The sequence below is a fragment of the Arthrobacter sp. FW306-06-A genome (genome assembly GCF_021870055.1).
Lineage (GTDB): Bacteria > Actinomycetota > Actinomycetes > Actinomycetales > Micrococcaceae > Arthrobacter.
In genome coordinates this window covers 226,378-451,206 of sequence record NZ_CP084552.1, presented here as the reverse complement: position 1 = coordinate 451,206, position 224,829 = coordinate 226,378, and the positions used below count along the sequence as shown (strand labels likewise).

Here is a 224,829-nt window from a genome sequence, read left to right as displayed (position 1 = left end):
CAGCACCAGGTTCCCGGCCGTATCGTCCGCCATCAGGCCGCCAACCACGGATGCACCGGCAATCACCAGCACCCCGGCCAGGGTCACCACCGAACTGTGGCCCAGGCTGAACGCGAAGCCCACGCTCACCGGATGCTGCCGCTGTGCCACGAACTTCCGGGTGGAGTTGTCGATGGCGGCAAGGTGGTCCCAGTCGTAGCTGTGCTTTACGCCGGCCAGGTAGGCGGTGAGGACAAGTCCCCAGGAGAGCGCCCCGCCGCCCCCGGTCCGGGTTCCGGCAAGCAAAAGGACGACGGCGGCAGCGTGCAGCGCGGCCACGGCACCAAAGGTGAAGAGCGCCCGGGTCCGTAGCGGCAGCGAGTCCCGGTCCCGGTAGACAGCAGCGATGCCGGCCATCAATGCTTCCTCAGGTCCAGGGGCCCCTGGCCGAACCAGCGTTCCCGGAGGAGGTTGGCGCAGGCGCCGAGCAGCCGGTTGAGTTCTTCGGTGCTGTTCGACAGGCTGCGCAGCACCAGCCCGGTAGTTCCGCCGATGGTGCGGGTCAGCGAGAGGCCGGTCCGGGCGTCGAACGGCTGCGTCAACTGGTGCAGTTCGTCGGCGAGCGCCTGGTCCACCCGTGGATCCACCACCACCAGCGAGCCCAGGTGGCTGAAGCCCTCCATAAATCCCAGCCCGGCGACATCGCCCAGCGGCGGCCGGATCAGCAGGTTGTCCAGCGCCAGCAATTCGGTACCGGTCCCAGTTTCGACCCGGATCTCATTCCGCAGCCGGACTTCCTCGTACCGGAAGACGGCACCGTCCGGCGACCAGCCCGGAGTCACCACCTCGGCCACGACAAGGCACGACGACGGCCGGAGGGTCACGGAGGTCCGTTGCCGGTAGCTGGCCTCCCGGTACGCGATGAGCTGGTCCGGCATCAGCTCCAGCCGCGCCCCCTCCCCCAGCCGGACAGCCATCCTCTGCTCGGCAAAAGACCCGGGAGTCCGATAAACCTTGGTAGCGGACTGGGTAGTCAACAACAACGAAGCAGAGTCCCCCACCTCCACATCAAGAAGAAAGAGATCCGCCCCAAGATAAGCCCCGCCAGGATTCACGACGACATAACAAACCTGCCCCGAGTCATCGAGATAATGCGGCCGGAGCACCCTCAAGGCCCCCCGATGGTACTGATGCGTTGCGACGGAGCGCTGCCCACGCAAGGCGACCCGAAGCTCAAGCTCGCCCATAGGTGACGTAGGCACTGAGGCGGCGAGGCCGGATTTTGGGGCCGCGGCGTGGTGGGCACCGCGAAGCGGGCACGGCCCAAAATCCGGCGAAGCCGCCGGAGCCAACCCGGCGCCCGGTGAGGCGAGCGCTGAACCCAAGTCCGCCGTCGTGCTCATGCCAAATCAAGCATCAGGACGTCGTGCCGGATCCAGTCGATGACCTTATCGAGCCCTTCGTCGGTTTTCAGGTTCGTGAAGCAGAACGGTTTGTTGCCGCGGAACTCTTTGGAATCGCGCTCCATGACGGCGAGGTCGGCCCCGACATGGGGTGCGAGGTCGGTTTTGTTGATGATGAAGAGGTCGGACTTGATCATGCCCTGGCCGGCTTTGCGGGGGATTTTTTCGCCCTGGGCCACGTCGATGATGTAGATGGAGAAGTCGACGAGTTCGGGGCTAAAGGTGGCGGAGAGGTTATCGCCGCCGGATTCAACGAAGATGACCTGGAGGTCCGGGTGCCGGGCCTTGAGTTCCTCGATGGCGGCCGTGTTCATGGAGGTGTCTTCGCGGATGGCGGTGTGGGGGCAACCGCCGGTTTCGACGCCGATGATCCGGTCCAGGGGGAGGATGCCGTTGGCGGCGAGGATTTTGGCGTCTTCGATGGTGTAGATGTCGTTGGTGATGGCGGCCATGGAGATGCCGCCGCTCATGTGCCGGGTAAGCCGTTCCACGAGCTGGGTCTTGCCGGCGCCGACGGGTCCGCCGATGCCGATTTTGATGGGTTCAGTCATGGTGTTCCTCCTACTTTGAGCCAGTCAGCTCATGAACATCCGGGCACGCTGGCGTTCGTGCCGCATTTGTGAGATTTCCAGTCCGGGGCTGACGGCCCCAAAGTCGTCCGGCGTGAGGCGGGCGATCACTTCGATGGCGGCAGCGACGTCGTCGTGCGCTTTCCGCAGGACCCGCTGCCCGGCGTTCTGGCCCAGGGGGATAGCACGGACTGCGTTCTGCGTCAGGGACGTGACGGTGGCGAAGAGGTAGGCGGCCAGCGCTTCCTCGAGCGGCACGCCCAGGGAGCGGACGACGACGGCGAACGCCAGCGGCTGGTGCCCCGCGGCCCGCCCAGTGGCCACCAGGTCCCGGTACAGTCCCAGCGCAGGTGAGGGAAATACCTCCCCGCCAATCTCGAGCAGCCGGGACCCCATCTTGAGGGAAGCCTCCCGAACCTGCCGAGGCAACAGGCAAGCAGAAAGAAGAGAATCCAGCTCCCCAAGTTCAGCCCCGTCATAAAACAGCCGAACAGCAAGCCCATCCGAATACGTCAGTTGCTGGCCGACGAAGGCATCGAGCCAGAGCCCGAAGGACCCCTCATCAAAAACGAGCTCCCGATCGATGTACGTCTCAAACCCAAAGGAGTGAGCAAAAGCCCCGGTAGGCAAGGCGGAATCAACCAGTTGCTGGAGGGCAAGCTGATACCCGCTCACGAAAGGCGCACCCAAGCCGAGGCAAGCAAGCGACGCCCGGGGATGGGGGCCGCGGCGTGGCGGGCACCGCGAAGCGGGCACGGCCCCCATCCCGGGGCGGCGCACCCACCCAAGGAATTGTTTGAAGCGCCTAGCGCTGAAGAGTTAGTGCGAGTGCTCAGCATGGCGGAAAGGTACAGGGAGGACGCGTTCCTGTCGGCTGTAGGGCACACCGGCGTGGATGAGGTAGTCCTCGACGGTGTGGTCGTAAGCGCACACCATGACTTCGGCCCCATACTCACTCTCCGCATCGAAGAACTGCGCCTGGAGGTGACGGTTGCCGAGGGAGTGTGCGGTGACGCCCATTTCGGTGATGGTGCGGGGCGCGATGACCAGGACGTCGGTGGGCAGGACGGACACCACGATCATGTTGGTTTCTTCGACGTGGAGGATGTCGCCGTCGCGGAGGTCGCCGGCGCCGGAGGGGAGGCGGATGCCGATTTCCTTGCCGTGGTCCGTGGTGGCGCGCTGTATGCGTTTGACCAGCTGGGCGCTGGGCAGGATGACCTTCTCGCGGTGCAGCCCGGCATAGGCGGCGAGGTCGGTTTCGGGCAAGTCATGGAGGTTGCCGAGGACTCGTTCGATGATCATGTGGTTTCTTTCAGGGATGTGGAGTTCGCGTGACTAGAAGAGGAAGTACCGCTGCGCCATGGGGAGCACGTCGGACGGCTCGCAGGTGACGTCCTCGCCGTCGACGGTCACTTGGTAGGTTTCCGGGTCCACCTGGATGTCCGGGGTGGCGTCGTTGTACTTGAGGTCGGCCTTGGTGAGGTTCCGGATGCCGGACACGGGCCGGATGACCTTTTGGAGCCCCAGATCTTCCGGGACACCGGCGTCGATCGCGGCCTTGGACAGGAACGTGATGGAGGACTGCTGGACGGCCTTGCCGAAGGTGGCGAACATGGGCCGCATGGACCGCGGCTGCGGCGTGGGGATGGAGCCGTTGGAGTCCCCCATCAGCGCGTAAGCGATCTGGCCGCCCTTGAGCACCACTTCCGGCTTGACGCCGAAGAATGCCGGGTCCCAGAGCACCAGGTCGGCGAACTTGCCCACTTCAACGGACCCGACGAAGCCAGCGATGCCCTGGGCGATAGCGGGGTTGATGGTGTATTTGGCCACGTAGCGCTTGAGCCGGAAGTTGTCGCTGTCCGCACTCCCGTGCGTCCCGCCGTCGCCATCCTCCAGCACGCCCCGTTGCTTCTTCATCTTGTCTGCCACCTGCCAGGTGCGGGTGATGACTTCACCCACCCGGCCCATGGCCTGTGAGTCGGAGGAGGTGATGGAAAAGATGCCCAGGTCCTGCAGGACGTCCTCGGCGGCGATGGTTTCGGCGCGGATGCGGGAATCGGCGAAGGCCACGTCCTCGGGGATGTCCGGGTTGAGGTGGTGGCACACCATCAGCATGTCCAGGTGCTCTTCGATGGTGTTGCGCGTGTACGGCAGGGTGGGGTTGGTGGAGGCTGGCAGGACGTTGGGCATGCCCGCGATCTTGATGATGTCCGGGGCGTGCCCGCCGCCGGCACCTTCGGTATGGAAGGTGTGGATGACGCGGCCGTCGATGGCGCGGATGGTGTCCTCCACGAAGCCGCACTCGTTGAGGGTATCGGTGTGGATGGCCACCTGGACGTCGTACTCGTCAGCCACCTTCAGCGAGGTGTCGATCGATGAGGTGGTGGCGCCCCAGTCCTCGTGGACTTTCAGCCCGATGGCGCCGGCGCGGATCTGCTCGGCCAGGGGTTCGACGGCGGATGCGTGGCCTTTGCCGAACAGGCCGATGTTCATGGGGAACGCCTCGGCGGCCTGCAGCATCCGCTGGATGTGCCACTTGCCCGGCGTCACCGTGGTGGCCTTGGTGCCTTCGGCAGGGCCGGTGCCGCCACCGATCATGGTGGTCACGCCGCTGGCCAGGGCCGTGGGGATCTGGTCCGGGGAGATGAAGTGGATATGGGTGTCGATGCCGCCGGCGGTGAGGATTTTCCGTTCCCCGGCGATGATTTCGGTGCTGGCGCCGATGACGATGTCCACGCCGTCGGTGATCTGCGGGTTTCCGGCCTTGCCGATCCTGAAGACGTGGCCGTCCTTCAGTGCCACATCAGCCTTGTAAATGCCCGTGTAGTCCAGGACGACCGCGTTGGTAATCACGGTGTCCGGAACGTCCTCATCCCGGGTCGCCTGGCCGTTCTGGCCCATGCCGTCGCGGATCACCTTGCCGCCGCCGAACACCACTTCCTCGCCGTAGACGGTGAGGTCCTTCTCGATCTCGAGGAACAGCTCGGTGTCGGCCAGGCGGATTTTGTCCCCGGTGGTCGGTCCGTACAGGTCGGCGTACTGCCGGCGCGGAATCTCAAAGCTCACTTGCTGTCCCCTTCCGCGACCGGACCACCCTGGCGGATACCGCCGTCGAGCTTTCCGTTGACCGCGTTGCTGAGCCCGTAGACCTCGCGGCGGCCGGCCAGTTCGATGAGCCGGACCGTGCGTGAGTCTCCCGGCTCGAACCGGGCAGCCGTCCCCGCCGGGATGTCCAGGCGCCGGCCGTAGGCTGCCTCCCGGTCAAAGGCCAGGGCCGCATTGGCCTCGGCAAAATGGAAGTGGGAACCCACCTGCACGGGCCGGTCGCCGGTGTTGGTCACGGCAACCTCGATGGCCTCCCTGCCCGCATTCGCGGTCACGGGCTCTCGCCTGAGGACGTACTCGCCTGGAATCATTGCCGCACTCCTTACCGGATGGGGTTGTGGACGGTGACCAGTTTGGTGCCGTCGGGGAAGGTGGCCTCGATCTGGACGTCGTGGATCATCTCCGGCACGCCCTCCATCACGTCTTCGCGGCTGAGCAGCGTGGTGCCGTAGCTCATCAGGTCGGCAACGCTGCGGCCGTCGCGGGCGCCCTCAATCAGTTCGTAGCTGATGATGGCCACTGCTTCGGGGTAGTTGAGCCGGAGGCCGCGGGACTGCCTCCGGCGGGCGAGGTCGGCGGCCACCACGATCAGGAGCTTTTCCTGCTCACGCGGCATCAGATGCATGGGGTTCCCTTCGACGGCCTGGGGCGTGCTGCCAGCGTAAGCCCGGCAGGTTTCCACCAGGTTTCGGGAGTATCAGTACAGGCTGTTCGCCTGCCTACTTCGTTTCGCTGAGCCGGGCGAGGATCTCATCACTGGACTGGATGGGCTGGCGGTACGTGGCGGAAAGGATGCGGAGCATGTCGGCAGCGTCCTGGTCAGCCTCCGAGGCCATGGCATCCCTGGCGTAGGTAACCCGGATGTTGTGCGCGAAGGCGTCCGCGGCGGTCTGGGCGATGCAGTTGTGCGTGGAGACACCGGCGAGCACCACTTCCCCGGCGCCCCAGTTCCGCAACCGCGCCAGCAGGTTGGTGCCGATGAACGCACTGTCCCTCGTCTTGTTCAGCTGGGGCAGGTCCTCCTTGATGAGGCCCGGCACCGACTGGGCCTGCTCGCTGCCGCGGAAGATAAACCCCTGGTCGTCGTCAAGCATGCTGAGGGTCCACGTGGACTTGTCCCGCTCGTGTTCGGTGCCCACAAGGAGCGCGCCATGTCCGGCCGCTTTGAACCCTTCCAGCAGCCGGTTGCATTCACTCACCACCCGCTCCTGCTGGGCTGCCAGTTCGGGTGTTTCGAAGAATGCGTTCTGCATGTCGATGACCAGGAGGGCAATCATGTGGGCACCTTTCCTCGTTGAGCCGGTTTTCCGGAAAGATACCCGTGCGCGGGGCACGTGAAACCCCCTTCTTTGAGGCGGCATGTGCCGTGCGGTTCAGTTAGGGAGCGGACTCCCGGACCTTCAGCTCGAACCCGGCCTCCACATGCACACCCTGTTCCGACGTCTCGCGGCCGGCGATCCGGTCCAGCAGCAGGTCGATGGAACGCTCGGCGATCTCGTCCATGCCCGGCGAGACGGTGGTCAGGGACGGGGACGCGAACCGGGCCTCGTCGATGTCGTCAAAGCCGGCCACCGCCACGTCCTGCGGCACCTTGACGCCGCGGATCAGCAGTTCGTGCATGGCACCGAGTGCCAGTACGTCATTCAGTCCAAAGACGGCGTCGAACTCCACACCGGACTCCAGGAGCCCGGCAACGGCGGCGGCACCGGTATCACGGCGCCACTCGGCGGGGGCGATCAGCGCGGCGTCGAACGGAACTCCCGCCTCCTCCAGCGCCTTCCGGTAGCCGTTCAGGCGCAGGCCCGAGGTCCCGGCAGACTCCCCGGTGTTGGCGCCGACCACGGCAATACGACGGCGGCCGCCACCCAGCAGGTGCCTGGTCAGCGCAGCCGCGGCTTCCTCGTTCTTCATGGTGACCAGGTCGAAGCGCGGGTCCATGATGTGCTCGCCGAGCATCACCAGCGGCTTCTTGCCTGCACGCTCGGCAATGGCATCTGCGTCCACCACCAGGGGCGTGAACAACAGCCCATCGGTGAGCTGGCGGAAGGTCCCCTGCAGGGCGCCCAGCTCAACCGACGGCTCGGCGTCGGACTGCTCCACCATCACCCGGTAGCCGTGGCGGGACGCGGCCTTCATCAGCTTGGACGCCAGCTCGGCGTAGTAGGGCGCGGAGAGGTCGGACAGGACCAGGCCCAGCATGGAGGTCTTGCCGGACCGGAGGCTGCGGGCGGTGAGGTTCGCCTCGTAGCCCAGTTCCGCGATGGCATCCTGCACGCGCTGCTTGGTGGCAGGCCGGATGAATTCGTAGTCGTTCAGGACGTTGGAAACGGTCTTGAGGGAAACACCTGCGGCCCTCGCAACGTCGTTCATGGTGACAGCCATTAACGCTCTTTTCCTGCCTTCGCCGCGGCCTTGGCCGCCTGCTTGCTGGCGCGGACCTTGGCCAGGGACTCCGGGTCCACAATGTCCGCTACGGAGAGGTAGGAGCCTTCCTCGCCGTAGTGGCCCGCTGCTTCCCGCCACCCCGGCGCCTCAAGGCCGCGTTGCTTGCCAAGCAGGGCCAAAAAGATCCTGGCCTTCTGCTCCCCGAAACCGGGCAGGGCCTTGAGCCGGCGCAGCACCTCGGCGCCGTCCGGCGATCCCTTGGTCCAGATGGCTGCGGCGTCGCCGTCCCACTCGCTCTGGACTGCCTCGGCGAGCGCCTGCACCCGCGCGGCCATGGAGCCGGGAAAGCGATGGACGGCGGGGCGCTCCTTGAACATCTCCACGAACGCAGCCGGATCATGTGCGGCAATGGCCCCGGGCTCCAGCGACCCGATGCGGGTCCGGATTTTCTCCGGCCCCGCGAAGGCGGATTCCATGGTGACCTGCTGGTCCAGCAACATGCCGGTCAGCAGGGCGAAGGCGTCCTCACTCAACAACTTGTCCGCGGCGGGATCCCCCGTGATGTGCAGTTCCATGCCGTCCATCCTCCCACCTGCGGCCCGCCGTCGTCATAAGGACGCCCCCGCCTTCCCAGCCGCCGTGTCAGGCGCCGACAGCCAACCGGATCATGGACCAGGACACGGCCGGAAGCTCGGCGGTGAGGCGGCCGCCGTCGACCTTTACTGTTCCGTTTTCGGAGGGCAGGACGGACGTGGAATCGTCGGCACTGGCCTGCCAGTAGGGATCCTTGTTGGCGTAGGTCACCGCCTCAACCACGCGGACGTTGCCCAGCGCGGCCACGGCAGCATCCAGGGTAAGCGCGGAGTCTGCCGAGCGGTTCACAGCGAACACCACCGCTTCGCCCTTGTCCGCGTCATACGTGGCGACGGCGGACAGCGCGGCGAAGTCTGCCGTCTTGCCGGCGCTGACAAGCGGGGATTCGACGGCGAGCTGCAGCACCGTGCCGGACGCGTGCCGGGAGGTCAGCGCGAATGGGTGGAAGGTGGTCTGCTTCCAGGACCGCCCACCGGGCTCGGTCATGATGGGCGCGATGACGTTCACCAGCTGCGCCAGGCTGGCCGAGTGGACGCGGTCCGTGTTCCGGAGCAGCGTGACCAGCAGGTCCCCCACCACCACGGCGTCGGCCACCGTGTAGGTATCCTCCAGCAGCACGGGTGCCACCGGCCAGTCCTTGCCGGTGGGCACCTTGGATTCGTCCCGGCTCATGTGCCAGACATTCCACTCATCGAAGGAGATGTTCACCTGCTTGGTGGACTTCTTCACCGACTTCACGTGGTCGATGTGGCTCACGAGGTCCCGGATGAAGGCTTCCATCTTGTGCCCGGCAGCGAGGTGTTCCTGCAGGTCGCCGAAGTCCTCGAAGTACTGGTGCGCGGAGATCAGGTCCACCAGTTCATAGGTTTCGGACAGCACTACCCGCTCCCACTCACCGAACGTGGGCATGGTGGGCCCGGAGCTGCCACACGCAACCAGCTCCAGGTCCGGCTCCACCATGCGCATTGCCCGGGCGGTGTCCGCGGCGAGCCGGCCGTACTCCAGCGCGTTCTTGTGGCCGATTTGCCACGGGCCGTCCATTTCGTTGCCCAGGCACCACATCTTGATGCCGTAGCCGTCCGCCGCCCCGTTGGCGCGCCGCCGCTCCGAAAGGGCGGTGCCGCCGTCGATGTTGGTGTATTCCAGCAGGTCCAGCGCCTCCTGGATACCACGGGTTCCCAGGTTGACGGCCATCATCGGTTCCACTCCGGCCTTAGCGGACCACTTGGCAAACTCGTCCACACCCACGGTGTTGGGGTCGGTGGAGTGCCAGGCCAGATCCAACCGCACAGGGCGCTGGTCCACCGGACCCACGCCGTCCTCCCAGCGGTAGCCGGAGACAAAGTTGCCGCCCGGATAGCGGACGGTGGACACCCCCAACTCGCGGGTCAGCGCCAGGACGTCCTTGCGGAAGCCGTCCTCGTCGGCGTCCGGGTGGTCCGGCTCGAAGATTCCGGTGTACACGCACCGGCCAAGGTGCTCAACGAAGGCCCCGAAAGTACGACGGCGGACGGGCCCCACAACGAACGAGGGGTCAAGGGTGATTTTTGCTGCAGCAGGTTCTGGCTGGGTCACGAAGGTATCCTCGGTTTAGATATGTACAACGTTATAGAAATATTGTTGGGGGTGCCGCTCCGCCCGTCAAGGGGTGTACCAAACCCAATCCCGCAGGGCATTTCTGCGGTGCGGCAGGAGCGGAAGGCAGGGTAGCCTGCGGCAAGACCCCGAACCCGGCCCCGAACCCCGGGCTCCCAAGTACCACCTAACCGAAAAGACAGGTACCAGCTACGCATTCACGGGGGGCCGGAGGGCAATTAGGTTTCTTTACCAGAGACAAGACCCGTTCTGGTTCTCGGTACTTGGCTCACTAGGGGGTGTGAGACTGCCAATGCACGCACGACATGTAGGCCCAGGCTTCCCGGTCCACAGGACCCGGGTAATAGGCGGGGCCGGCGACGAGGAGTCCTTCGAGACCAAGGACTCTCCCCCAGCCGTCGCCGGCCCTTTCGCCCCTTCGGACCTCCAAAGGGGCCGGACACCGCTGTTGAAGGCCAGCCATGACCAGGTCGCGGCCACTAACCCGGGCCTCCTGCTGGACCTGGTCAACGGCGCACAGACCCTGTCCGATTCCCTGGATCTGCTGGTGGCAGCGTCCGCAGGGCACGTGGCCAGGACCACCAACCTGGACGTCGGCTGCGGACTGGTGCTGCGCCAGCCCAAGCGCAGCCCGGCCATCACCGGCACCTCGGGGGAAGTGGTCCGCCTGCTGGACTGGGAACGCGAGATGGCCGAGGGGCCGGTGACCGATGTAATGTCCGGCGGCCACCCGGTAGCGGTACTCCAAAGGAACGGCGACTTCCGGTGGAAGCAATATTCCACCCAGCTGCAGTCTGCCGGTTTCGGAAGCGCCCTTGCAGTGCGGCTGCGCCTTGACGCGGACGTTCCGGCTGACGACGGGATCCCCGGCAATACTGAGCTCGGTGAGTCCAGCGCCGCGCTCGCCTTCTTCGCTCAGGACGCAAAGGCCTTCCCGCTCCAGGCCATCGCGGAAGCACGCACCTTCGCCGCCCTGGCGACCAAAAGCCTGCAGATGGCCATTAACCTGCACGCCGCCCGTTCGCTGGCCACCGATCTCCGGTCAGCCCTGGACAGCCGCACCTCCATCAATGTGGCCTGCGGAGTGATCATGGCCCAGAACAGGTGCTCCTACCAGGAGGCGTTTTCCATTCTGGCCAAGGCATCCAGCCACCGGAACATCAAGGTGCGCAAGGTGGCCGAGGACATCCTTGAACGCTTGCCGGAAGGCACGCCGCACTCCCACTTCGGCCGCTAGCCACGCCCGCTGGCCACTCCTGCTGGCCACTCCTGCCTGCCTCTTCGGTTCACTCCCACCGGGATGGGTAGGAAACAATGAGGACCCGGGCGGCGAAAGGGCAGACCGATGGAAAGCATTCAGGCAGCCGTCCCGCGTACCCGCGGGAGCGCCCTGACTTGGCTGGCAGGACCGCTGGCCACCGTACTGGGACTGGCAGCTCATGTCGCGGGAGGAGGCTCGTCACCCGCCGTGGGCATCGTGGTGGCACTGGCAGCGCTGCTGGGCCTGGGCACCGTGCTCCTTGAACGGCTGGCGCCCCCGCAGCTTCCGGGCTGGGCTGTCCTGGCGGCATCCGCCGTCGCCCAGCAACTGCTGCACCTTGCCTTGGCAGCCTTCTCAACGGCCACCGCCGTCCCATTGCCGGGCCATGACCATGGCGCCGGCAGCACCGCGGACGTGCCGTCGTCGTTGGCGGTTGCTCCGGCCGCGCACTCACTCCACCTGATGCTGTACCTGCACGCGGGCGCTGCGCTGGCAGCCGCTGCCGTTGTTGTCCAGTGGGGCAGGATCTCCGCATGGGCCCGGGCGCGCATCAGGACGTAAGGGTGCCCCTGGCGATGCTCACGGTGGAGTGTGCGGGGTTGCCGTCCATGGGCTCGTCGGACACATCGACCACCGGGTATTGGGACAAGTCCAGGCCGGAGGGCACCTGGAACGTTCCCGACGTGGAGTTCATGACGCCAAGGCTGACCAGCTTGGAAAGGTCCGGGGCGATCAGCCACACCTCCTGGTAGCCCTTGGCTTCATCCTTGTTAAGGCTGATCTCGAGGCTGCGTGAACCATCGGCAGCTGCCACCACCTTGGCTGATCCGGCGGCGGAGTGCTGTGCCAACGGGGTCAGCTGGGCCTCGGCCAGCTCCCGGGGCTGCGCCGGCCGGTTAAGGGCCCAGACTGCGCCGGCAACCACCAGGACGGCAGCGGCCGCTGTCGCCAGCCACGCACCGGGTCGCTGCCACCAGGCGGCCTTCGCCCGGTCACGTTTTGTCCGGGCACCTTCCGTGCGGGCGGGCATGGGAACAACGTTCGACGGCGGCGCGGTCCCGGGTGCCGGCGTGGCGGCGGGCGGTGCCCCGCCTTCCTTTTGGGCTTCCGCAGCCAGCGGGTCCTCCCGGACGGACTCCCCCAGGCCAAGTTCCCGGTGGATTCCTGCCCAGACCTGGGGGCCGGGGACGGACAGGCGGCTGGTGTCCGGCGTCGTCTTCACCGCCTCCACCGTGCGGCGCAGGGCAGCGTAGTCGGCCGCGCATTGTGGGCAGGCCCGGAGGTGCTCGCGGCCTGCCGGGTCCTCCCAGTCGTCATACAGCGCCAGGAGGCTCAACTGTTCCGGATCAAGATGCGGCATGGTCTACCTCCAATCTGCTTCTGAGGTGCGTGAGGCTGCGGCGGATATGGCTCTTGACGGTACCAAGGGGCAGGTCCAGTTTCCGCGAAATCTGTTCGTGCGTCAGATCCTCGTAGAAGGCAAGCTTCATGATGGAACCCTGGGGCTCGCCGAGCCTCTCCAGTTCGCCGTCCAGGAGCAGCCGGTCCGCCAGGGTTTCCGCGGCCTCGGTTCCCGCCCCAGGGTCCGCAGCCAGTCCGGCCCCGGCAGCGGCGTGGGCCTTGCGTACTTCGCGGGCCGATGACTGCTGGGCATCTGCGATGGCGTTGCGCGTAATCCCCACGATCCACGCCGGGAGCCGGGCGACCTGCGGGTTGAAGGTGCTCCGCGAGCGCCACACCCGGATGAAGACTTCCTGGGTCACGTCGTCCGCCGCCGCCCGGTCCACCAGGGACCGGAGAGCCAGCGTATGCACCAGGGGCGCGAACTCGCGGTAGGCCGCCGCCAGCGCATGCTCATCGCCGGACAGGAAGGATGCGGTCAGTCCGTCGTCCCACCCGGGGGAGGCGCGGCCGGGGAGCGTCACAGGCGGCTCCCTCCCGGCTTCGGCGACGAGATACATGGCGGGCCACCGCTTATCCAGGAACTGTTTCATCCGGGGACTGCGGTAACAATGACATTGTCGCTGTAGTCCATCCGCGCGTCCAGCCATTTACCGCCGCAGGTGACCAGCTTGAGTTCATGCGGGCCGGAGCGGCGGAACAGGGAGGCGCCGTCGAACTTGTCCTTCGCCATCAGCTCCACGCCCACTACGCGGTACGTGACCGCCGGGGCGCCCTCCCGCCCCACGCTGATAACGGTTCCCGCCGCGAGCGACTTCAGCGCGGAAAACGGCGCCCGGTCCGACTTCGTGTCAATATGTCCGGCGATGACGGTCGCGCCTTCGGCGGCCCCGGGGGCGGGGCCGAACTTGTACCAGGCGGCACGGTCGAACACGTCTGGAATCTCCATCGCTCCCCCGGCTGACACGCCCCCGGGCACCACCGGCATGTCGATGGCCGTGCCGGCGACGGTGAGCGAGGTGGGTGGAGGCGCGGCAGCAGCGGCCGGTGGAGTGGCCGGCCGGACCGGAATGGCCTTTTCCAGCGCTGCGGCAGGGCCGGAAGGTGCCGCTTCAACGGCAGCCGGGGGCGGCAGCGGGGTGTTGGGCGCGGCCGGCGCACCGGTGACCGCCGCAACAGCCGGCGGTTGCCCGGAAGTGGCGGGATCACCGAAGGCGCACCCGGAAAGAACCAGCGCAGCAGCCACCAGCGCCGCTGCGCCGGCACCAAAGGGATGTCGATGGCGGTAGCCGCCTGCCGTCGTCGTACCTGCCTTCATGCCTGCCGCCTCCCTGGAACACCGTGCGTCGAACAATTGGAAGACCCGGCAGGGGCCCGTCCGCGGGTGCGCGGCCGGGCCCCTGCCTTCTACCGTCCTGCCAGAGGAGCGTCAGAGCTCCGCGCGCCGGGCGCGGACCGCCCGGCTTACGCCCACCGCCCCGGCCAGCAGGGCCAGGGCTGCCAGGCCGAATCCGGCAGTGGCAACCGTGGAGCCCGCACCGGCAGAATCAGCGGCACTATTGAGGGCGCCCGGCACCGAACCCGGAGCAGAGTGCAGGCCCTCGATGGTCTGCACGGCGAGCTTCAGGTTCTGGTCCGCCAGGCTGCCCCAGGCGTAAACGATGGTGTGCGTCCCTTCGGCCACCGCCACGTCCGCAGGGCCGATCACCGGGGTGGTAGTGCCGGCAGCGGCGACTGCGGCCGGGACGGTGCCGGGATCGAGGGTCAGGGTTTGCTCGTTCGGGTTGGCCAGGTTGGTGACGACGGCGGTACCGCCCGCCAGGACATCGACGGCGGGTGCAGCGGCGGCGTGCCGGACGGTCAGTTTGCCCTTGCCGGCCGGGATTTGGGAGACATCGTTGGTGAACAGGCTGGCGGTGGGCTTGCCGTCCGCGCCCAGGTGGGCCGCGGCGGTGTAGTTTCCGTTTGCGGCCAGGTTGACGCTGACCGGGCCAATGGCGGGCGCGGAGGCGTCGGTGGCGTCGGCGGCCGTGATGGCGATCTGGTAGGAACCCGCCGGAAGCGCCAGTGGCCCGGCAAGGGTTCCCGGGGCGAAATCATCAAGCGTGCGCTCGCCGTTGACCCAGACGTCCACGGTCAGTCCGGGGACGCCGTGCAGGACGGAAAGCTGGGCGTCCCCCTCTGCTGCGTTCGCGGGACCGGCCAGAGCGATTGCGGCTGCAATGGCTGCCGCACCGGCACCTGCGGTGAAGATTGTGTTGCGCATGTCCATCTCCTTGAACGGCCCGGCTGCCGGGCGTTTTTTGCTGACACCCCTACTACCGGCGCAGGGCCGGATTTGGATGCACATTCATGGAGATTTTTTTGGGCGGAGCTCCTAGGCGGAGGCCGGAGCGGCGGTGCTGGCGCGCAGGACCAGTTCTGGCGGCACCACGGTGGAGCTTACCGGGGCGCCGGACTCGATTTCCTGAAGCATGATGTCCATGCAGCGGCGGCCCAGCTCCTCGAAGTCCTGGCGGACGGTGGTCAGCGGGGGCGTGAAGTACCCCGCCTCCGGCTGGTCGTCGAAACCCACCACGGAGACGTCGTCGGGTACTTTGACCCCCGCCTCGGTGAAGGCGCGCAGCAGGCCCAGGGCCATCTGGTCGTTCCCCACGAAGATGGCCGTCGCAGTGCGTGCGGAAGCCAACCCGCGGCCGATCGCATAGCCGCTGCCGGCGCTCCAGTCGCCTTCCACAAGCAGGGAATCGTCCAGCCCTGCCTCCCGAAGGGCGGCGCGCCAGCCCTCCGCACGCTCGGCACCGTCGGTCCAGTCCGGCGGGCCCGCGATGTGCCCGATCTGCCGGTGGCCTTCCTTGATGAGATGTTCGACGGCGAGCCGGGCGCCCGCGCGCTGGTCCACCATGGCGCCGCTCACCAAAGCACTGCCTGCCGAGCCCACGGCCACCACGGGCACGGGGAGGTTCATCTGTTCCAGTACGGCCAGGGTTTCCGAATGCGGCACCAGCACGGCGATTCCGTCCACGGCCTGGTCCATGAAGTGGCCAACAGCGTCGGAGATGGCGTCCCTACTGACTTCCCGCAGGGCGGCGATGCTGACAAAGTAGCCGGCATTGCGGGCGGCATTTTCGACGCCCACCAACGTGTTGGCCGGGCCATATTGGGAGAGCTCGCTGGCCAGCACTCCAATGGTCTGCGATCGCCGCGTGACCAGGCTCCGGGCAGCGGTGTTGCGCCGGTACCCCAGTTCCGCAATGGCCGCTTCCACCTTTTCCCGGGTCGCCTTGCTGACGTTGGGGTGGTTGTTCACCACGCGGGAGACGGTCTGGTGGGAGACCCCGGCGATCTTGGCCACATCTTCCAGGCGCGGCATCCGGCCCTTGCTGGTTTTTGCCATGTGCCTATTGTGCCTGTTGCGGCCGCTGCGGCTCCGTGTCTCGCGGGTGCAAATCGTGTCCAGCGCAGATTGTGGATGGGTGCTTGCGCTGCCCCTGCCCGATGGGAAGGATGGGGGTCATCCGCGTCTGCAAAGAAGGAGCCGGCCCAATGACCAAGTACCTGATCTCGTTTCCCAGTGGCGTCATGGACATTCCCGACGGCGGCCTGCAGCAGGTTGCCGACGCGGCCCATGCGGTGGTCCGGGAGGCAAAGGACGCGGGTGTCTGGGTGTTCGGCGGCGGCATCGACGAGAGCGTCCCGCCGGTCATGGTGGACGGCGGCGGAACCGTCACGGAGGGCACCTACCCCCAGACGGCGCGGATCGAGGGCGGCTACACGGTGCTGGAACTGCCCAGCTACGACGCTGCGCTGCACTGGGCCGCGAAGATCGCCGCCGCCTGCCGCTGCGCCCAGGAAGTGCGGGCGTTCCAGTACGATCCAGCCAGCTGAACGCTGAACCCGGCCGCCTGGACCTGGACTAACGGTGGAACTGCAGTATCCGTTCACCGGCTCCTGGCGGGTGCAGAACTCCCCCGCGGACCGGGTTCCCAGCCACGGGACGCCGTTGTTGGGCACCAGCTACGCCATCGACTTCACGCCGGTGGACGCGAACGGGCGGTCCGCGCGGTTCACCCTGGCGTCGTTGTTCCGGCCCGAGCCGCCGGAACACTTCGTGGGGTTTGGCAGGACTGTCACGGCGCCGGTGTCCGGCATGGTGCGCGCCGCGCACGACGGAGAGGCTGACCACGCCGCTTTCCGCGGGTTTCCGTCAATCGGCTATGCCGCAACCCAGGCAGGGCGGGTCCGGGAAGGATGGCTGGGCCTGGCCGGCAACCACGTGATTGTCGAAAGCGCGGGCTTGTTCGTCGCTCTGTGCCACCTCAGGCAAGGAAGCGGCAGGGTCCGGCCTGGGCAACGGGTTGAGTGCGGCGAAGTGGTGGGAGCGTGCGGCAACTCCGGGAACAGCACGGAACCGCACCTGCACGTGCAGGCCATGGACTCCCCGAACCCCCAACAGGCTTCGGCGGTTCCCGTCACCTTCCCCGGCGGACTGCCGCGGAACGGGACGGTGTTGTCACTGTGAACGCCGCCAGTGGAAAGGCTGTCCGCTTGACTCTGCGTGCCTGAAACAGGAGGGGGCCGCCTGAAACAGAAAGGCCCCCACGTCCTTGACTCGATCCGTGAGGGGCTTCCCTTTAGCTGCTCCGCACATTGGGGGGACGTGCGTTCTTGCTTCCCTAAAAGTAGTAGGGCACATGCTGCTTTTCCAGTCGACACTCCGGCTGGGTGGATCGCCCCACAGGCGCAGCTTGCGTTGGTTGGCTCTTAAAACACCTGCAGGCCAGAACCAACATGGCTCTGACCTGCGTAAACGGTGGGCCCTGTGGGGCTCGAACCCACGACCCACGGATTAAAAGTCCGATGCTCTACCAACTGAGCTAAAGGCCCCTGCCGGCCGGTCAACACGTTGTGTCCGCCCGTCCGGCCCAATCCATTTCTGGACGTTAATACTCTAACCCATGGTTCCCGCGTCTTTCGCACCCGGTCCGGGAGCCGCCGTCGTGCGCCCAAACCAACTGGTGAAGGCCCTTTTCCGCCGGAGCGGGACGAATGCAAACATGCTCGATTTCCGCTGCGGCACAGGAGTAGCGTGGGGGCATGAGCGAGCAAGCAGGAAACAGTCCGTACGGCGGCAGCAACCGGCACCACAAGCCCAAGCCTTTCGCGCCGATGGATTTCGAACCGTTCGCCGGCGGGGCTGATCCCGCCCGGGTGTCCGAGGCCGCCCACCTCGCCGCCCAGGCCCTGGTCCGCCACGGCCGCGACAGCGACGACCCCCAGATCACCGAACGCCTGGTAAAGCTCGCGGACGAGCAGGGCCTGGAGGCCATTGCCGAGATGTGGGCCGAAAGCCCCGCCCGCTCCCTTCCCGGCGCGCTCTGGCGCCTCTACGCCCTCCGCGCCGCCACCGTCCGGGACCCCGAGCGCATCTCCGTCTACTTCCGCGCCGGAAGGGACACCGCCCAGGTTTCCAATGTGGTGGCCGGCGCCGCGGAGCCGCCCGGTGCCGATGAAATGCGCAGCATGGCGGACGCCATCCTCTCCGGCGCCTTCGACGGCGATTTCGACGTCGCGCTGGAACGTTCCGCCGCGTTTTGCCGCGTGGTGGCGCTCGGGCAGGCCACCCTCGCCGACGGCGCCGAGCACGCCAACGAGGCACATGCCAGCAAGCTGACGCGGAACTCGCACCAGTTGGTGAAGACCGCCGAGGACCTGGAACACGCCGCCAACGCGTGGCGCCTGGGCGAGTTGGACTGAGTTCCCTTTTCCTCCGGCGGCCCGCATTTCAGGGACGAAGCGGGCGCCCGCTGTCAAGATTGACTTGGGACGGGTGAAGTAGAAGACTGAAACCGGTGCCGAGCCGCGAAACCCCCGGGCTTCAACAATTAGCCGCCTAGAGCGGCCTACCGCCGAGAGGCGTATCCGGTTCGGCACCATTTTTCTGCCCTCATCCAGGTGGCCAATTCAGAGGCTGCTGTTACGGGCCGGTAGAGTAGGCGACAGTTGCCCGCCGGCGTCAAGTCACACCGCAGCAACCCCGCCTTGATAAGTCCCCGGAGACCGGTAAATACGTGAAGCTGCGCCTTTTTCCCCAGGAGCCCGCAGGGCTGAAGCTGCTCTCGCAGATGGCACAACAGATCGTGCTGGCCAGTGCCACCCTGGCCGAGATCCTTGGCGTACCCGCGGATGAGCACGGCAAGCTCGTGGAGGATATGCACAACATCGAGGCCAAGTCCGCCGAACTGCACTTCGCCCTTTTGACCCACATGCGCAGCAGCTTCGTGAACCCCCTCCCCCGCGAAGACATGTACGCGTTGTCCCGGTACCTCAACGAGGCCATGGAGAAGATGGATGCCGCCGCGGAGTTGGTGGCCCTGTACAAGCTGGACCGCCTGCCCAAGCGCGCCGCCGACCAGTTGGAGATCATCAGCCGGCAGGCCGAGCTGACCGTTGACGCGATGCGCAGGCTCAATGACCTCGATGACCTCGAGGACTACTGGATCGAAATCCTGCGCCTCGCCAAACGAGCCGAGCGCACCCACCGTGTCTGGGTGGCGGACATGATTGCGGACATGAAGTGGGCCCAGTACTCCCGCAACCGGGACATCGCCAACCAGCTGGTGGAGGTCACCAAGGACATGCGGCGGGTGGCCACCCAGGTAGGCAGCATCATCGTCAAGGAATCCTGAGGTGGCGGCAGCCATCTTCGGCGCGGTGGTCCTGCTGGCCGCGGCATTCGCCTTCCTGAACGGCTTCCGCGACGCGTCCACCTCCGTTGCCCTGGCGGTGCGGAACCGTGCCCTTACCCCAAGCGTCGGCGTGCTCCTTGCCGCGTTCTTCAACTTTGTGGGCGCCCTCCTGAGCGCCCTGCTCGCCGTCGCCGCCAGCCAGACCTGGATCAACCTTCCCAGCGGCGCTGATGGCCTCACCATCCTGGTGGCCGGGCTGGCCAGTGCCTGTGCCTGGGGGCTGCTGATGTGGTGGCGCGGCATTCCGGCCTCCTCCACCCATGCGCTGGTGGGCGGGCTTGCCGGCGCTGGCCTGGCCAGTCTCGCGATCGGGGGCCCGGGAGTTGAGGGGGTGGACCAGTCACTGTTGTTCCAGGTGGTCCTGCCGCTGGTGCTGTCACCGCTGGTGGCCTACAGCGGCTCCTTCCTCCTGGTGTACCCGGCCACGTGGGTGGCCCGATACACGCAGCCCAACGTGGTGAACCAGCGCTTCCGCCGGGGCCAGGCAGTTGCCGCCGGCGCGGTCGCGTTTGGCCACGGCCTGCAGGACGGGCAGCGCGTCAGCGCCGTGCTGCTGCTGGCCCTCCTGGCGGCAGGCTATTCCGACGGCGGGATCCCCACCTGGGTGGCCGCGCTCTCCGCCGTCATGATGACGGCGGGGACACTTTTTGGCGGCTGGCGGATCTCGCAAACCATCGGCTACAAGATCACCAGGATCGATCCCCTCCGCGGCTCGGTGGCGCAGACCTTCAGCGCACTGATGCTCTTTGTGGGCGCCATCGGGCTGCACTGGCCGCTGTCCACCACCCATACCGTCACCGCCGGGGCCTTGGGCGCCGGGGAAAACCAGCACTTTTCGGTGACCAACCGGAAGCTGGTCATCCGGATCCTGTGGCTCTGGGCCCTTACTCCCCTGGCCACCTGCGCCCTGGCTTTCGTGCTGGCCCTGGCGCTCTCCCCCATCCCCGGATAGACAGGGTTACCCGCGGGTGCAGATCCCCTGTACAGGGAATCCGCCGTGACGTACATTCGAAAGTGCGCCCCCGGTCAATGTTGCCGGGGACCGGCGTCCGCGCCGTGTGCAGGGCTGCGGATGAGCGCCGCTGCAGCAACACGGCGGCTTGGATGCACCACGCGGAAATGAGCACGCGTCATGTCTTTCCCGTATTCCCGGCGCCCCCTGCCACAGCCCCGGCAGCCCCAGTGCGAGGCCTGTGGAACTGAGCACCAGCTGACCATCCACGCCATCACGGCCATCGGAGCCGCGGGCGGAGACCTGGTGACAGTCTCCTACACCTGCAACGACTGCAACCTGTTCCAGGAGCACACCGCCTACGCCACCGACGTCGCGGCAGCGCTCAACCAGGTCCGGTGGATGGCGAAGGTGGTCATCTTCGGGGACGACTACATCCACTGCGGTTTTCCCATGGAGGAAGCCGAGTTCGAGGTTGAGCGGCTCTGCTACCGCAGCAGCAGGACCGGCCGCAGCCTCAACGCCGTGTCCCTGCCCACCCGCGTGCTGCGCTGCCAGTGCGGATTCCAGCTGGAAGTCCCGGAGTAGTCCCGGCGCCTTACTACAGCTGGATGCCCGCGGCACCACCTGGCGCGGACTGAAGGACGGCGGCCAGCTCCTCCGCCGTCAGGTTCGCGGCTGAACAGAGCTCATCCTGCGTGATTCCGGCAGTAGAGGCTGCGCGGACTGCCTGCCGCAGGGACTCCTGGGCGTTGTCCAGTTCCCACTGCATGCTTTCAACGAGCGAACTGGTGCGCCAGACCACGGACAGGACGTCCTCCTCCTCGGCAGCCACCGCAAGGTGGGGTTCGAGTTCCGGTGCCAAGGGTCCGGCCGCGAGGGGCCCGGCCAAACCGGCGGCGGCGGCAAAACCCTCCGCCGGCAGGACAGGGTCGGGCAGCACGATTTCAGGCAACACGGGATCCGGGAGGACCGCACTCTGCACTGCTGCACCTGCGCCTACTGCGGGTACGGAAACCGTAAGCTGGGGGCCCAGAGGGCTGCTGGCCGTCTGCGTCATGGCAAAACTCCTTAAGCTGGCTTACTACTAGTTCCGTAAGTATCTAGATGAGCGTACTAAACGAACTCCCAGAGCGCCAACGGGAGCGGGCTTATCCAAAGCGGCCGGAAACGTAGTCCTCGGTGGCCTTCTGGACAGGGTTGCTGAAGATGGTGTGGGTGTCGCCGTACTCAATCAGCTTGCCCGGCTTACCGGTGCCCGCGATGTTGAAGAAAGCGGTCCGGTCCGAGACACGTGCAGCCTGCTGCATGTTGTGAGTCACGATCACCACGGTGTACTGGTCCTTGAGCTCATTGATGAGGTCCTCGATGGCCAGGGTGGAGATGGGGTCCAAGGCGGAGCAGGGCTCATCCATGAGGATCACCTGCGGCTCCACGGCGATGGCGCGGGCAATGCAGAGGCGCTGCTGCTGCCCGCCGGAGAGACCGGAGCCGGGCTTCTCCAGCCGGTCCTTGACCTCGTTCCACAGGTTGGCGCCCTTGAGCGAGCGCTCCACCAGGACGTCGGCTTCACCCTTGGAGATCTTCTTGTTGTTCAGCTTGACGCCGGCCAGCACGTTGTCCCTGATGGACATGGTGGGGAACGGGTTGGGGCGCTGGAAGACCATGCCGATCTGCGACCGCACGGTCACGGGGTCCACGCCAGGGCCGTACAGGTTGTCGCCGTCCAGCAGGACCTCGCCCTCGACGCGGGCGCCGGGGATGACTTCGTGCATGCGGTTCAGGGTGCGGAGGAAGGTGGACTTTCCGCAGCCGGAGGGGCCGATGAACGCGGTGACGGACTTGGCCTCGATGTTGATGCTGACGTCCTCCACGGCGAGGAAATCGCCGTAGTACACGTTCAGGTCCTTGACGTCGATGCGCTTAGACATGGTGTTCCTTCACTTACTGGGTATGGGTTGAAGTCTAGGTTCCGCGGGTGGGCGGAAAGCAGGCGGTCTGGTTACCGGCCCGTTTTGGGGGCGAAGATCCTGGCGATCAGGCGTGCCACGAGGTTCAGGACCATCACCAGGATGATCAGCACCAGCGCCGCACCCCATGCCCGCTGCGAGGACGGGTCCGGGTTGGAGGGCGAGGTGGGGTTGAGGATCTGGGTGTAGATGAAGGTGGGCAGCGAGGCCATCCAGCCGCCGAACACATTCGAGTTGATGCTGGTGGCGAAGCCGGCGGTGACCAGGATGGGCGCCGTCTCGCCGATGACCCGGGCGATGGCCAGGGTGACGCCGGACGCGATGCCGGAGATCGCCGTCGGGATAACCACCTTGAGGATGGTCCGCCACTTGCGCACACCCAGGGCGTACGCGGCCTCACGGAGTTCGTTGGGGACGATCTTGAGCATTTCCTCGCTGGAGCGGACCACCACGGGGATCATCAGCACGGAAAGCGCGACGGCGGCCACCGCACCGGTCTTGGTGCCGGGGCCCACCACCACGAAGAAGAATGCGGCGGCGAACAGGCCGGCCACGATCGAGGGAATGCCGGTCATGACATCCACGAAAAACGTGATGGCCCTCGCCAGGCGGCCGTCCTGGCCGTACTCCACCAGGTAGATGGCGGTAAGCAGCCCCACGGGGACGGAGATCACGGTGGCCAGCAGGGTGATCTGCACGGTGCCCAGGAGCGCGTGGTAGATGCCGCCCATTACCGGGGCGCCGCTCTCCACGGACTTGTTATCGAAGGCGCCCGTGACGCCGTTCATGGAGGTAGTGAGGAATCCGGGGTCGAGGAGTCCGGGGATGCCGTTGACCAGCACGGTCCAGATGACCGAAACCAGCGGCAGCAGCGCCACCAGGAACGAGCCCACCACAAGGCAGGTGGCCAGCTTGTCCTTTGCCTTGCGGGAGCCTTCCACGGCCGCACTCCAGGAGACCAGGCCCACAGCGAACAGGACCGCGGAGACCACTCCCCAGCCAAACGGGTTGAAGCCGATCAGGGCCATGATGGCAGCGCCGACAACCAGGGCCGCACCCAGCACGGCGTAGGGTGCGTACTTGGGCAGCTGGCCCTTGGTCAGTGCCGACCGCTTGCTGCGGACGGGGGTAAGCGTGGAGGTCATTTAGTTGGCTCCCGAAAATTCTTTGTGCCGGGTGATGACCCAGCGCGCGATCATGTTCACGGCCAGGGTGATGATGAACAGCACCAGGCCGGCGGCGATCAGGGTGCTGACTTTGATGCCGCTGGCTTCGGGGAAGTTCAGGGCGATCTCGGCAGCGATGGTCTGGTTTCCGGACTGGATCAGGCTGGCCGTCAGGGCGCCGGAAGAGAGCACCAGTGCTACGGCCATGGTCTCGCCCAGTGCGCGGCCCAGGCCCAGCATGACGGCGCTGATGATGCCCGGACGGGCGAAGGGCAGCACGGCCATCTTGATCATTTCCCAGCGGGTGGCGCCGAGCGCCAGCGCGGCTTCTTCGTGCAGCTTGGGGGTCTGCAGGAAGATTTCGCGCGACAATGAGGTGATGATCGGCAGGACCATGACGGCCAGGACAATGCCGGCCGTGAGGATGGTCTTGCCGGTGGTGGAGGCCGGACCCTCGAAGATGGGCAGCCAGCCCATGTTCGCTGCGAGCCAGCCATAGGCAGGCGAAATCTCCTTGGCCAGGAAGGCCGCACCCCAGGCGCCGTAGACCACGGAAGGGATGGCGGCCAGCAGGTCCACCACATAGCCGAGCCCGAAGGCCAGGCGACGGGGTGCGAAGTGGGAGATGAACAGTGCCACGCCAATGGCGATGGGGGTGGCGATCACCAGCGCGATGACCGCGGCGATGAGCGTGCCGATCACGATCGGCCAGATGTAGGCGAAGAAGCCCTGGCCGCCCTGAATTTTGTCGGCGGGAGCGGTCAGCGCGGGAATTGCCTGGACTACCAGGAAGAGCGCGACGCCGAAGAGGACGGCGAGGATCAGGCAGCCGGCTGCCAGCGCGGCGCCGGAAAAGACTTTGTCCCCGGCGCGCCCGGCGCCCTGGGTACTGGTCAGGGAGGTGGCGGTCATTCGACGGCCCTTCGATTCGTTGCTGGATTGAGGAGGCGGGGTGCAAAGCCAAGTTCCCCGCACTGCCTTCCGGCAGGCGGGGAACCCGGTTTTGCAGCGTTGGCTAGGACTTGACCTTGATCGAGTCGACGGCCTTGGCAGCCTTTGCGGCGAGGTCCGAGGACAGCGGGGCGGACTTGGCCGACTCGGCTGCGGCCTTCTGGCCCTCTGCGGAAACTACGTAGTGCTCGAAGGCCTTGACCAGGTCAACGGTCTCCTGCTTGTCGTAGGTGGTGCACAGGACGTGGAAGGACACCAGGACGATCGGGTAGGCGCCGGCGATGGTGGTCTTGCGGTCCAGCTTGATGGAGAGGTCGTTGGCGGCGCGGCCTTCAACCGGCTTGCCTGCGTCCACGGCCTTCGCAGCGGCGTCAGCCGAGATCTTGGTGAAGGAATCGCCCACCTTGATCTGGGCCACGCCGAGCTTGCCGCTCACTGCGGAGTCGTCAGCGTAAGTCACGGCGCCGGGGGTGTCCGTGACGGTCTTGACCACGCCGGAAGTGCCCTTGGCATTTTCACCCTGAAGGCTGGCGGGCCAGACACCGGCGGCCTTGTCGGTCCAGACCTCGGGTGCCGCTGCGGCCAGGTAGTCGGTGAAGTTCTGGGTGGTGCCGGAGTCGTCGGAACGGTTCACCGGGGTGACCTTCAGGTCGGGCAGGGAGACGCCGGCGTTCAGGGCGGCGATGGCGGGATCGTTCCACTTGGCGATCTGGCCGCGGAAGATCTTGGCCACGGTGGTGGCGTCCAGCTTCAGGTCGGTGACGCCGGGAACGTTGAAGGCCACGGCGATCGGGGAGATGTAGACCGGGACGTTGATGGCGCCCTCGGGGCCGCAGACGGACTTGGAGGAGGCGTATTCGTCATCCTTCAGGTAGGCGTCAGAGCCGGCGAACTGGGCTGAGCCGTCCAGGATGGCCTTGCGGCCCGCGCCGGAGCCGTCCGGGGAGTACTGCACGCTGGCGCCGGAGTTGGCGGAAGCGAAGTTGGTCTTCCAGGCGTCCATGGCAGCGCCCTGGGCGGAGGAACCAATGCCGGTCAGGGTGCCGGTGACCTTGGTGCCGCCGGCGGACTGGCTGCCGGCAGGAGCGGTGCCAGTGGCGTTGTCTGAACCGCAGGCGCTGAGCGCGAGTGCGCCGGCTGCGATAACAGCGATAGCCGCGTGGCGGCCGAAGCGGAGTGCCTTCACTAGATGTACCCCTTCCAGGGTTATTCAGGTGCGGGACAGGGACGGAGAACCCTGCTGCGCGATGCGTACGTTGTGTACCTTCAAGAAAGTTATGGGCCGCAGGTAACGGGATGGGCTGTCCAAAGTGAACGGAGGATTAACGACGGCGGGATATTGGCTGACAAATGCCGGGTCACCATTGCGCGGATCACAGGTGGGGCCGTAGTGGCGGCACGAAGTGCAGCACCGGACAGCAAATAGACTGAACGGCATGGCTCCAGCAGCAGGACTTTCAGCAGGCAAACGGTTCCTGCACGGCCGCATCCGCACCGGGTTGATCCGAAGCCGGAATTCGCTGGTTCCGGCAATCCAGATGACCGTCTGCGCCGTGGCGGCCTATGCCTTCGCGGAGTACGTCCTGGGGCACAGCGGCCCGCTGTTCGCAGCCACGTCGTCCCTCATCGCCCTTGGCTTCTCGCGTGAGCCACGGCTGCGGCGGGTCGTGGAGGTGGGCCTGGGCTGCACCATCGGGATTGCCGTGGGTGACCTGCTCCTGCACTGGCTGGGCAGCGGAATCTGGCAGGCCGCCGTCGTCCTTCTCTTCTCAATCCTCCTGGCCCGCTTCCTGGACAGCGGAACCATCTTCACCACCCAACTGGGGCTGCAGTCGCTGCTGGTGGTGCTGCTTCCGGCGCCGGCGGGCGGGCCGTTCACGCGCAGCATCGACGCCGTGGTGGGAGGCCTTTGCGCACTGCTGGTGACCATCCTCATGCCCAAGGATCCGCGCCGGGAGCCGCGCCGCGATGTCCAGAAGCTGCTGCATGAGCTTGCCGAGGTGCTGCGCGAATGCGCCGACGCCCTGGTGAACAGCGATTCCACCCAGGCCTGGCACGCGCTGATCCGCGGCAGGAACTGCCAGCCGCTGGTCGACGCCATGCGGCAGTCACTCCGTGCCTCCGGTGAGGTTGCCACCCTGGCGCCTGCCTACCGCCGGCACCGGGATGAGCTGGACCGGCTCAAGCAGTCGCTGGACTTTATCGACCTGGCGCTGCGCAACAGCCGCGTTTTCGCCAGGCGGCTCACCAGCGCCATCAACCATGCCGCACTCTCTGATGAGGCGACGGACAGCATCGCCGAAGTGCTGCAGGAGACCGCTGCCGCGATTGACGAGCTTTCGCTGGGCCTTGCGGAATCGCACGACGGCGTCCGGCGCGCCCACCTGCGCACAGCGCGGCGGGACCTGAGCGAGATTGCCCTGCGCCTGCATCCCAAGCTGCTGGAGGTGCAGCGGCTCGAGGGCGAGACGGTGGTCATGTTGTTCCGGCCGCTGATGGTGGACCTGCTGGAGGCCACCGGGATGGACGCCGACGAGGCCAGGGACGTGTTGCCCGCACTGTAGTGTCGGTGCCCGCCGCTAGGGTTGAACGCATGGCAACGAAGACTTCCCGGGCGTCAAAAGCGCCTGCATACAAATGCGCCGAATGCGGCTGGACCACGGCCAAGTGGGTGGGCCGCTGCGGTGAGTGCCAGGCCTGGGGCACCGTTGAGGAAACAGGCACTGCGGTGGCGCGGACCACGGCGGCCACAACAGTTGTGGAACCGGCCCGGAAAATCGCGGACGTGGATGCCACCACGGCTGCCTTCCTGCCCACCGGTGTGGACGAACTGGACCGGGTGCTGGGCGGCGGCCTGGTTCCGGGCGCCGTCATCCTGCTGGCCGGTGAGCCCGGCGTGGGTAAGTCAACGCTGCTGCTGGATGTTGCGGCCAAATTCGCACGGACCGCCCAGGACGTCCTATATGTCACCGGCGAAGAGTCGGCGGCACAGGTGAAGCTGCGCGCGGAGCGGATCGACGCCGTGGCCGAATCCCTGTACCTGTCTGCGGAGACCGACCTTGGCCAGGCGCTGGGGCAGGTGGAGAAGATCGAGCCGCGGCTTCTGATTGTGGATTCGGTGCAGACGCTCAGCAGCGCGGACGTGGATGGCAGCGCCGGTGGCGTGTCCCAGGTGCGGGAGGTGGCGGCTTCCATCATCGCGGCCGCGAAACGGCGCAACATGACCACTTTACTGGTGGGGCACGTGACCAAGGACGGTTCCATCGCGGGGCCGCGGTTGCTGGAACACCTGGTGGACGTGGTCTGCCAGTTCGAGGGCGAGCGGCATTCACGGCTGCGGCTGCTCCGGGCGGTTAAGAACCGGTACGGGCCCACCGACGATGTTGGCTGCTTCGACCTGAACGAGAACGGAATTGAGGGCCTGGCCGATCCCAGCGGACTGTTCGTCAGCCGCACCAAGGACCCGGTGTCAGGTACCTGCATCACTGTCACCATGGAGGGGCGGCGCCCCCTGCTGGCGGAGGTGCAGTCGCTGCTGGCCGAGAGCCCCAACTCGCAGCCCCGGCGCGCCACCAGCGGCCTGGACAGTTCCCGGGTGTCCATGCTCCTGGCCGTCCTGCAGCAGCGGGCAGGAACCCTGCTGCACAAGGACGATTCCTACGTAGCCACCGTTGGCGGGGTGAAGCTCAGCGAGCCCGCCACTGACCTTGCAGTTGCCCTTGCGGTGGCGTCTGCCAAAGCCCGCAAACCCCTGCCCATCCGGCTGATCGCCTTTGGCGAAGTGGGACTGGCCGGCGAGGTCCGGCCGGTACCGGGCATCAACCAGCGCATCCAGGAGGCACACCGGCTGGGATTCACCCACGCTGTGGTTCCGGCCAGCCACACCGGGCCGGGCCCGGTGCCGCCGGGGTTCTCCGTGCGTGAAGTGGAACACCTGACGGAGGCACTCAGCCTTTTGATTGGTTAGCAGTCCCGGTTGAATATGCAGCCGCCGGCGTCCGCCCTGACCGGTGGCGATCCATCGCCGGATTCAGTGGGCGGTACGGTGGATGGGAGCCTTCTCGCAGACGGAGGCTTTTATTTCTGTGCTGGGGGAAGCTTGGTAACCAAGGAATGGCAGGGCACTGCCGAAGGGGCTGCCCACGCGGGCAGGGCACCGGTGCAGCCGGTTGTGTCGGACCGTCTTGACGGACTGTTCGGAGGGCTGAGCGCGCGGAAGCGCGTGATTGCCAGCCAACTGCCGGTCAGCATGACCATTTTGCTTGTGGTGCTCGCCGCCGCAATTTTCAGCCCGGAAACGTTGGTCAACAACTTGTTCCTGGCGGCGCTGCTGTTCCACGTGGCAATCGCCGTTGCGTGCATTGCCACCCCGTGGGGGCGTCTTCCAATGGGGGCCTTCGCGGTGATCCCGCTCCTGGACTGTGTCGCCATCGGTTTCACCCGGGAGGCTGGCGGCCCGGCCTTCAGCGTCCTGAGCATGATGCTTGTGTTCCCTGTCATTTGGCTCTCGGCGCAGGTGCGGCCGTACATGCCGGTACTCGCCATCTCGGGGACCATCCTCGGTGTAGTGGTTCCCGCCGCCTTGCATGGGTCGCCGCCCGCAGGGGGGTCCATGATCCGCACCCTGATACTCCCGTTGGTCATGTCCGTCATTGCGGTTACGGCGCACGTAGTGGCAACCACCATCCGCCGCCAGCGCATGACTTTAGTCCAAAACGAGCACGAAATGGCACGGACCCTCGACGAGAGCGTCCGCCGGCAAAGCCTCCTCGACGCCGTACTTAAGGCCGTTGGGGTGGGTGTTTGGGTGGTGGATGCCAAGGGAAACACCGTCCTGGCCAACAGGGCCATGCGGTCGGACCCCGTCCTGGCAGACGTCATTGGGTCCACGGGTGGAAGCGGCGCTGCCGGCGGGCCGGGGCTGCTGATGTCCGCCGATCGCTCCACCCCTGTCATGCTCCACCAGCTTCCCGCAGCCCGCGCCGCCGCAGGGGAAGCGTTCACTGACGAGTTGTACTGGGCCGGTCCTGCCGACCGCCAGCGCGCCTACTCCGTAAGCTCGCAGTCTTTCCCTCCGTCCGGCGGGCAGGAGGGCGGTGCCGTCATCACTTTCGTGGACGTGACCAGCCTGATTAACGCGCTCGCGGCGAAAGACAACTTTGTTGCCACCGTCTCGCACGAACTCCGGACCCCGCTCACCTCAATCCTCGGCTACCTGGAACTGGTCCTGGACGAACCCGGGCACGAGGAGATCCAGGAAGAGCTCCTCGTGGTCCGCCGCAATGCAGAGCACCTGCTGAACCTGGTCAACGACCTGATCGCCGTGGCGTCCGAGCGGGTTGACCTGTCCTTGGAGGAGACGGACCTGGCCCCGCTGCTCGCCGTCGAGGTCGACGCTGCCTTGCCCAAGGCGGCCAGCAGCGGGCTGCAGCTGGCGCTCGATGCCGAGCAGCCGCTGCCCGGCAGGATGGACCCGAAGCGGATCAGCCAGGTGATCCAGAACCTGCTCTCGAACGCCATCAAATACTCCCCGGACGGCAGCTCGATCACTGTCACAGGCCGCCGGAGCGGCGCAGACCTGGTCTGCACCGTTTCGGACACCGGCTTGGGGATGACTGGGGAGGAGCAGGAACAGGCGTTCACCAAGTTCTTCCGTTCGGCGCGCTCACGCGAAACAGCCATACCCGGCGCAGGCCTGGGACTGTCAGTCAGCAAGACGATTATCGAGGGCCATGGAGGATCAATCAGCCTGGACAGCGAGCCAGGCGTGGGCACCACCGTAACCTTCGTCCTGCCGGCATCGTGAGCGGTTCCGGCTTGATCTTGGGTGCGGCGCAGTTGTTTAGGGGCAGGCGTCAGGAACCCTGGGCCAGCCAGCGGGAGACATCGCTGCGCAGCACCAGCAGCGGGCCCCCGGTGGCGCTTACGTTGCCGTTCGCCACGTAGTACCCGCGGCCCGAGCCGGCTCCCCCGGCTGCCCGGTCCAGGGCGTCCACTAAGTGCCGCGGCAGGTGCCCCTGCGGGCCAAGGCTGCGCAGCTCATCCACTTCTTCCGGCGCCAGCCGGCCCAAAACTTCAGCTATGTTGGCCATCAGCGGTCCCTTCGAGGAGTGCCTGAAGGAATAACCTAGAGCAGCGCCGTGAACTGCACGTTAACGGTTGACGGCAATTTTGCACTTCGCTTGGGAAGTGCCCTGTTGGAGGATCGATGCCCATTCGAAGCGCAGGCATACTGTTGTACCGGCAGGACCTGCCCATACCCGCCGGCGCCGGCACCTCCGGCGGCCACCATGGGCTGCAGGTCTGGATCGCCCACATGGGCGGCCCCTTCTGGGCGCGCAAGGACGCGCACGCCTGGTCCATTCCCAAGGGCGAGTACGTTGACGGTGAGGACCCACTCGCTGCCGCCCTGCGCGAGTTCGCCGAGGAGATGGGCACTGAGGCTCCTGGAGTTGAGTACAGGCTGCTTGGCGAATTCCGGCAATCCTCCGGAAAGCTCATCACTGTCTACACCGGGGAGGCGGCTTTCGATCCGGAGGCCATCAACAGCAACACGTTTCCGCTCGAGTGGCCCAAGGGCTCCGGCAGGATCCAGCACTACCCCGAAATCGACGACGCGCGCTGGTTCCCGGAGGAGGAGGCACGGCTCAAGCTTGTAAAGGGTCAGCTGCCAATCCTTGATGCCTTGGTGAAAGTCACCGCCGTGACGTGACGCAGCCGCCCGTCCGCCGAACGACAGCTCTCCCCGCTCCGGGACCGCCGTGACGTGACGCAGCCGCCCGAACGCCGTCAGCTCTCCCCGCTCCAGGACCGCCGGAACGGTGCCGTTAATTTCCGGTCACCACCAAAGCCACACTGTGGCCGCCGAAACCGAAGGCGTTCACCAGCCCTGCCCGGCGATGGCCCGGCGGAAGCTGGTGGGCGCTTTCGGTGATGACGTGAAGGTCCACTTCCGGGTCCAGCGTCCCGACATTCAGGGTCCCCGGCAACTGGCCGGTGCGCAGGGCCTCAAGGACTACGACGGCTGCCAACGCACCGGCCCCGCCCAGCAGGTGGCCGGTATGCCCCTTGGTGGAAGTGACGGGGACGCCAGGGCCGAAGACTGCGTTGATCGCCTGGCCTTCCAGCCGGTCACCCACAGGGGTGGACGTGGCGTGGGCGTGTACGAATCCAATGTCCGCCGGCTGCAGGCCAGCTGAGTCCAGCGCCTTTTGCATGACCCGGCGCTGCATTGCGGGATCCGCCGCCACGATGTCGTTTGCGTCGGAGGTTACCGCTCCGCCGGCTACGGTACCGAGCACGGCCGCGCCCCGCGCATGGGCATGCTCTTCACTTTCCAGCAACACCACCGCGGCACCTTCCGCCAGCACAAAGCCGTCCCGGCCAGCGTCGAACGGACGGGACGCGCGCTGCGGATCGTCCGCGCGCGTGGACAGTGCGCGGATCTGGGCAAAGCCACTGATCACCAGGTCATTGACCGAGGCGTCAACGCCACCGGCAATTACGACGTCGGCAGCACCTGAGCGGATCAGCTCCGCTGCCTGGACAATCGCCTCAGCTCCCGAGGCACAGGCGCTGACAGGAGTCCGGGCGCCACCGCGGGCACCGAGATCAATGGACACCCAGGCCGCGGGGCCATTGGCCATGAGCCGCGTGAGGGTGTGCGGCGAGACTTTGCGCGGGCCGGACGCCGCCAGCACCCGGTCCTGCTCGATGGTGGAACCCAGCCCACCGTAGGCGGAACCGATCACCACAGCGAACCGCTCCGGGTCCACCTCGGGGGCACCCGCCTGCACCCATGCCTCGCGGGCCGCGATCAGGGCAAGCTGGCCGCAGCGGTCCATCCGCTTCATTTCGCGGGTGCTGAGGTGCTCCGAAAGATCCGCCGTGACCTGCCCGGCGATCTTGACCGGCAGCTGCTCAGCCCAGCCCTGCGAGAGTGCCGCTATTCCGGACCGCCCATCGAGCAGGGCCTCCCAGGTTTCCTTGACGGTGGAGCCGAGCGGGTTGATGGTTCCGGCCCCGGTCACCACGGCCCGCGGCTGTGCCGGGCCTGCCGGCAGGTTGACCACCTTACTTCGCCGGGTTGTGCGTGCCGATGGGCACGAGGGTGAGGTCCGGGTGGTTCTTCTCAATGCGCCGCAGCGCCCAGACGTCATTGAACAAGGCGAGGTATTCGCCGTCGGACCGCAAGAGCACCTCCGCGCCCGGTACGTTGGCCAGCGCAGGCATGGCATCCGCCGTCGTAATTCTTGCCAGGGAGTACGGCAGGCGCTCCAGGCGCATGGGGGCGCTGAAGTCGTGTGCCATGCGGTCCTCCACCACTTCGAACTGCATCGGTCCGACGGCGGCAAGCACCGGTGCCTGGTCGCCGCGGAGGTCGGAGCGGAGCAGCTGGATGACGCCCTCGTGCTCCAGCTGCTCGATGCCGCGGCGGAACTGCTTGAACTTGCTGGGGTCCTTGGAGCGGGCCACCTGGAAGTGTTCCGGGGCGAACAGCGGGATGGCCGGGTACTCCACCGCTTCGTCAAGGAACAGGCTGTCACCGACGCGCAGCGAGGACGCGTTGACCAGGCCCACCACATCCCCTGGGTACGCCTCGTCGATGACTTCGCGTTCGCGGCCGAACACCTGCTGCGCGTACTTGGTGGCGAAGGACTTGCCCGTGCGGGTCTGGGTTACCACCATGCCGCGCTCGAAGATGCCCGAGCAGACGCGGATAAAGGCCACGTGGTCGCGGTGTGCCTTGTTCATGCCGGCCTGGACCTTGAACACGAAGCCGGAGAACGGGGATTCCACCGGGCGGGGGTTGCCGTCCACGTCCGGACGCGGCGACGCGGGCGGCGCGAAGTCCACCAGTGCGTCCAGCAATTCCTTGACGCCGAAGTTCAGTGCGGCGGAGCTGAAGAGGATGGGGGTCGCCTTGCCGGCGTGGAAAGCCTCGACGTCGAATTCGAGGTTGGACTCGATCACCAGTCCCGCCTCGTCAACGGCGTCGGACCAGTTACTGCCCTGGTCTTCCGCAGCTTCCTCAGGGCTGAAGTAGTCGGTGATGGCGATCTGGGCGCCTGCGTTGTTGCGCTGGAAACGGGCGAAGCGGTCGTTGCGCAGGTCCCAGACGCCGCGGAAGTCACCGGAGATGCCCACGGCCCAGGTCAGCGGCATGGGCTGCAGGCCGGTGCGTTCGGTGATCTCGTCCATCAGGGCAAGCGCGTCCAGGCCCGGGCGGTCCCATTTGTTGATGACGGTGATGATGGGCAGGTTGCGCTGCTTGCAGACCTCGAACAGTTTCATGGTCTGGGTTTCCAGGCCCTTGGCGGCGTCCACCAGCATCACGGCGCAGTCGACCGCGGCCAGCACGCGGTAGGTGTCCTCGGAGAAGTCGGCGTGGCCGGGGGTGTCCAGGAGGTTGATCACGGTGTCGCGGTAGGAGAACTGCAGGGCGGCGGAGCTGATGGAGATGCCGCGGTCCTTTTCCATCTGCATCCAGTCGGAGACGGTTTCCCTGCGGTTGGCCTTGCCACTGGAGGCGCCGGCAGTACCGATCACTTTGGCGTGCAGGGCCAGCGCCTCGGTGAGGGTGGACTTGCCGGCGTCAGGGTGGGAAATGACGGCAAAGGTCCTGCGGCGGCCCGCCTCCTTGTGAATCTCGGAGATCCGGGCGGGGGTCAGGACATCTTGGGACACGGTGCTACTTTCGCTGCGGTTGTGGCTGCCCAGGGCCTGTCGGGGCTACTGCTGTGCGACTCAAGGGCGGGGAATGTCATTGGCAAACGGCCAAAGTATAAGTTTATCGCAGGGCTGCAACTGGCACCGGCGGCGCTTAACGCAGGCGAAACCAGACGTTCAAAGCAGCGAAATGCCGGGACGTTAGCTTGGGCGCATGATGCATGGCGCCACTTTCACCGGCAACCTTTTCTTCGACCCGCTGGCCACGAACCTTGCCAACAATTGTGGTCCTGCCGCGACGCAGGATCCCGACCCGGGCATTCCCTCCGGCTCATCGCGGAAGCGGGGAGTCCAGACGGCGGAGGAACACAAGGCGCTGCGGGCTGCGTCCCTTTCGAGGGTCAGCAGGGACCTGGAGCGGATGCTCAGGGACCTGAAGCGCTGAGTCTGCACCGGAACGCACGCGCTGAGCGGGCGGCGGCAGCCGTAACGGCATGATGGGTTCATGCGCAGCATCGAGTTGGTCTTTGACGGCTCCACCGAGTCCCTGATCAGGGCCGACTGGGCCCGGCTGCAGGCTGCGGACCTTCCCAGCCTTGCAGCGCACACCTCCCCCAGCAACAGCCCCCACATCACGCTTGCCGCCGGGGCGGACCTGCAGGCCGGCCAGGAAAGTCCGCACCAACAAGGCCTGTGGCAGGCGTTGCCCATGGACATCACGTTCTCCGGCGCCATTGTTTTTCCCGCAGGCGCGGGCAAGTATGTCCTGGCCAGGGCGGTCCTGCTGACCGCTCCCCTGCTTGACCTGCACAGGCGACTCCACCAGGACCTGTCCGGCGCGCTGTCACTGACGCTGCCGGGGGCGTGGACGCCGCACGTCACCATCTCCCGCCGCATTCCCGGGCACCAACTCGGAGCGGCCATGGACCTGCTGGACCTGCGCCTTGAAGGCCAGTGCACGGGGGCCCGCATTTGGGACAGCGACAGCAGAACCGTCACGCCCCTCATCGAATGCCCTTAGGGCGCCTGAGTCCAGCACTAAAACGCGAGGGCTCTGGTGCTGAAAATGCTGCCCTGATCCTTGCGAAGTCCTTGGCTATTCCTGCGCCGTTTTCACGTCGCCGGTGTCGTCGATTCCCATAGGCTGGTTGGACATAGACGAACACGACGCTCCGCAGAGATTGCGGTTCTCCCTCTGAAGGTCTCCACTAATGCCCTCCACCGCCAGCACGGCGGCCGCTGCCATGTTCGACGGCCCTAGCTCATCCGCCAACCGCCAAGCCGAAACCGATGGAAGGCGGCTCCATTCCTTGACGGGCCTGAGGTTCGTCGCAGCAGTGGCCGTGGCGCTAATGCACGGACTCGCCCTCTACAACCTGCCCATTGTCGACCTCGGTTTTGTCGGCGTAAGCTTCTTTTTTGTCCTCTCCGGCTTCGTACTGACCTGGGCTGGCGCCGCGGAAAAAGGCACTGGTGTCTTCCTGCGGAACCGTATCGCTAAATTGTTTCCACTAAGCGCAGCTACGTTGGCCATCGCAGCATTAGTACCCGTGGCCCAAAATTCGAGCGCGGTTTCCTTCCTGCAAAGCCTGACCTTGACTCAAGCCTGGTGGCCCTGGTCTGCTTCTTCCTTCAACCCTGTCGCTTGGTCGCTGTCGGCAGAAGCTTTCTTCTATCTCCTGCTGCCCCCGCTTGTCTCGGTAATGCGCCGTTTCAGCACAAAGGAACTTGTCGGTACGGTTATATTCCTCGGAGTCCTGCAACCTGTACTGGGCGTCGCCTGCCAATTAACTTTGGGAGCGCAGGTCAGCCATTTCATCACCTACAACTTGCCGCTGTACCGGCTACCCGAGTTCGTCATCGGCGTCGCCCTGGCGCTTCTACTGAAGGCTAGTTATGTACCGCCCCACAGTACACAGTTGTCGGCAGCCGCTTTCACCACCGCTGGCGCCACGCTTACGTTCTTGGTGGACCTTTTGCATTCCATTCCCTGGTGGATCAGCCAGACGCTCATGCTGCCCGCGATCATCACCCTCATTTGGACGGCTGCCCGCCGCGAGCTCGCAGGCAACAGTGACTTTCTCAGCAACCCCGTCCTAGTAAGGCTCGGAGAACTGTCATTCGCTTTCTACATGGTCCACTATCTTGTGCTGGGTACGTTCGGCCTACTTGTCGGCCGGTGGGCCCAGGGGCTTCCCTGGTGGCTCGTGCCGCCTGCCCTGCTCTGCGCGGCAGCCGTAGCTTGGGTCGCAAACAGGTTTATCGAGAAACCCTGCGAACGGGCGGTACGGGACATATTCCGGTCTCGAGCGGGACAGCAGCACGGGTCACCAAAAAATGCCCTGCCCGCACCCGCCATCGAGCACGCTTTTCCGGCACTTTCGGAAACTCCCTAATGGGGCACTTTGGGGCTTGCCCGTGCGGAACTTGGGTTTCTTACCCCTATCATTGAGCTTGCGGGAATTACAGCACTTTTTGATCCTGCCGGCGAACTGCAGATGCCGGCATTCCTGCGGGCGGCGGTCCGCACCTTTGAAGGGAAATACCTATGGCGCGGAGCCCCGAAGAATCGCTGAGGGCCACTCTGGGCAGGGTTGCACCCGGAACTCCCCTTCGCGACGGCCTGGAACGGATCCTCCGCGGACGCACCGGCGCCCTGATCGTCCTGGGATCTGACCGCACCATTGACTCCATCTGCTCCGGCGGGTTCGATATCGGCATCGAGTTCTCGCCCACCCGTCTGCGGGAACTGGCCAAAATGGACGGCGCCATCATCTGCGACAAGGACGCGGGCAACATCCTCCGCGCGGCGGTCCAGCTGGTCCCGGACTCCAGCATCGAGACCCAGGAGTCCGGTACCCGCCACCGCACCGCAGAACGGGTGGCCAAGCAGACGGGCGTTCCGGTCATCTCCGTCAGCCAGTCAATGCAAATCATCGCCCTCTACGTCAATGGACTGCGGCACGTCCTGGAGGGCTCGGAAAACGTCCTGGCCCGCGCCAACCAGGCCCTTGCCACCCTGGAGCGCTACCGCGCCCGCCTTGACCAGGTCACCAGTTCGCTCTCAGCCTTGGAAATCGAGGCCATGGTGACGGTGCGCGACGTGGCCGTCACCCTCCAGCGGCAGGAAATGGTCCGCCGCATTTCCGAGGAAATCTCGCAGTATGTCCTGGAACTGGGCGAGGACGGCCGCCTCCTCTCCCTCCAGCTCGATGAACTCACCGTGGGACGCGGTCCGGGCAGCGACGTGATCATCCGCGACTACGCCAGCCCCCATGCCTCCGCCGAAGACATCGAAAAAGCCGTCAATGAACTGGTCAACCTGGGCCCCACCGAACTGATCGACCTGGGCAAAATCTCGGCGATCGTCGGGTTCGCTGGCGGCGAGGCGAACCTGGATGCAGTGGTCCAGCCCCGCGGCTACCGGCTGCTGTCCGGCCTCAAGGCAGTCCCCAAGGCCGTTGCAGACCGCCTGGTGGACCACTTCGGGGGCCTGCAGTTCCTGATGGCGGCCACCATCGACGACCTCATGACGGTTGACGGCATCGGCGACCAGCGCGCCCGGACCGTACGCGAGGGCCTGAGCCGCATGGCAGAAGCCAGCCTCCTGGACCGCTTCCTCTAAGCCCCGGCCCAAAAGCATCATCCATTGCTGCCCACCTGTCGTTTTGAGCCCTGAAAACGACAGTTACCCAGCAATCGACGGGGATTGAGGAGCTCAGTTCAGCTGGAAGACGGCCTTCGGGCTGGCCCGTGAGCCCAGCTTCGCCGTGAAGATGTAGTACGCCCCGCCACCGCCGGGAGCAGCGGCCACCGCTTTGCAGCCCTCGGCGCTGCGGTTCCGGCTCCAGGGGAAGTTAGCGGTTTCGCTGGCACCGGGTGCAATGACCTTCACCAGGTCCTCGCTGGACGCCTGGCAGTCCTTGGAGGAAAAGATCCGGTCCGAGCCGCTGGTCACCAGGAATTCCATCTGCGACGTTCCGATGTTGACCTCACAGGGCACTTTGCCGCCGTTGGTCACCTTCAGGGTGAGCATCGGGTTTTCGCCGGGGCCGTAGGCGGGCTTGTCCGTGGAGGCAGTGACCGTGACCAGGTTCTGGTTGCAGGTGGCGGTTGCGGAAACAGTGGGCGACGGCGTGGCCGGAGCAGTTGCCGAGGCGGAAGCAGAGGGCGTGGCTGAGTCAGCCGGGTTCGCCGAAGCAGGGTCGGTGGAAGAAGGCTGGGTGGAAGAGGCCTGCCGGGAACCGCCTTTGAAGGCACCCGCCAAGGCGAACCCACTGACCACCAGTGCGATCACCAGCAGCAGGGCACCGCCAGCAAACAGCCGACGGCGGCGGTAGACAGCGGCGCTCGGTTTCCGGACGCTGCTGGAACCCGACGTGCCGCGTGCTGATGAATTGCCTTGCCTGCCCATCCTCCTAGGCTAGGGAAAGCCTCCGGATCTGCACCGCCACCACGCCGCCGCGGGCCCATTGCTCTGGTCACACCGTGTTTTCTACACTCCGCAACCCATCTACTACAGTGTTGGCATCGACACTCAAACCTCCCCCAAGACGGATGCCCCGGTCGCCTCCGCGGATCTGGAGCTGCTCCACCGGCGGGTCAACGACTGGTTCGCCGGCATTGCCCGCGACCTGCCGTGGCGTAAGCCTGAGTGCTCCCCCTGGGGAGTGCTGGTCAGCGAAATCATGCTGCAACAGACCCCCGTGGTCCGGGTGCTGCCCGTCTGGCACGAGTGGCTCAAACGCTGGCCCACTCCCGCCGGCCTGGCAGGCGAACCGGCAGGCGAAGCCGTCCGTTCGTGGGGCCGGCTGGGTTACCCGCGGAGGGCCCTGAGGCTGCACGCCGCGGCCACCGCAATCGTGCAGGAGCACGGCGGCAAGGTCCCGGACACTTACGCGGAGCTGCTGGCCCTTCCCGGCGTGGGCAGCTACACCGCCGCAGCAGTGGCAGCATTTGCGTATGGCCGGCGCGAAACGGTGGTGGACACCAACATCCGCAGGGTGCATGCCCGGCTCATCTCCGGCACCGCGCTACCCGCCCCCGCCCTGACGGCGGGGGAGATGCGCCTTGCGGCGGCCCTGCTGCCGGAGGACGACGACACGTCCGTGCGCTGGAACGCCGCGGTCATGGAACTGGGTGCCCTGGTGTGCACGGCCCGCGCGCCCAAGTGCATCGACTGTCCAGTGAGGGACTCCTGTGCCTGGCTCGCCGCCGGTGAGCCCCCGCCGTCGTACGTTCCCAAGGGCCAGTCATGGCACGGCACCGATCGCCAGGTCCGCGGCGCCGTGCTGGCCGTGCTCCGGCTGGCGGATGCACCCGTGCCGCCGGACATGTTCCACCGCGAACCGGCCGATCTTGGCTACGCGCCGGAGGGGATCAGCGTGCCCCTGGCCGCGCTGCACCGGCTCAACTCCGCCCCCGAGCAACTGGACCGGGCGCTGGCAGGGCTGCTGGCGGACGGGCTGGCGGAGATGCACGACGGCGGCCTCCGGCTACCAGCCTGAGGCACCGGCGGCGCGGGCCGGGATGGCATACTTCTTGGTGACCGGAACCGGGGGAACCATGAAAACCATCCTGTACATCGTGTGGGCCCTGTTTGTTGCTGCCGCCATATTTTCACTGGTCTACGCGGCGCGCAGGACCAAGCGCCAGCAGCAACAGATGGCGGCGTGGCCCAGGGCGCAGGCAACCGTCACCGGCAGCGCCACCGGATGGACCAGCGGCGCGGGCGGCTCAAGCCGGAACCTGCGCTACTACCCCACCTACCAGTTCACGGGTCCGCAGGGCACCCTCTTCATGGGCAAGTCGGAGATCTCGGCGGTGGAGCAGCCGGCGCCGGGCTCGCTGATCGAGGTTGCCTACAACCCCGCCAACCCCAATGAGTCGCTCCAGGTTTCCTCGGAACCGCGCACCGTGATGGGCTGCCTGATTGCGTTCTTCGCGGTCTTTGCCGTGGTTTCGTTCTGGTTTATCGGCGTCTTTCCGCTGGGTTAGCGGACCCTGGCCGGGCCCGAAAGGGGCCGGCTAGAACAGCGCGGGCTGGCTGAATGTATCGCCCTCGGCATCGCCGGCTTCCGCGCCGCCGCCAGCGGGTTCTGCCGTCCAGTTGAAGCCGAGCTCGGCGAGCAGTTCCTCCATGGAGATTTGGCCGTCCAGCACTTCGATTTCCTGGGAGTTGTCTGTAAGCGGCCGTTCCATGCCACCGAGCTTATTCGCAGGAACGGGCGGGGTGGTCAGGGCTCGCCGAAACCAGCCTCCACCAGGCCGCCCACATACTCCACGGCCTGTTCCGCATCAGGTCCCCACGCTTCAACGTGCAGCACGCTGCCTTTGCCGGCGCCGAGGGTCATCAGCCCGGTCATGGACGCGCCGTCCACGCCGTTGATGGTGACTTCGGCGTCCAGGGAGGCCAGGCCCCCGGCCACTTTCGCGGCAGGCCGCGCATGCATGCCTGCCTGGTTGACCAATTCGAAGTCGCCGGTGCTGTCAGGCGCGGCGCTGGTGACAGGCTCCAGCTCCTCCGGCGCGGAAGCCTGCTCCGCCTGATGCGTCCCGCCCCCTGCAGCTTCTGCCGCGTTCCGCACGGCCTGCACATCGGCTCCGCCCTGTGCCGCGACGGCTGCGGCCACCAGGCCTTCGACCAACGGTGCATCGGCGAGCAGGACGCCGGCTGGGTTTTCCAGGAACTCGAGGGCAGATTCCGCGGTCATCACTGCTGATCCCAGGTCCGTGATGACTACTGTGCCGTTCGCCGCAACGCCATCCCCGTCGGCTTGTCCGCCTGCCTGGCCGCCATCCTGCCCGCCCGCCTGTTCCAGGGCGGCGAGGACCTTCTCCAGGCTGGTGCCGATCCTGCCGTCGTCGGTGCCGCCGGCGGGCAGGATGATCACGTCCGGTGCCATTTGGGCGGCAAGCTCCACTGCGCCGTCGGCAATTTTTTCGCTATGGGACACCACAACGATGTTGACGGTCACGCAGCCGCCCCAACGGCGGCGCGGAGGATCAGCGCGCTGGATACGGCGCCGGGGTCCCGGTGGCCGGCGCTGCGTTCGCCGAGGTAGCTGGCCCGGCCTTTCCTTGCGACCATCGGATCCGTTGCCACCGCCCCTGCTTCGGCAGCCTCGGCCGCCGCCACCAGGACGCCCAGGACATCGGCGCTTCCGCCGTCCGCTGCTGCGCGGGCAGCGTCGACAGCCGGCGTCCAGGCATCCACCATGGTCTTGTCCCCTGACTCGGCCTTCCCGCGCGCCACAATCCCGTCCCGCGCAGCCGCCAGGGCCCCGGCCAGGGCGGCTGCATCAACTTCAGCGGAATCGCCGAGTGCGGTGGCGGCGCGAAGGAAGGCAGTGCCGTAGAGCGGCCCTGCTGCGCCGCCCACCTTGGACATAAGCGTCATGGCGGTCATCTTCAGCGCCGCGCCAGGCGTCTCCGGTGTTGATTCGCCGAGCTTGGCCAGGACGGCCTGGAAGCCGCGGTCCATGTTCTCGCCGTGGTCCGAGTCTCCAATGGCCCGGTCCAGTTCGATGAGTTCAACGCGGTGCTCTGCCATGGCCTGCGCGCACAGGGTCAGCCACTTCACGGCCCAGTTGACGTCCAGGACCACGGTCACACGCCCCAGCGCAGGGCGGGGGTGTGCACGGGTGCGTCCCAGAGTTCCGTCATCTCGTCATCGAGCCGGAGGACCGAAATGGAGCAGCCCTGCATTTCGAGGGCCGTAATGTAGTTGCCCACCAGCGAGCGTTCCACCGTGGCGCCGGCATCTCCGAGTACCTGCACTGCCCGCCGATACACGATGTACAGCTCGCTCAGTGGCGTGCCGCCCATGCCATTTACGAAAAGCAGCACCTTGTCCCCGGAGGTGATCTTCAGGTCGGCCAGGACGGGTTCCAGCAGGCGGTTAGTGATGTTGTCCGCGGTCTCCATGGGAATCCGGTGCCTGCCCGGCTCGCCGTGGATGCCGATGCCGATCTCGATCTCATCCTCGGCAAGGTCAAAGCTGGGTGTGCCGGCGTGCGGAACCGTGCAGGCGGACAGTGCCACCCCCATGGTCCTGACGTTGGCGTTGACCCGCTCGCCGATGGCGGCGACGGCGTCGAGGTCGTCACCGCGTTCGGCAGCTGCGCCCGCAATCTTCTCCACCAGCACGGTGCCGCCCACACCGCGGCGGCCTGCGGTGTACAGCGAATCCTCCACCGCCACGTCGTCATTGACCAGTACGGTGCGGACACTGACGCCTTCGGCCTCAGCCAGTTCGGCCGCCGTCTCGAAGTTCAGGACGTCGCCGGTGTAATTCTTGACGATATGCACGACGCCGGAACCGGAATTCACAGCGAGGGTGGCGGGAAGGATCTGGTCCGGCGTAGGCGAGGTGAACACCGCCCCCGGCACTGCGGCGTCGAGCATTCCCTGCCCAACGTAACCGGCGTGCAGCGGCTCGTGCCCGCTGCCGCCGCCGGAAACCAGCCCCACCTTGCCGGCTACAGGCGCGTCCTTGCGCGTGATGTAGATGGGGTCTTCGCTGACCGTGACCAGTCCGGCGTGTGCCAGGCCAAAGCCCTGGACAGCTTCCTGGACAACGGATTTTGGATCGTTGATGAGTTTCTTCATGGCGTTGCTCCTGGCTGTGCTCCTGAAGGATGTGTGTCTGACCCTACTACCGGGATCGCGACTGGCGGTAGGCTCCTCCACCCCACTTTTCCGCACTTATCCCACAGGTTTGCGACCCGGACGCAGCAAAGGGACAGCCCCCAATGACTGTCCCTTTCCTGAGGCCCCCCCACATATCGGCCTCCAGTAGTTTATCCATCAATTCGAGTAAAACCAAGAGGGGTTTTCTGAATGCCGTCTGCGGACGCCTTTAGAGGGTGCGGATCATCCGGGTGTTGCCAAGGGTGTTGGGCTTGACGCGTGCCAGGTCCAGGAACTCCGCCACGCCCTCGTCATGGGAGCGCAGCAGCTCCGAATAGACTTCCGGATCCACCGCCGACTGGTCCGCCATGACTTCGAATCCGTGACGCTTGAAGAACTCCACCTCGAAGGTGAGGCAGAAGACGCGGGATACCCCCAGGGCCCGGGCTTCTTGCAGCAGGCTCTCCACCAGGACATGCCCCACCCCTCTGCCGCGCCACTCCCCCGACGCTGCAAGGGTGCGGATTTCGGCCAGGTCCTCCCACATGACATGCAGGGCGCCGCAGCCGATCATTTCGCCGTCGCTGGACTCGGCGATGCGGAACTCCTGGAGGCTCTCGTAATAGGCCACCGTCTCCTTCGCCATCAGGATGCGCTCCTCGGCCAGGGGTGCCACCAACCTCTTGATGGCGGGGACGTCGCTGGTGCGTGCTGGGCGGATGTGGAAGGAGTCGGTCACACAGCCATCCTACGAGGCGAAGGGCTCTCGGCTGGTTGCGGACGGGGCGGGGCGTTCCGGCGCCGGCAAATGCCTCGGCCGACGGCGCAAAGCCGACCAACCTAGAGCCCCAGCTCGGCCGGCAGCTCGAGGTCCTGGCCCAGGACGTTCTTTGCCAGGAACCACTCCACCACCTGGTACCAGACCTTGGCGTGTTGCGGCTGGAGGACCCAGTGGTTCTCGTCCGGGAAGTAGAGGAACCGGTGCGGAGTCTGTCCGTCCTGGTCCGCCGCCAGCTGGGACTTGGACAGCAGTTCATACCAGAGCCGCAGGCCTTCGCCGATGGGCACCCGGTAGTCCTTGTCACCGTGGATCACCAGCATGGGGGTGCTGATGTTCTCGGCATGGAGGTGCGGCGAGTTCTCCAGCGCCATTTCCTCGGTCATTTCCTTCAGCCAATACTGAGAGGCGTCGGTGGTGGGCCCGAACTGGTCCAGGGCCCAGAGGCTCGCATGGGTGACGACCGCCTTGAACCGGTCTGTGTTGCCCGCCACCCAGTTGGCCATGTAGCCGCCGAAGGAGCCACCCATCGCCGCGGTCCGGGCCTCGTCGATGTCGGGCCGCCGTACGGCGGCATCGGTCACTGCCATGAGGTCTGTGAAGGGCGCCTTCCCCCATGATCCCCAGCCGCGCTGGATGTACGACTGCCCGTAGCCGGTGGACAGCGCCGGATCCGGCAGCAGCACCGCGTACCCCTTCGCCGTCAGGAGCCACGGGTTCCAGCGCCAAGTCCACGCGTTCCACGATCCCAGCGGGCCGCCGTGGATCCACAGGAGCAGCGGTGCCGGTTGGTCCGCGGAAGCACCCTCCGGGAGGGCCAGGTAGGCGGGCACGCGCGAGCCGTCCGCGGCGGTTGCGGCGATGCGCTCCAGCCGGCCAAGGTAGGACGGCCGCTCGGCAGGGGCAGGGAGGCGGGTGGTTTCCCCAGTGGCCAGGTCGATCCGTACGGCCTCAGCCGGGAACTCGTACGAGCTGCGCAGGGCATAGGCGCTGCGCCCCTCCGGCGAAATTACGACGTCGGAGTAGGCTGCAGCGTCCTGCGTCACCCGGGTGACGCCCACCTCAGCGGCAGCCGACGGAACGCTGACGCGGAAAACCGGCGACGCGCCGTCGTCGTCCGCTGTAACCAGGAGGCCGGAACCGTCCGGAAGCCACGCCGCAGGCTTGGGCCAGCGGTCCCAATCGTGGGCCAGTGGCTGCAGTCCGCCGCCCTCCTCCGGCGCCTGGCCGGAGACGTCGAGCAGGTACATCTTGATTTCGGGGGCCCGGTGAGGGGTGGAATCACTCTCGCTGACCACCACGAGCGTGCGGCCATCGGGGCTGACGGGTCCCGGGAAGTAGCTCATGCCTTCCTGGTCCAGCAGCACTTTGAGGCTGCCGGACGCCACATCGACAGCCACCAGAATGGACCGGCTATCCGCCTTCGCAAGAGGCTTGGTGTAGCCGCTGTAGATGGTCTTCCCATCGGGGCTGACCACGGTCTCCGCCTCCCTGAGCCGCGGGCCGGCGTCGGGCGTCAGGTTGCGCAGGACCAAGGGAGCGGTGGCATCAACCGTTGTGGGCGTGCCGGCTCCTTCTTTTTCCCCCGCTTCCACAGCGAAGATCCGCGGCTGACCGGGCCCCAGGTCCGCGTCCCAGTACCGGACCGGATACTCGCTGTGCAGGATGGCAGAGACCTTCTTGTCCTTGCGGGACTTGCGCCGTTCAGCGTCGTCCTCCTCGTCAGCGGAACCTGCCAGGACCTCGGCCGTCACGAACGCCGCATCGGCGCCCCTGGCCGTGATTACCCTGCTGACGCCGCCCGGCCGGCTGAGGACCACCCTTGCTTCGCCGCCGTCGGCCGGGAGCAGCCACAGCGCGCTCACCGGATCTTCGTCGGGGCTGTCCGGATCGGGACGGGCGGACGTGAAGTAGACGTCCCCATTGGCTGCGAACGCGGCACCGGCCTCGCCCTTGGCGCTGCGGGTGATGCGCCGGGCGTGCTTCTGCCCGGCCGGGTCCAGCTCCCACAGTGCGGTGGCGAATTCGGTGCCTTTACCGTTCAAGGTGCTCACAGTGGTGACCAGCCGCGTGCCGTCCGGGCTCAGTGCCAGGCCGCTTACCCGGGGGATGGACAGGTAATGGTCGAGGTCATGGAAAGGGGTCAGCGGTTGCTCGTCCGGGATCGCCGGATTCTGATTAGCCATGAACCCGATTCAACACGTTTTGTGTCCGCCATCACAAACCCCCCGAAGCCGACACGCTGATGGGTTGGGTCCGGCGTGCTTGGGGCGCGCCGCCACCGGCGCCATTTGCCGCTTGCTGCTCGTTCCTCGCTTTGACGCAAGCTACACAAATGACCCCGGCACCTGCGCTTCGCCTAAAGCCCACCAATGCACGAGGTGGCGGACGGCAGGGATTTATGTAGGCGCCGTCAAAGCGAGGAACGAGCAGGCGCCGGTAAATCTCTGCCGTCCGCCACCGTACTGAACCACTGACGGGGTGGAAAGGGCAAAGCAAAAGCCCCGCCGCTCCTTTTGTGGAGTGGCGGGGCTTTGGCTGTGGAGCTTAGACGCTGGGTGCGATCTCCGGGATGCGCGGCTTGGCGTTGCCGGCGAAGGTGAACTTCGCGTCGTCGCCTTCGCCTTCGACATCCACCACGACGATGTCGCCGGTGTGGATCTCGCCGAAGAGGATCTTCTCGGAGAGCTGGTCCTCGATCTCGCGCTGGATGGTGCGGCGCAGCGGCCGGGCACCCATGGCGGGATCGTAGCCCCGGGTCGCGAGGAGCACCTTGGCGGCCTTGGTGAGCTCGATGCCCATGTCCTTGTCCTTGAGGCGCTTCTCCAGGCGGGTCACGAACAGGTCCACGATCTCGATGATCTCGTCCTGGGTGAGCTGCGGGAACACCACGACGTCGTCAACACGGTTCAGGAACTCGGGGCGGAAGTGCTGCTTGAGTTCCTCCGTGACGCGGGCACGCATGCGGTTGTAGCCGGTCTGCGTGTCGGTGCCGGACTGGAAGCCGGTGGCAACGCTCTTGGAGATGTCCCGGGTACCCAGGTTGGTGGTCATGATGATCACGGTGTTCTTGAAGTCCACCACGCGGCCCTGGGAGTCGGTCAGGCGGCCGTCTTCCAGGATCTGCAGCAGCGAGTTGAAGAGATCAGCGTGGGCCTTCTCAACTTCGTCGAACAGCACCACGGAGAACGGACGGCGGCGGACCTTCTCGGTCAGCTGGCCACCCTCTTCGTAGCCCACGTAGCCCGGAGGGGCACCGAAGAGCCGCGAAACGGTGTGCTTCTCGGAGTACTCGGACATGTCCAAGGTGATGAGGGCGTCCTCTTCACCGAAGAGGAACTCCGCAAGTGCCTTGGCGAGCTCAGTCTTGCCGACGCCGGTGGGGCCGGCGAAGATGAACGAGCCACCGGGGCGCTTGGGGTCCTTGAGCCCTGCACGGGTGCGGCGGATGGCCTGGGACAGTGCCTTGATGGCCTCGTCCTGGCCGACAACCCGCTTGTGCAGTTCGTCTTCCATCTTGAGCAGGCGCGAGGATTCTTCCTCGGTCAGCTTGAAGACGGGGATGCCGGTGGAGTTGGCCAGCACCTCGGCGATGAGATCCTCATCCACCTCGGAGATGTCGTCCATGCCGCCGGACTTCCAGTTGCGCTCCTTCTCCGCCCGCTCGGAGATCATCTTCTGCTCCTTGTCGCGGAGCGAAGCTGCACCTTCGAAGTCTTGGGCGTCGATGGCGGATTCCTTCTCCATCTTCAGCTTGGCGATGCGCTCGTCCATGGCCTTGAGCTCCGGCGGAGCGGTCATGCGGCGGATGCGCAGCCGGGCACCGGCTTCGTCGATCAGGTCGATCGCCTTGTCCGGGAGGAAGCGGTCCGAGATGTAGCGCTCGGCGAGGCTTGCAGCGGAGGCCAGGGCACCGTCGGTGATGGTGACGCGGTGGTGCGCCTCATACCGGTCGCGCAGGCCCTTGAGGATCTCGATGGCGTGCGCCACGGAGGGTTCCTTGACCTGGATCGGCTGGAAGCGGCGCTCCAGGGCGGCATCCTTCTCGATGTGCTTGCGGTACTCGTCCAGGGTGGTGGCACCGATAGTCTGCAGCTCGCCGCGGGCCAGCATGGGCTTCAGGATCGAGGCTGCGTCGATGGCACCTTCGGCGGCACCGGCACCCACCAGGGTGTGGATCTCGTCGATGAACAGGATGATGTCGCCACGGGTGCGGATCTCCTTGAGGACCTTCTTAAGGCGCTCTTCGAAGTCACCGCGGTAGCGGGAACCTGCCACAAGGGAACCGAGGTCCAGGGTGTACAGCTGCTTGTCGCGGATGGTCTCCGGGACGTCGCCGCGCACAATGGCCTGGGCAAGGCCTTCGACGACGGCGGTCTTGCCGACGCCGGGCTCGCCGATGAGGACAGGGTTGTTCTTGGTGCGGCGGGAAAGGACCTGCATGACGCGTTCCATTTCCTGCTCGCGGCCGATGACCGGGTCCAGCTTGTTCTCGCGCGCAGCCTGGGTCAGGTTGCGGCCGAACTGGTCCAGGACCACGGAACCGGCAGGGGCGCCTTCGGGCTGTCCGCCGCCGACGCCTGCGCCGGTGGTTTCCTTGCCCTGGTAACCGGAGAGGAGCTGGATGACCTGCTGGCGGACCCGGTTCAGGTCGGCGCCAAGCTTGACCAGGACCTGGGCGGCAACGCCTTCACCCTCCCGGATCAGGCCGAGCAGGATGTGCTCGGTGCCGATGTAGTTGTGGCCCAGCTGCAGGGCTTCGCGCAGCGAGAGCTCCAGCACCTTCTTGGCACGCGGGGTGAAGGGGATGTGGCCGGAGGGAGCCTGCTGGCCCTGCCCGATGATCTCCTGCACCTGCTCGCGAACGCCGTCGAGCGAAATGCTCAAGGACTCAAGAGCTTTGGCGGCAACACCCTCACCCTCATGGATCAGACCCAAGAGGATGTGTTCGGTACCGATGTAATTGTGGTTCAGCATGCGTGCCTCTTCTTGGGCAAGCACAACTACGCGACGGGCACGGTCCGTAAATCGCTCAAACATTTCGCCACACTCCTAGCTACGACGTACTTTGATGCTACGTGGCCCGCCCGGCGATGTGGAGCGTGTTCGCCACAGGGGAAACCGCAGTGTTTACGGAATATCCGCCACGTCCTCCGGCGCGGACTTCCTGCCTTGGTCTCCGGGCAATGGGAAAGACCGCCAAAATGCCCTTGTCCGTGGCCCTGCGGTGGCCCATCCTTGGCCTTACTGGCGGGCAGGGAGCGGCATCCGTAGGAACGTGCCAGCCGGGAAAATGGCGGGAGGCGGGGAATATGTCGAAGGTGGACCTGGAACGCGTGAAGCGGCCGGCCCGTGTTGCGCTTATTGCCGGAGCAGTGTGGCTGGTGGGCATCAGCCCGGTGCCGGGGGTATACCTCGAGCCTGACGCCGCCCAACGGCTCGACATGCTCCGAAAGGGGCGGCGGTGGTGGGTGGCGGGACAACACGTCGCTGCGGCAGGAACCGCCGCCATGCCCGCGGCGTTCGCCCGACTGGCCCTTGCCCTCCCGGAGGGGCGGAGCCGGTCACTCGCCGGCACGGCCGCCGTCGCGCTTGCTGCAGGCGCCCCGTTGTTCGTGTCCGAACTCGCGATGCGCGCAACGGACCTGGAGCGTTTCGCGGCCCGCCGCTTCCCGGCTTGGCCATTCCTTACCTACGCATGGCTGCACGTGCTCGCGCTTGGATCCCTGTCCGGAGCCCTGGCGGGCCTGCACCGGGAGAAAGAAGCGGCAGCCCTGGCCCTGGCCGCCGTCGGTTGCGGAGCAGCGCTGGCGAAAACCGGCGATATTCCGCCCTTCGTGTTCTACCTTGCCGAACAGTTCGCTGCCGGCAGCCTCTTGCGGAGGTAATCGCACGGCCCTCAAACTGCTGCAGCCCTGCAGGGATAATTGCTCCTCCGCCGCGGAATTCGTGGTGCACCAAAAAGCCCTGCCGCCCAATATGGGAAGCAGGGCTCTTTAGTCGAGCTATCGCCGTCCTACGAATTTGCCTTTTGGTAGGCTTCCTGGATTTCGGCCTGAATTCGGCCGCGGCTGTTAACCGTGTAGCCGTTTTCCCGTGCCCATTGGCGGATTTGTGCTGAATCGTGGCTGCGGCCCGCGGTGGACGCCTTGGGGGCCCGCTGACTGCGGCCTCCGGACGCCTTGCGCGCAGCGTTGATGAACCTCTCCAATGAAGACCGAAGCTCAGCGGCATTGGCTGCCGACAGGTCAATCTCGTAGCTGACCCCGTCGAGGCCAAACTTAACATTCTCGTCTGCGGATCCCCCATCCAGATCATCAACAAGGATGATGTTTACTTTCTGTGCCATTAAGGTCTTCCTCTTGCTGGAAAGTCGGTTTTCAGAAAAGCAGGATGTTTCCCAAAAAAAGTATGACTCTTATCTTGGCAACGCGTCAAAGCGCCTAATGGTTCCTTGGGGATAAAGCCTGGGAATAGGGGGCTTTTACCTATTTGGCTTCGGGGCCCTGCTGCTCGGAGGGTGCCGGAAGGGAATCGGCTTCGGCCTGGGCGCGGGCTTCCGCCTGCCGCTCGGCCTTGTCAGCGTTAAAGATTGCCTTCATGGCGAACCAGAACAGCAGGCCCACCACCAGGGAGGGAAGAAGTACTGCTACGTATTCCATGGTCAGTGCCCTTCGGGCTTGAGCAGGGGGAACAGGATGGTTTCGCGGATACCGGCCCCGGTGAAGAGCATCACCAGCCGGTCGATGCCCAAGCCGATACCGCCCATGGGGGGAGCACCGTATTCGAGGGCGCGCAGGAAGTCTTCGTCAAGCTGCATGGCTTCGACGTCGCCGGCGGCCGCGTGCATGGACTGCTCGGTGAGCCGCTCGCGCTGGATGACGGGGTCGATCAGCTCGGAGAAGGCGGTGCCGCGCTCCATGCCGCCGATGATCAGGTCCCAGGCCTCGATCAGCCGGCCGTCCTCGCGGTGCGGGCGGGCCAGCGGCTGGGCGGAGGGCGGGTAGTCGTAGACGAAGGTGGGGTTCAGCAAGGTGGGCTCCACGATTTCACCGAAGAGTTCCACCACCAGCTTCTCGGCGTCCCACTTGGGGTCCACCTTGACCTCGTGCTTGGCTGCAAGCTCCCGAAGCACATCAACCGGGGTGTCCGGGGTGATTTCCTGCCCAACGGCGTCGGAAAGTCCGGGGTAGACAGGCAGCCAGGCCCAGTCGCCGTCGAGGTTGATCTCCCCCGCCTCGGTCTGCAGGACGCGGCCGGCACCCACGGCGTCGGCGGCGTCGAGGATGATCTCCTTGATCCGCTGCGCCATGACGAACTGGTCCGCCCAGGCCTCGTAGCACTCGAGGGTGGTGAACTCGGGGCTGTGGGTGGAGTCAACGCCCTCGTTGCGGAATACGCGGCCCATGTCATAGACGCGGTCGATGCCGCCCACCACTGCACGCTTGAGGTACAGCTCGGTGGCGATGCGGAGGGTCATCTTCTGGTCGAAGGCGTTCATGTGGGTCTCGAACGGCCGCGCCAGTGCCCCGCCATGGACCAGCTGCAGGATGGGCGTTTCCACCTCCACGTAGCGGTGGCGGAACAGCGTTTCGCGGATGGAGCGCGTAATGGCGGCACGCGTGTAGACCATTTCACGGGCCTCGTCGCGGACCATCAGGTCGACGTAGCGCTGGCGGACGCGGGTTTCCTCGTTGAGTTCCGCGTGGAGCACGGGCAGGGGGCGCAGGGCTTTGGAGGCCATTGACCAGGACTCCGCCATGATGGACAGTTCGCCGCGGCGGGAGGAGATGACCTCACCCTTAATGAACACGTGGTCGCCGAGGTCAACCAGGGCCTTCCAGTCGGCGAGCGCTTCCTCGCCGATGTTGGCCAGGCTCAGCATCGCCTGCAGGCGGGTTCCCTTGCCGTCGGTGCCGCCTTCCTGCAAGGTGGCAAAGCAGAGCTTGCCGGTGTTGCGGACGAAGACTACGCGGCCCGTGACGCCCACGATGTCACCGGTCGTGTCGTCCGCCTCGAGGTGGGCGTACTTTTCCCGGATCTCGGCAAGCGAGTGCGTGCGTTCCACTCCCACGGGGTACGCCTCCGTGCCGCGCTCAAGAAGTTTGGCGCGCTTTTCCATGCGGATCCGCATCTGCTCGCTGGCATCGACGGGCTCTGGGGCATTCTTGGGCGCGGGGGTGTTTTGGGAAGTCACAATTATCAAGTTTACCGGGCATTGGCCACCCCGGTTCCCAGCTGCCGCGCAGGCTTGCTGCCTAGGATGGGCTGGTGAAAGAACGGGTCCTTCCAACGCACGACGGCGGCAAGCTGGCTTTGTACAGCTACGGCGCCGAGGACGCGCCGGGCGAAAAGCGTGTGCTGCTGATTGGCGGCGCATTCCTCACGGCCCTGATCTACCGCCCATTCTCGATTGCGCTGGCGAAGGGCCTGGGCGACGGCTGGGCGGTTGACGTCTATGACCGCCGCGGCCGGGGCAACTCGTCCGAACAGCCGCCTGGCTACAGCATGGCCACCGAGATCGAGGATGTCCGGACCGTCCTCGCCGCCACCGGCGCACGGAACGTCCTGGGCCATAGCCTGGGCGGATCGGTGGCGCTGAACGCGGTCCAGGAGTTCACGGGCACCCCGTTGGTCCCGGACAAGCTGGCCGTGTACGACGCTGCCGTGAACATTGACGGCAGCATCGACACCCGCTGGCTGGACGGGTTCGAGGACGCCGTCAACAATGGCAGGGTGGGACTCGCCCTGGCCCACATGAAGAAGGCCACCAGCCCGGGCTCAGCGATGGCCAGGATCCCGGAGCCGGTCCTGGCCGGCCTGATGGCGGTCCTGTCCCGGACCAAGGTGAACACAATCTTCCGCCAGGTGATGCCCAGCGGCGTGGGTGAGCTGCGCGCGGCCTACGACGAGAAGGATCACGCCCGGGACTTCAGCGTGCTGCCGCCGGGCACCCACTTCATAGCCGGCGGGAAGAGTCCCAGTTATTACAGGGAGACTGCCGAACGGCTCCACGCGGCCGTACCGGGCAGCACCTACCAGCTCTCCCCCAAGTGCTTCCACGGGTCTGTCCCTGCAGCGGTCAAGGAACTGGTGGAGGCCATCGCAGCGTATTTCAAGGACGAACGTCCGGACGGGGAGGCCCGCCCGGACGATGATTCCCGCCCGGACCAGGCCGGCGTTATCCCCGTTCCCCGCGGCTGAACCCCGCAAGGGCAGCTTCCCCCAGGTTCCGCCACACCGTACGCGGCTTCGGTTCCACGCTCCGGTCCGCCAACCAATCGCCCCAGGCAGTGATGTCCTCCCCGCCCGCAGCGGCGACGGCATCACAGGCGAACCCGACGGCGGCGGACCCATCCGACAGCTGCACGGACCCCAGCAGCATCGGCTCGGGAAGGCCCGCCAGGAACGTCCCCAAAGCTGCCGGGGACACCAGCCACCGCTCCCCCACCAACTCGGCGCCGTCGTCGGACCGGTAGACGCCGGGTTTGGCCGGCACGGTGTCCAGCGCCACCATCCGGTAGCGCGCCGCCGTCCGGACCGGGCCGTCCCAGAACGCCCCGAGCTCCTCCAGTTGCGGCGCGAGTGGCTGGCCCTTGCGGTGGGCCCCCACCACAACCAGCGGCACGGCCTGGGCACCTGCGGCCAACGGCCAGGGAGCGGACGACGACGGCCTGCCGCCTTCCGGGCCGGCCCCGCCTACGGCGCCGGGAACCGTAGCTCCGGGGGCAGCTGCTCCCTCAGCAAAGAGCGCAGGCGGCGCGGGAGTGGTTTCGATCCGGCGCGCGATGTCGGCAGCCACGGCGTCATCGAAAGTGCGGCCCACTACCGTGAGTCCAAACTGGGCGCCGTCCACCTCCCCGGCGGGAACGGCCACTGCGCACATATCGAACAGGTTGCAGAAATTGGTGTAGGTGCCCATCAACGAGTTCACGCCCACGGGGTCGGCAGCTACTTCTGCCAGCGTGGGATGGAACGGCGCGGTGGGAACCAGCAACGCGTCGAAGCCTTCCAGCCGGGCCATGGCCCTGGCCTTGAGTTCCTCCAGCCGCCCGGTATCAGCGACGTACCGGTGGGCAGGCACTTCGCCGGCCGCGCGGACGATGCCCCGAACTGTCGGATCGATTCCCACTTGGCCGTCCGTGCCGCCGTCGTGGTTCTCCAGGAAGCTGCCCACCGCGGCGTACCGTTCGGCCACCAGACCACCGTCGTACAGCAGCCGGGCAGCCTGGAGAAAGTCGTCGAATTCAACCGGTTCGGCGGCCACCCCAGAGGACCGCAGCCGGTCAACCTGCCGGTCAAACTCCGCGGCCCATTCCGGCGGCAGCGCAGGCAGCGCCGCGGGGTATGCAACCCGCGGCCGGGACGGCGCGGCGAGCCGGATGTCCGCCGGCCAGGCCCGTGAATTGCCGGCCATGATGCCCATGGCCAGTTCGGCGGTGGACAGGTGCCGGGCAAAGATGGTGACGGCGTCCCAGGACCGGCAGGCCGGCACCACCCCGGCTGTGGAGACCACGTTGAGGGTGGCCTTGATCCCGACAATGCCCTGCAGCCCGGCCGGGACGCGGCCCGATCCCGCCGTGTCCGTGCCGATCGCGATGTCCGCCAGCCCCAGCGCCACCGCAACAGCGGAGCCCGAGCTGGAGCCGCCGGAAATGTAGCCGGGGCGGCGGGAATCCCGGACCGCACCGTAGGGACTCCGCGTGCCCACCAGCCCGGTGGCGAACTGGTCCAGGTTGGTGGCACCCAGGACCAGGGCACCGGCTGCGCGGAGCCGGGCCACGGCTTCGGCGTCCTTCTCCGGCGTGTAGGCGAAGCCCGGGCAGGCGGCCGTGGTGGGGATGCCTGCCACGTCAACGTTGTTCTTGACGGCGAGCAGGAGTCCAGCCAGGGGGAGGTCCGCGCCGCTGGCTACAGCCGCATCGATTCCGGCTGCTTCGGCCAGGAGGTTCTCGGCGGCGCGCAGCGTGATCCAGATTTCTGGCCGGTCCACCGTTTCAATCGCCGCGAGTGCTGCCTTGACGCGGCGGGTGGCGCTGCCGGTGGTTGTGGTGCTCATACTGCCGCCTCCTCCAGGTCCTGTGCCCCGAGGTCCAGGACTTCATCAACGGGTTCCAGGTCGCTGCCGCCCAGGACCACCACCGCCTCGCCGGACACCACCTGAGATCCGGCGGCCGGCAGGACACGAAGCACGATTCCGTCAGAGGGTGCCTCCAGGACGGTTTCCATCTTCATGGCCTCCAGCGACACCAGCGGCTGGCCCTTGACCACGCGGTCGCCTTCCGCCACGTCCACCTTCCAGACGCTGGCGGCAAAGGGGGCGGAGACGAGTGCGCCGCCCTCGGGCACCTCCACGTCGTCGGCCACAGGGGAAACGACGGCGGCGAGCGCCTCCGCCCGGTCGAACTCGCCGGCGTCGGCCCAGGCCTGCCGTTCCACTGCGAAAGCGGCGCCCTGCTTTTCCCGGAACGCGTCGATGGACGCACGGTTTTCGGACAGGAATGCCTCGTGGTCGGCGAGGGAGAAGGTGCCGTCCTCGATCTCCACGCCACGGCCGCGCCCGGCGGCCATGTCGGCCCTTAGGTCCAGCAGTTCCTCCGGGCTGACGGGGTACCAGGAGATCCGGTCGAAGAAGCGCAGCAGCCAGGGCGATCCCGGCTCGAACGGGGCCGAGTCCGCGTAGCGGGACCAGACCTGCGTGGTACGGCCCACGAACTGGTAGCCGCCGGGGCCTTCCATGCCGTAGATGCACATGTAGGCTCCGCCGATTCCCACGGCGTTTTCCGGCGTCCAGGTGCGGGCCGGGTTGTATTTGGTGGTGACCAGGCGGTGCCGCGGATCCAGCGGGGTGGCCACTGGGGCTCCCAGGTAGACGTCGCCCAGGCCCAGCACCAGGTACTCGGCGTTGAAGACTGTGTCGAAGACGTCGTTGACGGAGTCCAGGCCGTTGATCCGGCGGATAAACTCGATGTTCCACGGGCACCAGGGGGCGTCGTCGCGGACGCCTGCCATGTAGCGCTCGATGGCCTCCCGGGTGGCGGGATCATCCCAGGACAGCGGGAGCCGGACGGTGCGGCTGGGAACCACCAGTTCGGAACTGGCGGGCAGCGCGGCCTCGATTTCCTGGACCAGGTCCAGCAGCCGCGTGGTGGACAGGACGGACGGGTCCACCTTGATCTGCAGTGACCGGATGCCCGGGGTGAGGTCCACGATGCCGGGGACGCGGAGCGCCTCGATCTGCTGGTGCAGGGCGTGCACGCGTGCGCGCAGGCCAAGGTCCAGCACCATCTCGCCGTATTCGACCAGCAGGTTGTCATCGCCGGAGCGGCGGTAGGTAACGCCGGGACGGCCGGAACCTTCGGAAACCCGGCCCAGCACGCCGTCGTCGCCATCGCCCCGGAACGAACGTGCGGGGGCGGCCATGGACGGATCCGACGTCCAGTCCGCGTCGCCCGGGAGCACCAGCTGGCGTCCGGGTCCCAGGTCCTTGGCCGACGGCGCCTGGCTGGCTTTGATGGGCACGAACCGGACCTTGTCCCCCGGGCGGAGCTGGCCCAGCTTCCAACGCTCGGCGGTGACCACGGTGGCCGGGCAGACGAAGCCGCCGAGGCTGGGGCCGTCCGGGCCGAGCAGGATGGGCGTGTCGCCGGTGAAGTCCAGGGCGCCCACGGAGTAGGCGGTGTCGTGGATGTTGGACGGGTGCAGGCCTGCCTCGCCGCCGTCGGTCCGGGCCCAGCGGGGTTTGGGTCCGATGAGCCGGACTCCGGTGCGGGCGGAATTGAAGTGGACCTCGTATTCCGCGGCGTAGAGCTCTTCGATGTCTTCCCTCCGGAAGAACTCGGGGGCGCCGTGCGGGCCCTCAGCAACGGCCAGTTCCCAGGTGGCGGTGAGCGCGGGGCGGCTGTCGAGCGGCACTGCAGCGGCGGGAATTTGTTCGACGCCGGATTTCACCGTGCGGAGCACGTCACCGGCGCGAAGGACGCGTCCGGCGTGGCCGCCGAACTGCCCCAGGGTGAAGGTGGAGGCGCTGCCCAGGTACTGCGGAATGTCCAGGCCGCCCTGGAACAGGATGTAGCCGCGCAGGCCCGTTCCGGCGGCCGTGCCGGCGTCGAGGGTTCCTCCGGCGGGGACCGTGACGGGCGTCCAGGCGGGCACCTCCGTTCCGTCCACTGTCACCACCACTTCCGCGCCGGTGACGCACACGGTGGTCTGATGCGTGAAGGTCAGGCTGGGACCGGTCATGGTGAACTCCAGGCCGGGAGCGCCTTCCTGGTTGCCGAGGGCGGTGTTGCCAAGCCGGAAGGAGAGATCGTCCATGGGGCCGCTCGGCGGGACACCGATCTGCCACAGCCCGGTGCGGCCGGGCCAGTCCTGCACGCTGGTCTGCAGGCCGGGGCGGCCCACGGTGATGCGCGGTTCAGGATCCCCCACGTTGTCCAGGGTGCTGGTGGAGTGCAGGACGCTGCGGACCACGTCCATCCCGCTCACGGCCCGAAGCATGCCAAGGTTGGTCTCGATGCCGTCGATGCGGGTGTTGTCCAGGGCGGACGCGAGCCGGTCAAAGGCGTCCGCACGGCTTTCGCCGGCGGTGATGATCTTGCCCAGGAGGGGGTCGTAGTTGGTGGCAACCTCGGTGCCGGTTTCCACCCAGGCGTCCACGCGGGCTTCATCCGCTGCAGGGTAGACTGCGTTGGTGACGGTTCCCGCGCTGGGCTGGAAACCGCGGGCCGGGTCTTCGGCGTAGAGGCGGGCTTCCACGGCGTGGCCGGAAACCGGCAGTGCGTCCGGAACGTTTTCCAGCACTGATTGTGCTTCGCTCCCGCCCTGCGCCAGGCAGAGCATCCATTCCACCAGGTCCACGCCGGTGACGGCTTCGGTGACGGGGTGTTCCACCTGGAGCCGGGCGTTGACTTCCAGGAAGGAGGCTTCCTTGCGGGCGGCGTCGTAGACGAACTCGACCGTGCCGGCGGAGCGGTAGTTCAGCGAGGCGCAGAGAGCCCGGGAACTGCGGTGCAGTTCTTCCCGCAGCTTCGCCGGGAGGTCCGGAGCCGGGGCTTCCTCAAGGACTTTCTGGTGGCGGCGCTGCAGCGAGCAGTCCCGGTCGCCGAGGCTCACAACCCGGCCTTCGCCGTCGCCAAAGACCTGGACCTCCACGTGCCGGGCGTTCTCGACGTACCGTTCGGCGAAAACGCCCGCGGTGCCGAAGCTTGCGCTGGCCAGCCGGGCAACGCGGGGGAAGCTTTCGGCGAGTTCGGCCTCGGAACGGCAGACGGTCATGCCGATGCCGCCGCCACCTCCGGTGGCCTTAAGCATCAGCGGGAAGCCGATCTCCTTGCCGGCCGCCACGGCGGCGTCCACGTCCGCAAGCAGTCCGGAGCCTGCGATCATGGGCACCCCGGCCGCCCGGGCGGCGTCGCGCGCTGTGTGCTTGGTGCCGAAGATGCGCAGCTGCTCCGGGGTGGGACCCACGAACACGAGCCCGGCCGCTTCCACGGCCTCGGCGAAGGCTGCATCCTCTGACAGGAAGCCGTAGCCGGGGTGGATGGCGCCCGCGCCGGTTGCCTTGGCCGCGGCCAGGAGCGCGTCCACCCGCAGGTAGGACTCCTTGGCAGGGGCTGGTCCCAGCAGCACGGCTTCGTCGGCGAGCCGGACGTGCTTGGCGCCGCGGTCCGCCTCCGAGAACACGGCAACGGTCCGCAGGCCCAGCTTCCTGGCTGACTCGATGATGCGGCAGGCGATCTCGCCGCGGTTGGCGACCAGCAGGGTATCGAATGTGGTCATCGTGCTGCCTCCGGCCGGGTGACGATCATGCGGACGGGGGTGGGGTTGAAGCCGTTGCAGGGGTTGTTGATCTGCGGGCAGTTGGAGACGAGCACCAGGGTGTCCACCTCCGCACGGAGTGCCACGCGCTTGCCCGGGGCGGACAGGCCGTCCACAATGCCCAGGGCGCCGTCCGGATCCACCGGGACGTTCATGAACCAGTTGATGTTGGACACCAGGTCCCGTTTGCCCAGGCCCCAGCGGGAGCCCTCGATCAGGAAGTTCTCCACGCAGGCGTGCTGTTCGCGGGTGTGCTGGCCGTAGCGGAGCGTGTTGGATTCCTGCGAGCAGGCGCCGCCGACGGTGTCGTGCACGCCCACTTCGTCTGCCACCACGGTCATGAGGGGTGCGCCGGTGTCGGCCCGGAGGACTGAGCCGGTGGTGAGGACGATCGACTGCTGGGCGGCGATGGTTGCCGGAGCGGAGTAACGCACAGTGGTGTCGGCTGCTGAGTACAGCAGGCAGTCCACCGCCTGGTTGCCTTCCAGGTCCACGATGGTCAGGACGTCGCCGGCTGCCACTACCGCTGACCAGGGGCCGCGGGCCTCGACGAATTCGTCCAGGATCACGGTGCCTGCGGCGAGCGCGGTTTCGGCGGCGTCCGGGATGGGCTTGGTGTCAGTGGCGGTGTTCATCGGGCATTCCTTGCGGTGAGGTCGTGTTCGGTGTTGCGGAGGGCCTGCCGGTGTTCGGGCGCCAGCGGGCCGGTGAGCGAGCCGGCTTCCAGCTCCTCGAGGTCCTGCGGTGCGTGCCAGGCAAGGATGTCGATGGCGGTCCCGGCGAAGTCCGGGCGGGGGTCCAGCGGGTGGGCGGTGTTGGCCAGCACCAGCACAGCGTCCATCTGGAGCAGGAGTTCGACGGCGGCACCCGGCCCGGCACTTCCGGTGAAGGTGATGCTGCCGGCGGGGTCCACGGTGATGCCCTTGAAGAAGGAGAGCGACGGCGCCACATCCCTGGTGCCGAGGCCGTTCTTGAGTGCGCCCAGGGTGAGCAGTTCGCGCGCTGCCGGGGAGGAGCTGTGGGCGGCTCCGGCGCCGTACTTGGCTGTGTTTCCTGCCAGCGTGGTGGCGCCGGTGAGGGTGTCGTGGCGCGATGAGGAGTCCGCGACGATGGTGGCCATCAGACGGCCGGCGTCGGACAGCAGCGGGTGGCCCGTGCCGGGGTAGGCCTGCCAGGGAACCTTGACGGTGTCCGCGATGTTCAGCCGTTCGTGCAGGCTGCCCGCGCGGTACAGAAGGGCGTGCACACACGCGTCGCCGGCAGTGTCGGTGAGGCGGATCCGGGTGCCGCGGGCCAGGACCATGGTGGTGTAGCGGCCAAAGGCGAGGGATTCGGCCCAGGTGGGGATCACGCCGTCGGGCATTCCGGCCAAAAGGCGGGCCGGGGCGGACGCTGCCGGCACGTGGCGCATGCTCTCGGCTGTCTTGCCGTGCTGCTCGCGGGCGTGGGCGCGGGCGCCGGCCGTCGTGGCCGTGCCGGTTACTGGTGTTTCGAGGGTCTGTGTCATGTCAGTCCTGTAGTTGCTGGAATTTTCGGAAGATCTGCGCGTGTCAGGCTTTGGCGGCCAGGTTCCGCTGCCGGACCCAAACGCCCAGGAGCAGGACGGCCGTGACCATCAGTGGTGCGGACCAGAGGAGGAGCCCGTTTTCGCCGGAGGGGTCGTAGACCTCAGGCCGGGGCCAGGCGAGGTTGACCACCATGACGCCGCCGTAAAGGACTGCCAGGATGTTGACCGGAAGGCCCCACCGGCCCAGGGAGAACAGGCCCGCCGGCATGGTCTGTCCCACCCGGTCCCAGTCGCCGCGCAGGCGGTTGACCAACTGCGGGACGGTGACCAGGAGGTAGGCCAGGTAGACCATCACGATGCAGACGCTGCAGAGCGTGGTGAACAGGGCCGCGTTGCCCACGTTGATGGCCAGCACGGCAACTGCCAGGGCGCCGATCACGATGGAGGGCCACATGGGCGTGCCGCGGGTGGGGTGGACGGAGGAGAGCAGGGCCGACGCCGGGAGCTTGCCATCGCGGGCCATGGAGAAGACCAGCCGGGACCCGGCGGTCTGGATGGCCAGGGTGCAGACAAAGATGGCGATGGCCACGTCCACCAGCAGGACCTTGCCCCAGAAGGTGCCCAGGACCGCGGTGAGGACGTAGGGCAGGCCTTCGGTGGCCAGGCGGCCGTCATCGAGGCTGGGTGCGGCCATCAGGGCGGTGATGATCATCAGTGCGCCGCCGATCCCGGAGATGAGCAGGGCGGAGAGGATGGTCCGCGGGGCGGTCCGGCGCGGGTCCTTGGTTTCCTCGGACAGCTCGCCGGCGGAGTTGAAGCCCACCATGACGTAGGCGGCCATCAGCCCGGAGACCAGGAAGGCTCCCACCGCGCCGAGGTCTGATCCCTGCAGCACGGTGGTGTCCGCCACGACATCCGGTCCGCGCTGCGCGGCGCTGACCAGGGCCAGGATCACGGCCACGACGCCCACGATCTCGCAGGTGACGCCCACCGAGTTCACGTGCGCCATGAGCTTCACGCCCAGGGAGTTGATGATGGTGGTGGCCACCAGGAGTACGGCGCCCAGGACCACAGCGTTGCTGGCGCCGGTCACCGTGTTGAGCGCCGGGTCGCCGCCCACCACCTGGAAGCCGTCCCAGAGCTGGGGAAGGACCACCTGCAGGGCGATGGCGGCGGCAGCGGCGGTGACCACCTGCGCGATGGCCATGAACCAGCCCGCGAACCAGCCGACGCCCTCTCCCCCGACGCGGCGTGCCCACTGGTACACGGCGCCGGAGAGGGGGTAGCGGGCGGCAAGCTCGGCGAAGTTCAGCGCCACGAGCAGTTGGCCCACCAAGACAACAGGCCAGGTCCAGAAGAACGCGGGCCCGGCGAAGGAGTAACCGAACGCGAAGAGCTGGAAGATGGTGGTGAGGATCGAAACGAAAGAGAAGCCAGCGGCAAAGGAAGCGTAGCGGCCGAGCTTTCGGTGGAGGGTGGGCTGGTAGCCAAGGGACGTCAGGTCTGCATCGTCCTGGTGGACGGTGGGGAGAACGGTTGAGGTCATCGGGAATCTCCGGGCTGGAAAGGGATTGGGGGGCAAAGCCTCCCGGCACTGCAGCGCTCGGCCGAAGGCTGCTGATTACCGGTCAATTGATAGTTTTCCAGCGGGATGTCCCCAAACAGTTTCACCTCTGTAAAAGGCGGATAGACATCTTGTTTCGCGCAGATTTCCGTCCCCTCACCATTCCTGCCGGCCGTTTTCGGGCTGCCCACTGGTCCATCCGCCAGTGCAACAATGGGGCCGTGACTTCAGCCGGACCGGGACGCCCCCGCCACCAGCAGCCCTCGCGGCCAGGGGCTACCGCCCGCGACGAGATCCTCGACGCCGCGGCGGAGCTTTTTACCACGCAGGGCTTCGCCAGCACCTCCACCCGGTCCATCGCGGACGCCGTGGGAATCCGGCAGTCATCCCTCTACCACCACTTCAAAACCAAGGACGACATCCTCGAGGACCTCCTGGAGGGGACGGTGTCAGGGGGCCTGGAGTTCGCGCGCGCAGTTGCCGCGTTGCCCGCCGACCGTCTTGAGACGGAAAGCCCGGCTGGAAGCCGGCTTCACGCCGTCGCGCTTTACGACGGCACCCAGCTGTGCAGCGCCCGGTGGAATCTTGGCGTCCTGTACCACCTGCCCGAGGTGCGCACCACGCGCTTCGCCCGGTTCCTCAGCCACCGCCAGGAGCTCCGGCGGCTGTACGGGGAGCTGGGCGGCGGGCTGTCAGCAACCGTGACCGGCCCGGACGGCGGCGACTTCACGTTCCGCCTGGTCGAATCCCTGATCTATCTGCGGGCTGATGGTGCCGTGACGGCGGAATCTGCAATGCAGGCGGCGGACGCGGGATTGATCCTCTGCGGCCTCGGGGACCAACTGCCGGCCATCCGCGCGGCGAGCCAGGCCCTCATTCAGCAGCTGGCCTGAGCCGGAGACGCCCGCGTCCGTGATGCCCCCACCCGGCTTGCTCGGCTAGGCTCGGAGCATGACGCGAGAGAACATCAGGACCCCCGACGGCGGCACTGTGGAGCTCTTCTCCACTGGCGCGGAACTGGCTTCGGCCGGTTCGGGTGTGGTGGTGGTGCCGCCCTCCATGGTGACGGCCGCTGACTACACCAGGTTCGCCCAAAAACTGAGCGCGGCCCTGGGCCGGCCCGTGCACACGTTCAACCGTCGAGGCCGCGGCTCGTCGTCGCCTCAGCCTGAGGACTACACGCTGGACGTGGACATCCGGGACCTCGACACCGTCATGAAGCACACCTCCAGCACGGACGTCTTTGGGCACAGCTTCGGCGGGGCCGTTGCCCTGCATGCGGCGCGGACCCTCCCCGTGGAACGGCTCGCAGTCTACGACCCCGCGGTGTCGGTGAACGGCAGCGTCAGCGCGGACTGGATTGCTGAGTATGAGCGGGCCATTGCCGCCGGTGACGATGACCGCGCCCTCGCCGTGATCCAGCGCGGCCTGGAAGCCGGCGGATCCTTCTCATCGCGCATGCCGCTGTCCATGCTGACCCTGGCCAACAAGCTGACCGCCGGCACCACGGAAGGCAAGCAGCAGCGCGAACTCATGCGCACCGGCGTCCGTGAGATCAAGGCCATCATCGCCGCGGACATGCCTGCCGAGCCGTTCCTGGACCTGCCGCTGGAGACGCTGATCGTGGTGGGCGAAAAGAGCCCGGCCTACTTCGGCATCGCCTGCGGCCAGATCCACGACGTACTGTCCGGCTCCAGCTACACCATCCTGCCCGGCTTCGGCCATGACGGCGCCATCAAGGCCCCGGACAAGCTCATCAAGGAACTGAGCGACTTCTACGCCGGCTGACCCATGTAGCTCGCAGTAGTTGTCGTTTTGGACGCTCAAAACGACAACTACTGCGAGCTAGTTGGGCTGATGCCAGGGTTAGTGCGCTGCGCCGTGGCCCGGACCGGCACCTTCGGTCTTGCGCATCATGGCGGAAAGCACGACGGCGGCAAAGGCTATGACGGTTGCCGTCATGAACGCGGCGCTCATCCCGGCGACGAGTCCGGACGCCGCACTCACCACCGCGAAGATCGACACCAGCAAGGCCGTGCCGGCGGCACCGGCCACCTGCTGCGTGGTGCTCATGATCGCAGACCCGTGGGAGTAGAGGTGCGGCGGCAGCGGGTTCAGTCCCGTGGTGAAAGCGGGGGTGAACAGCAGTGCCAGGCCAAAACTCAGCCCCACGTGCAGGGTGACGATCCACCAAACGGCCGTGCCGGCGTCGAGCATTGAAAACTGCCAGAGGGTGACGACCATCAGGATGGATCCGGTGACCGTGAGGGGCAGCGGACCCACCTTGTCGAACGCACGGCCGATGACCGGGCCCAGCAGGCCCATGGCCAGGCCGCCGGGAAGCAGGACAAGGCCGGTTTCGAGCGAGCCCAGGCCGCGGACCTGCTGGAGGTAGAGCGGCAGCAGGATGACGCCGCCGAAGAGGGCCATCATGGCCACCACCATCAGCAGGACCGAGACGGTGAACATGCGGAAGTTGAAGGCGCGAAGGTCCAGCAGCGGCGCGGCAGCCTTCTGCAGCCGGACCTGGCGCAGCACGAATACCGTGAGCGCAGCGACTCCGATGACCAGGGCCGCGATGGCACCGGCGCCCGGACCAGCCTGGCCGCCATGGCCGCCGCCGATTTGGCTGAGCCCGTACACCAGGCCGCCAAAGGCCGGGACGGTGAGGATGACGGACAGCGCGTCGAGCCGCCCCTTTTCAGTCTCGCCCACGTTGGTGAGGTACTTGGCACCAATGGCCAGCGCGGCGAGGGCTACGGGCAGGACGAAGACGAACATGAAGCGCCAGGTGAAGTGCTCCAGGATCAGGCCGGAGACGGTGGGACCCATGGCCGGTGCCACCGAAATGGCGATGCTCACGTTGCCCATGACGGCACCGCGCTTGGCCAGCGGGACCAGGGTAAGGATGGTGGTCATCAGCAGGGGCAGCATGATGGCGGTGCCGCCCGCCTGGACGATGCGGGCCAGCAGCAGGATCTCGAACCCGGGGGCCACCGCGGCAAGCGCTGTTCCGCTGGCGAACAAGCCCATGGCCAGCAGGAAGACGGCCCGCGTGGAGAGCCGCTGGAGGATGAAGCCGGTAGTGGGGATGACCACGGCCATAGTGAGCATGAAGCCGGTGGAGAGCCACTGGACGGTGGGCGCATCCACGCGCAGGTCCACCATGAGCCGTTGCAGGGCGACGTTCATGATGGTCTCGTTAAGGATCACCACGAACGTCGCCACCAGCAGCGTGCTGATGATAGTCACCGATTCCCGGGACATCTTCTCCGGCGCAGCGGGCTGGGCTCCTTGGCGGACTCCACCGCGGAAATCGTCGCGGTTTCCTTCGCCCTGGACGGGCTGGCCGCCGGCGTTCGGAGAGACTTCGGTAGACATGGGTGTTCCCTCAGGGCTGTTTTATGAGTGATGCGCGGTGGACGCCGCTGCAGGTTCCAACACTCTACCCGCTGGAGTAATTCCTCCATACGGGTTTAAAAACCCTGAGGGAACTTTAGGGGTTAGGCAGTCTGGCCTGCGTGCTGCCCTTCGGAGATCTCCTCCACTAGCTTGTTGTTGAAGGCCGGGAGGTCGTCCGGGTTGCGGCTGGTCACCAGGCCCTGGTCCACCACCACTTCCTCATCAGTCCAGTTGGCGCCTGCGTTCTTCAGGTCCGTTTCCAGGGTGAAGTAGGACGTGACGTTGCGGCCCTTGACCACGCCGGCCTCGATCAACAGCCAGGGACCGTGGCAGATTGATGCCACCGGCTTGTGCTGCTCGAAGAAGCTGCGGGTGAAGTTCTGCGCATCCTTGTCGACACGCAGGTGGTCCGCGTTGACGACGCCGCCCGGAAGTACCAGGGCGTCGAAGTCGGAGGCGTTTGCGTCGGCGACCGTGAGGTCCACGTCGAAGGTATCGCCCTTGTCCGTGCCGTTGTAGCCCTGCAGCTTGCCGCTCTTGGGAGCGATCAGGGTGGGCTCGCCGCCGGCATCCTTCACTGCCTGCCAGGGGCTGGTGAGCTCTACCTGCTCCACGCCGTCAGTCAGCAGGAATGCCACTTTCTTGCCTGCGATGCTGTGCTCTGCCATTGTTCCTCCTCGACTGAGGCGGCCTGCGGCCTTGAGGCGCGCAGGAACCGCCCTAGAGTTGATTGCCTGACATGTCCAGCCTAAGAAAGCTGAAAGTAATAAGCAAGCTGACTATTCGCTGTCTTCCCGATATAGTCTTGTCCTACGTGCAGTGCATTCGAACGTCGCACGGGTCTATGTGGCCCCTGCGCCTTGATGCAAGGAGGCCGCCATGACAGCAGAGCAGCTCGCCCCGGTACCCCCTGACCCGGAGCCATGGCTTCCCAGTGACACTCCTGCCGAAATACGCCAGTTTGCCATCGAGTCCCTCCGGTGGCAGGCCCAGGAGATTATCGATGAACTGCTCTCCAGCACCGATCCCTCCGAAGAACTGTCAAGGGCACGGCTCCGCCGCTCCGTAGCGCGCAATCCCGGCCGGCCGGAGAAGGCACTCCTGGAACAGCTCATGGCAAGTGAGGACGGGCTGGGCCTCCAGGCCCACGGCCCGCATCCACAAACTCCCGCGCCCCCGCAAGGCCTGCCGACCCTGCACACTTCAACAGATTGGATCGGAAGCTAACCCGGCGTCAGGAGCTCAGCGGGACGTTGTCGATCAGCCGCACCGGACCCACCTTGGCTGCAATGAGCGCCAGGGCCTCGCCACGGAAAGGGGTCTCTCGGCAGTTCTCCGCCAGGGGTTCAAGGGTTCGCGGGTCCACCACGTCGAAGTAGTCGAGTTCCACCAGGGGCTGGGACTCCACCATCGCCAGGGCAGAATCAAGATCCAATGGCTCGTGCGCGTTCGCCCGCTCTTCCAGCAGCCGCAGCGCCCTGGACAGGACCAGCGCGGCGTCCCGCTCCTCGTCGGACAGGAAGCGGTTCCGGCTGGACAAGGCCAGCCCGTCGTCAGCACGGACCGTGGGAACGCCCACAATCTCCACCGGGAAGTTCAGGTCTGCGGCCATACGCCGGACCAGGGCCAACTGCTGGGCGTCCTTTTGGCCAAAGTAGGCCCGGTAGGCCGGGACGCTGCCGGACGGTCCCGCAGATCCTGCCGGAAGGCCAGCCGCCGGCATCCCATAGTGCAGCAGTTTGGCAACAACAGTCAGGGCGCCGTCGAAGTGGCCGGGCCGGGAGGCGCCTTCCCACTTCTCCCCCAGGCGCCCGGACGTAACCCGCACCAAAGGCTCCCCGCCGGGGTAGACCTCCTCCACGGAGGGGGCGAAGGCGAGGTCCACGCCCTGCTCCTCCAGGAGCGCAAGGTCCGCCTCAAGCGTCCGCGGGTAGCGGCCCAGGTCCACAGCGTCGCCGAACTGCAGGGGATTCACGAAGATGCTCGCCACCACCACGTCATTATTTTCGACGGCGGCGCGGGCCAGGGCGGCATGTCCTTCGTGGAGTGCGCCCATGGTGGGCACCAGCCCCTGCGAGGTCCCCTGCTTCGCCGCGAGGAGACGTGCGCTTTCGGCGTGCAGGCCGGCCACGGTGGTGACGAGTTTAATGGACATTCAGTCCTCCTTCGGATCGAGGGCCTCGTGCAGCCCCTTCAGCTGGTCAGGTTTCAGCAGTCCGCGCCCTTCGGCGCGGAGGGCTGTGGCGCGTGCCATCGCAAGGTAGGCCTCCAGCACGTCGCCGTGCCCGCCGGCGTCGAACTCCCGCAACGCCTCGGCGTGCGCGCTGACCGTTCCCACGTCCCCACGTGCCACGGGACCGGTCAGCGCAGACTCCCCCGAGGCCAGTGCGTTCTCCAGGGTGGCCCGCAGCAGCGGCCCCAGCATGCGTTCGGGCGATTCGACGCCAACCTCGCGCAGCAGCTGTGACGCCTGCGCCACCAAGGTAACCAGGTGGTTGGACCCGTGGGCCAGGGCTGCATGGTAGAGCGTCCGGTCCGCCTCGGCGATAGCCACGGGTTCGGCCCCCATCTCCACCACAAGCGCCTGGGCGATGGGCAACATGGGCGCATCGGCCGTCACCCCGAAGGTGCAGTCGAGCAGCCGGGTGAGGTCCAGGCTCATGCCGGTGAAGGTCATGGCCGGGTGCAGCGCCAGTGGAACGGCCCCGGCGGCGCGGACGGGATGGAGCACGCCCACGCCGAAGCGCCCGGAGGTATGTGCGACCAACTGGCCCGGCTGCCACGCGCCGAGCTTTGCCAACCCTTCCACCAACCCGGGCAGTGCGTCGTCCGGCACCGCCAGCAGCACCAGTTCCGCGCGCTCCACGACGTCCTGCACTTCCAGGATGGGCACGCCGGGCAGCAGGGTCTCGGCCCGCTCCCGGCTGGCTTCGGACACCGCTGACACCCCGACGACGGCGTGCTCGGCTGCGCGCAGGGCGGCGCCTAGTACCGCCCCTACCTTGCCGGCGCCGATGATTCCGACGCCGAGGCGTCCGGGCTTAGCCATGCTGCTGGCCTTCCTGTTGGTAATGGGTGCGGGGCGCTGGGGCAGCCCCGGGCTCAACGGCCGGCGTGGATTCCGGAGCTGATTCAACTGCCGGAACAACCTGCCGCAACCATTGTTCGGTGGTTTGCCGCTTCCGTGCCAGCCGGGCGCGCGCGGACTGCTCGTCGAAGAGTTGCCGGGCCTCGTCAAGCCCCGCCTGGGTCAGCCGCGGGGCCACCGGACCGGCAGTGGTGTGCAGCACCAGGTCCGCCACGCGGAAGCGGCGCGCCAGGGGCCCCTGTTGAAGCGCCATCGACTGCGTCCGCTGGTGCGGCACGACAACAAGTTCCCGCCACCAGCGGCCGGAGCGGATCAACAGGGCAGTGTCCGTGGCCGCAAAGCCGTTCCGCCGCCACGCAAGTGGTGCCAGCAGCCACGCCCGCCGCGGCGTGGTGACAAAGCCGCCGTCGGTATCGAAACCACCCAGCCCGGCAGAAAACACCGCCTCAGGATGGTTGGTTCCGGGGTCGGGCAGGACCAGCGAGAGCATGGCAAGGACATCGGCGAATTTACCTACCGGCAACAGGATGGTCCTGGTATTGCCTTCGACGGCGTTGCCCGACGTCCCGTAGCCCGCCACGTTCACCTGCATCCGGTACCAGCCGAACGGGCGCCACAGCGGAGGCTGGGCAACCTTCACTGCCTGGATCCGGCCCGGCGGCAGGGTCTGCGCCTGCGTGTCCAGCAGCCCGTACCGTAGCCGGATACCGTCCGGGGAAATGGCGGCAGTGAAGTTGTACCCCTTGTTGAAAAAATTCCAGTAACTGGCTGCAAGGCCAAGGGCAGCCGGCACCAGGTAGAAGTAGAAGGCCCGGTTGTCCGTCAGCGCGGACAGGACCACCGAAGCGGCGCCTCCCACCACGATGAAGAAGCTTTGCTCACTCAGCAGCAACGATCCGACAAGGCGCGACGGCGGCACGGCAAGTACCGTAAACTCCGGCGCCTCGGACGCGTGCTGGGTGGGATGTTGCCGGCCAACCGCGCCTGCTGAACCGGTGCCCGACGGGCCGCCGGAACCGCTCACGTACCCAGTGCTTGAGCCGGCGCCGGCAACAGCACCGGAAGCGTGCGCCAGGATGGTGGCCCGCAGTTGGCGGGCGTCAGCAATCTTCAGGTAAGCCAGCCGCACAGCTGATTCGCCGGCGTCTGCCACCTCGAACTTGAGTTCGGCCAGGCCGAAGATGCGGGCCAGGAGGGGCTGCACGATGTCGATCGCCTGCACGCGGTCCAGCCGCGCCTGCCGGTGCTGGCGAAAGAGGAGTCCGCTGTTGACGCGGACATAGCCGGCGGACACCTGGTATTTGGTGAAGTACCAAGTCAGGACGAATCCCAGCACCGCCACGGCCAGCACCACGGCACCGCCTCCCAGGAGCCACGGCGCGCGGCGGGAAAACCCTTCCTCGAAAACTGGCTGGCCCTGCAGAGACCGCTCAAACAGGTCCCTGCCAAAGAAGAAGGCGATGGCAGCCAGGGCCACCCAGCCGCGGATGAAAGGTGAGGCGGGATGGACACGCAGCCACTCGCCGTCGGCCACTATGGTTTCCGGGCCGGCCGCCGCAGGAGGCACGACTGGCCGTCCGGGCAGCTGGCCGTCAGCCGTCACAGCCCTGCCAGCCTGGCTTCGCCGCGGGCGGCCAGCTGTTCCCGGAGCCGCGCACCCTCCGCAGCCGACAGGCCGGGGAGGCGGGCGTTGGTGCCGGGCGATGCTGTGTGGAGCTTCACGGTACACAGTCCCAGGCCGCGCTCCACGGGCCCCACCGCGATGTCCACGTATTGCATGCGCCCGTACGGAACGGCCATGGTGCGCTGGAAGAAGATGCCGCTCCTGACCAGCAGGTCGTCGTCGCGCTCGGCGTAGCCGATGGCCCTGACCTGCCGCGGGATGAGCACCAGCCGCCATACGGCAATCAGCATCATGACGGCCGGAACAGTAATGGCCAGCCACAGTGGAGGCCACCGCCACCAGCCCAGGAGGACAAACACCAGCGGAACGGAAAGGATCAGGACCGCGGCCAGGTTGCCCAGGGCCCATTCCACGAGGCGGACTGTTATGTATTTTGGCGACACCCGCTGCCAGGCGATACCCGGGGGGTCAATCGCCTCGGTATGCATATTCGCCTTCCCCAGCAGCCTCCCCGCGGGCAGGGCGGCCCTTTTTCCCGTCCAGGTTTGGATCGCTGTCCTCGGGCGGAATCTTGCAGAACCGCTCCACGATGAGCCCAACGATGATCATCACCAGGCCGCCGCCGGCCATGGCCAGCGCCAGCCAGGTGATTCCCTGGTCGCTGCGCATGCTCCAGATCCGCAATTGGTCCAGGAAGATGCCGACGTGCCAGCCGAGCAGCACTGTTCCGGCATACGCGCATGCCTGGGCCAGGACCAGGGTCCGGGCGGCCAGGAGGGGGTCCAACTGGGTCTTCTTTACGGTGCTGTTGGGTTTGAGGCTGTTACGCCACCTTAGGATGCGGATGCCAAGGATCAGCGTGATGATGACGATGACGCCCATGGTGGCAAGCGCGGTGGCAGGCAAAACAGGCGTGGCAATGCTGTAGCGGCTGGTCACCACCGTGGCAGACCAGCCTGCGATGGCGAGGATGACGCCGATCAGCAGCAGGCGCAGGGGGTTGATGGGCTTCATCGCTCCTCCACCGCGCCGGCCGTGGGCATCCCGTCGAAATCGCCGAAGCCGTCGAACGGAGCCAGATCGGGAAAATCGTCCGCCTGGGCGGCCAGCGCGCTGATCCTTTCGCCCTCCAGGGTGGCGGCGGGTTCGATCAGCGACCAGGGGTAAAGGACGAACGCACGGGAGGCAGCGCGGGGGTGCGGGAGCGTCAGGGCGGGATCGTCGCTGCGGAGGTCCCCGTAGGTGATGATATCGACGTCGAGCGTCCGCGGTCCCCAATGCACCTCGCGGACGCGGAGGTGCTTGTTTTCGACGGCCTGGCAGTGTTCCAGCAGTTCCTTGGGGGTCAGGCTGGTTTCCAAGGTGATGACCATGTTCAGGAAGTCGGGCTGGCCGGCGGGGCCGCCCACGGCTTTCGTCTGGACGATGGGTGAGACGGCGAGGAGGCGCACCTCCGGCGGATCCACCAGGTCCGCCACGGCCTCAGTCAGAGTCTCGTTCCGTTCACCAAGGTTGCTGCCGAGCGCGAGGACGGCCTTGGTGTAGATGCCGTTCATCTGCCGGCCCCGGCCAGGGCATTGTCCGCGGGGACCCGCGTCCTGTGGACGGTGACGGCCACGTCGCCGAAAGGAACCTCGATGGGGGCCTGGGGTTTGTGGACGGTGATCTCCACGGCCTGAAGCTTGAATTCGGCCAGGAGGCTGTCCGCGATCCGTACCGCCAGTGCCTCGATGAGGTTCAGGGGTTCCCCGGAAATCCACTCGGTTATACGCTGCGCCACCTCGCCGTAGTGCGCCGTGTCCCGGACGTCATCGGACTGCGCCGCGTCGGTGAAGTCCAGGTAGAGCACCGCGTCCACCACGAAGGGCTGGCCCTCCCGGCGTTCGAAATCGAAGACACCGTGATGACCAACTGCGGTCACTCCAGTCAGCGTAATCCTGTCCATGGGTCCCCCGGCCCTACTGCGTTTTGGGTACGGCTGGTGCCGTAGGTACGGCCGCCATGCGCGCGGCCACCTTGACGGCGTCAAGGCTCGAGCCGACGTCGTGGACCCGGACGGCCCAGGCCCCACGGTAGGCGCTGATGGCCGTAATGGCCGCCGTGGCACCGTCCCGCTCCTCGGGAGCGGCGGCCTTTCCTGCCACGGTGAGCAGGGTGCCCAGGAAGCGCTTGCGGGAGGCGCCCACCAAGACCTTGTGGCCCAGGGTGTCCAGCTGGTCAAGGTTTTGCAGCAGTTCCCAGTTCTGGGCATCGTTCTTGGCGAAGCCCAGGCCCGGATCGATAATGATCTGTTCCGCGCTGACTCCGGCGGCATAGAGCTTGTCCCGCACTCCTGCCAGTTCCGCCACCACTTCCCCGGCAACATCGGCGTACTCTGCAAGCGAGTTCATGGTGCGGGCGTCGCCGCGGCGGTGGGTGAGGACGTAGGGCACCTTGGACGCTGCGACGAACTCGGCCATTTCGGGCTCGATGCTCAGTCCGGAGATGTCATTGACGATGGCCGCGCCTGCCTTGACGGCCGCTTCCGCCGTAGAGGCGTGGGTGGTGTCGATGCTGACCAGCGCCCCGGCCTTCACCAGGGCCTCGATCACGGGCAGGACCCGGCGCTGTTCCTCGTCGGGGCTGACGTCGTCTGCCCCCGGGCGGGTGGATTCCCCGCCCACGTCGATGATGTCCGCACCTGCGTAGAACATCCGCAGGCCGGCCGCGATGGCGGTGTCCGCCGTGGCATGCTTTCCGCCGTCGCTGAAGGAATCAGGGGTCACGTTCAGGATGCCCATGACCAAGGTCCGGCCGGTGGGCAGGTCTTCAAAGCGCGCGGCGGGGCGGGGCTTGCGGAGGATGGGCAGCGGGGAGGTTGCGGGCCCCGTTCCGGGGGCTGCAGCGAGTGAATCCATGGGTCTGTGGTTACCTTCCGAGGATGAGGCTCATGGCTTCGGCACGGGTGGCCGGGTCATGAAGCTGCCCGCGGACCGCACTGGTGACGGTCTTCGCTCCGGGCTTGCGGATGCCGCGCATTGACATGCACATGTGCTCGCATTCGACAACGACGATGGCGCCGCGGGGCTTGAGGTAGCGGACCATCGCTTCGACGATCTCTGTGGTGAGCCGCTCCTGCACCTGCGGCCGCCGTGCGTAGATGTCCACCAGCCGGGCCAGCTTGCTCAGCCCGGTGACCCTGCCGTCGTGCGAGGGGATGTAGCCAACGTGGGCCACCCCGTGGAACGGCACCAGGTGGTGCTCGCAGGTGGAGTAGAACGGAATGTCCTTGACCAGGACCAGTTCCTCATGGTCCAGGTCGAAGGTGGTGGACAGGACTTCCGCGGGGTCATGGTGCAGCCCGGCGAACACCTCGGCATACGCCTTCGCCACCCTTTTGGGGGTGTCGAGGAGGCCGCCGCGGTCCGGGTCCTCGCCGATGGCAAGGAGGATTTCGCGGACGGCCGCCTCGATCCGTGGCCGGTCCACCTTGTGGCTCGTCGAATGGTGGGAACCGTCCTGGGCCAGGTATCCGGCGGAGGCGGGAACGTCGTCGTCGTCGAAGGAAGTCACAGGGAAAGCTTAGCCGCGAAGGGTGTCGGGCCCCGAGTCGGTGACTCCGCCCTTGAAGGGTGCATCCTCCGGAACGCCCTGCGGGTGCGGGGGCTGGGCGTCCAGCGGCTCGTCCAGCCGGGCCTTCTTCGCTTCTTCCTGCGCTTCCCGCTCGGCCCGCTCCCGGCGGGTCTCCACCGGCCCTGCCAGGACGGGGCGGGTTTCCTTGGACAGCCACACCTCGCGGAAGTCGCGCTTGCGCACGTCGCGGAAGATGTCGGCAATCTCGGCCTGGTTGAGGGTCTCCCGCTCCAACAGCTCAAGGGCCAGCAGGTCCAGGATGTCGCGGTTCTCGGTAAGGATTTCGTAGGCCTCGTCGTGGGCCTGCTCGATCAGGCGGCGCACTTCCTCATCCACCACGTAGGCGATCTGGTCCGAGTAGTTGCGCTCGTGGCCTGCATCGCGGCCCAGGAAGGGTTCGCCGCCGCCCTGGCCCAGGCGGACAGCACCAACGCGTTCGCTCATGCCATACTCGGTGACCATCTTGCGGGCAGTGCCGGTGGCCTTTTCGATGTCGTTTGAGGCACCGGTGGAGGGATCGTGGAAGACGATCTCCTCGGCCACGCGGCCGCCCATGGCGTAGGCCATTTGGTCCAGGAGCTCGTTGCGGGTCACGGAGTACTTGTCGTTCTCCGGAACCACCATGGTGTAGCCCAGGGCACGGCCGCGGGGAAGGATGGTGATCTTGGTGACCGGAGCCGAGTTCCGCAGGGCAGCCGCCACCAGGGCGTGGCCGCCTTCGTGGTACGCGGTGATCTTGCGCTCGTGCTCCTTCATGACGCGGCTGCGCTTCTGCGGGCCGGCCATGACGCGGTCGATTGCCTCGTCCAGTGCGCGGTCATCGATCAGGTTGGCGTTGGACCGGGCGGTGAGCAGCGCAGCCTCATTCAGGACGTTGGCAAGGTCGGCACCGGTGTAACCGGGAGTCTTCTTGGCCACAGCCTTCAGGTCCACACCGGGCGCCATCGGCTTGCCTTTGGCGTGTACCTGCAGGATCTGGTCACGGCCGATCAGGTCCGGCGCCTCTACCGAGACCTGGCGGTCGAAACGGCCGGGACGCAGCAGCGCGGGGTCCAGGACGTCGGGCCGGTTGGTGGCGGCGATCAGGATCACGTTGGTCTTGACGTCGAAGCCGTCCATCTCCACCAGCAACTGGTTAAGGGTCTGCTCGCGTTCGTCGTTTCCGCCGCCGATGCCGGCGCCGCGGTGGCGGCCTACGGCGTCGATTTCATCCACGAAGATGATGGCCGGGGAGTTGGCCTTGGCCTGCTCGAAAAGGTCGCGGACGCGGGACGCGCCGACGCCGACGAACATTTCCACGAAGTCCGAGCCCGAGATGGAGAAGAAAGGCACGCCTGCTTCACCGGCAACGGCACGGGCCAGCAGGGTCTTACCGGTGCCCGGAGGACCGTAGAGCAGCACGCCCTTGGGGATCTTGGCGCCCACGGCCTGGAACTTGGCCGGTTCCTGCAGGAATTCCTTGATCTCCTGCAGTTCCTCCACAGCCTCGTCCGCACCTGCGACGTCCGCGAAGGTGACCTGCGGCATGTCCTTGCTGACCATCTTGGCCTTGGACTTGCCGAACTGCATGATCTTGGAGCCGCCGCCCTGCATGCGGGTCATCAGGAACCAGAAGAGGGCGCCCAGCAGGATGACGGGGATCAGGAGGGAGAGCAGGCCGGAGAACCAGTTGCTTTCAATCGGCTGGTCGGTGAAGCCCTGGGCGGGCTTGGCGTCGGTGACAGCCTTCACCACGTCCTGGCCGCGGGCATCCACGAAGAAGAACTGGACGCTCTTGCCCTTGTCCTGCCCGTCCAGCTGCAGGTCGTCCTTCAGTGTGAGGTCAACGCGGTTCTCGCCGTCGAAGATCTTGGCCTGCTCCACCTTGTTATTGGCGAGCAATTCCAGGCCCTTGTCCGTATCGATCCGGGCCGCACCGCCGGGGGCGAGCGTTGCAAAAGCCACAAGGAGCAGACCGACCACAACGACGATCCAGATGCCCGGGCCTTTGAAGAAGTTCTTAGCTTTCATCTGTTCGGGGGCTGGCCCCGTCCTTCCGGTAGTGCTTCACGGCGAGTACTCTGCGCACGTGATGGTGCTGCGTCAGCTTCTAGCTATACACCGTCCGGAGTACATCACGCATAGCGAAAAGCAAAAGTTCCCTGTGGGCGTAGCGGGACAGACAGCGCACCGAAGGCGTCGGAAGGGCCTGGGGTTACTCGTAGACGTGCGGGGCCAGGGTGCCGACGAAGTCCAGGTTGCGGTACTTCTCGGCGTAGTCCAGGCCGTAGCCCACCACAAACTCGTTGGGGATGTCATAGCCGACGTACTTGACGTCGATCTCCACCTTGGCGGCAGTGGGCTTGCGGAACGCGGTGCAGATTTCCACCGAGGCGGTGCCGCGGGATTCCAGGTTGGTCTTGAGCCAGGACAGGGTGAGGCCGGAGTCGATGATGTCCTCGACGATCAGCACGTCCTTGCCCATGAGGTCAGTGTCCAGGTCCTTCAGGATGCGCACCACGCCGGAGGACTGGGTTCCCGAGCCGTAGGAGGACACGGCCATCCAGTCCATGGAGATGTGGCTGTGCAGTGCCCGCGCCAGGTCCGCCATGACCATCACCGCGCCCTTGAGGACGCCCACAATGAGGATCTCGCGGCCTTCGTAGTCCTTGTCGATCTGCGCTGCGAGTTCGGTGATGCGCTGCTGGATCTGTTCCCTGGTGTAGAGAACGTGCTTGAGGTCTGCCTGGACGTCGTTTGAATCCACCAATGGCTCCTGTTTAGATGCGGGGTGCGACTATTTTGCGGGCGGTTTTTGAGGCCGGAATACTAGCTTCCCACAGCGCGCGCGTTCGCGGGGAACGGAAGGGGCGTCCCCCGCGGCGCCGGTGCCCGCATCGTCCTTCGATTCCTCCAGCTGCGCCAGCGACAACCGGTACACACTCACGCCGCCCGGAAGCTCAACCGGACCGGCCGAACCCTGCCGCCGCAGCAGCGCTTCCGCCGCCAAAAGGCGCTGGTAACTGGGCTGTTGGCCGCCGACGTCGGCCGCTGCCTTGGCGATCACCCGGAACCTAATGGCAGGGGCCAGGGCGCGCAAGGCCTCCTCCGGCAGGCCCAGCCCGTCGCTGTCCTGCTCCACCAGGGAGGCGTAGGTGCTTTCCGCCACATCCTCCAGGTAATCGGCGTCCAGCTGCAGGATGGCGGCGGTGCGGGCCAGGGATTCGGCCACTCCGGGGCCGAGTTTGTCCTCAAGGTGCGGGAGGACCTCCACGCGGGTCCGTGAGCGGGCGAACGCGGGATCGGTGTTGGTGGGGTCGTGCCAGGGGTTCAGCTCCTCCACGGCGCAGATTTCCTCCGTGTCCGCGCGCCGGAGCCCCAGGAAGGGGCGCAGCAGTCTGCCACGGGCTGGCCGCATGCCGGCGAGCGAGCGGGTGCCGGAGCCGCGGGCCAGGCCCAGGAGTACCTGTTCGGCCTGGTCGTCAAGGGTGTGGCCCAGCAGGATTGCCTCCGCACCCTGCTCCGCAGCGGCGGCTTCGAGGGCTGCGTGACGGGCCTCGCGCGCAGCAGCCTCCGGACCCATGCCGGTGCCGGCCACGGTGACGGTCCGGACTTCCACCGGCGCCAGGCCCAGCTCCTCCAGTGCCTGGGCGGTGCGGGCAGCGATGTCAGCGGATCCATCCTGCAGCTGGTGGTCCACCACCACGGCACCCACGGTCACCGGATGTGCGTTCACGTGGCCGCGGCGGGCGAAGTAGGATGCGACGGCGGCGAGCGCCAGGGAGTCGGGGCCGCCGCTGCAGGCCACCAGGACGTGGCGGGGATAACCGGCGTCCGCCAGGGCGTCCTGCAGCATTTTGCGCGCAGTGCCGACGACGGGTGCCAGCCTTCCGGGCCGGCGTCGTCCGCTGGGAACGGCGGCAGGCGCGGGCGCCGCTTCAGGCAACTTGGCGTCAGGCAATCAGAGGCCCATCCGCTCAAGCCACAGCTTGGCGTCGTGGATCTCGGGCTCGGTGGGCAGGTGGTCCGCCGACTCCCAGACCTTGTTGAATCCGTCCATGCCAGCCACATCCACCACGGCGCGGACGAACCGGGCGCCGTCGGAGTACTGGCGCATCTTGGCGTCCAGGCCCAGGAGGCTGCGGATGAACTTCTCCACCACGCCGCGGTCCTTGCCACGGTCGTTGAAGCGCTGCCGGATGGTCTTCACCGACGGAACGATGCTGGCATCCACGGCGTCCATCACCACGTTCGCGTGGCCCTCCAGCAGGCTCATCACCGCGGTCAGGTGCGAAATTGCGGCCTTTTCCTCGGGGTCCTGCAGCAGGTCAAGGATGGCACCGCGGCGCGGCGCGTCCCCGGATGCAGAGCGGTCCTTCAGGGAGCGGGCGGCAGCGGAGGCCCGCTCCATCAGGGAATCGACGTTGCCCAGGAGGTGGCCGCTGAGGCTGTCGATCTGCTCCAGCATGTGGTGGCGCAGCCAGGGTGCGGCCGCGAACTGGACGCGGTGGGTTTGCTCGTGAAGGCACACCCAAAGCCGGAAATCCTCCGGAGTGACGTTGAGCTCGCGCTCCACGGAAATGATGTTCGGCGCCACCAGCAGGAGCCGGCCGCCGGCGGGAGCCGTGGAGTTCTCCGCGAGCGCCGCGAAGGGGTCGTACTGGCCCAAAACCTTGCTGGACAGGAAAGCCAGGACGGCACCCAGCTGGCTGCCGGTGATGGCACCACTGACACTGGCCGCAGAGGGGCTCAGGGACCCGCGCCGGCTGTCCAGCATCTTCTGCATGGCAGGCTTGAGCATCACCGCGAAACTCTGGGTGTTGGCCTTGGCCCACGATGCCCGGTCCACCACCAGCACGGAGGAGTCGCGCAGGTCCCGTGCAGCCTCCAGCCCGGTGATGTCATGGACGTGCGAAACAGAGGCGTCCGCCAGGCGGCGCAGGCTGTCCACCGCCTCGCCGATGGCCTTTTCGTCAAGCACGGGGCCCGCCGGAGCCAGCCGCGCCGCGGTGGAGGCAGCGAGGTCCCAATTTATCAGGGCCTGCGCCTGGTCGGGCTGGACCCCATTGGATTGGGCCCCGTTGGACTGGGCAGCTGAGGACAACGTCGATGCGGACTCGCGCGCAGTGGACTCCATGAGTCCCATCAGAACACAGCAGGCTGGGGATCGTCCTTAAGTTCGCTCACCGGCGAACTTCCACAGCCGCTGAACAGCCGCTGGACAGTGCTAGCGGCAGCCGCAGCCTGCAAGCGCCGTGGCCGCCCGGTCCAATGCTTCCTTGTTGCCGGCCGCCCCTGGAACCAGGCCGTTGCCGAGGAACGAGAACACCAGGAGCCTGCCATCGGCGTCCACCACATAGCCGCTCAGGGCCAGAACCGTGTTCAAAGTCCCCGTCTTGGCGCGCACCAGCCCGGCGCCGCCGGAGGTGGTGGCGTCCCCGTACCGGGTGTCCAGGGTGCCGGACAAGCCCCCAACCGGGAAGCCGTCCAAAGCGGCGCGAAGGCTGGCATCGGCACCGGTGGTAATGGCGCGCACCACGTCCGTGAACTGCCGGGCCGGAACCTGGTTGCCCATGGCCAGGCCGCACACATCCACGAGTTTCATGGTGTCCGAGGACAAGCCCGCGGCTCCGAGTTCGGCAGCAACCACCGCAGTGGCGCCGTCGTTGCTGCCCGGCCGGCCAGTGGCCACCGCTGCCATGCGCCCCATGGTTTCGGCCAGATAGTTGTCCGAGACCTGCAGCATGAGGTTCACCTGCTCCGCGACCGTGGCGGAGTCAGCGGCGGCGAGAACGGCAGCGTTGGCTTGGGAGTCTCCGGGTGAACGTTCGACGGCGGGTGCCACGGTCAGCCCCGCACCGGCACCTGCCGCACCGAGCCGGGCGGCGAATTCCTGGCCTGCGGCCATGGCGGAGTCCTGCGGACGGGGGCCGGTGGTGACGGCGGGGTCAAAGCGCGCGGAGTTGAGGGCCAGCGGGTACAGCGGGGCGATTTCGCCGGCTTCGACGTCGCCGGACTGCCAGTTGGGGTTCAGCACGGGTCCCGTAAAGAGGGAGTCATCCACCAGCACCTTGATCTCGCCCGTGGTGCCGGTGGCCTGCAGCGCCTGCACGGTGGCTGCGGCAAGAGTGGCGAGGCCGGCGCGGCCCATCGCCTGTTCCGGCTTCGACTCCCCGGCGCCCAGCAGGACGTCGCCGCCGCCCACCAGCACCACCTGTCCCGGGGCAGGGCCTTGAATCACCTTTGTGCTGAACCGGTGGTCGGGACCCAGAGTTCGCAGCGCCGTGACCGCCGTCAGCAGCTTAAGGTTCGACGCCGGCACCCGGCCGTCCTCGCCGCCGCGGTCAAAGAGGACCTGGCCCGTGAGCGCGTCCTGCACCATGCCCGTGAAGGTTCCGCCGCCGTCAGCCTTCAACACCGGGTCTACCTGGGCGCTCACCGCTGAGGGCACCGGCACCGGGGCGGAGGGCTGGAGCGGGGCAAGCACCTGGGGGGCGGAAAGCGTCGCGGGTGGTTGTTGCCAGGCGGGCGGCGCCGGGGCGGGTGCGGGAGCCTCGGGGCCTTTGAAGCCCGGGGCCACCAGCAGTGCTCCCGGGATGGCAAGGACGATCAGGATCAGGGCCGCCAGCGCCAGCGGCCAGGGCTTGCGCGGACTTTGGCCCGGGCCTCCCCCGCGGCTGGACCGACGGCTGCGCAACGGTTCCCCGCCGGTTGATTTGGTCATGCTGGTGCTGGTCCTCAAGTCCTGAAATTTCCCCACAAGTTCCTGATTCCAGGGCCTCTCGCTATATCCTCAATTGTAGTCGGCGGCACCGACACTCTTTTTTGTGGGCCCGTCAAGTGTGCCGCGCACCCCCTGCAATTGCCGAGGAGCATTCCCATGAAGCACGACGTGACCATCGAGATCCCCAAGGGATCGCGCGTCAAGTACGAAGTTGACCACGAGACCGGCCGCGTCCGCCTGGACCGCGTCCTCTTCACCTCCATGCAGTACCCCACGCACTACGGGTACTTCGAGAATACCCTCGGCGAGGACGGCGATCCGCTGGACGCACTGGTGCTTCTGCAGGACTTCGACCTGCACCCCGGCGTCATCGTCGAGTCCCGCCCCATCGGCGTCTTCAACATGACGGACGACGGCGGCGGAGACGCCAAGATCCTCTGCGTCCCCGTGGATGCCCGCTTTGACCACATCCAGGAAGTCAGCGACGTCAACGAGTTCCTGATCAAGGAAATCGAGCACTTCTTCACCCGTTACAAGGACCTCGAGCCGGGCAAGTGGGTCAAGGCCGAGGGCTGGGGCGACCGCGCCGCCGCGGAAGCCGAACTGGAAGCATCCATCAAGCGCTACGTGCCCAGCGGCCACTGATCTACACCAGTCCGACGGCGGGTGCCTGGCTTTTCGAAGCCGGACACCCGCCGTCGTTGTTTCAGGAAGTTGTGGCATGGTGGGGCTGTGAGTTCCGAGCCCGCGCTGACCTCCCAGCTTCTGTTTCATCCCCCCTGCGGCCCCGTCAGCGGATGGCGCGACGACAGGGTTGTTCGTGCCACCGGTATCCCCTACGCCAGGGCACAACGGTTCCAGCCGCCGGCGCCAGTGCCGGACTGGACCGCCGAATTCGCCGCCACGTCCCTCTCTCCCGCCTGCCCGCAGGCGCCGGTCCCGTTCCTGGACGATGTCCTGGGCACCAAGTACGGCGAGCTTCCCGGCAGCGAGGACTGCCAGAACCTGTCGATCACCATGCCCGGCGATCTCTCTCGGGACGAAAAGCTGCCCGTCATGGTCTGGATCCACGGCGGCTCCTACACCACGGGATCGGGTGACCTGGCGATCTTCGATCCCGCCCGGCTGGTGGCCGAGAACCGGGTGATAGTGGTCTCGGTGACGTACCGGCTCGGCTTGTTCGGGTTCCTGGCGACGCCTGCCGGGCGTCCCGGCAACCTGGGGCTCCTCGACCAGCTCGAGGCATTCCGCTGGGTGCAGCGGAACATCGCTGCCTTCGGCGGCGATCCCGGCCGGGTCACCGCGTTTGGCCAGTCCGCCGGGGGCGATGCGATCGCCCACCTGATGGCCACGCCGGAGGCGCCCACACTTTTCCAGCGCGCCGTCATCCAGAGCGCGCCGCTGGGCATTACCCGGGGCCGGGCCAAGATGAACCACGCCATGGGCATCGCGGCCGACGGCGTCACGGAGCAGACGCCCGCCATGGATGTGGTGGCTCTCGAAGCACAGGTTACGCAAGTGGCCAAGAAGTTCGGCATGTTGGCGGCCATGCCGTTCGGCACCCAGTACGGCCACGATCCGCTCCCCGAGGAGTCCGAAATAGAGGCGGCCTGGAACCGGACTGCCCCTGCCATCGAAGTCCTGATCGGACATACCTCGGAGGAGGCCCGATTGTTCCTCCCCCGCAGTCCGCGCCTGATGCGCTTGGCGGGAGTTCCCGTGGTGGGTCCCGCGGCCGTCCGGGCCATCGACTGGCTGGTGACCGAGACCGTGTACGGTCGGGCAACCCGGAAGTTTGCGCGCCGGCATGCCAAGGCGGGCGGAAAAGTGCACCGCTATGTCCTGGACTGGCATGCGCCCGGCAACATCTTTGGCGCCGCCCATACCGTGGACCTGCCCCTGCTGCTCGGCAGCAAGAAGACGTGGGACGGCGTGGGACTGATCGCCGGGGCCGACTGGGCGAAAGTGGATATGACCGGGCGGGCAGTGCGCTCATTGTGGGCCGGTTTTGCCCGCGGGGATGACTTGGGTGAAGCCGGCGTGGTGGACGACGCGCTCCACTACCGCCGTGTCTGACAGGCCGATGAGGACCCTCGGTGTGGATCTGGCCGCCGCAACGAAGAAGACGGCGGTCGCCGTGATCGAGTGGGACCGGCACCCGGAGGCCAGGGAGGCCGCGGAGGCCGGCACGCAGCCGTCCGCCAGGCTCGCCCACCTGGCTCTGGACGTGGACGACCAGGAGATTGTGGACCTGTTCGGCACCTGTGACATGACCGGCGTCGACTGTCCCGTCGGCTGGCCGGACGCACTGATCCCCTTCCTGACCGGGCACCTGAACTTCGACGCCGCACCGGTCCTGGAACACGACGGGATCGCCGGCCGGCGGTTGCTGGCTTACCGGGACACCGACCGCTTCGTCACCCGGGAAACGGGGTTGATCCCGCTCAGCGTGTCCGCCGATCGCTTGGCGCATCCCGCCATGCGCTGCGCCGTGATCCAGGCGAAGATCGCCGGGCTCCACGGCCCGCAGCCGCGCGACGGCTCAGGCCGGCTCGCCGAGGTGTACCCCGCGGCATCACTGAAGATCTGGGGCCTCAATGGCCGCGGCTACAAGGGCCGCGGCATCCCCGAAGCCGAGCGCCTCGGTGTCCTGCTCGCTTCGCTGGAAGAGCAGGCACCATGGCTGGACCTGTCAGGTCACCGGGACAGGCTGGCAGCCTCGGACGACCTGTTCGACGCCGTCATCGCCGCCCTTGCCGCCCGGGCCGTGGCCCGCCGTCGTACGCTCCTGCCGGATGCCGCCCACGCCGCCGCAGCCCGCAGCGAAGGCTGGATCCACCTGCCGTCCTGCACCCTGGACGAACTGCCCTGCCGAGGGGAGAACTAGCCGCCCAGCTTCCAGTTCCGGATCTCCTCCGGGTCCTCGCCGTGGGTGCGGGTGTGCTCGCGGGCGCGGGCCCTCCGGTCCTGCAGGTCCTGGCGCAGGAGTGAGTGTTTCTCGGCCATCCCCGGCACCCGGTCGATCGCGTCAATGGCCAGGGTGAAGCGGTCGATTCCGTTGAGCATGGCCATGTCGAACGGCGTGGTGGTGGTCCCCTCCTCCTTATAACCGTGCACGTGCAGGCCATGCTGGTTGGTGCGCTTGTAGGCCAGCCGGTGGATCAGCGCCGGGTAGCCGTGGTACGCGAAGATGACGGGCTTGTCCGGCGTGAAGATCCCGTCGAAATCGTGGGCGGGCAGGCCGTGGGGGTGCTCGCTCTCGTCCTGCAGCCGCATCAGGTCCACCACGTTGACCACGCGGACTTTGAGCCCAGGCGCACCTTCGCGGAGCAGTTCGGCGGCCGCCACGGTCTCCACGGTGGGGACATCACCGGCGCAGGCCAGGACGACGTCGGGCTCCTCCCCGGGCACCTCGGAACCGGCGAACGTCCAGATCCCCAGGCCGCGGCGGCAATGGTTGGCGGCGTCAGCCGGGCCAAGCCAAGTGGGCGAGGGCTGCTTGCCGCTGACCACGATGTTCACGTAGTCCGTGGACGCAAGGCAGTGCTCCATCACCGAAAGCAAGGTGTTGGCATCCGGCGGCAGGTAGACCCGGATGACCTCCGCCTTCTTGTTCACGGCGTGGTCGATGAAGCCCGGGTCCTGGTGCGAGAACCCATTGTGGTCCTGCTGCCACACGTGGGAGGACAGCAGGTAGTTCAGCGACGGCACCGGCTGGCGCCAGGGCAGTGCGCGGGATACCTTCAGCCACTTGGCGTGCTGGTTGAACATGGAGTCCACGATGTGCACGAACGCTTCGTAGCAGTTGAACACCCCATGCCGCCCGGTCAGCAGGTAGCCCTCCAGCCAGCCCTGGCACAGGTGCTCGCTCAGTACCTCCAGGACCCGGCCGGAGCGCGCAAGGTGCTCGTCGACGTCGTCAATCCGGTACTGCCACACCTTGTCGGTGACCTCGTAGACGTTCTGCAGCCGGTTGGACGCCGTCTCATCCGGGCCGAACAGCCGGAAGTTCTCCATGTTCTGGGCGATGACGTCCCGCATCCAGGAACCGAGCGTCACCATGGGGCTGACGCGCTCGACGCCGGCAGTGGGGACCTCGACGGCGTGGTCCTGGTACGCGGGCAGTTTCAGCGCGCGCCGCAGCACGCCGCCGTTGGCATGGGGCGTGGCACTCATGCGGAAGTCACCCGTGGGCGCGCCTTCGGCGACGTCGGGCCGGAGGCGGCCGTCGCCGTCGAACAGTTCGTCCGGCCGGTAGGACTGCAGCCACTCCTCCAACTGCTTCAGGTGCTCGCCGTTGGTGCGAACCTCGGACAGCGGCACCTGGTGGGCGCGCCAGGTGCCTTCCACCTGCAGCCCGTCCACGGTGCGGGGCCCGGTCCAGCCCTTGGGGGAACGCAGGACGATCAGGGGCCAGCGGTGCCCGCCCTCCCCCGCCTTTTCGGCGGCCGGATCCTGGCGGTGGGCGTGCTGGATGGCCTTGATCCGGGCCAGGCAGCGGTCCAGCACGGCGGCGAAATCACGGTGTGCCTGCTCGGTATCGTCCGGATCGGCCACGGTGACGAAGTACGGCTCATGGCCGTAGCCGCGCAGCAGTTGCTCCAGCTGGCCCTGCGGCATCCGGGCCAGGACGGTGGGGTTGGCAATCTTGTAGCCGTTCAGGTGGAGGATGGGCAGCACGGCGCCATCCACGGCGGGGTCCAAAAAGTTGTGCGAGTGCCAGCTGGCGGCGAGCGGCCCGGTTTCGGCCTCGCCGTCGCCAATCACGACGGCGGTCACCAGCTGGGGGTTGTCGAACACCGATCCGTAGGCGTGGGCCAGGGAGTACCCGAGCTCGCCGCCCTCGCTGATGGAGCCGGGGCTTTCGGGGGCCGCATGGCTGGGGATTCCGCCGGGGTAGGAGAACTGGCGGAACAGCTCATGAAGGCCCGCCTCGTCATTGCCCACGTGCGCATAGATTTCGGAGTACGTTCCCTCCATCCAGGCATTGGCGACGACGGCGGGGCCGCCATGGCCGGGACCGGCAACAAAGAGCATCTCAAGGTTGTCGCGGCGGATCACGCGGTTCAGGTGCGCGTAGACAAAGTTCAGCCCGGGAGTGGTGCCCCAATGGCCCAGCAGGCGGGATTTGGTGTCCTCTGCCTGCAGCGGCTCGCGCAGCAGTGGGTTGGAGCGGAGGTAGATCTGCCCCACCGAAAGGTAGTTGGCCGCCCGCCACCACTTGTCGACGAGGTCCAGTTCCTCCTGCGGAAGGTCCTCCTGCTGCGTCTCGTCCTGCGGCTTTACATCGTGCCCTGCGCTGCCGGCCATAACCATCCTCACCTCGGGTGTGCCGCTGCAGGCGGCCGTTCCCCCATCGCAACAGATGAAGGGGCAGGCAGGCAACCCCCGCCGTCGGACCTTGTCTTGCTGCCCCTGGCCACCTGTAGGGTAGTAAGCAAGCTTAGCTTCCGCTGCGGCGGGGCTGGGACCATCGAATGCGGGGAGATCGAAACATGCCAGCCGAAGACGACGTTGTAATTCCCGGAGTTCCGTCCAGTGAACCTCCGGCGCTTGAAGAGCCCACCACCCCGCGGGAGCCGTTGCCGCCGAAACCGGACCAGCGGGGTCCCGAAGCCGTGTCCCCAACCGGCAGCCCGACCGGTGCCCCAGCCACCGCCCGCGCCCAGTCGGGCCAATACCTGACCACAGCCCAAGGGCTCCGGCTGCCGGACACGGATCATTCCCTCAAGGCCGGTGCCCGCGGTCCCATCCTGCTGCAGGACCATCATCTGCGTGAAAAGATCACCCATTTCGACCATGAGCGGATCCCGGAGCGCGTTGTCCATGCACGCGGCGCCGGGGCGCACGGCGTGTTCCGTTCGTACGGGACGGCTTCGAAGGTCACCCGCGCCGGCTTCCTCGCCCCGGACGTCGAGACGCCGGTGTTTGTCCGGTTTTCCACCGTGCTTGGCTCGCGGGGCTCTGCGGACGCAGTCAGGGACACCCGCGGGTTCTCCACGAAGTTCTACACGGATGAGGGCACCTACGACCTGGTGGGAAACAACATCCCTGTGTTCTTCATCCAGGACGGCATCAAGTTCCCGGATGTGGTGCACGCGGCCAAGCCCCACCCGGACCGCGAGATTCCGCAGGCCCAGAGCGCCCACGACACCTTCTGGGACTTTGTGTCGCTCCACACCGAGGCACAGGCCCACACCCTGTGGAACATGTCCGACCGCGGCATCCCCCGGTCCTACCGGACCATGGAAGGCTTTGGCGTCCACACCTTCCGGCTCAGCAATGCCGCCGGGGACACCACGCTGGTGAAGTTCCACTGGAAGCCCAAGCAGGGCGTGCACTCCCTGGTCTGGGAGGAAGCCCAGATCATCAACGGCATGGACCCGGACTTCCACCGGCGCGACCTTGCTGACGCCATCGAGGCGGGGGCCTTCCCGGAGTGGGAACTGGGCATCCAGACCTTCCCGGATACCGAAGACCAGATGTTCCAGGGCATCGATCTCCTGGACCCCACCAAATTTGTCCCCGAGGAACTCGCGCCGGTCCAGCCCATCGGACTCATGACCCTCAACGCGAACCCCACCAATTTCTTCGCCGAGACCGAGCAGGTGGCCTTCCACCCCGGCCACTTGGTGCCGGGCATCGACGTCACCAACGACCCCCTGCTGCAGGTGCGCCTGTTTTCCTATCTGGACACGCAGATCTCACGCCTGGGCGGACCCAACTTCGCGCAGATCCCCATCAACCGGCCGCATGCTCCGGTCAACGACATGCTGCGCGATGGCATGCACCAGACTGCGGACCACGCCGGTGTTGCACCGTACCGGCCCAATTCCCTGGATGGCGGGTGCCCGTTCCTGGCCGGCCAGGACATGGGCGCGTTCGTGGACGTGCCGGAGGCAGTTGCGGAATCCATCAAGGAACGGCGCAACCCTGCATCCTTCGATGACCACTACAGCCAGGCCCGGCTGTTCTTCCGGAGCCTGAGCGCGGTGGAGCAGGACCACGTGATCCAGGCGTACACGTTCGAGCTCGGCAAGTGCTTCGAGACCGCCGTCCGCGAACGCCAGCTGCAGGCCCTGGCCAACATCGATGCCGGGCTTTGCGCCGCCGTCGCCGCGGGCCTGGGAATGCCGGCCCCCGATGCGACGGAGCAGGTCCCGGACCGGGAACCAAGCCCGGCTGTGTCCCAGGTGGGCGAAACGTGGCCGGTTGCCGGCCGCGTGGTGGGCATCCTTGCCGATTCCTCCAGCGACCTGGCCCAGGTGGAGGCGGCCCGCAAGGCGCTCGACGGCGAAGGCATGGTCCCGCTGGTCATCGCACCAACAGGGGGCGTGCTTTCCTCCGACGGGCTTTCGGTGACGGTGCAGCGGACCTTCCTTACCGCGCGGTCCACCGAGTTCGACGCGCTGATCGTCGCCGGAGGCAAGCAGTCCGCGCCTGACGCCACCGCCGGGCGCGACGCCAAGGCCGGGGAGCCTGTTGACACCCCGGATCCGCGCGTCGCGCTCATGCTGTCCGAGGCGTACCGCCACGCCAAGGCCATTGGCGTGTGGGGCTCCGGCTCTGCCGTCCTCGAGGCGATCGGCATTCGGCAGGAAACGGTTGGCATCGCTGCCGGGGACAGCGCGGCCGAAGTCACCGCCGAGGTCTCCGGGCTCCTTGCCGCGCACCGCGCGTGGGACAGGTTCCCGGCGACCGGGGTAGGCGCGTCCGCTTCCGCGGCGCAGTAGGCCTGCACCGGCCTTCCGCTCCGTTGGTTTTGGCTGGGGCCCGCATCGAACGTGATGCGGGCCCCTCGTCATTTCCGCCAGTGCCCGGCGAGGCGCCTGCGCGCGAAACAGGCCGTTTCGCAGTTCCTACTTCCGGGTAGTGTGGACCCAGAATGTTCACCCTCACCATCAACCAGACGGACAGCCGGCGCGACGGCGACCAGGTTCCGCAGCTGCTCAAGGCACTGCGGCACATCCCCGCGCGCCTGGATTTTGACAGGTCCGTCGAGGACGAGGTCCAGGGGATTGTCGACTGCCCGCACCAGGCGGTGGACGCCGCCCTGATCGCGCTCCGCAGCGGGCATTGGTACGTGGGCATCGGGGCCGGGCCGGTGGATGAACCGCTGCCCAACCAGATCAAGGACGCATCCGGCCACGGCCTGGTCTACGCCCGCCGGGCGGTGGACCGGCTCCGCAACAGCAAGGAGCGGGTACCGGTTGCGGTGGAGGGACCGTTGGCCGGTGTTGCCCACGACGCCGAAGCCATCCTCCGGCTGCTGGGCCACATCGTGCGGGACCGCTCCGGGGCGGAATGGCGGGTACTGGACCTGCTGACACCTGGAGTCCGCGGCCAGCAGAAAGCGGTGGCGCAGGAACTGGGCATCACCACGCAGGCCGTCAGCAAGGCCGTCGCGCGGGCCCAGTGGAATGAGGAACATGCCGCCCGGCCCGCGGCTGCCCGGTTGCTGGCGCTGATCCTGGCGGTGGGCTGACCGCCCGGGCCGGGGGCAGCCGTCGCAATCTGTTTTTGGGGCCCTTGGACCCTTAGCCGCCGGTTGCCGCCATCACGGGCTCGCCGTTGAAGTACTCCAGCTTCCACCCGTCGATCGCGTGGTGGTGCGCCAGGTTCAGTACGGCGTTGTCCACGCTGGCCAGGGTCTGGCCGATGGCGCGGCTGAGGGTGACACGCAGCAGGGTTCCGTGGGTGACCACCAGGAGCCGCTGCCCGCGGAACTCGTCCGCCAGGGCTTCAAGTGCGGCGATTCCGCGGTCTGCGGCCTCGTCTTCGCTTTCGGCGCCCTTGAACCCGCCGGGCACGCGCAGCGCCTCCAGCTCCGGGCCGGCCTGCATCCCTTCGGCGGGGCCGAAGCTGCGCTCGGTGAGTTCCGGGACGCGGCGGGACACCGTCAGCCCTAGCCCTTCGGCGATGAGGTCCGCGGTTTCGGCGGCGCGGCTCAACGGCGAGGAAACGATGGCGTCCCACTCGTACGGGGCAAGGACGGCGACGGCCTCACGTGCCTGGCCACGTCCCACGTCGTTGAGGGGGATGTCGGTTGCCCCCTGCAGCCGGCGCTCGGCATTCCAGTCGGTCTGGCCATGGCGTACGAGGGCAAACGTCGTAAGGGTCATGCCCCTATTCTGCCTTGGCTCCAGCCCGGGACCGGAATCGCGGCAGCGGCCTCGTCGCCGGGCGACTCAGAGGAGGCTTCGCAGCACGTGGGCGGCGCCGTCGTCGTGCACTGAGTGGGTGACCTCATCCGCTGCGGCCACCACCTCCGCCGGGGCCTGACCCATGGCCACCCCGCGGCCGGCCCAGGTGAGCATCTCGATGTCGTTCCGGCCATCACCCACGGCAACGGTGAGGTGCTCTTCGAAGCCGAGCCGGACCCGGAGGTTTTCCAGGGCGCTGGCCTTGGTCACGCCTGCGGCCGCGATGTCCAGCCACGCGGTCCAGCCCACGGAGTAGGTAACTCCCGCGAGGCCCACGTGGTTGATGGCCTCGGTGAATTCCTCGGGGGTGTTCTCGGTGCTGAACACCACTACGCGGACGGCGGTGGACTCCAGCATGGTGTGGAAGTCCACGCCTACGGCCTCGACGCCGAAGCTGGCGTCCTGGAATCGCTCGGTGGACAGGAAGTTGCCGTCGGCGTCCTCCAGCGCATACTTGGCGGACGGGAGGCGTTCGCGCAGGGCGCGCAGGGCCGGGGCCGGATCAAAGGTGGCCTTGTGGATCACCTCGTAGCCATTCTCCAGTTCGGGGTGGAGCCGGAGAGTCACGCCGCCATTGCAGCAAACCGCATATCCGCGCTCGATCCCGATCTTTTCGATAATGGGAAGCGTGGCATTCAAGGAGCGGCCCGTGGCGATCATCACCTGGTGCCCGGCGGCCACCACTGCCTGGGCGGCCTCCCGGACACCCGGGGACATGTGGCCGTCGTGGTTCACCAGTGTGCCGTCCACGTCCAGCGCGACCATGAACTTCTGGTCGATAGCGGTGAACTCGATGTTGTTCAGGGCGTTGTTTTCGTTGTTCTCTCGCCGGTCATCGTTGCCGGCGACTGAGGTTTCAGTCAGCGTTGTCATCCACATAGTGAACCAGACGTAACTGACACGCGCTAGGACGGGGACCACAGGTTCACTGAACTGTTGGTTAACTCGGCGGGTTTCCACATGCGTGCGGCTGCGTGCGGCCACTCGCGGAAGCGCCGTCATCTGCGGTACGCACCCGCCCGCGGACACCACACCCCCGAACGCGCCGGTGCAACATCCATCAGCCGGTGCGAATATGAGCTGCCTGGTTGTCCACATGCACCAACCGGCCCCTTCAACGGCCACTCATTGGCCGGTGACGATAAGGGCATGCACCTGATCTCCGCGCAGGACCTCCGCCGCACCACGGGGGACACCCGTTCACTCAGTAGACGCTACGCGCAGGGTGAACTTGTCCGTGTCCGCAAAGGTGTTTATGCCGAGAAACGTGCATGGGTGTCATTGCCGCCATGGGAAAGATACGTCCAGACCGTCCGCGCGGTAGATCTGGAGCTCCCGCAATCGACATTCTGCCTGCACACGGCCGCTGTCATATGGGACCTGGAACTTCTCGCCGTGCCTGCGTACATCCACCTCTCCGGGGCAACCAGAGGCCACACGGGCCGCAGGAAACCAACAACGTCCGCGGCACGTGACAGCTCCGGACAAACAGGAATCGAACACATCACCGCCTACGGCATCCACCGGCATTTCGCGAACGCAGCAGCAGTCCAACGAGGAGGGCTGCTGGTAACCCCTCTTGCGGAAACAGTCATTGGCGTCATTGCGACGGAGGACTTCGCGGCAGGAGTGGTGTTGGCGGATCATGCGATCAGCAGTCGGCGAGTATCCGGGCCCCCACTTGGCAAGGACGAACTGTTGAGAACGGCCTTCACGCTCGAATCAGCGGCCCGTCGGAACTGGGTGGCACAGGTGCTCGACTTCGCATCGCCGCAGTCAGAGTCGGCTGGTGAATCGCTCAGCCGCGCCCAGATGCATCTGCTCGGCTTTCCGGCCCCCATGCTCCAGGCAAAGTTCCTGCAGGAAGGTTCACTGCTCGCCCGGACCGACTTCTTCTGGCCCAAGTACCGGCTCATTGGCGAGTTCGACGGCGACGCCAAATACCTCAATGATGAATATCTGGGCACTCAAACAGCCCGCCAGGCCGTGCTGGCGGAAAAGAAACGCGAGGACAGGCTTCGGGCGGCAGGTTTCCGGGTTGTCAGGTGGGACTGGGCAACGGCGTCGAACCCTGTCCGCTTTGCAGCATGCCTCCGGCAGGCAGGGCTGCCTAGCAGCCGGAGCAGACAACCGGGCACGCGCTAACGGACAGTGCACCCCCGAACTCGGCGGTGCACTGTCCGTTCAAGGGTGCACCGCCAAGTTGCGGGTGCGCCGCGAAGAAGAGACCCCTACAGGACCGGCAGCACCTCGAGGCCGCCCAGGTACTTCTGGAGTGCCTTGGGCACGTTGACCGAACCGTCCGCGTTCTGGTGGTGCTCCAGCAGGGCCACGATCCAGCGGGTGGTGGCCAGGGTGCCGTTCAGGGTGGCCACGGCGCGGGTGCCCTTGGAGACGCCCTCCGCATTGACAATGCGTTCGCGGATGTTCAGGCGGCGTGCCTGGAACGTGGTGCAGTTGGAGGTGGAGGTCAGCTCGCGGTACGCGCCCTGGGTGGGAACCCACGCTTCGCAGTCAAACTTTCGGGCGGCGGACATGCCCAGGTCGCCGGCCGCGGTGTCAATCACCCGGTAGGGCAGCTCGCACTTGGCCAGCATCTCCTCTTCCCAGGCAAGGAGCCTCTGGTGTTCGGCGGCAGCTTCCTCAACGGTGGTGTAGATGAACATCTCCACCTTGTTGAACTGGTGCACGCGGATGATTCCCCGGGTGTCCTTGCCGTGCGACCCGGCCTCGCGGCGGTAGCAGGAGCTCTGGCCTGCGTAGCGGATGGGGCCAGCGGAGAAGTCGAGGATCTCGTCCGCGTGGTACCCGGCAAGGGCCACCTCTGAGGTGCCCACAAGGTAAAGGTCGTCTTCGGCGAGACGGTAGATCTCTGCGTCGTGCTTTACGTCGAAGCCCGTGCCCTGCATTGTTTCCGGACGCACCAGGGTGGGCGTGATCATCGGGACGAAGCCGGCCTCGATGGCCTGGTCCATGGCCATCTGCAGCAGCGCCATCTCCAGCCGCGCTCCAACGCCCTTGAGGAAGTAGAAGCGGGCGCCGGAAACCTTGGCGCCGCGTTCCATGTCGATCGCGCCAAGCAGCTCGCCGATCTCCAGGTGGTCGCGCGGTTCGAAGTCAGGGAATTCGCGCGGCGTGCCGACGGTCTTGACCACCACGTAGTCGTCCTCGCCGCCCTCGGGAACGCCGTCCTCAACGAGGTTGGGGATGGTGCGCAGCAGTTCTTCCTGCTTGGACTGGGCGGCATCGGCCTCGGCGGAGGCGGCCTTGACGGAGTTGGCCAGCTCCTTGACCTCGGCCAGCAGGGCCTGCTTCTCCTCGCCCTTGGCCTTGGCCACCTTCTTGCCGAACACGTTCTGCTCGGCGCGGAGGTTCTCGAAGCGGAGCAGGGCCTCGCGGCGGGCGGAATTCGCGGAGATGATCGCGTCCACCACTGATTCGTCCGCGCCACGGGCACGCTGGCTGGCACGGTACTTGTCCGGGTTTTCGCTGAGGTCTTTTACGTCGATCACCAGACAAGGGTATCCAATTCACTGCACGACGGCGGGCGGCCGGCTCCGTGCCCCCTCCCGCCGCGCGCCGGGCTACTGTTGAAACACCATGAGCGACTGGATTCTCTACCTGCTGATTGCGGTGGCGCTTGCCTTCGCCACCTCCAGCTGGTGGGGGGTGCGGCGCCTCAAGGCCCTGCACGTTCGCAGTACCGTGGCCGGCGAAGCTTATGACTCCGGACTGGCGCAGCAGCGCGTGGCAGTAGTCCTGAACCCCATCAAGGCCAGAGCTGGCGAAGCCCGGGAAATGATTCACAGGGCCTGCCTTGCCGCCGGGTGGGACGAGCCCGTCTTCTTCGAAACGACGGCGGAGGACCCCGGATTCTCCCAGATGCAGGCGGCACTGGCAGGAAAGCCCGACGTCGTCCTGGTGGGCGGCGGGGACGGCACGGTACGCGTGGTGGCTGAGGCCCTCGCACGCACCAACGTTGCCATGGGCCTGATTCCGCTGGGCACCGGCAACCTGTTGGCCCGCAACGTGGACCTGGACGTGAACGACCTCCACGGCAACGTCCAGACAGCGCTTTTCGGCCGCCAGCGCTATATCGACACTGCCCGCATGGCCATTGAGAACTCGCGGACCGCGCATTACTCCGAGCACGTGTTCCTGGTCATCGCAGGCATCGGCATGGATGCGGAGGTCCTGGCCGACACCAACGCAGGACTGAAGAAGGCGGTGGGCTGGCTGGCCTACACGGAGGCCGGCGTGCGCCATCTCCCTGGTCGGCGGAAGAAGGTATCCATCGCCCTGGACGGGAGCCCCGAGCAGATCCGGAACATCCGCAGCGTGCTGTTCGCCAACTGCGGCCTGGTACCGGGCGGCATCGATTTCATCCCGCAGGCCATGATCGACGACGGCATGCTGGATGTAGTGGTGATGAGCCCGCGCAGCGCCATTGGCTGGCTCCTGATGTACGTGAAAATCATGTTCAAGCACAGCGGAAAGCTGCCCGTCATGACCGTGTACCGGTCAACCAGGGTGGTCATCAAGTGCCCCGAGCCCATGCCCACACAGCTCGACGGCGACACATCAGGGGAAGCGACACAGCTTACGGTTCAGGTGGAGCCCCGGTCGCTCCTGATCCGGGTGAAAGGCCAGGTACAGGCCACCGGGGCAACCGCGCGGTAATAAGGGGTAAAAGCGGGGCCGGCTGGAATGCCGGCATTACGCAGCGCCGGGATCCAGCTCAGGCCCCGGACTCCTTCTCCGCGTCAGCGGCCTGCTTGGCAGCGGCATGGGCTTCTTTGGCAGCGGCGTGGGCTTCGGATTGCTCGCGGATCATGGCCTGCTCCTCCTCGAAGCGCAGGCGGTCGGCGCGGTCCGCGTCGTCCCCGTCCCAATCCTGGTTGTCCGCCGTCGGCTTGGGGTTGACGATCATCCCCTGGCCGTCGTTGTCATTGCTGCTGGTCATGACCCGCTCCCTTCATCAGGGGCCATACCCCATGTGGATCAAGCAAGCATACGCATTGTCCACAGCCCGCGGAAGTACCTCCAGAGGCATTCGCCTACGCTGTGCGCGAAGCCTCGGAACCGCTTTCACCTGCGACGGATTCCGCGGCAAGTATGGATTGGACCCAGGTGTGCGCCGCCGAGAAGGCTGCATCGGAGGTGTGCGCCGCCACCGGCGTGGCCTGCCCGTCAGCCCTGGGGTACGAGCCCAGGAAGCGGGTTCCCGGGCTGATGCGGTGCAGCCCGGCGAGCGCATCCGCCACCCTCGCTTCGCAGGCATGGCCGTCCGCGTCAATGCTGAAGAAGTAGTGGCCCAGGTACTGCCCGGTGGGCCGGGATTCAATCCGGCTGAGGTTGACGCCCCGGCTGGCGAACTGGTCCAGGATCTCCATCAAAGCGCCCGGACGGTCCTCCGGAAGCGGGACCACAACGGTCGTCTTGTCTGCTCCGGTAGGCGCCGGCAGTGCACCGGGCCGGCTGACCAGGATGAAGCGCGTCACGGCACCGGGGTTGTCGCCGATGTCCTCTCCCAGCACGGACAGCTCCGGGTGCTCCCGGGCAACGAGCGGGGCGCAGATTGCGGCGTCGTAGGTGCAGTCCCGCTCCAGCAGTCCGAGTGCCGCTGCAGCTGTTGATGAGCCGGGCACATATTCCGCTTCAGGTATATGCTTCTCCACCCACAACCGGCACTGGGCCCAGGCATGGCCGTGGGTGGACACCCGCCGCACGTCTTCCACTCCTACTCCGGGCCGGGACACCAGGACAAAGCTGATGGGAACCAGGACCTCGCGGATGATGCGCAGTTCCTGGCCGGAGGCGATCGCGTCCAGGGTGGCAGTGACTCCGCCCTCCACCGAGTTCTCGATGGGGACCATGGCGCCGTCCGCTGACCCGTCGCGCACCCTGTCAAGGGCGGCATTGACGTTGGAGGCCGGGACCCTGACGGCCTGGAGTGCATCAGCCACCTGCAGGAGGGCCGCCTCGGTGAAGGTGCCCTCCGGTCCCAGGAAGGAGTAGGTTCGGGGACTGCCGGGCACTAAAGGACCAGCGGCTTAAGTCCGTTGTCCGAGACCAGGGGCTTGCCGGATTCCAGCCACTGGTCCATGCCGCCGGAGACGTTGATGGCGGTGTAACCCTGGCCGGTAAGCCATTGGGCAACGCGGAAGGACCGCCCGCCCGTGCGGCAAATGACATAGAGGTCCTCATCCGGGTCGAGTTCGCCGAGCCGGGCCGGGATCTGGTCCATGGGGATGTGGAGTGCGCCGTCGGCGTGACCGGCAACCCACTCGTAGTCCTCCCGGACATCCAGGATCACTGCGTCAGCGGGGACGTCGTGGACGGGGACGGTATCGAAATCGCTCATCGGAGTCCTGTCTTGGCGGATCAGAGTTCGCTTTAAGCCTAGCCCTTCCGCCCCTTGCCGCCTTGAAGAAGCCGGAAAAGCCGCGGGTTAGGCTGGAGGAACCCAAGGAGGTTTCCATGTCCCGACACATCGCCACCCTCACCGGGGCACTGGCACTCCCCGGCCGCAACATGGACCCGGCGGCCGGACGCCGAACGGTGGCGCGACTGCATGGCTGAACTCCACGAACTCCCGGCCCTGGACCTGCGGGATCTCCTGCGGAGCGGAACGGTGTCCGCGGTGGAGGCAGCCGAGCATTTTCTGGCACGGATTGAGCAGCAGAACCCTCTCCTGGGCGCCTTCATCACCGTGACTGCGGACCAGGCCCTGGAGGAGGCCCATGCGGCGGACGTCAGGCACTCGCGGACAGTCGCCGCGGACCTGCCCACGCTGCACGGCATGCCGCTTGCCTTCAAGGACCTTACCGACGTCGCGGGCGTGGTGACCACGCACGGCAGCGCCGCACTGGAGCACAAACCTGCCCCCGTCGACAGCCCGCTGGTGGCACTCTTTAGGGATGCCGGCGTGACCGTCCTGGGCAAAACGCAGGTGCCAGAATTTGGACTGACCGCGTACAGCGAAAACCGCATCGCACCGCCGTCGCGCAATCCCCGAGCACCCAGCCGGAGCTCGGGAGGCTCCTCCGGCGGCAGCGCCGCTGCGGTGGCGGCAGGGCTGCTGCCTTTCGCCCCGGGGACCGACGGCGGCGGGTCAGTCAGGATTCCGGCGGCCGCGTGCGGCCTGGTGGGGTTGAAGCCGGGACGGGGCCTCGTAACGGCCGGGGAAAGCGCGGGCGACCCCGCCCGGCTGGTGGTGCCCGGTCCCCTCGCCCGGAGTTCAGGGGACACGGCACTGATGATGGACGTCCTGGCCCCGGGGCACGCCTACCTCCAGGCGCTGCAGCAGGAGCCACCGCGGCTAAGGATTGGTGTCACGCTGGACAGCCCGTGGTCGAGCACTTTCCCCTTCACCCTGGAGCAGGAGGCCCTGGACGCGCTGCGCGCAGGCGTTGCCCTCCTGGAGCAGGCCGGCCATGCTCTTGGTGATGCCGACATCCGCTACGACAACCGCTATCCAGATGCCTTCACCACGGCCTGGACCGCGGGGGTGGGTGCCGCCAGGATCAGCCCCACGCGGGAGGCGCTGCTGGCACCCCTCACCAGGACCTTCCGGCGGCGGGCCCAGCAGCGCAGCCCGGCCAGGCTCGCCGAGGCGCTGGCCTTCCTGCGGCAGTTCCAGCACGACACCCTGGCACAGTACGGGCAGTGGGACCTGATGCTGACGCCCACGCTGGCACAGACTCCGCGGCCGGTGGGCTGGTTCACCGGGACGGCCCATGGAAGCGACCGCTGGCCGGCCGCCGAGTGGCCCGGGGATGCCGACGGGGACTACCGGAAACAGTGCGAATACGCGCCATGGTCCTCCATGGTGAACGTGTGCGGACTGCCGGCCATCACCCTTCCCGTGCACTGGACGGGAGGAACCGCCGGCAGCGGGCTTCCCATGGGCATCCAACTGGTGGCGCCTATGGGGTCGGAAACCCTCCTCCTGCAGGTGGCGCGTCAGCTGGGCTTCTAGGAAAGCCGGCCTGTTAGGCGGCCCCCCCCGAGGCTGTTGACCTGGATCTAACGCCGCCTTAACCCGCTGGTAACCGTGGCCGCGCAAACTGGAAATGCACGTTTCTGCACCTGCATCCGTCCTCCCCGACCAGGAGTTGCCACCATGAACGCTGAACAGGCTGCGGCGAGCGCCGGGCCCACCGAGACAGTCGACGACGAACGGCCGGACCTGAGCAACGCCAACGTCAGGGAGGACGTGGCTTTGGCCGGCAGGTGCGGACTGGTCCACCTGCCCACGGGCCGGACCTGCCTCCTCCCCCTCCGCCATCAAGGGCCCTGCGAGTTCCACCGCCCGCAGGAGGCGGAGGACGTGGTGTCCAGCGGCGACTGACAGCTTCCTGCGCTGCTCTCTCGACTCCCACGCCCGGCAGGAGGACGATTAAAGGGCAGTCACCATAAGGAGGTTTGTGATGTGCTACGCATCGAGCAAGGACTTCGGGTGGGGCGCAAAGAAGGAAGCCACGCGCCGGCCTGAAGCGGAACCGGAAACCCCTGCGGAACCTCCGGAGGAGCCGGTCAAGGCACAGAATTTCACGTTCTGGGCCTTCCCCAACTGGCGCAGGACCACTGCGCCGCGCACCCCCTCCGCCGACGGGGACAAGACCCAACGGAGCAGGGAAAGGGTCTGACGTCCGGGCACCTGCCCGCGCAAAAGTCAGGAATCAACGGAGGGGTCCTCATGGAGGGCCCCTCCGCGGTCTTCCCTGCAGCCTGCCCCAAATGCAGCAGCTTACGGCCGCAACTCACGGCGCCGCCGGCCCGGCCGGTCGTTGTGCTGTCCCAGCAGTGCGTCTATGGTTGAACAATAAGCATGCTTAGCATTCTGGGAAAGGGGATGAGCATGAGCGCAGGACAATACACTCCGGGGCCCGACCGTCGGCCGGAAACGGACACCGACATGACGCCGTCGAACGCAGCACCCTCAAACATGACGCCGTCGAACACAGCCCAGCCGTCAGCAGACCGCGCAACCTACGGCAACGCGCCATCCTACTCAGCGGGTGAGCCGGGAACACCTGCCGCCGGAACCACCCCAAGGGCCGGCGGCGCTCCGGAACGCAAAGTCACGCGCACCGGTGTCATCTGGGCGGCCGTGGTAGCAGCCCTGGTGCTGCTGATCCTGCTGATCATCTTCATCCTCCAGAACCAGGAGCTGGTACTGGTGAAGTTCCTGGGCTTCGAAGGATCCGTCCCGTTGGGCATGGCACTGTTCATCGCCGCCGTGACTGGCGCCGTCCTGGTGGCCGTGGCAGGCGGCGCCCGGATCCTGCAGCTGCGCAGGAACGCCCACCGGTCCAGGGTCCAGCAGCGCAGGTAGGGGCACGGCCAATACAGAAAGACGCCCGGCAAGGAAAGGCTGCTGGCGATGGGCAGGATTGTGGTGATGAACCACGTGACGCTCGACGGCGTCATGCAGGGTCCCGGCCGGCCGGATGAGGATACGCGGGGCGGATTCAGCGACGGCGGCTGGGCGGTTCCCTACGCCGACCAGGCCACGGTGCAGAAGATGGGCGAACGGATGGGTCCGGACCATGCCTTCCTGTTCGGGCGGCGTACCTACGGGCAGCTCCTCGCGTCATGGAACGCCCAGGGCGGCCCCTTCAAGGAGGCCCTGAACAACACGCCGAAGTACGTCGCTACCAGGGATCCGGCAACCAGGCTGGAGTGGCCGAACTCCATGCTCCTGCACGGTGACGTTCCCGCGGCCGTGCAGGAACTCCGGGAAAGCTTCGCCTCCAACCTCGTCATCATGGGCAGCGGAGTGCTGATCCGCGCACTCATGGCCGCTGGCCAGATTGACGAATACCTGCTGATGATCCACCCGGTCGTCCTGGGCAACGGGCAACAGCTTTTCGCGGGCGGCACCAAAACCCCGCTGCGGCTCATCGAAGCCGACCATACAAGCACCGGCGTCCTCATGGCTCTGTACACCCCGGACAAGCCTGATTAGGAACGCCGGCCGGATCAGGCGGCCAGAGCGTGAGGCACCGGGACACCCCGGCGCCCCTCGGCGGAACCGAGCGTCAGCGGGAGCCCAGGCTGGCGAACTTGCGGGCCCGGGCCGCCACCAGCTCAGGCACAGGAACACCGGCCACGGAAGCCAGCTCGTACTCAATGGCCCTGGCCATCCGGCTGCAGAACTCGCGTGGTTCCACAGAAGCATCGCCGCGCTCATCCACGATGTGGTCCACCAGGCCGTTGGCATACAGTGCCGTGACGTTCACACCCTGTGCCTGCGCCATGTCCGGGGCGAACGCGGTGGTCCGGTGCACGATGGCACTGGCACCCTCCGGGGGCAGCGGCGAAAGCCAGCTGTGCTGCGCCGCGATGGTCCGGTCGGCCGGGAGCAGCGCAAGGGCGCCGCCCCCTGCGCCCTGGCCCAGCAGCACGGAGACCGACGGTGATTCCAGCCCGATCAGTTCGTGCAGCGAGCGCGCAATCTCACCCGCAAGCCCGCCTTCCTCCGCCTCCTGCGACAGGGCTGCGCCCGCGGTGTCGATGACCGTGAGCAGGGGCAGGCGCAACTCCTCCGCCAGCTTCATCCCCCGGCGCGCTTCCCGCAGCGAACCTGGCCCCATGCCGGCCGCGTCCTTCCGCAGCGGACGCGCATGCCCCAGCACGATGCATGGCTGGCTGCCAAAGCGCGCCAGGGCCAACAGCAGACCCGGGTCCTTCTCGCCCTGCCCGGTCCCGTTCAGGGGCAGCGCGTCGGTGGCACCGAACTTCAACAACTGGCGGAGGTCGGGCCGCCGCTGCCGCCGCGAGATCTCGATGGACGTCCAGGCATCAACGGTCGAGGGGCGGACGTTGAGGGTCTCGGGCGGAGCGGGAACCCCTGCAGCGGCACCTTCCTTCATGGCCAGGATGTCCAGCGCCCGGCCCACCAGGTCGGCCAGGTCGCCTGGTTCCACGACGCCGTCGATCAAACCCTTCTGGAAGAGGTTCTCCGCCACCTGTACGTTCTCAGGGAACGGTTCGCCGTACAGCGCCTCGTACACCCGCGGGCCCAGGAATCCCAGCAGCGCCCCGGGCTCGGCCACGTTGATGTGCCCCAGCGATCCCCAGGATGCCATGACGCCGCCGGTGGTGGGGTGTCGCAGATAGACAAGGTACGGAAGCCCGGCCTGGCGGTGCGCCCGGACGGCACCGGTGATCTTGACCATCGACAGGAACGCAAGCGTCCCTTCCTGCATCCGCGTCCCCCCGGACGCGGGGCCGGCCAGCAGCGGCAGGCCCTCCGCAGTGGCACGTTCGACGGCGGCAACGATCCTTTGCGCCGCCGCGTGGCCTATCGACCCGGCCAGGAAGGAGAATTCGCTGACGATCAGCGCCACCCGGCGGCCCCGGATGAAACCGGCACCGGTGATGACCGACTCGTCCGCGCCGCTGCGTTCGCGGGCCCTGGCCAGGTCGCGGGCGTACTCAGAGGACAGGACCGGCTGTTCCGGCTCCGTATCCCATGAGATGAATGAACCCGGGTCCACCACCGCATCCAGCAGTTCGGTCGCTTTCAAGTGCCGCACCTTCTCCGCCGTCGCCATGCTATTCGGCCCCGGGAGCCGTGCCGTTGCCGGCCGCAGAAGCGAGGCCCAGCCACTCCCGGATCGCCGGCCCGTCCTCGTTGAGCAGCGGCGGGGCATCATGGTGCTTCCCGGTGGTTTCGGCGGCGTCGCCGGGGGCGAAGAACCGCAGCGGCGGGCCGGGCAGGCTGACTTTGCCGAGCAGGGGATGCTCCACATCCACCACCAGCCCCTGGGACGCCACCTGCTCCCAGGCGTACACCTCGTCCAGTGAGCGGACCTTCCCGGCCGGGATCCCGGCGTCGTTCAGTTTTTGCAGCAACTCCTCCGCGCCGAACGCCGCAAAGGCCCGTTCGACGGCGGCAATCACCTCTGCGCGGTTCCGCACCCTTTCGGCATTGCTGGCAAAGCCCGGGGCGGCCGGGTCCAGGCCAAAGGCCGCAGCGAACGACTGCCACAGCTTCTCGCTGCCGACGCTGATCTGCACGCTGCCGTCCTTGCACTTGAACAGGCCGTAGGGGGCGATGGACGGGTGATGGTTGCCCTGGGCCTGCGGAACTTCGCCGGCGACGGTGGTCCTGGTGCCCTGGAAGGCATGGACCCCGATCAGCGATGCCAGCAGCGACGTGCGCACCACCTTGCCCTGGCCTGTTCGGTTCCGCTCCACCAGGGCGGCCAGCACGCCGGCAACCCCGTTCATCCCGGAGAGCAGGTCGGCAATGGGAACCCCCACCCGCTGGGGATCGTCCGGGCCCGACCCGGTGAGGGACATCAGGCCGGCTTCACCCTGCAGGATCTGGTCATAGCCGCTGCGCTGGGATTCGGGCCCGTCATGGCCAAAGCCGGTGATGGACAGGATCACCAGGCGCGGGTTGATCTCGTGCATGGCGCCGGTTGAGAAGCCCAGCCGGTCCATGACGCCCGGCCGGAAGTTCTCGATCACCACGTCTGCCCGTTCCAGCAGGCCGCGGAGCACTGCCTTGCCGTCGTCGCTTTTCAGGTCAAGGGTGATGGATTCCTTGTTGCGGTTGCAGGACATGAAGTAGGTGGATTGCAGGTCGTCCTCGGGGCCCACGAAGGGCGGGCCCCAGCCCCGGGTGTCATCCCCCGTGCCCGGGTTTTCCACCTTGATGACACGGGCGCCGAGGTCCGCCAGCATCATGCCGGCGTGCGGTCCGGCCAGTGCCCGGCTGAGGTCGACGACGGTGTGCCCGGCCAGGGGGCCTTGGCGGTTCTCGGTGCTCATGTTCTGGTTTCCTCTCTAAAAAACAGGCTGGGTTGGGGTGCGGTTGCCGTTAGAGCCAGCCGGGGACCACCAATGCCAGCCATGCCAGGACGGGTCCGGCCACGATGACGATCCCGCTGTAGCCGAGGATCCGCTTGTAGAACTGGTCCTTGTCCACGCCCTCGGGGGCGTTGGCGAGCACCAGGGCGCCGTTGGTGGAGAACGGCGAGACGTCCACGATGGTGGCGGAGACGGCGAGCGCGCAGATAACGCCCACGGCGCCGATTTCGCCGGTGGAAAGGAACGGGACGGCCAACGGGATGAGGGCCGCAAGGATGGCAGTGGAGGACGCAAAGGCGGACACCACGGCGCCGATGAAGCAAATGATGAGGGCTGCAAGGAGCGGCATTCCCATGTCGGCCACGCCGCTGGACACGAACTTGATGGTGCCGGCTTCCTCCAGCACTCCAACGAACGTCAGCATGCCGCAGATCAGCAGCACTGTGGACCAGCTGATCTTGTTGATGGCGCCCTTCTGCGCTGCGGGTGACACCAGGGCCAGCACAATGGCGATGGTGATGGACACAAAGCCGACGTCCATCTTGAAACCGAGGGCCACGACCGCCAGCACAATCAGGCCGGCAATGGTGACCAGCTGCGGGATCCGGTCCTTGCGCTCCTTGGTGGCAGCGATACCGTCGCCGGCGGGGTCCCGGGGGCCGTACATGCCGGAGCCGAAGCCCTTGAACGGGACGTCGCCGCCGGCGGCCTTGGCACCGACGCTGACGGACATGCGGGCCTCGGCCGCCTGCTCCACAAAGTGGCCCACCCTGGAGGACAGGAGGTTCTTGCCGCCCAGGACCACGAAGAGCACCATTGCGATGACCAGGTTGAAAATGAGGCTCGAGAGGAACAGTGCGGTGGGGCTGAAGGCGAGATCGGTCTTGGCAAGGATGCCGTTGACCGTAACGCCGTAGACCGCGATGGGCGAGAAGCCCCCGGCCTGGGCGCCGTGGATCACCATCATGCCCATCAGCAGCGGGCTGATCTTGTACTTGCCGGCAAAGCTCAGGGCGATGGGAGCGATGATGGCGACGGCGGCGGGAGACAGTGCGCCCACGGCGGTAATGACGGCGGTGATGGCGAACATGACCCAGGGAATGAGGGCCACGCGGCTGCCTACCAGCTTGACCGCGCCGCGGACCAGCAGGTCGATGGTGCCGTTGTTCTGCGCGATGGCGAACAGGTACGTGACGCCGACGATGGTCAGGAAGAGGCCACCGGGGAAGTTGGCCAGGATCTCGTTGGTGGACATGCCCAGCACCAGGGCGCCGAGCAGGAACGCGCCGACGAAGGCAAGCGCCCCCATATTCAGGGGCAGGACGGTGGCGAGCAGGAACATCGCCGCCAGGATGATGATCGATAAGACAGGAGCGGACATCGTTGGTTCTCCATTGGGGGTGCGAGGAGTGTGACGTGAGTTACTGGCTCACTGGACTAGCCTCTTAGACAGTGAGTCTATCTGTCAATAGACGAAGCAGGTATCCTGATCCGGTACGTCCGAGGGAGGGCTTTGTGGAGAAGACAGCACGGCTGGGCCTGGAGCGGGTCTCGCGGCCGCGGCTTTACGAACAGTTGGTGGAGCAGATCCTTGCGTACATTGAGTCCGCCCAGCTGAAGCCCGGCGACCTCCTCCCGGCGGAACGGGACCTCGCGGAGCGGCTTGGGGTTTCCCGCGCCACGCTGGCCCAGGCCCTGGTGGCCCTGGAAGTACTGGGCGTGATCGATGTGCAGCATGGCACCGGCGCCGTCCTGGCCCGGCGGCCCAGCGTCGCCTCGGTGGTCAAGGGCCTGCGCGAGCACCAGAGCCGGCTGCCGGAAATCGTGGAAGCCCGCAGCACCCTGGAAGTCAAGCTTGCCGCCCTCGCGGCGGAACGCCGGACCGACGCAGACCTGGCCGCCATCGACAACGCCCTGGACGTCATGTCGAAGGAAATCGACGACGGCGACCGCGGCGCCCAGGGCGACGAACTGTTCCACCAAGCCGTCACCGCCGCAGCCCACTCCTCGGTGCTCGCGCAGCTGATGGCCTTCATCGCCGAGATGATCCTGGAAACCCGGATGGAGTCGCTGGGCCAGCCCGGACGCCCCGAGCAATCCCTCGCCTCGCACCGCAAGATCACCGACGCAATCCGCGCGCAAGACGCGGATGCCGCCGCGAAGGCCATGCTGGCGCACATCGAGCTGGTCTCGGACGTGGAACTGCTCCGCTAGGTCAGCCAAGGGCGTAGGCCCGCGGGAACCTGCTGCTAGAAGGTGCCGGTGTTCGACCCTGTGGTGGCGGCGACGGCCAGGCCAATGATGAACAGCAGCCAGATGGCGCCGTAGCCCAGCAGGCAGAGGTAGCCCAGCACCAGGCCGGTGATGGACATTCCCTTGCCCGAGGGTTCGCGGCGCAGGGCCAGGTGGCCGGTGATGATGGCGGCGAACTGGGGCAGCAGCAGCCAGCCCATGATCACCGACGCGATGCCGCAGACCATGCTGGCGATGCTCAGGGTCTTCGGTTCCACCGCCCTGCCGTAGTACGGCTGGCCAAAGTACTGGGGCTGGCCGTACTGGGCGTTGTTGTACTGTCCTTGGCCGTACTGCCCCGGGTTGTACTGGGACTGGCCATACTGCGGCTGCCCGTAGGAAGGCCCCTGGTTCTGCGGCGGCGGCTGGTAGCCGGGCCAGGGCGAAGAACCGCTGCGCTGGTAGTCAGGTCCCTGGGATGGCTGGTTGCTCATGATTTCTCCCCTATGAATCTGGCTACAGCCTACTTCAGTGCAGCGCCAGCCGGATGGCCAGGATTACCATCAGCACGCCGATGGCTCCGTCGATCCATCGCCAGGTGCGGGGACTGCTGAGCACGCCTGCCAGCGCCCTGGCCCCGTACCCCAGGCCAAAGAACCACAGCACGCTCCCGGTGACCGCGCCTGCGGCAAAGATCCAGCGCAGGTCGTGGCCCTGCTGGTTGGCCAGGCTGCCCAGCAGCACCACGGTGTCCAGGTAGACATGGGGGTTGAGGAAGGTCAGGGCGGCGGTGGTGGCAATCACCGAATTCTTCGACCGGGGCGCCTGCCCTGCCAGGGCCGAGGGCTTCATCGCAGCCATGAAGGAGCGCATCGCGAACCACAGCAGGTAGGCGGCCCCGGCCCAGCGCAGGACTTCCAGCGCCGCCGGGAAGTGGGTGACGATCGCACCGATCCCCGCCGTCCCGCCGACAATCAGCACGGCGTCCCCCGCCATGCACACGGCCACCACCGCACCGATGTGCTCCCTGCGGATGCCTTGGCGCAGCACGAAGGCGTTCTGCGCGCCGATGGCCACGATCAGTGCGAGGCCTGTCAGCATTCCGGTTATTCCTGCGGTCCACATAAGGACGAAGGTAGGATCTAGGCGAAGTTCAGGCAAATAAAGGATCTTGGGGAATCATTAGGATGTCTTTATGAACCTGGAACACCTGAAAGCCCTCGTGGCGGTTGTCGACGAGGGAACGTTCGAGGCAGCCGCGGACCTGCTTCGAATCACCCCTTCCGCCGTGAGCCAGCGGATCAAGGCCCTAGAAGCCTCGGTGGGCCAGGTCCTGGTACGCCGCCGGCTGCCCTGCACCGCCACCGACGCCGGTGCGCTGCTGCTGCGGATGGCCCGCCAAGTGCAGGTACTGGAGGCGGAGACAGCGGCAGCGCTTGGTTCAGGAATGAACGCGCGGGCCCACCTGCCGGTGGCCATCAATGCGGATTCACTGGCCACCTGGTTTGTCCCCGTCCTGCATCAGGCCGCGCAATGGGAGGACACCACCCTCGATCTCCACGTGGAGGACCAGGGCTTCAGCAGCCAGTTGCTGCGCGAGGGGGACGTCATGGGGGCTGTGACCTCGGATCCTGTTCCCGTGAGCGGCTGCCGGGTGGACCTGCTGGGCTCCATGCGGTACATCCCGGTGGCTGCCCCGGGGCTGCGGCGGCGCTTTTCCGCATCCGGGCGCTTGGATTGGGCCGCAATGCCGGTCCTGAAATTCAACACGAAGGACACCCTGCAGCAGCAGCTGCTCGCCGCAAAAAAAGTGCTGCAGCTTCCGCCCACGCACCTGGTGCCTTCCTCCCAGGGATTCCTCGCCGCGGTCACAGCCGGGCTGGGTTGGGGCATGATCCCGGAACTCCAGCTCACCGATGAGCTGGCCGACGGCGTCCTGGTCCGGTTGGATGACACCGCCTACCAGGACGTGGCGCTTTACTGGCAGGCCTGGACGCTCGATTCGGAACGGCTCAACCGGGTCACCGCCGCAGTGCGCAGCGCCGCCAAAGACCAGCTGCGGCCGGGTGAATCGGGGGAAGCTACCGGCCCAAGTAGGGCAGGATATAGACGGCAAAAATGACGAAGGCCGCCAGGAGGGCGAGCTTTCCTCCACTGGTAACGCCCTGCTGCTGCGCTTTGCCGTTCCGGCCGTGGCGGATTGGTCGCCCCGGCGTTCCCGCCTGGTGTCCCGGGACTGCCTGCCGGTCTCCCGTGGACTTTCTTGCCGGCGTTCCTTTTGCCGCTCCCTTCGCAGGCAGGGCACGGCCGGCGGGGTGCCTCGACACACTTCGAGTCCGGTCCGCATCCTCGTCTGAACTGGACTTTCGCTGCGGGCCGGCCGAGGGGCCGGCGGGGGGAAGTGCTCCTGCCGGCCGCACCACGGTTCCCGGGCGCACGTTCCGAAGGGCAGTGATGCCGGGCTCCTGCTCATGGGTGAGCTGTTGGCCCAGTTGGGCGTACAGCCCCACAACTGCCTGCTGGTCGAGCACTGCCGGGAGCGCCTCGATGGCCGCCACTACCCGCTGGAAACCGGCCACGGCAACGTCCGAGTCGGTCACCCCGAACACGTCCGGCTGCGCGGCCATGCAGATGAGCGGACGCACCAGCCTGCGGTGCGGCGGAGACAGCACGGAAGCAACGGCAGCGCACTGGGCCAGCGCACCTTCCACCGCCTGGGTACGGGCATAGCGGTCCTGCCACAGCACACCCGATGCCACCCGGACTTCACCGGTCCAGTTCTTGGAATCGATCACCACTACCCCGCCGGGACCCACAAGGACGTGGTCAAGGTTGGCCTTGGGGCGGCCCGGCCAGTGGACGTCGTGCAGCACGTACCAGCCGCGCGGGACCAACTCGCTGAGCTTGTCGGCCACCACCCGCTCCCCCACGGCCCCGGCATCCCACGACTTTGTCGCGCACTCGGCCTGGTCGAGCCGGCGCTTCAGGCGGGCAACGCGCTCGGCCGCCAGCCTGGACTGCTCCGCTGCCCCGTCTCCTGCCCCCATTGGACGTCCCCGTTTCCTTGCCGATGGGATGACGCCGGCGCCCCGCCGTCGTCCGTTCCTTCCGGTTTTCTTCCTGGAATTTTTTCGAAGTTAGCAGGACGGGAAAGCGCGGGTATATAGGTACTTTCCGGGCCGTGTACTCAGATGGACTACTTGGGTGTGGGCGTCATGGCGTGTCACAGGGTCCGGATTTTGGGCGGGTCGTTTTGACTCCTGCCAGGTTCTGGCATGCTGGAGCCATGGCTAGCCGCGCGGGCACAGTTGCCCAACCCCAGGACCTTGTTGACATCACTGCGCTCCTTGACGCGTATTACGACATCGCACCGGACCTTGGTGATCCCGGGCAGCGCGTGGTGTTCGGAACATCCGGGCACCGGGGGTCCAGCCTCAAGGCCTCCTTCAACGAGCAGCACATCGTGGCCATCACCCAGGCGATTGTCGAATACCGGGCAGCGCAGGGCGTCACCGGCCCGCTGTTCCTGGCCAAGGACACGCACGCGCTGAGCGAGCCGGCACAGAACTCGGCCCTGGAGGTGCTGGCAGCCAATGGAGTCCAGGTCCTGGTCGACGCCCGCCACGGCTACACCCCCACCCCGGCGCTGAGCCATGCCATCCTCACGTACAACCGCAAGGCGGCACAGGGTGCACCGCAGGCTGACGGCATTGTGGTCACGCCCAGCCACAACCCACCGGCCGACGGCGGCTTCAAGTACAACCCTCCGCACGGCGGCCCCGCTGACTCGGACGCCACCGGCTGGATTGCCAACCGCGCCAACGAACTGCTGGAAAACGGACTGCGCGGCGTGAAGCGGATCCCGCTGGCGGAAGCCCAGTCCGCGGACACCACCGGAAAGTTCGACTTCCTGAGCAGCTATGTGGACGACCTTCCGTCCGTCCTGAACCTGGACGCTATCCGCAACGCGGGCGTCCGGATCGGTGCGGATCCCATGGGCGGCGCCTCCGTTGATTACTGGGGTGAGATCGCCGAGCGCCACCACCTGGACCTCACCGTGGTGAACCCCACGGTGGACCCGCAGTGGGCCTTCATGACACTCGACTGGGACGAGAAGATCCGTATGGACTGCTCGTCGCCGTCCGCCATGGCCTCGCTGATCCAGCGCATGTCCGACGCCGCAGCTTCCGGGCAGCCGGCCTTCGACGTGGCCACCGGCAACGACGCCGACGCCGACCGGCACGGCATCGTCACCCCCGACGGCGGCCTGATGAACCCCAACCACTACCTGGCCGTGGCCATCGACTACCTCTACCGCAACCGCAGCGGCTGGAACCCGGCCTCGGTGGTGGGCAAGACCCTGGTGTCCTCCTCGATCATCGACCGCGTGGCCGAGAGCCTGGGCCGGAAGCTTGTTGAAGTTCCGGTGGGCTTCAAGTGGTTTGTCCCCGGCCTGCTGTCCGGCGAAGGCGCATTCGGCGGCGAGGAATCCGCCGGTGCCTCCTTCAACAAGCTGGACGGCAGTGTGTGGACCACGGACAAGGATGGCATCCTGCTGGCCCTGCTGGCCTCCGAGATCACCGCCGTGACCGGCCAGTCCCCGTCCCAGCTCTACAAGGGCCTGACGGACCAGTTCGGCGCCCCGGTCTACGCACGGATTGACGCGGCCGCCACTCGCGAGCAGAAGGCGAAGCTGGGCAAGCTTTCCGCTGCGGATGTCACCGCTACCGCACTTGCCGGCGAGACCATCACGGCCAAGCTCACCGAGGCCCCTGGCAACGGCGCGCCCATCGGCGGCCTGAAGGTGGTCACCGAGAACGCCTGGTTCGCTGCCCGCCCGTCCGGCACCGAGGACGTCTACAAGATCTACGCCGAGTCCTTCAAGGGCGAGGAGCACCTGAAGCAGGTGCAGGCCGAGGCCAAGGCACTGGTGGACAGCGTTATCGCCTAGCTTCCACCTTCCAGGCGCCAGAGGCGGAGGATCCGCCTGATGGTGTGGTCGCCTTCGGGGGCCATGTCCACCAGGGCAATACGGTCAAGCACGACGGCGTCACCCGGGTGGAGTCGCTTGGCCTCAGTTTCTGCGGTGGCCGGGCTGGTGCTGGTTTGGTTCGTGACCGCCTGGTGGGAGACGTGCGGGCGGTAGCCGGTCAGGGTGTGGTGCGGGGTGAGGATCCTGCCGCCCGCATCCGTCACCACCTGCACCAGCCGCTCGTGCAGTTCCTGCAGGGCTGGGTGCGGTTGCACGAGGTTGACGGGGACGGAGCCGTTGCGCCCGAAAGCGGCGTCCTTCCCCACTGTCAGTCCGGCACCGAGCGCTGTGGCGGCGGCAGCGTGGGCCAGCCCGGCGATGCGTTCGGCGATGTCGGCACTGTCCTGGCTGCCGGCGTCGAACCTCACCAGGGTGATGTGCAGCGGCCAGTCAGTCCGCGGGAAAGCCTGGCCCTCAGCCACGGGCTCGACGAAGGCCACAAAGATCAGGTTCCGCATCGCCATACCCCAGTCTCCCACCCGCCCCTCCAACGCCCGCTCACTTTTGGCAACGGATATTCCAACGCCCGCTCACATGTGACGGTAAAACAACGAACGCCCGCTCACCATCGTGAGCGGGCGTTCCCTAAAAGACCGTCAAAAGTGAGCGGGCGATTGTTGGGGGGCAGACGTTAGACGGTGCGGACGGCCTCACCGTAGGAGAACTTCGGCTTTGCCTCGCCCCAGGCCTCTTCACCGGGCTGGCCGATGTTGACCACCAGGAAGCTCTTCTGGTCGCCGGCGGGGAAGAAGGCGGCGTCGATCGCGTCGAAGTCGGCGCCCGTCATGGGGCCGGCGGCGAAGCCGAGGGAGCGGACGGCCAGGATGAAGTAGCCGGCCTGCAGGTGCGCGTTGTTGTTGCCGGTGGCGGCAGCCAGGGCGGGATCGGCGTCGTACATGGCCTTCGGCGCGTTGTAGCCGGGGAGGAAGTTGTCCCATTTGCCGGCCCAGTCGGTGTCATAGCTGAGGATGGCTACCAGCGGTGCGGAGGCCGTCTTGGCCTGGTTGCCGCGGGACAGGGCGTCCACCAGCGTGGCGCGGGCCTCGGGCGAGCGGACGTAGGTGACCCGCAGCGGCTGGGAGTTGAAGGCGGTGGGGCCGAACTTGGTGAGCTCGTAGATGGCCTGTGCCTGCTCCTCGGTCACCTCACCGGTAAAGGAGTTGGCGGTGCGGGCCTGGGCGAAGATGGCGTCCACGGCTGCCGAGTCGATAACCGCTTCGTCATGGGCAATGGTCATTGGCTTACCTTTCGCTGTGCCGCCCGCCTGCCGGGGTGGCCTCTGTTGCTTTCCATGGTTGCAACTTCAAGTGCTTTCCTCCTCTTCCCGTGACGCCGGGTGACCTTGGACACAGCAGGGCTGCGCGAAAAACTTGGCGGTATTCTTGAGCGAGTTGATCTTCGCCCCCTCGCGGCACCCCCTGAAAGGCATCCCTTCCCATGAGCATGCTCGGAATCAAATGGAAGCTGCACGGCACCGGCAAAAACATCAAGCCCGGCCAGGTGGTGGCCCCGGACGAGCGGTTGGCGTGGCCGCTGACCATTGGCGTGGGCATGCAGCACGTGGTGGCCATGTTCGGCGCCACCTTCCTGGTTCCCATCATCACCGGGATGCCGCCGGCCACCACGCTGTTCTTCTCCGGCATCGGCACGCTGCTGTTCCTGGTGATCACCAAGGGCCGGGTGCCCAGCTACCTGGGTTCAAGCTTTGCGTTCATCGCGCCCATCACCGCGTCCCAGGCGCAGTTCGGCATCCCCGGAGCGCTTGGCGGCGTGGTGCTGGCCGGCACCACCCTGGCCCTGGTGGGCGCAGTAGTGCAGAAATTCGGCGCCGGGTGGATCAACCGGCTGATGCCGCCCATCGTCACCGGTGCCATCGTGGCGCTGATCGGCCTGAACCTGGCCCCCGCCGCCAAGCAGAACTTCGACGCTGCCCCCATCACCGCCTTGGTCACGCTGGTCACCATCATCCTGGTCAGCGTCCTGTTCCGCGGGATCCTGGGCCGGCTCAGCATCCTGGTGGGCGTGGTGGTGGGCTACGTCGTGGCCATGCTCCGCGGTGAGGTGAAGTACGACAAGATGGACGCCGCGGCCTGGGTTGGCCTGCCGCACTTCCAGACCCCCGAGTTCCACATCGGTGTCCTGGGTTTGTTCGTCCCGGTGGTCCTGGTGCTGGTGGCGGAGAACATCGGCCACGTAAAGTCGGTTGCGGCCATGACGGGGCAGAACCTCGACGGCGTCTCCGGACGCGCGCTGATGGCTGACGGTGCCGCCACCATGCTGGCAGGCTTCGGCGGCGGCTCCGGCACCACCACCTACGCGGAAAACATCGGCGTCATGGCGGCCACCAAGGTGTATTCGACGGCGGCCTACTGGGTGGCGGGCATGTTCGCCGTCCTGCTCAGCTTTTCGCCGAAGTTCGGCGAACTGATTGCCACCGTCCCGGCAGGCGTGCTGGGCGGCGCGGCCACCATGCTGTACGGCATGATCGGCGTCCTGGGCGTGAAGATCTGGGTGCAGAACAAGGTCAACTTCTCCAACCCCGTCAACCTGACCACCGCGGCCGTGGCCCTGATCATCGGCATCGCCGACTACACGTGGACCATCGGCGACCTGAAGTTCACCGGCATCGCCCTGGGCTCCGCTGCCGCGCTGGTGATCTACCACGGCATGAAGGCGGTGGCGAAGGCACGGGGAACGGCGGCCGAACCCGAAACCGAGCAGGGAGTGCTGCCTCCCGCGGCCAAGGCCGCGATGAAGGCCGCCGCGAAACGCGCACCGAAGAAGCGCTAAGCCACCCTGCCCGTCCGCACGCCAGTCGCGTAGCAGCTAGGCCGCATGTCCTTCCGGTGCCGGGCCGCCCGCCATCCCGGCGTGCAGGCCCGCGACCGGGTGGCCCGGCGGGAACGGACCTGGACGGCCAAGGCCGAACACCGGAACCGGCAGCGGCCGCTTCGCCGCCAAAGAGCCGTCGGACTGGTGCGGGCGCAGCCGCTTCAGCACCCACGGCACGAAATACTGCCGCGCCCACACCAGGTCCTCGGCCCGGGCCTGCGTCCACCCGTGGGCCGGAAGCGGCCGTGGTTGGAGCGGCTTGAGCGCGTGCGCCACGCCCAGGGCGTTGAGGGTGGCCACGGCAACAGAGTGATGGCCCAGCGGGGACAGGTGCAGCCGGTCCGGGTCCCACATCAGCGCGTGCTGGAGCTCGGGCAGGCACCACAGGTCAACCATGATGGCGTGGTGCCTGGCCCCGATCCGGTGCAGGTGCTCGTTGTAGATGGCCACGCGGCCACGGATCTTGCCAAAGACCGGCGTATTCCCCCAGTCGGGCCCGGCGTACAGCAGCACGGTGGCACCCGTGGCGGTCACGACCCCCACGGCCTCGTCGATTTTTTCCGCCAGCTTGTCCGGATCCCCGTGGCGGAACACGATGTCGTTGCCACCGCCGGACATGGCTACCAGGTCGGGTTTGAGTGCCAGGGCCGGCGCCAGTTGCCCGTCCAGGATCTGTTTCAGCAGCATGCCGCGGATGGCCAGGTTGGCATAGGCGAAATCAGGCTGGCCGGCGGCCAGCTCCTCTGCCACCCGGTCTGCCCAGCCCCGCAGGCCGCCCAGGCTCTGCGGTTCGGGGTCGCCAATTCCTTCGGTGTAGGAGTCCCCCAGTGCGACGAACCGGTGCCAGGGGTGCTTGGCCGGTCCTCCCGCAATGGAGCGCAGCTCCTGCTTCGCGATGGTCATGCCGTCCTCCCTTCTGCAGCGGGCGGGGGTTCCTTCCCCGCCGCAGCGTCCTTGCGGGGCGACGACCCGGTTGGAAAGTCACGCCCCGCCGCCGACGGCCGCGGGAGCTCCGACACGCCGTCGTACGTTTCCTGCCGCAGCCCGGAAGGCTGCCCGGCCCCACGGTCCATGCCGCTGGGGGCTACCACATTCAGTGCCGCGTCCCGGAGGTCCAGTTCGTGGTGCAGCGCCTGCGTCTGCAGGAACCGAAGCGCCCCCTCACGGGTGAGCCCGTATTCGTTCATGAGGCTGCGCACCGCAAGGTCCACCAGGACCAGGGAGCTTTGGACGACGGCGAGACCCGCCGTCGTTTCCGCACGCTCAGCCACCCGGACCACAACACGCAGGGCCCGCGCCACCTGCCGCGCGTAGCTTTGGCTGTGCACCAGGTCATCACTGGTGAAGGTGTGCGGTGACGGTGAGTAAAGGTTGATGGCGGCGCTGGTGGCACCCTCGGTGAGGATGGGGACGGAGAGCAGGGACTGCACGCCGTGGACGGCGGCAGCACTGGAATACCCAGGCCAGCGGCGATCCCGGCTCAGATCTGACAGCAGGACGAATTCCCCAGTGCGCACGGCTTCCATCACCGGTCCATCGGCGAAGGAACATTGCTCACGGTCCGCTTCGCGCGCCTGCTCGGTACTGGCCGCGAGGGTGCGGGCCTTGCCCAGGCGAAAGAGGGTGGCCGCCCAGCTGATGCTGCGGCGCTCACCTTTGATACCCGTCATGAAGTCGCGGGTCACTTCCCAGAGGTAGTCTTCAACGTCCTTGCTGTCGAAAACGGGCTCCGTGGTAACTGGAAGCGGTCCCCAGCCAACCTGCCCCGTGGGATCAGCGGCCATGCTCCAGCCCTGCTATCAGCGCTTCGGCCCACTGCAAAACCTCTGATTCAAGAATACGACCCCATTGCACCCCGGTGGGGAATAGCGGGGAAACAAGGGGGATTCGCCCCGGTTACCGATGAGCGGCGCGCCGGTGTCCCCTTCCGCCGGCCCCCTGCGCAGTAGCATCGGGAGAGGGAACGCCGAATACTCCCTGCTCGCTTGGGTACCTGTCCTTGAGCAAGGGGTCGTGGAGCATCCATGCCAGCACGGAAACGAGCAATGGAAAGAGGAGCTTTATGCAGGAGCCGGGCACCAGCGAGCACACTTCAGAAGCGGATACAGCCGCAGGCAACGGGGAAGTGGAAGCGGGCGCTGCGGAGCAGGCAGCGGAACTGGACGTCAACTTCGACGAGCAGTTCTTTGCCGCCCGGCCGAAGGCACTGCGGCCCATCGCCCGCCGGCGCCAGTTCGTCGGCAGCAGGCCATCCTTCGAATTCGACGGGCGCAACGCCGCCTATGTGGAGTGGCTGCGCAACCAGGCCATGCTCGGGGACGCGAACACCTTGGCCCGGCAGCTGTCAGGCCAGGCCAGCATGTGGCAAAACTCGTACGCGCACCCAAACCCGCGTGCCGCTGTCGAACGCGCCTCCGTGTGGTTCACCGCCTACCCGCTGTCCTTCATCACCCCCACCGGCCAGTCGTTCCTCTCGGCACTGGGGGACCCGCAGATGTGGAAGGCCTTCCGCGAAATCGGAATCCGCGGCATCCACACCGGACCCGTGAAACTTGCCGGCGGCATCAGTGGCTGGTCCCACACGCCCAGCGTGGACGGGCACTTCGACCGCATCAGCATGGCCATCGACCCGGTCTTCGGCACCGAGGACGAGTTCCGCAGGATGTGCGAGGTGGCTGCTGAGCACGAGGGCACCATCATCGACGACATCGTCCCCGGCCATACCGGCAAGGGAGCCGACTTCCGGCTCGCCGAAATGAACTTCCGGGACTACCCCGGGATTTACCACATGATCGATATCCCGGAAGAGGACTGGAACCTGCTCCCGGACGTCCCCGAAGGTGCCGATTCGGTCAACCTCAGCCCCGACGCCGAGCAGGCGCTGCAGAAGGCCGGCTACATCATCGGCCGGCTGCAGCGGGTCATCTTCTACGAGCCCGGGGTAAAGGAAACCAACTGGAGCGTCACCCGGCCCATCGTGGACACCACCGGCCAAACCCGCCGCTGGGTCTACCTGCACTACTTCAAGGCCGGGCAGCCCTCCATCAACTGGCTGGACCCCACGTTCGCCGGAATGCGGCTCGTGGTCGGCGATGCCCTGCACTCGCTCGTGGACCTTGGCACCGGAGCGCTGCGCCTTGACGCCAACGGCTTCCTGGGCGTGGAAAAGAGCGCAGAGGAACAGCCCGGCTGGTCCGAAGGCCACCCGCTCTCCGAGGCCGCCAACCAACTCATCGGATCCATGATCCGCAAGGTGGGCGGGTTCTCCTTCCAGGAACTGAACCTGACCATCGACGACATCAAGGCAACCTCGGAGTCCGGCCCGGACCTGTCCTACGACTTCATCACCCGGCCGGCGTACCACTATGCCCTGGTCACCGCGGACACCGAGTTCCTGCGGCTGACCCTCCGGCTGTCCCTGGAAATCGGCGTCGACCAGGCCTCGCTGGTGCATGCCCTGCAGAACCATGACGAGCTCACCTACGAACTCCTGCACTTCGCGGCCGGGCACCGGGACGAGATGTTTGAGCTCAACGGCGAAGAACTTACCGGCGCACAGCTGGCCGAGCAGGTCCAGCAGACCCTGCGGGACCGGCTCACCGGCGAAAACGCGCCCTACAACGCCGTGTTCACCACCAACGGCATTGCCTGCACGTCGGTCAGTTTCATCATGGCCGCCCTGGGAATCCAGGACCCGGACGCCGCCACCCCGGAGCAGGAAGCCCAGATCCGGGACGTCCACCTGCTCCTGGCCATGTACAACGCCCTGCAGCCCGGCGTCTTCGCGCTTTCCGGCTGGGACCTCACCGGCATCCAGGCGCTGGACCGCAGCAGGGTCCGGGAACTCACGTCCCAGGGCGATACCCGCTGGATCAACCGCGGTGCCCACGACCTCATGGGAACCAGCCCGGACGCAACCACGTCATCGGCCGGGATGCCGCGGGCCCGCAGCCTCTACGGGCCACTACCAGAACAGTTGAAGGACCCGGACTCGTTCGCGCGCAGGCTGCAGCGGATCCTTGCGGTCCGCGAGGACAACGGGATCGCCACCGGCACCCTGCTGGACGTGCCGGACGTCTCCAACCGCAGCGCACTGGTGCTGGTGAACCGGCTGACGGACGGCAGGCTGCAGGTCACGGCGCTCAACTTCTCCGGGCAGGACATCGCCGGCAGCATCCAGTCCAACGAGCTGCCATCCGGCGCCAACGTCACGGACCTCTTCAGCGGCGAGACAGTGGGCCAGGTGGACGACCTGCACAGCTTCTTCCTGGAACTGCCCGCCTATGGCGGCACTGCACTGCTGTTGACCGAGGCACCTGAGCCGGAGGCCGAGGCCTAACGCCGGGGGTGGCGCCGGAAAACCCCGGCGCTACCCGACTGCTGCGGCCGTCAGCGTCGCTTCGATAATGGCCGGCGAGAGGACGTACTGGGTGACCAGCTGGCTGGCCCCAAGCACGCCCGCATGGGCGCCGGCCCGCGAAACGTTAATGCGCAGGTGCGAGGTGGCCAGCGGCGGAGAGCGCCGGTACACCACCTCGCGGATTCCGGCCACCAAGTGCTCCCCCGTCTCGCCGACACTGCCGCCCACCACGATGACGGACGGGTTGAGCAGGTTGACCACAGTTGCCAGCACCTCGCCGATGTCCCGTCCGGCCTGCCGCAGGGCCTGGATGGCCTGCAGGTTGCCGTCGGCGGCGAGCCGGAGCACGTCGGCGCCTATTGCCACGTCAAGTCCCTGCTCCTTCAAGGAGCGCGCGACGGCGGGACCTGACGCGAGTGCCTCCAGGCACCCAAAGTTTCCACAGGCACACAGGACATCCGCGCCCCGTGCCACCTGGACGTGCCCCAGGTCGCCCGCCGTGCCGTTGGCGCCGCGCTGCAGTTCCCCGTTGCTGATGATTCCGGAGCCAATGCCGGTGGCCACCTTCACGAAGAAGAAGTTGCTGTGCTCGGGCCAGTGCGCGGACTGCTCCCCCAGCGCCATGATGTTCACGTCGTTGTCCACCAGCACGTGGACCGGCAGGGACCGCTGGACGTAGCTGACCACGTCGAACCCGTCCCACCCCGGCATGATGGGCGGCTTCACCGGCTTGCCGGTGTCGTGTTCCACCGGGCCGGGCAGCCCGATACCGATGCCGGCGAGTTCCCCCACGCTGCGTCCCACGGACGCCAGCAGCTCCTTGCCCTGCGCCACTACCCGGTCCAGCACCACCTCCGGCCCGTCGGCCACCTGCTGGGCCAGCCGGTGTTCGGCGAGGATGGTTCCGCCAAGGTCGGTGACCGCCACGATGACATGCGTGGCGCCCACGTCCACCGCCAGGACCAGGCGGGCGGAAGGGTTGAAGGCAAAGCGCGACGGCGGCCTGCCGCCACTGGAGAGCGCCTCCCCTGCCGGACCCACCAGGCCGGACAGCATCAAGGCGTCGATCCTGGAAGCGACGGTGGAACGGGCCAGCCCCGTGGTCAGGGCCAGCTCCGCACGGGTACGGGCCCTGCCGTCCCGGAGCAGCTGGAAGAGGTCGCCCGCGCGCGACAGGCTGCCGACGTCAGCGTCTTTCGCGGCCTGTTTCCCCGTGGCTTGAGTCATGTCTAAGTCATAACACTCTTACTTACTACTGTCATCACGGCAGAAGAATGACGCGCAACAAACAACTTTTGCTTGACGCGTGTCAAAAGTAGTCCTAGGTTGTGACTCACGGCACATTTGCGAATCCGATGCCTGGCATCGGCCGCAGTGATGGCCCAGCATCCCGGAGTCCGCTTACAAAGAGGTAGGAACTTGTCCCAGCACGCAGCGCCCGCAGGCCGCCCCCTCGGCGTCGGCATCCTCGGCGCCGGACCGGTCACCCAAGCCATCCACCTCCCGGCCCTGGCCCGCCTCCAGGACATCCTGGAAGTGCGGCACATCATGGATGTGGACTCTGCCGTCGCTTCCTCCGTGGCCGCCCGTGTCGGCGCCGTGGCCGGTACCAGCATGGAGGCCCTGCTGGCGGACCCCGGCGTAGACATCGTGGCGATCTGCAGCCCGCACCAGTTCCACGCAGACCAGGTCATCGCCGCCTGCAGGGCCGGCAAGAAGGCAGTCCTCTGCGAAAAGCCCTTCGCCATGAATGCTGAAGAAGCAGCCCGCATCTCGGCCGTCAGCACCGAAACCGGCGTTCCGATCGTCGTCGGCGCCATGCACACGTTCGATCCCGGCTGGCTGGCGGCTGAACAGAACTGGGGTGACCTCCCGGAGCAGGTCCACACCATCCGCTCTTCGATCGTGTTGCCGCCCAATGCGCGGTTCGAGGATTTCGCAACGGAAATCATTACCCGGCCCACCGCAGGCAACCCTGACTACTCGGACATCGAGGTCATCAAGGGCGCACTGCAGGGCGGAATCATGGGCCTGGCCATCCACGACCTGCCCCTGGTCCGCCGGTTCACGCCCGACTTCGCCGACGTAGAGGTCCTCCACGCGTTCCACGTCCGCCCGTTCGGCTACGCAGTCTCGCTCCGCACTCCCACCCGCGTTATCGAACTGCGGGCCGTCATGAACAGCACCTGGAAGCCGGAATGGACCTTCGAGGCCATCGGGGATGATGCCGCCCTGCACATCGACTTCACGCCGTCCTATATCCAGGCCGGCTCCGCCGTCGCCACCATCTCCCGTGGCAAAGGGACCGAAACCACCGGCTTTGGCCCGTACGGCCACAACGGCTACGAGGGCGAATGGCGTGAACTCGCCGGGCTCGCCACGGGAACCCGCCGGGCCCCCTCCGCCCAAACCCTGATCGACGACCTCACGTTCGCCCTGGCCATCGCCGAAGCAACGGTGGCAAGCGCCGCGGCAGCACACGCCGGCGCCGCAGAAAAAGCAGGAGTTTCGGCATGAGCGGCCAGTACACAGTTTCAGCGGGCACCGGGGCCCGGGAAGCCGGCGCTGTCACCCAAACCATGGCTTCACTGCCTGAAACCTTCGGTCCCGCCCAGGACAGCCGGCAGGGCACCGCGGATGTGCTGGTGATCGCGGGCGAGCCCGGTTGGACCGCCGAGGCCGCCAATGCCGTCGCGGCGGGCGCCCGCGGGATCGTGGTGGCCAACCCTGCTCCCGAAGACACCACGCAACTGGCCGCAGCGGCAGGCGCCGCAGGAACCGCCGTCGTCCTTGACCTCCGCTGGGCCTCCAATCCGGCCCTGGTGGGTGATCCCACGGAACCCGACGCCCGTGATGCGGTGCGCAGCGCCGCCGGTACCGCCTCACTGCTGGACAGTGTGGCGACGGCGGCTCCCGGCACGGATCCGCAGCGGCTCCTGGTCGACCATCTCGCCGCATTGCTGGCCGTTTGCGGGCCGCTCGACGGCGTGCGGGTCCTGCACAGCGGCGCCACCGGGTACGCGGTGCGCGGCAGGCTGGCCAATGGAGCCCCGTTCACCGCCCAGGGCGTGCTGACCTCCGCCCGAATGGCCGGCGTCGATATCCGCCTCTACACCGCCGATGGCGGAGTCAGCGTCCAGGTTCCCGATCCGGACGCCGCCTGGCCGGCGAAAGTCCGGGTCACCGGGACCCAAGGCGAACTTTTGCTTCCCACGCTTTACGAATCCGCCCACCGGTCAGCGTGGCGGCGCCTGAAGGACCATCTTCGCGCCGGCACCAGCCCGGACGATCTGGCCGGGTTCGCCCAGCTGACCGACCTCTACGCAACCCTCGCTGCCACGTAACCAGCCCACCGATACGCAACCGAACAGCACAACCGAACAATCCAGTCCCACCTCCACTCTCAACGATGAGCAGGACCGCACCAACGGCGCTCAGCGCAAGCGGTCCCGAAAGGACACATCATGAACGCAACTTCCGAACAGCGCCGCTCCTTCTCCCGGCGCGGTTTCCTGGGCCTGACGGCTGCCGCTGCCGCAACACCCCTCCTCGCGGCCTGCGGCGGCGGTTCGGCGTCACAGGGCGGCGGCGGAGGCGGAGCCGGCGGGACCGTGAAGTTCTGGGACATGCCGTGGGCAACACCGGCCTACAACGACGCCGCCAAGGGCATCGCGGAAGGTTTCAACGGTGCCAACGGCGCCAAGGCGAGCTACCAGATCATCCAGTGGAACAACTTCTACCAGACCTTCTCCTCGGCGATCGCCTCCAAGACCGGCCCGGCTGTGTCCACGGGCGGCGGCTTCCAGGCGTTCCAGTTCGAGCAGCAGGGCCAGATCGCCTACGCGGACAAGGTTATCGAGAAGCTGAAGGCCAACGGCCAGTTCGACGATTTCCTGCCCGGCGTGCTGGACCCGTTCAAGTCGGACAAGGGCTACGTCGCCGTCCCGTGGCAGCTGGACATGCGCGTTTTCTGGTACCGCAAGTCCCTGTTCGAGAAGGCCAACGTGGCACTTCCCACGGACTGGCCCTCCCTCCTTGAAGCGGGCAAGGCCCTGAAGAAGGTGGGCGCGTTCGGCTTCACCACCGGCGCCGGCGCCGGCAACAACTACGCCAACCACTCCATGATCATGATGATGGTCAACAACGGCGGCGGTGTCTGGAACAAGGACGGCGAGCTGGACCTGATGAACGACCGCAACGTCGAGGCCATGGAGTTCGTCCTGGAACTTGTGTCCAACGGCATCATTGATCCCGCCGCAGTCAGCTACACCACGGACAACATGTCGGCGCAGTGGAAGGATGGAAAGGCAGGCTACGGCCTGTTCCAGGTGAACGTCCCGCAGCGCGTCGGCGACACCTCCGGCGACCTCCTGGTGGCAGACCCCATCACCGGACCACACGGCGACAAGGCCACCATCGTCTTCCCCAACAACATCATGATGTACACCAACACCCCCTCGCAGGAGGCCTCGGAGGAGTTCCTGGTGTACTACCTGGGCCAGCTCAAGCAGCTGTGGCAGAAGAAGCTGATGTCCGCCCTGCCGGTCTTCAAGTCGATCACCGAGCTTCCCGAGTTCGCCAACGACCCCAACAACGTCAAGATCGTCAAGGACTGGCAGCCCATCGCCAAGACCTTCGCTGCCCAGGGCAGCAAGCTGAACGCCAACCTTGCAGCACTCGACGGCGGGCAGGCACTGAACCAGTTCAGCCAGACCATCATCACCGGAAAGGCAGACGCCAAGACTGCCCTGCAGACCTTCCAGTCCGGCCTCGAATCGGTCCTGAAGAAGTAGGACGAACCGCCCATGTCCAGCACCACCACCCAGTCCGGCCTGTCCCGGGCCCGCCGCGGGATTGCCCCCGGCGGGTCCGGGGCCGTCCCCGGAAAACGCAAGAGCAAGCTTTCGGCGCAGGCCACCAGGACATTCTTCTGGCTCCTGCTCCCCTCCGTCGTCCTCCTTGTCCTGATCCACGGCTACCCGCTGATCTACGCCGCCGTCCAGGCAACGCACGACGGAAACCTGCTCCAGACCGGCAACTTCGTGGGCGGGCAGAACTTCGCCACCGTCCTGACCTCGCCGGCGTTCTGGAAGGCTGCCCAGTTCACGCTGTGGTTCACCATTGTGGGCGTTTTCGGCTCCTGGCTGGTGGGGCTGGGCCTGGCCCTGCTCCTGCGCACCAAGATCCCGGCCGGCGGCACGTTCAAAGTCCTGTTGCTCCTGCCCTGGGTAGTTCCCATCGTGGTCTCATCCACTGCCTGGAACTGGCTGGTGGCCACCCCGGACAGCCTGATCCCGTCGCTGTTCCGGAACCTGGGCATGGGCACCCCGCTCTTCCTGGCCGACCCCACCCTGGCCTCCATCACGGTGATGGTGTTCAAGGTCTGGGTCAGCTTTCCGTTCATGATGATGATGATCTCGGCTGCACTGGCGTCGGTGGACACCACTGTCTATGAAGCAGCGAGCATGGACGGCGCCAGCCGCTGGCAGCAGTTCACCCAGATCACCCTGCCGCTGATCGCCCGCTCCACGTACATCAGCTGGATCCTGATGACTATTTTCTGCGTCAACGACTTCCCCACCATCTACCTGCTCACCGGCGGCGGGCCGGTCAACGCCACCACGTCCCTGGTGGTCCTGGCCTACCGGACCGTGTTCCAGGACTTCGCCACCGGCCCCGGCGTCGCCATCGCCTTCCTCATGACCATGACCCTGGTGGTCATCTCGGTCATCCTGTACCGCCAGATCCGAAAGTCGAGCGTCGAATAATGAGCGCAGTCCTCCACGCCCATCCCGAATCCGGCCCGTCTCTTGGCATTGATGCCGGCAAGCGGCGCAGGGCCCTGTCGGAAGCCGGCCAGCGCGGCCGCTGGTGGCGGTTCGCGGCGATCCTGATCATCACCGGAATCGTCCTGGTGCCCATCATGGTCACGGTGCTCCTGGCCTTCACGCCGGGACCCAACAGCACTGCCACCGGCTTCACCTTCGAGAACCTCAGCAATGTCTTCTCCAAGACCCTAGCCGCTACCTGGCTCAAGAACAGCCTGGTCACCACCCTCTCCACCGTGGTGGTGTCCGTGGCCGTCGCCGCGCCCGCCGGCTACGTCCTCTCCCGCGGCCGCAGCAAGGCAGTCTCCGGCTACTCGCTGCTGCTGTTCGTGATGCAGTCGCTGCCCATCATCACCTCGGTGGTGCCGCTGTTCATCCTGTTCGCCGGCATGGGCCTGGTGGACAACCTCCTGGGCCTGACCATCATCTACGTCGGTTCCACCATGACCGTGGCCACCTGGATGATGGCGGCGTACTTCGATTCCATCCCCATCAGCCTGGAGGAAGCGTCCTGGATCGACGGATGCTCCGTCTTCGGGTCCTTCACCCGGGTGGTCCTGCGGAACTCACTGCCCGGCGTCCTGTCCACCGCGATCTTCGCCTTCCTCCTGGCCTGGAACGACTATCTGGTAGCCATCGTGTTCCTGCGCTCCAACGAAATCTTCACCCTCCCCATGGGTGTGCAGTCCTTCTTCCAGCAGAACGCAACGGACTGGACTTCGGTCATGGCCCTGGCAGTGGTCATGATGCTCCCGCCCGTGATCGTCTTCGCCACCTTGAACAAGTACTTCAGCGTCGGCGGCATCGGCGGCTCGCTCGCCGGACGCTGACACCCCAACTTCCCCTGAACAACCACTCCACAAAGGAAATTTATGTCCTACTCACTGCAGCTTTACACCCTCCGCAACGCCATTTCGGAGGACCTCCCGGGAACCATCAGGAAGGTGGCCGAAATCGGCTACACCCAGGTTGAGCCGTACAACTTCGTGGCCACCGCCAAGGAACTTGGCGCGGCCCTGAAGGAGAACGGACTCACTGCCCCGTCCGGCCACGCACCCCTCATGAGCCAGGACCAGGACGAGATTTTCTCGGCAGCCAAGGAGCTGGGCATCACCACCGTCATCGACCCGTTCCTGCCCGCCGAGCACTGGCAGAAAGCCGAAGACATCCAGGCCACGGCAGCGAAGCTTAACGCCGCCGCCAGGAAGGGCGCCGAATACGGCATCCGGGTGGGCTACCACAACCACGCCTGGGAGCTGGAGTCCACCATCGAGGGCCGCACCGCCCTGGAGTACTTCGAGTCCCTGCTGGATCCGGAACTGGTCCTGGAAGTGGACACCTACTGGGCAGCCGTCGGTGGCCAGGACCCTGTTGAGCTCCTCCAGCGGCTCGGCGACCGGGTGAAGTTCATCCATATCAAGGACGGCCCGCTGACCAAGGACAACAAGGCCCAGCAGCCGGCAGGGCAAGGCAAGGTCCCCGTCATGGACGTCATCGCAGCCGCGAAGTCCCTCGAGGTGGGCGTCGTGGAGTTCGACGACTACGCCGGCGACATCTTCGAGGGCATCACCCAAAGCCTGTCCTTCCTGGACGCCGCAGGCGAAGGAGTCAAGGCATGACCACCACAGCATCCCGCAAGGGACCCGTAGGCGTCGGCGTCATCGGCGCCGGCGTGATCAGCAAGCAGTACCTGGACAACCTCACGGCGTTCCCGGACCTGAAGGTCCACGTCATCGCCGACCTCTTCGAGGAAGCAGCCGAGGCCCGCGCCAAGGAGTACGGCATCGCCGAGTGGGGCGGGGTAGACAAGGCCCTGAACCACCCCGACGTCGAAATCATCGTCAACCTCACCATTCCCGCCGCGCATGTGGAGGTGGCCACCGCCGCCGTCAACGCCGGAAAGCACGTCTGGACCGAAAAACCGTTCTCCCTGGACCGCGAATCCGGGCTGGGACTGCTCAAGACCGCCGACGCCGCAGGTATCCGCCTGGGCTGTGCCCCGGACACCTTCCTGGGCGCGGGCCTGCAAACCGCACTGCGGCTGATCCGGCGGGGTGACATCGGAACCCCGCTGACGGCCATGACCACGTTCCAGACCCCCGGCCCGGAGTCCTGGCACCCCAACCCGGCGTTCCTCTTCCAGCACGGTGCCGGTCCCCTGTTCGACATGGGCCCCTACTACCTCACCACCCTGGTCCAGGCCTTTGGATCCATCCGCAAGGTGGCCGCCGTCGGGTCCAAGGCCAAGGACGTGCGCGTGATCGGCTCCGGGCCCAAGGCGGGCGAGGAGTTCACGGTCGAGGTGCCCACGCACGTTTCGGCGATGGCGCAGTTCGAGTCCGGTGCCTCCTCGCACAGTGTCTTCTCCTTCGAGTCTCCGCGCACCCGCATGGGCTTCGTGGAAATCACGGGCACCGAGGCCACCATTTCGCTGCCGGACCCCAACTACTTCACCGGTGACATCAAGCTCTGGCGCGCCGGTGACGAGGACTGGACCACCGTTCCTGCCACCGGGCCGGCCAACGGCCGTGGAATGGGCGTGCTGGACATGGCCCGTTCCCTCCGCGCCGGCGTCCCGCACCGCGCCACCGGCGAGTTGGCCTACCACGTCCTGGACACCATGGTCTCCATCTCGGAATCCATCGACTCCGGCACGTTCATCAACGTCGAAAGCTCGGCCCCGGCATCCCCCGCCCTCCCCGAGGACTGGGCACCGGAAACCGCAACGATCTAACCCGGCAAGACCAGTCCAGCAAGCAGGAAGCACCCAGGAACGCATCATGACCATACCCGCTCACCCGTCCGAATCCCCGGCCTCCCGGCCGGCTTCCCGCCCGTTGGGGGTGGCTGCCATCGGTTATGCCTTCATGGGCAAGGCCCACTCCAACGCGTGGCGGAATGTGGCCAGCTTCTTCGACGTCCCGGCCTTCGAGCAGAAAGTCCTCGTGGGCCGGGACGCCGACGCCGTGGCGGAGGCGGCGGCCAAGTATGGCTGGGCCGAGTCCGCAACGGACTGGCGGACGGTCATCACGCGGGAAGACATCGACATCGTGGACATCTGCGCGCCGGGCTGGATGCACGCCGAGATCGCCATCGCCGCACTGGAGGCGGGCAAACACGTGCTGGTGGAAAAGCCGCTGGCCAACACCCTGGCCGAGGCCGAACTCATGACGGCCGCCGCTGCCAAGGCCCGTGCCAAGGGAGTGCAGTCGATGATTGGCTTCAACTACCGCCGCGTCCCGGCCCTGGCCTTGGCGAAGGAACTGATCGCTGAGGGCCGGCTCGGCACGGTCCGGCACGTCCGTGCCGCCTATTTGCAGGACTGGCTCAGCGACGCCCAGGCCCCCATGACGTGGCGGCTGCGCAAGGAAACTGCCGGTTCCGGCGCCCTGGGCGACATCGCCTCCCACGCCATTGACCAGGTCCTCTTCCTCCTGGGCGACCAGGTCACGGAGGTCAGCGGCCGGCTCAATACCTTCGTCAACCAGCGTCCCGCCGGAAACGGCGCCGGCTCCGGGTCCAAAGAGGACGTAACGGTCGACGACGCCGCCTGGGCCACGCTGTCCCTCACCTCCGGGGCCATCGCCTCAGTGGAGGTCTCCCGGGTGGCCACCGGCAGGAAAAACAGCCTCCAGATCGAAATTTATGGCGACAAGGGCAGCCTGTTGTTCGACCTGGAGAACCTCAACGAACTCGGTTTCCTGGACGCCACCCTTCCGGTCCGCGAACAGGGTTTCCGCAGGATCCTGGTCAACGAACCCGAGCACCCCTACCTCGAGGCGTGGTGGCCGCAGGGCCACATCATCGGCTGGGAGCACACCTTCACCCACCAGATCCGCGACTTCCTCGCCGCGATCAAGGACGGAACCCAGCCTTCGCCCTCGTTCGAAGAAGGCCTGAACGTCCAGTACGTCCTGGACGCGGTGGAGCAATCCGCAGCCAACAAAAGCACCCTCACCGTCGTCCGCCAGTAGCACCGCCCACCAGTTAAGGACCCCTCATGCCCCGCCCTTTCACCCTGTTCACCGGCCAGTGGGCCGACCTGCCCTTCGAAGAAGTCGCAAAGCTTGCTTCCGGCTGGGGCTACGACGGCCTGGAAATAGCCGTCTCCGGCGACCACTTGGACGCCTGGCGCTGGGACGAACCCGGCTACGTCGAGTCCAAACTCGAAATCCTGGACAAGTACAACCTCAAAGTCTGGGCCATCTCCAACCACCTCAAAGGCCAGGCCGTCTGTGATGACCCCATCGACTTCCGCCACCAGGCCATCGTCGGGTCCAAAGTCTGGGGCGACGGCGACCCCGAAGGCGTCCGCCAGCGCGCCGCCGAGGAGATGAAGCACACGGCCCGGCTCGCCAAGGCCCTCGGCGTGGACACCGTCGTCGGGTTCACCGGCTCCTCCATCTGGCAGTACGTGGCCATGTTCCCGCCGGTCCCGGACAAAGTCATCGATGCCGGGTACCAGGACTTCGCCGACCGCTGGAACCCCATCCTGGACGTCTTCGACGAAAACGGCATCCGGTTCGCCCACGAAGTCCACCCGTCCGAGATCGCCTACGACTACTGGACCACGGTGCGCACCCTCGAAGCCATCGGCCACCGCGAAGCGTTTGGCCTGAACTGGGACCCGTCCCACATGATGTGGCAGGGAATTGACCCCGTCTCCTTCATCTGGGACTTCAAGGACCGGATCTACCACGTGGACTGCAAGGACACCAAGGTCCGCCAGACCGGCCGGAACACCGTCATGGGCTCCCACCTGCCCTGGGGCGACCCCCGCCGCGGCTGGGACTTCGTCTCCGCCGGCCGCGGCGACGTTCCTTGGGAAGCCTCCTTCCGCGCCCTGACGGCCATCGGCTATGACGGCCCCATCAGCATCGAATGGGAAGACGCCGGCATGGACCGCCTCCACGGGGCCCCCGAAGCCCTCGCCGCCCTCAAGAAATACGACTTTCCCGCCTCCCAAACCAGCTTCGACGCCGCGTTCAGCAGCAAGGACTAGCGCGTGCGCGGGCATCAGCCGGGCCAGCGCTGCGAAGTATGGGTTGCCTCGGTCTCAGGGGAAGCGGAACTGGCATACTCCACGGGGAATATGCTCCTTGAGGCACCTAACTGGACACTGGACGGCCGGGCTCTGATCCTCAACGGGGCTGGCAGGCTGTGGCGGTTCGATCTGAGGGAAAGCTCCCTCAGCGAGGTTCCGCTTACGGGTATTCCGGAACTCAACAACGACCACGTCCTGGACCCTGACGGTGGCCACATCTTCCTCTCGGGCGAGGACGGCCATATCTATCGGGCACCCCTTGCGGGCGGGCCAGCCACCAGGATCACGGACGATGACGGCTCCTGGCACTTCCTGCACGGCGTCAGCCCCGACGGCCGGCACTTGGCGTACGTGGACATCGCAGCAGGCGACTTCAGCAAACCCGGCCGGCTGCGGACCATCCCGGCAGCAGGCGGAGCTCCCCACGATGTGGAGGTCGGCCCAGGACACTGCGACGGGCCCGAGTACGCGCCCGACGGGAACTGGCTGTACCTCAACACCGAGTCCTTCAGCACCATTCCCGGGCATGCCCAGCTTGCCCGGGTCCGTCCGGACGGCAGCGGGTTCGAGCGGCTGCTGAACAGCAGCACCGTCGATTGGTTCCCGCACCTGTCCCCTGACGGCAGGCTGGCCAGCTACGTCCGCTTCCCCGCCGGAACCCAAGGCCACCCCGCTGACCTGCCGGTCGACGTCGTCCTTGTGTCCACCAGCGACTGGACCGCGCCGCTGCACACGTGGCCGCTATTCGGTGGCCAGGGCACCCTCAACGTCAACAGCTGGTCGCCGGACTCCCAGCGCTTCGCCTACGTGGCATACCCGCTCGACTAGGGCGTGCGCGCCGACTCCTGGCCAAGGACGACGTCGTACGCCTCCACGGCGCGGTCCGTTACGGTGGTGGGTGATTCCAGGTGGACCGCGCCAGAGGGCAGGATGCCTGCGCCGCCGTATCGTTCCATGACCTGCCACTGGGCCACCACGTCCTCCCCCGCGTGCCCGTCGGGAAGGCTGGTCCAGAACCGGAACCCGCCGGCGTCGTTCAGTGCTTCCCTTCGGTACAGCACGCACCCGCCCAGCCATGCGACGTGGTACGGCACCCACTGGCCGGGCTGCAGCGACAGTTCGGCGCTGAGGTGGCTGAGGTTGGCGGCGCTGTGCAGCGGCCACTGTTCGAATTCCGGGGTTCCCGGCCGGACGCGTTCCGGCGTCACGGGGCCGTCCCAGGCCTTGAAGTTTGCCGTCTGGTGTGGCCGGCGGTCGTCCAGGAAGGACAGGCCCTGGGGCGCCATTCCGACAAAACCGCACTGGAGTTCGTCAAGCGCCCGGCTCAGCCGTGCCAGGGCGCCCGGTTCCAGCCAGACGTCATCGTCAAGGAAGAGGCACTGGTCCGCGGTGGACTGGTCCAGCAGGAACTGCCGGTGCTCTGCCAGTCCCCGGCGCGGGAGGTGGCGCAGCAGCATGACGGGCCGGCCCTGCGCCTCAAGCACCCGCACCATCGCGGCGGCGGCCGGGTGTTCCCAGGCAGGTTGCCCCGCTGACTGGTCGCTGACCACGACGGCGAACGCGGGTTCCTGCTGCGCGGCCAGTCCGGCGAGGGTGACGGCGAGTTCGGCCGGCCGATTGCAGGTGGGCACCAGCACATCCACCACTGCCTCGTCCGGCCGGTCCTGCTGCTGCGCCCACCGCTCCGAAAACCTCATGCCCACGGTCCACCTTCCTGGCGTCGAAGTTGGCGCCGGCAGGGCAGCCCAACGTGCTGCTGCTGCCTGTTGCCGGCGAGTTGGTTTCGTGTAGTCCGTACCCAGCCGTGCGGCATGTATTCGCGTAGCCGTACCGCGCCACAGCTCCTTGGGTCCGGACCCGGCCCTCCCGGAACGGCAAAAACCCCCGCCTCCGCTGCCGGGCGGCAGGGAAGCGGGGGCCTTAGTGGATCAGGATGGCTTATCCGGCGTCGAAGCTCTCGTCATCGTCATTGGGCGATTCCTCCTGCGGAAGGTCGTTGCCGCTTCCGTCGGGGATGCCGGCTGCTTCCTGGCCGGACTCGGATGAGACCGGCGCCGACCCCTGCGAATCGTCATTCGCCTCATCGATGTCCGCGGCGCTGGAGGGAAGGTCCATATCGTGCGGGACCGGGTTCTGGCCTGCGCCCGACTGCGGCTCGTTGGTGTCCGCGCCGCCCGAAGAAGTGCCACCGCCGCCGGACTGCTGGCCGCCCTGCGTGCCGGCCGCCTCCTGCTCGGCGGTGGGGGTGCCGTAGCCGCCGGGAGCGGTCTCGGGTTCAGCCTGCTGGTTTTCCTGCGTCATGGTTCCTCCTGTTGTGCTTTGCCGATGGTGCTGGCCTGGTGAACTTTTGGGGGCTACAGCCCCTTGCCGCCGGTGACCGGCAGGACTGCCCCGGAAATGTAGGAGCCGTCCTCGGAGGCAAGCAGCACGTAGGCCGCTGCGAGCTCCGCGGGCTGCCCCGCGCGTTCCAAGGGTGTGTCCTGCCCGAAGGACGGGAGCTTGTCCGGCCACTCGGTGGCGGGGATCAGCGGCGTCCAGATGGGACCGGGGGCCACCGCGTTGACGCGGATCCCCTTGGGTCCCAGTTCCTGGGCCAGGGCCTTGGTGAAGGCCACCTGCGCCGCCTTGGTCATGGCGTAGTCGATGAGCCCGGGCGAGGGGTTGAAGGCCTGGATGGAGGCCGTGGTGATGATCGAGGCCCCCGCCTTCAGGTGTGGGACTGCAGCCCGCGCCGACCACAGCAGCGAGTAGAGGTTGGTCCGGAAGACCCGGTCAAACTCCTCGGTGGGAAGCGTCTCCAGGCTCTCGCGGTTCTTCTGGTATGCCGCGTTCAGCACCAGGACATCGAGCCGGCCGAATTCAGATACGGTCTCCTCCACGATGCGGGTGCTGAATTCCTCTTCGCGTCCGTCGCCGGGAAGGAGGAGTGCGCGGCGGCCGGCTTTCCGGATCCACTCCGCGGTGTCCTGCGCGTCGTCTTCCTCCTCTGGAAGGTAGGAAATGGCGACGTCGGCCCCTTCGCGGGCGAAGGCGATGGCCGCGGCCTTGCCGATGCCGGAGTCCCCGCCGGTGATGAGCGCAGCTTTCCCTTCCAGCTTGCCGTTCCCCTTGTAGCTGTGCTCCCCGTGATCCGGTTTGGGGTCCATGGGCGCAGTGAGTCCGGGCTGTTTCTGTTCCTGCTCGGGGAACGGACCCGAGTGGTAGCCGCCGCGCGGATCTTTTGGCTGGTCTGTCTGCTTGTCCGTGTCGCTCATAGTCCGCCTGCCTGTCTCGGTTGACCTGTTCGGTCGGGAAGAGCACCGCCGCGCTCCGGCCCTTCGAAGCTATCGGGAGTGGCGGAACAAGTCCACCACTCCAAGGTAATAATCAGTAAACTTATCAAATGTCGTCGCAGGCGCAACGGCCGGCCTTGTTTCTGGGTATGGGAGGAGTAGAAAGAAGGCCGGCCGTGGCCGGAGTGGAAGGAGAGCCGCATGTCTGAAGTTGAGGACTATACGGGCCGGACCGGGCGGAATGAGACCCGTGAAGAGCAAATGGACCGTAACTGGGCGGAACTCCTGCAGGAGTTGCGCGTGCTGCAGACCGGGGTGCAGATACTGGCCGGCTTCCTGCTGACGCTGCCGTTCCAGCAGCGCTTCGAGAAGCTGGACGACTGGGAGGTTGGCCTCTACCTCACCAACGTGGTGAGCGCCGGCACTGCCGCCCTGGTGTTCGATGTCGCGGCCGGCCGGTCCGCGGGGGTCGCCGCAGGCGGGGCGCTGCTGGGCGTCATGGTGGTCATGCTGGTGTTCGTCCCGCTTCGGCTGAACAAGCTGGCCAGCGGCAGGACGCTTCCCCCGGCCGCCGCGAAGGAGGATTAAGACATGCGTAAATGGGCGAAAGAGCACGGACTGCTGGTTGCGAACCTGGCCTGCTTCCTGGTGTTCTTCGTGGGCATGGTCCTCTCCGGCGCCGCGTCCTACAGCGAGGACCAGCAGGCCCACGGCGAACCCGCGGTGTCCGTGCTCCAGTTCCTGGGCACCGGCGCTTTCGTCGAGGCTACGTTTGAGAACTGGGAATCCGAGTTCCTGCAGATGGCCATGTACGTGGTCCTCACGGTTTTCCTGTTCCAAAAAGGATCAAGTGAGTCCAAGCCGATAGGAAAGAAAGCACCGCAGGACGAGGACCCGCAGCAGGCGGCGATCAGCAGGGCCACGCCGTGGCCCGTGCGGCGGGGCGGTGCAGTGCTCAAGCTGTACGAGAACTCCCTGTCGATCCTGCTCTTCGCCCTTTTCCTTGGATCCTTCGTCCTGCACGCCGCCGGAGGCGTGGACGAGTACAACCAGGACCAGCAGAGCCACGGCCAGCCCGCCATAACCTTCCTGCAGTACTTGGGCAGCAGCCGCTTCTGGTTCGAGTCCTTCCAGAACTGGCAAAGCGAATTCCTGGCCGTGGGCGTCCTGGTGGGCGCCTCGGTCTACCTGCGGCAAAAGGGGTCCCCGGAATCAAAGCCCGTCGCCGAACCCCACTACGAAACCGGCGCCTGAAGACCCCAACAAATCCAGCACCAATCCAACCAGCCCCACCCAAAAGGAGAGACTGTATGCGAACCTTCGTGCGAACCACCCTTCTGGCCCTGCTGCTCCTGGCCGCCCCGGCCCTGCCGGCCGGAGCGGCAACTGCGGCGGCACCGGCATCCGCCGCCAGCCAGGCAGTCCCGGAACAGGTGGCCTCGGGATCAACAGGCGCTGCGTGGGCGGCAGGCACTTCTCCCACGCCTTCTCCCGGGGATACCGCGTCCACCGGCCCGGCCAACCCCGGCACCGGGGAGTCGGCCCAGAATGAGAACACGCGCCTTAACTACACCCCGTGGGTGATTGCGGGCGTGGCCGTCCTGGTGGCGATCGCCATCCTGATCTTCCGGCGGCGCCGGAACACCACGATCGTCGGCTAGGCGCCCTCGAGTACCTGGCTTGTAACCCAGGCCAGGTACTTGCCGGCGTTCGCCACGGCGTCTTCCGGGCTGGATGCCACGTCCAGCAGCTGGGCAGCCGCCTCCACGCCGTGACCGGCGAGCTCCTCAACGGTCACCAGGATCCTGCCCGCCACCACGATCACAGGGATTCCGCGGTCCCGGGCCGCATCGGCGAGCGCGATCGGGGCCTTGCCGGTGAGGGACTGCGAGTCCAAGGATCCTTCCCCGGTGATCACCAGGTCCGCCTGGCCCAGTTGGTCCGCCAGTCCGGTGAGGTCGGCCACCAGCGCGAAGCCGCCTTCCAGGGTGGCGCCGGTGAAGGCAAGGAACGACGCCGGGAAGCCGCCGGCGGCGCCCGCGCCGGGTACGTTCACGTCCCGGCCCGTCGCCTCCCGCAGCACTGACGCCCAGTTGCGGAGCCCGGCGTCGAGCATTTCCACGGCGTCCTGGTCCGCACCCTTCTGCGGCCCAAAGACGTGCGCGGCGCCGGTGGGACCGTACAGCGGGTTGCGGACGTCGACGGCGATGCGGAAGGTGGTGGCGGACAGCCGCGGGTCCAGCCCGCTCGTGTCCAGGGCAACCACATCGGCCAGCGAACCGCCGCCCAGGGGCACCACGTTGCCGGCGGAATCCAGGGGTTTCAGGCCCAGGGCGCGCAGGGCGCCGCTGCCGCCGTCGGTCATGGCCGAACCGCCCAGGCCCAGGACGATCTCCGTGGCTCCGGCATCCAGCGCCGCCGCGATCAGCTGGCCGCAGCCGTAGCTGTGGGCGCGCAATGAGTTGGCCGGTGTCGGTTCCATGTCGGCCAGGCCCGACGCCTGGGCCGTCTCGATCACGGCGGTCACCTTGCCGTCACCCTTGTGGATAGCCCAGGCGGCACCGAGCGGGGCCAGGATGGGGCCAACCACCGCGTTCAGCCGCTCCTCATAGCCCGCCGCCACGGCCGCTTCCAGGGTGCCTTCCCCGCCATCAGCGATGGGAAACTGGGTAGCCACGGCGTCCGGGTACACCCGCAGGGCCCCTTCGGCGATGGCCGCCGCTGCCTCGGCTGCCGTCAGGGACCCCTTGAACTTGTCGGGAGCGATAAGAATGCGCATGCGGTCCATCATGCCAGCACGGTACGGGAAAGCGTTTGCCAAATCCGGGATGTGGACTTTCCCGCAGGGGTCGCTTAGGCTTCGCGCCAGTCGTGGCTGACGTCCAGCTGCGCCTGTCCCCGTACCCACCGGTGCTGCTGCCCTTTGAAGGTCTCCCCGTCCGACTGGAAGCCTAGCTTTAGGAGAAGGTCGGTGAACTTGTAGAGCATTTTCGAGTCGGCCCGGATGTCCAGGGCAACATCGGCGTCCTTGGTGGCTCGGACGATGGGGGCGCCTCGTTCAACGGCGTGCAGGTAGACAGATTGGCCGCCGATCATCACCCAGCCTATGGGCATGGCCTCGTGGATCTCGAAGACGGCCTGCCACGCCTCTTCCTGTTCGGCAAGCATCGCGGGTAGCTCAACCGGCATGCAGGACACTCCTCACGATGAGGTCGCGTGCCGCCTGCCGTTCACGGACTCCAGCGCGCTCGGCAAGGTCCGCAGCAACGAACAGGGCAGGAAGACTCTGAGGGAGACCCTCGGCGACGTGGAGCAACACATTGGGCCGCTGGCCTGGTCGGGCTTTGACGAGAAACCACTCACGAACCAGGGAGTCCAGGTCCTGACGGTTCACGTAGCCTTCGATCTCTGAGTTGGCCAGCAGCCCGGAGTCAGGATGGGAAACCCCTGACAGGCGAATCCGCGGATCGTCACGGAGGTCGGCAAGGTCTGCCGAGCTCACCGAGTACTCCACCTTGTCGGCACGGCGGGCAAGCAGCGAGCAGAGTTTCGCGGCCGGGTCGGAAGCCTGCCGGAGGGATGCGAGGTGTTCGCGGAGGCGGGACCGCTCCATCGGGTGCGCGTCCGGGATCTGATCGCCCGAGGAGTAGAGCGCCAGGCGCCATGCGTTCACCGCGGACAGCGGGCGGCCCATACGGGGCTGGTACTTCGCGGCTTCAGCTTCCTCGATCACCCATTGGTTGCCGACACGTTCTCCTTTAATGACGCCGTGCGCGACCAGATTGCGTGCACGGTTCGGGGAGACACCCAACCGTTCGGAGAGCTGCGAAATACTCAGTGCCATCACACTATTGTAGTGACTCCGCAACGGAAGTGTGAAGGCCCGTTCCCACCTCCTTCTTCCCACTGTTATTTGTCGTCGTCGTCACCGTGCTGGTGGTGATCATGATGACGGTGACGCTGCGGGTACAGCGCGTTCACAGCAGCTCCCGGCTGCCTAAGACAGAAGCCGCCGCTACCTCGGCTCGTGCCATCCTTGACGGTATGGCGAGAACCTGGTTATCGGTGACAGTGGAACTGCTCGGTGGCCGCGGTGAGGAGCTGTGGCCCTGGCCGGGGCGCATCTTCGTGGTCGGGCCCTCGCACACCTTCATGGATCTCGCCAACGCCATCAACGATGCCTTCGCCCGATGGGACCGCTCGCACCTGTCAGTGTTCACTCTGGATGACGGCGGGGTAATCACCGACCAAGAGACGGGAGCCGAGATGGGCGCATCCATCGGTGGGCCGATCATCACAGCTCTCGACATCGCAGTTACCAAGGTCGCCCGGACCTTGGGGCCGGGGTCCGAGTTCCAGTTCATGTTTGACCTCGGTGACGCGTGGACGCACCGGTGCGTGATCGGGGAGGAAAAGGTCGACCCGCTGGAGGTATTGGGGATCCGCCCTGATTCCCCTCTGGCCTACTGGGGCTGGGGCAGCATTCCGGACCAATACGGCCGCCGGTGGGCCGCCGATGACGGGGAAAGCCGAATCCCGGCGAAACCAAGCCAATCCCATCCGATGCTGCTGCACGCGTGGCCCGAACAGGTCCAGGTGCCCAGACTTGACCTGCCCGAGCTGCGTAAGGCCATCGCGGCAGCAGACGCGCTCCGCTTCCTTGCGGCCCTGACAGGACGCGACATCGATGACACCCTGCAGCATGTCGGGGTCGGCATACCGATGGCCCTCGAGCACAGACGCCAGGAAGCCGAGCCCGTGGCATTGTCGGTCATCAATCGTCTGACCCGGCGCGGCTGCGCCGGTGACCAAGTGCTGGCCGAGGACCTGCTGGCATCGCTGCGCCGCGTGCCGCTGCCAGGCCAGGTTGTTCCCGTGGACCTCGACATGCTCAGCATCATCCTGGAGGGGGGCCCCGATCTGTCCACCGGCGGCTACCTCGACCTTCACACCGGGCAGGTGTACGACGAGGCCGCCACTGACCCGATGATCGTCGGGCAGGACACCTCGATCGACGTAGAGGATGAGCCGGACCGATGGCTTCGGCTGAGCCGCACAAGTTCTGGGAACGGCTGGCAGGACATGGCAGCTTTCGCCGGGCGGCAGCACGACAAAGCCTTCCGAGAGCGGCTGGAGCGGGCGATCGAGGGCAAAGGCGCCTTCTTCCGGTTCCGGGAAATCGTCCACTACGAGAACCTCAGCGAACACTGGTACGCCTTCTCCACCGACCGGCAGATGGGCCGTGCCCGCGAATTCCTCGCTGACAACGGCATCCGCGTGGGCTGAGAACCCGTCCTCGGCCGGCTGTTCCCCGCCGCACGCTACCGGCCTGACGGCCACCCCGGGAATTCAGAAGGGCTTCACTGTCTCTAGGGCCGGTGTCGGGTACGGTGAACCGAGACAACGGACAACAACATTCAGAGCACCCCTTTTGTGGGAGCGGGCGAGGAATCTCATGGCCGGTATCGAGCACACCCGCGGCAAAGAAGTGGACGGTGGCGTGCAGCCAGAGGAGCACGAAAAGATCGGCGACGCCCTTGAGTGGATGCGGCTGACCTATGCGCTGGACTACCCGGCCAAGTCGGACTCCTGGGAGCGGCCCGAGGACTACCCGCAGTCCTGGAGCATTCGCGCCTACATTGAGGCGGACATCCTCGAACCCGACGACTACGACAACTTCGAGGCCGACGCACAAGGCCAGGTCACTATCGCCGAAGCCCACGTCTACCTAATCCCCGACGTCGGCGGCGTCAATCTCTTCGACACCCTGGACGCGCACAGCGCCCAACTCGCCCGATACGCCGAAGCATTCATAGCTGCAGGCTCCGAACCCGGTCAGCTCAGCATTGAGGGCGAACCGATCCTTGAAGGCGACCTAATGATTGTGACTTGGGTGAGCGTCCAGCCGCGGTTCCGCGGGCACCACGCAGGGCACCAAGTACTCAAAGCCATATTCGACACCATAGGCCGCGACACAGTCGTCACCGTCCTGCACGCGGCACCTGGGCTCAGAGACGACATGGACGAAGGATCCGCAAAACACCGGATGGAATGCCGCGGCCTCGCCAAGTACTGGGGCCAATTCGGATTCCGTCCCCTGGACGACAACATCATGGTCCTGACCTACGAGGACATGCTCGCCATGATCGAGGACGATGAGCAGGACGAGGACGACCTCAATCCCGACGACCTGCGGAATGTCCCACTGATGCAGCTCTCCCAAAAACAGCGCGACGCAGTGTTCCGCGAACTCCGCATCAAGCTCGACGAATAATTCACCGGCTCAGGGGCGCCGGCACTCATGGCGACTCCAAGCGGTCCACGGTTGAGGTCAGTCCGGGTTATGCACGGCCAGAACATGGAGCCATCGGGAAAGCTCCCTCGGCCGCAGTAGCGGTGGATAACCCACCAGGATTGTCCCCGGCTGCGGGCAGCGGACTTGATTTGTCCAGTCAGTGTCTGGACAAATGCGCAACTGGCTGTTGCACAATTGCCAAGCACCCGCCGACACCAGCTCATCACTGGGGGTCTTCTGTCAGGTTTGAATCTAAGACTGTTCGCCGGGGATGTGCAGGAACTGTCTTCCGGACCCTATTCTGACGCTCCTCTCCTTGCTGCCTGACGTCAGGTTGGGGTGTGCTTCAACTGGACAAGTACTTTGCCTCTGCCGTCTTACTTGTGCTCCTCAGCAGCTTCGTCTTTGACTTGAAGCGGCAGAAGAGGGGGTGTGCCTGTCCGACTGGGTCTGGCAGCGCAAGAACAAGCCACAACTTGGCCATGACCGATCCGGGTTTCCATGTCAGCTGGCAATCTGTGTTGACCAAGCCCGAATGTCCTTCGCGGTGAACCGAACCTGGGGCAAAGCAGCGCGGAGCCTTTCGGTCAGCTCCGCCTCGACAGCGAAGAGCGGCATGCCGCCAGCGGCCGTCGAGGTCTCCTTGATAACCGCTTCAACACGGCTCAGCAGAGAGTCCAGAATTTCATTTGGGTCCGGAATTCTCGGTGAGCCGCAGGCCCCCTCAGCCAAAGGATCTCCTTGCCTGCGATAGTGCAGTGAGCCCGCGGCGCGGACGGGCGTTTTCAGCCATGGAGGCGTTGCCTCCGCAGTCGAGCTAAAGAATCGTGCGGGCAGACAGGCGTTGCCGCAAAAGGCGGTTCGGGAACGGTCCCAGGGTTGATTTTCATGATTCAGGGACCTGGCCGAATCGCCGCTGCCCGGAAATCATTTGACAGGATTCCTGAGTGGTTCCATAGGGAACCTTCTTGGTCCGGGCCACTGTGAAGGATCCTGATCCAAGGCCTGTGACCAGGATCCCGTGCTGACCATCTTTCATCGCTTGTTGATGGGCGATGTCGACGGCGGCGCTTATGTCCTCCTGGATCGACTGTGGGTTGTCTCCCTTGACGACATAGGTGCCCACCGCCTGGGCGGTGGTGAACATTTTTATTCTCCTGCTTCTAGAGTATGGAATTTTTCGCTGTTGATGCCAGTGAAGGTGATGTCATGGAAAGGGGTGCCTTCTGAGCCGGGCTTCTTCGCTAGGGGCCGTAGAGATGGTCGTGTGCCAGTTATTCAAGCGTCGACGCGATTCCTTGGACGGGTCATTACAACCTGACGCCGTTAGCTCCTACACCTGCGGCTCTCTTCCTCCAGAGGAACGGGCGGCGCTGCCGTTTCCGGAGGCAATTACTGCCGCTCCTGAGCAAGGAACAGTGCCAGAATCCAGCGACAATGACGGAACCCGGAATAGAAAAGCTATGACATGAAGCTTCTGATGGTCCCTTCCATGGCGTCGTCGCCATCCTCGGAGCGCTTGGGGCATGAGGTGCCCACACACTGCGTGGTCCTCAGGAATGCGCGGCCCAACGGCGAGATGTGGCGAAGAGGGACTCTGGCAACCCTGGATGGGCATTGGGCCGCCAGGACAACGGACAAACGGGCCACAGAAGGCAAACCCCGCGCCCAGAACGGCGGTCCTCGACCTCGCTGACTCCGGTCCTGCGGAGGCTGTTGGTCTGCTCATACTCATTGGATACCCGCTGCCTGTTCTGGCTGACTAGATTCGACATGTAGCTCTTTGAGTCTCCTAGGCCGCCGTCGTGCCGCATAACCCCGGGGTGCCCAAAAATCGCCCGGATTGAATCCCGCAGGACAACTCCCGGATCGGTGATGCAGGTCCCGCGCCTTGCTGGCGGAGCTTGACGTCTCAGCGCGAGCGTGCAGATCGCAGACGCCAGGCACGCGTGGCAACGTGCAGGTTGAGCCGGGTCTCGGGGTCACCAAGTTCAAATCCGGTGATCTGGCGGATGGACTTCAGCCGGTATCGCAGCGTGCTCCGGTGAATGGCAAGGCTGTCCGCCGTATCGTCGTAGTTGCCGCCATGATCCAGGAATTGCGCCAAAGTGTGCACCAGATCAGATCCCCGTCGGGCATCATTACTCTGCAATGCACCCAGCCACTCCTCGATGTAGCCGGAGAGGTCTGTTTCGCTGCCGGGCATGTCAAGGATTCGGTAGATCCCCAGCTGGTCGTAACGCGTGAGCCCGTAGGGGGCGGTGGAATGAACCCGGACGTGCAGTGCACGCAGGGCTTCTGCGTAAGAGCGGGGGATCTGTGTGGCATCCCGGCTCGGCCCCCCGATGCCCACGGCTCCGGTGGCGCTTCGCAAAGTCCTTGCCGCAATGGTAAACAGCTCTGTGTCGAGCGGCTCTCCCGCAACGACGGCAAGTGCTATGTCCGAACGTCGTGAGACGAGGGCCGGGATCTGGAGTTCGCGCAGAGTCCTGCGCAAGGCGACCACCACAGTATCGTCCGTTCTTGGCGGTTGCCACTGAGCGACGATGACGTGGTGCGAGCCCTTGATGTCGTATCCCAATGCCTCGGCACGTACGGCTGCGGACTCTTCATCCATTCCGGACACCAGTTCATACACCAAGTCGCGGCCCAGCTTCAGTTCCAGCTGGGCAATGCTGCGGCGGTGCGACAACTCGACCTGCAAGAGCCGCGTTGCGTACTGCAGGGCGAAGACGTCGTCGGCCGTATAAGGCACCCCGTTCTCCAGCAAGCACATTGCCCCCAGCACGTCCCTGTCCGGCAAAACCAGCGCCACGAGCCCCTGGGGTTCCTGGACAGGCAAGCCGGAGGCAAGCCAGAGTTGCGCCGTCCGCGCCCGCTCGGCAGTGCTGGGCCGGGGATACGGGCGCTCGAATCTGGTCCCGGCCGTCGCGCTGATATTGCCGAACCCGTCTTCGATGCAGACCGGACGCCCCGTCACCACCGACAGCACTTCCGCCAAGAGGGAGTTCCGCGACGTCATTTGTCCGAGAGGAGCGGTCAGGGTGCCATCCAGGGCGTTCTGGATCGATAGCCGGGTTTCGAGACGCATTACCGTTGCCGAGAGAATAGCCACCCGGTTGGTAATATCAAGGGCATCGGAGGGCAGACCCGGGTGCTCCGGCGGCTGCGTTCCTGCCGTTTCCTCAGCCGGGCCGGGGAATGCTGTGCGGGCCGATGCACGTAACCGGACCATCTGCGCCGGACTGGGAACGGCGCCGGCATGCAGGACGAGGCATCCGTTCAGTTCTCCGCTGTCACCAAAGACAGAGAGCGCGTAACGCCAGGCTGGGCCCGTGGCTGACGGGGACCCATCCGTGTCCTGGAGCTGGTGGACATCATGGTCCGGCATCGTCGGTGCCCGGTTAAGGCTCGGAACCAGATGGCCGTCCACCACGAGATAGGCAGCTGCGATAAAGCAGAATTCCAGTGTGGAAACAGAGCGTGCGGCCTTGCCGAGGATATCCTCGGCCCTTCTTCGATCGAACATTCAGTTGACCCGTCGTCTCTGTGCGCAGCTAAGGACCTGTCCATGGCGGGATGTGTGGCAACAGTCCCCAGAACGATCCCGGCGTCTTCGACACTACGCCTGTGAGACCTATTCTGGTAGGTCAGTTTCCTGGAGCAGATTTGGACCCGGGAGGTTATGACGCCGTTTCCCTCCGGGGGGCAGACTCGACCTATAAGGCCCAGGAGTAGAAGCGCCCTGCATGTATGGGGGTACCATACGTGTATGGATGATGTGATCACGCGGCTATCGGCAGAGGCCAGGGCTTTGGCTGCGGAGTCGGAGGTTGCCCGGCAGCGGATGCTGGTCCTGGCCCGTGGCCGGCAGGAGTGCATTCTGGGTCTTCACGCCTCGGGTCTGTCGGTGCGGGGAATCGCCGAGCGGTTGGGAAGCAGTGCTTCGGTGATCCAGGACGCGATCCGCACCGCCAAGGGACGGCATCCGCAAGCGCGGCGTGAGGAGCGGTTCCCGTTTGAACTGCATGTCATGCTGGGGATGAGGTTGCGGGAGAATCCGTCGCGGCTGCGGAGCCTCGCGCGGGAGAATCTTGAACGTCTGCGTCGCACTCCGCGGGCGGCTGTCGCAGAGCGGTGGCTGGACCGGTGGGAAGAACTTCTTCGCTTGCCTGATGACGAGTTGGAGAAGGCGATGCTGGCCGATGACGAGGAGGGAAGGGACCTGCGCCAGATCAGCCCCTTTGCCGGGGCACTAAGCCCCGAGGACAGGCTGGTTGCGATGAAGAAGGCGCAGTTACTTGCGAAGGGATGAACTCGAGCACGCAGTGCCGCGACGCAGATTATCAAAGATGACCAGGTCATCATCATCGGCAGCCAGTCGATCCTCGGTTCCTACACTGAGGATCAGCTGCCCGCCGAAGCCACGATGTCCCCGGAGATTGACATCGCCCCGATGCGTGATGCGGACGCCGATGCCCTGAGTGATCAGCTCAGCTTCGACGTGGGGGAGTGGTCGGAGTTCCATGCAACCTACGGCTTCTACATCGAAGGGGTCGGCAAAAGAACCGCGATTCTGCCTCCCGACTGGGAATACCGCCTGGTCGGAGTGCGCAGCGAAGCCAGCAACGGAACGCCATTGCCTGGGCAGCCGCCCTGGCGAGCGGAAAATAGGGGCATATCTGACGCGTCAAGCGGAGCATCGCGTAAGAATAATGTCCAGAATCGATTTACTGACATGTGTTGGGGATCATCCTAGATCTCATGCTGACAGCCCGCAGCCAAGGCAAGCGCGGTCCTTCGGCTCGAGAACGGTCGAAACAGGCCAAGGCATCAGGAATTGATGACACGCACTCGGGACAAACAGTGCGTTGTCACCTGTTACGACTCTGCCGGCACAGGGCGGCAGACCCAACAACCGGGCACGCGGCGAGTCTTCCCATGTCGGACGGCTCCGACGTCAGGTTGGGGTGTACTTCTGGCCAAGGGTCAGAATCGGTCAGTTATTCCGTGTGCGGGGTGTCGTCGCTTTCCGCTTAGATCACTGCGTCGGCTGGCCAGCCTTAGCAGTGTCTGCCGCTGCTTGTTCAAGCTGTTCGCGGGTGTCGCCCAGTATGTCAGTGAGCAGTTGCTTTGCCACCGCGAGCAGCTCTGCGACTTGGGGGTAGGTCAGGGAATAGAACATCTGGAGTGCCCGGCGTTCGCCCTTGATCAGGTGGTAACGGCGCAGCACGGCCAGGTGCTGGGACAAATGTGAGGCTTCCAGCCCGGTCGCGGCGAGCATGTCGATCACCGGCACCTCCGGGGCGGCACTCAACAATTCCAGCACCCTGATCCGCACCGGATGCGCCAGACCTTTGAACAGGTTGGCCTTTACTTCATACAGCGGTGCACGGAAATCGGAGAACTCTTCCACGTCTGCCTCTCGGCTCTACAAGAACCTTGCTTGACTATTTTATAATTCCATCATCCAATGAATCAGGATGTGGACGGATTCCCTTAGGGTCTCCCGGACTCCCCCTGCAGGCAAGGCTCCGGAACAAGGAAGGTAGTGTGCGTTTCCGATGTTTGCCAAGCCCGTACTGCCTGCTCCATTGATCCTAGCGGCCAAGGTGTTGGTCTCCGGTTCAGGGTTGCAGGTCACCTTTGATCTGCTCCAAGCCCCGCGAAGCGAGGGCGTCTATGTCGTTGGCCTGCGTGCCGGTGACGAGGGGCGGCACCCCATCCGTCATCTAACGGTCAGCCTCGACAGAGTCGGGCTCAGGGGAATGGCCACTTATGACTTCCTGACAGGAACGCGGACAGTCCATCCCCTTTCAGGGGCTTGTTATTCGGGGACCACGGTCATAGCATGCTTCCCGCAGGCCTCCCTGGTGGGTCTGGGCGCGCAGCCCGGCATCACTGCCTTCAGCTCCCTGAACGGCCATGCGCTGCAGACAGATCTCCCGGTGGATACGCCCTGCGGTCACTTCCCGTGCCCTGTCGGTGCAACACACAAGACCGGTAATGCCCTTCGGGCCGTTGAGGCGGCCGCAGCGCTGAACGCAGGATCGGGTTTCGATCAGGAACACTCTGCACCGGCTCTGCAGTCTGCCGTGGCCCACGCGGTATTGCAGGGCCTGCCGATCGCCGATGTAGCTGCCGCGGCTCACATGACTCCACTGGAGGTCCTTGACGCCACCGATGCAGCCGGCCACCACGGCCCGTACGCCAAAGAGGGCGAAGACATGCGGACCTGTCCGTGTCCATGACCGCGTTCCCGGTCAACCGTGCGGGCGGAACCACCCACACCTGCCGCTCAGGCCGCGAAATTCTTCTGGAACCGTTGTTGTCATCCAACGACGGCGACACTCTGGCTCTCCTCGTTCTGAAAGAGGTCGGCCGCTTTGTTGGCGTGAACAGGCCCTCGAATGCGTTATGAACGCTATCCGGCGGTACAGATCCACAGGCTGCCCCAGGCCTTACGGATGTATATGGAAGGAGAACGCGCTGAATACGCATGAGGAAAGATTCTCTGCAGCCAAGGGGGAACAGCCACGGCTGGCGTGCCCGCCCCTTCGTAAAATCATCAGTGATTTCCGGGGGCCAGTGGTGACGGTGTCCAGCTTGTCGGATGAGGAATTAGCAGGGCTACTCGATGCCCTCTACCAAAACCTTGATACTCATACGCCGGAGCTGGCCGCACTTCTTTGGTACGAGATGGCCGTCGTGGAAAGCCGCCGCCGGGACGCGATGAGGAACTGAGCAAAACCAAAAATACGCTCAGGTCCAGATTGGACGCTCAGCGGATACGGGGACGGCAGGGATACGAGACGTCCCACCGATCAAAGCCTGCACCCCCGGACGGTCGTGGATGTCGCGAAAAATTACGCGGGACTTCGGCCATCTGGAGTTCGCCGAAAGGACGCCCTGGCTCAATACGTGTGCTTGGCTGACGCTGACGTGCCTGATCCTGGCCGTTCGTCGACCTGAACGAAGGGAACAGGCGATAGCAACGGCACCAACACTCGGCCGCGGCGCAGGCCGGTCTGGCCGCTGGTCGCCCGGTCCTGCATCGCCGCCCAGAAAGCCGACTCGGCGCGCGGGGGTTCGCACAAGGCCTTGGAACGAAAAATGTATACGTATGCCGACCTACCGTTTGTTGCATCTGGTCCGGGCCACGATCGATTCCGGCGCAGGTTCTCCACGCGGAGGCGCGTACGACCTTCCGCGGAGAATGTGTCGGTGACGGTCGAAAAGTGAGCCATTTCGCGGGCTGAAAACTGAGCCACCCGTTCCAAACGATTGGGTGGGTGATCACAGTGGAGGATTGGGCGCTTATTCGGCGGTTGCATCTTGCCGAGGGTGAGTCGATGAGATCGATAGCCGCGCGGCTGGGGATCTCCAGGAATACGGTCGCGAAAGCTGTCAGTTCTGACGGTCCGCCGGCGTACGTCCGTGCGCCGCGGAACTCCGGGATCAAAGCTGTGGAACCGGCAATTCGTGCGCTGCTGCTGGAGAACCCGCGGATGCCGGCGACAGTATTGGCTGAGCGGGTTGGCTGGTCCGGATCGGCAGCCTGGTTCCGGGAGAACGTGGCCAGGATCCGGCCGGAATATGCCCCAGCTGATCCTGCAGACCGGGTTAGCTACGAGCCCGGGGACCAGGCGCAGTGCGACCTGTGGTTCCCTGAGGTCCGGATACCCGTTGGCGCCGGCAAAGCCAGGGTGCTGCCGGTACTGGTGATGGTCTCCTCCCATTCGAGGTTCATCATGGCCCGGATGATCCCGTCCCGGATGACCGGGGACCTGCTGGCCGGAATGTGGGAACTGCTCGGTGGATTGGGGGCTGTTCCGCGGCGGCTGATCTGGGACAACGAAACGGGCATCGGCCGCCGGAACAGTTACGCTGCCGGCGTTTCCGCGTTCGCCGGTGTCCTGGCCACCCGGGTCGTGCAGGTCAAACCCTACGACCCGGAAACCAAGGGCGTGGTCGAACGGGCCAACCAGTTCCTGGAGACGTCCTTCCTGCCGGGCCGAATCTTCACCTCGCCGGAAGACTTCAACAACCAGCTCGGCCAGTGGCTGCCGAGGGCCAACACCCGGCTCGTCAGGCGGACCGGCGCCCGGCCCACGGAGCTGCTCGCAGCGGACAAAGCAGCCATGCTGGCGCTGCCGCCGGTTCCACCGGTGACGGGATTCGTCGCGAGGGTCCGGCTGCCGAGGGACTACTACGTCAGGATGGGATCAAATGATTACTCCGTTCACCCGCAGGCCATCGGCCGGTTCGTCGACGTCACCGCGGACCTGACGACCGTCATGATCAGCCTGGACGGCAGATCCGTCGGCACCCACCCTCGGTCGTGGGGCTCCGGCCTGACCATCACCGACCCGGCCCACGTCCAGGCGGCAAGGGCGCTGCGGAACGCCTTCCAAACCCCACCGCCCGTGGGCGAAACAACCGGGCTGCGGGACTTGGCGGACTACGACCGCGCCTTCGGTGTGGTCCTCGATGACGGGCAGGTCGCCTGATGGCCAACGTCAAAGAAACGACTGGCCAGATCGAGTACTACTCCCGGGCGATGAAGGCACCCCGGATCCGGGAAGCAGCAACCTGGCTCGCGGACCAGGCCCGTGCAGGAGGCTGGAGCCATGAGGAATACCTTGCCGCTGTCCTGTCCCGGGAAGTCGCAGCCAGAGAAGCCTCCGGCGCCGAGCTCAGGGCCCGGGCAGCTGGTTTCCCGGCCCGGAAATCACTCGAGGACTTCAACTTCGATCACCAACCCGGCCTCAAACGCGACACCATCGCGCACCTGGCCACGGGCGCGTTCCTCACCGAAGCGTCCAACATCGTCCTGCTCGGACCGCCCGGCACCGGCAAAACACACCTCGCCACCGGGCTGGGCTTACGAGCCACCCAGCTCGGTCACCGCGTCCTGTTCGCCACCGCCATCGACTGGGTCGCCCGGCTCCAGGCAGCCCACCAGAACGGCCGGCTGCCCCAAGAACTGGTCAGGCTACGCCGCTACGGACTGATCATCGTCGACGAAGTCGGCTACATCCCGTTCGAGCAGGACGCCGCGAACCTGTTCTTCCAACTGGTCTCATCGCGCTACGAACACGCCTCGCTGATCCTGACCTCAAATCTGCCCTTCGCCCGCTGGGGCGACGTCTTCGGCGACCAGGTCGTCGCGTCAGCCATGATCGACCGCATCGTCCACCACGCCGAAGTCATCACCCTCAAGGGCTCCAGCTACCGGCTCAAACACACTCAGATCGACTCGCTGCCCTCGACAAGACCGGAAAATACGGCAGAATAACCAGCGTCAAAGTGGCTCAGTTTTCAGCCCGCGAAATGGCTCAGTTTTCGACCATCGCTGACAGAATGGAGTGCCAAAGATGACAGCCCGGAGCGGCAGCATATTCCCTCGTCTAATGACGCCATGAACGAAAGCCGGTAATTGAACGGTGCGCTGACACTGGCCCCGGAGGCCCTGGTCCCCACAGTCAATGAAGGCAACATCGGGGCAACATCGGGCGGAAGAGCGGGCGCGGCTTCCTCGACATCGACCCCCTTTGAGAAGGATGCCCTCCTCAGCTACCGGGACAACGACTACGCCCGCCTGGCCCAGCAGCGCCGCGCGGAACTCGACACAGCGGCCGGGCCTGTAAAGCTCGCCACGAACGCCTCGAGGTTACGAACAGCAAGTGCAGGCACCGGCAGGTTACTGGTTCCTTTAAAGGCCGCGGGATACACGCATGCCTCGGCCATTTACTGCATAATCGCGGATTTGAGCTGAAGCTTTTTCCATACCGGACCATGCGGGTACGAGTATGCTTCCAGCGAGTGGCTGTGTAGTTCGGTGCTTCCGCCAGGCGCTGTCAGGGGCCAGTAGTGGCCGCCGTGGACTAGTCCCTGCGGTACATTTGGGCAGTCAGGAAGGGGCCAACCAGTAACGCAAGATCCAGGCGGAAGCGCAACGTCCTCGTCATTCGTGAACCCGAAGCTATTATCGCCGCCAAGCCCAGTTGGGCGGAACGGAACTGCCGATAAGCCGTGGATCCACCCGCCCTCGCGTTCTTCAGGGGACCGTGGAGTAGCGACGGGCAGGCCAGCACCCGGAGTGGAAATTCAGTAGTCGTCCCACTTTTCAGGGTGCTGGAGTGCCAGGATGCCTGCCGCCACTTTGAAGTGTGGAAGACTTTTACAGGGCTGATTCGAAGCTGGCACTGTTTGCATTTTCGCGGAAGGTCCGGTCAACGCGGCGCGGCCAGGTAGCCTTCCTCTGACCGGGCCAGCGAATGCGGATGATCCGATGGCCTGGGATCGGAGGCGCGTTTGTCCTGCTGTCGGGAGGATCATTCACCCTTTGGGCGATGCCTTAGTCCCCTGCTGGTCTCCCACCTGAAAGAGTTTCACTGCGGCCTTACATTGAGGAGAACTAAAAACGTGGGCCCTATCAAGAGCATTTGGGCGATGGTTCAGGGTGATCCTGTTTTTATGCGGAGGGTCAATGGCTGGTTGGCCGTTTTCTGGATCGCGATGATTCCTTTCTCGTTGATGATGGGCTGGCTGGAGTCGGTGGTGTATGTTTCCGCGCTGTCGCTGTGGGCTCTGGTTTCGGGGCATTGGTCCGCGTGGCAGGCCGCCAGGGTGGAAGTGGCCCAGCTGGAAGATGCACGGAAACGTGAAAAGGAAGATCTGGTCGCCGATGTCGTAGCGGCCCTGTTGGCCAAGACCAATGTGGAGCCTGCGACGGGTTCCCGCTCCCGGGCCGAGGTGCCGCCTGAGACAGTTGTCCCGGCCTGGCAGGAGGATGGAAGCAAAGCCACACCCAGGACGTGACGGGCAGCGCGGGCCGGCGGCATCACATCACGTGACCGAATACCACGGTGATACGGCTGACGCCATGGGCGGGGACATTGCGTCCCGCCCATGGCGTCACCCGATGGGGCGCTGGGAGCCCCGAACGTCATTCTAGCGGTGGGTTTCGTCGACCCCGTCGGTGTCGATGTGTTCCTTGCGGACTTCCTCATCGACGGTGACATCCTCGGTCACGGTGTCTTTGTCGAGGCGGACGCGTTCGACGGGCACGGTTTCTTTCTGCACGACCGGGCGTTCCTCATGAAGAACGATCTCGTGCTCTTCTTCACTGATGTCGGCCCCGGTCATGGCCTCGTCCCGGTTGGCGTCGGTGATCGGTTCGCGTTCGACCCGGACTTCTTCGCGCAGGACCGGGACGGTCCTGGTGACGTTCTCCGTGGTGACGTACTTACGCAGCCGCACCCGGCCGGTCGCCTGCTTCTCGGTGCCGACCTTCAGGCGTTCTTCGGACCGGGTCATGGCATCGTCGGTGGTCGGACCGGAGGTGTTATGGCCCACGGTGCCGGCAGCGTCGTCGTTCCCCGAGTGGCCGGTCCCCGTGGCGGCGATACCGGCTTCACGTCCGGTGGTCTCTGTCCGGGTGTGGTTGCTCTCAGCGAGCTGGTAGTGGGTGTAGAGGCGGTCTTCCTCTTCCGGTTCCAGATGCCCGTCTGCGTCGACCCGGGGCGCGTCCTTGACCAGGTCCTTGCTGTAGGGGACGACGAGGTCGTGACCCTGGACCGTTGCCCCTTCCAGGGGAACGAAGGATTCCGACGTCCCGAACAGCCCCGTCTTGACAGTGACCCAGTCGGGCTGGCCGGTCTCGTCGTCGGCGTAGACCTGGCCGATGGAGCCGATCTTGGCTCCGTCCTGCGACAGGACGTCCCCGCCGTTGCTGAGCAGGGCTTCGATGTTTTCGTTGGTCAACATGGTGCCTCCTTGTTTTTCGTGGTGTTCAAAATTTTTCCGCCGCCCACCGCGGGCGGGGCTTGTCCTTGCCGGCCGGTCTCTAGACGCGGTGGGCGCCGGACTGGTTCGAATCATCGGCCGGAAGGTACTGGCTGGCGGCGTCCTTGATTTGCTCCGTGGCCGGGGGCGCAGACTGTGCCTGGGCACGAATCTTCGGAGCCTCCGCCTCGGCCCGGTTCAGGTACTGTTCCCACCGCTCGGACATCGGCTTGATGAGTCCGCCGCCCACACCGACGACAACGACGCCCACAATGGCTGCCAGGACGGCGATCAGGATCGGCGTGGTAACGGTGGTGGCGATGTCCACCTGATTCAGCGCGGCGATGATGCCGATGCCCAGGATGAAGATGCTGGCGATATTGGCTAGGGTATTGCCGTAGGACAGGCCCCCGAGGGATCCCTGGATGAGGGTCTTCACCGCGGCGGCGATCGCCGCGCTGATGACCACGATGATGATGGCTACCACAATCTTGGGCAGGAAGGCGATGATTGCTGCAAGAAGCGTGCTGACCGGGTTCGGTCCGAACACTCCGAATGCGAACTGGAGCACAAACAACACCAGGGCGTAGTAGACGATCTTGGAGACAATGTCGCTGGCGTCGAGCGAGGAATTGGCCAACGCCTTCTTGATGCCTCCCCGTTCAACCGCGCGATCGAAACCCACCCGGTGCAGCAGCTTGGACAGCGCCTTGGAGATCGCCCGGGCGATCAACAAACCCACAATCAAAATGACCAGGAACAGCAGGAGCTGTGGAATGAACGTCGCCACCACTGTCAGCCCGGCTTTTAGCGAGTCGAGAATGTCCAACTGTTAACCTTTCGAATAAGTTCACGGGAACCGCTCCCGCCGACGCCGGGCCGTCTGGGGCGCACCGTCAACATAAAGTAAGCATGCTTACCGTCCGCTTGGCAAGCATGCGTACTACTTTTTTGATCCGTCACCGCGTCTCCCCACCCGGATGATGTCCAGGCCGGGGGCGGCCACGCGCCTGGAAATCCAATGGATCATCCGCGTCAGCGCCCTTAAGTGACCCCGGGGGGTTCGCTGGGCGGTGGTCACAATCCGCAAAATCAAGCGATGTGACTAAAATCACGCGTTTGGGTGCGTGCGGTTCGGCCGGGTTCGCGCATCCTTCCTTGTGGAGTGTTTTCGATGAGCCTAGGCCAGGGAGAGGGTGGGTTTTACGATGAGTGCCGACGCCGGTTCAGATGTGGGCCTGGGTGGTACCCCGGAGGTGGGTGGGACAACGGAGATCGCCGATTCGGTGGTCGCTAAGATTGCCGGCATCGCTGCCCGTCGTGTTGCGGGGGTTCATGCTTTGGGTAGCAGTGCGGCGCGCGCCATTGCTTCGTTGCGGGACGCTATCGGCCAGTCTGATGATTCCCAGGGCATTAAAGTTTCACTGGACGGGACCGAGGCCACGGTGCAGGTTGTCCTGACGGCCGAGTACGCCTTTCCGCTCCACGAGGTCGCCGCAGCTGTCCGGGAAGCGGTTCACGCCGCCCTGCGTGACTGGGCCCGCCTCACGGTTACGGACGTCAATGTCCAGATCACCGACGTCTTCGCCGGAGCCGACGACGAAACCGAAGCACCCGAGGCCGGAGCCGGGGACAGAACGGAACAATGAACATCCTGGATCTCACGGCACCGGCAAGAGACCCCCTGCCCGGGAGCCTCACTGCCGCGCAGCCGGGTGTTGCCCGCCTGACCTGCCTGGTCGCAGCCGAAATCCTCCGGCTGGAAGCCCGAATGGTGCGCATCGAGGTCGCTCTTGAGGAAGGATGCCTCCAGGTTGACATCTTTCCCCGGAAGTCCGGGTCGAGCACCCCCGGTAATGCGGCAGGGCGAATTGGTGCGGAAGTTGCGCGCTTGACCGGCTGTGATGCCGTTGCCGTTGATCTGCGGGCAGAGTCCCCGAGCTGGTTTGAGTAGCAGACTTTCATGAATTTTTTCCGACGCACTGCTGCTTCGCTGCAGTCCTCCACTGACGCGCTGTTGGCCGAGCGGGCCGCGGATGGTGATATTGACGCGTTCGAGGCCCTCGCCCGGCGCCATAGCCCCGCCATGCGGGCCCAGGCGCGGCGCTTGACGATGTCCGCGTCGGATGCTGACGACGCAGTGCAGGACGCGCTCCTGCGCGCCTGGTCAGGGATCGCGGACCTGCGCGAACCTGCAGCGGTCAGAGGGTGGATGATGCGGATCACCGCCAACAGTGCATTAGCACTGATCCGGCGCAGAGGCCCCTCCACAGCGAACGAGGACGAATTGGCGCTGCACCCTGACCCCGGACCCGGGCCGGAGGCCGCGTCAATTTCAGGATCAGCCTTGACCCACCTGGGTCAGGCGCTCTCGAAGCTGCCCGAACCCCAGCGTCAATGCTGGGTGATGCGCGAGATGGGCGGGCTGCCCTACGAAGAAATCGCGAAGCTCCTTGACATCAGCGAAACCAGCGTCCGTGGACGCATCACCCGGGCGCGCGCGACACTGGTAAAGGAAATGGAGGCATGGCGATGACAGAACCAACGCCCGGCCACGACGACTGCGGACGCACCTTGGAACAACTCAGCGACTACCTGCAAACCGGGGTATCGGACGATACGGACCACATCGAACACTGCCCCCAATGCCAGGCAGGTCTTGCGGCGCTGCGCCGCCTTGACACCCTGACCAGGGAGCTCATCGACGATGACGTCAAACGCGCCAACCCCGCCGACGAGCCGTGGTTCCGAAGCATCCTGGACAACCTGCGCCTCGAAACCCGGACCGGACGGACACTGCCCCTTGCGGCGGACCACCCCGGTGACACGCTCTCCGAAACCGAAGGCTCCGTCATCGCCCTTGTCCGATCCGCCGGGGACGCCGTTCCGGGATCAACCATCGGACGCTGCCGGATCGACGGGGACCTGACCATACCCGCAGCGCCAGTCCGACTGAACCTGAACGTCACAGCCATCTGGGGAACACCCCTGTATGGGCTGGCGTACCAGCTCCGCAAGGCCATCGCCGAAGCGTTGGCCACCCACACCGAGCTCAACGTCACCTCAATCAACATCACCGTGACCGACCTTGCGACGGAGCAGCCATGAACGACCAGACAGGCATTGGACAAACCATTCGCCAGGCGGTTCTCTCGACCGATGGTGTGGAGCGGCTTTACCCCGTCGATTCCACCTGGAAAGCTGCCCTCAAGGGCGGCATCGCGCTGGCCACCGGCCAGGGAACCACTCCCCAGGAAGTCGACCTGCAGATCCGGGCGCAAGGACCCACCGTTCGCCTCCGTATCGGAGTCACGGGCACCGTCCCGGCACCGGCGGTCGCACGCAACGTATCCACCGTTGTGCGACGGCATCTCCTTGATGCCTTCCCCGGCCAGGAACCTCAACTGACAGTACAGATCTGCTCCATCGGAACCGGCAGCCAGCAGCCCGAAGCCGCAATGTGATGCACATCACTCCCAAAAGTGCGTGCGGTCCCGTCCCATTCCGGGTCTTACCTATGGAACGTCCATCAAGGGACGGGAGGCAAGGGCGCACAACGTGCCCTGAGACGAAGGAACCGCCGTGGACAAAGAGCTCGAGTTGAAAGTTTTCCTCGCGGCCGGCCGGCTCGAAACGCTGGAACTGGAACGCGACCAAGCCGAGTTCGAACTCCTCGACACGCTCCGCGAAGCCATCGTCGCGGGGCTGTCACTTGAAGCAGCAGCCCGCGCGGCGAACATGACACCTGCCCAACTGCAGCTTCGGCTGACCCCGGCAACCTCAACAGCCTGGTCTTTCCCGGACCTGTCAGGTGTAAATTCAGGGGAAGTTCCCCACTGGGTCACATCGTCGTGACGGGAGCGCTGGTGGGTTTCCTGGCCACTTTGCTCGTCGCTGTGGCTGAAGCGTTCTTTCTCATTCTTGCCGCAGGTAGTGGGTTGCTGGTCATGGGCCTGCTTTCCGGGGCAGCAGCGTTATCGCGCCTCATCTCAGGAGACCCCCGACGATTAGCCGGCCCCGGAACGTGAGTGTCCGGGCCCATATTTCCCGCGGCTTGGAGGCACTCGTCAGGTCGCACGGGCGCGGAGAGCATCTGCCCGCTTGCCGGCCCATTCAGCACCCGGTGCTTCGGCAGCACCCCCAGCACCCCCCTTATCCCGGCATATCCCGTGGAGCGTGCACCGTGACTCAGGACGAGAAGTACCCCTGGCCGCTGTTCGACGGCACCGTACTGGCCAGGCTGCTGGAGGACCTGGACGACAACGAGGGCCTCTGGGCCGTCTTCATCAGAAATTTCGTGACTCAGCTGCCCTTACGAATGAAGGCACTCACACTATCCCTGACCACCGGAGACATGGACGGAGCAATCAATTCGGCCCTGAGCCTGCGGACCTCCTGCCAGATGGTCGGCGCGGAGCGCCTCGCAGGACTTACCCTCAGGATCGAAGACGAACTCCGCGCACTTCCGGACAAGACAGGCCCCTCCCCGGCCCTGCCACACCTGGCTGCAACCCACCTCGCCCCCTTGAAAGCATGCGCCGAACAAACCCACCGCGTCCTGCAGGACTACCTCTCCCAACACCCCTAAGCCATGACAACCCAGACACCCGCACCCACTAACCGGCCGGGTCATTGGCTCACGGGACCTCCACGCGCCAGCCCATCCCCACCCGACAGCACCGCCGTGAACCCACGAAGGCGGGCCCCTCCAGAACTCCTACGACCACCAAGCCGAACACCGATCATGGATACTTCTTGTGAGATCCCAGACCCGGCACCCAAAACCCCGTTGACACTCCATGAAAGAGCAAGCCCGATGCCCCGCACTCACTTCAACACCTTCATAACCGAAGCAATCGACGAAGACGCCCCCACAGAGAAAGGGCTGCGACCTGATGAGCTCTACGGCCTCTACACCAGCTGGTGCCTGCTGAACAAAACCCCATCACTCCCTGACGAGGCCCTCTGGGAATACCTAAAGTCCCGCGGGATTAACCCCGAAGACAATCACCTAGGGATGAAAGGACCCGCAGCAGGCGACTACATCCTCGCCAGCGTCCCCAGCCTCACCTGACCAAAGCCGACCGGGAAAACGCAACACCGCACGGGCGCGATTACAGCACTGGCGTTGAGAAACGCTGATGCCGGTAACCTTGCGACCAGGCACGCCCCGCTGTCCTGATCGCATTCATCGGCACAGGAAGCGAAAAAATTGAAGGAGCAGACTCTTGGCAGACGTTCAATTGGCAGACGTTCAAACAGAAAGTGCCCCGATCACTGAGGGGCAAAGGGTTGAAGCGCTGACAGAACATGGGTTGGTCATTACCGGTACGGTAGACCAGACGGCGCTGGACCATGACATCGTGTGGGTACGTACAGCCTCAGGCGAACGGAAAATGCTCCACATCCTCGCCGACAACGTCCGACACTCATAACTGTCATTGACGGTCGAAAAGTGAGCCCTTGTGACTGCCGAAAACTGAGCTACGCGTTTCGACGATGCAGCGGATTGCACATTTCCTGGCTCGACCCGTGTAAGAGCCGACCGAACAGTAACGAAGGAACCCAGCTGTAAGCGGCCACGAAAGTGCCCACTGACGGCCGGTAGAACTGCCCACCGGTGGCCATGAGATCTGCCCACTTCCTTACTTGTCCTGCCGCGTCTTGAGCGGCAGGGGCCTCTCCCCGGGATTTGATGACGGTGTCTAGTCGCACCAAATGTCGTCCCAGGAAGAGGCCCTGTATGAAGCATGACGGAGAAATCATGGAAATTCTTGCTGCCTACGATCTGACCGGATCGTTGCGCGCCACCGCGGAGCTCACGGGCTGCTCGCACCACACTGTTGCCAGGCACGTCGCGGCCCGTGACGCCGGCCGGCCAATCGCCGAGCCCGCGCCCCGGCCCAGGGTCACGGACGGTTACCTACCCAAGATCGAGGAATGGATCGAGGCGTCCAAGGGCCGGATTCGCGCCGACAAAGCCCACGAGAAGCTCATCACCCTGGGTTATGGAGGATCCGAGCGGTCCACACGCCGCGCGATCGCGCAGGTCAAGGCCGCCTGGCGGCTCGGACACACCCGCGTCCACCGGCCGTGGATCACCGAGCCCGGGATGTGGCTGCAGTACGACTTCGGCGACGGGCCACGCGTCGGCGGCGTGAAAACCATCCTGTTCGTGGCCTGGCTGGCGTTCTCCCGCTTCCGGATCGTGATACCGCTCAGGGACCGCACCGCGCCGAGCGTGTTCGCCGCCCTCGACCGTTGCTTCCGGATCCTGGGCGGGGCACCGACGTATGTGCTGACCGATAACGAGAAGACCGTGACCACCGCCCACGTCGCAGGGGTCCCGGTGCGGAACCAACAGACCCTGGACTTCGCCCGGCACTACGGTGTCACCGTGCTGACCTGCCAACCCGCAGACCCCGCCACCAAAGGCGGCGTCGAAGCGTCGGTGAAACTGGCCAAGGCCGACCTCGTGCCCACAGACATCAACCTCCGGCCCAGCTACGCTTCTTTCGCTGAGCTCGAGGCCGCCTGCCAGGTCTTCATGGACGGGGTCAACGACCGTGAACACCGGGCGACCCACCGCAAACCGGCTGCGGTGCTGGCCGAGGAGCAGCCCCGGCTGCACCGGATCCCTGACACCGCGCATACGGTCGCGTTCGGCCTCGCCCGCACCGTCCCGGAGAACACCCCGATGGTCTCCTTCGAGAACGCCCAATACTCCGTGCCGTCTCATCTGCTCGGCGCGAGGGTGTTCGTCCGCTCCCACGGCACCGGGCCTGACGAGCAGGTCATCATCGTCCACCATGGCCCGTCGGGCCCGGTCGAAGTCGCACGCCATGGCCGGGCAAGGCCTGGCAGCCCGGCGATCATCGATGAGCACTTCCCCGAAACCAGGACCAGGATCCCGGGCGACTACGCCGTGAAAGCACGCACCGCCGGAGAAGCCGAGTTCCTTGCCATCGGCGCAGGCGCCAAGACTTGGCTCGTGGAAGCCGCCGCGGCAGGAACGGGCCGGATCAACGTGAAAATGGCCGAGGCCGTGACCCTGGCCAAGATCGCCGGGACCGAGTCCGTGGACCGTGCCCTGGGTGACGCTGCACTGCATGGCCGCTTCGCCCACGGCGACCTGCCCTCGATCCTGAACGCGAACATCCGCCGCACCACCACCCACATTGCGGACGAAACAAGGTCTCTCACCCAAGGCACGAGCGCCTGGGCAGGCCTCGGCGCCGGTCCGTCCAGCACCCCAGCGAAGGAGCAGAGCCGATGACCCCAGTCACAACCACGAACACTACCGCCCCGCCACTGCCGGCCGACCTCGAAGCGCTGATGCGTCAGCTGAAGATGCCCCACGCCCGGGCACTGGCCCCGGACCTGATTGCGACCGCCCGTGCGCAGCGCTGGGAACCGACCGAGATCATCAAGGCCCTGTTCACCGAGGAAGCCGCAGGACGGGCGCGGTCGATGCTCGCCACCCGCCGCAAGGCCGCCGGCTTCCCGACCGGGAAGACCTTCGAGGCCTGGGACCCGGCAGTTTCCTCGATTCCGGCGCCGACCCAGCAGGCCCTGCGGACGCTGGAATGGATCGGCCGCAGGGAGAACCTGGTCGTCTGTGGGCCCTCCGGCACCGGGAAAACGTTCTTCCTCGAAGCGCTCGGCCAGCAAGCCGTCGAAGCCGGCATGCGCGTGGCATGGTTCCGGCTCGAGGACCTCGGCGCCCTGGTCCGCGCCCACCGCACCGACGACAGCGTCACCCGCGCCGTGGCCAGGATCCTGCGCGCCGAGCTCGTGGTGATCGATGACATCGGCCTGCTGCCGGTGGCCACCGATGCCGCAGAAGGTCTCTACCGGGTCGTGGACGCCGCCTACGAAAAACGCTCCGTCGCGATCAGCTCGAACCTGCACCCGGCCGGCTTCGACGAACTCATGCCCAAAACCCTCGCCACCGCGACCGTTGACCGGCTCCTGCACCACGCCCACGTCTGCCAGACCAGCGGGGATTCCATCCGCCTCACCCAGGCCCTCGCCGGAAAAGGAGTCACCCAACTGAACTAAACGAACCCGACGATGGCCAACCCCACCGAGAACCCTCAGTGGGCAGATCTGTTGGCCATCACCGGGCAGTTTTACGGGCCACCAGCGGGCCGATTAACTGGCCGCCGGTGGGCAGAAACTAATGGCCATTGACACCCAGCAACGCCAGAGCGAGGTCCACAGCACGAGGAGCGGACCCCCGACCGCGCCTCTGAGGGTATAGCCCGTAGGCTGAATTTGCCTTGCCTGATCAGTTCGATAGGTTGCCTGGTTGAGTTGGAGTCAATGGTCCCCGGCCAAGGACTCATCGGTCGGGAGCCGAATGGCGAAAGCAAAACGGGTCTGTGGTTTACCCACATCTGTTGAACCTGCTCGAGATGCCGTTGAACGGATTCCATTGTGCCTGGCCGTCGTTGAGCCAACGAACCAAGCCGGCATCCTCACCGGAAAAGTCGTCCACAGCATCCTCGACTTCCAGAAGGCGCAGCACTATCACACCGTCGTTGAGGACAAACAAGCCCGTCAATCTCCGCCATGAGCCAGATTCTGGATGCACCAAAGAAGGCGACACCATCAGCTAATGGCGATCTGGACGGGCTTGAACCTGAAAGGCCCCCGCATCCGGCCCCGAAGGGATGTTCCCCGGTGGATTCTGTTTCTACCGGCAAGTCAGCCGCTGTTCGGCCGCCCGGTGCAACTGCAGCTTCAACGTGGATCGAGGTGACGCTCACGGGCTCACTCAGGTAAGGCGCGGCTTGCGGCACCAGCCACTTCCGCTCAGCGTTCTGCGGCACCGGCTCCGGCATGCACCCTTCTCCGAAACAAGCTGCAACTGACGCCGGCGGGGTGGAGAAGGCCGACTCCACGGGGCATGATCCATGGCGGGGCAGACGCGGGGAACACGAATCATGCCGCCGATCACTGCGATGACCGTCAACACTGCGACAGCGATTCCGGCTGCGAGGAGGAGTGCCCACCGACGCCTTATTGAGTCAGAAGATGCTTCCGTGTTTTCCGCCGCCTGTATACAGAGCGGCAAGGGCGGTTCCCAGTGTCGCCACGGTGGGGAGGACAAGAAAGATTTGTGCTCCACCTCCTGTGGTGGTTACGGCGGTGATTCCTACCCACCAGAAGAGCGCTGCGGTGAAACCGAGGAGAACAACAGCGGCGTTGGGCTTGGAAGCCCGCCCTCCACTCACCTTATGTCGGGGTAGCCCGGCGGTGATGTTCGTCTTGCCTGGCCGCCAGGCCGCGATCAGGGCAGCGCCAACGGTTGCCAAAACCGGAATCGGCAAAAAGATCTGGCCGCCGCCACCTGTGGCAGCCATGCCGGCAATTCCGATCCACCAGCAAAGCGCTGCTGTGAAACCCAGGAGAACGGCAGCGGTCTTCCGCAGAGTTTTGCCGGGTGCGATAACTCGTTCGGGATTATCGTTCAAGGTCGCCCCCTGGGCTGGATCCATTGTGCTTGCGACTATGAGAACACCTATCGGTGTTCTTGGCGAACTACCAGAGGAGGCAACCATTGTTGTCTGGATCAAGTTCCCTACGCACGGACCCACGTTTCATGCCTATGCCCACACCCGGATAAGTGAGTCATGCAACGTGCGAGTGTTTATGTGATGGGGCAAGCGGGAGTGGAACGACCACGCTCGGTCGGGCTCTGGCTGACTATTGGTCGGTTCCTCACGCGGACGCCGATGACTATTTCTGTTTGCCCACCTTACGCCGCACGTTGAAAAGCGTTCCGAGAACGCCCGGCTGGCCCTGATGCGCGACGTCTTCGTTCCTCGGGAGAGTTGGGTCCTGTCTGGATCCGTGTTGGGCGGGGGGAAGCATCGTTGCCAAGTGCGATGCTGTGGCTTAACGCTCGACGCTCGTGAGCGGCTGGGACGACTCGGTTTCCCTTGCGGCGTCGACAATCTCGGAGTGAGGGGGTCGAGGTGGTTGATTGTTTGGATGCGTTTGATTCGGGTCAGGAGCTTGCCTCCATGGAGGACTTTGTGAGAGGCGCATGGCCCTGTTCTGTGCCTCCGGAAGTTGTGATAGTGGAGAGGAAACACCGAGTGGGTACTTTCCACTCACTCCTGAGACCGTGCTCCTGGAGGTTCTCGTGGCAGCTGTACGGGCATTTGGCGGGTTCGGCACCATCGCGTCACACTGTGACCTCGCCTTGCTCTCGTCTTGGCGCCGTTTGGTGCTCGCGTTGGGGGTTCGGCGCACGGGTACCCTGGCGACCGGTCGTACAGCCCTGGAGACAGCGGAGGGGTCGGGCCCCGCGGAGTACCGCAGCGTTGTCGCGGTCAGGGCGGGCGGTCCGGAGGTACTGGAAGTCGTGCGCCGCACGCTCCCGGAACTCCGAAGGGGTGAGGTACGGGTCGCCGTCGAGGCCTGCGGCGTGAGTGCCGTTGACGTACAGATGCGCCAGGGACTGTCGACGTATCCGCCGCGGTTCCCGTTTACCCCCGGCTACACCGCGGTCGGCGTGGTGGACGCCGTGGGGAAAGGGGTCACCGCCGTCACCCCTGGGGATCGGGTGGTGGTGCTGACGGAGACGGGCGGATACGCAGAGTACGTCTTCGTGCGCCGGTACCCGATGATGCGGATCCCCGCCGACCTGGATGAGGGCGAGGTGGTGGCCGTGGCCTTGAACTACCTGGTTGCCTATCAGGCACTCTCCCGTGCTGCCCGGATCCGGCGCGGGCAGGTTGTCCTGGTCACCGGGGCCGCCGGCGGGATCGGCACGGCTATAGTGCAGCTCGGTCAGCTGCTGGGATTGAGGATGTACGGGGTCGCCGACGTCGCGAAGCACCCCTGGCTCACCGACCACGGGGTGGTGCCCCTCGGTTCGCAGGGCGCGGAGGTGGTGGGCGCCGTTCGGCGTCTTGAGCCTGAGGGTTGGACGCGGTGCTCGACGGGGTGGGCGGTGAGTGGGTGGAGTATGCCCTGGCGGTGCTCCGTTCCGGGGGTGTGCTGGTGGAGTACGCCAATCCCGGAAGCCCTGGCAGGACCCTGCGCCTGCTGCTCCGGGCGGCCCGCCACAACCTGGCCGGGCGCGGGGCGAGGATCCGGTCTTACAGCACAGGGCTTTGGCGGCTTGACCGCCGTCCGTTGCTGGCGGCCTGGGCCACCATCTACGAGATGCTCGAGGCCGGACGGATCCGTCCGGTGATCGCAGGCCGCCTCCCGCTGTCGGAGGCGGCCCGGGCCCACACACTGCTGGAGGGCGGAGACGCCATCGGCTCCTTCGTGCTGATCGCGTCGCCCCCGGAAGCCGCAAAGGGATGACAGGCGCCGGCGCCAGCGCAGCTGGACGCCGGATCTATGGGCGAAGGGAGACCCTCATGAGCGCGGCACACGCGCAACCGCCCGAACCGGGTGCAGGAAATGCAGCTGGCCCCCGGCTGCTCAGGGACCGGTTCCTGCCGGGGGGGTACGATCTCTCCCTCGTGCACGCGGATGTCTTCCGGGCACCGCCTGCCGAGTACGAGGCGGCACTCGAGATGGACCTTTTCCAGGCCCCGCTGGCCCGGGTCCTGCTCGGAATCCGGGCGCTGCCCCAGCGTGTGGAGGGGGCAGTGAAAGGACGCCGGAGGTCACCCGGCCCCGCTGAGTCCCAGAGCACATTCCGGCTCAAGGGCATGGCCAGTGCGGGTTGGATCCTGCTCGGTGAAACCCCAGGGACGGAGATAGTCCTGGGCCAAGTGAGCCCGCCCTGGAAGTCGGTCGCGCCCTCCGCAGATGCCCCAACCACCCCCGCGCAATTCGCCCGCTTCAGCCAGTCAGGCTACGCCATGATTGCCGCCGGACTGAGGATTGATCCCTACGGGACCGGTTCGTCGATCCTGACCGTTGAGACGCGCGTCATCGCCACCGACGAGGCGAGCCGCCGCCGGTTCCGCCGCTACTGGGCACTCGTCGGCCCGTTCAGCTCCCTCATCCGTCGAATGGCGCTTCGCCGAATCGCCGACGAACTCCGGCGATTCCGCTCCGCCCGGCGAGAGCAGGGAAGCGCATGACGACGATCAGGGGTTCCATCCTCATCCGACGCCCGGTCGAGGAAGTCTTCGACTTCGTCGCGGACGAGCGTAACGAGCCCGCCTACAACCCACTGTTGAGGAAAGTCGAGAAGACCACCCCCGGACCGATCGGCACCGGGACCGTATGGCACGTCGTGACGACCTCGGGGAAGCGGGCCACGCCCTTTGAGCTGGAGGTCACCGAGTACACCAGGCCGCGCCGGCTCAGTTCCATGACCCGGATGGCCAGCGCAGACATCAACGGGGCCCTCACCTTCGTTCCGGATCCCGATGGAACACAGATGAGCTGGTCCTGGGACCTCAGGCCCAGAGGAATACTGAAGCTCATCACCCCACTGTTCGCTGCAGCGGGGCGCCGACAGGAGCAGCGAATCTGGTCCAGCCTCAAGGCGTACATTGAAGCCGGCAATGAGCCACAGCGTGCCGGCGAAACCTGATGACTGCGTCCCAAATCAGGACGAACGAGGCGTGGGTGAGATGAACAGGACGCTTCCTTTGAAGCCCCGGTTGGGGGAGGCGACTGCTGCCTCTGTGGTCGCCGCGGCGGCCGCGGTCGCTACGCCGCGCTGTGGCGCACAGTCGCCCGTTATGGATGATCGGTATCAGGTCATCGATGCATTAGTTTGACCTGCGGAAACTTCCGAAAGCACAGCGAGACGAGTCCTCTCATCTACTTCTACTCGTCCCACTCAACTGGCATGCACGGGTATTCATGGGACGGGAGTAGCCGCCTCCGTCATTTGCCCGACGGTGAACGGCACTCATACTGCTCGGTGGCGGGGCCGGTGGTAGCTCATGACAGAAAGCTCCTCCGGCTGTAGGCTCCGAATATGCCTGAGGGTCGGAAGCGCCTTGACCCGCGTATGACGCGGGGCGGATTTCGCTGGCAGCTGGTCATGGTGTCCTTCATGGCCGTAAACGCAATCGTGCAAATTGCATTCCGGTGGAATCAAGCTTGGGGTCCCTTTCTTTACCTCATGCTGGCAATGCTGATTATCTGCGCGGTCTTCACCGCCTATCTGCTCTATGTGCGCCACTACGACGGTCATTTCTGGGACGAGGAAGAAGCCCGTCGCCAGGACTGGGATCGTCGGGGCCGGCAGCTTTAGGTATGTCCTCACGGACGCAAGCGAGACGGAGCCGTTCTAGTTTCTCGGGCTTTCGTGCAGGACGGACTCGTTTACTGCTGCGATGTACCGGGCATAGGCGGATGCCGAGTCGGTGGCGTGGCGTTCGATGGTAGTCGGGGAGTAGCCGAGGGTTTCGGCGATGATGGCCACGGGTGCGAGTTTGGTGAGTTCGTGGAGTGTTCCGAGTCGCGCGGCTCGGGTGTTGAAGAGCTTGCTGAGTCGGGTTGTGAGGTGCCCTGGGTGGATGTGGCGTCCGGGTGATGTTCCGCGGAATACCCACTTGGTGTTGGGGTGTGCTGCGGTCAGTTCGTGGCCTGGGTTTGCGGCGAGCTCCCGCCATGGCTGGGCTAACGGGTCCGGCAGCGCAATTTTGGTGGTTCCGAGTTGGATGGTGACTAAGTCTTCAGTGACTGTGACGTCGTCCCAGGTCAGCCGGGCGATGTTTTCGGCTTGTTGTCCGAAGACGAGGATGAGGATCGCGGCGGCCTGGTCACGGGTCTCCAGTGCGTTGGTGTGGATGATTTGTTGGAGCGCTTTGTCTTGCCCGATCTTGGGGAGTCTTGGGCTGGTGCCGCGGCGGTGCGGGACGATGGTGAGCCCCGCTGGGGCGGCCTTGGTTTTGATGGCCCATTTGAGGAAGCGCTCAGCGATGCGTCTCGTCGTGGGCCCCTCGGATTGCCATACATCAAGGTGGGACTGCTGCAGTTCCGGCAGTTTGATGTCATGACCGGTGAGCCAGTTCAGGAGGTCGATGGCGACGGTGACTTCCTGTTTGGCGCGCAGGAAGGTGCCGCGGGGGACTTCGTCCATGAGGTTCATGCGTCGCTGGTGATGCCATCGGATGTAGCGGCGGATCACGTCAAGGTTCTGTGGGTCGCTGACGCGTTCCATGGCTTGGGTGGCCCAGCTTTCGTAGCGAATCAGGAACGCATTTCGCTGGGGGAGCACCCCGTGTTCGATGAGGAGCCCTCGGACGTACTCGCGGGTGCGGGAGTCGGGCAGTTCATCGAAGGTGTCGTGACTGATTTTGGGTGCGGTAGCGAGGTTACGAAGGAAGGCCGTGACGTGCTTTTGCCGGATCCAGGTCATGCCGCTGTTGGCCCGTTTCATTGACTTCAGTGCCGCCGCCAGCGGGATCAGTTCCGTGGCCATGACTCCCGTAGCTGGGTCTGTAAGCAGGTCGTCTACGATGTCGCCGAGGACGCAGGTCCAGCAGCGTCCACCACTGTAAAGTTCGTCTTCGGCGCCGCAGCCCACACAGTCGACGTTGAGCCGAACGCCCGAGCAGCTGCGGCATGCCGGCTCCTCATCGATAATTCCCGGAAGAACACCTTCATGGCCGCAGGCGCAGACTCCACGGGTGCGCTTTGCCTGCTGATAGCAGTAGCCGCAAACGCCGCCGTCTGGCCAGCGCGCGACGGTTTGATGGTGCTGACCGCAGCGACTGCAGGGAACCGGCCAGCGGATCGGGTCCTCTGCTTTGCGTGGCCTACTCACCGTCCTCAGAAGCGACGAGGCGGACACGTCGTGCGATGGGGTTGCCTGGTTCGATGCCGAGGTCTTCACTGCGCTTCGGGGCATTCGCTGTCGCCGCGGCGCGCATCTCCACGAATGGTTCGAACAGGTCGTTGGGTGTGCAGTCCAGGATGTCGCAGAGCGCGGCGAATGTCCTTGCCGGAATGCGCTCCGGCGTGGAGGTGACCAGCCTGTAGACCTGACTTTCGGAGAGGTTGATGCCACGGGACTTCAGGAGCGGCATCAGTTCGGTGGTCTTCCACAGGTTCTGCTTTGCCATCAGGGCTCGCAAGTTCCAGCGGTAGCCGATCCGGCGCTGTTCAGGCATCTGGGTCCTCCAAGTTCGCGATGCGGCGTGCAATCATCTGCTGCACGGTTTTCTGCTTGAAGTCCGACGATACCGAGGTGTAGAGCCCGGTGGTCGAGGCGTAGGAGTGGCCCACCTGAGTCTGCACGAAGGCCGCGTCGTAGCCGGCTTCGATCAGGTGGGTCACGTAGGAATGCCTGAGGCAATGCAGACCCAGCTCCTGGGGCAGGCCGACGGCATCCCGGGCAGCGGCGAACGCATCCCCGAAAGAGCCCAGGGACATCCGGGCGCCACGTTCGCTCGGCCAAAGAGCCGAAGACCGTTCAGCTGTCGGGAACTGCTGCCTCATGCCGCCGGCTGTCCAGGTCTTGAGCTGGTCCACGACCCAGTCGAACTCCGGCACGCTCAACACGGTGCGACGTCTGGGTCCCGAGCCTGCCGTACCTTTGGCGAACCGAACCTGGACTGCTCCGAACCGGCCGTAGTCGCTGACGTGCGGGTTCGGGCCGAAGTCTTCCAGGTCCAGCATGGTCATTTCGCGTCGGCGAAGCCCATAGGCGTAACAGACTTTGAACGCCACCGAGTCGCGGAACAGGGGCAACCAACGCTTGCTGCCAGCGGCGTATTCCCTGTCGACAAGGTCATCGATGTAGTCGAAAAGGCGCTGCAGTTCCGCCTTGGTGAAGGACCGCTTCTTAGCCGGGACGGCATCATCGGTGGTGTGCCGTGGCGTGTTCCACTCGAAGCAGATCTGGCTCGGAATATCGCCGAATGTCCGTTCGCAGAACTCGCCCCACCCATAGCCAGGATGCGTCAGGTAAGAGCAGAACATCGCCACGGCGTTGCTGTACGAGCGCAACGTCTTCAGACTGATCGGTTTCTCGCCCGAGCGCAGATCGGCCAGGAAGTCATCAATGTCGGCGGGGCGCCATTGCCACGGAAATTCACCCGTAAAGCGCTGAAAACGCTCCAGCAGCTGGCAGCGCTGCTTGATGGTCTGAGTCGTGAGGCCGCGTGCCAGCATCTGCGCCCGCCAGCCATCGAGCATGGCAGTGAAAACCCGTTCATCAGCCCTGAACAGCCCAATGTCCGGATCCACCAACATCCGCGGGACGAAACCTGGAACGGCACCACTCACAACGACCCCTAAACCATGGAAACATGCATTAGATGCAGGAAACCTACAGCCATAAGCGATCCAAGGGCAAATTCAGCCGACGGTGTAAGGAGCGCGCGTCACCAGCAAAGCCCTGTTGACCTGCGGAAAAGCTGGATTCGTCAAGGGAAGGGAGTTCTCGCAGCTACTTCTACTCCCGTACTTTAAGAGCCGATAACGGATATTATGTCAAGTTGTCAGTTTGACAGGACAAAGTTGCCGTCAAGTCAACATTATCAAATTCGCTTTCAATAGGCCAGCATCAGCAGGGGGCCCTCAGCCCCTACCACTCGCTTGCCCCTCACCGTCGAGAGTCCCCCTGCCGGCGGCCGCATATGACACCGCTCTCCAGTTACCGGAAACTGAATATGATGAGCTACCTGACCACCAATCCCTACGCCCAGGAATTCAACACCGCCAGCGGAATGAAGACCAGGGTGAATAGGGCGGCATGGCCCGCCGACAGGCCTCCCATGACGGTCCAGTCCGGTACCGCATGGCACTACACGTCCCTCAGCGCCGTGGAGAGCATTGTCCGGAGTCAAGAGTTGTGGGCGACGAATTGGCGGGCGACCAATGACAGTACGGAGTTTCGTCATGGAATGGGCTTCCTGAAGGAGGCCTGGGACGCTTTGCAGCGGGACGGTGGACTGGATGAGCGGACGCTGGCACTGCTGACGGAGGCGGGCCCTGTTGAGGCGTACGTGGACTATTTCGATGACGTCCATATTCTGTGCGCTGCGCGTGAGAAGGACAGCCCGTATCAGTGGAACTCTTATGCCAGCGGATCAGAGGGTGTGGCGCTGGAGTTGGATTTGAGGGTGCCGCTGGTCACTGACGTGGATGATCTGCCACGTCGACGGGACGCTGAGTTGTTCGGCTTTCAGTGGTTGAAGGTTGTCTACTCGGATCGGCAAAAGCGCTTGGCTGCTGCCCGCTTCGCGCGGGAGATGGATGCACATATCCGGCAGGGCCGAGACATCACGGTGCAGGCACTCGTGGCCCTGAACGTTGTCACGGCGCTCAATTTCAAGCACGAGGGGTTCCGTCATGAGCGGGAGACGCGCTCAGTGGCGTTATGTGTTGGTGTGGAACTCAAGAACATGCCGCAACTGGTAGAGAAAACGATTGTGCCGTGGAAGGGGATGCCTGGCGTCGCGGGGATTAAACGGCGACCATTACCCATCTTGGAGGTAATGCTTGGGCCGCGCACGCCCCCCGAAGCAGCGGAGCGCGTGGAGGACGTGTTTGCCTCTGCAGACCTCCCTGCGGTACGTGTCACGAGGAGTAGCCTGCCGTTCCGGTAGCAGGCCCTGCATGCTGAGGGGGCCACTGACGTTCGGACGATTCCTTTCTGCATTAGAGTTGCTTTTCGGTTGCTTTAGCCTTGCAGTGCGGAGACAATGGAGGCATGGAAGCAACGACCCGGCATGACATTCATTTGGGGACGACCCGGATGAATATCCATGACCTTGTGCGAGAACTTAATGAGAATCTCGGCACAACGGTCGTACAGACAATGGCCGGCGTCAAGGACCGCACGTCGCCCTTCAGGTGGGCTAAGCCTGACGGCCCGGAGCCCCGCCCGGAGGTCGAATCCCGGCTGCGCCTCGGGCACCGTGTCTGGAAGACGCTTGAGCTTGCCGAGGGCAAGCATGTTGCCTTGGCCTGGCTGATGGGGGCCAACCCACGCCTGGACGAGGAACTTCCCGTCCTTTACATTCAGCAGCTGCGTTCCCGTGAGGTTTTGGGAGCCGCCGAAGCGTTCGTGAATGACACTTTCGCCGCATGATCACGTCCGCCAAGGTGCGCCGGTGCGACTTGACGGGGCTCACTCTTATTAGGGCTGCCGGGGAGATTTCGTTCCGAGTGGCGAAGGACCGCTACGGCGCGTTGTCGGTCAGGAAGAATTCCATCGTTGGCCCGCTGCCGATCGGAACAGTCCCAGGCGGCGATTCCCGGGGCCGCTACGACAGCATCGGTTCAACGGTCTATCTCGCGGACTCCCGTCAGTGCGCCTACGCCGAGGTATTGCTCGGCTTCCGGCAGCAGCGCGCGGCGGTGGCCAAGGCCGCTGAATCCATCGGGTGGACGGTGGAGGACTACATCACCAGTGTCCGGGCGCAGGCCGAGGAGAACGGGGTGGATGTCCCCTGGGCCATCTCTGTGGACTGGCAAATGGACCGTTCGATGTACGAGATCCGGCTCCCCGGTCAGGGATGGTGGGTTCAGATCGACGATGCGGCCACCCTCCGCGCCCTTGAAGTCCTCACACCGACCACCGCAGGGCTGACAGAACGGCTGCAACTTCTCACGGCCGGATCCCTCACCGGTGACGACCGTGATCTAACAACCCTGCTCTCCCACGTCATCCGCGGCACGGTGCTGGACGACGGCTCAGAACCACTGGGGATCAGCTACCCATCAAAAACACTGACGGGAAGGTGTTGGGCCTACTGGGACCGGCGGGCTGACGAAGGCCTCTCCCCCAGCCGTAACGGCCTGCTGCAGCTGACCTCTCAAAATGTCGGACCTGACCCTGAATTCCACCGCACCGCCGAACTTTACGGCCTACCGGTCCTGGGCGCCCGCCCCTGACATCAGCGAACGCTTCCGGTCACCGGGGACCGACGGGGCGCCCACACCACCCTCGGGCTGCAGGACTGCCGGCCGTCGGCAAAGCCGGGATCCGACTAATGGGATCAAGCCTCGGGTTCCTTGGCACTTTGAGGTTGCTCGGGGGTGATTCGCTGCAGCAGTGCCTCGTGGGCCTCCTGGAGCGCGTCCGCGCGGGCCTGCGCGGCGGCCGCGCGGGTTGCTGCCGCGGCAGCTTCCGCCGTCGCTTCCTGGGCGGCTGACCGGGCCTGCTCGAGCTGCTCGGCATTGTTAGTGAGGCGGCGTTCCAGCTCCTCTATTTTGGCCGTCAGTTCGGTGACAGCGGACTCCTTTTCAGTCGTGACTTTGTCGAGGTCGGCAACAAGCTCGGCGACCTCTTCATTCAACTCCTTTTTCTCCCGGGCCCAGAGTTCGGCCTCCGCAGAATGGCGCTCGTTCGCAAGGGAGGACGCTTCGGCCCAGACAGCCCCGGCCAGACGGGCCGCCTGCTCGAGGATGGCCGCCGGGGTCGCCGCGACCTGGCCGCCGGCAGACTGCTTCTCTTCGGCCCATTCCTTCAGGTAACGGGTGGCGTCGGCGTTGCTGACGCCCGCGGCCGCCCGGACCGTGGATACGGTAGGGCGCCGTTCGGCGCTGATCTGCTCGGCGGCAGCAAAAACCCGGTCTTTAGCGCTCGAGGTCATGCGGAAATCCTTTAGAGTAGTAGGAGTAGTATCAAAACTACTCCTACTACTACTTCCTGGCAATCGCCACTCCTGCCCCATTCCCCCCGCAAGGGGCCCACCGGGTTCCGGCCGGGGGGCCGGCGCATTGAGTACCTGGGGGTCGGGTGTGGCCCGGGGGATGGTTTTGTCCTAGGCTCCTTTGAGGGGCAGAACGTTGGGGGTGACTGTTGGCTCAGGATGCGGTTCAGCATGCGCGGCGCTCTGCTCCGTACTGGGAATGGGTGCAGATGTACCGGCGGGGCATTGAGCCTGCGAAGATTGCTGACGTCTGCGGTGCTGCGGTGACCACTGTCCGCTATCACCTGCAGGTCGCGGCGAAGGCAGATCCTGGTCTTCGCACCCAGCATGCCGCCGCTGCTCCCGCAAAGGTCCCGTCCCGGTACGACGTTGCAACGGATGCAGGACCTGATCGCGTTCTACCGGACGGAGGGACGTCTGCCGGCAGGCCACGCAAGATCCACCCGCGAGCAAACCCTGGCTGGCTGGTTGCAGCGTCGGCGGCGGGAATCAGCAGCGGGAACCCTCTCACCCGCCCTTCGCGAAGGCCTGGGCGTCATCCCCGGCTGGGACCAGGCCCCGTCCCAAAAGGCTGAAGCCGAGGCCCGTTGGCAGCGGCGGCTGAAGGAAGTAAGAGGGTTTCGGAAGGCCAATGGTGAATTGCCGCGGCACCAGAAGACTGATGATCCGCTCGAGCGCACCCTCGGCGTCTGGCTGCACGGCCAGCGCATCAACTGCAACCACGGCAAGCTGGCTCCAAACAAGAAGCTGCGGCTGGATAAAGTCCTGCCCGGGTGGCGCGAGGGCCGGCCCCGCGGGGGCGGCCGCCGCCGGAACTCATAACCGGTATTGCGGTCACCCCGAGCGGAGCAGCCACCTCAGCCCATATCTAGCGGCTGTTCCTCGCGATGGTCGGGGTACAGCGATCGCCCACCCGCGCCCGCCATCAGCGGCTCATGCCCTTTTGAAGGAGCTTCGCCTGGCCGTTGGCTCCACGTGTCTTGCGGGCCTTCGGGTTCCGTCCTGACGGCTTGGCGACGGCAGCGCTGGGCGGGGTTGCCTGGTCCTGGTCCGCGCTGAGTCGTGCCTGCACGGCCTCACGGTCGGCAACGTCTTCCAGGCTGGCGGCTAAGTCCTGCCGGCGCTCGGTCGAGTCGTATTCGAGATCCGCCTCTTCTGCGAGTGACTCGGGACGCTGGTTCTCTTCGGTGACGTCTCGTTCACGGTCCCGATCCTCCCGGTCGGCTTCGGCCAGCAGCTGCCCAGCCCGGTCGTTCTCTTCACGGCCGGTACGGCGTTCCTGTTCTGCCTGTTCGCGGTCCCGTTCAGCTTTAGCCAGGGCCTCCGCCACGGACGCTTCATCGGCACCGAGGTTGTCCAGGTCCAACCCGTAGCGGCGCTGTACCTGGTCACGGATGACCTCGGCCGCGTCGCGCGCAGCCGGGTCGTAGTCCTTCCACGCGGTAGCCGTCTCGTGCACCCTTTCGACGTCCCGGCCACTGGCGGTGTCCCACCACCGGTTGTCCATGACCGGGGCGAACTGAGCGCGGGCCGCTGCCCGCTCCGCATCGAAGCGTGCCTGCAACTCGCGGGCCAGTTGTTCCTCAGCCGCCTGGGCGCGACGCAGCTCCTGTTCGCGTGCCCTGGCCAGTTGCTCACCGAGCCGGCAGGCGACGGTCAGCCCAACGCGCGACATTCCCTCGATTGCTTCTTCGATGCCGTCGGATTCACTCATGGTTCCCCCTCGTTGTGTTATCTCTCGATGTCCGGACCGGTCGACCCGCTTCGGGTGTTCGCGGGAGTGCGTGCCTGCACGTACGTCGGCGGCAGCACCGAACCCGTGGACCGGCCCGAAACCTGCCCGGCTGCACTGGTCCGTACGGCTGCGGCCGCTTCGCTATCCGCTGTGGGCGTGGTCGCAGGGATACTGGGCAGTGATGCTGCGACTTGGCTCAGGTGGTGCTTGACCATGTGGCTGATTTGGCGTGCTCGGCGCAGGTCGTCTGATGCCTTGTGCATGTCGTGGACGGCCTTGGCGACGTTGAGCAGCTGCCGCAGCATGATTGCCTGGGCGGCGGTTCCGTTGCCGCCCATCGACGCTGCCATGAGCATGAGGGATGCTCCCCGGGCAGATGGTCCTACGCTGCGGATGGGCCGGACTGGGTAGCGCCGTAGCTGTGCCGTCTTGGACAGCTCGTCGGCTGCTGCAGCGAGGGGGCCGGGCGTTGCCTCGGTCGCCGTGGACCAGGCGGCGAAGGCGCCGGAAGTCTCACGTGCAACGTGCGCCCAGGTCGCGTGATCGTCCAGCGGGACGGAGCGCAGTGTTTCCCGGAGTCGTGCAACTTCGTCGCTGTACCGCTCCCACATCTGCGGGTCCGGTTCGTGGGCTTCCCGGCCCGTCGTGACCGGCCGGCGTCCACGGGCAGCTGCCTGCCATTCAGCGACAGCATCGGCGGCGCCTTGCGGGCTGTCGGGCCACTCGGCGCGGAGCTTGGGCAGGGCAAGGTCTTTGGCAAGGTGACCGCCGCCGAACCACACCGGCCGGCCGCCCTTCGGGGGACGTTCGGCCACGCTGTAGCCAACCACGACGTCATCGCGTCCGGACGCGTACCTCGGCCGAACGAGTGCACCGGTTCGGCGAAGGCGGCGAATGAATTCGGCCTCATCCTGGGCCGAAGTCGCACAGGCACGAACCTTGCGTTCCAGGGACCGGCGTTCCGGTTCCGGGGCTCCCCGCCTTTCGGATGCTTCACGTTCACCCGGCCGGAGGCCACGGGTGGAATGCGTGGGTGAAAGTTCTTCCAGGCCATACTTTTTCTCAAGCGCCCGGGCGGCTTGTTGGGCGCGGGGGAAGTCGCGCCAGCTGCTCCACTTCGTGCCGTCTTCGCGGACCATGGACGCGGCGATGTGGATGTGGTCGTTCCCGGCTTTGCTGTGGCCGTGGCGGATCGCCACCCACTGCGCCGGCGCGCGTCCGCTGGCTTCGGTGAATCCCATTTCGTCCATGAAGTCCTGCGCAATGTCAGCCCACTTCTGGTCGGTCAGGTCGCCTTCCTCGGCGCGCAGCGACAGCGAGCAATGCCAGACATGGCCTCCGGGAACCTCGACGCCCAAGACGCTTCGGGCCCGGTCCAGCTCTTTGGCAATGGTCTGGGCGGCGTCGGCGTTCAGTTCGTCGTCGTTGTGCCAGGCCATGATCGACGGTGAGCCCGCGACGAGGTGCGGGTCGGCGTGTTCGTTCGCCCGTCCCGGGCCGGCAAGGTAGGCGATGAGCCCGTGCATGCGGGTGCCTTTGGTGATGTTGGGAATCATCAGCGCACCATCGCATCCAGCATCGTATTGAGCCGGTCAGCGACCGCACGCACCCGCGACAGGACTGTGCGGGCAGCTTCCGGGAATTCGTCCATGGCGTTCGCGTGTCGGGCGAGCTGGTTAACGTTGTTCGACAGGGCAGCAAGGTAGCGGCGGGCCGCAATGAATTCAACGGCCATCGCCCGCCGCTCCGCCAGGGACTCGGAGTTCTCCGCGTACAGGGCAGCACTGACCAGAATCTCCGACGCGCTGCGCCCGGTCCGTCCCTCCAAGACCTTCAACTGCGCGCGTTCGAACTCCGACATCGACACCCGCACGTACTGCGTCGCACCGTCAATGTTCGCCCGGCGGCGGCGACCGAACACGCGGGCGGACTTGCGCTCTGGTGTCGGCTCTTCAGACAACCCGCTCCCCTCCCCCAATGCCCAGCGCAGCGCCCCGGGAATCTCCGGGCCACACTCACGAGTGTGCCGCATCACCGGCCCCAGGCCGTGGAGCAACACGCTGGTTATGGCACATAACCACATAGCTTGCTCCGGAAAATCACCTGCGCCCGCATTTGGCGCTTGGGGTGGTTCCTGGGTACTGCCCTGCAGGACGCTTCGCGTCTGACTCGTTGAAACGACTGCGTCGTTCCGTTTCGGCTGGGTGAGGCTACTGCCCGGTCCTTCCTTGGCAAGTCTGCGCAGCCGGCTTTCGCGGCATATCCTCGCTCCGCTCCGGTATTCCACGGTCCGGCCGCTCCAACTGGCCAATTCCTTCACCGGCCAAGTTTCGGTAAGCGTGCCGAAAGGAACGCGGCATAGGGCAAGCGAAAGGTACAGTTTTGGCTCTCATCTCACCTACCACAGTGGCCAGGCAATACGGAGTCTCCCCGACGCAGCTGCGGCAGTGGCGGCGGCGCGGCATCGGCCCCGAATACTTCCAGTTCACAGCACGAACCGTCAGCTACTCTGACGACTATCTGCGGGATTGGTTCAACGATCCGCGTAACGCTGACCTTCTGATGGAGGAGCCTCCGGTGAACGTCAACATGTCATGCCAGGATGGGCGCGTCCGGCGGAGCCGGCATCGGGATGATCGTTAGGCTGGATCCATGGCTACCCTCGACATTGAACAGACACGAAACCAAGCCCGCGCGCTGCTGGACTCCCGCATTGAATCCGTCACTGCCCTGGTAAAGAGCCGCCAGAGAATCACCGAGTTGCGGGACCAGCTTGTTGCCGCCGAACGCGATGACAAGCGCGCCTACGTACAAGCCACCCGGGACGGATGGAGCGCCGACGAACTGAAGAAACTTGGCCTCGAACCATCCGCGGTCAAGCGCCGACGGACAGCCAAGCGCTCCACCGGATCCGAACAGGATGCCGCCCAGGAATCCGGCACATCCTTCAGCGAAGAGTGACCCTAAAACCCACGCTGTCGTGAAACCCAAGCCGCCGCGCTGACACCCCTAAAAAGTCGCTGCACACAAAAAAGGACCGGAACATTCCGGTCCTTTTTTGTCCTTCGGCAAAAGGAAATCTGTGGTTCACACTACCGCATCAGTGAAGGGTGCATTGGTTAGGTACCCCGTGCGTTGGCGGCGGCCTTTAGACACCGCGACCCGGACGACGCCAGGTACCCGTCATGTTGGTATGCGCGGCACCCCTGGTGGGCTTCTGCCAGCCGCGCCTAATGGCGGTCCGCCGCTGGTGAGTGGCTGCCGTGGTTCGTCCCGGGCGGCGGACCGCCCGACGTTTGCGAGGTTCCCGGCCCTGCCGTGGTGATCGGCACTGGCCTTGCCGGGCGGTGGTGTTCCGCCCGGCAAGGGTGGGTTTAGGCCGCTTGGGTTTCTTCCTCTGGCATGCCGCTGTCGATGATCAGCCCTTCAACAGTTGAGGGCTTGTACCCCCAAAGAACCAGTTGGTTCAGGTAGTCCCTGTGGGTCTGGGATGGGGACCGCCACGAGTCCTTCGCGATGGTCTTCTCATACCCCGCGCAGACCAGCGCGATCAGCGAAGACTCGGGCCGTGCCGTGGATTTCGCCACGTGCGTACGGAGCGGGTTCCACGCCCAGGTCTTGGCCTCGTCAACCTTTGCCCCGACCATGCCAGCGGCTACCTCGCCGTCGTAGCCGCTGGCCGTTTCGGGGTGGTGCGTGATCGCGTGGACGGTGAAGTGCTGCCAGCCCTTGGGTGGCTGCTTCTTCGCCAGCAGGCCGGTCACGAATTCACGGCGTACCACCTGCGCTTCTCTGCACTTTGCAAGTGAGACGTCAGAGGCGGACCTGAAGCGGGATGGGATCTGGACTCGTGAAAGACTCGCGAGGTGAACGATGACTTCAAAGGCGTCCTGCACCACATTGAGTTGTGGGTACCGAACCTGAACCGGGCTAAGAATGAATGGGGTTGGATCCTGTCCAGCTTGGGATACGAGAACTATCAGAACTGGGGCAGCGGAATCAGCTGGAGGCTTGGTCCCACCTACATAGTTGTTGAAGAATCACCCGACCTGAGCAGCCGAGAATATCAGCGCACGACGCCAGGTCTGAACCACTTGGCGTTCAAGGCCGGGAGCCGAGAAAGTGTTGATGCTTTGGCTGGCGAGAGCGGACATCACGGCTGGAGCCCGCTGTTCGTGGATAAGTATCCAAATGCGGGCGGTCCGGACCATTACGCTGCCTACCTCGTAAACTCCGATGGCTTCGAGCTGGAACTCGTCGCCGACTCGTAGGAACGACGCCCCATGGGGAAGCGCCCACTCGTGTGCCGGCTTAGAAAAAGGTCGGCACTCTTGTCAGCTTGCGGGCTGTCGGCCGGCCCCGCAAAACGAGCTGCATGAACACTGATCCCGACACTGACTGAAAAACTCAGGATCAGTGCCAGGAACCCGGCACTAACGGCAACAAAGTAGCTCGCCGGGTCCGGCACGGAATCGACTACGGGTTCCATGTAGAACCATATGGTGGCGCCGGCACTGACTCCGAGCAGGGCGATTAGGCCTGTCGAAACCCAGGCGGTAATTACCAGAATGACCAACTTCATATTTCCCCCAATGTGACAGATGTAGCCCGCCAGGTCCTGAATCGCAGCTGCGTAATCACCGTATGGCAGGCATGCCCAGATTAGTCGGACCGCGATTGGCTGATCTTTGTGCGTCGGCGCGTTTTTCTTCGAGGAATTGAAGGGTGAGGTCGATGCCCTCAAGTTCGCCCAACCAGCCCTTAGTTTGGGCGAGTTCGCGTCGGGCTATGAGATCGGTATTGATTTCGTCGAGCCGGGCGATCATGCCAGGGTCCACTTCGAGCATGGGGCAGCGGATACAGGCGTGTTCGTGTTTGCAGGGGGTGGCGTAGGGCCGGGCGCAATTGCCGAGCTCGACTTTGCGTTTGTCGAAGTGTTCTTCGAATTCAGCCCATTCGGTCTCGGTGGGAGATTTGTATTCGCGTGCTGGACGGGCGGCGCGGCGCTCGTTGAGGTGTTTTTGGTAGTGCCGGATGACGTCTTCACGGAAGACGGTGACGTAACCATGGGTTGTTTGGATATCGAGGTGTCCCAGAAGTGCGGCGCCGATGTGGATGGGCAGGCCGTTATTGACCAGGTCCGTAGCTAGAAGGCGGCGGAAGTCGTGCGGTGTGAAGCGGCAACCGCCCAGCTCGGGATGGTCGATGGCGACGGCGTCGCTGAGTTTGGCCAGTTCATCTCGGAGCGTTCCGGCGTTGATCACTTCGGTGCGTTGTCCGATGGTGCGCTGGAAGAGGAACGGCAGGGGCTCGCTGGTGACTCTTTCCGATGGGTTGAATCGAGTCGCCAGTGGCACGCCTTCCCTGTTTCTGGTCAGGCGCCGGATGATTGTGGCGATGACGTGGAAAAGGTCAGGGCTCATGGGGATGACTCGTTCCCGATCATTTTTTGAGGGAGCGACGACCAGGAGTGCGACGATTTCGCCGTTGGGTCGGATGTATTGACGAAGGCTCAGCTGCGACAATTCCAGCAGTTCGTCGCACCGAAGGCCGGTATGCCTCAAGGTCTCAACAGCCGCCCACTGCCAAAACACGGCATCCTCGGTGAACGTCACGTTGATCTTGCGGTTGGCGGACAGATCAAGCACGCGGACATTGGCTATTCCATGGAAGCGGCGGTGCCGGGCGTCTCCTTCGGTAAAGAGCCGTTGATACTGCTTCCCTCCGACGGTGATGATCTCGTCTTTAGGGGTTTCGCTGGCCACTTTCAGAAGTTCATGGAAGTGGTCTTTGCGTTCTGTGGCAGCGGCGATGAATGCCGGGAGTACTGGCTGTAAGAGGCGGATTCTTGCGTCCATGCGTTCTTTTGCACGGCGGGCCGCTTTGCCCAGCGTCCGGGTCTCTCTGCCAGCGATCGGGCAAGGCGCTACCCATCGGGCCCAGCGTTCTGGTTCTTCGGCCGCCCAGCCCTGCAAGTCAAGATAGAAGGCCCTGATATTCGTCATGACGGCTTCGAGCTGAAGGCGTGGTTTTCCATCGCGGCGGAGGGCAACCACGGCCCGCCAGCTTTCGTAGTGCTCTTGCGAGATGACAAAATTCGGCTGGCCGGGGTTGATCTGTTGAAGGCCCGTCCAAAACTTCCCGCAAATGTCTTCTGCCAGGTCCCGCAAGGTGGCGAAGTCGATGTCGTGGCTGCGCCGGGTCAGGTAGGCAATGAATACGTCGCGGATGTCGGGGTTGGTGATGTTGTGTTTGTCGACCAGCTCAGCTGGCGTCTGAGCGGGGGGACGCATAGCCCCGCGGAGAGTTGGCGGGACCTGGGCGGGAAAGTGCCCGGATTCTGACATGACGCGCCAGGCAAGGTAACCGACGTGCGTTTCGTAGCCACGGCCCCATCCGCCTTCGCGCGTGGCGATGGCGTAGTGCAGCAACGCTTCCGCGCTCAGATCAGCGAACCGGATTCCTTGGGTCGTTAACGCTGATGCCACATCCATCCGCGCGCATCGTTTAAAGTGATTTGATGTGTCCTGTTGTTCAACGAGGGCCAGGAAGCGGTCCAGATCCGGGTCGTTTTGCGCTTGCTCAAAATGCTCGTGGTAGCGGTAGAACGAGTTGATCTTGAACGCTGCCAGCGATGGACGGATGACCCGCAGACAGCACAGCAACATCAGCGAATGCCCCAGCTCGCCGTCCAAACGAAAGTCTCCCGTGGTCAGCTCACGTATTTTGCGGTGACCATCATTGAACCCGGAGGAGATCCATTTCTCCTGCCAGGTCCTTCCGGCATGCCTCACGAGATAAGACAGCAGCCATTTCAGCCCGTGATGGCGCAGTGATTCACGTGGCTGCTTGCGGGGCCATATCGTGTCGGTCAAGGCGATGATGCTCTCGGGGCTTGCCGTGTCCAAGTCACCGCGCGGCCATGGCGGAATCTCCGGTCGCGCCGCCGGAGCAGCGATGATGACGGTTTGGTTCCGGGTTCTGCCAGGAACAGCTGCGTTTATCGGCCGCTGTTGTGGTCGTTTAAGGGCCTCAGGCACCGAACACCACTGAGAAGTCGTCGGGGTCGTAGCCCGGGGTCAGCGTTGGTTGGGGCCGAGGGGATGCCATGTGCTCTTGTACTTTTTGGAAGACCTCATCGACCCGAGGCCGTAGATAGGGAGCCATCGAGGAGACTTGTCGGTGTCGGCTTACGGCCATGATTTCGGGCAAGGTCAGATTCGGGTCTGAGACCATGCGGTTGATGGTCGTGTGTCTGAAGTCATGCAGTGACCAATCTGTGCCCAGCACGGCATTCACCCGTTGCAGCATTCGCCGGGCAGCGTGATACGTCAAAGGCCGCGGTTTGCCGTGGAGCGCCCGCCAAATCAATTCATCTGGCCCGGGAACTCCGTGCTCATGGAAGTACATGGTCAGATACTGCAGGGACTCCGGTGAGACAGGCACCGGTTCCAGGACACGGGATCCTTTCGATACGACCCATACGCGTTGCCCAGACCAGTCGATCTGATCGCCGTGGACGCCGAGCAGCTCACTCGCGCGAGCCCCGGAGGACACATACATACTTACCAGGGCACGATCACGGCTGGTCCGCAGAGCCTCCATCAAATCGTCGAAAAGGTCATCCGGGATGGAACGGGGTAGCCATTCGGACTTCTTCTGCCGCAAAGGAGCCCGATTTACTCGTGGTGCTGTTTCGGTCCGGCCTCGATGAACCATGCGTCTCCGCCCGGCAGCCTCAGGAACCGGGTTTATCAATGGTCCACGACCGAAGCGTGCGTGGTAGGAGTAAAACGACGAAATCACCGAAAGGGCGTGATTGATCGTTGCCGGTGCATAGCCCCCGACCAAGGGACGCTTACCTGTGCGCGAATTCCTGCCTCGGTTACCGGTCCCCCGCCGCTGGGGATTCACCGCGGACCGCATCCACCCCACGAGGACCTCGACCTCCGCACGGGTGGCCTGCTCCCATCCACTGCCGAGCAGACCAAGAATGCGCCACCACCTGAGCAAGTCGTTGCCGTAAGAGCGGACGGTCAAAGGGCTCATATCGCTCAGAACGAGATCACGGAGGAACAGTGAGAAGTCCTCAATCTCTTGCCCCTTGTCGTCGATGACGACGTAGGGCAAGAGGCCCTCCGTTCTTGGGGCTACCGCGCCTATCGCCAGCAGACCAATCTGTCCCTCGAGCAGTTTGAGCCGCACTTCGTCCACGAGGACCGCCTCTCCGGAGAACCCTGATCCAGACTCTACGATGAAGTTCAGTTAACAGGACGGACAGCATCGCCTTGTTGTTCTCAATCAGGGTTTTGCGCTCGGCCTTTTGCTCCTCGGTCATAGGGCCTTTCTGGGCTGGGCGGCCGCCGTCGTAGCGTTCGTACTTCGGGGCGAAGCCCGTCTCCTTCCACCCCGCGATCACGTCGTGGGTCCGGTGCTGGCCCCGGTAGTCCGTGGTGATCAGAACGGCGTTGGCGTCGTCCTCGGTGGCCGGTTCCCCGTCCTCCCGTTTGGCGGCGGTGACGTAGAGGTTGTCGTCGTCGGCGTAGTGTCCGGCATCCTCCACGATGGTCGTTCCCTGGGCTTCCAGATCGGCGATCAGCGCGGCGAGGGCGGCGGCGCTTTCGCGCCGGTCGCGCAGCCGCTGCGCGACGTGCAGAAGCTGGTCAGGTTCGTCCATGATCACCGACTCGAGCTCCTCCGTGGCCTCTTCATCTGACTCAAACTCAGCCATGATTAGCGCCTCTTCGATGGTCCATCCTTTGCGCAGGGCGGCGGCTCCCGCGTCGGAGGACTTGGCCTTCAATGCGGACTCCACCGTTGTCTTGGTGCGCCCGGTCTTCTTGGCGATCGCGGCGGCCGAGACGCCGATCAGGGACAGTTGGTGGTAGGCGTCGGCTTCGTCCGCTTCGGTCAGTTCAGCGCGCTGGATGTTTTCCACCACCTGAGTCACGATACGTTCGGCTTCCTCGGGGCTGTCGATGATCATCACCGGGATCAGGGTCCGCTGCGCTTCCACGGCGGCGCGGGTGCGGCGCTGGCCCATCAGCACGTGCACGGTGCCGTCGTCCTTGCGGTGGGCGATCACCGGTTCCATCACGCCATGTTCTTTGATGCTGGCAATGAAATCGGGTGTCAGGGCGGCGTCCTTCCGGACGTTAACGTCGACGGTCAGCGTGGCCGGGTCGAGCATTTCAAGCGTGGGTGTTGCGTTCATGTGGGTGTTGCTCCTTTTTTGCCGAAAGGGTGGTGGGTGGGGCGGCTCAAGGTGACCGGCCAGCGTCCCCTCTCCCCCCGACGCTTCTATGTCTGTCAAGCGGCTCGAAAAGGGTGCGGGCGCGGACCAAGTTGTTTTGCCGGTGAGTGGGGCGGCTCGTGGTGACCGTTCAGCTTCCCCTCTCCCCCGTAGAGGGAATTTCGGTCCGGTCGTGGGAAGCGCTTTCTTCGTGCTTTGCCTGATGCACGCCGCCCTCACCACCACGCTTCGGGCTTCATGGTTCCCGGGTTCGGTGGTCTCTCGTTCCTGCGGCCAGAATTGGAACGCTGTGGGTACTCGGATAGCTGTAAGGGCCCCTACAGGGGCCGAAGTGGGCCGGCTGTGGCCGGTTGGTGATCGGTGGGCTCCAGCAGACCAGCGCCGGGTAGTGGTCATTGAACAGACAGCCCTGGCATGGTCCGGCGTCGTCCCGGTTTGCGTTCGGCCGGGCTTAGAGCCCGGTTAGCAGCTCGCGGGCTCTGTCGAGGGCGTCTTGGCACGTGCGAACCATTTGCCCGGGTTCGTTCGAGGTTCGGTAGAGGTCGCGTGCCCATTCGAATTCGGCAGCTGCCTCGCGGTAGCGGGCTTCGTCGAACAGTCGCCTGCCGATCTGGTATCGGATCATGGCCTCGCGGACGCGGGTCCCGGCCAGTTGTAGTGCTTCTTCGTGGATCCGGGCCGCCTCATGCCAGGCGTATTGGCGCTGGTAGGCGCGGGCGAGCACCAACAGGGGTAGGAGCCGGTCCCGGGCTGTTGCCGCCAGTGCGTGGCCGGCGCGTATGGCTTCCTCTGGCTGGCCGAGAAGCGATAAGATCCACACCCGTTCAAGGGCAGGGCAGGAGTCGAGGCGGGCCCACAGCGCCTCCCTGTCCAGGACGATTTCCCGCAGCGTTATCGGGTCCGTTCTCCACAGACTTCCCTGGACCTGGTCCGGGTCGGGTATCACAGGACCGGTGCTGCTTGATCAGAGCCCGGGACGGCGCGGCGCCTCCAGAGGTCCCTCTCGAGGGTGGTTCCGTACGGTACGTCGGGGCTGGCCTCCACCGTGAACAGCGACTGGCCGAGGCGGGTCATTAGGATTCCTCGTCTGTCCCCCGACTCTGCGGTGTCCCGGACCTGCTTCACGGCGACGGCCAGGTCCTCCTGGAGACAATGCGGATTTTCTACGACCACGACCCGGACAGCGGGGCTATCCGGCGCCGTGGACAAAGGTCCCCCGGGTGCAGGGTTGGCGGTGGTCATGTGTACCCAATCTCCTAGATCTGATCACATTCTGACTAACCATCGGTACCGGCCGGGATGGAAGGCACGTGCTGGTCAGCCGGACGGCAGTTGCACGATCTGCGCCAGCATAACCGAGCTTCCTGTATGGTCCACCAAAAGACGGCGTCAATTCGGGGCGCTGTTTCGGCGGCTTCACCGGGGTCGGACGCACCAGCCCTTCGACGCTGTGCGGGCGGCTGGTCGGCCATTAGGAGCTACGGACCGGGCGCACACTTACCGGGGCCGCAGTCTTCCGGCGACCGCGGCGGAGGCTTTTTCTTCCTGCTGTGCTGCCGCTGAAGTACCGAGGGCCTGTGATGCATGTAGGGCTGCGATGCATGTAGGGCTCTCCCGTCGGAATGCCCCTGCTTCGGAGTCTCTTTGGCCGCCGGGGCAGGTTGTACGGCGCGGATAAGGGTGGCGGACACCTATTGTTCCGGGCAGTCCGTGCGCACACTGGATTCGGAGCGGCCGGGTGTGGCCAACGGCGCCCGATAAGCTGGGGTCCATGACGTGGTTGGTGCTGATAGTCAGGCTCCGTGGCGCTGCACCCCGGTATCGGCGCCGCGTTTACGCCGCTCTCGCTGACGGCGGAGGTGTCGCCGTTTCCGGGGGTGTCTGGGCTATCCCGGATACCGTGATGCATCGTCCGGCCGTGGATGCCGCCGTAAGGCATGCCCTGGCCGGCGGCGGTGACATCGTTGTCATGGCCACCACGACGGACAATGGCGCCAGTCATGAGGTATTCGAGGTGAAACTTTCCGAACGGCTCACGGCCGAGGCAGAGGCTATCACCGGCAGGTGCACAGGTCTTGCTGCCGCGGCCGCGGCCGGGTGCGGGCGGGGTGGGCTGTCGACGGATCTACATGCCCTTCAACGGGACGTCCGCCGCTTGGCGCGCCTGGACGTGATCGGGCTTGAGGTCGTCGCGTCAGCTGAAGCGGCTGTGGCCCGGGCAGGGAATTTACCGGCGGCGTGTGAGTGCCGGGTTTGAGGAACGGGCCCGGTCGTTGCGGATTGCACCGGGCAGCTGTTCTCAGCGTCTGCTCAGCATGGTTGCCCTACGGTGAGGGCCATGGTTTCTTTGGCGCTGCCTGCCGGTGTGTTGTCCCGACCCGTTGCCGGGCTGCTCCCGCCGTGGCTTGATCCGAACGAGTTCCTGCGTGATCCTGCCTTGGCTCCATGGGTCGTCGGGGTCGTGTGTGTGTTCCTGTTCGTCGAGACCGGTCTTCTGGTCGGGTTCTTCCTGCCGGGGGATTCGCTTCTGTTCACGGCGGGATTGCTGGTGGCCACCGGCACTATTCAGGTGAATATTCTGTTTCTGGCGGCCGCCGCGTTCGTGGCCGCTTTCGTAGGCGACCAGGCCGGGTATCTGATCGGCCGCAAAGCGGGGCCCGCGGTATTTCGGAAAGAGGATTCCCGGTTTTTCAAACGCAGATACGTGGACCAGGCGCACCGCTTTTTCGAGAAGTACGGACGCCGGTCCGTTGTTCTGGCCCGCTTTGTTCCGGTGGTGCGGACGTTCCTTCCGGTCACGGCCGGCGTAGCCGGGATGAGTTACCGTTCCTTCTTCGCCTTTAACGCCATCGGGGCTGCCTTGTGGGGCGTAGGGGTGACGTTGCTCGGGTTCTGGCTGGGACGCTACGAGTGGATCGGTTCGAACATTGACCTGATTTTCGTTGTCATCGTTGCAATCTCTTTCGTCCCCATCGCAGTGGAACTGCTCAAGAGCCGACGACGTACCGCCGCCGCTCAGGGACGGGAGCACGAAAGATGCTGAACAAGGTAAGGGACGCAGGCGCTGGGGACCGGCCGAAGCTCTTTCCGGCGGCTGCTCCTTCACCGGTTGCCCGCAGGAAGATCAGAGCATCCCAAAGGCTCATTTCTGGCAGGCTCAGTCGCAGGGGCCGGGAACTTTGCGGCGGCGTCACCGCAGGGGTATCCGTCGAGGAAAATTCTGAGGACAGGAGCTCAGCGTGACAGCCCGAACTCGTTCGCTACGGAAGAGCACGCTCCCGCGGCGATCCCAGACCGCCACGCTGATGGCGATGGTCGCCCTCGTCGTCACGGCGGCGGCCTGCCAGTCGCAGGGTGGGCCGGTGCAGGGACAACGGGCCGGCACGCCGGGCCACGTGTTCGTGATCAATCTGGAGAACAAGGGTTATGACCGGGTGTGGGACAGCGGCTCCCCGGCCCCGTACCTCTCCGGAACTCTGCGCGCCCAAGGCGTGCTGCTGACCAACTATTACGGCATCTCGCACAACTCGCTGCCTAATTATCTCGCCCAGATCTCCGGGCAGCCGCCTAACATGAGCACCAAAAAGGACTGCCCCGTCTACACGCCGTTTACCGGCACGGGTGTTGATTCACAGGGACGGCTGATGGGCGACGGGTGTGTGTTCCCTGCCGAGGTGCCCACCATCGCCGGGCAACTGAACGCCAAGGCGAAAGCCTGGCGCGGCTACATGGAAGACATGTCCGCACCCTGCCAGCACCCGGAGCTCGGTGCCGTCGACGAACATGTGGCGGCCTCCCCCGGTGACCAGTACGGCACCCGCCACAACCCGTTCGTTTATTTCCGTTCCCTGACCTCCACCCCGGACTGCGCCAAAAACGTCGTCAACTACTCCAAGCTCGCAAAGGACCTGCAGTCGGTCAACACCACGGCCAACCTCTCCTACATCACCCCTAACCTCTGCCACGACGGGCACGACAGTCCCTGCGTGGACGGGACCGCCGGCGGCCTCGGTACGGCGGATGAATGGTTGAAGAGCCAGGTGCCGGCGATCCTGGCCTCCCCCGCCTACCAGCAGGACGGCATGCTCGTGATCACCTTTGACGAGGCCGACGGCGGGGCCGTCGGCCCCTCGACGGGCGTCACCGGCGGCACGACCGGAGGAAAGGTCGGCGCCCTGGTGCTCTCCCCATTCACCGCCCCGGGCAGCAGCTCGGACCGCCCCTACAACCATTACAGCCTGCTGGCCACCATGGAAGACATCTTCGCCCTGCCCCGTCTCGCGGGCGCCGGCGAACCGGGGGTCAACACCTTCGGGACCGACGTTTACCGTTCCGGTCCCTAGGAAACGCCTCTCCGCAAAGGGGAGGTGAAGGGGGTCCTTCGTTTGCGGCCGCGTTTGCCGTCCTGGGCCGGCGGAGGGGGCACCGGTTGTTACGGCCGCGGCGGTGTCGCGGCGTGAGGTTTCACCGTTTGCGCCTCACCGGGGTTTCGGGAGGGTGACTGGTGGCCGGTCTGTCGGGCGTGTTTGATGGGAAGTTTTTTGTATTTGGCGCGTCCGAGGACATGGCGGGCCAGCGTCAGGGTTTCGCGGAGTTTGATGGCGGGGAGGTATGCGCGGGTGATGGCGTTGCCGATGGCCGGAAGGGCGGCCGCGTCAGGGTAGAGCATGTACAGGGGTTCATAGCGGGGCTGGAACTTCGCTTTGAATGCCAGCAGGGACCTGAACCCGTAGACAGGTTCCAGGGCCGCGCCGAGCCGGCCTAGGAAGCGGTCGAGACCGCCGGTTCCTCCCGTTTCGGGGGTTTCCACGGTGGATGGTGTGGTGCCGCCCAGCCGGGCCAGTGGTGCTCCGGAGAGACTGATATAGCGGCAGCGCTCGGCTTGGAGGTCCAGGGCTGCGGAGGCGATGAGGAATTCAATGCCGGCACGGAACCCTGTGCTGCGGCGCCGCATGAAGTCCAGGGTCCAGCCTTCGATAGCGCCGTTGCGGTAGACGGGCAGCCAGGAAGTAACGGCGTGGATCTGGTGGGTGTCGTCAATGGCGAGCAGCAGGCGGACGTTGGGGTCGTTGAGTTCGTCCAGGCCGCCGAGGGTGAAGCCCATTTCCGGGACCTTTTTATCGGCTACCCATTCTTCGGAGATTTCCTGGATCTGGGCGGACAGGGTGAGGGGTGCGTCATGGTAGGTGGTCCATTCGGCGCGGATCCCGTTTTTGACCGCGTTGTTCAGGGCCGTGCGGATGTCCTGGAATTTTTTTCCTTTGAAGGACAGCGTGCCCAGTTCCAGAATGGTTTCCTGGGCTACCTGCACGGATCCCCAGCCAAGAGAAGCTGCGTGGTCGCGCAGTTGTTGGGGTACGGAGTAGAAGCACGGTGTCCAGCCGTGACCGGTGCAGAATGCTGTGAACTCCGCCAAAGAGGACTTTCCCTGGTGCCCGGGGCCGACCGGGCCTCCAAGGGTCAGGGCGATCCCGGCGATGGTCCGGTAGGCAATGAAGCTTTCTCCGGTGGCGGAGAACCAGTAGGTGTTCCCCGGCCAGGTTGTCATCCACGACAGGGTGCTGCCCTGCCCTGTTTTCAGAATTTCCCGGGCCCGGGCGGTCCCAGCGACGTGCTGGGCCGGGACCGGGTGCAGGAATGTTTTGAGGATCAGGACGGCGGTGACGGCCCAGAAGACGGTGCCGGTGCCTTCATAGAGGATGACCGCGGGGGTGCTTTGGGGGAAGAACGCCGGGGAGAGATCGAGCAGGTATCCCAGCGGCAGGAACCTGTCGGGAATATCGACCAGCAGGTCAAGCGGCGCCGGAGCGGGCGTGAAGCCGGGGGCCAGGAGGATGCCGGCGAGCAGGTAGACCGAGGCCAGGGCGGCGGCTGTTTTCCCGGCGCTGACCGCGAGGCTCCGGTAGGTTCCTGCCGGGGCGGTGAGGGGGAACAATTTGCGGGTCAGCAGCAGCACCAGCGTCAGTGCCACCGGCAGCAGCAGCGGCAGTATCAGGGCCAACGGGTGTGTGTAGCCGGGGACCTCGATAGGGCCCGCCGCTTCGCCGGCAGCGGTGTTTGGGGACGCCGGGGACAACGCTGCGGCAATGGTGATTCCTGCCAGAACGGACAATGCCAGCTCGATCAGCACGGCGCCGGCCCAGGCGAAGCGGCGCCCCCGCCGCAGCCCGTCGGAGAGCAGCAGCAACAAGAACGACGGGAGGACGGCCATGAAGATCCCGCCGGCACCGGCGCGCAGCTGCAGTTGCGCCCTCGCGCATTCCTTGGCCTGTCCAGGTTCTGTGCAGAGGCTTTGGAGTGTCTGCGGGTCTACGGGCTGGATGTTCGTAAACAGGAACCGCAACACCGAGAGGGGCCCGGCGGCGTGCGGGGCCAGGCCGGCGACGACAGGTCCGACGGCGGACACGGCCACCAGCAGGGCGACCAGGACCCGGCCTTCGTGCCGGGAGGTCACGGGACGGCCGAACCGGGGTGCCCTGCCATGCAGGACCGGGCCGAGGAGGGCGCCGGCAACGGCGGCTCCGAGCCGGACCAAATCCGCGAACCCGCCTGTATAGAGGGCCAGCAGAATCAGCAGGGCGAAGACGGCCAGGCGGATCCGGCGCCGCCAGAGGGTGGACATGGTCGCCGTGCCGGCCATGAGTGCCCCGGTGATGAGTGCACTGGGGCCGAGGAAGAGGTGCCCGCTCATTTCGCGTGTCCAGGCACCCATCACCTGGTGCGCGGCGGCCAGGAAGCCAAGAGCGGCGGCGATTCCCAGGACCTGGGAGCCAAGGGCGGCTGCAGCGAACCGTGCACTGCCCATCCGTGGTTCCAGGGCCAGCCCCACCACCAGGGTCAGGGCACTTCCGAGCAGGTACCCGGTCAGATTATGCGCCCAGAAACCTGAGGCGGGCAGCGCCCACCAGTGGCCGGGCACAGAGTGTGCCGCCGCGGCCACGTTCGGGCGCAGGGTCCCGGACGGGCCGTCGATGAGACTGGACGACACCGCTCCGGCGGCCCAAAAAATGAAAATCCAGCCAAGTGTGGCCGGCGCGCGGCGCAGCTGCCGGAGCGCAAAGGCCAGTGCCCTTGGAATGACCGGTTTCCCGGGCTCCTGAGGGGTCGCAGCCACAGGGTTCCTTTCAACGGAGGGGTAGCACGCTGACACGGGAGTGGCCCTCCAGGGCCTCTTTCCGCCCGGGTTACCCCCGGGTACGGTCCGTGGCCGTGCGGTCTAACTTCCGGATCAGCTGCACGCGGTCGATCCGGGGTGCAATGAGGGTATTCCATACCGGCAACCAGGCCAGGACCGCCGCGGTGCTGATGAACACCGAACCGACCACGTCACTGAGGTAATGGACCCCGAGGTAAAGGCGGGAGAACGCGACGACTGCCGCGAAAAGCGAACCCGCGACCAGCGCTGCCAGCCGTTGACCCTTGCTGCGGGCCAGGACCAGCACGGCGGCGAGGACCAGGGAGACGGCGAAGGCCGTGTGGCCGGAGGGGAAACTGTTGTGGCCTGTTTCAACGACCAGGGACGCTGTCACGTCCCCCGGCGGCCGGGAGCGGCCCACCAGTGCTTTGACCGCAGATGAGGCCAGCCAGCCGGCGGCGACGACGGACCCGAACGCCACCGCCTGCACCGGGTTGCGGCGGACCCCGAGCAGGTACAGGCAGATGACCAGGACGAGCGTCACCGCTCCAACCGGTCCCAGTCCGTAGTGGATGGCTTCGCTCAACCCGGTTAGGGCACTGTTTCGGCCGTGGCTCAGGGCAATGTCCAGTCCCAGTTCCGGTGACACCGGCCCGAAAGACTTCGCCACCATTCCGGCCGCGGCGGTGGTGGCGAAGATGGAGGCAGCCACGGTGACCCACCACCAGGACTGAAGTCCGGGAAATATTGTGCTCCGGCGGGCCGGGGAGGTATCCATGGTGCAGTCCTGACAGTTCGAGTGCTGATGCGCGGGGCGTGCCACCAGCTTGCGGCACCGGCTCTGAGAAGAACCTGAGAGGGGCTTCGACGTTTCTCAGGTTCCGCACAACAGGACTCCGGGATACTGCAACTATCAAAGGAAAGGGGTGCGGACATGCGGGTTCTGCTGGTCGAGGACGAAAAGATGCTGGCCGAGACGGTCCGGCGCGGGCTGGTCAACGAGGGGTTCGTCGTGGATGTCACCCATGATGGTGTCAGTGGTTTGTGGGCTGCGACGGAGAACCCGTACGACGTGATTTTGTTGGATCTGATGCTTCCGCTCAAGAACGGTTACGACGTTCTGAAGGAGTTGCGGGAGCGGCTGGTCTGGACCCCTGTGCTGATGCTGACGGCCAAGGACGGGGAATACGACCAGACGGACGCCTTCGATCTGGGAGCTGATGATTACCTGACCAAGCCTTTCAGCTTTATCGTCCTCGTTGCCCGGATCCGTGCCCTGATCCGGCGGGGCGCGCCGGAGCGGCCTGTCACCCTCACGGTGGGTTCGCTGACGTTGGACCCGGGCAGCCGCAGCGTGCGCCGGGGCGATACCGTCATCGAACTGACGGCCCGGGAGTACGGTCTGCTGCATTACCTGATGCGCAGCCATGGCCAGGTCGTGTCCAAAGCCCAGATCCTCGACAACGTCTGGGATCCGGCGTTTGAAGGCGGCGACAACGTGGTGGAGGTCTATATCGGCTACCTGCGGCGCAAGATCGATGCCCCGTTCGGGCTGCAGACCTTGGCCACGGTCCGGGGCATGGGGTACATGCTGGGCGCCGACCGGCCGGCCGGGTAAAAAACTCCGCCCTTGTCCTGATTGTCCTGGGTCCGTCGCGGTGCCTGAGGCCGCCTGCGGAGGTTCCGGCGCCGGTCGGGCCGGGGCTGGCTTAGGCGGTGCCGGCGTGGAACCGCCGGTGTGTGTGCGGGGCGGCTTCGCCGAATTCGAGTTCCTCCTCGATCAGCCGCTCATCGGTGTGGACTTCCTTGGGGTAGCCGGTGAGGACGTCCAGGTCAGAACCGCCGGGACGGTGAACTGCCGGGGCGGCAGTGTGGGCAGGTGTCGCCGGCGGCAGGATTTTTCCGTGCTCCGCCGCGGACGCCGAGCCCATGCCGAGGCTCAAAACGACGACGACCGCCAAAGCGGTGCCGGGTATGCTGCGAAGGTTCATGGGGACCACACTTCCTCACCGCTGCTGAGGAACCGCTGTGACGATCCGTCCCGCAACCCCGGCTTCCGCGGTCCGGATACCGCCGGCGCCGGGCCGGGGCTCCCGGATGGCTGCGAAGCCGGCCGGACACTTACGGGGTATCCGGCGCCCGCGGGTCTCCCGCCGTGACCGGGTCCTTTGGTTGGCGGGGTTCCGGTGCCGGGGCGAAGCCCAGTTCGAAGCGGCATCCGCCGCCGAGGGTCTCGCCGGTGCGGATCCAGCCGTGGTGGGCTGTCATGATGCCGGCGGCGATGGCCAGGCCAAGGCCGCTGCCGCCGCTTTCGCGGGACCGGCTTTGATCCAGCCGGACGAACCGTTCAAAGATCCGTTCCCGGTCGGCCGCCGGCACCGGCGGGCCGTCGTTATCGATCGTGATCTGTGCCCCGCTGCCGGTGTTGCGCAACGTGATGCCGATCCGGGACGCGGCGTGCCGGTCGGCGTTGTCCAGGACATTGCGTATGACCTGCCCCAGGCGCCGCGGGTCCCCGGTGATCCGGGAGGGTTCGAGGCTGGCTTCGATCCGGCGGGTGCTGGTGGAGCGCAACCGGCGGACTTCTTCGTTCAGGACATCGTCGAGGTCCACATCTGTAGTTTCCAGGCGCAGGCCGCCGTCGTTCGTTTTGGCCAGGGTCAACAGATCCTCGACCAGATACCGCATGCGGGCCGTTTCGCCGGCGAGAACGGTTTTCATGTGTTCCCACGTCGCCCCCGAGGCGTCGGCGGCGGCGATCTCCACACCGGCACTGAGAGTCGCGAGCGGGCTGCGGAGTTCATGGCTGGCATCCGAGACGAAGCGGCGCTGTTCCTGGTCCGAGGCCTGCAGCCTGCCCAGCATCATGTTCATCGTCTCCGCCAGCGCCTGGATCTCATCACTGGTCGGCGGGACGTCAACGCGGCCGTCCAGGTTCCGGGCGCTGATCCCTGCGACCTGGCCGCGGATCCGTTCAACCTGCCGCAGAGACCGGCCCACCAGCACCCAGACCGACACGCCCACAACTACCAGTAACAGCGGGGTGGCTCCGAGGATGAACCAGGCCACGGTGGACACCGTATCCGCCTGGACCTGCACCGTCGCGGCCACGACGACGGTGTAAAGGCGACCGCCGACGTCGGCGCCGGTCGCGACGATCAGGAAATCATCATCATCGCGCAGACTGGGCAGCCCGGACACATCCTGCGTGAGAGTCTGCCCGTGACCGGGCCGCAGGGAAGTGAGGGCAACCGTCTTCGCCGCCGGCACCGAGGCGGCAAAAACCGCCCCGCCGGGAGTAAGGATCTGCACATACTGGCCGGTGTGGGCGGTCGAGACAATGTATTGGCCCGCTTCGGCGACATCCTGCCCGGAGATCTGCGCGATCACATCCGCCGCCTGCCGCCGGGCGGCCGTTTCCGTTGAAGCGACCAGAGAGGTCTGCAGCAACACGAGCAGGACCAGCCCGCCCACGGCCAGAGCCGCCGCAACCACCAGAACCGCAGTTGCCGTGGCGCGCTTGCGCACACCCCACCGCGCGCCGCCGGCAGAGGGCAGAACCCGGTCAGCATCCATAATCCAAGGATGGGCCCGGCACGGTGCAGATACCAAACCCCTCCCGTGGCAGGGTACCGGATCCGGTTCAGCGGGATCTCAACCGGGTTAAGGGTCCTCTCAGGTCCCGCGGGACACACTGGATCCATAGCCCCCCGCACCGGGAGGCGCCGGCGGACCCGCAACCCGCCACGAAAGGAGCCGGACATGAACGTCAAAGACCTGAAAGCCAGGACAAAAATCGTCATCGTCAGCGCAGGAGTCCTCGGCCTGGCCGGACTCGGCATCGGGGCAGCAAACGCTGCCACCCCCTCCCCGTCACCGACCACCACCCAGTCCGTCACCGCGGATACCCCCACCCCGGGTGACACGGCCGACGCGCCGGGCACGGTGGAGAAGGCCACGCCCGGCGACGCCGCCGACGCCCCGGGCGCGGCCGAGGGAACCGAAAAGGCAGACGCCCCTGAAGCCCCCGGTGATACCGGACCGAACGTCGAACAGACCGGTGAGCACACAGATCCGGGCGACGCCCCCGGAACTCCGTAACACCGGGCACCCAGGGAAGAAACCAGCCGGCGCCACGGACCCCCCAGCCCTCACCCCCGGCATACCAGGACCCGCGAAGCACCCCGGCTTCGCGGGTCCTCCTGTCCCCGGTAACAAACCCCCGGCGTCCACAATGTCCTGACCTGTTAGAGGACCGCATGATCACCCTGACCGGAGTGGAGCTGTTGAGCGGGGCAGTCCCGGCCTGCACCGCTGTTGCTGCCGCGGCGGCCGCGCTCTTCCTGCTGATCCGCCGCCGGCGGCGCTGGTGGATGGCCACGGGCGGGGCCTTTCTGGCCGCGGCACTGCTGGCTGCGGGGACGGGCTGGGTTCTGGTCCACGCCGCGGGGGTTTCGGCCCAGGAGCTGCCGCTGCCCGTGACCGTGTGGATGGGGCTCGCGTACTGGGCTGTGCTGCTGGCCGGGCTGAACCTGGCCGGAAGCTCCCGGCGCCGCAGAATCCTGGCACCGGTGGCCATGACGGCGCTGATTCTGGTGGCGGCGTTACAAGTGAACATCTACTACGCCGCGTACCGGACCCTGGGTGACATGACCGGGGCCAGTACCGCCGCCATCGGGGCGCTGCCGCAGGCCGCGCGCGCGGTACCCCGCACCATGCCCGGGCCGGCTCCCGGCCCGAAGACCGGCCCGGTGGCCTCGACCTGGGTGAAACCGCCGGGGCTCCCCGCGACCGGGACGATAAGCTCGGTGCAGATCCCGGGTATCGTTTCAGGTTTCGCTGCACGCCCCGGGTACGTCTACCTCCCCCCGGCCTACCAGGCCCCGTCCCGGCCGGCGATGCCTGTCCTAGTCTTGGTGGCGGGCCAGCCCGGCTCACCGGCGGACTGGATCACCGCCGGAGGAGTAGCAACAACCATGGATGCCTTCGCAGCAGCGCACGAAGGGCTCGCCCCGGTTGTCGTCATCCCGGATGTCAACGGCTCGGCGCCGGGGAACACCATGTGCATGGATTCGAAGATCGCCAACGCCGGCACCTATCTCGCCACCGATGTTCCAGCGTGGATCAAGACCACCCTGAGAGTGGATCCGGTCCCGGCCCGCTGGGCGGTCGGCGGGTTCTCCTTCGGCGGGACCTGCGCCCTGCAGATGGCGGCACTGCACCCGGACATCTACCCTTCCGCGATCGACCTCAGCGGCGAAGCCGAACCCGCGCTGGGCCCGGACCGGTCCGCAACTATCGCCCAGGCGTTCGGCGGCAACACGGCAGCCTTCGATGCGGTCTCGCCCCTGAAGGTCCTGGCCGCCGGGCACTACAGCCACAGCAGGATCTACCTTGCCGCCGGGGCGCAGGATGGAACGTTCTCCGGATACCAGGCCCGGACCGCTGACGCGGCCGCCAAAGCCGGCATGAGCGTCAGGACCGTCCTGGTCCCGGGCCAGGGGCACTCCTGGGAGATCCCCCGACAAACGATGGGACCGGCCCCGGACTGGCTGGCTCCGGCCCTCGGCCTGAGCCGCTGACGCCCGGGGGCTCAAGAACGAGCGTCCGGGGTTCAGGGGTTCAGGCCCGTCCTCAGGTTTCTCTTACCGGCGTCGTCATAAGTTGCGGTGTATGACGGACATGGCAATCGAAACCAGCTCACTGGCTAAGGCTTACGGATCCAAGCAGGCCCTCCAGGCCCTGAGCCTCGAGGTACCTCGAGGGGAAATCTTCGGGCTACTCGGACACAACGGGGCGGGTAAAACCACCACCGTGAACATCCTGACCACCCTGCTGCCGGCTACGTCCGGCACAGCCCGCATCGCCGGCCATGACGTGGCCACCGGCGCTGACCTGGTGCGCCGCTCGATCGGTTACCTGCCGGAGAATGTCCAGTTCTACGACAACCTCACCCTCACCGAGAACCTGACGTTCTTCGCCAGGCTCTCCGGGATAGCGGCCCCCGCAGCCCGGATCGAAGCGGCCCTTGAGGCCGTGGACTTCACCGGCCACGGCCACGAGAAAATGTCCACGTTCAGCAAAGGGATGCGTCAACGCGCCGGCATCGCCCAGGCCATCCTGCACGAACCGGCGGTGCTGTTCCTGGACGAACCGACCTCCGGGCTGGACCCGCAAGGGGTGGCCAACCTGCGGGAAATCATCATCGGCCTCAACCAGTCACTGGGAATGACGGTGTTCATGAACACCCACCTCCTGGCCGAAGTGACCAAAACGTGCACCAGCATCGGAATCCTCAGCTCAGGGCGGCTGATCTACCAGAACTCCGTCGCGGCCACCCTCGGGGCCTTCCCCGACCAGGCATCCCTGGAAGACATCTACCTCCACATCGAAGCCGGCACCCCGTCATGAATCCCTGGGCCGCCACCGTCAGTCATGAACTGCGCAGCGCCGGACGTGAACGTCTGCCCCAGTTGCTCCTGGCCGTGTTTATCGGCATGACCGCAGTCTCGGCGTTCATCGGCTCGGCCGCGAAGGCAACCGTCACGAACGTGTACAACTCAGCCGCCGGCCAGGGACTGACAAGTGCCCCTAACCCCTTCGGCAACGTCCCGGCCCTCTACTACGCCCGCAATACCGTCATTTACATCCTCCTGATCGGGGCTCTCCTGGCCGTTGTGACCGGTGTGCAGTCCGGGATGCGGGACCGGCGTGCCCGGACGATCGACCTGGTCCTGACCCGGCGCCTGTCCCCGGCCGGGTACCTGGCCGCGAAATTTACCGGCATCAGCCTGGGACTCCTGGGCGTGCTGGCGGCCTCGGCGCTGATAAGCATGGCCTCCATCAGCGCGGTCACCGGCAGCATCCCGGCACCCGGCCAGCTGCTCCGGCTCACCGCCCTCTTTGCCCTGGCATGGATCTTCCTGCTCTTCTTCGTGGCCCTGGGCATGCTGGCCGGGCTCCACGCATCCAGCTACACCGCCGCGCTCCTGGTTCCCATCGTGGTCTGGAGCGTCATTATTTTCGTCCTGCCCCTGCTCGGCACCGCCGTTCACCCGGTCTCGCTGTTGAACCCGGTGACACCTCCCGCGGCCCCGCAGACCGGGATCTTCGCCGTCACCGGCTCCCTCACCGGCCCCCTGTCCCTCGGGGAGCAGTTCAAACACGTCGCTTCGATCCTGCTGCAGGACCCCCAGGCCAGCGGCACGATGACCGGCGGGATCATGGTCATCCTGGCCTTCCTCGCCGTCGGGGTCACCCTGATCGTCCTGACCGGCCGCGCGAGCATGCGAAAGGAACTCCATGACTAGCCTCCTCACGCTCTGCGGGAAGGAAATCCGGGACTTGTCCCGAAACCGTTCCATGCGGCTGCTGATCACCTTCCTGGCCCTCATCGTCGTGCTCTCCGTCCTCGTAGCGGCCGCAGACTTCCGTGCCAAAACCGCTGACTACACCAGCTACCTGGCCGCCCTCAAAGCCAGCGGCGGCACCGTCACCGCACCGCCCCCGGACCTCTTCCCGCTGCAGATGCTGCGGGCAGCGACGGAGTACCTGGAAATCGTCGGGGCACTCTTCGCCGTGATCCTCGGCTACGGACTGATCGCCAAGGAAAAAAACAACGGCACCCTGCAACTGATCTTCACCCGTCCCCTGGGACGCCACAGCTTCGCCGCCGGCAAAATCCTGGCCGCCTTCACCATCTGGGCCGCCGTCACCGCAGCCCTGTTCTCCGTCATCACCGGGGCCCTGCTCATCGCCGGCAACGCCCCCCTGACCGGCACAGACCTCACCCGACTAGTACTCGCCGCAGCCCACACCACCATCTACCTGACCATGTGGTCGCTCGCCGCGCTGGCCCTGGCCGCCCTCACCCGGACCCCGGCCACCGGCCTGGTACTGGCCCTGGTCCTCTGGCTCATCGTCGTTCTGGTGATCCCCCAGATCGGCGACACCATGGATCCGGACAACCAGATCCCCGGAGGGCTGTTCGCAAGCCTCCAAATCGACAAAGCACACGAGCACGCCGTTATGGCCAACTTCACCGGCTACGAAACAGCCCGCGACCTCATCGAACAAACCTCCCTCACCAAACAATACGAACGCCCCCTCTTCGCCTGGCTCGGTATCAAAAACCAATACAACCAACAGAGCCCCGCCTATGTATGGGCTCAGACCTTCAACCACACCCTCTGGCTCCTCGCCGGCTTCACCGCAGCAACGGGCTCCGCGGTCCTGGCCGCCACCCGGCACAAACTCCTCCGAAAGGCCTAAGAACAATGAAAACGCCCGCCCTTAAAAAAATCCTCCCTCTGGCCCTCATCGCCATCGCCATCCTGGCCGCCATCCTGATCTGGCAAGGGGCCTCCGGCCCCGGCAGCCCCACGGCCGGCACCACCGGCACCGCCGCGGCCGGCCCCGCAGCGACCGTACTTCCCGTGACAAAAAACCCCATCACCGCCACCGGGACCGCCACCGGACTGACCATCAGCAAGGCCAAGGCCGAAGACAACACCGACCCTCAAACCAACGCCGCAGTCCCGGACCGCCTTCAGTTCACCCTGAGCAACTCCACCCCCGCGCCGCTTACCGGCCTGGAGGTGTACTACACCATGAAAGACACCGCCACCGGACAGACAGAGTCCTACTACCAGAAACTCGACGGGCTGACCCTGGCACCTGATACGTCAGCGACAGTGTATTTCGACAACGCCACCGGCACCGGGCACTACCCGGAGAACAAATACAGCCTCTACCGAACCTCCACGAACGAAGTAAAAATCAACGTCGAAGCCGCCGCACCCGGACTCGCCCCGGTCACCGCCACCGCCACGAAAGCCAAAGGCACCGGAGAAAAAATCGACTAACCCCCTACCGGTCAAGCACTGGTGCAGGAATAAGACTCAGGACGCCCTCAGGAACCGCCAGCCATGCTGGTAGTACCGGAACGAAACCGCAGGAGGCACCATCATGCAGATCCCTACTAGCCCGAAACCGGCTGCCTGCCCCGGACCTCCGCGCCCGGCGGACCGACAGCAGAGGGCCAGCTCATGACCTGGATCATCGACGCCGTCCGCAACGCCGGGCCCCTGCCCGCCTACCTGATTATCAGTGCGCTGGTCTTCGCCGAAGACGCCTTCTTCATAGGTTTCATCCTGCCCGGGGAAACCGCAGCCGTCCTCGGCGGGGTCCTGGCCAGCCAGCACCACCTGCAGCTCTGGCTGGTCCTGGTCCTCGTCATCGCAGCCGCTATCGGCGGGGACACCGTCGGATACCAGATCGGACGCCGTTTCGGATCCCGAATCCTGGAAATCTCCTTACTCCAAAAACGCCGTGCCGGGCTGGACCGCGCCCGGGACCTGCTTGCCCGCAAGGGAGGATCCGCCGTGTTCCTTGGCCGGTTCACCGCGTTCTTCCGCGCTGTCATGCCCGCCCTTGCCGGGCTCTCCAACATGCCCTACCGCCGGTTCCTGGCCTTCAACATCGCCGGCGGCGCTACCTGGGGTGCCGCCGTGGTCCTCGCCGGCTACTTCGCCGGAAGCGCCTACCTCACGGCAGCCAAAACTTTCGGCCCCACAGCAACCATCGCCCTGCTGGCCGCCCTCACCGCCGCCGCGGCCGCGTGGTACGTTCGAAAAAGGACCAAAGCCAAACCTCCGGGCGGCCCAAAGCAACACCTCCGGCCGCCACGTATCGCCCGGCACGGCGGGACCACCTAAACTCCCGCCACGGGCCGGAGGCCGGCACCAGTCAAAACCTGCACAATTCAGGGATCGTCATCGATGACGCGTACAGACGGCCGCCGCAACTGACCACCCAAGCGCGGCAGGGACAGGCGACCGGCCGGCCGCACGGCCCCGCCCGTCCATGCGCGGACAAAAGATCAAAACCGATTAGCCGAAGCGTCCGCATCGAAGAAGAAGAAAAAGAAGAAGGATAACCCCATGAGTTCTCAGCAACCCCGGACTGCACTGACTGAGGCAAATGCCAGCCACGCAGAACGTGATGACGACACCTCCATGACACTGGACTCACAGGCGGAGGACATTATCCGGACCGTCCTGTCAGGAACGGACCCAACAGCCGCACCCGCCAGGCACCGGCTGCGCAGTCTGCTCGCCGTCCACCCCGGCGACCACATCGCTGTACTCAGACACCACCTGATCCAAACCCGCGCACCGCTGTCTCCGCCTCCGGACCGGGCCGCCGTAAACCAACGCCCGGAGATGCGTCCACGATTCATCACCACAACCGACGGGGAACGGCCATGACATTGCACCCGGAAACAGCACTCCGCCCCGGCTCCGCAGCAACCTCTCCGAACAGCCGCTACCGGCTGCTCTATCAAACGGACGGGAACCTCGTCCTTTATGGCCCCGACGGGCCCCTGTGGGACTCCGGGTCCAACGGCCGCGGTGCCGGGGCATGCATCATGCAGGCCGACGGGAACCTAGTCCTATACGGCCCCAATGACGAATACGTGTGGGACACCGAAACCGACAACAACCCCGGAAGCCGGCTCGTCATCCAGGACGACGGAAACGCAGTCATCTACCGGCCCGACGGTTCCCCGCTGTGGGCTACAGAAACATGCCAGCCGCCAGGCAGCGCCGACTCCCACGTCCTGCAGTCAGGATCAACACTCACCCCCACCCACGGAATCAGATCCGCCAACGGGCTCTACGGACTTCTTTACCAGACTGACGGGAACCTCGTCTTTTACGGCCCCGACGGACCCCTGTGGGACTCCGGGACCAACGGCCGCGGCGCCGGGGCATGCATCATGCAGCCCGACGGGAACCTAGTCCTCTACGGCCCCCACGACGAATACGTGTGGGACACCGAAACCGATAACAACCCCGGAAGCCGGCTCGTCATCCAGGACGACGGAAACGCAGTCATCTACCGGCCCGACGGAAACCCAACATGGGTAACGGGAACCCACTAAGGGCCGCAAGAGGGCGGCATTCCATACCCGTCACTGGCCCTGCGAACAAAATCGCCGGCGGCGGCCCGCCGGCAATCGTAGGGTGGAAAAGACACCCGCCTCGACCACATGGCCGCCAGGGCACCTCGCGCCAGGAAATCGAGCTCCAATCCGTGGCCCTGCAGGGGAGACGCGCCGGTACAGTCTGGAGGCTGACTCAGAGTGGAGTGCAGGAGCCGCTGGCCTTTGCCGCACGAACGATAAGTGGGCACAATTTCTGCTCCGAATGCGAAGCACAGCCACCGGCCTCCGGGCAGCCACAAAAATGCCGTAGTCACCGTCCACTGGAAAGTGGACGGTGCCAAAGTACACCACGTAGATTCGCGTGTATCCGATATGCCCTTCGGGGCCGGATCCCCGCCCCCAGGTGCAGGGTGCGGTGGAAGCCACTGAAGCAGTCCGGTGGAAAGAACGCACACGCGCAGAATGAGGCGATATGCCCACCTCACACATCACGCAATTTCTCCTGGAAGCAACAATTCCGGACCAGACTCAGGAACCCCTCGGGTCCGACTGCCTCTACGGGCTCTACACCAGCTGGTGCATTCTGCATCGCATCAGCCCCCTCGAGGCCCGCCACTTCCGCGACGCGCTCCAACACCACGGAGTAGAACCAGGCAAGACTCGACGAAGAATCGCAGGTCCCGCCGCCGCCGACTACATAATCTCCAGCTACCCGCCGTTTTCCAGCAACGCTCTATAACGACCACGTACCGGCACCACGACCGCGCACCGCTCGCCTGCTGACCCCCCCCCCCCCCCCACCCCGACATCGTCCGCGCCGCCGGCACGTTGGGCGGAGGCCACCGAGCGATGACAGGTTCCGCCGACTGATCAGCACGACAGCGGAACAATTACCGCCCGGCCGCGCCGAACCATAGGCTTAGCCTTCACGTTCCCCATTCACCATCCGGCAGGATGCCATGGCTGCGCAGGCTCCAACAGAGTCATTCATCCCATCACCGACCGTCAGTGCGTTCCATCTGGGACCGCTGACCATCCACTTCTACGCGCTGTGCATTCTTGCCGGCATCGCACTCGCCCTCTGGCTCGGGTCCCGGCGCTGGCAGCAGCGCGGCGGCCAACCGGGTCAGGTGCTGTGGACATCTGCCTCTGGGCGATTCCGGCCGGACTCATCGGCGGCCGGATCTACCACGTCATCACCGACCCCGAACTGTATATCCTCCCCGGTCGGAACCCGTGGAACGCCCTCGCCATCTGGGACGGCGGCCTCGGTATCTGGGGTGCCGTCGCCTTTGGCTGCGCCGGCGCCGGGATCGGCTGCCGCAGGCTGAAGGTCTCCTTCGTCGCTTTCCTGGACGCCGTCGCCCCCGGCGTCCTCTTCGCCCAGGCGCTGTGCCGCTGGGGAAACTGGTTCAACAACGAACTCTACGGCGACCCCAGCACCCTGCCATGGAAGCTCCAGATCCACCAGGTGGACCCTGCCTCCGGGATCGCCGCGACGGACGCGTCCGGGGCGCCTGTGGTCTTAGGATTCTTCGAGCCGACGTTCCTGTACGAGTCGTTGTGGTGCGCCTGGCGGGTGACTTCTAGCTCGGCGCAAAGTCCACTGACCGTTGTTTCGGGCTCGCCCTGGACATTGAGCGCGGAATTGGTTTTGTCAGCCTCACCGACTCGATCGACACCACCACCGCCTCCGGACGCTTCTTCTTCAACGTGATGGCCTCCCTGGCGCAGATGGAACGCGAGCTCATGGTCGAACGCACCCAGGCGGGCCTCCAGGCAGCGCGCGAACAGGGCCGGGTCGGCGGACGCAAGCGTGTAATGACTGAGGCCAAGATCCGCTCAGCTCGGAAGCTCCTCAGCTAGGGAACGCCGCCCAAGGAAGTTGCTGCCAGCCTCGGGGTCTCGGTGCCCACGCTGTACCGCTGGGTCCGGGCCTCGAACCCTGAAGCAGTTGCAGTCCCGCAGCTCGGTCTTTGGTGCAAACGACTGTTGAATAAATGCATGACGGTGCAGACGACTTCTGAAACTGACGAACGTAGCGGCGCGTTTCCTGGGCACGGTGATCGACCGTCTATCGGGCCCGCTGCGCAGGAAGGGTCAGCCTGACTCTCCCGCTCGTGTCTGCTATTTAGTTGACGATACTGTTGCGTCGTGACGAACAGCTATGACCAAAGCGATTTGAACATCTACGGTGCCGAGGATGACTTCGAGATGGACGCCATCCTCGATGCGCTGGACGAGGCGACTTCGTCGATAACGCTCGACTCCGCTGAGCCTGCGGGCAAGGATTGGAGTCGGCTCCTTGCGGCGCCGAGACGTGCTGCAAGTGGCCTGACCCGCGCGGATCTGCCGAATGAGCCGGGGGTTTACCTGTGGTCGCGTGGTGGGGTTCCGCAGTATGTCGGTACGGCGACGAGTCTGCAGAAGCGGCTCTCGACGCACCTTGGCGGAGGTGTGAGCCTTGCGGGATCTTCGTTGCGTCGGAATGTATGTGAGCTGCTGTTTCAGATCCCGCCCAATGTCACGGGCAATCCGAACCGGCAGAAGGTGACGACTGGGCAGGCGACAGCGATTCGGAGCTGGCTGCTGGGCTGTGATGTTTCCTGGCTCCGAGCGCGTACTGAGCGTGACGCTGCCGCGTTGGAGGCTCGGCTTCGGCATGTATTTCGGCCGCCGTTGAACCGGGTGTAGCCCTCAAGCTACGGACAGCGAGGCCATTCGCGCCTATCGGGCGATACCGCATCCCTAATCGTGCGTGTCTAGGTAGGTCCTGGATCGTGGAGTGATCCTGCCTCAAGCCGACGCGCGAAGTTCGACAGTGCGTGGCTTTGGAGCTTGCGGTCTGCCCCAAGCGCTGCGGCCGCCGCTACCTGCAGGGGTAGAGATGCGCGGTACACCTTCGCTCGTGCCAGCACGTCTGCGTCCACAATGTCCCCTACTTTGGCCGCGCCGTAAAACCCGATGAGGGGAGCAACATCGATAGCAGGGTCTGCCACACACGCATTGTCAAAGTCGATAAGGCCTGGTACGCCGCAGTCGTCCCACAAAATGTTGTGCGGACCGAAGTCACCATGGACGAGAGAAGCGGTCACCTCTTCCTCGAGACTCAGAACCTCCCGCACCACGATCTGGGCAGCTTTCCGCACGTGAGTGCCGGCATCTGCCGTGATGCGCTCAACGACGTCAGGCCAGGAGTCCCCGCCGCACCAGGAGCGTACGGGAGGCAACCCTGTCGGTAGTTGCGCGCATTGAAGGTCATTGAGGATAAGGGCAAAATCGTCCCGGACCTCGTGCCACGGCCGATCCGCCCTGTGGGCTCCCGCGACGACGGTGCACGCCATCGCAGACCAGGTGTCACCGGTCAGTGTCCGCAGGAGCGTCGGGATGCGGGTCTTGAGCCCGGAACTGCTCACGGCGAGGAGCGCAGCGCTCTCACGGGCGATCTGCGCCTCATGGTTAGAAGCAAACGACACGCGCACGACGCCGGTTGAACCCAGCACCGCGACATGATGAAAAGCTCCATGACTGTAGACGGGGCTCGTCCACCCCAACTCTGACCAAACACGCCGAAGAGCCGACCAAGCCGCGGAGGCGTCCCGCTCAAGAGTGCTCATATCCAGCAGTCTGCCATTACACCGAACGTCCCGCTGAGGGGTCCTTTAAGGGACACCACCTGAACCGTCTGCCCCCGCAACGTGGGATGAGGGCGGTTCCGCGGCGGCGTAAAGGGCGTTGAGTTGGCGGTAGAGGGTTCGGGCGATGTAGCGCTTGAGGGATCTGCGGATTTCGCGGTAGCTGCGGCCTTCTTGGGTGCGTTTGGCGACATAGTCCCGTGTTCCCGGGTCGTGGACCATCCGGGTCATGGTGATGGTGTGCAAGGCTCGGTTGAGGCGCCTATCACCGCCCCGGTTGAGCCTGTGCCGGACCGTGTTACCGCTTGAGGCCGGCAAAGGATTCACCCCTGCCAGGGAGGCGAAGGCAGCTTCGCTGCGAACCCTTCCCGGATGCGACCAAGCTGTCAGGACTGTAGCCACTGAGACAGCCCCGGCGCCCACCATCTCCAACAGCGGCGCCGCGGGGCTTTCCTGGATCAGCTCTGTCATGCGCTTCTGGTTCGCAGCCAGCTGAGTGGTCACTTCGAGAACGCGGCGCGCCAACCGAACTGCTTCCCCGCGCGCGATCGATAATTCGATCGGCTCCCGCCGTTCCCGCCATCTGGTGATCGTCGCGATCTGAGCAGGAACCAGAGGTTTACGAGCGTCGATTCCCAGATCATGTGCCCGGAGTAAGGCGAGGAGTGCGTTGGCATTCAATGTTCGGTCCCGGGTCAACTGATCCCGGGCCGCGCTCAGAATCCTGAGTCCGGCACGGGTTCCTTCATCCCGGCGCGGGGCTCGAAGCTGGGACTCCTCCAAGGCCAGGACAGCGGTTCCGATGGCGGCGGCGTCCAGCGGGTCGGATTTGCCGATCGCCCGGCGACCTCGGGCGTTCATCCGTGGAGCTTCGGCGAGGTCATAGCCGGCGTCGGTTACTGCCCGGGCCAGACGTGCCCCATAAGTGCCGATACCCTCAATCGCCCAGAGACACGCCATATCGCCGTCTGTCCGTCGGCCTACCCAGGCAAGTGCGCGGGAAATCCCTGCCGAGGTGGTCGGGAACTGCTCGCAGGCGACTTGTCGCTTGGTACTGACCTCGATGATGGCGTACGTGTGGGTGCGGGCGTGACAGTCCACGCCGATGACGAACGGGCGGGTCTGCGCAACGATGGTCAACGCTGCCACCCTCCTTCCTTTCGAACGGACAAGAACGGCCGCATGACGGCCGGCATTGAACCCGGCAAGAGTCACTTCGAGGCAATACTGTGATGAGCCACAACCTGCAAAGGTTGGGCAAGCTTCTAATCAAGCCAACGACGTGGGACAGGCCAACGCCGGCCGCTCCACCCAGTGCGGACAAGTCGGGGGAAACGCACCCTAAGGGGCAAGTTGTTTTTCGAGTCACGCACCAGGCAGAACGACCGGCACCAACACTGCCAGCTAGTCCCAGACCAACCACGTCAAGACTCACAGTTGTTTTGGCTGCTGGCGAAGCTTGCGGAGCTGTGGCCGACGGAGGCCTGTCTACCCATCGGGCAAGGGGCGGGAAATTCCCGGAGGAAATCAGCGACGAAGGAGCGCCGCAGGGACATTTCCTGCACCGCAGGCCCCGACGAAGGAGGGGCTAGACCGGCCGGAGCGGACACGTACAATCCGTCAGGACAGCAGCCAGAACTCTTTCAACAACCAGGGCCAGGGGCGGCGGAGCCCTGCGGAGCCGGCACTGGCCCCAACAGCCGGCCGCGCCAGCGGACGCCCTTTCAGCGGTTAAAGGGCTGAGGCAGGCCCCTTAGGGCCGGCCTCAGTTTTTCCCTCAGCAAAAGGAAAACCAGTGCTGCAGCGTCATCGCCGCGGAAATTTACAAGTCGAGCGGGGACTTCTCCCAGGAGATATCAACGATGGGCGCGCCTGGCTGCGGAATCGTCAACATCGAGAGCTCGAGGATGTCCTGGGCATGGGTCGCATCCGCAGGTGCGGCGTCGTCGTCCGTAAGGATGTACTCGTGGCTCATGTGCTGCCCCCAGGCTCTTAGTGGATGGTGTTCCTTTTCCACTGTAGCCCGGCGCCCAGCTGGTTCACGCTTGTGGTGCTGCGCCCGCGGCAGCGTGAGCGGCGGCCGGAGGAGCGAATGCGGGGGAGGCCGCCACCGCACCCAAGGGGCCGGACCGGTTTCCCGGCCCAGCCCCCACCCGTTTAGCGGTGCCGTTTGTAGGCTGTGTCCTGGTTCTTTGCGACGGGGGCGATGGTTCCTCGGCTGACCAGCTGGTCCATCAGTTCGGCGAGCCGGTAGCTCGGTGTGTCAGCCAGGGCGAGCTTGAAGTGGTCTCCGGCTACTGATGATTGGCCTTTGAGGTACGCCAGCCAGCCGATCAGGGTCAGCAGGGGCGCCCGGTACCCTTCGGGCGCGGCGTCGATGAGGTCGCGGGCGGTTTCCTGTGCCCGGTCCACGCGGTCCCAGTCCGGGGTGATCCCCTCGCCCACGAGCAGGTTCCCGCTTCCCTCGGCGTCCGGCAGCTCCGGGTCGATCACGTTGCAGAACAACGTGTCGCGCAGGTCGGGGCGCTGGAAGCACGCCAGCAGCTCCACCGCGGTCTCCGGGTCCATCCATCCGTCCCGGGTCAGGGCCTGGGCCCAAAGTTCCCGCCCCGGAGTCAGCTCCGCGCCGAGCACTCCCGGGAGCGCGTGACGGATCTGCTCCTCCCTGTCTTCCGGGCCAGCGAACGACGGATAGGTGGTGCCGGGCGTCTTTTGGTAGCTGCTTCCTCGGAACACCAGTTCGGCGTTCAGTTGCCCGTCGGTGATGGATTCCAGCGGTTCGGGCGGGCAGCATCCGGCGTCGCTGTCGCACAGCAGGTTTTGCCAGTGCGACGGGGTGACCAGCCAGGCGTCCTGCAGCGGCGTCCCTGCGTTGTCCAGCGCCTCGATGACGGCCTCGACGTGGTCGTGGAACGGGCGCTCCTTCCCGGGCGCGGGGGTGGTGGCCGTGTAGATCGCCAGCAGCACCGCCGTGGCCTGCGTGTCAAGTGCGAGATACTCCCTCATGGAGGCGGCGAAACTCGCGGGGTCCGCGGACGCGGGGGCGTCCACGCGCAGTGTCGCGCCGAGGGTCTTGCCCCGCATGGTCAGGAACACAAAGGATTCACGCGGTACGAACCCGAGGGAGTGCGGGATGAAACCGAGGATGTCGGCTGGGCTGGAGATGCGGATTGCGTCAGTCATGTTGAAAGTCCTTTGCTGAGGATTAGGTGGGTGGGGCGGCTGTGGTGACCGGCCAGCGTTCCCTCTCCCCCTTGTTGTTTTGGCTGCTGGCGAAGCTTGCGGAGCTGTGGCCGACGGAGGCCTGTCTACCCGCAGGGCAAGGGGCGGGAAAGTCCCGGAGGAAATCAGCGACGAAGGAGCGCCGCAGGGACATTTCCTGCACCGCGGGCCCCGACGAAGGAGGGGCTAGACGGGCCGGAGCGGACACGTACAATCCGTCAGGACAGCAGCCAAAACGGTAGACAGAACAGGGCCAGGGGCGGCGGAGCCCTGCGGAGCCGGCACTGGCCCCAACAGCCGGCCGCGCCAGCGGACGCCCTCTTCCTGGTGAGCGCTGCGAACCATCGATCAGCACCCCGGGTCTACTTTTCGGGCTCCGTGACTTCGGCGGCCGCGCGCCCCCGGTCATCGGCACTGCGTGTGCGAAATGGCGGTCCGCCGCCGCCAACCCCAAGCGGAAGCCGGCCATGACGGCGGACCGCCCGCGGTGACCGCCCCACAAAAGGGACGGCCACCTGACGGGCTTAGCCTGCGAGGAGTTCGGCCAGTTCGGCCGCGTCGGAGACCAGCACGGCCCCGCCTTCCTTCAGGAGCCGATGGCATCCGGCCGAGTTGGCGCTGTGCACGCTCCCGGGGACGGCCGCGACATGCCGGGCAATGGTCTCGGCATGGTGGGCGGTGTTCAGCGCCCCCGAGCGCCAGCGGGCTTCCACGACACAGGTCACCCCTGCGAGGGCGGCAATGATGCGGTTCCTCTGGAGGAACCTGTACCGGGTCGGGGCGGAACCGGGCGGCAGCTCTGAGAGGGTGAGGCCGTTGCCGCGGATCGCAGCAGCGAGGTCAGCGTTGCCGGACGGGTAGTCCCGGTCAAGGCCTCCGGCCAGTACCGCGAGGGTCGCCGGGCTCTCTCCGGTGCTTCCGGCCAACGCGGCCCGGTGGGCGTGCGCATCAATGCCGTAGGCAAGACCCGAGACGATGCAGATTCCACGTTGCGCCAAACCGTATGCCATGTCGCCTGTAACGGAGGCGCCATAGCTGGTGGAATCCCGGGAACCGGTCAGGGCCACGCACTGGGACGGTGCCGGGATGCCGTTATCGATGTTGCCCCGGTACCAGAGCCCGTACGGGGCGTCGGGCAGGTCGTCCAGGCCTTCCGGCCAGTGCTCATCCCCCGGGATGAGGAACCCGCCGCCCAAGCGTTCGATGGTAGCTAGGTCCTTTTCCGGGTCCAGCTCCGGTACCCGGGGCGCCCAGCGTTTCAATGCGTCGGCCAGTTCTTCGGCGGTGATTTCCGGGAGGGTGTGGGCGGGCTGCGCGCCGGTGGCAAGCCGCCGTGCGGCGTACGCGCCGAGCCTGCCCACGAGGGCCCGGCCGATGCGGTCTCCGGGTTCGAAGAGGCGGGTCAGGGCTGCGCGTGCAATGCGATCGTTCATGGTTTCTCTCGTCCTTTGCTGAGGATCCGGTGGGCGGGGCGGCTTTGGTGACCGGCCAGCTTCCCCCTCTCCCCCGGGCGTTTTTGCCTGCTGGCGGAGCATCGCGTAGCTGTGCCCGACGGAGCCGGGGCAACCCGAAGGGCAAGCAGCGGATGGGTTGTGGGAGGAAATAAGCGAAGCGCCGACACAAGGCATCGGCTGCGCAGCCGTCCGCAGGACAGTTGAGCCGGTGGAGCGGGCACGTACGATCCGCAGGAATCTCAATGATGTTGTCAACGGATATTGGCAGTGCTGCTCGGGTGTCCCGGCCGGTTGGTGGCCGGGACACCCGAGCGCTTCTAGTCCGTCCAGCCGGGGTAGGGTTTACGGTCCTGGTCGGGCAGTTCGGCGGCTGTGGTGGGGAGGTTGTCGGGGCCGTCGGACTGGCCGGAGGCCCAGTGGAAGAACACCTCGGCGGTGATCGCTTCGAAGCAGGCGTCTTGGGTCCGGAACCAGTGGGCGGCGGTGTCGCCCTCGACGTAGGTTCCGTAGCCGAACAGTTCCCCGTTCCGGTCCCGCGTGCGGGCGACGGCCAAGATGATGTAGGGCCACGCTCCGGCGTCCCAACCCTCGCTGGCCCAGTTCGGCAGCACCGACCACGCGGTGCCCTCGAGGGTGTCCATCCAGTCGTACCCGTCTCCTGTCCGGTCATCGGCGGGAAGGGCCGGGACGGTCACCGGTTCGGCGCTATCGGCTGCGGCCGTGCGGGTCATGATTTGGATACTCATGAGGTGATGCTCCGTTTCGCTCGGGCGGGGCGGGTGCCGGAAGTGCCGGTTTCCCTCTCCCCCACCATGTTTTTTGCCTGCTGGCGGAGCAGCGCGTAGCTGTGCTCGACGGAGCCGGGGCAACCCGAAGGGCAAGCAGCGGATGGGTTGGGTGAGGAAATAAGCGCAGCGCCGAATCCAAGACAGCCGTTGCGCGGCCGTCCGCAGGACGGTTGCGCCGGTGGGGCGGGCACGTAGGATCCAACGGACAGCCGCAAAAAAGAAAAAATGCTTGTGCTGTCCGAGCGCAGCGAGGACCTTTTCCTTTCCCGCCGCCTCTCAGCGTCCGACGTCTCCGTAGGGGGTTGGAGTCGAGCGATTCACGCAGCCTGAGCTCTTTCGGCACGGGGACCAGGGACCGGGGGTGCAGGTCACGTGGCAGTGAGGGCCGGTCCAAAGCCTCAACCACCCGCTTGTAGATACCCAACAAAATCGTGCCCTCATCGGAAGACTAGCCTCGGTTCTACGGCATACCAGCAACCAGGCAGCGCAAAGGACGATCAATGACGATTCAGGCAGATCCGGCACCTACCCGGTACGGGATTCTGGAAACCGCCCGCCGGCAGGTCCTCGAGGAAGGACACGGGTTGACGCAGGGCCAACTGCTGGAGGTGCTGCGCCTGCCCGATGAGGCCATCCCGGCGGCGCTGCAGCTGGCCCACGAGGTCCGGCTCAGGCACTGCGGTGAGGACGTCGAGGTCGAAGGCATCATCTCTATCAAGACCGGCGGGTGCCCGGAGGACTGCCATTTCTGCAGCCAGTCGGGGCTCTTCGATTCCCCCGTGCGGGGCGTCTGGCTGGACATCCCGGAGCTGGTCAAGGCTGCTAAGGAAACCGCTGCCACTGGCGCCACGGAGTTCTGCATCGTGGCCGCCGTCCGTGGACCCGACATCAAACTGATGAACCAGATCAAGTTCGCGATAGACCGTATCAACGAAGCCGTGGAGATCAACATCGCCTGCTCCCTGGGCATGCTGACCCAGCACCAGGTGGACCAGCTCGCCGCCTGGGGGGTGCACCGCTACAACCACAACCTGGAAACAGCACGCAGCTACTTCCCGCAAGTAGTCACCACCCACAGCTACGAAGAACGCCTCGAGACCTGCGCCATGGTCAAGGCGGCCGGCATGGAGCTGTGCTGCGGCGCCCTGATCGGCATGGGCGAATCCCTGGAGCAGCGTGCCGAACTTGCTGCCCAGCTCGCCGCGCTCGAACCCCACGAGGTCCCGCTGAACTTCCTGAACCCTCGCCCCGGGACTCCCCTGGAAAACCAGGGGATCATGGACGGCAAAGACGCCCTCCGCGCCATTGCTGCGTTCCGGCTGGCCATGCCCCGGACCGTGCTCCGCTACGCCGGCGGCCGCGAACTGACCCTCGGTGACCTCGGAACCAGGGATGGCCTGCTCGGCGGCATCAACGCCGTCATCGTCGGGAACTACCTGACCACCCTGGGTCGGCCCGCCGACGCGGACCTGAACCTGCTGGTCGAGCTGAACATGCCCATCAAGGAATTCCAGAAATCACTATGAAAACGGTCCCGGCTGCCGGGGGCGCGAACGGCTCGAGCAACGGCCCATTCTGCGGACACTGCGGGGGCCCCGACGGCGGCGGTCTCCCCGCGTCGGACGAGCACCGGCGCTGCGTCGAACTACTGACGCTGGAACCGCCACGCTACTGCGCCAACTGCAGGAGACGGATGAAGGTCCAGGTCACGCCGGCCGGCTGGAGCGCAGAATGTTCCCGCCACGGGGTGCTCATCCGATGACACAGGTATCGGCTCCGATGAGCCTGATCCAGCGGGACCGCGCACGCCTGTGGCACCCGTACGCCCCCGCGTCCCCCAGCCTCCCGTTGTGGGAGGTCGAGGCGGCCGACGGTGTGCGGTTGCGGCTCCGCAGCGAAGACGGCACACGCCATGAGGTCGTTGATGCCATGTCCTCGTGGTGGTCGGCGATCCATGGCTACCGCCACCCTGTACTGGACGCGGCCGGGAAGCGGCAACTCGATGATTTCAGCCATGTGATGTTCGGCGGACTCACCCATGCCCCGGCGGTGGAACTGGCCGAGCGGCTGGTGGATATGGCCCCTTCCGCACCAGGACGGTCACGGTTGGACCGGGTGTTCCTCGCGGACTCGGGTTCGGTATCGGTGGAGGTTGCACTGAAGCTGGCGGTGCAATTCCAGACCGCGTCCGGCCACCCCCGGCGGCAGCGGTTCCTGAGCATCCGCGGCGGATATCACGGTGACACCTTTGCGGCAATGGGGGTTTGTGACCCCGTGGACGGGATGCACGCCGCTTTCCCCGGTCTGCTGGCCGGCAACGTGTTTGCTCCCCGCCCCCCGGCCGCGGCGTCCGCAACCCCGGAAACGGTGCAGGCGTGGGCAGCCGAACTCCAGGCCACCGCGGCTGCGCATTCCGGGGAGCTGGCCGCGCTCATCGTCGAGCCGGTCCTCCAGGGCGCAGGTGGCATGTACCCCTACCCGGCCGAGTGCCTCACCGCGTTGCGGCAGGTGGCGGACCGGTACGGGCTGCTGCTCATTTTTGACGAGATCGCGACCGGGTTCGGCCGCACCGGCGAGCTGTTCGCCGCCGGTCATGCCGGTGTGGTCCCGGACATCATGTGCGTGGGCAAGGCCCTGACCGGCGGGTACCTCACCCTCGCCGCGATGCTCTGCACGGACGAGATTGCGTCAACGGTTTCCGGCGGGCAGGCAGGGGCACTCCTGCACGGCCCGACCTTCATGGGCAACCCGCTGGCGTGTGCGGTAGCCAACGCCAGCCTGAGCATCATCGACGGCGGCGGCTGGCAGACCGACGTCGCCCGGATCGGGGCGGGCCTGGCGTCGGGGCTGGCCCCCGCCCGGGGACTTGAGTCCGTGGCGGATGTCCGCACCGTCGGGGCCGTCGGCGTCATTGAGCTGCACGACCCCGTCGATGTCACGGCGGTCACGGCCGCGGCCATCCGGCACGGGGTCTGGGTGCGGCCGTTCCGGAACCTCGTCTACACGATGCCCCCGTACATCAGCACCGCGGCAGACATCGAACAGATCACCGCAGGCATGACAGCGGCCGTCGCCGAAGTCCATCAACGCGGCCCGGAACGCTCCGGAGTCCCAGCATGAGCACCTCGATGACCCAATGGCTCGAGCAGCAAGCCTCCGTCCGGGACCGCCGTGGTTTGGTCCGCCGCCCGCTCCCCCGCAACGCGGACGAACAGCTCATCGACCTGGCCAGCAACGACTATCTGGGCCTCGCAACGGATCCGCGGCTTGCCGAGGCCGCCGCGGCAGCCGTTTCATCGTGGGGTGCGGGAGCCACGTCCTCGCGGCTGGTTGCCGGAACCACCCGGCTGCATCTGGACCTCGAGCAGGAACTGGCCACGCTGGCCGGTATGGAGACGGCACTGGTGTTTTCCTCCGGCTATCTGGCGAACATGGGTGTGATCACTGCACTCGGCGGTCCGGGGACCCTGATTGTCGCGGATGAACACTGCCATGCCTCGATGATCGACGGATTTCGGCTCAGCCGCTCCCGCACCGAATCGTTCACCCACAACAGCGTGGAGGACGCCGGCCGGCTGCTCGCGGACCGGCTGGAGCCGCGCGCACTCATCGCCGTTGAATCCCTCTACAGCGTCCTTGGTGACGAAGCCCCGCTCGCTGGTCTGCTGGCCCTGGCCGGGCAGTACGACGCGGCGCTTCTGATCGACGAGGCCCATAGTCTAGGTGTCACCGGTGCCGGCGCCTTTCAGGGCCGCGGCTCGGTGGCCGGGACGGCCCTTGCCGGGCATCCGAACGTGATCGTGACCGCGACGCTGTCCAAGGCCCTGGGCAGCCAGGGCGGGGCGGTCCTGGGATCCGCGTTGCTGCGGGAACACCTCGTCAACCGTGCCCGAAGCTTCATCTTCGACACCGGCCTGGCGCCGGCCTCTGCAGCGGCGGCCCTCGCCGGGGTGCGGATCATCCGGGATGAACCTTGGCGGGCCGGATCCGTCCGAAGCAATGCTGCGGCCCTGGCCGCCGGACTCGCCCCGGCCCTTGCAGCCCGCGGCGCTGAGGTCGAGCACGGGGCGGGGGCGGTCCAGTCCATTCCTATGCCGTCGGCCGAATCGGCCCTGGCAGCCACCGGGGCCGCGCGCACCGCCGGCGTTCGGATCGGCTGCTTCCGCCCCCCGTCCGTTCCGGACGGGATTTCCCGGCTGCGGCTCACCGCCCGGGCCACCCTTACACCTAAGGAAATCGAAGACAGCTGCGCCGTACTGCGCAGCATTTTGGAGGAACTTCCATGAACCTGCCCGGCATCATCATGATCACCGGAACGGACACCGGCGTCGGCAAGACCATCACAACGGCGGCCCTCGCCGCCGCCCTCCACGAACAAGGGCGCAGCGTCGCGGTCTACAAGCCCTGCCAGTCAGGAGCCGCCGTCGGCGATTCCGACACAGCCGAAATCATCCGGCTCGCCGGCGACGTGACAGCAGAAACCGGGGTGGTTCTCCAGGAGCCATTGGCGCCCGTCGCGGCAGCCGCCATCGATAAAACACCCCTGCCCCGGGTGGCTGCGCACGCCGGGAGGGTCCGCGAGCTGGCCGCCTCCCACGACCACGTCCTGGTCGAGGGCGCAGGCGGCCTGCTGGTGGACCTGGATTCCGACGGCTGCACCCTCGCGGACCTCGGCTCACTCCTGGCAGCGGCATTCGTGGTCGTCGCGCGGCCGGACCTTGGCACCCTGAACCACACCGCTCTGACTCTCGAAGCGCTGCAAACACGGGACCTGCAGGTCCTCGGCGTAGTGCTGGGAAGCTGGCCAGGCAACCCAGGCGTCGTACACCACACCAACCGACAGGTGCTCGGATCCCTGCGGGTGCGTTTTCTCGGCGCCCTCCCTGGGCATGCCTCCGAACTGTCCCCGCCCGCTTTCCGTACCGAAGCAGCCGCCTGGCTGAACGGTCTACCCGCATGAACCCGACCCCAACGACCACCGGACCCGCGCAGCCGCTGGCAGAAAGCCCGGGACAGTGGCAGAGCTCTGAGCAGCCGCGCTGCCCGTACATGGTGGTGCGTGATCCGGATATGGTCCGCGAAGTGCTGCACCGACCGGATGTTTTCAGCCCCGCGAACGCCCTCGTCGCGGTCACGCCCCTGGCTGGGCCTGCCCTGCGCGTGCTGCAGCGTGTTCGCTTTGCGTTGCCTCCCGTGCTCGCCAGCAACGACACCGACACGCACGCCGGGATCCGTAAGATCGTGGCAGGGTTTTTCACGCCCGCCACGGTCGCGGCCATGGAGCCGCGGATCCGGGAACTGGCACAGGAAGCGGCACGGAATGCCGCAGACCAGCTCGTGAGGTCCGGGCCTGTGGACCTCGTCCAGACGGTGGCGGCGTTCCCCCCGGCAATTGTCATGCTCGAACTCCTCGGGCTGCCCGTACGGGACCTTGCAGACCTCAAACGCTGGAGTCTTGACTCCATGGAGCTGTTCTGGGGCTGGCCCGACGAAGCCCGGCAACTCGAACTCGCCCACAGCGCGGCGGAATTCTACCTCTGGCTGCGCAAACTCGTCGCAGAATCCCTGACGGCACCGGGATGCAACCTCTTCAAATCCCTCGCCGAACACGGCCTGTCAACCCCCGAAATCTGCTCGCTCGGCTATTTTCTGCTCATCGCCGGACAGGAAACAACCACCCAGCTGATTAGCACCACCCTGTTCCGACTCCTTGAAGAATCCAACCCAGTGGACTGGAAGGACGCCGCATCCGGGGAAGGCTCCAGGAGCGCGGTCCGACACGTGCTCGCCACTGAATCATCAGTCCCCACCTGGCGCCGTGTCGCCGCACACGATACCAACATCGCCGGCTCGCAGATTTCGGCGGGCACGGAAATCGTCCTCGAACTGAGCGGCAACCACACCACGAGACCAGCCCAAACCCGAGGTTCCTCGCCCCGAACGCAAGAGGCCCAGCACAAACCACCCACCACATACGGCCTGGTTTTTGGCTCGGGGATCCACCGCTGCCTCGGTGCCAAACTCGCAGAACTCGAGGCCGCCATCATTGTCCAGGAAACCGCCATATCACTTCCGCGAATACAGCTCCGGGACGTGAATCCAGACTGGATCCGGCTCCTGTCATTCCAAGCCCCCCGGACAGTTGTCGTGGCAGCCCAGCCACTCGGACCGCACTGACTTTGCTCAGAGGAACGAAATCGGCGGAATTCAAAGGTCCTACCGCCAGCGACGTAACCAAACACCAGGGACCGGCTGCGTGCGCAGCCCTCAACAGCACGGGCCCGGATTTCAAGGCCAACGCGCGGAATTAGTGCCCAGTCAGCCACCCGGATTCGGCCCCCAGGGATCGCGGGACCTGGGCAGCTCAGGCAGCCAGGCGGGCTGCCCGGGCCGGGACCGGCGTGTAGGTGGTGCCGTCGCGGAGCATGGCCCAGAGGACGTTCAGGCGGCGCCGGGCCAGGGAGAGCATGGCCTGGATATGGGTTTTTCCTTCGGCGCGTTTTCGGTCGTAGTAGGTCCGTGAGGCGGGGCAGCTTTTCAGCGCCGAGAGGCCGGAGAGGTAGAAGACCCGGAGGAGTCTGCGATCGTAGCGGCGGGGGCGGTGGTGGTTTCCGGTGATCCGGCCGGAGTCCCGGGGCGCGGGGGCGAGTCCGGCGACGCCGGCGAACCTGTCCGCGGTTTCAAAGACCGTAAGGTCCCCGCCGGTGGCGCCAAGTAACTCAGCGGCCAGGACGGGTCCGAAACCGGGCATGCTGAGCAGGGACGGGGTGTGCCGGTGTTCGCTGACTTTCTCGCTGATTAGCGCGTCCAGCTCGGCCAGTTCCTTGTCCAGGGTGATGATTTCCTGTGCGAGGGCGGCGACTATCTGTTCTCCAAGGTGTTGGGCCGGGACGGTGGTGTGCTGGGACTTCGCCGCCTCGACGGCGGCCTGGGCGACCGCGGCGGAGGAACGGGTGCCGTGTTTCTTCAGCCAGGCGTGGATCCTGGTCTGGCCGGTGCGGCGGATCCCGTCCGGGGTCCGGTGTTTGGTCAGCAGGGTCAGGGCCGCTTTGGAGCGGCTGTAGTCAAAGGCCCGCTCCAAGGCCGGGAAGTATTCGAGCAGTTGGGCCTGCAGGCGGTTGATCGCCCGGACCCGGTCCGCGGATTTGTCGGCCCGGCGGGCGGTGAGGAGCCGCAGCCCTGTGCAGATCTCATCCCCGGCCCGCAGCGGCTGCAGGTCGCGGCGCATCCGGGCCTGGTCGGCGATCACGGCGGCGTCTTTCGCGTCCGTTTTGCCCTCGCCGCGGTAGAGCTTGGAGGCGTGGTGGACGATCCGGCCCGGGATGTAGAGGATGGTCTGGCCGTGGGCGACGAGGATGGCGATCAGCAGCGCCGGCCCGCCGTGGTTCAGGTCCGTTGCCCAGATGACCTCGTCCCCGCCCGCAAGCTCCAGAACGGCGCCGATGAGCCCGAGCAGGGCGGGTTCGTCGTTGGGAACTCGTTGGGAGAGCAGCCGGTTTCCGGCGGCGTCGATCACAACGCAGTGATGATGGGCTTTGCCGGCATCGATACCGGCCCACAATTTCGTCAAAACAGCCTCCAGTCTGTCGGATGGGTCGAACCCGGCAGATAACCGCGCCGTCGTGTCCTTATCCGGCGATTCAAGTCGCGTCTCTCAATCAGCGGTCGGGTCATCGCGGGGCGCCGGGCGGCCAATCCTACGAAGCCGTCACGACCTGGATCGTCCGGACCACAGCAACAAAGCCATACCCGCCTCCCCCGGGTAGCCACGACCCTACAACGGCCACGGAACCACCCGTCAACACCATAAGGACAGCAGCCAAAAACGTCGTAGACACACAGGTTCAGGGGGTCCGGAGCTCTGCGACGGCGCGCCCTGGACCCAACAGCCGGCCGCGCCAGCGGACGCCCAACAACTGGTTGAAGCGCAGCGGAAACCAGGGCGAGCCCCGCGAGCCTGCCCTTCCACTCCCCTGCCCAGGGACAACCCAACGGCACCGCAGCCCATGGCTTGCCGCCGGCGGCCGCCAACCGTGCACCTGGTTACTGCGGGATTGGCGGTCCGCCGCTGGCGACCACCAACAAAGGCCGGCCACGACGGCGGACCGCCCGCGGTGACCGGCCCCGAAAGACCGGCCACCCTCGGGCCTATTCGCGGCGGTCGTGCAGCGGGACGGCTCCGTAGTGTCCGGCTGCGCGGCGGAACCGTGAGTCACTGCTGAAGATGAACGTGCCGCCGAACATGTACCACGGTGCGGGTTCACCTTCCGGTGTGACCGGCTCGGCGTGGATCACGGCTTCGCGGTGGAAGTGCTCGTTTTTGACGAGCCGGACGGCGGGCCGTTCCTCGGTGGCCTCGAAAACCGGGTCGATGCCCTCGCCAATGACCGTTACTTCCATGACGCGAGCGGAGATGCCCCGGTTCGAGAAGTCCGTGCCCAGGGCGTCGCGGTAGACCAGGGCGGTGATGCCCTTGGGGGCGGTGGTGTCGTTACTCATGTGCTGGCTCCTTTGAAGTCGTGGGGGCTGTACTGCCCGGCTCCCGGCCGGGCAGTACAGCGGTTGTCAGTGCTGGTTAGGCGGCGTCCCGGACGGCGTAGGGCATCCGGTAGCGGCTGGGCAGTTCTGCGGCGGCCTCGGGCAGGTCTGCGGGGCCTTGGGCCTGCCCGTTCTTCCAGTGGGTGAACGCCTGCTCGGTGATCGCGTCCCACAGCCGGGCCTTCGTCCGGTAGTAGGTGACCGGGCATTATTCACTGGATGCATCAGCGGCGGAATGCGCCAGGGTGCGGACCGTAAACTTCGGGTCCGGCCGGTGCCCCGCTGCAGAGGGCGGGACACCGGGGCCGGTGGTGGTTAGCCGGCGTTCTGAATTACGTGTGGCTGCCGGTATTTGGCGGGCATGCCATCAAAGGTGCTGGGCAGGTCGTCCGGTCCTTGGGCCTGGCCGTTTTTCCAGTGGAAGAACGCCTGCTCGCTGACGGCGGTCCAGAATCTGGATTTTGTCCGATAAAACGTCGTGCGGACGTCGCCCTCGCAGTAGGTCGCCAAGCCGAACAGGTTGCCAATCTTATCGGCGGTGCGGATGCCTGCGACCATGACGTAGGGCCATTGCCCGAGGTCCCAGCCGTCGCAGCCCCAACTCGGAATCACGACCCAGCCGTGTTCGCTGATGACGTCCATCCACTCGTAGCCATCGTTCATGTGGTAATCCCCGAGTACGGGGACGTCATGGATGACTTCTTGGGTGTCGCCGGTGGTCACGGTCCTGGTGGTGACTGCGTTCATGTGGTGTTGCTCCTATGCCGAGGTGTTCGGTGGGCGGGGCGGCTCGGGTGAGTGGCCAGCTTTCCCCTCTCCCCCGTTGTTTTGGCTGCTGGCGAAGCTTGCGGAGCTGTGCCCGTGCAGGCCCGTCTACCCGCTAGGGCAAGAGCCGGAAAATCTTCGGAGGAAATAAGCGACGCAGGAGCGCCGGAGAAGACTTTTTCGGAGCGCAGGCCCCGACGAAGGAGGGGCTAGACGGGCTGGAGCGGGTACGTACAATCCGTCAGGACAGCAGCCAAAAAAGAAGAACGCTTTGGCAGCCCGAGCGAAGCGAGGTCCGGTTCTCGGTGCGGCGCAGCCGTCCCGAGCTGCCCCTTCGGAGGTTGGCCAGGCTGGTGCCCGGCCACTGGCATCGGCTTGCCCTGGCCGGTGCGCCGGCTCACGCGGTGTTGTTAGAGATCTGTCAGGCCTGTTCCGGCATCGTCCAGACAGGGGGAGCGTTTGCCGGCCGGTGACCCGGTTGAGCGCAGGCAGGTGCACTGCGGGCCTTTCACGGCCGGTAGTGATGCCCAGACAAAACGCTGCATCTTGTTGTAGGCCCCGAAGTCCAGGACGGCTCCGTCCAGTTTGGGTGCGAGGTCATGGCTGACGCTGACCTCCAGCCTTGCACCGTCAGCCCCGGGCAGTGCGCAGCGCAGGGGCTTGCGGGGCACGGTACGGGAGAAGTAGAGGCCTTGTTTCCGGCATCCGCCCGGGCCCAGGTAGCAGTGCAGCGTCCCGCCGAACACAGCGATCATTTCCAAGGCGGCATCGGTGAGGAAGAACGTGCCGTGGCCCGGGATGGCGGCCGAAGTCAGTTCGGATCCCCTGCTCTCGCTGCCTGCAGGCTTCCCCGCTCTCCGCTCGTGCAGGCGCTGGGTGGTCGTGGAACCGGCAGAAGTCCTGGGCGTCATCGTCATAATCCTTCCGTCTGGGTGTCCGCGGCGGCGATTCAAGGATAACCTTTATATGTGCGTAATCACGCACATACGCACTTAGAGGGGTTTCATGCTTTCGGTTTTGAAGGATGTGACGTACCGGCGGCTGTTCGCCGCGCAGATTGTCGCGTTGCTCGGCACGGGCTTGCTGACGGTGGCGCTGGGGCTGCTGGCGTTCGACCTGGCCGGTCGGGACGCGGGTGCGGTGCTGGGCACGGCGTTGACGATCAAGATGTTCGCGTACGTGGGTTTTGCACCGGTGATCAACGCGCTGGTGGCGAGGCTGCCGAAGAAGCCGGTCCTGATCGGCGCGGACCTGATCCGCGCCGGGATGGCGTTATGCCTGCCGTTCATTACGGAGACCTGGCAGATCTACGTGGTGATTTTCCTGCTCCAGTCCGCCTCGGCGACCTTCACCCCGGCATTCCAGTCGCTCATCCCGGCGGTCTTGACCGATGAGAAGGACTACACCCGGGCCTTGTCGCTATCCCGTCTGGCCTACGACATGGAAGCGCTGGCCAGCCCTGCCATTGCGGCGCTGCTGCTGACGGTGCTCAGCTACAACAACCTGTTCCTGGGCACCGTGGGCGGGTTCCTGTTCTCGGCACTGATGGTGGTGCTGACCGTCCTGCCGGCCACGGCGTCTGCCCAGCAGGGCGGGGCGTCATCCCTGTGGCACCGCACGACCCTCGGGGCCCGGATTTTTTGGCGGAACCGGCGGCTGCGGTCGCTGCTCGCGCTGAACCTGGTGGTGTCGGCGCCGACCGCGCTGGTGCTGGTCAATAGTGTCGTGATGGTCCGTGAGATCCTGCACCGCCCCGACACGGACCTTGCCCTGGCGCTTGCCAGCTTCGGTGTCGGATCCATGGTCGTGGCGCTGTCCGCTCCACGTGTTTTGGAGCGACTCGGAGAACGGGCGGTCATGCTGACCGGCGCGGCCGTCATCCCCGCGGCCCTGGCCGTGGCGACAGTGCTGCTGTTCCAGCCCGCTTCGGATGCGACCTGGTGGTCGCTGCTGGGACTATGGTTCGTGCTCGGTGCAGGGAACTCCACGATCCTTACCCCGTCGTCGCGGCTGCTTCGCGAGGCGTCGACCGAGGCAACTCGGCCGTACGTGTTCACGGCCCAGTTCTCCCTCTCCCACGCCTGCTACATCATCAGCTACCCGCTGGCCGGCATCGCCGGGGCAGCCGCGGGCCTGGGCCCGGCTTCGCTCGCGCTGCTGATTCTTGCGATGATAGGGGCGGCAGGAGCCTTCCTTTCCTGGCCCCGGCACAGCCCCGGACCCGTTGATCGTTTGGAGCATGCTGATGAGCAGCCAGCCGGACCACACCGCGGCCGCCGCGTCTGAGGAGCCCTCGCTCGTCCATGACGTCGCGGCCGGCCCGCTGCTGCTCGAAACAGCTGCCGGGACCTTGCGGATGCTCGCCGAACCCACCCGGCTGCATCTGCTCCTGCAACTCACGGACGGCCCGAAGACCGTCACCGAGCTGACCGTAGCGACCGGGGCTCCGCGGACAGCGGTCAGCCAGCACCTGGCCAAGCTCCGGCTCAGCGGCCTGGTCGATACCCGCAAGGACGGCCAAAAGGTGATCTACTCCCTGCATGACGGGCACCTCGTCCGCCTGATCCGGGAAACCATCAACCACGCAGACCACCGCCTCACCGGCGAACCCACCCACGACTAAGCCAACACCAGACAGACACCCCGGCGGGGCGGCGGCAGGAAGGGACGATGATGCCAGCACAGGCACCCCTGACCCTGCCGCGCGCCCTGACCGTCGCGGGCCTGATCCTCGGGATCGCGGCCGCGGCACACACCGCCGGCGGCGGCCGCCTCCCCGCCACGCCGCTGCTCGTCTTGCTGGCCGCGCTGGTCATGCTCCCGGTCACCGTCCTGGCCCGGCGGAAGCTCGGCCTCGGCACGATCACCACCGCGCTGGGCACCGGGCAACTGGCCCTGCACGCCGCGTTCACGGCCTTTCCCAGCCCGGTCGAGCATTGCACTGCGGCGGGGATCGCCGCCCACGGACACCACCAGTCCGCCACCTTTCCTGGCTGCCTCACCGCGACCGGAACCATGGCCGCGCACGTCACGGGGGTCCTTCCAGGACCGGTCATGACCGGCGCGCACATCCTCGCGGTCGCCGCGACCGCGCTGCTGCTGGCACACGGCGAAACAATGCTCTGGCGGATGCTGGACTGGCTGGCTCCCCGAAGCTTCGCACTCCACCTGCCCGTGCTGCCGCATTGGACGACGCCGGCACCGCCTGCAGGGTTGGTGATCCCGCGACTGCACCCATGCCTGCGGATCCCGGCCCTGCGCGGCCCGCCCACCGCTTCTTCCAGGGCCGTGGCGGCTTTCGCCGCCTGACGGGCCCTGCCGGCTTTGACCCTTTTGATTTCCTTTGCCTGACAGTGCCGACCTGTGCCGCAGGCTGTCCCGAAAGGACACTCCAGTTATGACGTTTTCACTCCGCCGCGCCCGCGTGGCCGCCGCACTCACCGCCGCCGTTGCCCTGACCGCTCTGGCCGGTACTGGCCCCGCGCAGGCACACGACGCCTTGGCTTCCACCAGTCCCTCCGACGGGCAGACCATCACCGAGAACCCGGGCAAGGTCTCCATCACCCTCACTAATGCCCCGGACACCGGGCTCCCTGGCTCGAACAGCATCGAAGTCACCGCACCCGACGGGCACGTCGTCAGCAGTGGAGACGTCACCGCAGACGGGGCCACCCTGAGCATCGCCGCGGACATCGACCACGAGGGAAAGCACACGGTCGCGTGGCGGGCCGTGTCCGCTGACGGGCACCCCATTGATGGCACCTTCGCTTTCACCTATGCCCCCGCCGCTGGGGAGGGTCACACCGAGTCCGCCGTAGCAGCAACGACGGCCGCAGCCCCGGCATCAGCGGCCCCGTCCGCGGAAACGGCGGCCGCGACGCCCGCGTCCGCCCAGAGCGGTGATAACACCGGCCTGATCATCGGGGCCGGCGCCGTGCTGCTGATCCTCGTTGCCGCGGGCGCCTACCTCATCGGCCGCCGAACCAAGGCCAACGCCAGCAGCGCCGACTGACCCCGCAACCGATCACAGGGCCCGCCCGGAACACTTCCGGGCGGGCCCTGTCCCCCTACCCGCATCGCCCCGAAGGCTTCCTTTGCCCCCAGCCCTGCGTCACTGCTTCAGTAGAGGAAAACGTCAACGACGAGGGCCGCAACGGCGCCGAGCAGGGTCAGAATCACCACCCTGCGGCCCGCGGCAGCCCGCAGCGGACCCAGACCGAGGACCACTGCCAGGGCAGCCACAGCAAAAACACCCGAACCGGCATCCTGCCAGCTGACCGGAAACACCGGCAGCGGTGCGTCGACGAAAAACTGCGGCGCGTTCACGGCCCGCAGGATGGCGTTCCAGGCGAACGGACCCGCAAACGCACCTACCGCCACGGCGGCCAGCGTGACGGGGCGCCTTTCCCGGCCCACAAGAACCACCAACGCCAGAGCAGCAACTGCCGACAGCGCCGCCCCGTAAAAGATTGTTGCCCAAGCCAGCACCGCTGCCCCCTCGCAAAACCACTCCGGCCTGCAGTGTCTCACAACCGGGCAACAGGCACCCACTGCCCGCAGCTACTTCTGAAGTTGCGTTTAATGCATCATTAGTGACTTTCATGCTTCAATGATGCCTAAAGTATGTGGATTGGAGTCTTGATGGTTCGTTCGTTTGGGGCAGAAGTGCTCCCCTTAAACGTGGTTCCGTTGGATCCGATGGAGGCTGTCTTTCAAGGGATGCTCGCCGGGTGGGAACGACAGCGGCTGAGCCGGGGCCTGAATGGGGTGGCAACCCGGAGCAACGTCGCGTTGGTGAAGCGCTTTGCGAGGTTCACGGGTGAGTATCCGTGGACATGGCAGCCCGGTGACGTTGAGGACTTCACGGTCTCGCTGCTCAACCGGGCTGAGCCGGCATCGCACTCTACGCTTCGGGGCTATCACGGGGTGATTCGAGGGTTCTGCGCCTTCATCACCGATGCACGGTATGACTGGCCCGAGGTATGCCAGGAGCGCTTTGGCGCCCATCCTGTCCAGATCTGCCATGACTGGAACACCCGTCATCACGTCGCTGAGTTTGAGGCCCGCCCGGCGAAGCGGGCCTTGACCTTCGATGAGGCCGATGCGTTTTTCGCCCACGCAGACCTCAAGGTTGAGCGAATCCTCGCGGCCGGGAAGAAGGGAGCTCTCGGGGCGCTGCGGGACGCGCAGTTCTTCAAGACCGTTTACGCGTTCGGTCTTCGCCGGCGGGAGGCGTGCATGCTGGACCTGGCCGACCTGCGGTCAAACCCGAACAACCCGGAGTGGGGCAGTTACGGCAGCCTCCACGTCCGCCACGCCAAGGCCAACAAGGGAGGGCCGCCGCGCCGCCGGACCGTGCTGGCCGTGCCCGAGTTCGCTTGGGCAGTGGAAGGCCTGCGGCAATGGATCGAAGAGGGGCGCCCGAAATTCCGCCCGGGAAGCGCCAGCCCGGTCTGGATGACCGAGCGTCGTTCACGCTTGTCGGTGAGGCACTCCGATGAGAAATTCGCGCTCCTGCGCGACGAGATCGGCCTGGATCCGAAACTGACCCTGCACAGCCTGCGGCATTCCTATGTCACTCATCTGATTGAATACGGTTACCCGGAACGGTTCGTCCAGGAACAGGTGGGCCACTCCTACGCCTCATCCACGGCGGTCTACACGGACGTCAGCGATGACTACAAGAACCGGATCCTCGCCAAAGCCTTGGCCCGGGTCCGCCACCCCCGACAGCAAGGCCAGCAGCAATGACCAACGCCTACGTGATCTCCTGGAACATCCGCCAACTTATGGCCGCCAAGGGCCTCTACCAGACCACCGATCTGGTGCCGTTGATGGCCGAACACGGTGTCTCGCTCTCCCGCGAGCAGGTCTACCGGCTTGTCACCTCAACCCCGTCCCGGCTCAACCTGGAAGTCCTCGCAGCATTCTGCGACATCCTGGGCTGCACCCCCAACGACCTGATCACCTTCACCCGGGCAGCGGCCCTATCCCCGACCGAGCGCACCGCCTCCGGTGAAACCGCCGAGACCAGCGGACTGCAGCCTATCGGGGACCTTCGCCCCGTTCCGGCCCGGATCCGCCGCCCCGGCGACTGAAAACCCTGAAGACCCCGCTGCTGCAGATCCTGGCGAACCTTCCCGGTCCTCTCAGCAAGGCGGGGACCACCGCCCTCGATGCCTGGATCACCGCCAACGCCGCCTCCTCACGGGCCGAGAGCATCCTTCGCAAGTACGTCCAACAAGTGCCCGGCTTCGCATCCAGCGGCGACCCCTTCATGCCGCGGCTCGCCCAACGCCTGCTCACGGAACTGCAATCAAGCGGGATCGATGGAATCGTGCAGCCCCGGTGCATGGCATGCGGGGAGGAACGGCTGCTCGTCAAAACCCTGCCCGATGGCAGGCGCGTCTGCGCCCGCTGCGAAAGACGACTCATCGTGCACGCCTGCGGCGTCTGCGACAAGGAAACGATCATCATCGCCCGACCCGACGGGGTCGCGCATTGCAGGCCCTGCTGGCGGAAAAACCCCGCCTCATTCAAGCAATGTTCCCGCTGCGGCGCGATGGGGGAGATCGAAAAGCGCACGGCTGACGGGCCGCTCTGTTACCGCTGCGCCCCCGGCACCGTCCTCACCTGCCACAGTTGCGGGACGTTCTCCCGCATCGCCGCGCACCTGCTCGGCGGACCCCAATGCCGCTCATGCTTCCGCCGGATCAAAAGCACCGCCATCCGCTGCCCCGGCTGCGCGAACATGCGGATCATCGCCTACCTCGGGCCGGGCAACAACCCCTGCTGCGCCTCGTGCGCAGGGGTCCGGCCCCGCTACGCATGCGCAGACTGCGGCGGCGAGGAGAACCTGCACGGAAAACACTGCTACACCTGTGTCGCCCGACGCAGAACCCTTGAACTCATCACAGACCGCCACGGCGTCATCAATACCGCGTTCGAACCCGTCCGGCAGAACCTGCTGCAACGGCCCAAAATGACCGCCGTAGTCCAGGTCGCACACAACAGACCCGCTACTGAGCTGATCCGCGCCCTCGTCAACAACGACGTCCCCCTTGAACACGACACCCTGGACCAATGGCCCCGACCAAAATCCGCCGAGTACGTCCGGAGTCTTCTGACCGACACCGGCTTACTGCCGACCCGGGACGAGAACCTGCACCTCTTCGACACCTGGGCCAGAAAATTCCTCGAGTCACTGCCCCCAGCGACGCGGAACATCCTCGAGCCATACCTGCGCTGGAACGTCGGACGGAACCTGCGCATCAAGGCCCGTCGCCAACCCCTGACCCGCAACGCCCAGCACTACGGACGCGACAAACTCACAACAGCGGCCCGATATCTCGAACACCTCACAGCCTCCGGCCTGAACCTTTCCGAAGCGAACCAAACACACCTCGAAACCTGTATCGTCCAAAATCCCAGCCAGCGCCTGCGCACACATCTACCGGCATTCCTTGCATGGGCGCACACCAACGCACTGATTCCCAAACTCACCATCAACCGCGTCAGGAGCGATGTTAGCGGCCATGAAAAACTGCCCATAGGCGGCCACGAAAGTGCCCGCTGGCGGCCAGCAGAACTGCCCGCCGGTGGCCATGAGATCTGCCCACTTCCTTACTTGTTCCTGCCGCGTCTTTAAGCGGTGGGGGCCTCTCCCTGCGGTTTGATGACGGTGTCTAAGCGCACCAAAAGCGAACCAGGAAGAGGCCCTGTATGAAGTCTGACGGAGAAATCATGGAAATTCTTGCTGCCTACGATCTGACCGGATCGTTGCGCGCCACCGCGGAGCTCACGGGCTGCTCGCACCACACCGTTGCTAAACACGTCACCGCCCGTGACGCGGGCCGGCCGATCGGGGAACCCGCGGCCCGCGGCCGGGTCACCGACGCGTTCCTGCCCAAGATCGAGGAATGGATCGAAGCCTCCAAGGGCCGGATCCGGGCCGACAAGGCCCACGAAAAGCTCCTCGCTCTGGGCTACACCGGTTCGGAACGGTCTACCCGCCGGGCGATCGCGCAGGTCAAAGCCGCGTGGCGGCTGGGCCACACCCGCGTCCACCGGCCGTGGATCACAGAACCGGGGATGTGGTTGCAGTACGACTTCGGCGACGGGCCCCGGATCGGCGGGGTGAAGACCATCCTTTTCGTGGCCTGGCTGGCGTTCTCACGCTTCCGCATCGTGATCCCGCTCAGGGACAGGACCGCGCCGAGCGTGTTCGCGGCCCTGGACCGGTGCTTCCGGATCCTCGGAGGGGCGCCGACCTATGTCCTCACGGACAACGAGAAGACCGTCACCACCGCCCACGTCGCCGGGGTCCCGGTGCGCAACCAGCAGACCCTGGACTTCGCCCGGCACTACGGGGTGACCGTGCTGACCTGCCAACCGGCGGACCCGGCCACCAAAGGCGGAGTCGAAGCGTCCGTGAAACTCGCCAAGGCCGACCTCGTGCCCAAAGACACCAACCTCCGCGATGACTACCGCACCTTCGCCGAGCTCGAGGCCGCCTGCACGGCGTTCATGGACGAGGTCAATCACCGTGAGCACCGGACGACGCGGCGGAAACCCGCGGCCATGCTCGCCGAGGAAGCCCCGCGGCTGCACCGGATCCCGGACACCGCCCACACGGTCGCGTTCGGCCTGGCCCGCGGCGTTCCGGAGAACACCCCAATGGTCACCTTCGAAAACGCCCAGTACTCCGTCCCGGCCCACCTGCTCGGAGCCCGGGTGTTCGTCCGCACCCACGGCACCGGGCCCGGCGAGCAGGTCATCATCGTCCACCACGGCACGACCGGGCCCGTCGAAGTCGCCCGCCACGAACGGGCACGGCCCGGCAGCCCCGCCATCAACGACGAACACTTCCCCGGAACCCGGGCGAAGCTCCCCGGCGACTACGAGGTGAGGGCCCGCAGCGCGGACGAGGCCGCGTTCCTGGCCATCGGCGAAGGCGCCAGAACCTGGCTCGTCGAGGCCGCCGCGGCCGGGACCGCAAGGATGAACGTGAAAATGGCCGAAGCCGTTACGCTGGCCAAAATCGCCGGCACTGATCAGGTCGACCGGGCCCTGGGCGACGCCGCCCTGCACGGCCGGTTCGCGCACCCGGACCTCGCCTCGATCTTGAACGCCAACATCCGCCGCACTACCACCCACGCCGCCAACGAAGCCACCTCCCTCACCCAAGGAACAGGGGCGTGGGCCGCGATCGGCAACCCCGCAACCATCACCACGCCGGAGGAGGCCCGATGAGCCCCGTCACCACGACCAATACCGTGGCTCCGCCGCTACCGGCGGACCTGGAGGCCCTGATGCGGTCCCTGAAAATGCCCCACGCCCGGGCGCTGGCCCCGGACCTGATCGCGACCGCCCGCGCCCAGCGGTGGGAACCGGCCGAGGTCATCAAGGCCCTCTTCACGGAGGAAGCCGCCGGCCGGGCCCGGTCCATGCTCGCTTCCCGCCGCAAAGCAGCCGGGTTCCCGACCGGGAAGACCTTCGAGGCGTGGGACCCTGCAGCGTCCTCCATCCCGGGCCCGACCCAGCAGGCACTG

At 65.9% G+C, this 224,829-nt stretch carries 225 protein-coding genes, 1 tRNA gene and 4 pseudogenes (2 of these 230 cut by a window edge); 112 read left to right on the top strand and 118 right to left on the bottom strand.

Translation table 11 applies throughout. The features are described from left to right. The 12 genes from LFT49_RS02270 to arfA all read right to left on the bottom strand — a co-directional run. On the bottom strand, positions 1–396 hold the 5' end (the start) of the coding sequence (locus LFT49_RS02270) for a HoxN/HupN/NixA family nickel/cobalt transporter (RefSeq protein WP_237429629.1). The gene continues 663 nt to the left of window position 1, outside the view; the window shows 396 of its 1,059 coding nt (coding positions 1–396); it begins with the start codon at positions 394–396; its stop codon lies off the left edge, out of view. Continuing rightward, complete coding sequence (locus tag LFT49_RS02265; protein ID WP_442863736.1) at positions 396–1,226, bottom strand: urease accessory protein UreD; 831 nt, start codon at positions 1,224–1,226, stop codon at positions 396–398. Before LFT49_RS02265 ends, LFT49_RS02270 begins: the two co-directional genes overlap by 1 nt. A gap of 152 nt (positions 1,227–1,378) precedes the next feature. Further along, positions 1,379–1,993 carry an urease accessory protein UreG gene (ureG, locus tag LFT49_RS02260; RefSeq protein WP_237429628.1) on the bottom strand — a complete coding sequence of 205 codons (615 nt, stop codon included), beginning with the start codon at positions 1,991–1,993 and terminating at the stop codon, positions 1,379–1,381. A gap of 24 nt (positions 1,994–2,017) precedes the next feature. Further along, positions 2,018–2,686 carry an urease accessory protein UreF gene (locus LFT49_RS02255; RefSeq protein ID WP_237429627.1) on the bottom strand — a complete coding sequence of 223 codons (669 nt, stop codon included), beginning with the start codon at positions 2,684–2,686 and terminating at the stop codon, positions 2,018–2,020. A 144-nt stretch (positions 2,687–2,830) separates the two neighbouring features. Then, complete coding sequence (gene ureE, locus LFT49_RS02250; protein WP_237429626.1) at positions 2,831–3,316, bottom strand: urease accessory protein UreE; 486 nt, start codon at positions 3,314–3,316, stop codon at positions 2,831–2,833. Between the two features lie 33 nt (positions 3,317–3,349). Next, positions 3,350–5,080 carry an urease subunit alpha gene (ureC, locus tag LFT49_RS02245; RefSeq protein WP_237429625.1) on the bottom strand — a complete coding sequence of 577 codons (1,731 nt, stop codon included), beginning with the start codon at positions 5,078–5,080 and terminating at the stop codon, positions 3,350–3,352. Further along, the gene (locus LFT49_RS02240) at positions 5,077–5,430 is read right to left on the bottom strand and encodes an urease subunit beta (RefSeq protein ID WP_237429624.1); all 354 of its coding nucleotides are present in this window, start codon (positions 5,428–5,430) and stop codon (positions 5,077–5,079) included. Before LFT49_RS02240 ends, ureC begins: the two co-directional genes overlap by 4 nt. Before the next feature lie 11 nt (positions 5,431–5,441). Further along, positions 5,442–5,744 (bottom strand): urease subunit gamma, encoded by a 303-nt coding sequence (locus tag LFT49_RS02235; RefSeq protein WP_236800658.1) that lies wholly within the window; start codon positions 5,742–5,744, stop codon positions 5,442–5,444. A gap of 94 nt (positions 5,745–5,838) precedes the next feature. Further along, complete coding sequence (locus LFT49_RS02230) at positions 5,839–6,396, bottom strand: cysteine hydrolase family protein (RefSeq protein ID WP_237429623.1); 558 nt, start codon at positions 6,394–6,396, stop codon at positions 5,839–5,841. Between the two features lie 100 nt (positions 6,397–6,496). Beyond that, entirely contained in the window at positions 6,497–7,501 is a 1,005-nt protein-coding gene (locus LFT49_RS02225; RefSeq protein ID WP_237429622.1) for a LacI family DNA-binding transcriptional regulator, read from the bottom strand. Then, the gene (locus tag LFT49_RS02220) at positions 7,501–8,088 is read right to left on the bottom strand and encodes an HhH-GPD-type base excision DNA repair protein (protein ID WP_236800654.1); all 588 of its coding nucleotides are present in this window, start codon (positions 8,086–8,088) and stop codon (positions 7,501–7,503) included. Before LFT49_RS02220 ends, LFT49_RS02225 begins: the two co-directional genes overlap by 1 nt. 58 nt (positions 8,089–8,146) lie before the next feature. Beyond that, positions 8,147–9,673: an arabinosylfuranosidase ArfA gene (gene arfA / locus LFT49_RS02215; RefSeq protein ID WP_237429621.1), complete on the bottom strand. Its 1,527-nt coding sequence runs from the start codon at positions 9,671–9,673 to the stop codon at positions 8,147–8,149. Between the two features lie 313 nt (positions 9,674–9,986). On the opposite strand from arfA, the gene LFT49_RS02210 reads away from it, so the two are divergent. Beyond that, complete coding sequence (locus LFT49_RS02210) at positions 9,987–10,931, top strand: ANTAR domain-containing response regulator (RefSeq protein WP_237429620.1); 945 nt, start codon at positions 9,987–9,989, stop codon at positions 10,929–10,931. Positions 10,932–11,039: 108 nt separating this feature from the next. Next, positions 11,040–11,516 carry a hypothetical protein gene (locus LFT49_RS02205; protein WP_237429619.1) on the top strand — a complete coding sequence of 159 codons (477 nt, stop codon included), beginning with the start codon at positions 11,040–11,042 and terminating at the stop codon, positions 11,514–11,516. Here the strand turns inward: LFT49_RS02205 and LFT49_RS02200 are convergent. The 5 genes from LFT49_RS02200 to LFT49_RS02180 form a co-directional block, all read right to left on the bottom strand. Then, positions 11,506–12,315 carry an anti-sigma factor gene (locus tag LFT49_RS02200; protein ID WP_237429618.1) on the bottom strand — a complete coding sequence of 270 codons (810 nt, stop codon included), beginning with the start codon at positions 12,313–12,315 and terminating at the stop codon, positions 11,506–11,508. The two genes, LFT49_RS02205 and LFT49_RS02200, sit on opposite strands and share 11 nt — an antisense overlap. Continuing rightward, a complete protein-coding gene (locus tag LFT49_RS02195) occupies positions 12,302–12,916 on the bottom strand; it encodes an RNA polymerase sigma factor (protein ID WP_373462174.1) in 615 nt (204 codons plus the stop codon). The genes LFT49_RS02200 and LFT49_RS02195 overlap by 14 nt, the downstream gene beginning before the upstream one ends. A 29-nt stretch (positions 12,917–12,945) precedes the next feature. Beyond that, a complete protein-coding gene (locus tag LFT49_RS02190; protein WP_236821078.1) occupies positions 12,946–13,674 on the bottom strand; it encodes a class F sortase in 729 nt (242 codons plus the stop codon). A 111-nt stretch (positions 13,675–13,785) separates the two neighbouring features. Then, positions 13,786–14,622 (bottom strand): DUF4397 domain-containing protein, encoded by an 837-nt coding sequence (locus LFT49_RS02185; RefSeq protein ID WP_237429617.1) that lies wholly within the window; start codon positions 14,620–14,622, stop codon positions 13,786–13,788. Between the two features lie 111 nt (positions 14,623–14,733). Next, a complete protein-coding gene (locus tag LFT49_RS02180; protein ID WP_236800643.1) occupies positions 14,734–15,753 on the bottom strand; it encodes a LacI family DNA-binding transcriptional regulator in 1,020 nt (339 codons plus the stop codon). Positions 15,754–15,902: 149 nt separating this feature from the next. Between LFT49_RS02180 and LFT49_RS02175 the strand changes: the two genes are divergently transcribed. Continuing rightward, positions 15,903–16,244, top strand: coding sequence for a YciI family protein (locus LFT49_RS02175; RefSeq protein WP_237429616.1), 342 nt, complete (start codon positions 15,903–15,905; stop codon positions 16,242–16,244). Positions 16,245–16,278: 34 nt separating this feature from the next. Continuing rightward, the gene (locus tag LFT49_RS02170; protein ID WP_237429615.1) at positions 16,279–16,878 is read left to right on the top strand and encodes a M23 family metallopeptidase; all 600 of its coding nucleotides are present in this window, start codon (positions 16,279–16,281) and stop codon (positions 16,876–16,878) included. Positions 16,879–17,170: 292 nt separating this feature from the next. On the opposite strand, the gene LFT49_RS02165 is transcribed toward LFT49_RS02170, so the two are convergent. Continuing rightward, positions 17,171–17,243 (bottom strand) — tRNA-Lys (locus tag LFT49_RS02165). Positions 17,244–17,453: 210 nt separating this feature from the next. Here LFT49_RS02165 and LFT49_RS02160 point away from each other — a divergent pair. The 4 genes from LFT49_RS02160 (at position 17,454) to LFT49_RS02145 (ending at position 20,645) form a co-directional block, all read left to right on the top strand. Next, positions 17,454–18,113 carry a hypothetical protein gene (locus LFT49_RS02160; RefSeq protein ID WP_236800640.1) on the top strand — a complete coding sequence of 220 codons (660 nt, stop codon included), beginning with the start codon at positions 17,454–17,456 and terminating at the stop codon, positions 18,111–18,113. A gap of 314 nt (positions 18,114–18,427) precedes the next feature. Further along, a complete protein-coding gene (locus LFT49_RS02155; RefSeq protein WP_236800639.1) occupies positions 18,428–19,045 on the top strand; it encodes a DUF47 domain-containing protein in 618 nt (205 codons plus the stop codon). 1 nt (position 19,046) lies between these two features. Continuing rightward, positions 19,047–20,057, top strand: coding sequence for an inorganic phosphate transporter (locus LFT49_RS02150; RefSeq protein ID WP_236800638.1), 1,011 nt, complete (start codon positions 19,047–19,049; stop codon positions 20,055–20,057). A 180-nt stretch (positions 20,058–20,237) separates the two neighbouring features. Then, positions 20,238–20,645 carry a hypothetical protein gene (locus LFT49_RS02145; protein WP_236800637.1) on the top strand — a complete coding sequence of 136 codons (408 nt, stop codon included), beginning with the start codon at positions 20,238–20,240 and terminating at the stop codon, positions 20,643–20,645. A 13-nt stretch (positions 20,646–20,658) separates the two neighbouring features. On the opposite strand, the gene LFT49_RS02140 is transcribed toward LFT49_RS02145, so the two are convergent. The 5 genes from LFT49_RS02140 to pstS all read right to left on the bottom strand — a co-directional run bounded on the left by LFT49_RS02140 (position 20,659) and on the right by pstS (position 25,330). Further along, positions 20,659–21,117 carry a hypothetical protein gene (locus tag LFT49_RS02140; protein ID WP_237429614.1) on the bottom strand — a complete coding sequence of 153 codons (459 nt, stop codon included), beginning with the start codon at positions 21,115–21,117 and terminating at the stop codon, positions 20,659–20,661. 91 nt (positions 21,118–21,208) lie between these two features. Then, positions 21,209–21,988 carry a phosphate ABC transporter ATP-binding protein PstB gene (pstB, locus tag LFT49_RS02135; protein ID WP_018770927.1) on the bottom strand — a complete coding sequence of 260 codons (780 nt, stop codon included), beginning with the start codon at positions 21,986–21,988 and terminating at the stop codon, positions 21,209–21,211. 71 nt (positions 21,989–22,059) lie between these two features. Beyond that, the gene (gene pstA / locus LFT49_RS02130; protein ID WP_237429613.1) at positions 22,060–23,172 is read right to left on the bottom strand and encodes a phosphate ABC transporter permease PstA; all 1,113 of its coding nucleotides are present in this window, start codon (positions 23,170–23,172) and stop codon (positions 22,060–22,062) included. Beyond that, positions 23,173–24,105, bottom strand: coding sequence for a phosphate ABC transporter permease subunit PstC (gene pstC / locus LFT49_RS02125; protein ID WP_237429612.1), 933 nt, complete (start codon positions 24,103–24,105; stop codon positions 23,173–23,175). Between the two features lie 103 nt (positions 24,106–24,208). Then, a complete protein-coding gene (gene pstS, locus LFT49_RS02120) occupies positions 24,209–25,330 on the bottom strand; it encodes a phosphate ABC transporter substrate-binding protein PstS (protein WP_236800633.1) in 1,122 nt (373 codons plus the stop codon). Between the two features lie 250 nt (positions 25,331–25,580). Between pstS and LFT49_RS02115 the strand changes: the two genes are divergently transcribed. The 3 genes from LFT49_RS02115 (at position 25,581) to LFT49_RS02105 (ending at position 29,950) form a co-directional block, all read left to right on the top strand. After that, complete coding sequence (locus LFT49_RS02115; protein WP_236800632.1) at positions 25,581–26,708, top strand: FUSC family protein; 1,128 nt, start codon at positions 25,581–25,583, stop codon at positions 26,706–26,708. Between the two features lie 29 nt (positions 26,709–26,737). Further along, positions 26,738–28,111: a DNA repair protein RadA gene (gene radA / locus LFT49_RS02110; RefSeq protein ID WP_236800631.1), complete on the top strand. Its 1,374-nt coding sequence runs from the start codon at positions 26,738–26,740 to the stop codon at positions 28,109–28,111. 282 nt (positions 28,112–28,393) lie between these two features. Further along, positions 28,394–29,950 carry a sensor histidine kinase gene (locus tag LFT49_RS02105; RefSeq protein WP_237429611.1) on the top strand — a complete coding sequence of 519 codons (1,557 nt, stop codon included), beginning with the start codon at positions 28,394–28,396 and terminating at the stop codon, positions 29,948–29,950. Between the two features lie 49 nt (positions 29,951–29,999). On the opposite strand, the gene LFT49_RS02100 is transcribed toward LFT49_RS02105, so the two are convergent. Continuing rightward, entirely contained in the window at positions 30,000–30,236 is a 237-nt protein-coding gene (locus LFT49_RS02100) for a hypothetical protein (RefSeq protein WP_237429610.1), read from the bottom strand. 116 nt (positions 30,237–30,352) lie between these two features. Here LFT49_RS02100 and LFT49_RS02095 point away from each other — a divergent pair, with 116 nt between their 5' ends. After that, positions 30,353–30,856: an NUDIX domain-containing protein gene (locus tag LFT49_RS02095; RefSeq protein WP_237429609.1), complete on the top strand. Its 504-nt coding sequence runs from the start codon at positions 30,353–30,355 to the stop codon at positions 30,854–30,856. 115 nt (positions 30,857–30,971) lie between these two features. On the opposite strand, the gene LFT49_RS02090 is transcribed toward LFT49_RS02095, so the two are convergent. Beyond that, positions 30,972–32,207, bottom strand: coding sequence for a beta-ketoacyl-[acyl-carrier-protein] synthase family protein (locus LFT49_RS02090; RefSeq protein WP_237430454.1), 1,236 nt, complete (start codon positions 32,205–32,207; stop codon positions 30,972–30,974). A gap of 10 nt (positions 32,208–32,217) precedes the next feature. After that, positions 32,218–33,831, bottom strand: coding sequence for a peptide chain release factor 3 (locus tag LFT49_RS02085; RefSeq protein WP_237429608.1), 1,614 nt, complete (start codon positions 33,829–33,831; stop codon positions 32,218–32,220). Positions 33,832–34,027: 196 nt separating this feature from the next. Here LFT49_RS02085 and LFT49_RS02080 point away from each other — a divergent pair, with 196 nt between their 5' ends. The 4 genes from LFT49_RS02080 to disA all read left to right on the top strand — a co-directional run bounded on the left by LFT49_RS02080 (position 34,028) and on the right by disA (position 37,438). After that, entirely contained in the window at positions 34,028–34,258 is a 231-nt protein-coding gene (locus LFT49_RS02080) for a hypothetical protein (RefSeq protein ID WP_237429607.1), read from the top strand. Positions 34,259–34,318: 60 nt separating this feature from the next. Beyond that, positions 34,319–34,834 (top strand): 2'-5' RNA ligase family protein, encoded by a 516-nt coding sequence (locus LFT49_RS02075; protein WP_237429606.1) that lies wholly within the window; start codon positions 34,319–34,321, stop codon positions 34,832–34,834. A gap of 190 nt (positions 34,835–35,024) precedes the next feature. Continuing rightward, complete coding sequence (locus LFT49_RS02070; RefSeq protein ID WP_237429605.1) at positions 35,025–36,209, top strand: acyltransferase family protein; 1,185 nt, start codon at positions 35,025–35,027, stop codon at positions 36,207–36,209. Positions 36,210–36,361: 152 nt separating this feature from the next. After that, entirely contained in the window at positions 36,362–37,438 is a 1,077-nt protein-coding gene (disA, locus tag LFT49_RS02065; RefSeq protein WP_236800623.1) for a DNA integrity scanning diadenylate cyclase DisA, read from the top strand. 93 nt (positions 37,439–37,531) lie between these two features. On the opposite strand, the gene LFT49_RS02060 is transcribed toward disA, so the two are convergent. After that, entirely contained in the window at positions 37,532–38,227 is a 696-nt protein-coding gene (locus LFT49_RS02060) for a hypothetical protein (protein ID WP_237429604.1), read from the bottom strand. Positions 38,228–38,483: 256 nt separating this feature from the next. Here LFT49_RS02060 and LFT49_RS02055 point away from each other — a divergent pair, with 256 nt between their 5' ends. Then, the gene (locus LFT49_RS02055; protein ID WP_272912557.1) at positions 38,484–39,320 is read left to right on the top strand and encodes an A/G-specific adenine glycosylase; all 837 of its coding nucleotides are present in this window, start codon (positions 38,484–38,486) and stop codon (positions 39,318–39,320) included. Between the two features lie 58 nt (positions 39,321–39,378). Beyond that, the gene (locus tag LFT49_RS02050; protein ID WP_236800619.1) at positions 39,379–39,810 is read left to right on the top strand and encodes a DUF3592 domain-containing protein; all 432 of its coding nucleotides are present in this window, start codon (positions 39,379–39,381) and stop codon (positions 39,808–39,810) included. 30 nt (positions 39,811–39,840) lie between these two features. Here LFT49_RS02050 and LFT49_RS02045 read toward each other — a convergent pair whose 3' ends face one another. The 7 genes from LFT49_RS02045 to LFT49_RS02015 form a co-directional block, all read right to left on the bottom strand. Further along, a complete protein-coding gene (locus LFT49_RS02045; protein WP_236800618.1) occupies positions 39,841–40,014 on the bottom strand; it encodes a hypothetical protein in 174 nt (57 codons plus the stop codon). Positions 40,015–40,049: 35 nt separating this feature from the next. After that, positions 40,050–40,790, bottom strand: a complete 741-nt coding sequence (gene dhaM, locus LFT49_RS02040; protein ID WP_237429603.1) for a dihydroxyacetone kinase phosphoryl donor subunit DhaM — start codon at positions 40,788–40,790, stop codon at positions 40,050–40,052. After that, on the bottom strand, positions 40,787–41,419 hold the full coding sequence (gene dhaL, locus LFT49_RS02035) for a dihydroxyacetone kinase subunit DhaL (protein WP_142131584.1): 633 nt from the start codon (positions 41,417–41,419) through the stop codon (positions 40,787–40,789). The genes dhaM and dhaL overlap by 4 nt, the downstream gene beginning before the upstream one ends. Before the next feature lie 2 nt (positions 41,420–41,421). Beyond that, the gene (gene dhaK, locus LFT49_RS02030) at positions 41,422–42,423 is read right to left on the bottom strand and encodes a dihydroxyacetone kinase subunit DhaK (RefSeq protein WP_237429602.1); all 1,002 of its coding nucleotides are present in this window, start codon (positions 42,421–42,423) and stop codon (positions 41,422–41,424) included. Positions 42,424–42,673: 250 nt separating this feature from the next. Then, the gene (locus LFT49_RS02025) at positions 42,674–43,183 is read right to left on the bottom strand and encodes an amino-acid N-acetyltransferase (protein WP_237429601.1); all 510 of its coding nucleotides are present in this window, start codon (positions 43,181–43,183) and stop codon (positions 42,674–42,676) included. A gap of 101 nt (positions 43,184–43,284) precedes the next feature. Further along, on the bottom strand, positions 43,285–45,408 hold the full coding sequence (locus LFT49_RS02020) for a S9 family peptidase (RefSeq protein ID WP_237429600.1): 2,124 nt from the start codon (positions 45,406–45,408) through the stop codon (positions 43,285–43,287). Between the two features lie 361 nt (positions 45,409–45,769). Further along, positions 45,770–48,262 (bottom strand): ATP-dependent Clp protease ATP-binding subunit, encoded by a 2,493-nt coding sequence (locus tag LFT49_RS02015; protein ID WP_236800613.1) that lies wholly within the window; start codon positions 48,260–48,262, stop codon positions 45,770–45,772. Positions 48,263–48,534: 272 nt separating this feature from the next. On the opposite strand from LFT49_RS02015, the gene LFT49_RS02010 reads away from it, so the two are divergent. Then, complete coding sequence (locus LFT49_RS02010) at positions 48,535–49,110, top strand: hypothetical protein (protein ID WP_237429599.1); 576 nt, start codon at positions 48,535–48,537, stop codon at positions 49,108–49,110. A 128-nt stretch (positions 49,111–49,238) separates the two neighbouring features. Here LFT49_RS02010 and LFT49_RS02005 read toward each other — a convergent pair whose 3' ends face one another. The 3 genes from LFT49_RS02005 to lysS form a co-directional block, all read right to left on the bottom strand. Beyond that, on the bottom strand, positions 49,239–49,571 hold the full coding sequence (locus LFT49_RS02005; RefSeq protein WP_237429598.1) for a histone-like nucleoid-structuring protein Lsr2: 333 nt from the start codon (positions 49,569–49,571) through the stop codon (positions 49,239–49,241). A 139-nt stretch (positions 49,572–49,710) separates the two neighbouring features. Beyond that, entirely contained in the window at positions 49,711–49,884 is a 174-nt protein-coding gene (locus tag LFT49_RS02000) for a hypothetical protein (protein ID WP_237429597.1), read from the bottom strand. A gap of 2 nt (positions 49,885–49,886) precedes the next feature. Continuing rightward, the gene (gene lysS / locus LFT49_RS01995) at positions 49,887–51,419 is read right to left on the bottom strand and encodes a lysine--tRNA ligase (protein WP_237429596.1); all 1,533 of its coding nucleotides are present in this window, start codon (positions 51,417–51,419) and stop codon (positions 49,887–49,889) included. 74 nt (positions 51,420–51,493) lie between these two features. Here lysS and LFT49_RS01990 point away from each other — a divergent pair, with 74 nt between their 5' ends. Continuing rightward, positions 51,494–52,426, top strand: a complete 933-nt coding sequence (locus LFT49_RS01990; RefSeq protein WP_237429595.1) for an alpha/beta fold hydrolase — start codon at positions 51,494–51,496, stop codon at positions 52,424–52,426. Here LFT49_RS01990 and atzF read toward each other — a convergent pair. The 5 genes from atzF to LFT49_RS01965 are packed head-to-tail and all read right to left on the bottom strand — an operon-like array spanning position 52,404 to position 61,095. After that, positions 52,404–54,281, bottom strand: coding sequence for an allophanate hydrolase (gene atzF, locus LFT49_RS01985; RefSeq protein ID WP_237429594.1), 1,878 nt, complete (start codon positions 54,279–54,281; stop codon positions 52,404–52,406). The genes LFT49_RS01990 and atzF overlap by 23 nt on opposite strands. Continuing rightward, positions 54,278–58,003, bottom strand: a complete 3,726-nt coding sequence (gene uca, locus LFT49_RS01980; protein ID WP_237429593.1) for an urea carboxylase — start codon at positions 58,001–58,003, stop codon at positions 54,278–54,280. The genes atzF and uca overlap by 4 nt, the downstream gene beginning before the upstream one ends. Then, complete coding sequence (locus LFT49_RS01975) at positions 58,000–58,677, bottom strand: urea amidolyase associated protein UAAP2 (RefSeq protein ID WP_237429592.1); 678 nt, start codon at positions 58,675–58,677, stop codon at positions 58,000–58,002. Before LFT49_RS01975 ends, uca begins: the two co-directional genes overlap by 4 nt. Next, a complete protein-coding gene (locus tag LFT49_RS01970; protein WP_236800596.1) occupies positions 58,674–59,549 on the bottom strand; it encodes an urea amidolyase associated protein UAAP1 in 876 nt (291 codons plus the stop codon). Before LFT49_RS01970 ends, LFT49_RS01975 begins: the two co-directional genes overlap by 4 nt. Positions 59,550–59,592: 43 nt before the next feature. Then, positions 59,593–61,095, bottom strand: a complete 1,503-nt coding sequence (locus LFT49_RS01965; protein WP_237429591.1) for an amino acid permease — start codon at positions 61,093–61,095, stop codon at positions 59,593–59,595. Positions 61,096–61,334: 239 nt separating this feature from the next. Between LFT49_RS01965 and LFT49_RS01960 the strand changes: the two genes are divergently transcribed. Further along, the gene (locus LFT49_RS01960) at positions 61,335–62,006 is read left to right on the top strand and encodes a TetR/AcrR family transcriptional regulator (RefSeq protein WP_237429590.1); all 672 of its coding nucleotides are present in this window, start codon (positions 61,335–61,337) and stop codon (positions 62,004–62,006) included. A 58-nt stretch (positions 62,007–62,064) separates the two neighbouring features. Then, positions 62,065–62,901: an alpha/beta fold hydrolase gene (locus LFT49_RS01955; RefSeq protein ID WP_237429589.1), complete on the top strand. Its 837-nt coding sequence runs from the start codon at positions 62,065–62,067 to the stop codon at positions 62,899–62,901. Positions 62,902–62,979: 78 nt separating this feature from the next. On the opposite strand, the gene LFT49_RS01950 is transcribed toward LFT49_RS01955, so the two are convergent. Together LFT49_RS01950 and LFT49_RS01945 are read right to left on the bottom strand one after the other, a co-directional pair. Then, positions 62,980–64,494 (bottom strand): MDR family MFS transporter, encoded by a 1,515-nt coding sequence (locus LFT49_RS01950; protein WP_237429588.1) that lies wholly within the window; start codon positions 64,492–64,494, stop codon positions 62,980–62,982. 122 nt (positions 64,495–64,616) lie between these two features. Then, entirely contained in the window at positions 64,617–65,183 is a 567-nt protein-coding gene (locus LFT49_RS01945) for a type 1 glutamine amidotransferase domain-containing protein (protein WP_237429587.1), read from the bottom strand. A 211-nt stretch (positions 65,184–65,394) separates the two neighbouring features. Here LFT49_RS01945 and LFT49_RS01940 point away from each other — a divergent pair, with 211 nt between their 5' ends. Further along, positions 65,395–65,742 (top strand): hypothetical protein, encoded by a 348-nt coding sequence (locus tag LFT49_RS01940; RefSeq protein ID WP_237429586.1) that lies wholly within the window; start codon positions 65,395–65,397, stop codon positions 65,740–65,742. A 7-nt stretch (positions 65,743–65,749) separates the two neighbouring features. Here LFT49_RS01940 and LFT49_RS01935 read toward each other — a convergent pair whose 3' ends face one another. The 14 genes from LFT49_RS01935 to dacB all read right to left on the bottom strand — a co-directional run bounded on the left by LFT49_RS01935 (position 65,750) and on the right by dacB (position 79,542). Then, positions 65,750–66,670: a 4-phosphopantoate--beta-alanine ligase gene (locus LFT49_RS01935; protein WP_237429585.1), complete on the bottom strand. Its 921-nt coding sequence runs from the start codon at positions 66,668–66,670 to the stop codon at positions 65,750–65,752. After that, positions 66,671–67,564 (bottom strand): Rossmann-like and DUF2520 domain-containing protein, encoded by an 894-nt coding sequence (locus LFT49_RS01930; RefSeq protein ID WP_237429584.1) that lies wholly within the window; start codon positions 67,562–67,564, stop codon positions 66,671–66,673. Continuing rightward, entirely contained in the window at positions 67,557–69,206 is a 1,650-nt protein-coding gene (locus tag LFT49_RS01925; protein ID WP_373462173.1) for a PH domain-containing protein, read from the bottom strand. The genes LFT49_RS01930 and LFT49_RS01925 overlap by 8 nt, the downstream gene beginning before the upstream one ends. Continuing rightward, positions 69,203–69,715: a PH domain-containing protein gene (locus LFT49_RS01920; RefSeq protein WP_237429583.1), complete on the bottom strand. Its 513-nt coding sequence runs from the start codon at positions 69,713–69,715 to the stop codon at positions 69,203–69,205. The genes LFT49_RS01925 and LFT49_RS01920 overlap by 4 nt, the downstream gene beginning before the upstream one ends. Continuing rightward, positions 69,696–70,241, bottom strand: coding sequence for a DUF3180 domain-containing protein (locus tag LFT49_RS01915; protein ID WP_237429582.1), 546 nt, complete (start codon positions 70,239–70,241; stop codon positions 69,696–69,698). Before LFT49_RS01915 ends, LFT49_RS01920 begins: the two co-directional genes overlap by 20 nt. After that, positions 70,238–70,783 (bottom strand): 2-amino-4-hydroxy-6-hydroxymethyldihydropteridine diphosphokinase, encoded by a 546-nt coding sequence (gene folK, locus LFT49_RS01910; protein ID WP_237429581.1) that lies wholly within the window; start codon positions 70,781–70,783, stop codon positions 70,238–70,240. The genes LFT49_RS01915 and folK overlap by 4 nt, the downstream gene beginning before the upstream one ends. Continuing rightward, on the bottom strand, positions 70,780–71,172 hold the full coding sequence (folB, locus tag LFT49_RS01905; RefSeq protein ID WP_237429580.1) for a dihydroneopterin aldolase: 393 nt from the start codon (positions 71,170–71,172) through the stop codon (positions 70,780–70,782). Before folB ends, folK begins: the two co-directional genes overlap by 4 nt. A gap of 13 nt (positions 71,173–71,185) precedes the next feature. Then, positions 71,186–72,124, bottom strand: coding sequence for a dihydropteroate synthase (folP, locus tag LFT49_RS01900; RefSeq protein WP_237429579.1), 939 nt, complete (start codon positions 72,122–72,124; stop codon positions 71,186–71,188). Between the two features lie 10 nt (positions 72,125–72,134). Further along, positions 72,135–72,779 carry a GTP cyclohydrolase I FolE gene (folE, locus tag LFT49_RS01895; RefSeq protein ID WP_236821038.1) on the bottom strand — a complete coding sequence of 215 codons (645 nt, stop codon included), beginning with the start codon at positions 72,777–72,779 and terminating at the stop codon, positions 72,135–72,137. Between the two features lie 9 nt (positions 72,780–72,788). Continuing rightward, positions 72,789–74,849 carry an ATP-dependent zinc metalloprotease FtsH gene (gene ftsH / locus LFT49_RS01890; protein ID WP_237429578.1) on the bottom strand — a complete coding sequence of 687 codons (2,061 nt, stop codon included), beginning with the start codon at positions 74,847–74,849 and terminating at the stop codon, positions 72,789–72,791. Positions 74,850–75,033: 184 nt separating this feature from the next. Next, positions 75,034–75,585: a hypoxanthine phosphoribosyltransferase gene (gene hpt / locus LFT49_RS01885; protein WP_102977004.1), complete on the bottom strand. Its 552-nt coding sequence runs from the start codon at positions 75,583–75,585 to the stop codon at positions 75,034–75,036. Positions 75,586–75,615: 30 nt separating this feature from the next. Beyond that, positions 75,616–76,674 (bottom strand): tRNA lysidine(34) synthetase TilS, encoded by a 1,059-nt coding sequence (tilS, locus tag LFT49_RS01880; protein ID WP_237430451.1) that lies wholly within the window; start codon positions 76,672–76,674, stop codon positions 75,616–75,618. 105 nt (positions 76,675–76,779) lie between these two features. Next, positions 76,780–77,955 carry a zinc-dependent metalloprotease gene (locus tag LFT49_RS01875; protein WP_237430450.1) on the bottom strand — a complete coding sequence of 392 codons (1,176 nt, stop codon included), beginning with the start codon at positions 77,953–77,955 and terminating at the stop codon, positions 76,780–76,782. Between the two features lie 90 nt (positions 77,956–78,045). After that, entirely contained in the window at positions 78,046–79,542 is a 1,497-nt protein-coding gene (dacB, locus tag LFT49_RS01870; RefSeq protein WP_236800567.1) for a D-alanyl-D-alanine carboxypeptidase/D-alanyl-D-alanine endopeptidase, read from the bottom strand. Positions 79,543–79,698: 156 nt separating this feature from the next. Between dacB and LFT49_RS01865 the strand changes: the two genes are divergently transcribed. The 3 genes from LFT49_RS01865 (at position 79,699) to LFT49_RS01855 (ending at position 82,429) form a co-directional block, all read left to right on the top strand. Continuing rightward, complete coding sequence (locus LFT49_RS01865) at positions 79,699–80,187, top strand: inorganic diphosphatase (protein WP_236800566.1); 489 nt, start codon at positions 79,699–79,701, stop codon at positions 80,185–80,187. 87 nt (positions 80,188–80,274) lie between these two features. Continuing rightward, positions 80,275–81,618 carry a carboxylesterase family protein gene (locus LFT49_RS01860; RefSeq protein WP_236821034.1) on the top strand — a complete coding sequence of 448 codons (1,344 nt, stop codon included), beginning with the start codon at positions 80,275–80,277 and terminating at the stop codon, positions 81,616–81,618. Positions 81,619–81,625: 7 nt separating this feature from the next. Continuing rightward, on the top strand, positions 81,626–82,429 hold the full coding sequence (locus LFT49_RS01855; protein WP_237430449.1) for a DUF429 domain-containing protein: 804 nt from the start codon (positions 81,626–81,628) through the stop codon (positions 82,427–82,429). On the opposite strand, the gene LFT49_RS01850 is transcribed toward LFT49_RS01855, so the two are convergent. Further along, a complete protein-coding gene (locus LFT49_RS01850) occupies positions 82,426–84,852 on the bottom strand; it encodes a phosphoketolase family protein (RefSeq protein WP_237429577.1) in 2,427 nt (808 codons plus the stop codon). The two genes, LFT49_RS01855 and LFT49_RS01850, sit on opposite strands and share 4 nt — an antisense overlap. A 185-nt stretch (positions 84,853–85,037) precedes the next feature. Here LFT49_RS01850 and LFT49_RS01845 point away from each other — a divergent pair, with 185 nt between their 5' ends. Together LFT49_RS01845 and LFT49_RS01840 are read left to right on the top strand one after the other, a co-directional pair. Then, on the top strand, positions 85,038–87,275 hold the full coding sequence (locus tag LFT49_RS01845; protein WP_237429576.1) for a catalase: 2,238 nt from the start codon (positions 85,038–85,040) through the stop codon (positions 87,273–87,275). A 152-nt stretch (positions 87,276–87,427) separates the two neighbouring features. Further along, positions 87,428–88,027 (top strand): hypothetical protein, encoded by a 600-nt coding sequence (locus LFT49_RS01840; RefSeq protein WP_237429575.1) that lies wholly within the window; start codon positions 87,428–87,430, stop codon positions 88,025–88,027. Positions 88,028–88,079: 52 nt separating this feature from the next. Here the strand turns inward: LFT49_RS01840 and LFT49_RS01835 are convergent, their stop codons facing one another. Then, positions 88,080–88,664: a histidine phosphatase family protein gene (locus LFT49_RS01835; protein WP_237429574.1), complete on the bottom strand. Its 585-nt coding sequence runs from the start codon at positions 88,662–88,664 to the stop codon at positions 88,080–88,082. Positions 88,665–88,730: 66 nt separating this feature from the next. Beyond that, positions 88,731–89,618 (bottom strand): HAD family hydrolase, encoded by an 888-nt coding sequence (locus LFT49_RS01830; protein WP_237429573.1) that lies wholly within the window; start codon positions 89,616–89,618, stop codon positions 88,731–88,733. A gap of 276 nt (positions 89,619–89,894) precedes the next feature. Here LFT49_RS01830 and LFT49_RS01825 point away from each other — a divergent pair, with 276 nt between their 5' ends. Beyond that, the gene (locus LFT49_RS01825) at positions 89,895–90,890 is read left to right on the top strand and encodes a hypothetical protein (RefSeq protein ID WP_237429572.1); all 996 of its coding nucleotides are present in this window, start codon (positions 89,895–89,897) and stop codon (positions 90,888–90,890) included. A gap of 86 nt (positions 90,891–90,976) precedes the next feature. Here LFT49_RS01825 and serS read toward each other — a convergent pair whose 3' ends face one another. Then, positions 90,977–92,257: a serine--tRNA ligase gene (serS, locus tag LFT49_RS01820; RefSeq protein ID WP_237429571.1), complete on the bottom strand. Its 1,281-nt coding sequence runs from the start codon at positions 92,255–92,257 to the stop codon at positions 90,977–90,979. Between the two features lie 88 nt (positions 92,258–92,345). Between serS and LFT49_RS01815 the strand changes: the two genes are divergently transcribed. Beyond that, positions 92,346–93,425 carry a diacylglycerol/lipid kinase family protein gene (locus tag LFT49_RS01815; protein ID WP_237429570.1) on the top strand — a complete coding sequence of 360 codons (1,080 nt, stop codon included), beginning with the start codon at positions 92,346–92,348 and terminating at the stop codon, positions 93,423–93,425. 58 nt (positions 93,426–93,483) lie between these two features. Here the strand turns inward: LFT49_RS01815 and LFT49_RS01810 are convergent, their stop codons facing one another. The 3 genes from LFT49_RS01810 to LFT49_RS01800 all read right to left on the bottom strand — a co-directional run bounded on the left by LFT49_RS01810 (position 93,484) and on the right by LFT49_RS01800 (position 95,109). Continuing rightward, positions 93,484–93,708 (bottom strand): hypothetical protein, encoded by a 225-nt coding sequence (locus tag LFT49_RS01810; RefSeq protein WP_236800554.1) that lies wholly within the window; start codon positions 93,706–93,708, stop codon positions 93,484–93,486. A 94-nt stretch (positions 93,709–93,802) separates the two neighbouring features. Beyond that, complete coding sequence (gene pheA, locus LFT49_RS01805) at positions 93,803–94,783, bottom strand: prephenate dehydratase (RefSeq protein WP_237429569.1); 981 nt, start codon at positions 94,781–94,783, stop codon at positions 93,803–93,805. Continuing rightward, positions 94,783–95,109 (bottom strand): rhodanese-like domain-containing protein, encoded by a 327-nt coding sequence (locus tag LFT49_RS01800; RefSeq protein ID WP_142131663.1) that lies wholly within the window; start codon positions 95,107–95,109, stop codon positions 94,783–94,785. The genes pheA and LFT49_RS01800 overlap by 1 nt, the downstream gene beginning before the upstream one ends. A gap of 210 nt (positions 95,110–95,319) precedes the next feature. Between LFT49_RS01800 and LFT49_RS01795 the strand changes: the two genes are divergently transcribed. The 5 genes from LFT49_RS01795 to LFT49_RS01775 all read left to right on the top strand — a co-directional run bounded on the left by LFT49_RS01795 (position 95,320) and on the right by LFT49_RS01775 (position 98,718). Beyond that, positions 95,320–96,726 carry an amidase gene (locus LFT49_RS01795; protein ID WP_237429568.1) on the top strand — a complete coding sequence of 469 codons (1,407 nt, stop codon included), beginning with the start codon at positions 95,320–95,322 and terminating at the stop codon, positions 96,724–96,726. 144 nt (positions 96,727–96,870) lie between these two features. Next, positions 96,871–97,098 carry a hypothetical protein gene (locus tag LFT49_RS01790; RefSeq protein WP_236821025.1) on the top strand — a complete coding sequence of 76 codons (228 nt, stop codon included), beginning with the start codon at positions 96,871–96,873 and terminating at the stop codon, positions 97,096–97,098. Between the two features lie 79 nt (positions 97,099–97,177). Beyond that, the gene (locus LFT49_RS01785; RefSeq protein WP_237429567.1) at positions 97,178–97,396 is read left to right on the top strand and encodes a hypothetical protein; all 219 of its coding nucleotides are present in this window, start codon (positions 97,178–97,180) and stop codon (positions 97,394–97,396) included. A gap of 212 nt (positions 97,397–97,608) precedes the next feature. Next, positions 97,609–98,085 carry a LapA family protein gene (locus LFT49_RS01780; protein ID WP_237429566.1) on the top strand — a complete coding sequence of 159 codons (477 nt, stop codon included), beginning with the start codon at positions 97,609–97,611 and terminating at the stop codon, positions 98,083–98,085. 66 nt (positions 98,086–98,151) lie between these two features. Then, positions 98,152–98,718: a dihydrofolate reductase family protein gene (locus LFT49_RS01775; RefSeq protein ID WP_237429565.1), complete on the top strand. Its 567-nt coding sequence runs from the start codon at positions 98,152–98,154 to the stop codon at positions 98,716–98,718. A gap of 73 nt (positions 98,719–98,791) precedes the next feature. Here the strand turns inward: LFT49_RS01775 and LFT49_RS01770 are convergent, their stop codons facing one another. The 3 genes from LFT49_RS01770 to LFT49_RS01760 are packed head-to-tail and all read right to left on the bottom strand — an operon-like array spanning position 98,792 to position 102,954. Continuing rightward, positions 98,792–100,309, bottom strand: a complete 1,518-nt coding sequence (locus LFT49_RS01770; protein ID WP_237429564.1) for an acetyl-CoA carboxylase carboxyltransferase subunit alpha/beta — start codon at positions 100,307–100,309, stop codon at positions 98,792–98,794. A gap of 1 nt (position 100,310) precedes the next feature. Further along, a complete protein-coding gene (locus tag LFT49_RS01765) occupies positions 100,311–101,534 on the bottom strand; it encodes a CaiB/BaiF CoA transferase family protein (RefSeq protein ID WP_237429563.1) in 1,224 nt (407 codons plus the stop codon). 49 nt (positions 101,535–101,583) lie between these two features. Next, positions 101,584–102,954 (bottom strand): SLC13 family permease, encoded by a 1,371-nt coding sequence (locus LFT49_RS01760; protein WP_236800545.1) that lies wholly within the window; start codon positions 102,952–102,954, stop codon positions 101,584–101,586. 134 nt (positions 102,955–103,088) lie between these two features. On the opposite strand from LFT49_RS01760, the gene LFT49_RS01755 reads away from it, so the two are divergent. Beyond that, positions 103,089–103,787 (top strand): FadR/GntR family transcriptional regulator, encoded by a 699-nt coding sequence (locus LFT49_RS01755; protein WP_236800544.1) that lies wholly within the window; start codon positions 103,089–103,091, stop codon positions 103,785–103,787. Between the two features lie 35 nt (positions 103,788–103,822). Here the strand turns inward: LFT49_RS01755 and LFT49_RS01750 are convergent, their stop codons facing one another. Beyond that, positions 103,823–104,299, bottom strand: coding sequence for a DUF4190 domain-containing protein (locus LFT49_RS01750; protein WP_236800543.1), 477 nt, complete (start codon positions 104,297–104,299; stop codon positions 103,823–103,825). A gap of 34 nt (positions 104,300–104,333) precedes the next feature. Further along, positions 104,334–104,906 carry a LysE/ArgO family amino acid transporter gene (locus LFT49_RS01745; protein ID WP_237429562.1) on the bottom strand — a complete coding sequence of 191 codons (573 nt, stop codon included), beginning with the start codon at positions 104,904–104,906 and terminating at the stop codon, positions 104,334–104,336. Positions 104,907–105,000: 94 nt separating this feature from the next. Between LFT49_RS01745 and LFT49_RS01740 the strand changes: the two genes are divergently transcribed. Continuing rightward, a complete protein-coding gene (locus LFT49_RS01740) occupies positions 105,001–105,927 on the top strand; it encodes a LysR family transcriptional regulator ArgP (RefSeq protein WP_237429561.1) in 927 nt (308 codons plus the stop codon). Here LFT49_RS01740 and LFT49_RS01735 read toward each other — a convergent pair. Next, positions 105,887–106,852: a nuclease-related domain-containing protein gene (locus LFT49_RS01735; protein WP_237429560.1), complete on the bottom strand. Its 966-nt coding sequence runs from the start codon at positions 106,850–106,852 to the stop codon at positions 105,887–105,889. The two genes, LFT49_RS01740 and LFT49_RS01735, sit on opposite strands and share 41 nt — an antisense overlap. Before the next feature lie 239 nt (positions 106,853–107,091). Here LFT49_RS01735 and pgm point away from each other — a divergent pair, with 239 nt between their 5' ends. After that, positions 107,092–108,756 (top strand): phosphoglucomutase (alpha-D-glucose-1,6-bisphosphate-dependent), encoded by a 1,665-nt coding sequence (gene pgm, locus LFT49_RS01730; protein WP_237429559.1) that lies wholly within the window; start codon positions 107,092–107,094, stop codon positions 108,754–108,756. Here pgm and LFT49_RS01725 read toward each other — a convergent pair. Further along, positions 108,753–109,295 carry a 2'-5' RNA ligase family protein gene (locus LFT49_RS01725; protein WP_237430448.1) on the bottom strand — a complete coding sequence of 181 codons (543 nt, stop codon included), beginning with the start codon at positions 109,293–109,295 and terminating at the stop codon, positions 108,753–108,755. The two genes, pgm and LFT49_RS01725, sit on opposite strands and share 4 nt — an antisense overlap. A 173-nt stretch (positions 109,296–109,468) precedes the next feature. Further along, positions 109,469–110,074: a malonic semialdehyde reductase gene (locus tag LFT49_RS01720; RefSeq protein ID WP_237429558.1), complete on the bottom strand. Its 606-nt coding sequence runs from the start codon at positions 110,072–110,074 to the stop codon at positions 109,469–109,471. A gap of 200 nt (positions 110,075–110,274) precedes the next feature. Between LFT49_RS01720 and LFT49_RS01715 the strand changes: the two genes are divergently transcribed. After that, positions 110,275–111,627 (top strand): uracil-xanthine permease family protein, encoded by a 1,353-nt coding sequence (locus tag LFT49_RS01715; RefSeq protein ID WP_237429557.1) that lies wholly within the window; start codon positions 110,275–110,277, stop codon positions 111,625–111,627. Between the two features lie 36 nt (positions 111,628–111,663). Here the strand turns inward: LFT49_RS01715 and LFT49_RS01710 are convergent, their stop codons facing one another. After that, positions 111,664–112,572, bottom strand: a complete 909-nt coding sequence (locus LFT49_RS01710; protein ID WP_237429556.1) for an SGNH/GDSL hydrolase family protein — start codon at positions 112,570–112,572, stop codon at positions 111,664–111,666. Further along, positions 112,569–113,453 carry a GAF domain-containing protein gene (locus tag LFT49_RS01705; RefSeq protein ID WP_237429555.1) on the bottom strand — a complete coding sequence of 295 codons (885 nt, stop codon included), beginning with the start codon at positions 113,451–113,453 and terminating at the stop codon, positions 112,569–112,571. The genes LFT49_RS01710 and LFT49_RS01705 overlap by 4 nt, the downstream gene beginning before the upstream one ends. 278 nt (positions 113,454–113,731) lie before the next feature. Between LFT49_RS01705 and treS the strand changes: the two genes are divergently transcribed. Beyond that, positions 113,732–116,008, top strand: a complete 2,277-nt coding sequence (gene treS / locus LFT49_RS01700; RefSeq protein ID WP_236800534.1) for a maltose alpha-D-glucosyltransferase — start codon at positions 113,732–113,734, stop codon at positions 116,006–116,008. 30 nt (positions 116,009–116,038) lie between these two features. Here the strand turns inward: treS and LFT49_RS01695 are convergent, their stop codons facing one another. Then, on the bottom strand, positions 116,039–117,256 hold the full coding sequence (locus tag LFT49_RS01695) for an ROK family transcriptional regulator (RefSeq protein WP_236800533.1): 1,218 nt from the start codon (positions 117,254–117,256) through the stop codon (positions 116,039–116,041). A 192-nt stretch (positions 117,257–117,448) separates the two neighbouring features. Between LFT49_RS01695 and LFT49_RS01690 the strand changes: the two genes are divergently transcribed. The 10 genes from LFT49_RS01690 (at position 117,449) to LFT49_RS01645 (ending at position 127,729) form a co-directional block, all read left to right on the top strand. Then, positions 117,449–118,546: a Gfo/Idh/MocA family protein gene (locus LFT49_RS01690; RefSeq protein ID WP_237429554.1), complete on the top strand. Its 1,098-nt coding sequence runs from the start codon at positions 117,449–117,451 to the stop codon at positions 118,544–118,546. Next, positions 118,543–119,373 carry a hypothetical protein gene (locus tag LFT49_RS01685; RefSeq protein WP_236800531.1) on the top strand — a complete coding sequence of 277 codons (831 nt, stop codon included), beginning with the start codon at positions 118,543–118,545 and terminating at the stop codon, positions 119,371–119,373. The genes LFT49_RS01690 and LFT49_RS01685 overlap by 4 nt, the downstream gene beginning before the upstream one ends. 120 nt (positions 119,374–119,493) lie before the next feature. Further along, a complete protein-coding gene (locus LFT49_RS01680; RefSeq protein ID WP_236800530.1) occupies positions 119,494–120,822 on the top strand; it encodes an ABC transporter substrate-binding protein in 1,329 nt (442 codons plus the stop codon). A gap of 12 nt (positions 120,823–120,834) precedes the next feature. Continuing rightward, positions 120,835–121,797: a carbohydrate ABC transporter permease gene (locus tag LFT49_RS01675; protein ID WP_236800529.1), complete on the top strand. Its 963-nt coding sequence runs from the start codon at positions 120,835–120,837 to the stop codon at positions 121,795–121,797. Beyond that, a complete protein-coding gene (locus LFT49_RS01670; protein WP_236800528.1) occupies positions 121,797–122,687 on the top strand; it encodes a carbohydrate ABC transporter permease in 891 nt (296 codons plus the stop codon). Before LFT49_RS01675 ends, LFT49_RS01670 begins: the two co-directional genes overlap by 1 nt. Positions 122,688–122,729: 42 nt before the next feature. Continuing rightward, positions 122,730–123,476: a sugar phosphate isomerase/epimerase family protein gene (locus LFT49_RS01665; protein WP_236800527.1), complete on the top strand. Its 747-nt coding sequence runs from the start codon at positions 122,730–122,732 to the stop codon at positions 123,474–123,476. Next, on the top strand, positions 123,473–124,591 hold the full coding sequence (locus LFT49_RS01660; protein ID WP_236800526.1) for a Gfo/Idh/MocA family protein: 1,119 nt from the start codon (positions 123,473–123,475) through the stop codon (positions 124,589–124,591). The genes LFT49_RS01665 and LFT49_RS01660 overlap by 4 nt, the downstream gene beginning before the upstream one ends. A 46-nt stretch (positions 124,592–124,637) precedes the next feature. After that, entirely contained in the window at positions 124,638–125,831 is a 1,194-nt protein-coding gene (locus LFT49_RS01655; protein WP_236800525.1) for a Gfo/Idh/MocA family protein, read from the top strand. 26 nt (positions 125,832–125,857) lie between these two features. Next, a complete protein-coding gene (locus LFT49_RS01650; protein ID WP_237429553.1) occupies positions 125,858–126,859 on the top strand; it encodes a sugar phosphate isomerase/epimerase family protein in 1,002 nt (333 codons plus the stop codon). Between the two features lie 3 nt (positions 126,860–126,862). Continuing rightward, complete coding sequence (locus LFT49_RS01645; protein WP_237429552.1) at positions 126,863–127,729, top strand: TolB family protein; 867 nt, start codon at positions 126,863–126,865, stop codon at positions 127,727–127,729. Here the strand turns inward: LFT49_RS01645 and LFT49_RS01640 are convergent. The 3 genes from LFT49_RS01640 to LFT49_RS01630 form a co-directional block, all read right to left on the bottom strand. Next, complete coding sequence (locus LFT49_RS01640) at positions 127,726–128,598, bottom strand: glycosyltransferase (protein WP_237429551.1); 873 nt, start codon at positions 128,596–128,598, stop codon at positions 127,726–127,728. The two genes, LFT49_RS01645 and LFT49_RS01640, sit on opposite strands and share 4 nt — an antisense overlap. A 241-nt stretch (positions 128,599–128,839) precedes the next feature. Beyond that, positions 128,840–129,202 (bottom strand): hypothetical protein, encoded by a 363-nt coding sequence (locus LFT49_RS01635; RefSeq protein WP_237429550.1) that lies wholly within the window; start codon positions 129,200–129,202, stop codon positions 128,840–128,842. A gap of 53 nt (positions 129,203–129,255) precedes the next feature. Beyond that, entirely contained in the window at positions 129,256–130,155 is a 900-nt protein-coding gene (locus tag LFT49_RS01630) for an SDR family oxidoreductase (RefSeq protein ID WP_236800520.1), read from the bottom strand. Positions 130,156–130,374: 219 nt separating this feature from the next. Between LFT49_RS01630 and LFT49_RS01625 the strand changes: the two genes are divergently transcribed. From LFT49_RS01625 to LFT49_RS01615, 3 genes are read left to right on the top strand one after another with little or no spacing between them, the layout of a single operon-like run. Further along, positions 130,375–130,761 (top strand): DUF6328 family protein, encoded by a 387-nt coding sequence (locus LFT49_RS01625; RefSeq protein WP_237429549.1) that lies wholly within the window; start codon positions 130,375–130,377, stop codon positions 130,759–130,761. A 3-nt stretch (positions 130,762–130,764) separates the two neighbouring features. Further along, the gene (locus LFT49_RS01620; RefSeq protein ID WP_236820983.1) at positions 130,765–131,427 is read left to right on the top strand and encodes a DUF6766 family protein; all 663 of its coding nucleotides are present in this window, start codon (positions 130,765–130,767) and stop codon (positions 131,425–131,427) included. A gap of 56 nt (positions 131,428–131,483) precedes the next feature. Further along, on the top strand, positions 131,484–131,834 hold the full coding sequence (locus LFT49_RS01615) for an LPXTG cell wall anchor domain-containing protein (RefSeq protein WP_236800517.1): 351 nt from the start codon (positions 131,484–131,486) through the stop codon (positions 131,832–131,834). Here LFT49_RS01615 and LFT49_RS01610 read toward each other — a convergent pair. The 3 genes from LFT49_RS01610 to LFT49_RS01600 form a co-directional block, all read right to left on the bottom strand. Continuing rightward, positions 131,831–132,952 carry a glycerate kinase gene (locus LFT49_RS01610; protein WP_237429548.1) on the bottom strand — a complete coding sequence of 374 codons (1,122 nt, stop codon included), beginning with the start codon at positions 132,950–132,952 and terminating at the stop codon, positions 131,831–131,833. The genes LFT49_RS01615 and LFT49_RS01610 overlap by 4 nt on opposite strands. 74 nt (positions 132,953–133,026) lie before the next feature. Then, positions 133,027–133,362, bottom strand: a complete 336-nt coding sequence (locus LFT49_RS01605) for a hypothetical protein (RefSeq protein ID WP_237429547.1) — start codon at positions 133,360–133,362, stop codon at positions 133,027–133,029. Further along, positions 133,352–134,017 carry a helix-turn-helix domain-containing protein gene (locus LFT49_RS01600; RefSeq protein WP_237429546.1) on the bottom strand — a complete coding sequence of 222 codons (666 nt, stop codon included), beginning with the start codon at positions 134,015–134,017 and terminating at the stop codon, positions 133,352–133,354. The genes LFT49_RS01605 and LFT49_RS01600 overlap by 11 nt, the downstream gene beginning before the upstream one ends. Positions 134,018–134,217: 200 nt before the next feature. On the opposite strand from LFT49_RS01600, the gene LFT49_RS01595 reads away from it, so the two are divergent. Together LFT49_RS01595 and LFT49_RS01590 are read left to right on the top strand one after the other, a co-directional pair. After that, complete coding sequence (locus LFT49_RS01595) at positions 134,218–135,459, top strand: UPF0158 family protein (RefSeq protein ID WP_237429545.1); 1,242 nt, start codon at positions 134,218–134,220, stop codon at positions 135,457–135,459. Positions 135,460–135,628: 169 nt separating this feature from the next. After that, positions 135,629–136,447, top strand: coding sequence for a hypothetical protein (locus LFT49_RS01590; RefSeq protein WP_237429544.1), 819 nt, complete (start codon positions 135,629–135,631; stop codon positions 136,445–136,447). A gap of 525 nt (positions 136,448–136,972) precedes the next feature. On the opposite strand, the gene LFT49_RS01585 is transcribed toward LFT49_RS01590, so the two are convergent. The 3 genes from LFT49_RS01585 to LFT49_RS01575 all read right to left on the bottom strand — a co-directional run bounded on the left by LFT49_RS01585 (position 136,973) and on the right by LFT49_RS01575 (position 139,997). Next, complete coding sequence (locus LFT49_RS01585) at positions 136,973–137,200, bottom strand: hypothetical protein (protein WP_237429543.1); 228 nt, start codon at positions 137,198–137,200, stop codon at positions 136,973–136,975. 154 nt (positions 137,201–137,354) lie between these two features. After that, the gene (locus LFT49_RS01580; protein ID WP_237429542.1) at positions 137,355–137,615 is read right to left on the bottom strand and encodes a hypothetical protein; all 261 of its coding nucleotides are present in this window, start codon (positions 137,613–137,615) and stop codon (positions 137,355–137,357) included. Between the two features lie 765 nt (positions 137,616–138,380). Beyond that, entirely contained in the window at positions 138,381–139,997 is a 1,617-nt protein-coding gene (locus LFT49_RS01575; RefSeq protein WP_237429541.1) for a PucR family transcriptional regulator, read from the bottom strand. 243 nt (positions 139,998–140,240) lie between these two features. On the opposite strand from LFT49_RS01575, the gene LFT49_RS01570 reads away from it, so the two are divergent. Further along, the gene (locus tag LFT49_RS01570; protein WP_237429540.1) at positions 140,241–140,783 is read left to right on the top strand and encodes a hypothetical protein; all 543 of its coding nucleotides are present in this window, start codon (positions 140,241–140,243) and stop codon (positions 140,781–140,783) included. A 726-nt stretch (positions 140,784–141,509) separates the two neighbouring features. Here LFT49_RS01570 and LFT49_RS01565 read toward each other — a convergent pair. Continuing rightward, positions 141,510–141,884, bottom strand: coding sequence for an ArsR/SmtB family transcription factor (locus LFT49_RS01565; RefSeq protein WP_237429539.1), 375 nt, complete (start codon positions 141,882–141,884; stop codon positions 141,510–141,512). A 1,876-nt stretch (positions 141,885–143,760) separates the two neighbouring features. Between LFT49_RS01565 and istA (LFT49_RS01560) the strand changes: the two genes are divergently transcribed. The 4 genes from istA (LFT49_RS01560) (at position 143,761) to LFT49_RS01545 (ending at position 147,292) form a co-directional block, all read left to right on the top strand. Continuing rightward, a complete protein-coding gene (gene istA / locus LFT49_RS01560; RefSeq protein ID WP_237429538.1) occupies positions 143,761–144,978 on the top strand; it encodes an IS21 family transposase in 1,218 nt (405 codons plus the stop codon). Further along, entirely contained in the window at positions 144,978–145,766 is a 789-nt protein-coding gene (istB, locus tag LFT49_RS01555; RefSeq protein WP_237429537.1) for an IS21-like element helper ATPase IstB, read from the top strand. Before istA (LFT49_RS01560) ends, istB (LFT49_RS01555) begins: the two co-directional genes overlap by 1 nt. Before the next feature lie 141 nt (positions 145,767–145,907). Further along, positions 145,908–146,246, top strand: coding sequence for a hypothetical protein (locus tag LFT49_RS01550; protein WP_237429536.1), 339 nt, complete (start codon positions 145,908–145,910; stop codon positions 146,244–146,246). 701 nt (positions 146,247–146,947) lie between these two features. Then, positions 146,948–147,292: a hypothetical protein gene (locus tag LFT49_RS01545; RefSeq protein WP_237429535.1), complete on the top strand. Its 345-nt coding sequence runs from the start codon at positions 146,948–146,950 to the stop codon at positions 147,290–147,292. A 132-nt stretch (positions 147,293–147,424) separates the two neighbouring features. On the opposite strand, the gene LFT49_RS01540 is transcribed toward LFT49_RS01545, so the two are convergent. Then, positions 147,425–148,240 carry a YsnF/AvaK domain-containing protein gene (locus LFT49_RS01540; RefSeq protein WP_237429534.1) on the bottom strand — a complete coding sequence of 272 codons (816 nt, stop codon included), beginning with the start codon at positions 148,238–148,240 and terminating at the stop codon, positions 147,425–147,427. Positions 148,241–148,319: 79 nt separating this feature from the next. Continuing rightward, entirely contained in the window at positions 148,320–149,087 is a 768-nt protein-coding gene (locus tag LFT49_RS01535; RefSeq protein WP_237429533.1) for a mechanosensitive ion channel family protein, read from the bottom strand. Between the two features lie 379 nt (positions 149,088–149,466). Between LFT49_RS01535 and LFT49_RS01530 the strand changes: the two genes are divergently transcribed. The 10 genes from LFT49_RS01530 (at position 149,467) to istB (LFT49_RS01485) (ending at position 156,319) form a co-directional block, all read left to right on the top strand. Further along, a complete protein-coding gene (locus LFT49_RS01530) occupies positions 149,467–149,907 on the top strand; it encodes an Asp23/Gls24 family envelope stress response protein (protein ID WP_237429532.1) in 441 nt (146 codons plus the stop codon). Beyond that, the gene (locus LFT49_RS01525; RefSeq protein WP_237429531.1) at positions 149,904–150,212 is read left to right on the top strand and encodes a hypothetical protein; all 309 of its coding nucleotides are present in this window, start codon (positions 149,904–149,906) and stop codon (positions 150,210–150,212) included. The genes LFT49_RS01530 and LFT49_RS01525 overlap by 4 nt, the downstream gene beginning before the upstream one ends. A gap of 9 nt (positions 150,213–150,221) precedes the next feature. Beyond that, positions 150,222–150,794 (top strand): RNA polymerase sigma factor, encoded by a 573-nt coding sequence (locus LFT49_RS01520; RefSeq protein WP_237429530.1) that lies wholly within the window; start codon positions 150,222–150,224, stop codon positions 150,792–150,794. After that, complete coding sequence (locus LFT49_RS01515) at positions 150,785–151,366, top strand: Asp23/Gls24 family envelope stress response protein (protein WP_237429529.1); 582 nt, start codon at positions 150,785–150,787, stop codon at positions 151,364–151,366. The genes LFT49_RS01520 and LFT49_RS01515 overlap by 10 nt, the downstream gene beginning before the upstream one ends. Continuing rightward, positions 151,363–151,722, top strand: a complete 360-nt coding sequence (locus tag LFT49_RS01510; protein WP_237429528.1) for a hypothetical protein — start codon at positions 151,363–151,365, stop codon at positions 151,720–151,722. The genes LFT49_RS01515 and LFT49_RS01510 overlap by 4 nt, the downstream gene beginning before the upstream one ends. Before the next feature lie 118 nt (positions 151,723–151,840). Next, positions 151,841–152,113: a hypothetical protein gene (locus LFT49_RS01505; protein ID WP_237429527.1), complete on the top strand. Its 273-nt coding sequence runs from the start codon at positions 151,841–151,843 to the stop codon at positions 152,111–152,113. Positions 152,114–152,441: 328 nt separating this feature from the next. Then, on the top strand, positions 152,442–152,846 hold the full coding sequence (locus LFT49_RS01500) for an Hpt domain-containing protein (protein ID WP_237429526.1): 405 nt from the start codon (positions 152,442–152,444) through the stop codon (positions 152,844–152,846). A gap of 228 nt (positions 152,847–153,074) precedes the next feature. Further along, positions 153,075–153,332 carry a hypothetical protein gene (locus LFT49_RS01495; protein ID WP_237429525.1) on the top strand — a complete coding sequence of 86 codons (258 nt, stop codon included), beginning with the start codon at positions 153,075–153,077 and terminating at the stop codon, positions 153,330–153,332. A gap of 669 nt (positions 153,333–154,001) precedes the next feature. Beyond that, positions 154,002–155,534: an IS21 family transposase gene (gene istA / locus LFT49_RS01490; RefSeq protein WP_237429524.1), complete on the top strand. Its 1,533-nt coding sequence runs from the start codon at positions 154,002–154,004 to the stop codon at positions 155,532–155,534. After that, a complete protein-coding gene (gene istB / locus LFT49_RS01485; RefSeq protein ID WP_237429523.1) occupies positions 155,531–156,319 on the top strand; it encodes an IS21-like element helper ATPase IstB in 789 nt (262 codons plus the stop codon). Before istA (LFT49_RS01490) ends, istB (LFT49_RS01485) begins: the two co-directional genes overlap by 4 nt. A 328-nt stretch (positions 156,320–156,647) precedes the next feature. Here istB (LFT49_RS01485) and LFT49_RS01480 read toward each other — a convergent pair whose 3' ends face one another. Together LFT49_RS01480 and LFT49_RS01475 are read right to left on the bottom strand one after the other, a co-directional pair. Continuing rightward, entirely contained in the window at positions 156,648–156,854 is a 207-nt protein-coding gene (locus tag LFT49_RS01480; RefSeq protein WP_237429522.1) for a hypothetical protein, read from the bottom strand. A gap of 436 nt (positions 156,855–157,290) precedes the next feature. Beyond that, positions 157,291–157,761 carry a hypothetical protein gene (locus LFT49_RS01475; RefSeq protein ID WP_237429521.1) on the bottom strand — a complete coding sequence of 157 codons (471 nt, stop codon included), beginning with the start codon at positions 157,759–157,761 and terminating at the stop codon, positions 157,291–157,293. A 551-nt stretch (positions 157,762–158,312) separates the two neighbouring features. Here LFT49_RS01475 and LFT49_RS22720 point away from each other — a divergent pair. From LFT49_RS22720 to LFT49_RS01455, 5 genes and pseudogenes are all read left to right on the top strand, one after another. Beyond that, positions 158,313–158,849 (top strand): annotated as a pseudogene (locus LFT49_RS22720) (alcohol dehydrogenase catalytic domain-containing protein); the annotation flags it as partial. Positions 158,850–159,205: 356 nt separating this feature from the next. Then, positions 159,206–159,586, top strand: a complete 381-nt coding sequence (locus tag LFT49_RS01470) for a zinc-binding dehydrogenase (RefSeq protein WP_237429520.1) — start codon at positions 159,206–159,208, stop codon at positions 159,584–159,586. A 56-nt stretch (positions 159,587–159,642) separates the two neighbouring features. Continuing rightward, the gene (locus LFT49_RS01465) at positions 159,643–160,317 is read left to right on the top strand and encodes a hypothetical protein (protein WP_237429519.1); all 675 of its coding nucleotides are present in this window, start codon (positions 159,643–159,645) and stop codon (positions 160,315–160,317) included. After that, the gene (locus LFT49_RS01460) at positions 160,314–160,775 is read left to right on the top strand and encodes an SRPBCC family protein (protein ID WP_237429518.1); all 462 of its coding nucleotides are present in this window, start codon (positions 160,314–160,316) and stop codon (positions 160,773–160,775) included. The genes LFT49_RS01465 and LFT49_RS01460 overlap by 4 nt, the downstream gene beginning before the upstream one ends. A 471-nt stretch (positions 160,776–161,246) precedes the next feature. Continuing rightward, the gene (locus LFT49_RS01455; RefSeq protein WP_236820718.1) at positions 161,247–161,447 is read left to right on the top strand and encodes a hypothetical protein; all 201 of its coding nucleotides are present in this window, start codon (positions 161,247–161,249) and stop codon (positions 161,445–161,447) included. Positions 161,448–161,483: 36 nt separating this feature from the next. Here LFT49_RS01455 and LFT49_RS01450 read toward each other — a convergent pair whose 3' ends face one another. The 3 genes from LFT49_RS01450 to LFT49_RS01440 form a co-directional block, all read right to left on the bottom strand. Beyond that, positions 161,484–162,620, bottom strand: a complete 1,137-nt coding sequence (locus tag LFT49_RS01450; protein WP_237429517.1) for a Fis family transcriptional regulator — start codon at positions 162,618–162,620, stop codon at positions 161,484–161,486. Between the two features lie 337 nt (positions 162,621–162,957). Further along, on the bottom strand, positions 162,958–163,311 hold the full coding sequence (locus tag LFT49_RS01445; RefSeq protein ID WP_013603167.1) for a helix-turn-helix domain-containing protein: 354 nt from the start codon (positions 163,309–163,311) through the stop codon (positions 162,958–162,960). Continuing rightward, entirely contained in the window at positions 163,304–164,428 is a 1,125-nt protein-coding gene (locus tag LFT49_RS01440; RefSeq protein WP_237429516.1) for a tyrosine-type recombinase/integrase, read from the bottom strand. Before LFT49_RS01440 ends, LFT49_RS01445 begins: the two co-directional genes overlap by 8 nt. Positions 164,429–164,817: 389 nt before the next feature. Between LFT49_RS01440 and LFT49_RS01435 the strand changes: the two genes are divergently transcribed. The 3 genes from LFT49_RS01435 (at position 164,818) to LFT49_RS01425 (ending at position 167,044) form a co-directional block, all read left to right on the top strand. Continuing rightward, a complete protein-coding gene (locus LFT49_RS01435) occupies positions 164,818–165,753 on the top strand; it encodes a DUF2971 domain-containing protein (RefSeq protein ID WP_237429515.1) in 936 nt (311 codons plus the stop codon). A 104-nt stretch (positions 165,754–165,857) separates the two neighbouring features. Further along, entirely contained in the window at positions 165,858–166,238 is a 381-nt protein-coding gene (locus LFT49_RS01430; protein ID WP_237429514.1) for a hypothetical protein, read from the top strand. Beyond that, a complete protein-coding gene (locus LFT49_RS01425; RefSeq protein ID WP_237429513.1) occupies positions 166,235–167,044 on the top strand; it encodes a hypothetical protein in 810 nt (269 codons plus the stop codon). Before LFT49_RS01430 ends, LFT49_RS01425 begins: the two co-directional genes overlap by 4 nt. A gap of 104 nt (positions 167,045–167,148) precedes the next feature. On the opposite strand, the gene LFT49_RS01420 is transcribed toward LFT49_RS01425, so the two are convergent. After that, a complete protein-coding gene (locus LFT49_RS01420; RefSeq protein WP_237429512.1) occupies positions 167,149–167,745 on the bottom strand; it encodes a DNA-binding protein in 597 nt (198 codons plus the stop codon). 438 nt (positions 167,746–168,183) lie between these two features. Between LFT49_RS01420 and LFT49_RS01415 the strand changes: the two genes are divergently transcribed. Next, positions 168,184–168,627 carry a helicase associated domain-containing protein gene (locus LFT49_RS01415; RefSeq protein ID WP_237429511.1) on the top strand — a complete coding sequence of 148 codons (444 nt, stop codon included), beginning with the start codon at positions 168,184–168,186 and terminating at the stop codon, positions 168,625–168,627. 103 nt (positions 168,628–168,730) lie between these two features. Here LFT49_RS01415 and LFT49_RS01410 read toward each other — a convergent pair whose 3' ends face one another. The 3 genes from LFT49_RS01410 to mobC are packed head-to-tail and all read right to left on the bottom strand — an operon-like array spanning position 168,731 to position 171,500. Continuing rightward, positions 168,731–169,519 carry a hypothetical protein gene (locus LFT49_RS01410; protein WP_237429510.1) on the bottom strand — a complete coding sequence of 263 codons (789 nt, stop codon included), beginning with the start codon at positions 169,517–169,519 and terminating at the stop codon, positions 168,731–168,733. Between the two features lie 17 nt (positions 169,520–169,536). Continuing rightward, positions 169,537–171,096: a relaxase/mobilization nuclease domain-containing protein gene (locus LFT49_RS01405; protein ID WP_237429509.1), complete on the bottom strand. Its 1,560-nt coding sequence runs from the start codon at positions 171,094–171,096 to the stop codon at positions 169,537–169,539. Next, positions 171,096–171,500, bottom strand: coding sequence for a plasmid mobilization relaxosome protein MobC (gene mobC / locus LFT49_RS01400; RefSeq protein ID WP_237429508.1), 405 nt, complete (start codon positions 171,498–171,500; stop codon positions 171,096–171,098). The genes LFT49_RS01405 and mobC overlap by 1 nt, the downstream gene beginning before the upstream one ends. A 692-nt stretch (positions 171,501–172,192) precedes the next feature. Between mobC and LFT49_RS01395 the strand changes: the two genes are divergently transcribed. Continuing rightward, positions 172,193–172,501 carry a hypothetical protein gene (locus LFT49_RS01395; RefSeq protein ID WP_237429507.1) on the top strand — a complete coding sequence of 103 codons (309 nt, stop codon included), beginning with the start codon at positions 172,193–172,195 and terminating at the stop codon, positions 172,499–172,501. Between the two features lie 413 nt (positions 172,502–172,914). Here LFT49_RS01395 and LFT49_RS01390 read toward each other — a convergent pair. Beyond that, positions 172,915–173,328, bottom strand: a pseudogene (locus tag LFT49_RS01390) (ParB/RepB/Spo0J family partition protein); the annotation flags it as partial. A 78-nt stretch (positions 173,329–173,406) separates the two neighbouring features. Here LFT49_RS01390 and LFT49_RS01385 point away from each other — a divergent pair. Next, positions 173,407–173,811, top strand: coding sequence for a VOC family protein (locus LFT49_RS01385; RefSeq protein ID WP_237429506.1), 405 nt, complete (start codon positions 173,407–173,409; stop codon positions 173,809–173,811). 366 nt (positions 173,812–174,177) lie between these two features. Here LFT49_RS01385 and LFT49_RS01380 read toward each other — a convergent pair whose 3' ends face one another. The 5 genes from LFT49_RS01380 to LFT49_RS01360 all read right to left on the bottom strand — a co-directional run bounded on the left by LFT49_RS01380 (position 174,178) and on the right by LFT49_RS01360 (position 180,035). Beyond that, positions 174,178–176,415, bottom strand: a complete 2,238-nt coding sequence (locus LFT49_RS01380) for a site-specific integrase (RefSeq protein WP_237429505.1) — start codon at positions 176,413–176,415, stop codon at positions 174,178–174,180. Positions 176,416–176,572: 157 nt separating this feature from the next. Further along, on the bottom strand, positions 176,573–177,745 hold the full coding sequence (locus LFT49_RS01375) for a tyrosine-type recombinase/integrase (protein WP_236822077.1): 1,173 nt from the start codon (positions 177,743–177,745) through the stop codon (positions 176,573–176,575). Continuing rightward, entirely contained in the window at positions 177,630–178,754 is a 1,125-nt protein-coding gene (locus LFT49_RS01370; protein ID WP_237429504.1) for a ParB/RepB/Spo0J family partition protein, read from the bottom strand. The genes LFT49_RS01375 and LFT49_RS01370 overlap by 116 nt, the downstream gene beginning before the upstream one ends. 490 nt (positions 178,755–179,244) lie before the next feature. Continuing rightward, positions 179,245–179,739, bottom strand: a complete 495-nt coding sequence (locus LFT49_RS01365; protein ID WP_237429503.1) for a hypothetical protein — start codon at positions 179,737–179,739, stop codon at positions 179,245–179,247. After that, on the bottom strand, positions 179,736–180,035 hold the full coding sequence (locus LFT49_RS01360) for a hypothetical protein (RefSeq protein WP_011689558.1): 300 nt from the start codon (positions 180,033–180,035) through the stop codon (positions 179,736–179,738). The genes LFT49_RS01365 and LFT49_RS01360 overlap by 4 nt, the downstream gene beginning before the upstream one ends. Positions 180,036–180,564: 529 nt before the next feature. Here LFT49_RS01360 and LFT49_RS01355 point away from each other — a divergent pair. The 3 genes from LFT49_RS01355 (at position 180,565) to LFT49_RS01345 (ending at position 183,136) form a co-directional block, all read left to right on the top strand. Further along, a complete protein-coding gene (locus tag LFT49_RS01355) occupies positions 180,565–181,050 on the top strand; it encodes a Chromate resistance protein ChrB (RefSeq protein WP_237429502.1) in 486 nt (161 codons plus the stop codon). An 81-nt stretch (positions 181,051–181,131) separates the two neighbouring features. Further along, a complete protein-coding gene (locus tag LFT49_RS01350) occupies positions 181,132–181,836 on the top strand; it encodes a VTT domain-containing protein (protein ID WP_237429501.1) in 705 nt (234 codons plus the stop codon). Positions 181,837–182,032: 196 nt separating this feature from the next. Next, positions 182,033–183,136, top strand: a complete 1,104-nt coding sequence (locus LFT49_RS01345; protein ID WP_237429500.1) for an alkaline phosphatase family protein — start codon at positions 182,033–182,035, stop codon at positions 183,134–183,136. An 89-nt stretch (positions 183,137–183,225) separates the two neighbouring features. On the opposite strand, the gene LFT49_RS01340 is transcribed toward LFT49_RS01345, so the two are convergent. Both LFT49_RS01340 and LFT49_RS01335 read right to left on the bottom strand, forming a co-directional pair. Beyond that, the gene (locus tag LFT49_RS01340; RefSeq protein ID WP_237429499.1) at positions 183,226–185,907 is read right to left on the bottom strand and encodes a bifunctional lysylphosphatidylglycerol flippase/synthetase MprF; all 2,682 of its coding nucleotides are present in this window, start codon (positions 185,905–185,907) and stop codon (positions 183,226–183,228) included. Positions 185,908–185,977: 70 nt separating this feature from the next. Further along, positions 185,978–186,706, bottom strand: a complete 729-nt coding sequence (locus LFT49_RS01335) for a phosphatase PAP2 family protein (RefSeq protein WP_237429498.1) — start codon at positions 186,704–186,706, stop codon at positions 185,978–185,980. Between the two features lie 156 nt (positions 186,707–186,862). Here LFT49_RS01335 and LFT49_RS01330 point away from each other — a divergent pair, with 156 nt between their 5' ends. Further along, positions 186,863–187,546: a response regulator transcription factor gene (locus LFT49_RS01330; RefSeq protein ID WP_237429497.1), complete on the top strand. Its 684-nt coding sequence runs from the start codon at positions 186,863–186,865 to the stop codon at positions 187,544–187,546. 91 nt (positions 187,547–187,637) lie between these two features. Here the strand turns inward: LFT49_RS01330 and LFT49_RS01325 are convergent, their stop codons facing one another. Beyond that, a complete protein-coding gene (locus tag LFT49_RS01325; protein WP_237429496.1) occupies positions 187,638–187,919 on the bottom strand; it encodes a hypothetical protein in 282 nt (93 codons plus the stop codon). A gap of 130 nt (positions 187,920–188,049) precedes the next feature. Beyond that, positions 188,050–189,504 carry an ATP-binding protein gene (locus tag LFT49_RS01320; RefSeq protein ID WP_237429495.1) on the bottom strand — a complete coding sequence of 485 codons (1,455 nt, stop codon included), beginning with the start codon at positions 189,502–189,504 and terminating at the stop codon, positions 188,050–188,052. A 186-nt stretch (positions 189,505–189,690) separates the two neighbouring features. Here LFT49_RS01320 and LFT49_RS01315 point away from each other — a divergent pair, with 186 nt between their 5' ends. From LFT49_RS01315 to LFT49_RS01260, 12 genes and pseudogenes are all read left to right on the top strand, one after another. Further along, positions 189,691–190,029, top strand: a complete 339-nt coding sequence (locus tag LFT49_RS01315; RefSeq protein ID WP_011689707.1) for a hypothetical protein — start codon at positions 189,691–189,693, stop codon at positions 190,027–190,029. Positions 190,030–190,187: 158 nt separating this feature from the next. Further along, positions 190,188–191,510, top strand: a complete 1,323-nt coding sequence (locus LFT49_RS01310) for an alpha/beta hydrolase (protein ID WP_237429494.1) — start codon at positions 190,188–190,190, stop codon at positions 191,508–191,510. 91 nt (positions 191,511–191,601) lie between these two features. Continuing rightward, on the top strand, positions 191,602–192,339 hold the full coding sequence (locus tag LFT49_RS01305; protein ID WP_237429493.1) for an ABC transporter ATP-binding protein: 738 nt from the start codon (positions 191,602–191,604) through the stop codon (positions 192,337–192,339). Continuing rightward, positions 192,336–193,238, top strand: coding sequence for an ABC transporter permease (locus tag LFT49_RS01300; protein ID WP_011689704.1), 903 nt, complete (start codon positions 192,336–192,338; stop codon positions 193,236–193,238). The genes LFT49_RS01305 and LFT49_RS01300 overlap by 4 nt, the downstream gene beginning before the upstream one ends. Continuing rightward, entirely contained in the window at positions 193,231–194,199 is a 969-nt protein-coding gene (locus LFT49_RS01295; protein ID WP_237429492.1) for an ABC transporter permease, read from the top strand. The genes LFT49_RS01300 and LFT49_RS01295 overlap by 8 nt, the downstream gene beginning before the upstream one ends. Positions 194,200–194,204: 5 nt before the next feature. Then, entirely contained in the window at positions 194,205–194,792 is a 588-nt protein-coding gene (locus LFT49_RS01290) for a hypothetical protein (protein ID WP_237429491.1), read from the top strand. Positions 194,793–194,975: 183 nt separating this feature from the next. After that, the gene (locus LFT49_RS01285) at positions 194,976–195,644 is read left to right on the top strand and encodes a DedA family protein (RefSeq protein ID WP_237429490.1); all 669 of its coding nucleotides are present in this window, start codon (positions 194,976–194,978) and stop codon (positions 195,642–195,644) included. 225 nt (positions 195,645–195,869) lie between these two features. Continuing rightward, a complete protein-coding gene (locus tag LFT49_RS01280) occupies positions 195,870–196,196 on the top strand; it encodes a hypothetical protein (protein WP_237429489.1) in 327 nt (108 codons plus the stop codon). Continuing rightward, complete coding sequence (locus tag LFT49_RS01275) at positions 196,193–196,873, top strand: curculin domain-containing protein (RefSeq protein ID WP_237429488.1); 681 nt, start codon at positions 196,193–196,195, stop codon at positions 196,871–196,873. Before LFT49_RS01280 ends, LFT49_RS01275 begins: the two co-directional genes overlap by 4 nt. A gap of 962 nt (positions 196,874–197,835) precedes the next feature. Continuing rightward, positions 197,836–198,446 (top strand): annotated as a pseudogene (locus LFT49_RS01270) (prolipoprotein diacylglyceryl transferase family protein); the annotation flags it as partial. Between the two features lie 59 nt (positions 198,447–198,505). Next, a pseudogene (locus tag LFT49_RS22675) lies at positions 198,506–198,616 on the top strand (recombinase family protein); the annotation flags it as partial. A 414-nt stretch (positions 198,617–199,030) separates the two neighbouring features. Further along, on the top strand, positions 199,031–199,570 hold the full coding sequence (locus LFT49_RS01260; RefSeq protein WP_237429487.1) for a GIY-YIG nuclease family protein: 540 nt from the start codon (positions 199,031–199,033) through the stop codon (positions 199,568–199,570). Positions 199,571–199,638: 68 nt separating this feature from the next. On the opposite strand, the gene LFT49_RS01255 is transcribed toward LFT49_RS01260, so the two are convergent. The 6 genes from LFT49_RS01255 to LFT49_RS01230 form a co-directional block, all read right to left on the bottom strand. Next, positions 199,639–200,379, bottom strand: coding sequence for an aminoglycoside phosphotransferase family protein (locus LFT49_RS01255; RefSeq protein WP_237429486.1), 741 nt, complete (start codon positions 200,377–200,379; stop codon positions 199,639–199,641). A 159-nt stretch (positions 200,380–200,538) separates the two neighbouring features. Then, positions 200,539–201,651 carry an IS110 family transposase gene (locus LFT49_RS01250; protein WP_237430447.1) on the bottom strand — a complete coding sequence of 371 codons (1,113 nt, stop codon included), beginning with the start codon at positions 201,649–201,651 and terminating at the stop codon, positions 200,539–200,541. Positions 201,652–202,333: 682 nt separating this feature from the next. Further along, positions 202,334–202,486, bottom strand: coding sequence for a hypothetical protein (locus LFT49_RS01245; protein ID WP_237429485.1), 153 nt, complete (start codon positions 202,484–202,486; stop codon positions 202,334–202,336). A 182-nt stretch (positions 202,487–202,668) separates the two neighbouring features. After that, the gene (locus LFT49_RS01240) at positions 202,669–203,694 is read right to left on the bottom strand and encodes a DUF4192 domain-containing protein (protein ID WP_237429484.1); all 1,026 of its coding nucleotides are present in this window, start codon (positions 203,692–203,694) and stop codon (positions 202,669–202,671) included. 563 nt (positions 203,695–204,257) lie between these two features. Further along, positions 204,258–205,166 carry a DNA-processing protein DprA gene (gene dprA / locus LFT49_RS01235; RefSeq protein ID WP_237429483.1) on the bottom strand — a complete coding sequence of 303 codons (909 nt, stop codon included), beginning with the start codon at positions 205,164–205,166 and terminating at the stop codon, positions 204,258–204,260. Positions 205,167–205,504: 338 nt separating this feature from the next. Continuing rightward, complete coding sequence (locus LFT49_RS01230; protein ID WP_237429482.1) at positions 205,505–205,933, bottom strand: hypothetical protein; 429 nt, start codon at positions 205,931–205,933, stop codon at positions 205,505–205,507. Between the two features lie 542 nt (positions 205,934–206,475). On the opposite strand from LFT49_RS01230, the gene bioB reads away from it, so the two are divergent. From bioB to LFT49_RS01205, 6 genes are read left to right on the top strand one after another with little or no spacing between them, the layout of a single operon-like run. Further along, positions 206,476–207,501, top strand: coding sequence for a biotin synthase BioB (gene bioB, locus LFT49_RS01225; RefSeq protein ID WP_237429481.1), 1,026 nt, complete (start codon positions 206,476–206,478; stop codon positions 207,499–207,501). After that, positions 207,498–207,737: a biotin synthase auxiliary protein BsaP gene (gene bsaP, locus LFT49_RS22715; RefSeq protein WP_442863723.1), complete on the top strand. Its 240-nt coding sequence runs from the start codon at positions 207,498–207,500 to the stop codon at positions 207,735–207,737. The genes bioB and bsaP overlap by 4 nt, the downstream gene beginning before the upstream one ends. Then, a complete protein-coding gene (locus LFT49_RS01220; RefSeq protein ID WP_237429480.1) occupies positions 207,734–209,095 on the top strand; it encodes an adenosylmethionine--8-amino-7-oxononanoate transaminase in 1,362 nt (453 codons plus the stop codon). Before bsaP ends, LFT49_RS01220 begins: the two co-directional genes overlap by 4 nt. A gap of 8 nt (positions 209,096–209,103) precedes the next feature. Then, positions 209,104–210,261 carry an 8-amino-7-oxononanoate synthase gene (locus LFT49_RS01215; RefSeq protein ID WP_188572788.1) on the top strand — a complete coding sequence of 386 codons (1,158 nt, stop codon included), beginning with the start codon at positions 209,104–209,106 and terminating at the stop codon, positions 210,259–210,261. Beyond that, the gene (gene bioD, locus LFT49_RS01210; protein ID WP_188572738.1) at positions 210,258–210,935 is read left to right on the top strand and encodes a dethiobiotin synthase; all 678 of its coding nucleotides are present in this window, start codon (positions 210,258–210,260) and stop codon (positions 210,933–210,935) included. The genes LFT49_RS01215 and bioD overlap by 4 nt, the downstream gene beginning before the upstream one ends. Next, the gene (locus LFT49_RS01205; protein WP_336886857.1) at positions 210,932–212,152 is read left to right on the top strand and encodes a cytochrome P450; all 1,221 of its coding nucleotides are present in this window, start codon (positions 210,932–210,934) and stop codon (positions 212,150–212,152) included. The genes bioD and LFT49_RS01205 overlap by 4 nt, the downstream gene beginning before the upstream one ends. A 187-nt stretch (positions 212,153–212,339) precedes the next feature. On the opposite strand, the gene LFT49_RS01200 is transcribed toward LFT49_RS01205, so the two are convergent. From LFT49_RS01200 to LFT49_RS01185, 4 genes are all read right to left on the bottom strand, one after another. Continuing rightward, positions 212,340–213,545, bottom strand: coding sequence for an IS110 family transposase (locus LFT49_RS01200; RefSeq protein WP_237429479.1), 1,206 nt, complete (start codon positions 213,543–213,545; stop codon positions 212,340–212,342). 578 nt (positions 213,546–214,123) lie between these two features. After that, a complete protein-coding gene (locus tag LFT49_RS01195; RefSeq protein WP_237429478.1) occupies positions 214,124–214,474 on the bottom strand; it encodes a hypothetical protein in 351 nt (116 codons plus the stop codon). Between the two features lie 354 nt (positions 214,475–214,828). After that, positions 214,829–215,260, bottom strand: coding sequence for a hypothetical protein (locus LFT49_RS01190; protein ID WP_237429477.1), 432 nt, complete (start codon positions 215,258–215,260; stop codon positions 214,829–214,831). Positions 215,261–215,688: 428 nt separating this feature from the next. Then, on the bottom strand, positions 215,689–216,189 hold the full coding sequence (locus LFT49_RS01185; RefSeq protein ID WP_237429476.1) for a peptidase: 501 nt from the start codon (positions 216,187–216,189) through the stop codon (positions 215,689–215,691). Positions 216,190–216,283: 94 nt separating this feature from the next. On the opposite strand from LFT49_RS01185, the gene LFT49_RS01180 reads away from it, so the two are divergent. The 4 genes from LFT49_RS01180 to LFT49_RS01165 all read left to right on the top strand — a co-directional run bounded on the left by LFT49_RS01180 (position 216,284) and on the right by LFT49_RS01165 (position 219,290). Then, complete coding sequence (locus LFT49_RS01180; protein ID WP_237429475.1) at positions 216,284–217,564, top strand: MFS transporter; 1,281 nt, start codon at positions 216,284–216,286, stop codon at positions 217,562–217,564. After that, a complete protein-coding gene (locus LFT49_RS01175) occupies positions 217,524–217,901 on the top strand; it encodes an ArsR/SmtB family transcription factor (protein WP_237429474.1) in 378 nt (125 codons plus the stop codon). Before LFT49_RS01180 ends, LFT49_RS01175 begins: the two co-directional genes overlap by 41 nt. 47 nt (positions 217,902–217,948) lie before the next feature. Further along, positions 217,949–218,587: a hypothetical protein gene (locus LFT49_RS01170; protein WP_237429473.1), complete on the top strand. Its 639-nt coding sequence runs from the start codon at positions 217,949–217,951 to the stop codon at positions 218,585–218,587. 88 nt (positions 218,588–218,675) lie between these two features. Then, positions 218,676–219,290, top strand: a complete 615-nt coding sequence (locus LFT49_RS01165) for a copper resistance CopC family protein (protein ID WP_237429472.1) — start codon at positions 218,676–218,678, stop codon at positions 219,288–219,290. A 107-nt stretch (positions 219,291–219,397) separates the two neighbouring features. Here the strand turns inward: LFT49_RS01165 and LFT49_RS01160 are convergent, their stop codons facing one another. Further along, positions 219,398–219,766 carry a hypothetical protein gene (locus LFT49_RS01160; RefSeq protein ID WP_237429471.1) on the bottom strand — a complete coding sequence of 123 codons (369 nt, stop codon included), beginning with the start codon at positions 219,764–219,766 and terminating at the stop codon, positions 219,398–219,400. A 279-nt stretch (positions 219,767–220,045) separates the two neighbouring features. Here LFT49_RS01160 and LFT49_RS01155 point away from each other — a divergent pair, with 279 nt between their 5' ends. The 5 genes from LFT49_RS01155 to istB (LFT49_RS01135) all read left to right on the top strand — a co-directional run. Next, on the top strand, positions 220,046–221,029 hold the full coding sequence (locus tag LFT49_RS01155) for a tyrosine-type recombinase/integrase (protein ID WP_237429470.1): 984 nt from the start codon (positions 220,046–220,048) through the stop codon (positions 221,027–221,029). Further along, a complete protein-coding gene (locus tag LFT49_RS01150) occupies positions 221,026–221,376 on the top strand; it encodes a helix-turn-helix domain-containing protein (RefSeq protein ID WP_237429469.1) in 351 nt (116 codons plus the stop codon). The genes LFT49_RS01155 and LFT49_RS01150 overlap by 4 nt, the downstream gene beginning before the upstream one ends. Before the next feature lie 146 nt (positions 221,377–221,522). Next, positions 221,523–222,926, top strand: coding sequence for a hypothetical protein (locus LFT49_RS01145; protein ID WP_237429468.1), 1,404 nt, complete (start codon positions 221,523–221,525; stop codon positions 222,924–222,926). A 74-nt stretch (positions 222,927–223,000) separates the two neighbouring features. After that, positions 223,001–224,530, top strand: a complete 1,530-nt coding sequence (istA, locus tag LFT49_RS01140; protein ID WP_237428196.1) for an IS21 family transposase — start codon at positions 223,001–223,003, stop codon at positions 224,528–224,530. After that, positions 224,527–224,829, top strand: the 5' end (the start) of a protein-coding gene (gene istB, locus LFT49_RS01135) for an IS21-like element helper ATPase IstB (protein WP_237428195.1). The gene runs 486 nt beyond the window's last position; the window shows 303 of its 789 coding nt (coding positions 1–303); its start codon is at positions 224,527–224,529; its stop codon lies off the right edge, out of view. The genes istA (LFT49_RS01140) and istB (LFT49_RS01135) overlap by 4 nt, the downstream gene beginning before the upstream one ends.

Bases quoted from the DNA above. Each gene is read 5' to 3' on its own strand.
- LFT49_RS02265 (WP_442863736.1), bottom strand. From the start codon at position 1,226: ATGGGCGAGCTTGAGCTTCGGGTCGCCTTGCGTGGGCAGCGCTCCGTC.
- ureG (WP_237429628.1), bottom strand. From the start codon at position 1,993: ATGACTGAACCCATCAAAATCGGCATCGGCGGACCCGTCGGCGCCGGC.
- ureE (WP_237429626.1), bottom strand. From the start codon at position 3,316: ATGATCATCGAACGAGTCCTCGGCAACCTCCATGACTTGCCCGAAACC.
- LFT49_RS02240 (WP_237429624.1), bottom strand. From the start codon at position 5,430: ATGATTCCAGGCGAGTACGTCCTCAGGCGAGAGCCCGTGACCGCGAAT.
- LFT49_RS02235 (WP_236800658.1), bottom strand. From the start codon at position 5,744: ATGCATCTGATGCCGCGTGAGCAGGAAAAGCTCCTGATCGTGGTGGCC.
- LFT49_RS02230 (WP_237429623.1), bottom strand. From the start codon at position 6,396: ATGATTGCCCTCCTGGTCATCGACATGCAGAACGCATTCTTCGAAACA.
- LFT49_RS02225 (WP_237429622.1), bottom strand. From the start codon at position 7,501: ATGGCTGTCACCATGAACGACGTTGCGAGGGCCGCAGGTGTTTCCCTC.
- LFT49_RS02220 (WP_236800654.1), bottom strand. From the start codon at position 8,088: ATGGACGGCATGGAACTGCACATCACGGGGGATCCCGCCGCGGACAAG.
- LFT49_RS02210 (WP_237429620.1), top strand. From the start codon at position 9,987: ATGCACGCACGACATGTAGGCCCAGGCTTCCCGGTCCACAGGACCCGG.
- LFT49_RS02205 (WP_237429619.1), top strand. From the start codon at position 11,040: ATGGAAAGCATTCAGGCAGCCGTCCCGCGTACCCGCGGGAGCGCCCTG.
- LFT49_RS02200 (WP_237429618.1), bottom strand. From the start codon at position 12,315: ATGCCGCATCTTGATCCGGAACAGTTGAGCCTCCTGGCGCTGTATGAC.
- LFT49_RS02195 (WP_373462174.1), bottom strand. From the start codon at position 12,916: ATGTATCTCGTCGCCGAAGCCGGGAGGGAGCCGCCTGTGACGCTCCCC.
- LFT49_RS02190 (WP_236821078.1), bottom strand. From the start codon at position 13,674: ATGAAGGCAGGTACGACGACGGCAGGCGGCTACCGCCATCGACATCCC.
- LFT49_RS02185 (WP_237429617.1), bottom strand. From the start codon at position 14,622: ATGCGCAACACAATCTTCACCGCAGGTGCCGGTGCGGCAGCCATTGCA.
- LFT49_RS02180 (WP_236800643.1), bottom strand. From the start codon at position 15,753: ATGGCAAAAACCAGCAAGGGCCGGATGCCGCGCCTGGAAGATGTGGCC.
- LFT49_RS02175 (WP_237429616.1), top strand. From the start codon at position 15,903: ATGACCAAGTACCTGATCTCGTTTCCCAGTGGCGTCATGGACATTCCC.
- LFT49_RS02160 (WP_236800640.1), top strand. From the start codon at position 17,454: ATGAGCGAGCAAGCAGGAAACAGTCCGTACGGCGGCAGCAACCGGCAC.
- LFT49_RS02145 (WP_236800637.1), top strand. From the start codon at position 20,238: ATGTCTTTCCCGTATTCCCGGCGCCCCCTGCCACAGCCCCGGCAGCCC.
- LFT49_RS02140 (WP_237429614.1), bottom strand. From the start codon at position 21,117: ATGACGCAGACGGCCAGCAGCCCTCTGGGCCCCCAGCTTACGGTTTCC.
- pstB (WP_018770927.1), bottom strand. From the start codon at position 21,988: ATGTCTAAGCGCATCGACGTCAAGGACCTGAACGTGTACTACGGCGAT.
- pstA (WP_237429613.1), bottom strand. From the start codon at position 23,172: ATGACCTCCACGCTTACCCCCGTCCGCAGCAAGCGGTCGGCACTGACC.
- pstC (WP_237429612.1), bottom strand. From the start codon at position 24,105: ATGACCGCCACCTCCCTGACCAGTACCCAGGGCGCCGGGCGCGCCGGG.
- LFT49_RS02115 (WP_236800632.1), top strand. From the start codon at position 25,581: ATGGCTCCAGCAGCAGGACTTTCAGCAGGCAAACGGTTCCTGCACGGC.
- radA (WP_236800631.1), top strand. From the start codon at position 26,738: ATGGCAACGAAGACTTCCCGGGCGTCAAAAGCGCCTGCATACAAATGC.
- LFT49_RS02105 (WP_237429611.1), top strand. From the start codon at position 28,394: ATGACCATTTTGCTTGTGGTGCTCGCCGCCGCAATTTTCAGCCCGGAA.
- LFT49_RS02100 (WP_237429610.1), bottom strand. From the start codon at position 30,236: ATGGCCAACATAGCTGAAGTTTTGGGCCGGCTGGCGCCGGAAGAAGTG.
- LFT49_RS02095 (WP_237429609.1), top strand. From the start codon at position 30,353: ATGCCCATTCGAAGCGCAGGCATACTGTTGTACCGGCAGGACCTGCCC.
- LFT49_RS02080 (WP_237429607.1), top strand. From the start codon at position 34,028: ATGATGCATGGCGCCACTTTCACCGGCAACCTTTTCTTCGACCCGCTG.
- LFT49_RS02075 (WP_237429606.1), top strand. From the start codon at position 34,319: ATGCGCAGCATCGAGTTGGTCTTTGACGGCTCCACCGAGTCCCTGATC.
- LFT49_RS02070 (WP_237429605.1), top strand. From the start codon at position 35,025: ATGCCCTCCACCGCCAGCACGGCGGCCGCTGCCATGTTCGACGGCCCT.
- disA (WP_236800623.1), top strand. From the start codon at position 36,362: ATGGCGCGGAGCCCCGAAGAATCGCTGAGGGCCACTCTGGGCAGGGTT.
- LFT49_RS02060 (WP_237429604.1), bottom strand. From the start codon at position 38,227: ATGGGCAGGCAAGGCAATTCATCAGCACGCGGCACGTCGGGTTCCAGC.
- LFT49_RS02050 (WP_236800619.1), top strand. From the start codon at position 39,379: ATGAAAACCATCCTGTACATCGTGTGGGCCCTGTTTGTTGCTGCCGCC.
- LFT49_RS02045 (WP_236800618.1), bottom strand. From the start codon at position 40,014: ATGGAACGGCCGCTTACAGACAACTCCCAGGAAATCGAAGTGCTGGAC.
- dhaK (WP_237429602.1), bottom strand. From the start codon at position 42,423: ATGAAGAAACTCATCAACGATCCAAAATCCGTTGTCCAGGAAGCTGTC.
- LFT49_RS02020 (WP_237429600.1), bottom strand. From the start codon at position 45,408: ATGGCTAATCAGAATCCGGCGATCCCGGACGAGCAACCGCTGACCCCT.
- LFT49_RS02015 (WP_236800613.1), bottom strand. From the start codon at position 48,262: ATGTTTGAGCGATTTACGGACCGTGCCCGTCGCGTAGTTGTGCTTGCC.
- LFT49_RS02010 (WP_237429599.1), top strand. From the start codon at position 48,535: ATGTCGAAGGTGGACCTGGAACGCGTGAAGCGGCCGGCCCGTGTTGCG.
- LFT49_RS02005 (WP_237429598.1), bottom strand. From the start codon at position 49,571: ATGGCACAGAAAGTAAACATCATCCTTGTTGATGATCTGGATGGGGGA.
- LFT49_RS02000 (WP_237429597.1), bottom strand. From the start codon at position 49,884: ATGGAATACGTAGCAGTACTTCTTCCCTCCCTGGTGGTGGGCCTGCTG.
- atzF (WP_237429594.1), bottom strand. From the start codon at position 54,281: ATGAGCACCACAACCACCGGCAGCGCCACCCGCCGCGTCAAGGCAGCA.
- uca (WP_237429593.1), bottom strand. From the start codon at position 58,003: ATGACCACATTCGATACCCTGCTGGTCGCCAACCGCGGCGAGATCGCC.
- LFT49_RS01975 (WP_237429592.1), bottom strand. From the start codon at position 58,677: ATGAACACCGCCACTGACACCAAGCCCATCCCGGACGCCGCCGAAACC.
- LFT49_RS01970 (WP_236800596.1), bottom strand. From the start codon at position 59,549: ATGACACAGACCCTCGAAACACCAGTAACCGGCACGGCCACGACGGCC.
- LFT49_RS01965 (WP_237429591.1), bottom strand. From the start codon at position 61,095: ATGACCTCAACCGTTCTCCCCACCGTCCACCAGGACGATGCAGACCTG.
- LFT49_RS01955 (WP_237429589.1), top strand. From the start codon at position 62,065: ATGACGCGAGAGAACATCAGGACCCCCGACGGCGGCACTGTGGAGCTC.
- LFT49_RS01950 (WP_237429588.1), bottom strand. From the start codon at position 64,494: ATGTCTACCGAAGTCTCTCCGAACGCCGGCGGCCAGCCCGTCCAGGGC.
- LFT49_RS01945 (WP_237429587.1), bottom strand. From the start codon at position 65,183: ATGGCAGAGCACAGCATCGCAGGCAAGAAAGTGGCATTCCTGCTGACT.
- LFT49_RS01940 (WP_237429586.1), top strand. From the start codon at position 65,395: ATGACAGCAGAGCAGCTCGCCCCGGTACCCCCTGACCCGGAGCCATGG.
- LFT49_RS01935 (WP_237429585.1), bottom strand. From the start codon at position 66,670: ATGTCCATTAAACTCGTCACCACCGTGGCCGGCCTGCACGCCGAAAGC.
- LFT49_RS01930 (WP_237429584.1), bottom strand. From the start codon at position 67,564: ATGGCTAAGCCCGGACGCCTCGGCGTCGGAATCATCGGCGCCGGCAAG.
- LFT49_RS01920 (WP_237429583.1), bottom strand. From the start codon at position 69,715: ATGCATACCGAGGCGATTGACCCCCCGGGTATCGCCTGGCAGCGGGTG.
- LFT49_RS01915 (WP_237429582.1), bottom strand. From the start codon at position 70,241: ATGAAGCCCATCAACCCCCTGCGCCTGCTGCTGATCGGCGTCATCCTC.
- folK (WP_237429581.1), bottom strand. From the start codon at position 70,783: ATGAACGGCATCTACACCAAGGCCGTCCTCGCGCTCGGCAGCAACCTT.
- folB (WP_237429580.1), bottom strand. From the start codon at position 71,172: ATGGACAGGATTACGCTGACTGGAGTGACCGCAGTTGGTCATCACGGT.
- folP (WP_237429579.1), bottom strand. From the start codon at position 72,124: ATGGATTCACTCGCTGCAGCCCCCGGAACGGGGCCCGCAACCTCCCCG.
- ftsH (WP_237429578.1), bottom strand. From the start codon at position 74,849: ATGAAAGCTAAGAACTTCTTCAAAGGCCCGGGCATCTGGATCGTCGTT.
- tilS (WP_237430451.1), bottom strand. From the start codon at position 76,674: ATGCTGCAGGACGCCCTGGCGGACGCCGGTTATCCCCGCCACGTCCTG.
- LFT49_RS01875 (WP_237430450.1), bottom strand. From the start codon at position 77,955: ATGGAGTCCACTGCGCGCGAGTCCGCATCGACGTTGTCCTCAGCTGCC.
- dacB (WP_236800567.1), bottom strand. From the start codon at position 79,542: ATGACCAAATCAACCGGCGGGGAACCGTTGCGCAGCCGTCGGTCCAGC.
- LFT49_RS01865 (WP_236800566.1), top strand. From the start codon at position 79,699: ATGAAGCACGACGTGACCATCGAGATCCCCAAGGGATCGCGCGTCAAG.
- LFT49_RS01855 (WP_237430449.1), top strand. From the start codon at position 81,626: ATGAGGACCCTCGGTGTGGATCTGGCCGCCGCAACGAAGAAGACGGCG.
- LFT49_RS01850 (WP_237429577.1), bottom strand. From the start codon at position 84,852: ATGGCCGGCAGCGCAGGGCACGATGTAAAGCCGCAGGACGAGACGCAG.
- LFT49_RS01845 (WP_237429576.1), top strand. From the start codon at position 85,038: ATGCCAGCCGAAGACGACGTTGTAATTCCCGGAGTTCCGTCCAGTGAA.
- LFT49_RS01840 (WP_237429575.1), top strand. From the start codon at position 87,428: ATGTTCACCCTCACCATCAACCAGACGGACAGCCGGCGCGACGGCGAC.
- LFT49_RS01835 (WP_237429574.1), bottom strand. From the start codon at position 88,664: ATGACCCTTACGACGTTTGCCCTCGTACGCCATGGCCAGACCGACTGG.
- LFT49_RS01830 (WP_237429573.1), bottom strand. From the start codon at position 89,618: ATGACAACGCTGACTGAAACCTCAGTCGCCGGCAACGATGACCGGCGA.
- LFT49_RS01825 (WP_237429572.1), top strand. From the start codon at position 89,895: ATGCACCTGATCTCCGCGCAGGACCTCCGCCGCACCACGGGGGACACC.
- LFT49_RS01815 (WP_237429570.1), top strand. From the start codon at position 92,346: ATGAGCGACTGGATTCTCTACCTGCTGATTGCGGTGGCGCTTGCCTTC.
- LFT49_RS01810 (WP_236800554.1), bottom strand. From the start codon at position 93,708: ATGACCAGCAGCAATGACAACGACGGCCAGGGGATGATCGTCAACCCC.
- LFT49_RS01800 (WP_142131663.1), bottom strand. From the start codon at position 95,109: ATGAGCGATTTCGATACCGTCCCCGTCCACGACGTCCCCGCTGACGCA.
- LFT49_RS01795 (WP_237429568.1), top strand. From the start codon at position 95,320: ATGGCTGAACTCCACGAACTCCCGGCCCTGGACCTGCGGGATCTCCTG.
- LFT49_RS01790 (WP_236821025.1), top strand. From the start codon at position 96,871: ATGAACGCTGAACAGGCTGCGGCGAGCGCCGGGCCCACCGAGACAGTC.
- LFT49_RS01785 (WP_237429567.1), top strand. From the start codon at position 97,178: ATGTGCTACGCATCGAGCAAGGACTTCGGGTGGGGCGCAAAGAAGGAA.
- LFT49_RS01780 (WP_237429566.1), top strand. From the start codon at position 97,609: ATGAGCGCAGGACAATACACTCCGGGGCCCGACCGTCGGCCGGAAACG.
- LFT49_RS01775 (WP_237429565.1), top strand. From the start codon at position 98,152: ATGAACCACGTGACGCTCGACGGCGTCATGCAGGGTCCCGGCCGGCCG.
- LFT49_RS01770 (WP_237429564.1), bottom strand. From the start codon at position 100,309: ATGGCGACGGCGGAGAAGGTGCGGCACTTGAAAGCGACCGAACTGCTG.
- LFT49_RS01765 (WP_237429563.1), bottom strand. From the start codon at position 101,534: ATGAGCACCGAGAACCGCCAAGGCCCCCTGGCCGGGCACACCGTCGTC.
- LFT49_RS01760 (WP_236800545.1), bottom strand. From the start codon at position 102,954: ATGTCCGCTCCTGTCTTATCGATCATCATCCTGGCGGCGATGTTCCTG.
- LFT49_RS01750 (WP_236800543.1), bottom strand. From the start codon at position 104,299: ATGAGCAACCAGCCATCCCAGGGACCTGACTACCAGCGCAGCGGTTCT.
- LFT49_RS01745 (WP_237429562.1), bottom strand. From the start codon at position 104,906: ATGCTGACAGGCCTCGCACTGATCGTGGCCATCGGCGCGCAGAACGCC.
- LFT49_RS01740 (WP_237429561.1), top strand. From the start codon at position 105,001: ATGAACCTGGAACACCTGAAAGCCCTCGTGGCGGTTGTCGACGAGGGA.
- LFT49_RS01735 (WP_237429560.1), bottom strand. From the start codon at position 106,852: ATGGGGGCAGGAGACGGGGCAGCGGAGCAGTCCAGGCTGGCGGCCGAG.
- pgm (WP_237429559.1), top strand. From the start codon at position 107,092: ATGGCTAGCCGCGCGGGCACAGTTGCCCAACCCCAGGACCTTGTTGAC.
- LFT49_RS01725 (WP_237430448.1), bottom strand. From the start codon at position 109,295: ATGCGGAACCTGATCTTTGTGGCCTTCGTCGAGCCCGTGGCTGAGGGC.
- LFT49_RS01720 (WP_237429558.1), bottom strand. From the start codon at position 110,074: ATGACCATTGCCCATGACGAAGCGGTTATCGACTCGGCAGCCGTGGAC.
- LFT49_RS01715 (WP_237429557.1), top strand. From the start codon at position 110,275: ATGAGCATGCTCGGAATCAAATGGAAGCTGCACGGCACCGGCAAAAAC.
- LFT49_RS01710 (WP_237429556.1), bottom strand. From the start codon at position 112,572: ATGACCATCGCGAAGCAGGAGCTGCGCTCCATTGCGGGAGGACCGGCC.
- LFT49_RS01705 (WP_237429555.1), bottom strand. From the start codon at position 113,453: ATGGCCGCTGATCCCACGGGGCAGGTTGGCTGGGGACCGCTTCCAGTT.
- treS (WP_236800534.1), top strand. From the start codon at position 113,732: ATGCAGGAGCCGGGCACCAGCGAGCACACTTCAGAAGCGGATACAGCC.
- LFT49_RS01695 (WP_236800533.1), bottom strand. From the start codon at position 117,256: ATGACTCAAGCCACGGGGAAACAGGCCGCGAAAGACGCTGACGTCGGC.
- LFT49_RS01685 (WP_236800531.1), top strand. From the start codon at position 118,543: ATGAGCGGCCAGTACACAGTTTCAGCGGGCACCGGGGCCCGGGAAGCC.
- LFT49_RS01680 (WP_236800530.1), top strand. From the start codon at position 119,494: ATGAACGCAACTTCCGAACAGCGCCGCTCCTTCTCCCGGCGCGGTTTC.
- LFT49_RS01675 (WP_236800529.1), top strand. From the start codon at position 120,835: ATGTCCAGCACCACCACCCAGTCCGGCCTGTCCCGGGCCCGCCGCGGG.
- LFT49_RS01670 (WP_236800528.1), top strand. From the start codon at position 121,797: ATGAGCGCAGTCCTCCACGCCCATCCCGAATCCGGCCCGTCTCTTGGC.
- LFT49_RS01665 (WP_236800527.1), top strand. From the start codon at position 122,730: ATGTCCTACTCACTGCAGCTTTACACCCTCCGCAACGCCATTTCGGAG.
- LFT49_RS01660 (WP_236800526.1), top strand. From the start codon at position 123,473: ATGACCACCACAGCATCCCGCAAGGGACCCGTAGGCGTCGGCGTCATC.
- LFT49_RS01655 (WP_236800525.1), top strand. From the start codon at position 124,638: ATGACCATACCCGCTCACCCGTCCGAATCCCCGGCCTCCCGGCCGGCT.
- LFT49_RS01650 (WP_237429553.1), top strand. From the start codon at position 125,858: ATGCCCCGCCCTTTCACCCTGTTCACCGGCCAGTGGGCCGACCTGCCC.
- LFT49_RS01640 (WP_237429551.1), bottom strand. From the start codon at position 128,598: ATGAGGTTTTCGGAGCGGTGGGCGCAGCAGCAGGACCGGCCGGACGAG.
- LFT49_RS01635 (WP_237429550.1), bottom strand. From the start codon at position 129,202: ATGACGCAGGAAAACCAGCAGGCTGAACCCGAGACCGCTCCCGGCGGC.
- LFT49_RS01630 (WP_236800520.1), bottom strand. From the start codon at position 130,155: ATGAGCGACACGGACAAGCAGACAGACCAGCCAAAAGATCCGCGCGGC.
- LFT49_RS01625 (WP_237429549.1), top strand. From the start codon at position 130,375: ATGTCTGAAGTTGAGGACTATACGGGCCGGACCGGGCGGAATGAGACC.
- LFT49_RS01620 (WP_236820983.1), top strand. From the start codon at position 130,765: ATGCGTAAATGGGCGAAAGAGCACGGACTGCTGGTTGCGAACCTGGCC.
- LFT49_RS01615 (WP_236800517.1), top strand. From the start codon at position 131,484: ATGCGAACCTTCGTGCGAACCACCCTTCTGGCCCTGCTGCTCCTGGCC.
- LFT49_RS01610 (WP_237429548.1), bottom strand. From the start codon at position 132,952: ATGCGCATTCTTATCGCTCCCGACAAGTTCAAGGGGTCCCTGACGGCA.
- LFT49_RS01605 (WP_237429547.1), bottom strand. From the start codon at position 133,362: ATGCCGGTTGAGCTACCCGCGATGCTTGCCGAACAGGAAGAGGCGTGG.
- LFT49_RS01600 (WP_237429546.1), bottom strand. From the start codon at position 134,017: ATGGCACTGAGTATTTCGCAGCTCTCCGAACGGTTGGGTGTCTCCCCG.
- LFT49_RS01595 (WP_237429545.1), top strand. From the start codon at position 134,218: ATGGCGAGAACCTGGTTATCGGTGACAGTGGAACTGCTCGGTGGCCGC.
- LFT49_RS01590 (WP_237429544.1), top strand. From the start codon at position 135,629: ATGGCCGGTATCGAGCACACCCGCGGCAAAGAAGTGGACGGTGGCGTG.
- LFT49_RS01580 (WP_237429542.1), bottom strand. From the start codon at position 137,615: ATGTTCACCACCGCCCAGGCGGTGGGCACCTATGTCGTCAAGGGAGAC.
- LFT49_RS01575 (WP_237429541.1), bottom strand. From the start codon at position 139,997: ATGTTCGATCGAAGAAGGGCCGAGGATATCCTCGGCAAGGCCGCACGC.
- LFT49_RS01570 (WP_237429540.1), top strand. From the start codon at position 140,241: ATGGATGATGTGATCACGCGGCTATCGGCAGAGGCCAGGGCTTTGGCT.
- istB (WP_237429537.1), top strand. From the start codon at position 144,978: ATGGCCAACGTCAAAGAAACGACTGGCCAGATCGAGTACTACTCCCGG.
- LFT49_RS01545 (WP_237429535.1), top strand. From the start codon at position 146,948: ATGCGGAGGGTCAATGGCTGGTTGGCCGTTTTCTGGATCGCGATGATT.
- LFT49_RS01540 (WP_237429534.1), bottom strand. From the start codon at position 148,240: ATGTTGACCAACGAAAACATCGAAGCCCTGCTCAGCAACGGCGGGGAC.
- LFT49_RS01530 (WP_237429532.1), top strand. From the start codon at position 149,467: ATGAGTGCCGACGCCGGTTCAGATGTGGGCCTGGGTGGTACCCCGGAG.
- LFT49_RS01525 (WP_237429531.1), top strand. From the start codon at position 149,904: ATGAACATCCTGGATCTCACGGCACCGGCAAGAGACCCCCTGCCCGGG.
- LFT49_RS01520 (WP_237429530.1), top strand. From the start codon at position 150,222: ATGAATTTTTTCCGACGCACTGCTGCTTCGCTGCAGTCCTCCACTGAC.
- LFT49_RS01515 (WP_237429529.1), top strand. From the start codon at position 150,785: ATGGCGATGACAGAACCAACGCCCGGCCACGACGACTGCGGACGCACC.
- LFT49_RS01510 (WP_237429528.1), top strand. From the start codon at position 151,363: ATGAACGACCAGACAGGCATTGGACAAACCATTCGCCAGGCGGTTCTC.
- LFT49_RS01495 (WP_237429525.1), top strand. From the start codon at position 153,075: ATGCCCCGCACTCACTTCAACACCTTCATAACCGAAGCAATCGACGAA.
- istA (WP_237429524.1), top strand. From the start codon at position 154,002: ATGAAGCATGACGGAGAAATCATGGAAATTCTTGCTGCCTACGATCTG.
- istB (WP_237429523.1), top strand. From the start codon at position 155,531: ATGACCCCAGTCACAACCACGAACACTACCGCCCCGCCACTGCCGGCC.
- LFT49_RS01475 (WP_237429521.1), bottom strand. From the start codon at position 157,761: ATGGATCCAGCCCAGGGGGCGACCTTGAACGATAATCCCGAACGAGTT.
- LFT49_RS01465 (WP_237429519.1), top strand. From the start codon at position 159,643: ATGAGCGCGGCACACGCGCAACCGCCCGAACCGGGTGCAGGAAATGCA.
- LFT49_RS01460 (WP_237429518.1), top strand. From the start codon at position 160,314: ATGACGACGATCAGGGGTTCCATCCTCATCCGACGCCCGGTCGAGGAA.
- LFT49_RS01455 (WP_236820718.1), top strand. From the start codon at position 161,247: ATGGCCGTAAACGCAATCGTGCAAATTGCATTCCGGTGGAATCAAGCT.
- LFT49_RS01450 (WP_237429517.1), bottom strand. From the start codon at position 162,620: ATGGCCACGGAACTGATCCCGCTGGCGGCGGCACTGAAGTCAATGAAA.
- LFT49_RS01445 (WP_013603167.1), bottom strand. From the start codon at position 163,311: ATGCCTGAACAGCGCCGGATCGGCTACCGCTGGAACTTGCGAGCCCTG.
- LFT49_RS01435 (WP_237429515.1), top strand. From the start codon at position 164,818: ATGAGCTACCTGACCACCAATCCCTACGCCCAGGAATTCAACACCGCC.
- LFT49_RS01430 (WP_237429514.1), top strand. From the start codon at position 165,858: ATGGAAGCAACGACCCGGCATGACATTCATTTGGGGACGACCCGGATG.
- LFT49_RS01425 (WP_237429513.1), top strand. From the start codon at position 166,235: ATGATCACGTCCGCCAAGGTGCGCCGGTGCGACTTGACGGGGCTCACT.
- LFT49_RS01420 (WP_237429512.1), bottom strand. From the start codon at position 167,745: ATGACCTCGAGCGCTAAAGACCGGGTTTTTGCTGCCGCCGAGCAGATC.
- LFT49_RS01415 (WP_237429511.1), top strand. From the start codon at position 168,184: ATGCAGGACCTGATCGCGTTCTACCGGACGGAGGGACGTCTGCCGGCA.
- LFT49_RS01410 (WP_237429510.1), bottom strand. From the start codon at position 169,519: ATGAGTGAATCCGACGGCATCGAAGAAGCAATCGAGGGAATGTCGCGC.
- LFT49_RS01405 (WP_237429509.1), bottom strand. From the start codon at position 171,096: ATGATTCCCAACATCACCAAAGGCACCCGCATGCACGGGCTCATCGCC.
- LFT49_RS01395 (WP_237429507.1), top strand. From the start codon at position 172,193: ATGGCTACCCTCGACATTGAACAGACACGAAACCAAGCCCGCGCGCTG.
- LFT49_RS01370 (WP_237429504.1), bottom strand. From the start codon at position 178,754: ATGAACGCAACACCCACGCTTGAAATGCTCGACCCGGCCACGCTGACC.
- LFT49_RS01360 (WP_011689558.1), bottom strand. From the start codon at position 180,035: ATGACCACCGCCAACCCTGCACCCGGGGGACCTTTGTCCACGGCGCCG.
- LFT49_RS01355 (WP_237429502.1), top strand. From the start codon at position 180,565: ATGACGTGGTTGGTGCTGATAGTCAGGCTCCGTGGCGCTGCACCCCGG.
- LFT49_RS01350 (WP_237429501.1), top strand. From the start codon at position 181,132: ATGGTTTCTTTGGCGCTGCCTGCCGGTGTGTTGTCCCGACCCGTTGCC.
- LFT49_RS01335 (WP_237429498.1), bottom strand. From the start codon at position 186,706: ATGGATACCTCCCCGGCCCGCCGGAGCACAATATTTCCCGGACTTCAG.
- LFT49_RS01330 (WP_237429497.1), top strand. From the start codon at position 186,863: ATGCGGGTTCTGCTGGTCGAGGACGAAAAGATGCTGGCCGAGACGGTC.
- LFT49_RS01325 (WP_237429496.1), bottom strand. From the start codon at position 187,919: ATGAACCTTCGCAGCATACCCGGCACCGCTTTGGCGGTCGTCGTCGTT.
- LFT49_RS01320 (WP_237429495.1), bottom strand. From the start codon at position 189,504: ATGGATGCTGACCGGGTTCTGCCCTCTGCCGGCGGCGCGCGGTGGGGT.
- LFT49_RS01315 (WP_011689707.1), top strand. From the start codon at position 189,691: ATGAACGTCAAAGACCTGAAAGCCAGGACAAAAATCGTCATCGTCAGC.
- LFT49_RS01310 (WP_237429494.1), top strand. From the start codon at position 190,188: ATGATCACCCTGACCGGAGTGGAGCTGTTGAGCGGGGCAGTCCCGGCC.
- LFT49_RS01305 (WP_237429493.1), top strand. From the start codon at position 191,602: ATGACGGACATGGCAATCGAAACCAGCTCACTGGCTAAGGCTTACGGA.
- LFT49_RS01300 (WP_011689704.1), top strand. From the start codon at position 192,336: ATGAATCCCTGGGCCGCCACCGTCAGTCATGAACTGCGCAGCGCCGGA.
- LFT49_RS01295 (WP_237429492.1), top strand. From the start codon at position 193,231: ATGACTAGCCTCCTCACGCTCTGCGGGAAGGAAATCCGGGACTTGTCC.
- LFT49_RS01290 (WP_237429491.1), top strand. From the start codon at position 194,205: ATGAAAACGCCCGCCCTTAAAAAAATCCTCCCTCTGGCCCTCATCGCC.
- LFT49_RS01285 (WP_237429490.1), top strand. From the start codon at position 194,976: ATGACCTGGATCATCGACGCCGTCCGCAACGCCGGGCCCCTGCCCGCC.
- LFT49_RS01280 (WP_237429489.1), top strand. From the start codon at position 195,870: ATGAGTTCTCAGCAACCCCGGACTGCACTGACTGAGGCAAATGCCAGC.
- LFT49_RS01275 (WP_237429488.1), top strand. From the start codon at position 196,193: ATGACATTGCACCCGGAAACAGCACTCCGCCCCGGCTCCGCAGCAACC.
- LFT49_RS01245 (WP_237429485.1), bottom strand. From the start codon at position 202,486: ATGAGCCACGAGTACATCCTTACGGACGACGACGCCGCACCTGCGGAT.
- LFT49_RS01240 (WP_237429484.1), bottom strand. From the start codon at position 203,694: ATGACTGACGCAATCCGCATCTCCAGCCCAGCCGACATCCTCGGTTTC.
- dprA (WP_237429483.1), bottom strand. From the start codon at position 205,166: ATGAACGATCGCATTGCACGCGCAGCCCTGACCCGCCTCTTCGAACCC.
- LFT49_RS01230 (WP_237429482.1), bottom strand. From the start codon at position 205,933: ATGAGTATCCAAATCATGACCCGCACGGCCGCAGCCGATAGCGCCGAA.
- bioB (WP_237429481.1), top strand. From the start codon at position 206,476: ATGACGATTCAGGCAGATCCGGCACCTACCCGGTACGGGATTCTGGAA.
- bsaP (WP_442863723.1), top strand. From the start codon at position 207,498: ATGAAAACGGTCCCGGCTGCCGGGGGCGCGAACGGCTCGAGCAACGGC.
- LFT49_RS01220 (WP_237429480.1), top strand. From the start codon at position 207,734: ATGACACAGGTATCGGCTCCGATGAGCCTGATCCAGCGGGACCGCGCA.
- LFT49_RS01215 (WP_188572788.1), top strand. From the start codon at position 209,104: ATGACCCAATGGCTCGAGCAGCAAGCCTCCGTCCGGGACCGCCGTGGT.
- bioD (WP_188572738.1), top strand. From the start codon at position 210,258: ATGAACCTGCCCGGCATCATCATGATCACCGGAACGGACACCGGCGTC.
- LFT49_RS01205 (WP_336886857.1), top strand. From the start codon at position 210,932: ATGAACCCGACCCCAACGACCACCGGACCCGCGCAGCCGCTGGCAGAA.
- LFT49_RS01195 (WP_237429478.1), bottom strand. From the start codon at position 214,474: ATGAGTAACGACACCACCGCCCCCAAGGGCATCACCGCCCTGGTCTAC.
- LFT49_RS01190 (WP_237429477.1), bottom strand. From the start codon at position 215,260: ATGAACGCAGTCACCACCAGGACCGTGACCACCGGCGACACCCAAGAA.
- LFT49_RS01185 (WP_237429476.1), bottom strand. From the start codon at position 216,189: ATGACGCCCAGGACTTCTGCCGGTTCCACGACCACCCAGCGCCTGCAC.
- LFT49_RS01180 (WP_237429475.1), top strand. From the start codon at position 216,284: ATGCTTTCGGTTTTGAAGGATGTGACGTACCGGCGGCTGTTCGCCGCG.
- LFT49_RS01175 (WP_237429474.1), top strand. From the start codon at position 217,524: ATGAGCAGCCAGCCGGACCACACCGCGGCCGCCGCGTCTGAGGAGCCC.
- LFT49_RS01170 (WP_237429473.1), top strand. From the start codon at position 217,949: ATGATGCCAGCACAGGCACCCCTGACCCTGCCGCGCGCCCTGACCGTC.
- LFT49_RS01165 (WP_237429472.1), top strand. From the start codon at position 218,676: ATGACGTTTTCACTCCGCCGCGCCCGCGTGGCCGCCGCACTCACCGCC.
- LFT49_RS01150 (WP_237429469.1), top strand. From the start codon at position 221,026: ATGACCAACGCCTACGTGATCTCCTGGAACATCCGCCAACTTATGGCC.
- istA (WP_237428196.1), top strand. From the start codon at position 223,001: ATGAAGTCTGACGGAGAAATCATGGAAATTCTTGCTGCCTACGATCTG.